The sequence below is a fragment of the Pseudomonas alloputida genome (assembly GCF_021283545.2).
In the GTDB taxonomy this organism is placed as follows: Bacteria; Pseudomonadota; Gammaproteobacteria; order Pseudomonadales; family Pseudomonadaceae; genus Aquipseudomonas; species Aquipseudomonas alloputida.
The window spans coordinates 297,596-528,281 of sequence record NZ_CP128540.1 but is presented as its reverse complement, the minus strand read 5'-3'; the positions used below and the strand labels follow the sequence as shown (position 1 = coordinate 528,281).

Sequence of the window (230,686 nt, the reverse complement as noted above, 5' to 3'; positions counted from 1 at the left end):
CATACCCTGGACCAGACCACGACGACGGTTCAGGTCACCCATCACGTCACCCAGGTAGTCTTCCGGGGTTACAACTTCGACTTTCATGATCGGCTCGAGAACCACGCCACCGCCCTTCTGGGCCAGTTGCTTGGTCGCCATCGAAGCAGCGATCTTGAACGCCATTTCGTTGGAGTCGACGTCGTGGTACGAACCGTCGAATACCGCGGCCTTCAGGCCGATCAGAGGATAACCGGCAACAACGCCGTTTTTCATCTGCTCTTCGATACCCTTCTGGATCGCAGGGATGTATTCCTTAGGAATCACACCACCAACGACTTCGTTGGAGAACACCAGACCTTCTGTGATGTTGCCCTTGTCGTCCACGTCCGGCTCGGAGAAGCGAACCCAGCAGTGACCGAACTGACCACGACCACCCGACTGACGAACGAACTTGCCTTCGATCTCGACGTTGGATTTGGTGATCTTCTCGCGGTACGAAACCTGCGGCTTGCCGATGTTGGCTTCGACGTTGAATTCGCGCTTCATGCGGTCAACGAGGATGTCCAGGTGCAGCTCACCCATACCGGAGATGATGGTCTGACCGGTTTCTTCATCGGTCTTGACGCGGAACGATGGGTCTTCCTGAGCCAGCTTGCCCAGTGCGATACCCATCTTCTCCTGGTCCTGCTTGGTTTTCGGCTCTACAGAGAGCGAAATCACAGGCTCAGGGAAGTCCATACGCTCAAGGATGATCGGCTTGTCGGCGTTGCACAGGGTATCACCAGTAGTGACGTCCTTCATGCCGATCAGAGCAGCGATGTCGCCTGCACGTACTTCTTTGATCTCTTCACGCTGGTTGGCGTGCATCTGGACCATACGACCAACGCGCTCTTTCTTGCCTTTGACCGAGTTGATGACGGAGTCACCGGAGGTCAGGAAGCCCGAGTAAACGCGAACGAAGGTCAGAGTACCAACGAACGGGTCGGTGGCAATCTTGAAGGCCAGGGCCGAGAACGGCTCGTCGTCGTCAGCATGACGCTCGTCGAACTGCTCTGGCTTGACTTCGTCCTTAGGCACGTCGATCAGGTCAGGGTGGATACCCTTGATCGCAGGGATCTCGGTCGGAGCTGGCAGGAAGTCGATAACGGCGTCGAGAACCAGGGGAACACCCTTGTTCTTGAACGACGAACCGCAGACAGCCGGAACGATCTCGCTGGCCAGGGTGCGCGCGCGCAGGCCTGCCTTGATCTCTTCGACGGACAGCTCACCTTCTTCAAGGTACTTGTTCATCAGCTCTTCGGTGGCTTCGGCGGCGGCTTCAACCATGTTGTTGCGCCATTCGTTAGCCAGCTCGACCATATCCGCAGGAATTTCTTCCTCGCGGTAGGTAGTACCCTTGTCGTCGTCGTTCCAGTAGATAGCCTTCATCTTGATCAGGTCAACCTGACCCTGGAAGTTATCTTCCGAACCGATGGCCAGCTGAACAGGAACCGGAGTGTGACCCAGACGGTTCTTGATCTGACCTACGACGCGCAGGAAGTTTGCACCAGCACGGTCCATCTTGTTCACGTAAACAACACGCGGAACGCCGTACTTGTTGGCCTGACGCCATACGGTTTCGGACTGCGGCTCAACGCCGGAGGTGCCACAGAACACAACGACCGCGCCGTCGAGTACACGCAGCGAACGCTCTACTTCAATGGTGAAGTCAACGTGGCCAGGGGTATCGATAACGTTTACGCGGTAGTTGTCATACTGACCACGGGAACCTTTCCAGAAGGTGGTAACGGCAGCGGAGGTAATGGTGATACCCCGCTCCTGCTCCTGCACCATCCAGTCGGTGGTCGCGGCGCCGTCATGCACCTCGCCCATTTTGTGGCTCAGACCTGTGTAGAACAGGATCCGCTCGGTAGTGGTGGTCTTGCCCGCGTCAACGTGGGCACAGATACCAATGTTACGGTAGCGGTTAATTGCTGTAGTACGAGCCATAAAGCCCTCGCAAAAAGATTGATGCTTGAATTAGAAGCGGTAGTGCGAGAACGCTTTGTTGGCTTCAGCCATACGGTGAACGTCTTCACGCTTCTTGACTGCAGCACCCTTGCCTTCGGCAGCATCCAGCAGTTCGCCGGCCAGACGCAGAGCCATCGACTTCTCGCCGCGCTTGCGGGCGTAGTCTACGAGCCAGCGCATTGCCAGAGCGTTACGACGGGATGGACGAACTTCAACCGGGACCTGGTAAGTGGCACCGCCGACACGACGGGACTTTACTTCGACCAGCGGAGCGATGGCGTCGAGAGCTTTCTCGAAGATTTCCAGGGGGTCGCTGTTCTTGCGTGCTTTGACGGTATCCAGGGCACCGTAAACGATGCGCTCGGCTACGGCCTTCTTGCCGCTTTCCATCACGTGGTTCATGAACTTCGCGAGAATCTGGGATCCGTACTTCGGATCGTCAAGGATCTCACGTTTTGCTGCTACACGACGTCTTGGCATGATAAGCCCTCAAACGGTCTTCAGGTTAGCCCGGGACGTGGGTCTTCGACCCCTGCCCGACCTTACTCTTATCGACTCAAAAAAATGGATGTCTGCAAACGACCGATTACTTCGGACGCTTGGTACCGTACTTCGAACGACCCTGGTTACGGCCTTTAACGCCCGAAGTATCCAGAGAGCCGCGAACGGTGTGGTAACGAACACCTGGCAAGTCTTTTACACGGCCGCCACGAATCAGGACGACGCTGTGCTCTTGCAGGTTGTGGCCTTCACCACCGATGTACGAGGAAACCTCGAAACCGTTGGTCAGACGCACACGGCATACTTTACGCAGTGCCGAGTTAGGTTTTTTCGGCGTGGTGGTGTACACACGGGTGCACACGCCACGACGCTGCGGGCAGTTCTGCAGCGCAGGAACGTCGGACTTCTCGACCGAACGCTTACGCGGCTGACGTACCAGCTGGTTGATAGTTGCCATCTACTAGCTCCACTGATTGTCTTGCGACTCTATTGTCTTGCAAGAAAGCCAAAAATTGGCGAGACGGAGCCTCACCAAATTTAAGGGTACAAAAGTCTAAAGAGGATCTTGCACCCAGTCAAGACGAGGCCCCGGCCCTCCCCGCCCGATCATCGGCAACATTTCATGTCGCCGATGATCGCCCGAGGCTTGCCGGGGCCTTGCCCTGTACTTAATTACCGCTGGAATTCAGCGCTTCGGTCAGTGCAGCTTCCACTTCACTGGCGCTTACACGCAGCGGTTTGTCGGCATCACGGCGACGCTTGCGCTCGCTGTGGTAGGCCAGACCAGTACCGGCCGGGATCAGACGACCCACGACCACGTTCTCTTTCAGGCCGCGCAGGTAGTCGCGCTTGCCGGTTACCGCCGCTTCGGTCAGTACGCGGGTTGTTTCCTGGAAGGAAGCCGCGGAGATGAACGACTCGGTGGACAGCGAGGCCTTGGTGATACCCAGCAGCACTCGGGTGAACTTGGAGATGAACTTGTCCTCGCTAGCGAGACGCTCGTTCTCTACCAGCACCTGGGTCAGTTCCATCTGGTCGCCCTTGATGAAGCTGGAATCGCCCGACTCGGAGATCTCAACCTTGCGCAGCATCTGACGCAGAATGGTCTCGATGTGCTTGTCGTTGATCTTCACGCCTTGCAGACGGTAAACGTCCTGGATCTCGTTGACGATGTACTTCGCCAGCGCACTCACACCCAGCAGACGCAGGATGTCATGCGGATCGCTCGGGCCGTCGGAGATAACTTCACCGCGGTTTACCTGTTCACCTTCGAAGACGTTCAGGTGGCGCCACTTCGGAATCAGCTCTTCGTACGGTTCGCTACCGTCGGTCGGAGTGATCACCAGGCGACGCTTGCCCTTGGTCTCTTTACCGAATGCGATGGTGCCGCTGACTTCAGCCAGAATCGAGGCTTCTTTCGGACGACGCGCTTCGAACAGGTCGGCAACGCGTGGCAGACCACCGGTAATGTCACGGGTCTTCGACGTCTCTTGCGGGATACGCGCGATAACGTCACCAACACCGATCTGAGCACCGTCAGCCACACCGACAAGGGCGTTGGCCGGCAGGAAGTACTGGGCAGGTACGTCAGTACCTGGCAGGTACAGATCCTTGCCTGCAGCATCGACCATCTTGATTGCCGGACGGATTTCCTTGCCTGCGGCAGGGCGATCCTTGACGTCCAGTACTTCAATGTTGGTCAAGCCGGTCAGTTCGTCGGTCTGACGCTTGATGGTGATGTTTTCTTCCATGCCCACGAAGGTCACGGTACCTTTCAGCTCGGTAACGATCGGGTGGGTGTGTGGGTCCCACTTGGCGACGATGGCGCCAGCTTCGACCTTTTCACCTTCCTTGACCGAAATCACCGCACCGTAAGGCAGCTTGTAGCGCTCACGCTCACGACCGAACTCGTCAGCAATCGCCAACTCACCCGAACGCGATACGGCAACCAGGTTACCGTCGGCACGCTCAACCTGCTTCAGGTTGTGCAGACGCACCATACCGCCATTCTTAACCTGGACGCTGTCGGCAGCCGAGGTACGGCTTGCAGCACCACCGATGTGGAACGTACGCATGGTCAGCTGGGTACCCGGCTCACCGATCGACTGGGCAGCGATAACGCCGACAGCCTCACCGATGTTCACCTGGTGACCACGAGCCAGATCACGACCGTAGCACTTGGCGCAAATGCCGTAGCGGGTTTCGCAGTTGATCGGCGAACGCACGATCACTTCGTCGATGCTGTTCAGCTCGATGAACTCGACCCACTGCTCGTCGACCAAGGTACCGGCCGGAACGATAACGTCCTCGGTGCCTGGCTTGAATACGTCACGGGCGATGACACGACCCAATACACGCTCACCCAGTGGCTCTACAACGTCGCCGCCTTCGATGTGTGGCGTCATCACCAGGCCCTGATCGGTGCCGCAGTCGATCTCGGTCACTACCAGATCCTGGGCAACGTCCACCAGACGACGAGTCAGGTAACCGGAGTTAGCGGTTTTCAGTGCGGTATCCGCCAGACCCTTACGAGCACCGTGAGTCGAGATGAAGTACTGAAGTACGCTCAGACCTTCACGGAAGTTCGCGGTGATCGGCGTCTCGATGATGGAACCGTCCGGCTTGGCCATCAGACCACGCATACCGGCCAGCTGACGGATCTGGGCTGCGGAACCCCGCGCACCCGAGTCAGCCATCATGTACATCGAGTTGAAGGACTCTTGCTCGACTTCCTTGCCTTCGCGGTCGATGACCTTCTCTTTCGAGAGGTTGGCCATCATCGCCTTGGACACTTCGTCGTTCGCCTTCGACCACAAGTCGATGACCTTGTTGTACTTCTCGCCCTGGGTTACCAGGCCGGAGGCGTACTGGCTCTCGATTTCCTTCACTTCATCGGTAGCGTTACCGATGATGCGGGCTTTCTCGTCCGGGATAACGAAGTCGTTAACACCGATGGAAACGCCGGAAATGGTCGAGTATGCGAAACCGGTGTACATCAGTTGGTCGGCGAAGATAACGGTCTCTTTCAGACCAACCACGCGGTAGCACTGGTTGATCAGCTTGGAGATCGCCTTTTTCTTCATCGGCTGGTTGACCACGTCATACGGCAGACCTGCCGGCACAACCTGGAACAGCAGCGCACGGCCGACGGTGGTGTCAACGATGCGGGTGTTCTTGACCACCGAGCCATCACGCTCTTTCACGGTTTCGTTGATACGAACCTTGATTTTCGCGTGCAGGGCGGCTTCGCCGGCGCGGAATACGCGGTCGACTTCCTGCAGGTCGGCGAACACGCGACCTTCGCCCTTGGCATTGATGGCTTCCCGGGTCATGTAGTACAGACCCAGTACAACGTCCTGCGACGGAACGATGATTGGCTCACCGTTGGCTGGCGACAGGATGTTGTTGGTCGACATCATCAGCGCACGCGCTTCGAGCTGGGCTTCCAGGGTCAGCGGCACGTGAACGGCCATCTGGTCACCGTCGAAGTCGGCGTTGTACGCAGCACAGACCAGCGGGTGCAGCTGAATAGCCTTACCTTCGATCAGTACGGGTTCAAACGCCTGGATACCCAGACGGTGAAGGGTCGGTGCACGGTTGAGCAGTACGGGGTGTTCGCGAATCACTTCAGCGAGAACGTCCCACACCTCTGGCAGCTCGCGCTCGACCATCTTCTTGGCAGCCTTGATGGTGGTCGCCAGACCACGCATTTCCAGCTTGCCGAAAATGAACGGCTTGAACAGCTCGAGGGCCATCTTCTTCGGCAGACCGCACTGGTGCAGACGCAGGGTCGGACCTACGGTAATTACCGAACGGCCGGAGTAGTCAACACGCTTACCGAGCAAGTTCTGACGGAAACGACCTTGCTTACCTTTGATCATGTCGGCCAGGGACTTCAGCGGACGCTTGTTCGAGCCAGTGATGGCGCGACCACGACGGCCGTTGTCCAGCAGAGCGTCAACCGCTTCCTGCAGCATGCGCTTTTCGTTGCGCACGATGATGTCCGGCGCCGACAGATCCAGCAGGCGCTTCAGACGGTTGTTACGGTTGATCACCCGGCGATACAGGTCGTTCAGGTCGGAAGTCGCGAAACGGCCACCATCCAGCGGAACCAGCGGACGCAGGTCCGGCGGCAGCACTGGCAGGACGGTCAGGACCATCCACTCAGGCAGGTTGCCCGAGCCCTGGAAAGCTTCCATCAGCTTCAGACGCTTGGAAAGCTTCTTGATCTTGGTTTCCGAGTTGGTCTGCGGAATTTCTTCGCGCAGGCGGCCGATCTCGTGCTCCAGGTCGATAGCGTGCAGCAGCTCGCGGACAGCCTCGGCCCCCATACGGGCATCGAAGTCGTCACCGAACTCTTCCAGCGCTTCGAAGTACTGCTCGTCGTTCAGCAGCTGGCCCTTTTCCAGGGTAGTCATGCCCGGGTCGATAACGACATAGCTCTCGAAGTAGAGCACGCGCTCGATATCACGCAGGGTCATGTCCATCAGCAAGCCGATACGGGACGGCAGCGACTTCAGGAACCAGATGTGGGCAACCGGCGAGGCCAGCTCGATGTGCGCCATGCGCTCACGACGAACCTTCGCCAGGGCAACTTCAACGCCGCACTTCTCGCAGATTACGCCGCGGTGCTTGAGGCGCTTGTACTTGCCGCACAGGCACTCGTAGTCCTTGACTGGGCCAAAGATCTTGGCGCAGAACAGGCCGTCACGCTCAGGCTTGAACGTACGGTAGTTGATGGTTTCCGGCTTCTTAACTTCACCGAACGACCACGAACGGATCATTTCAGGCGACGCCAGACCGATGCGGATGGCGTCGAACTCTTCGACTTGACCCTGGTTTTTCAGCAAATTCAGTAGGTCTTTCAAGGCCTTTCCTCCTGGCGGAGCAGGGAGCGGGCATTACCTGCCCCACTCCCCTTCGCGTCACGTGTTATTCGGTTTCCAGATCGATATCGATACCGAGCGAACGGATCTCTTTGATCAACACGTTGAAGGACTCGGGCATGCCCGGCTCCATACGGTGATCGCCATCCACGATGTTCTTGTACATCTTGGTACGGCCGTTCACGTCGTCCGACTTCACTGTGAGCATTTCTTGCAGGGTGTATGCCGCGCCGTATGCTTCCAGCGCCCACACTTCCATCTCCCCGAAACGCTGACCACCGAACTGCGCCTTACCACCCAGCGGCTGCTGGGTAACCAGGCTGTAGGAACCAGTGGAACGCGCGTGCATCTTGTCGTCCACCAAGTGGTTCAGCTTGAGCATGTACATGTAACCAACGGTCACAGGACGCTCGAACTTGTTGCCGGTACGGCCATCGAACAGCACCATCTGGCCGCTCTCTGGCAGGTCGGCCAGCTTCAGCATGGCCTTGATCTCGCGCTCCTTGGCACCATCGAAGACCGGGGTAGCCATAGGCACGCCTTTCTTCAGGTTGTTAGCCAGGGCCAGGATTTCTTCGTCGGTGAACTCGTCGAGGTTTTCCTGACGACCGCCGATCTCGTTGTAGACCTCGGTCAGGAACACGCGCAGCTCAGCGGCTTTACGCTGCTCTTCGAGCATGCGGTCGATCTTCTCGCCCAGACCCTTGGCCGCGAGGCCCAGGTGGGTTTCAAGGATCTGACCAACGTTCATACGCGAAGGTACACCCAGCGGGTTCAGTACGACGTCAACCGGAGTACCGTTGGCATCGTGCGGCATGTCTTCAACCGGCATGATGACCGAGACGACACCCTTGTTACCGTGACGACCGGCCATCTTGTCACCCGGCTGGATGCGGCGGCGGATTGCAAGGTAAACCTTGACGATCTTCAGTACGCCCGGTGCCAGGTCATCGCCCTGCTGCAGCTTGCGCTTCTTGTCTTCGAACTTGTCGTCCAGCAGACGGCGACGGTCGACGATGTACTGCTGAGCCTTTTCCAGCTGCTCGTTCAGTGCATCTTCAGCCATGCGCAGTTTGAACCACTGGCCGTGCTCCAGACCGTCCAGCACCTCGTCAGTGATCACGGTGCCTTTCTTCAGGCCCGCACCACCATCAACTACCTGGCCGTTCAGGGCAGAACGCAGACGCTCGAAGGTCGCACCTTCAACAATGCGGAACTCTTCGTTGAGGTCCTTGCGGATCTCGTCGAGCTGCATCTTCTCGATGGCCAGCGCGCGGCTATCGCGCTCCACGCCATCACGGGTGAAGACCTGTACGTCGATGACAGTACCCTTGGTGCCGGTTGGCACACGCAGGGAGGTGTCCTTAACGTCGCTGGCCTTCTCACCGAAGATTGCGCGCAGCAGTTTTTCTTCCGGAGTCAGCTGGGTTTCGCCTTTTGGCGTGACCTTGCCAACCAGGATGTCGCCAGCGCCAACTTCAGCACCTACGTAAACGATACCGGCTTCGTCCAGCTTGTTCAGTGCGGCTTCACCCACGTTCGGGATGTCCGCAGTGATTTCCTCTGGGCCGAGCTTGGTGTCACGCGCCACACAGGTCAGTTCCTGAATGTGGATGGTGGTGAAGCGATCTTCCTGAACAACACGCTCGGACAGGCAGATGGAGTCTTCGAAGTTGAAGCCGTTCCACGCCATGAACGCGATGCGCATGTTCTGACCCAGAGCCAGCTCACCCATGTCGGTGGACGGGCCGTCGGCCATGATGTCACCACGCTGAACCTTGTCACCCTTGCTCACCAGCGGACGCTGGTTGATGCAGGTGTTCTGGTTCGAACGGGTGTACTTGGTCAGGTTGTAGATATCCACACCCGCTTCGCCGGTTTCCACTTCGTCGTCGGCAACGCGAACAACGATACGGCTGGCGTCGACCGAGTCGATCACACCACCGCGGCGAGCAACCACGCAGACACCGGAGTCACGGGCAACGTTGCGCTCCATGCCGGTACCTACCAGCGGCTTGTCGGCACGCAGGGTCGGTACAGCCTGACGCTGCATGTTCGAACCCATCAACGCACGGTTGGCGTCGTCGTGCTCGAGGAACGGAATCAGCGACGCTGCAACGGAAACAACCTGCTTCGGCGAAACGTCCATCAGGGTGACGTCTTCCGGCGCCTTGACGGTGAATTCGTTCAGGTGACGAACTGCTACCAGCTCATCGATCAGTTGCTTCTTGTCGTTCATCGCGGCCGAAGCCTGTGCGATGACGTGATCTGCCTCTTCGATTGCCGACAGGAACACGATGTCGTCGCTGACAACGCCTTCCTTCACCACGCGGTACGGGCTTTCCAGGAAGCCGTACTGGTTGGTGCGGGCATAGGCCGCCAGGGAGTTGATCAGACCGATGTTCGGACCTTCAGGGGTCTCGATCGGGCACACACGGCCATAGTGGGTCGGGTGTACGTCACGGACTTCGAAGCCGGCACGCTCACGGGTCAGACCGCCAGGGCCGAGTGCGGAGACGCGGCGCTTGTGGGTAATCTCCGAGAGAGGGTTGTTCTGGTCCATGAACTGGGACAGCTGGCTGGAACCGAAGAACTCTTTCACCGCTGCCGCTACCGGCTTGGCGTTGATCAGGTCTTGCGGCATCAGGCCTTCGCTTTCCGCCATCGACAGGCGTTCCTTGACCGCGCGCTCGACACGCACCAGGCCAACGCGGAACTGGTTCTCGGCCATCTCGCCGACGCACCGTACGCGACGGTTACCCAGGTGGTCGATGTCGTCGACGATGCCTTTGCCGTTACGGATATCGACCAGGGTCTTCAGAACCTCGACGATGTCTTCCTTGCTCAGCACGCCCGAACCCTCGATCTCGGTACGACCGATACGACGGTTGAACTTCATGCGGCCTACGGCGGACAGATCGTAACGCTCGGCACTGAAGAACAGGTTGTTGAACAGGGTCTCGGCTGCGTCCTTGGTTGGCGGCTCGCCTGGACGCATCATGCGGTAGATCTCGACCAGCGCTTCCAGTTGGTTGCTGGTGGTGTCGATCTTCAGAGTGTCAGAGATGAACGGACCGCAATCGATGTCGTTGGTGTACAGGGTCTCGATACGGACAACCTGCGCCTTGGCGACCTTGATCAGCAGCTCGGTAGTCATCTCGGTGTTGCATTCGGCGAGAATTTCGCCGGTAGCCGGATGCACGATAGCCTTGGCGGTAGTGCGGCCCAGGACGTATTCCATTGGAACGTCCAGTTGCTTGACGCCGGCCTTCTCGAGCTGGTTGATGTGGCGCGCGGTAATACGGCGGCCTTGCTCGACGATGACTTTGCCGGTTTCGTCATGGATGTCCATGACTGCAACTTCACCACGCAGACGCTGCGGTACCAGTTCCAGGCTGAGTTTTTCGCCGGAAATGTGGAACACGTTGGTGGTGTAGAAGGTGTTCAGCACTTCTTCAGTGCTGTAACCCAGGGCGCGCAGCAGCACCGAGGCCGGCAGTTTGCGGCGCCGGTCGATACGCACGAACACGCAGTCCTTCGGGTCGAACTCGAAGTCCAGCCAGGAACCGCGGTAAGGGATGATGCGAGCGGAGTACAGCAGCTTGCCCGAGCTGTGGGTCTTGCCACGGTCGTGGTCGAAGAACACACCAGGCGAACGGTGCAGCTGGGAAACGATCACACGCTCGGTACCGTTGATAACGAAGGTACCGTTCTCAGTCATCAGGGGGATTTCACCCATGTAGACTTCTTGCTCTTTGATGTCCTTGATCGCTTTGTTCGACGATTCCTTGTCGAAGATGATCAGGCGCACCTTGACCCGCAGTGGGACCGCGAAGGTCACGCCACGCAGGACACATTCCTTCACATCGAAGGCGGGTTCGCCCAGGCGATAGCCTACGTACTCCAGGGCAGCATTGCCGGAGTAGCTGATGATCGGGAATACCGATTTGAAGGCCGCGTGCAGGCCGACGTCGCGGAAGTGATCCTTGGATGCTCCCGCTTGCAGGAATTCGCGATACGAATCCAGCTGGATGGCCAGGAGGTAAGGCACATCCATGACGTCCGGCAACTTGCTAAAGTCCTTGCGGATACGTTTTTTCTCAGTGTATGAGTAAGCCATCAGCGTTCCCCAGCTTGGTCACCTGCTTGTTTGGCTTCTCCCGGCGGGAGCAGCCAGAAAATCGTGCAAACCCCTTGGTTTGCGCCACCCACATGGGTGTCTTGCAGCTCGTTATCGGGACCGGCCTGACCGGCCACCAATAACGGAAAAAGGCCGGTGGCATAAGCCACCAGCCATCAGCCTTTCGCTCAACGCTCAGGCTGGCATCGCAAGGTCGAGATTACTTCAGCTCGACTTTAGCGCCTGCTTCTTCCAGCTTCTTCTTAGCGTCTTCAGCGGCTTCTTTCGAAACGCCTTCAGCTACAACCTGAGGAGCGCCATCGACTTTCTCTTTGGCTTCTTTCAGGCCCAGACCGGTCAGTTCGCGAACGGCCTTGATCACGTTCACTTTCTTGTCGCCGGCTTCAACCAGAACAACGTTGAACTCGGTCTGCTCTTCAACAACGGCAGCAGCAGCAGCTGGGCCAGCAGCGGCAACAGCAGCGGTAACGCCGAAGGTTTCTTCCATTGCTTTGATCAGCTCAACAACTTCCAGAACGGTTTTCTGGCCGATTGCTTCGATGATTTGTTCGTTAGTCAGAGACATGACTTAAATCCTGTATTGGGGTGACAGCCTACGCAGCCATCAAATTAAACGTATGATTTTGAAAGAATTCGCGCGCCTTAGGCGGCGGTAGCTTCTTTCTGGTCGCGAATGGCTGCCAGAGTACGAGCCAGCTTGCTGGTGGCGCCTTGAATAACGCTCATCAGTCGTGCAATAGCTTCGTCGCGGGTCGGCAGGGTAGCCAACACGTCGATCTGGTTCGCTGCAATGAAATTGCCGTCAAACGCAGCTGCCTTGATCTCGAACTTGTCCTGACCCTTGGCGAACTCTTTGAACAGACGAGCAGCAGCGCCCGGGTGTTCGTTGGAGAAAGCAATCAGGGTCGGGCCTTTGAACGCGTCGTTGAGGATCGAGAATTCGGTGCCTTCAACAGCGCGCTTGAGCAGGGTATTACGCACTACACGTACGTATACGCCAGCTTCGCGGGCCTCTTTACGGAGTCCGGTCATTGCGCTTACAGTCACACCACGGGCATCAGCCACGACAGCGGACAGAGCGACTTTGGCAGCCTCGTTGACTTCAGCGACGATGGCCTTCTTGTCTTCGAGTTTAATTGCCACGGGTTTACTCCTGGTTTTTACCGTTTCATCTGGCCGAGGCCGGATGTCGTTTTGGTGTCTGATTCGGTAACGAATCGGGAGCACCATCTGCGTGGGCTGATGTTTTAAGGCTTGCGCCGCCTACGGTCTTGGATAGCCCCCGCCAGGCAGGGACCCCAATTTTTGCTGGCGGCGCGACTGGTCGCGCCGCCATGTTCTTACACGTTCAGCGAGCTCTGATCGATGACCAGACCTGGGCCCATGGTGGTGCTCAGGGTAACGCGCTTAACGTAGATACCTTTCGAGGAAGCTGGCTTGATACGCTTCAGGTCAGCGATCAGGGCTTCAACGTTTTCCTTCAGCTTGTCAGCTTCAAAGCCGATCTTGCCAACGGAGGTGTGGATGATACCGTTTTTGTCGGTACGGTAGCGAACCTGACCAGCCTTGGCGTTTTTCACGGCAGTGGCTACGTCTGGGGTCACGGTACCAACTTTCGGGTTAGGCATCAGGCCGCGAGGACCCAGAACCTGACCCAGCTGACCTACAACGCGCATGGCATCAGGCGATGCGATAACGACGTCATAGTTCAGGTCGCCGCCTTTCATTTCGGCAGCCAGATCGTCCATACCTACGCGATCAGCGCCGGCAGCCAGAGCAGCTTCAGCTGCTGGACCCTGGGTGAAGACAGCAACGCGAACGGTCTTGCCAGTGCCGTGTGGCAGCACGGTAGCGCTACGTACGACCTGGTCGGATTTACGCGGGTCAACACCGAGGTTAACGGCGATGTCGTAGGACTCGACGAACTTGGCAGCAGGCAGCGAGGCCAGCAGAGTTGCCGCTTCTTCGAAGTTGTAGGCCTTGCCTGCTTCGATTTTCTCGGCGATTGCCTTTTGGCGTTTGGTCAGCTTAGCCATTACACACCCTCCACGTTCAGGCCCATGCTGCGGGCAGAGCCAGCGATGGTGCGTACAGCAGCGTCCAGGTCAGCGGCAGTCAGGTCAGCCTGTTTGGCTTTCGCGATGTCTTCCAGCTGAGCACGGGTAACGGTACCGACTTTAACGGTGTTCGGGCGAGCCGAACCACTGGTCAGGCCAGCAGCTTTCTTCAGCAGAACCGAGGCAGGGGTGCTCTTGGTCTCGAAGGTGAAGCTACGGTCGCTGTAGACAGTGATGATCACTGGAGTCGGCAGGCCGGCTTCTTGACCCTGGGTACGGGCGTTGAAGGCCTTGCAGAATTCCATGATGTTCACACCATGTTGACCCAGTGCTGGACCAACGGGTGGGCTTGGGTTGGCCTGGCCGGCCTTAACTTGCAGCTTGATGTAAGCCTGAATCTTCTTAGCCATGAGCTACTCCAAAATCGGGTACGAACGCCTGATGGCTCCCCGGATGACTTGCGTTTTATCCCAGTGACGACAAAACCCCGCAGCACACAGGGCTGCGGGGTATGGGATGCTTCGTCCGCCTAGACCTTTTCGACCTGGCTGAACTCGAGCTCCACCGGAGTAGAGCGACCGAAAATGAGCACCGCAACCTGCAGGCGACTCTTTTCGTAGTTAACTTCTTCGACACTACCATTGAAGTCAGCGAACGGACCATCAATGACTCGAACCACTTCACCTGGCTCGAACAGCGTCTTGGGCTTCGGCTTATCGCTACCGTCAGCAACGCGACGCAGGATGGCCTCAGCTTCTTTATCGGTAATCGGCGCAGGCTTGTCAGCAGTACCGCCAATAAAGCCCATCACGCGAGGGGTGTCCTTGACCAAGTGCCAAGTCCCTTCATTCATCTCCATCTGGACCAGTACATAGCCAGGGAAGAATTTACGCTCACTCTTGCGCTTCTGGCCGTTGCGCATTTCGACGACTTCTTCGGTCGGGACCAAGATCTCGCCGAAACCGTCTTCCATGCCAGCCAGCTTGACGCGCTCGATGAGGGAGCGCATTACATGCTTCTCGTAACCCGAGTAAGCATGCACAACATACCAACGCTTAGCCACGGGACACCTTTAGCCAACGATCAAGGAGACCGCCCAGCCGAGCAGGGAGTCGAGCCCCCACAGCAGCAGTGCCATAACCAGCACGACAGCCACGACAATCAGCGTGGTCTGGGTGGTTTCCTGGCGGGTCGGCCACACGACTTTACGAATCTCGGTACGAGCTTCCTTCGCCAGCGCAAAGAACGACTTGCCCTTCGCAGTCTGCAGAGCCACAAAGCCCGCGACAGCAGCAAGGACGAGAAGTACAAGAACGCGATACAGGATTGGAGAGCCGGAGTAATATTGATTACCCACAACACCAACAACCACCAAAGCCACTACAGCCAGCCACTTGAACAGATCAAAACGCGATTCTTGGGCTTCAGTTTTGGGGGTCATCGAGGAGGATCCTGTAAGAAGAAAGCCATCACACCGAGGTGAAATGGCAGGTCAGGAGGGAATCGAACCCCCAACCTACGGTTTTGGAGACCGTCGCTCTGCCAATTGAGCTACTGACCTGTAACGCTGTATCAGGCCGGCCATTATACCGGCCTGATCAAGTAAATCAACTACTTATTCAATAATTTTTGCTACGACGCCGGCGCCGACGGTACGACCGCCTTCACGGATAGCGAAGCGCAGACCGTCTTCCATTGCGATGGTCTTGATCAGGGTAACAGTCATCTGAATGTTGTCACCTGGCATTACCATTTCAACGCCTTCCGGCAGTTCGCAGTTACCGGTCACGTCAGTGGTACGGAAGTAGAACTGTGGACGGTAGCCTTTGAAGAACGGAGTGTGACGGCCGCCTTCTTCCTTCGACAGGACGTAGACTTCTGCGGTGAACTTGGTGTGCGGCTTGACCGAACCTGGCTTGACCAGAACCTGGCCACGCTCAACGTCGTCACGCTTGGTACCACGCAGCAGAACGCCGCAGTTCTCGCCAGCACGACCTTCGTCCAGCAGCTTGCGGAACATCTCAACACCGGTGCAGGTGGTGGTGGTGGTGTCACGCAGACCAACGATTTCCAGCGGATCCTGAACGCGGACGATGCCACGCTCGATACGACCGGTAACAACGGTACCACGACCCGAGATCGAGAACACGTCTTCGATCGGCATCAGGAACGGCTGGTCGATAGCACGAACTGGCTCAGGAATGTAGCTGTCCAGAGTTTCTACCAGCTTCTTAACAGCGGTAGTGCCCATTTCGTTGTCGTCTTTGCCTTCCAGCGCCATACGAGCGGAACCGATGATGATCGGAGTGTCGTCGCCTGGGAAGTCGTAGGTGGACAGCAGGTCGCGAACTTCCATCTCGACCAGCTCCAGCAGCTCAGCGTCGTCTACCAGGTCAGCCTTGTTCAGGAAGACCACGATGTACGGAACGCCTACCTGACGGGACAACAGGATGTGCTCACGGGTTTGTGGCATCGGACCATCGGCGGCCGAGCAAACCAGGATCGCGCCGTCCATCTGGGCAGCACCGGTGATCATGTTCTTCACGTAGTCAGCGTGACCTGGGCAGTCAACGTGAGCGTAGTGACGAATGGTCGAGTTGTACTCGACGTGAGCGGTGTTGATGGTGATACCGCGCGCTTTTTCTTCCGGAGCCGAGTCGATCTTGTCGAACTCAACGATTGCCGAACCGAAAACTTCGGAGCAAACGCGAGTCAGAGCTGCGGTCAGAGTGGTCTTACCGTGGTCAACGTGGCCGATAGTGCCGACGTTAACGTGGGGAAGGGAACGATCAAACTTTTCCTTAGCCATCGATACAATCCTCCGCAGAAGAAATAGTCTTGCACTGATAAAACAAAGGCAGATATTTTCATATCTGCCTTGTTTATATGGAGCTCTTGAGCGGACTTGAACCGCTGACCTCACCCTTACCAAGGGTGTGCTCTACCAACTGAGCTACAAGAGCGAAACACTTTGTGCAAAATCCGGCAAACTTGGAGCGGGTAGCGGGAATCGAACCCGCATCATCAGCTTGGAAGGCTGAGGTTCTACCACTAAACTATACCCGCGGAGCTTGCGGCTCTCGCTAAAACTGGTGGAGGGAGAAGGATTCGAACCTTCGAAGCTCTCGCAACGGATTTACAGTCCGTCCCCTTTGACCGCTCGGGAATCCCTCCAGATGTGGCCGGCATTCTATTTGTCTGCCGTCCTAGTGTCAAGCGTTTTTTCAAATTTTTTCAATCAAATCTGAAACTTAGCTGCTTTGACACCGCTTCCAGTTCTACCACCTGAGTGGTGTTCCCTGTGAAGCGGGCGCCATTCTATCAAGCTATTCGTCAGTTGCAATACCCTGGCAGAAAATAATTTTATGTTTTAAGTCTTTGAAATCATTGGAAAGAGCCAAGAGCACCGTTTGGTCCAGCAAACGCTCGCTTTCCGGAGCAACCTTGAGCCAGCGACCATCCGCCCCCGGCAGCTGTCCTGACACCGGCAAGGTGGCAATATCCAGACTCAGCAGGCGTTGACGCAGCGCATCCAACTGCTCCTGCCCCTTCACGCCACCGACCACCAGGCATTCATCACGACGCTTGGGCGGTGCCGACACACCTGTTTCACGCAACAGACGGATTTCTTGCTGATTCCCCTTGTACAGCGACAACGGGGCGACTTCCTTGACCTTCAGCGGGGCTTCCTGCTGATGCCATACGTAATAAAAGACGTTGAGCACCAGTAACAGCAGAAACAACCAGCGCATAGGCACCTCAATCCAATGGACAAGCCATTGCCAGGCCAACGAAAACCAGGTCAGGCACGACCCGCGCCTGTGGCAGGGCCGCCCTCACCAGTGGCGCATCACCGCCAGTGAGGAACACGGTGAACTCCTCACCCCATAGCACACGAGCCTGCTCAAGCTGGGTGTAGGCAAAGCCCTGGAGCATCAATACGCAACCGCGCTCTACCGCTTCGACAGTCGAGCGACCTGGTGACAAGCTGCTCAATGCGCGCTCCGCGGAGGCATCGTCATAGCGGATCCGACGGGTGTGAGTGCGCAGCTGGCTACGCATCAATGGCATACCTGGGCAGATGTAGCCCCCAAGATGCTCGCCATCTGCAGAAACGAAGTCCGCTTTTGCCGCGGTACCCAGGTCAATCACCAGGCACGCGCCCTTGGCCAGGTGAAATGCCCCCAACGCCGCCAGCCAACGATCCATACCCAGGCGCTGATAGTCGTCATAGCCATTGCGCACACCTGCCATTTCACGGACAGGGTGGGCAACCTTCGCCTGCACGGCAAATGCCTGAGCAATCAACGCGCAAAGCGCATCGGTCTCTTCTTCGCTGCGCACACTGACAATACGGCAACCCGTGAGACGCACTGAAGCGAGCGCAGCCACTTCCGCCACCAGCGCCTGATCGGAATCGACGATCCCACCACCTTCAATCACAGCATCGGCAACATGGATCACCCGCCACTTGATGAAGCTGTTACCGCAATCGAGCTCAAGAATCATCACGCAACCTCAAACTGAGCTCACCACCACTGAAGCTCTTTTCCATCCCGTCCACCTCAAGGCGCAAACCACCCTGCCCGTCGACGCCAAGAACCACGCCATCAATACGTGTACTACCAGCAACCAGCGATACATTGCGCCCCTGCCACAAGTGCGCCTGCTCCCACTCCTCCTGGAATGCGGCAAAGCCGTAGCGGCGATGACGCGCCAATTCGTGCTGTAGCTGCTGACTGAGCAGCGCGACCAAGTGATTGCGATCTATGGCTGCACCAACCTCACGCCGCATAGAAGTCCACTGCTGATCGACCTGTTCGTTCACCTGCATGTTTACATTGATACCAATGCCTAGCACCACATGACAGACATCTGCAGGATCGCCTACCAATTCCAGGAGAATCCCGGTGATCTTCTGCCCACGTACCAACACATCGTTAGGCCATTTGAGCCCGACATCCTTTACACCGAACGCCTGCAAGGTGCGCATTACCGCCAACCCCACTACCAAGCTCAACCCCTCGAGCTGACGCATGCCTCCATCGACGCGCAGGACCAGGCTGTAATAGAGATTTTCAGCAAATGGGCTGACCCACTGCCGGCCGCGCCGACCGCGTCCGGCGCTCTGGCGCTCAGCCAGAACCAGGAATGGAGCCGCCTGCCCTTCACTGGCAAGGCGCAAGCCTTCGGCATTGGTCGAATCGATGGTTTCGTGGATGAATACCGGCCACTGTTCGCCCACGGCGAATCCGGCGATTGCCTGCGCCTCAAGCAACGCCAGTGGCGCGGCCAACTGGTAACCGCGCCCACGAACTTTGTGAATGGTGAGGTTCAGCTCACTTTCCAGATGCTGCAGCTGTTTCCAAACTGCGCTGCGACTCACCCCTAGGGCTGCCCCCAGAGCTTCTCCGGAATGGAACCGACCGTCCTTGAGGAGATTCAACAACTTCAGCATGCCAGTCTCGACTTGGAATAAGGCAGGCATGATAGCCATGGGCTGTTGGCTTGCATAGGAAAAGGGCCTGCAGGAGAGGCCGCGTATCGCAATCACAGGGAGGAGCATTGGCAAGGCCAGGATTTTTAAGCCCACAAAGACAAAACCCCTACCTGCATGCGCAGATAGGGGTTTTGCGAAATGAATCTTGACGATGACCTACTCTCACATGGGGAAACCCCACACTACCATCGGCGATGCATCGTTTCACTACTGAGTTCGGGATGGGATCAGGTGGTTCCAATGCTCTATGGTCGTCAAGAAATTCTGTTGCCAGAATGTCCAGATGGACAGCCCAGCGAATTCGGATATGCGATATTTGTGGCCTTACGAATTTTCGGGTCTTTCGTCTTCACCACCACAATCTGCGTAGCAGATTGCTTGGGTGTTATATGGTCAAGCCTCACGGGCAATTAGTATTGGTTAGCTCAACGCCTCACAGCGCTTACACACCCAACCTATCAACGTCGTAGTCTTCGACGGCCCTTTAGGGGATTCAAGATCCCAGTGAGATCTCATCTTGAGGCAAGTTTCCCGCTTAGATGCTTTCAGCGGTTATCTCTTCCGAACATAGCTACCCGGCAATGCCACTGGCGTGACAACCGGAACACCAGAGGTTCGTCCACTCCGGTCCTCTCGTACTAGGAGCAGCCCCTCTCAAATCTCAAACGTCCACGGCAGATAGGGACCGAACTGTCTCACGACGTTCTAAACCCAGCTCGCGTACCACTTTAAATGGCGAACAGCCATACCCTTGGGACCGGCTTCAGCCCCAGGATGTGATGAGCCGACATCGAGGTGCCAAACACCGCCGTCGATATGAACTCTTGGGCGGTATCAGCCTGTTATCCCCGGAGTACCTTTTATCCGTTGAGCGATGGCCCTTCCATACAGAACCACCGGATCACTAAGACCTACTTTCGTACCTGCTCGACGTGTTTGTCTCGCAGTCAAGCGCGCTTTTGCCTTTATACTCTACGACCGATTTCCGACCGGTCTGAGCGCACCTTCGTACTCCTCCGTTACTCTTTGGGAGGAGACCGCCCCAGTCAAACTACCCACCATACACTGTCCTCGATCCGGATAACGGACCTGAGTTAGAACCTCAAAGTTGCCAGGGTGGTATTTCAAGGATGGCTCCATGAGAACTGGCGTCCCCACTTCAAAGCCTCCCACCTATCCTACACAAGCAAATTCAAAGTCCAGTGCAAAGCTATAGTAAAGGTTCACGGGGTCTTTCCGTCTAGCCGCGGATACACTGCATCTTCACAGCGATTTCAATTTCACTGAGTCTCGGGTGGAGACAGCGCCGCCATCGTTACGCCATTCGTGCAGGTCGGAACTTACCCGACAAGGAATTTCGCTACCTTAGGACCGTTATAGTTACGGCCGCCGTTTACCGGGGCTTCGATCAAGAGCTTCGCTTGCGCTAACCCCATCAATTAACCTTCCGGCACCGGGCAGGCGTCACACCCTATACGTCCACTTTCGTGTTTGCAGAGTGCTGTGTTTTTAATAAACAGTCGCAGCGGCCTGGTATCTTCGACCGGCATGGGCTTACGGAGCAAGTCCTTCACCCTCGCCGGCGCACCTTCTCCCGAAGTTACGGTGCCATTTTGCCTAGTTCCTTCACCCGAGTTCTCTCAAGCGCCTTGGTATTCTCTACCTAACCACCTGTGTCGGTTTGGGGTACGGTTCCCAGTTATCTGAAGCTTAGGAGCTTTTCTTGGAAGCATGGTATCAACCACTTCGTCGCCTGAAGGCAACTCGTCATCAGCTCTCGGCCTTGAAATCCCGGATTTGCCTAAGATTTCAGCCTACCACCTTAAACCTGGACAACCAACGCCAGGCTGGCCTAACCTTCTCCGTCCCTCCATCGCAATAACTGGAAGTACAGGAATATTAACCTGTTTTCCATCGACTACGCTTTTCAGCCTCGCCTTAGGGACCGACTAACCCTGCGTCGATTAACGTTGCGCAGGAAACCTTGGTCTTTCGGCGTGCGAGTTTTTCACTCGCATTGTCGTTACTCATGTCAGCATTCGCACTTCTGATACCTCCAGCAAGCTTCTCAACTCACCTTCACAGGCTTACAGAACGCTCCTCTACCGCATCATCATAAGATGATACCCGTAGCTTCGGTGCATGGTTTGAGCCCCGTTACATCTTCCGCGCAGGCCGACTCGACTAGTGAGCTATTACGCTTTCTTTAAAGGGTGGCTGCTTCTAAGCCAACCTCCTAGCTGTCTAAGCCTTCCCACATCGTTTCCCACTTAACCATGACTTTGGGACCTTAGCTGACGGTCTGGGTTGTTTCCCTTTTCACGACGGACGTTAGCACCCGCCGTGTGTCTCCCATGCTCGGCACTTGTAGGTATTCGGAGTTTGCATCGGTTTGGTAAGTCGGGATGACCCCCTAGCCGAAACAGTGCTCTACCCCCTACAGTGATACATGAGGCGCTACCTAAATAGCTTTCGAGGAGAACCAGCTATCTCCGAGCTTGATTAGCCTTTCACTCCGATCCACAGGTCATCCGCTAACTTTTCAACGGTAGTCGGTTCGGTCCTCCAGTCAGTGTTACCTAACCTTCAACCTGCCCATGGATAGATCGCCCGGTTTCGGGTCTATACCCAGCGACTAAACGCCCTATTAAGACTCGCTTTCGCTACGCCTCCCCTATTCGGTTAAGCTCGCCACTGAATATAAGTCGCTGACCCATTATACAAAAGGTACGCAGTCACCTAACAAAGTAGGCTCCCACTGCTTGTACGCATACGGTTTCAGGTTCTATTTCACTCCCCTCTCCGGGGTTCTTTTCGCCTTTCCCTCACGGTACTGGTTCACTATCGGTCAGTCAGTAGTATTTAGCCTTGGAGGATGGTCCCCCCATATTCAGACAAAGTTTCTCGTGCTCCGTCCTACTCGATTTCATTGACAAGAGATTTTCGTGTACGGGGCTATCACCCACTATGGCCGCACTTTCCAGAGCGTTCCACTAATCTCAAATCAACTTAAGGGCTGGTCCCCGTTCGCTCGCCACTACTAAGGGAATCTCGGTTGATTTCTTTTCCTCAGGGTACTTAGATGTTTCAGTTCCCCTGGTTCGCCTCTTGCACCTATGTATTCAGTACAAGATAACCAGCTTATGCTGGCTGGGTTCCCCCATTCAGAGATCTCTGGATCACAGTCTGTTTGCCGACTCCCCAAAGCTTATCGCAGGCTACCACGTCTTTCATCGCCTCTGACTGCCAAGGCATCCACCGTATGCGCTTCTTCACTTGACCATATAACCCCAAGCAATCTGGTTATACTGTGAAGACGACATTCGCCGAAAATTCGTACGTTGCTCTTTCGAGCAGAACTCACAAATTTTACCTTAGCCTGATCCACCAGCAGTGAAACTGGTGTTCAGTCTATATCTATCACATATCCGAATTTTTAAAGAACGATCTGACAAAAGCCAGAAATCAACATTCGATGCGAATGCTCATTTCCAGGTTCTGACCAGGAAAAACGTCTTCGACAATGAATCAAGCAATTCGTGTGGGAGCTCATCAGCAGGCTGATGTCGTCGATTAAGGAGGTGATCCAGCCGCAGGTTCCCCTACGGCTACCTTGTTACGACTTCACCCCAGTCATGAATCACACCGTGGTAACCGTCCCCCCGAAGGTTAGACTAGCTACTTCTGGTGCAACCCACTCCCATGGTGTGACGGGCGGTGTGTACAAGGCCCGGGAACGTATTCACCGCGACATTCTGATTCGCGATTACTAGCGATTCCGACTTCACGCAGTCGAGTTGCAGACTGCGATCCGGACTACGATCGGTTTTGTGAGATTAGCTCCACCTCGCGGCTTGGCAACCCTCTGTACCGACCATTGTAGCACGTGTGTAGCCCAGGCCGTAAGGGCCATGATGACTTGACGTCATCCCCACCTTCCTCCGGTTTGTCACCGGCAGTCTCCTTAGAGTGCCCACCATAACGTGCTGGTAACTAAGGACAAGGGTTGCGCTCGTTACGGGACTTAACCCAACATCTCACGACACGAGCTGACGACAGCCATGCAGCACCTGTGTCAGAGTTCCCGAAGGCACCAATCCATCTCTGGAAAGTTCTCTGCATGTCAAGGCCTGGTAAGGTTCTTCGCGTTGCTTCGAATTAAACCACATGCTCCACCGCTTGTGCGGGCCCCCGTCAATTCATTTGAGTTTTAACCTTGCGGCCGTACTCCCCAGGCGGTCAACTTAATGCGTTAGCTGCGCCACTAAAATCTCAAGGATTCCAACGGCTAGTTGACATCGTTTACGGCGTGGACTACCAGGGTATCTAATCCTGTTTGCTCCCCACGCTTTCGCACCTCAGTGTCAGTATCAGTCCAGGTGGTCGCCTTCGCCACTGGTGTTCCTTCCTATATCTACGCATTTCACCGCTACACAGGAAATTCCACCACCCTCTACCGTACTCTAGCTTGCCAGTTTTGGATGCAGTTCCCAGGTTGAGCCCGGGGCTTTCACATCCAACTTAACAAACCACCTACGCGCGCTTTACGCCCAGTAATTCCGATTAACGCTTGCACCCTCTGTATTACCGCGGCTGCTGGCACAGAGTTAGCCGGTGCTTATTCTGTCGGTAACGTCAAAACAGCAAGGTATTAACTTACTGCCCTTCCTCCCAACTTAAAGTGCTTTACAATCCGAAGACCTTCTTCACACACGCGGCATGGCTGGATCAGGCTTTCGCCCATTGTCCAATATTCCCCACTGCTGCCTCCCGTAGGAGTCTGGACCGTGTCTCAGTTCCAGTGTGACTGATCATCCTCTCAGACCAGTTACGGATCGTCGCCTTGGTGAGCCATTACCCCACCAACTAGCTAATCCGACCTAGGCTCATCTGATAGCGCAAGGCCCGAAGGTCCCCTGCTTTCTCCCGTAGGACGTATGCGGTATTAGCGTTCCTTTCGAAACGTTGTCCCCCACTACCAGGCAGATTCCTAGGCATTACTCACCCGTCCGCCGCTGAATCAAGGAGCAAGCTCCCGTCATCCGCTCGACTTGCATGTGTTAGGCCTGCCGCCAGCGTTCAATCTGAGCCATGATCAAACTCTTCAGTTCAATACTGCTTGGGTTTTTAAGAAACCCTAAACTTGGCTCAGCAATCTCAAATGACTATGTGATTTCTCGCATGGCCACTTGTGATGCTGATAATCTTTTTGACTATCAGTCCATACTCACAAGCACCCACACGAATTGCTTGATTCGATTTGTTAAAGAGCGTTTGGTTAAGAGCTTTTCGTCTCAACCGAGGCGCGCATTCTACGCTTTCCTCAGGGCCTGTCAAGCGTTTATTTTGAAGTTTTCTGCGAGAAACTCGTTTAGCTTCAAACACTTGGCTCGCTGCGATCTCTCGTAGCGGGAGGCGAATCATACAGCACTTGGAAGCGCTGTCAACCATCATCTCAACCGCTTTCGATCATTCGATCGTAGCCCTTTCAGCTTTTGCCTTAACTACTTAACTCATTGAATCTCAAGGAGTTTTTCGTTCCGATGTCGCTGGAAGTGGGGCGCATTATAAGGGGATTCGAGAGGGCGTCAACCTTTAATTTCAAGAAAGTGAAATATAAGGGGAAAAGACCGTATCGAGGCTGCCAAGTGTTCGCCACGACAGTTTCAGCGCCTATGAGACCGAGCGCCGCCCGCGCGGCGCTCGGTTTCATAGGCGGTGAATGTCTCAAGCCGGACGCGGGCGGCGCTCGATCTCACAGGCGCTGCAAGGGTTGTGGCGGACACATCTCACCGCCAACACCCTCTCAAAACAGCCCCCTCCCCCTACAACAGCAACCACCAAACCCCAAAAACAAAGCGGGGAGGCCTACCGGCCTCCCCGCTTCTATATAGCTACACCATCCAGGCAATCACTCAGCCTTGAGGGTAACCCGGCCAAACGACTTCTTGCCCGCTTGGCACACATGGGTAGCACCAAGGACAAACATGAAGTCCTTGTCGACCACTGCACCATCAACTTTCACCGCGCCGCTATTCAGCAAGTCTCGCGCCTGTGCCGAGTTCTTGACCAGACCAGCCCGGTTCAGCACCGCAGCAATTGGCAGGTCTTCCGCCGCAGCCACTTCGATCTCCGGCAAGTCTTCCGGCAGCTCGCCTTCCTTCATACGGTTACCGGCAGCACGGTGAGCATTGGCCGCAGCCTCTTCTCCATGGAAGCGCGCGACGATCTCTTCTGCCAACTTGATCTTGATGTCACGCGGGTTGGCACCGTTGGCGACGTCGGCACGGAACTGCTCGATTTCTTCCATCGAACGGAAGCTCAGCAGCTCGAAGTAACGCCACATCAGGGTATCCGGGATCGACACCAGCTTGCTGTACATCACCCCTGGCGCTTCCTGGATGCCGACATAGTTGCCCAGCGACTTCGACATCTTCTTCACGCCGTCGAGCCCTTCGAGCAGTGGCATGGTCACAATGTTCTGCGCTTCCTGGCCATAAGAGCGCTGCAGTTCGCGCCCCATCAGCAGGTTGAACTTCTGGTCGGTACCGCCCAGCTCAACGTCCGCCTTCAGCGCTACCGAGTCGTACCCCTGCACCAGCGGATAGAGGAACTCGTGAATGGCAATCGGCTGGTTGGTGGTGTAACGCTTGTCGAAGTCATCACGCTCCAGCATGCGCGCGACGGTGTACTGCGAAGCCAGGCGAATGAAGTCGGCAGGGGTCAGCTTGTCCATCCACGTGGAGTTGAACGCGACTTCAGTCTTGGCAGGGTCAAGAATCTTGAAAACCTGCTGCTTGTACGTCTCGGCGTTCTCCAGCACCTGCTCGCGGGTCAGCGGCGGGCGCGTGGCGCTCTTGCCGCTCGGGTCGCCAATCATGCCGGTGAAGTCACCAATCAGGAAGATGACCTGGTGGCCCAGATCCTGGAACTGGCGCAGCTTGTTGATCAGCACCGTGTGACCCAGGTGCAGGTCAGGTGCGGTCGGGTCAAAGCCAGCCTTGATGCGCAGAGGTTGGCCGCGCTTGAGCTTCTCCACCAGTTCCGACTCGACCAGTACTTCTTCCGCACCGCGCTTGATAAGCGCCAGCTGCTCTTCAACCGACTTCATAGACAAACCCGCAAGGCTCAGATTCAGGGGGAGCCAACCATACAAGATCGGCCGTCAAATACAAGTTTCGCAAAGGAATGTGACCCGAACACAGGCTTGCGGCGTCTACGCGCCCTTGCGTGAAAATGGATTTGGTTATATTTTATACAGTTATTTCATCTTCATCATGTCATTCATCTTTTCCATTTCACCTTTTTCAAAGTCACCTTGCCCATGACCAACGAACCGCCTAAAGCGCCCCCGCTTTATCCGAAGAGCCATCTGTTGGCCGCCAGCGGCATCGCCGCCCTGCTCAGCCTGGCTTTGCTGGTATTTCCTTCCAGCGAAGTGGAAGCCAAGAAAACTACCCTCAACCTCGAGCTCGAAAGCCCTGCCGAGCAGCTGAAAGACGAATCCCGCGCCGCACCCCTGGTGCAAAGCGAAGGTGAGCAAGGCTCGCCTTTCGCCCAGATCGAAGAGGCTACCCCCGAAACCCAGAAGGCCGATCAACAGGCCCCGGCCGCTGAGCCGGTTGCCGAGGCCGCCAAGGAGCCTGGCCACCGCGAAGTCACCGTGGCCCGCGGCGATACTCTGTCCACCCTGTTCGCCAAGGTCGGCCTGCCAGCCAATGCTGTGCATGATTTGCTGGCCAGCAACAAGCAGGCCAAGCAGTTCAGCCAGCTCAAGCACGGCCAGGTCTTGCAATTTGAGCTCGACAAGGATGGCCAGCTGGCCAGTCTGCACAGCAAAGTCAGCAATCTCGAAACCATTCGCCTGACCAAAACCGCCAAGGGCTACACCTTCAACCGTGAAATCAGCAAGCCGGTGATACGCACCGCCTATGCCCACGGGGTGATCAAGAGCTCGCTGTCTGCTTCCGCCCAGCGCGCCGGCCTGTCCCACAGCATGACCATGGACATGGCCCGCGTGCTGGGTTACGACATCGACTTCGCACAGGATATTCGCCCTGGGGACGAGTTCGACGTGGTCTACGAACAGAAGGTGATGGATGGCAAGGTCGTCGGCACCGGTAACATCCTCTCTGCGCGCTTCACCAACCGCGGCAAAACCTACACTGCCGTGCGCTACACCAACAAGCAGGGCAACACTACCTACTACACCGCCGACGGCAACAGCCTGCGCAAGGCCTTCATCCGTACGCCCGTCGACTTCGCCCGCATCAGCTCGCGCTTTTCCGCCGGTCGCAAGCACCCCATCCTGAACAAGATCCGCGCCCACAAAGGCGTCGACTACGCGGCCCCCCGCGGTACACCAATCAAGGCAGCCGGTGACGGTCGCATCGAACTGGCCGGGCGCCGTGGTGGCTACGGCAATACCGTGATCATTCAGCATGGCAACCGCTACAAGACGCTGTATGGCCACATGCAGGGCTTTGCCAAAGGCATCAAGACCGGCAGCACGGTCAAACAGGGCCAGATCATTGGCTACATCGGCACTACCGGCCTGTCCACCGGCCCACACCTGCACTACGAGTTCCAGGTCAACGGCGTGCACGTCGACCCGCTGAGCCAGAAAGTGCCAATGGCTGACCCGATTGCCAAGAACGAGCGTCAGCGCTTCCTGCAGCAGAGCCAGCCGCTGATTGCCCGTATGGATCAGGAAAAGGCCACCCTGCTCGCAGCGAACAAGCGCTAAGCCATGGCGCTCTACTTGGGGGTGATGTCCGGCACCAGCCTCGATGGCCTGGATATCGCCCTGGTCGAACAAGGCGAGCAGCTTGAACTGCTCGCCACCCACTACCTGCCCATGCCCCCGGACCTGCGCCAGGACCTGCTGGCCCTGTGCAGCAGCGGCCCTGACGAGATTGCCCGTGCAGCACTGGCGGAAAACCGCTGGGCCAGCCTGGCCGGCGAAGGTATCCGCCAACTGCTGGCTCGCCAGGGACTGAAGCCCGAAGCCGTTCGCGCCATCGGCAGCCACGGCCAGACCATTCGCCATGAACCGGCCCGCGGCTTTACTGTGCAGATCGGTAACCCCGCACTGCTCGCCGAACTGACCGGCATCAGCGTGGTCGCCGACTTCCGCCGTCGCGATGTGGCTGCCGGCGGCCAAGGCGCGCCACTGGTACCGGCCTTCCACGAAACCCTGTTCAGCCAGCTTGGCCGACGCCTGGCAATCCTTAACGTAGGCGGTTTCAGCAACCTCAGCCTGATCGAGCAGGACAAGCCGGTTCATGGGTTCGATTGCGGCCCGGGGAACGTGTTGCTGGATGCCTGGATCGAGCGCGAGCACGGCCACCCCTATGATGCAGATGGCGCCTGGGCTGCCTCGGGTGTGGCTCAGCCCGGGTTGCTCAGCGCACTGATGGCTGACCCGTTCTTTGCCGGCAGCGGCCCGAAGAGTACCGGCCGCGAGGTGTTCAACCTGCCTTGGCTGGATCGCCACCTGGCCAACCTGCCGGCATACCGGGCCCAGGACGTGCAGGCGACACTGCTGGAACTGACCGCACGCAGCATCATCGATTCGCTTGGCAAAGCCCAGCAAGGCACCGAGGCGCTGTTGGTCTGTGGTGGAGGCGCCCGCAACGGCGCGCTGATGGCCCGTCTTGGCCAGCTGCTACCTGCGGCCCGTGTCGCAAGCACTGGCGCCTATGGCGTAGACCCGGACTGGGTCGAAGCCATGGCCTTCGCCTGGCTGGCTCACTGCTGCCTGGAGGGTATCGCCGCCAACCGCCCCAGCGTCACTGCCGCCAAGGGCCTGCGCGTACTGGGCGCAATCTACCCGGCATAGCCACTACGCCAGAAAGCAAAACGCCGCGCAATTGCGCGGCGTTTTCGTATGCCCAGCCCTTAGATCGAGAACGACGACCCGCAACCGCAGGTGGTCGCGGCATTCGGGTTCTTGATCACGAAGCGCGAGCCTTCCAGGCCTTCCTGGTAGTCCACTTCGGCACCCGCCAGGTACTGGAAGCTCATCGGGTCGACCACCAGGGAAACGCCCTCGCGCTCGACAATGGTGTCATCTTCGGCCACGTCTTCATCGAAGGTGAAGCCATACTGGAAGCCCGAGCAACCACCACCGGTCACGAACACCCGCAGTTTCAGACGTTCATTGCCTTCCTCATTGACCAGGTTTTTCACCTTCTGGGCTGCCCCATGGGTGAACTCCAGACCGGTAGGGGTGAAGGTTTCGACGCTCATGTTGATTCTCCCGGCGCGGTAGCCGCCATAAAACTCGATGACGCGCATTATCCGCTTTCCCGAGAAAATCGGTCAAGAATTGTGCGGCTTTAGTCGCGACCTGCAAAAAGGCCCGCACGACGCGGGCCTTTTCCAATGCTGGCGGCCTTACGGCAGCAAGCCGGCATGGGACAGGCCCATGCGCTCATCCAGACCGAACAGAATGTTGAGGTTCTGCACCGCCTGGCCGGAGGCACCCTTGACCAGGTTGTCGATCACCGAAAGCACCACCACCAGATCACCACCCTGCGGACGATGAACGGCAATGCGGCAGACGTTGGCACCACGCACGCTACGGGTTTCCGGATGGCTGCCTGCTGGCATCACGTCGACGAACGGTTCATCGGCGTAGCGTTTCTCGAACAGCGCCTGCAGGTCGACCGAGGTATCGACCACGTTCGCGTACAGGGTGGCATGGATGCCACGGATCATCGGCGTCAGGTGCGGCACGAAAGTCAGGCCGATGTCCTTGCCCGCGGCCAGGCGCAGGCCCTGGCTGATCTCCGGCAAGTGGCGATGGCCCTTTACCGCGTAGGCTTTCATGCTTTCGCCGGCCTCGCAGAACAGCGAGCCCACTGCCGCACCACGACCAGCGCCGCTGACACCCGACTTGCAGTCGGCGATCAGGCGCGACGGGTCAGCCAGGCCCGCCTCCAGCAGCGGAAGGAAGCCCAGCTGGGTTGCAGTCGGGTAGCAACCCGGCACAGCGATGAGGCGTGCCTGGCGGATCTTCTCGCGGTTGACTTCGGGCAGGCCATAGACTGCGTCCTTGAGCAGCTCTGGCGCGCCATGGGGCTGACCGTACCACTTGCCCCACTCAGTGGCATCCTGCAGACGGAAGTCGGCCGACAGGTCGATCACCTTGGTGCCAGCCGCCAGCAGCTCACCGGCCAGGGCGTGTGCAACACCATGCGGAGTGGCGAAGAACACCACATCGCAGGCCCCCAGAGCCTTGCTGTCCGGCACGCTGAACGCCAACCCGTCATAGTGGCCGCGCAGGTTCGGGTACATGTCCGCCACCGCCACGCCCGCCTCGGAGCGCGAAGTGATGACCGCCACTTCGGCCTGTGGATGCTGTGCCAGCAGACGCAACAGTTCGACGCCGGTGTAACCCGTGCCGCCGACGATACCGACCTTGATCATAACGCTTGCCCCTTATCAACGAGCCGTCTGGAAAGCGCACGATAATAGGGGCGCAGGGCGCCTGTAACAACTCTTCGGGTGACCCTTCGGGCGCCTGACCACTACTATCTGACGACCGTGACTATCTGAAGGAACTCCCTCCATGCTTTACCTATGGATCAAAGCGCTGCATATCGTCAGCGTGGTCTGCTGGTTCGCCGGCCTGTTCTACCTGCCCAGGCTGTTCGTCTACCACGCCCAGAGCCAGGATAGCATCAGCCAGGAACGCTTCGTGACCATGGAGCGCAAGCTGTACCGCGGCATCATGAACCCGGCGATGATCGCCACCTACGTTTTTGGCGCCTGGATGCTGTACCTCACCCCCGGCTGGCTGAGCCAGGGGTGGCTGCATGCCAAGCTCACCCTGGTCATCCTGCTGACCGGCTACCATCACGTGTGCGGTGCCCAGCGCAAACGCTTCGCCAACGGCACCAACACCCGCAGCCACGTTTACTATCGCTGGTTCAACGAAGTGCCCGTGCTGATTCTGCTGGCTATCGTCATTCTGGTGGTGGTGAAACCGTTCTGACATAGCCACCCGCTCAAGGAGCCTTGCCATGTCGCTACCTGCCTCGCTCGAACAACGCCTGCGGCTGCCCGTGGTTGCCGCGCCGATGTTCCTCATCTCCAACCCCCAATTGGTGCTGGCCTGCTGCGCCAGCGGCGTGGTTGGCAGTTTCCCGGCACTGAACCAACGCGACAGCGCTGGCTTCAAGGCTTGGCTGGAAGAGATCGAGGCAGGCCTGGCTCAACTGCAGGCGCCAGCGCCCTACGCCGTCAACCTGATCGTCCACCCGACCAACCCGCGCCTGCAGGCCGACTTGGCCTTGTGCGTCGAACACCGTGTACCAATCGTTATCACCAGCCTGGGGGCAGTAAAGGAAGTGGTCGATGCCGTACACGGCTACGGCGGCCTGGTGCTCCACGATGTCACCACCCGCCGGCATGCCGAAAAGGCCGCCGAAGCCGGTGTCGATGGCCTTATCGCCGTCGCCGCAGGCGCGGGCGGCCATGCCGGCACCTGGAGCCCGTTCGCCCTGGCCGCAGAAATTCGCCAGTTCTTCGACAAGACCCTGCTGCTGGCTGGTTGCATTAACCACGGCCACGAAATCCTGGCCGCACAACTGCTGGGGGCGGACCTGGCGTACATGGGCACGCGCTTCATCGCCACCACAGAAAGCCAGGCTCAGGGCGCCTACAAACAGATGCTGCTGGATGCCCATGCCGCCGACATCATCCACACACCCGTGGTGTCCGGCATCCCCGCCAGCTTCCTGCGCCAGAGCCTGGAGCAGGCCGGCTACGACATGAACGCCCTCAAAGCGGGGCAGGTGCAAGGCAAGCTCAAGCCGATCGATGACGAAGCCAAGGCCTGGAAGACCGTATGGTCAGCGGGCCAGGGCGTCGGTGCCATCCATGACCTGCCCAGCGCCAGCGCATTGATCGAGCGCCTGCATGGCGAGTACCGGCAAGCCCTGGAGCACTGCCAGGTTCTGCGCGCCCGCGCCTTGTAGCAAAAGGCAACACCTTGCACGGGCAAGTTGTACACTAGGCGCCCTCTTCCGCCCCCAGGAGCCTTGCATGACCCGTTACGCCATGATCACTGGTGCTTCCAGCGGCCTGGGCCTGGCCTTGGCGGAAGCGCTGGCACGGCGCGGGCGCAATCTGATCCTGGTGGCACGCCAACGAGAAACGCTGGAGCCTGTTGCCATCGAGCTGACCCAGCGTTTCGGCGTCGAGGTGCTGTTCCGCGCCTGCGACCTCAGCCAGCCGCTGCGCCTTTCAGGCTTCGTGCTAGAGCTGGAAGAAGGCGAGCGGCGTATCGATTTGCTGGTCAACTGCGCGGGCTTGCGCACCTATGGGCCGTTCCTGGCCCATGAATGGGCCGACGAACAGGATCTGCTGGAAGTCAACGTGCTGGCCCTGAGCCGCCTGTGCCATGCCATCGGTAACCTGATGGCTGTACAGGGTGGCGGGCAGATTCTCAACGTCGCCGGCCTGGCCGGGGTGGCGCCTGGCCCATGGATGGCCGCCTATGCCGCCAGCAAGGCCTACGTGTTGAGCTTTTCCCAGGCCCTGCGCGAAGAACTCAAGCGCACCGGCATCAAGGTCTCGGTACTGTGCCCTGGCCCGGTACGTTCCGCACGCCGGCGCATTGCGCGGCTCGATGGCAAGCCGCGCTGCCTCAGCCCCGAGGAAGTGGCGCTGTACACCGTGCGGGCACTGGACAAGAACCGCGCACTGATCATGCCCGGCCGGCGCAACCGCTGGCTGGCGTTCGCACCGCGGCTGCTGCCGCGCTGGCTGGTGCGCAAGCTGGCCGGGGCCATCCACCGCCGCTATTGCCCCTCAGGCATGGAATAGCCACTGGGCGAGCGGCTCACGGCTGAGTACACTCGGCCCGACCCTCACCATGGAGCAAGTGCTGTGGACGATCTATTCCTCAAAATCATCAACCGGGAAATCCCGGCAGATATCATCTATGAAGACGACCAGATCCTGGCCTTCAAGGACATTGCACCCGCGGCACCGGTACATTTTCTGGTCATCCCGAAAAAGCACATTCGCACCCTCAATGACCTGACCGAAGAAGACAAGGCCCTGGCTGGCCACATCCTGTTCACCGCCCAGCGCCTGGCTGTCGAACAAGGCTGCGAGGAAGGTTTCCGTGTGGTCATGAACTGCAACCCCAAAGGCGGCCAGACCGTCTACCACATCCATATGCACGTGCTTGGCCAGCGCCAGATGAACTGGCCTCCGGGCTGACCCACGGCAAGCGACCCCGCCGCTATTGCGGTAAACTGTCGGGCACATTCTTGCGGAGGTGCCCGATGGCTACCGAACGTCACTACTCGCCGCTCGACCGCTTGTTGCTGCAGGCCGATACCGCCATGCGCACCTTGCTGCCCTTCAGCGGCCAACCCACCCGGCCATCGCCGGCCATCGTCCAGCCAGACGCTGACCTGGACGAGCAGCAGGCCCGTCATATTGCCGGGCTGATGCGCATCAACCATACCGGTGAAGTCTGCGCCCAGGCGTTGTACCAAGGCCAGGCCCTGACCGCCAAGCTGCCCGAAGTGCGCAAGGCCATGGAGCATGCCGCCGAGGAAGAAGTGGATCACCTGGCCTGGTGCGAACAGCGCATTCGCCAGCTGAACAGCCACCCGAGCGTGCTCAACCCTCTGTTCTACGGCATGTCGTTCGGCATTGGCGCACTGGCCGGGCTGGTCAGCGACAAGGTCAGCCTGGGCTTCGTCGCCGCTACCGAACATCAGGTGTGCAAGCACCTCGACGAGCACCTGGAGCAGCTCCCGCACGAAGATGAAAAATCCCGGGCCATTCTCGAGCAGATGCGCATCGACGAAGAACAGCACGCCGAGTCTGCACTGGAAGCCGGTGGTTATCGCTTCCCGGCCCCCGTCCGCTTTGGCATGAGCTTGCTGGCCAAGGTCATGACCAAGAGCACATACCGCATCTGAAGGCATCGCCATGACGGATCGATTCGACGCCAAGGACCTGGCGCGCGCCGTGCAAGCAGGCATTCTCCAACCAGGCCAGGACCAAAGCCTGTTGGCATTCCTGCGCCAGCAACCCGCACCACGTGGCAGCTTTCAGCTGGCCCATGTTGCCTTCTACTTTGGCGCCATGCTGATCATGGCGGCAATGGGCTGGTTGCTCACCGAGGCATGGATGAGCCTCGGTGACGGCGCGCTGTTGATCATCGCCAGCCTCTATATCCTGCTGATCACCTTGTTCGCCCTCCATCTGCAACGCCGCGTCCAGCCCGTCGCTGCTGGCGTGCTGGCAGCAGTAGCCGTCAGCATCGTGCCGCTGGCGGTATTCGCTATCGAACGCATGCTCGGCTGGTGGCCACTGGACGATGCGCAGGCTGACTACCACCAGTACTACACCTACGTGCAAGGCGGCTGGCTGGCGATGGAAGCAGCCACGGTGCTTGCCGGGCTGCTAATGCTGCGACTGATCCCCTACCCGTTCGTCGACATGCCAATGGCCGTGGCCTTGTGGTTCATGTCGATGGACCTTAGCGAGTGGTTCTTCGGCTCACCGTTCAGTTGGGAGCAGCGTCGCCACGTCTCCCTGTGGTTTGGGCTGGGCTTGCTGGTGGTTTTCCTCGTGATAGACGGCCGCACACGTGAGGACTACGCCCGTTGGGGTTACCTCGCCGGGCTGGCAGCGTTCTGGGGCGGGTTGACGCTACTGGACAGCGGCAGTGAGTTGGGCAAGGCCATGTACTGCCTGATCAACATTGCGCTGATGGGCATGGCGGTGCTGCTGCGTCGGCCGGTATTCATGGTGTTTGGTGCGCTGGGGGTGGCGGCTTATCTGGGATATCTGTCGTACGAGGTGTTTGCCCAGTCGTTGCTGTTCCCGGTGGTGCTGACCATGATCGGGCTGGGGGTTATCTGGCTTGGCCTGGTTTACCAAAAGCGCCGGGAGCGGTTGAGCCAGGCGCTAAGAAGCCGTCTTCCGCAATGGTTGCGGATGGCCCTTCCGGCCCTGCGCAACTGAAACTCGCCCGGGCCGCGGGTGGGAGCGGGTTCACCCGCTTCCACAAGGGCTGCAAAGCGGCCCCGGAATCTCAGCCTTAACCCAGCTCTACGATTTCATACCCATGGGTAATCTCAACCCCGGCACGCTCGAGCATGATCGAAGCCGAGCAATACTTTTCCGCCGACAGCTCCACCGCCCGCTTGACCTGCGCTTCTTTCAGCCCACGCCCTTTCACCACGAAGTTCATGTGAATTTTGGTGAACACCTTAGGGTCTTCGCTGGCGCGCTCCGCCTCCAGAAATGCCTCGCAGCTTTCCACTGCCTGGCGCGACTTCTTCAGAATGCTCACCACGTCAAAGCTGCTGCAGCCACCCAGGCCCAGCAACAGCATTTCCATCGGTCGCACGCCCAGGTTGCGGCCGCCGGCCTCGGGCGGGCCGTCCATTACGACGACATGGCCGCTCCCCGATTCGCCGAGGAACATTGCCTCACCGGCCCACTGGATACGTGCCTTCATCTACCCGGACTCCTGATTTTCGGAAAAGGGTGTCAGCTTAGACCTTGTGCGGCTGTGGGAAAAGCACGAGATGTGTCGGTTTAGTACCGAAACATCTCGTAGTGTCTGATAAGCTGGCGCCAAATGACTGGCGCTCTCCGTCAGCCAACCTCTAAAAAAGCCTATGCGTCATATCGAACAGGATTTCGTGATGGTTGCCTCCGCCCTACCCGCCAAGATAAAGAACATCGACAAGCTGCTGGTACACTGCCAGCGCCGCCGCTACACCGCCAAAAGCAATATCATCTGCGCCGGCGACCGGGCCGAGACACTGTCGTTCATCATCAAGGGTTCGGTCACCATCCTCATCGAGGACGACGACGGCCATGAAATGATCATCGCCTACCTCAACCATGGCGATTTCTTTGGCGAGCTAGGCCTGTTCGAGCCCGTTGATGGCGAGCAGCAGCGCAGTGCCTGGGTACGCGCCAAGACAGAATGCGAAGTGGCCGAAATCAGCTACGAGAAGTTTCGCGAGCTGGCGCGCCAGGACCCGGAAATCCTCTATGCCCTGGGTAGCCAGATGGCCCAGCGCCTGCGCAACACTACGCGCAAGGTTGGCGATTTGGCATTTTTCGACGTGACCGGGCGAGTTGCCCGTTGCCTGCTGGAACTGTGCAAGCAGCCCGACGCCATGACCCACCCCGATGGCATGCAAATCAAGATTACCCGTCAGGAAATCGGCCGAATCGTCGGTTGCTCTCGGGAAATGGTCGGCCGCGTTCTCAAGGATCTCGAGGAACGCAGCCTGGTGCAGGTCAAAGGCAAGACCATGGTGGTCCACGGTACCCGCTAGTCCTTGGGCAACTCGGCCAGTACCTTGGCGTAGGCCTGCGAAAGGCGCTCGAACCAAGGTGCTACCGGCGCCACTTCGTGCAAGGCGATGTGCGCATCGGCGCGACAGCGTTGCTCCAGCTCACAGCACTCGTTGAAGCGGTTGACCGCCGCCACCATCGACTCACGCTCGTTGTCCAGCAGCAGCGCACCGTGCACCAGCACCACCGGACGCTTGCCACCCAGGCCCTGACGCCAGCGCTGGGCGGTACCCACCAATTTGCGGCCATTGAGGTTGACGTTGTAGCGGCCATCGCAGAAGGCCCCGTCGATTTCCCCGACTGACGCTACGCCGCCCCACTCGCGCAGCACATCACACAGCGGCAGACACAGGCGCTCGTAGGCATTTTCGATACGGCCGTGGTCGCCTTCACTGCGCGGTGCGGCGTAGACCAGTGCAACGTTCACCGTCGAATGCGACTGAGGCACCGGTTCGCCGCCGGTTTCTCGCAGCAGCACCGGCCAGCCAGCAATAGCCAATTCCGCGCAGGCGACCTCGAAGTTGCCCAGCCGGCTCATGCGCCGAGGCATGACCAGCGCGTGGTCGGTGGGGCGCCAGAACAGCACGCCACTTTCGCGTTCGCCACGGCAGACGGCGGCCAGCAGTTCCTGCTCGGCGTGCAGGCCTTGTTCGACGCTCAGGGCCAGGGGTTGATCGGTCATTGATCCACCTATGATGTTGATTTCACTGGCCTCTTCGCGGGTAAACCCGCTCCTACGACAGGGCGCGTACCCGTGTAGGAGCGGGCTTGCCCGCGAAGAGGCCATTACAGGTACAAAAAAGCCGGCAAAAACGCCGGCTTCATTTGATCAGTCCAGTTGCTGAACAGTCTTCTTCACCTGCTCGGGGAAGAACAGCCGCTGTAATTCCAGGCCAGGCTGCTCGGCGCGCATGAACGCCTCACCCACCAGGAACGAGTAAACCTCGTTGATTGCCATCAGCTCCACATCGGCCCGGTTGAGAATACCGCTTTCGGTAATCGCCAGACGGTCACGCGGAATGCGCGGCAGCAGGTCAAGGGTGGTTTCCAGGCTGACCTCGAAGGTGTGCAGGTTGCGGTTGTTCACCCCCACCAGCGGCGTATCCAGGGTTTTCAGCGCGCGCTCCAGTTCATCGCCATCGTGCACTTCCACCAGCACGTCGAGGCCGACGTCCTTGGCAGTGGCGGCCAGTTCAGCCATCTTCACGTCATCCAGCGCCGACACGATCAGCAGTACGCAATCTGCCCCCAGGGCCCGGGCTTCGACGATCTGGTAAGGGTCGACCATGAAGTCCTTGCGGATCACCGGCAGCGAAACCGCCGCGCGGGCCTGCTGCAAGTACTCATCGGCACCCTGGAAATAATCGACATCGGTCAACACCGACAGGCAGGTGGCCCCGCCCTTCTCGTAGCTGACCGCGATTTCCGCTGGCACGAAGTGCTCGCGGATCACGCCCTTGCTTGGCGAAGCTTTCTTGATTTCGGCAATCACCGCGGGCTGCTTGCGCTTGGCCTGCTCGATCAGCGCGTTGGCGAAGCCTCGCGGGGCGTCAGCGGCCTTGGCCAGGCCCTCCAGTTCGGCGAGGCTGACGTGCGCACTGCGCTCGGCCACTTCCTGAAACTTGCGGGCAATGATCCTTTCCAGCACCGTCGGCACACTCATGCTTCGTTCTCCACCTTGAATACTGCAGTAAAGGCACCCAATTCCTGCAGCTTTTCCCAGGCCAGGCCGGTGTGCAGTACATCATGGGCCAGTTCTACACCGGCTTTCAGGCTCATGGCATGGTCGGCTGCATACAGTGCCGCGCCAGCATTAAGCACGATCATCTCGGCGGCCTTCTGACCGTTCTCGGTCTTGCGCCGGCCCAGCGCATCGCGGATCAACTCCAGCGAAGCCTGCGGGCTCTCGACAGCCAGGCCATGAAGGCTCTGACTCTTCATGCCGAGGTCTTCCGGCTCGACCCAATATTCAGTGATTTCGTCATTTTTCAGTTCGGCGACGAAGGTGGGTGCAGCCAGGCTGAACTCGTCCAGACCATCCTTCGAGTGCACGACCAGCACATGCTTGCTCCCCAGGCGCTGCAGCACCTCAGCCAGCGGGCGGCAAAGGGTTTGCGCGAACACACCGACCACCTGGTGCTTCACTCCGGCCGGATTCGTAAGCGGGCCGAGCATATTGAACAGGGTGCGCAACCCCAGTTCTCGACGTGGGCCAGCGGCATGTTTCATGGCCGAGTGGTGACTTTGCGCGAACATGAAGCCGATGCCCAGGCTGTCGATGCAGCGTGCCACTTGAGTTGGCGTCAGGTTCAGGTAGATGCCGGCAGCTTCCAGCAGGTCGGCACTGCCGCTCTTGCCCGAGACTGCGCGGTTACCATGCTTGGCCACCGGGCAACCCGCCGCCGCCAGGACGAAGGACGAAGCGGTGGACACGTTGAAGATGTTGGCGCCATCACCACCGGTCCCGACAATATCGACGACACCATCGAGGCTTTGCAGCTCGACCTTTTCGGCCAGCTCACGCATCACCGACACCGCACCGACGATTTCGTCGATGCTTTCGCTTTTCATGCGCATGCCCATCAGGAAAGCGCCTATCTGCGCCTCGCTGCACTGACCGGTCATGATCTGGCGCATGACCTCGCGCATTTCTTCGGTAGTCAGGTCCAACTGCCCGACGATACGGCTCAACGCACTCTTGATATCCATGTTCGATCCTTAACGGCGGCCGCCGGTCTGCTTGAGGAAGTTGGCGAACAGTTCGTGGCCCTGCTCGGTCAGGATCGACTCAGGGTGGAATTGCACCCCTTCGATATTCAGCGTCTTGTGGCGCAGGCCCATGATCTCATCGACCGAGCCGTCAGCATGGGAGGTCCAGGCGGTAACTTCCAGGCAGTCGGGCAAGGTTTCACGCTTTACCACCAGAGAGTGGTAACGGGTCACGGTCAGCGGGTTGTTAAGGCTGGCGAACACGCCCAGGTCGCGGTGATATACCGGGCTGGTCTTGCCGTGCATGACCTGACGTGCACGTACAACGTCGCCGCCAAAAGCCTGCCCGATTGACTGGTGGCCCAGGCATACACCAAGGATTGGCAACTTCCCGGCGAAATGCAGGATGGCCTCGATGGACACGCCTGCCTCGCTTGGGGTGCACGGGCCCGGAGATACGACGATGCGCTCAGGGTTGAGGGCCTCAATCTGGGCGATGGTCATTTCGTCATTGCGAATGACCTTGACCTCGGCACCCAGCTCGCCAAGGTACTGAACAACGTTGTAAGTGAATGAGTCGTAATTGTCGATCATCAGTAACATGGTGTTAAACCTCTTGAATCTACTGACTTCATGATTCGAACCTTCCGGCACCAGCCACAGGCGCGGCTTTGCCACAACGGGCGGTAAACGAGAAGGCAAACGGGGACGGGCCGGGCGGGCCGGCAGGAGATAAAGTCAGGCGCGCCAACGCCAACGGGCGTGGGCCTTGATTACGCGCATCAAGAGTTTGCTGACGATCAACACAGGATAGGTCTCGCTCATACGTCCCGGCACAGTAGCCTACCGGGGCGACGGGCGCAATATGCCTGTAAACACGGGGAAACGAATGGACTTGGGAGCGAAGCACGACGATTTGCTAAGGTCGATGGGCTTGCCCTGATAAAAACAAAGAAAAGGATGTTCCCCGATGCGAAAAGCCCCGTTATTGCGCTTTACCCTCGCTTCACTGGCCCTGGCCTGCAGCCAGGCGTTGGCCGGCCCTTCGCCCTATTCAACCCTGATCGTGTTTGGCGACAGCCTCGCCGATGCCGGGCAGTTTCCCGATCTTGTTGGCGGTACCCCAGGCGCGCGTTTCACCAACCGTGACGCCGACGGCAACTTCGCCCCGGTGTCGCCGATGATCCTCGGTGGCCGCCTGGGCGTCGCGCCAGGCGACCTTAACCCGTCGACATCCGTAGGTATCCAGCCCGATGGTAATAACTGGGCAGTCGGCGGGTACACCACCCAGCAGATCCTGGACTCGATCACGACAACGTCCGAGACCGTCATCCCCCCAGGAAACCCCAATGCCGGGTTGGTGCTGCGCGAGCGCCCCGGCTACCTGGCCAACGGCCTGCGCGCCGACCCCAATGCCTTGTACTACCTGACAGGCGGCGGCAACGACTTCCTTCAGGGCCTGGTGAATAGCCCGGCCGACGCCGTAGCCGCCGGCGCCCGCCTGGCTGCCAGCGCCCAAGCGCTTCAGCAAGGAGGCGCGCGCTACATCATGGTCTGGCTGCTACCTGACCTCGGCCAAACGCCCAATTTCAGTGGCACGCCACAGCAAAACCCACTGTCACTGCTCTCCGCTGCGTTCAACCAGTCACTGATCAGCCAGCTAGGGCAGATCGATGCCCAGATCATTCCACTGAACATCCCTTTGCTGTTGAGCGAGGCGCTGGCCAGCCCCAGTCAGTTCGGCCTGGCCAGCGACCAGAACCTGGTCGGCACCTGCTATAGCGGCGATAGCTGCGTGGAAAACCCGGTGTACGGGATCAACGGCACAACGCCAGACCCGACCAAACTGCTGTTCAACGACTCGGTCCACCCGACCATCGCGGGTCAGCAGCTGATTGCCGATTACGCCTACTCGATCCTCGCGGCCCCCTGGGAACTGACCCTGCTACCGGAAATGGCCCACGCCAGCCTGCGGGCTCACCAGGATGAGTTGCGTAATCAGTGGCAGACGCCTTGGCAAGCAGTTGGGCAATGGCAAGCCTTTGTCGCCAGCGGCGCTCAGGACCTGGACTTCGACGGCCAGCACAGCGCGGCCAGCGGTGACGGCCGCGGCTACAACCTGACCGTGGGCGGCAGCTATCGCCTGAACGACGCCTGGCGCCTGGGCCTGGCCGGCGGTGCAAACCGGCAGAAGCTGGAAGCTGGTGAACAGGACTCGGACTACAAGCTGAACAGTTATATGGCCAGTGCCTTTGCCCAATACCGCCAGGACCGCTGGTGGGCCGACGCGGCGCTGACCGCCGGGCACCTGGATTACAGCGACCTCAAGCGTACCTTCGCCCTGGGCGTGAATGACCGCAGTGAGAAGGGCGACACCGACGGCGAGGCCTGGGCAATGTCCGGGCGGCTGGGCTACAACCTGGCGGCCGACACCAGCAACTGGCAGTTGGCACCTTTCATCAGTGCCGACTATGCGCGGGTGAAGGTGGATGGCTACGACGAGAAGAGCGGACGTTCGACGGCGCTTGGCTTCGATGACCAGGAGCGCACGTCACGCCGCCTGGGCGTGGGGCTGCTGGGCAGTGTGCAGGTACTGCCAAGTACCCGGCTTTTCGCCGAGGTGGCGCAGGAGCATGAGTTCGAGGACGACGAGCAGGATGTGACGATGCACCTGACCAGCTTGCCGGCGAATGACTTCACCCTGACCGGGTATACGCCGCACAGCGACCTGACCCGGGCGAGCCTGGGTGTGAGCCATGAACTGGTGGCAGGGGTGCATTTGCGCGGGAACTACAACTGGCGCAAGAGTGATGAGTTGACGCAACAGGGTATTAGCGTGGGGGTTAGCGTGGACTTCTGAATTGCTGGGGGCCGCTTTGCGGCCCATTCGCGGGTGAACCCGCTCCTACGACGGCCTCGTATGCCTGAGGCTTGCGCAACCTTGTAGGAGCGGGTTTACCCGCGAATGGGCTGCGCAGCAGCCCCAATCAATTTATCTGGCGGAAGTCTGCTCGGCCAACGCCACCGCACGGAACATCGCCCGGCGCTTGTTGATGGTTTCTTCCCATTCCAGCGCCGGCACCGAGTCGGCAACGATGCCGCCACCGGCCTGCACATGCAGCTCGCCGTCCTTGATCACTGCGGTACGAATGGCAATTGCGGTATCCATGTTGCCGTTCCAGGCAAAATAGCCGACGGCACCGCCGTAAACCCCACGCTTGACCGGTTCCAGCTCGTCGATGATCTCCATCGCACGGATCTTGGGCGCACCCGACAAGGTGCCAGCCGGCAGAATCGCCCGCAGTGCATCCATCGCCGTCAGGCCTTCACGCAGCTGGCCGGTAACGTTGGAAACAATGTGCATCACGTTGGAGTAACGCTCGATCACCATCTTCTCGGTCAGGCGCACACTGCCGGTCGAAGACACACGGCCGACATCGTTGCGGCCCAGATCGATCAGCATCAGGTGCTCGGCAATTTCCTTGTCGTCCGACAGCAGGTCATCTTCCAGCGCACGATCGGCCTCTTCGGTCGCACCACGCGGGCGGGTACCGGCAATCGGGCGTACGGTGACCAGGTTGTCCTCGACACGTACCAACACTTCGGGCGAGCTGCCGACCACATGGAAGTCACCGAAGTTGAAGAAGTACATATATGGCGTCGGGTTGAAGCAGCGTAGCGCGCGGTACAGGTCGATAGGCGCAGCCTTGAAATCGATCGACATGCGCTGCGACGGCACCACCTGCATACAGTCCCCGGCCAGGATGTATTCCTTGATACGACCGACGGCGTTTTCGTAATCCTCGCGGGTGTAGCTGGAGCGGAACGCCGGCTCGGCCGCCTGCGGGCCGCTCAGGTCCAGGCCGCGGCGCGGGGTGATTGGCTGGCGCAAGGTTTCCAGCAAGCCTTGCAGACGTGCCTGGCCCTGTTCGAAGGCCTGATCTTCAGCTGGGTCGACCAACACGATGGCGTGCATCTTGCCCGCCAGGTTGTCGAACACCACCACCGCGTCGGACACCATCAGCAGGATATCCGGTACGCCCAGCGGGTCTGGGTTGGGGCTGGCCCCCAGGCGCTTTTCTACATAGCGCACGCAGTCGTAGCCAAAGTAGCCGACCAGGCCGCCATTGAAACGCGGCAGGCCTGGGATATCGGCAACTTTGTAGCGGTCCTTGAAGGTTTCAACGAATGCCAGCGGGTCTTCGACCTCACAGCTTTCCACCTCGACGCCATCGTGCAGGATGCTGACACGGTAGCCATGCACACGCATCACGGTGCGCGATGGCAAGCCGATCATCGAGTAACGGCCCCACTTCTCCCCGCCCTGCACCGATTCGAGCAGGTACGAGTTGGGCTGGTCAGCCAGTTTCAGGTAGATCGACAGCGGCGTGTCGAAGTCGGCCAAGGTTTCACAGGCCAAGGGAATACGGTTGTAGCCGGCAGCGGCCAGGCGCAGGAATTCTTCGCGGTTCATGAGTAGTCTCGTGGCAAGCAGCAATAGGTCAGGCAAACGGACGGGCCGGCACACGCCGGCAGGCTGAAGTCAGGCGCGCCAACGCCAACGGGCCAAGGCCTTGATGACTTTCATCCAGAATTTGCCAGTAACCGCCACGGTGGACTCTCTGTCTTGTGAGGCTTGAAGGTCCGCCAACGTTATCCCAGTGGCCGGGTCTGCGCAACCGGGCAGCAATGCGCGCAGGTCGTCGATTACCAGGCTGGGGGATTCGGCGTCGATCGGCCGGCCATGGTTATAGCCGTAGGTCAGGCCCACGCATTGCACGCCAGCCGCCTTGGCCGCCTGCACGTCACTGCGCGAATCACCGACAAACAGGGACTGCTGCGGGGTGACACCGGCCATCTGCATGACGAACAGCAACGCCGCCGGGTCGGGCTTTTTCTGCGGCAAGGTGTCGCCACCAATGATCCAGCGGAAGAAATTACCGATCTTCATCTGGTCCAGCAGCGGGCCAACAAAGCGCTCAGGCTTGTTGGTGATCAGCGCCATCTCCACGCCCTGCTTGCGCAGCCAGCGCAGGGTGTCGCGCACACCGGGGTAGACCACGGTAAGTTCGTGGCTTTCGGCATAAGCGTCCATGAACAGCGCCAGCGCCTGTTCTGCCAGCGCATCGTCCACGTCGGCATGGTCGATGCCCCCCGCCAACGCGCGGCGCACCAGCACCTGGGCGCCATTGCCAACCCAGTGGCGCACGGCCTCAAGGCCAGCAGGCGGGCGCCCCAGTTCGAGCAGCATGCGGTCCACGGCGGCGGCCAGGTCAGGCACGGAATCGATCAGGGTACCGTCCAGATCGAACATCACCAGCCTTGGCAGCGTCCCCGGGAACAGCTGCTCGAAGCCACTCATGGGCGGGCCAGGGCCAGTTCGGCGCGCATCTTGGCGATCACTTCCTGATAGTCCGGGGCGTTGAAGATCGCCGAGCCGGCCACGAAGGTGTCGGCGCCAGCCGCAGCGATCTCGCGGATGTTGTTGACGTTCACGCCACCATCGATCTCCAGACGGATATCACGGCCACTGGCGTCGATCAGCGCACGCGCTTCGCGCAGCTTGTCGAGGGTGCCGGGGATGAACTTCTGCCCGCCGAAGCCTGGGTTGACGCTCATCAGCAGCACCATGTCGATCTTGTCCATCACGTACTTCAGGGCGTCCAGGCTGGTGGCCGGGTTGAACACCAGGCCGGCCTTGCAACCACCATCCTTGATCAGCTGAAGCGAACGGTCGATGTGCTGCGTGGCTTCAGGGTGGAAGGTGATGTAGGTGGCACCCGCTTCGATAAAGTCGCCAATGATGCGGTCAACCGGGCTGACCATCAGGTGCACGTCGATCGGCGCAGTAACGCCGTACTTGCGCAGAGCGGTGCAAACCATCGGGCCGATGGTCAGGTTGGGGACATAGTGATTGTCCATGACATCGAAGTGGACGATGTCTGCACCCGCAGCCAATACCTTGTCGACGTCCTCACCCAGGCGGGCGAAATCGGCAGAGAGAATGGAGGGGGCAATAGCGTAGGGCTGCATGGCGCACCTGTTGGCAAATTCACGGTGGCGCGCATTGTAACTCAGGGAAAGCGATGAAGGCTGATTGGTATCAATTGGTGTCGACCAACGCAACCTGTGCCGGCCTCTTCCGGCTTTAGCCGCGAAGAGGCCGGTACAGGCAAGCCATCATCAAGCCGGCTGTTGAGTCCTCAGCTTCTCGCTACGCCCACGCAACCACTCCAGGGTCAGCAGCAACAACACCGAGAACGCAATCAGCAAGGTCGCCGCCGCGGCAATGGTCGGGCTCAGGTTCTCGCGAATACCGCTGAACATCTGCCGCGGCAGTGTTGCCTGCTCCGGCCCGGCGAGGAACAGCGTCACCACCACCTCGTCAAACGAGGTGGCAAAGGCAAACAGGGCTCCCGAGATGACACCGGGCGCAATCAGCGGCAGGGTCACCCGGCGGAAAGCCAGCAGAGGTGAAGCGCCCAGGCTGGCCGCCGCACGCACCAGATTGTAGTTGAACCCCTGCAGCGTCGCCGACACGGTAATGATGACGAACGGCACACCCAGTACCGCATGCACCAGAATCAGCGAGGTGAAACTGTTGCCCATACCCAGAGGGGCGAAGAACAGGTAACTGGCCACCCCGATGATCACTACCGGCACCACCATGGGCGAGATCACCAGCGCCATCACCAGCGACTTGCCGGGGAAATCGCCACGGGTCAGGCCGATGGCCGCCAACGTGCCGAACACCATGGCCAGCACCGTGGCCGCCGGGGCAACGATGATGCTGTTTTTCAACGCACGCATCCATTCGGCCGAGCCGAAGAAGTCCTGATACCACTGCAGCGAGAAGCCCTGCAGCGGATACACCAGGAAGCTGCCACTGTTGAACGACAGCGGCACGATCACCAGCACTGGCAAGATCAGGAACAGCAGGATCAAGCCGCAGAGAATACGCAGGCTGTAGAACCAGACCCGCTCCACGGGCGACATGTATGGGCTCAGCATGACAGGCTCCTCAGCTCAGGCGCAGACGGCTGGCGCCGACCAGCCAGCTATAGATCAGGTACAACAGCACGGTCGCCAGCAGCAACAGCCCGCCCAATGCGGTGGCCATGCCCCAGTTGATGCTGGTGTTGGTGTAGAAGGCGACGAAGTAGCTGACCATCTGGTCGTTCGGACTACCCAGCAGCGCCGGGGTGATGTAGTAACCGATGGCAAGGATGAACACCAGCAGGCAACCGGCGCCCACACCGGCGTAAGTCTGCGGGAAGTACACCCGCCAGAAACTGGCGAACGGGTGGCAGCCCAGCGAGATCGCCGCACGCATGTAGCTCGGGGAAATACCCTTCATCACGCTGTACAGCGGCAGGATCATGAACGGCAGCAGGATGTGCACCATCGAGATGTAGACGCCTGTGCGGTTGAACACCAGTTCCAGCGGCTGGTCGATGATGCCCATGGCCATCAGCGCACTGTTGATCAGCCCGCCCGACTGCAGCAGCACGATCCACGCCGCCACTCGTACCAGGATCGATGTCCAGAAGGGCAACAGCACCAGAATCATCAGCAGGTTGCTCTGCCGGGTCGGCAGGTTGGCCAACAAGTAGGCCAGTGGGTAGGCCAGTACCAGGCAGATAGTGGTAATCACCACGCCCATCCACAGGGTACGGACAAAAATGTCCAGGTAAATGGCCTGGTCCGGGGTGGCCTTGGCTAGCTCACCAAGGTCATCGATGCGATGGTCCACCGAGGCCAGCAGGTAGAAAGAAGTCACCGAACTGGTATTGCGGCGTATCGCCTGCCAATAAGCCGGGTCGCCCCAACGCTCGTCAACAGCCTGCAACGCCTCTTTATAAGAGGCAGGCTCAGCCTTGAAGGGCAGCGCACGGGCAGTCTTGGTCAACAAGCTGCGGTAACCGGCCAGCTCCATGTTCAAGCGTTTGGAAAGGTCACCAAGGGTCTGGTTCTTGCGCGACTCGGCCAAATCCTGGCTCAACGCCTTGTAAACGTCCTCGCCTGGCAGGCTTTTGCCATCCCACTGGCTGATGATTTCCACCGTGCGCGGCAGGCCGCCGACCACTTCAGGGTTGCCGACGCTCTTGTACAGCAGCGCCGCAATCGGCACCAGGAACACCAGCAGAAGAAACAGCGCCAGCGGCGCGATCAACGCCTGCGCCTTCCAGCGGTTGACCCGCTCGGCGTGTTTGAGGCGCTGCTTGAGACTTGGACCTGCGCCTTCGTTGAGGGGCACTGCAATGGCCATGGCGAACTCCGCAATACAGGCTGAATTGGGGGCCGCTTTGCGGCCCCACACACTGGACGTTTACTTCTTCGCCGCCCAGGCGTTGAAGCGTTGCTCCAGCTGCTCGCTGTTGTCGGCCCAGAACGCCACGTCGATCTGCACCTGGTTGGCAATGTTCTCAGGCGTGGTCGGCATGTCTTTCTTCACTTCGTCCGACAGCAGGCTCACGGCCTTGGAGTTGGCCGGGCCATAGGCGATGTTTTCGGAGTAGATCTTCTGCTGCTCGGGCTTGACGCTGTAGGCGATGAACTTCTTCGCCTCTTCGACGTTTTTGGCGCCTTTGGGAATTGCCCATGCATCGAAGTCGTAGATGCCGCCGTTCCACACCACCTTGAGGTTGCTCTCTTTCTGCACAGCGGCAATACGGCCGTTGTAGGCAGAGCTCATGACCACGTCGCCAGAGGCCAGGAACTGCGGTGGCTGTGCACCCGCTTCCCACCACTGGAGCTGGGCTTGAGTTCGTCGAGTTTCTTGAAGGCGCGGTCCTGGCCTTCCTTGGTTGCCAGCACTTTGTAGACGTCCTTGGGCGCAACACCGTCGGCCATCAGTGCAAATTCCATCGTGTACTTGGCGCCCTTGCGCAGGCCGCGCTTGCCCGGGAACTGCTTGGTGTCCCAGAAATCGGCCCAGCTGGTGGGGGCGGTCTTGAGCTTGTCGGCGTTGTAGGCCATGACCGTGGACCAGACGAAGAAGCCCACACCGCAAGGCTGAATGGCACCAGGCACGTAGTCGGCCTCATTGCCGAACAGGGCTGGGTCGAGCTCTTCGAACATGCCTTCGTCGCAACCGCGCGCCAGCTCTGGCGACTCAACCTCTACCAGGTTCCACGACACACTCTTGGTGTCGACCATTGCCTTGACCTTGGCCATTTCGCCGTTGTACTCACCCGCGACAATCTTGCCATTACCCGCTTTTTCCCAGGGTTCGTAGAACGCTTTGACCTGGGCAGCCTTGTTGGCGCCGCCGAACGAGATCACGGTGAGGTCTGCGGCCATGGCCTGGCCAGCGGTGAACAGCCCCAAAGCCAGGGCGGTCAGTTTCAACTGCTTGCGCATTATTATTCTCTCCACAGTACAGGGTTGGTGAAGCAATCCATCAATGGGCTTCGGCAATCGGATCGAGCGCGCGGGCGTGCTCCACCTCCCAGCCCAGCGGTACTACATCGCCCACGGCCAACGCCGGGTCGAGCTCGGCAATCGGCTGCTTCACGAAGAAGTCGCCTTTGCCGCAAACCTCCAGACGCACCCGCACGTGGTCGCCCAGGTAAATGAATTCGGCCACCCGGCCAGAGAACCGGTTGACGCAGCTTTCACTGTGGCCGTTCAGGCGCACGCGCTCCGGGCGTATCGACAGGGTCACCGGCTCGCCGGCCTGGCCGACATTCACCGCCAGCGCCTCGACCCGCTCGCCGCGAGGCAACTGCACCTGGCAACGTTTGCCATCGCTGGCCAGCAGGGTGCCGCTGATGCGGTTGTTCTCGCCGATGAAGTTGGCGACGAAGGTGTTGCAGGGCTCTTCGTACAGCGTGCGCGGGTCGGCGATCTGCTGGATTTCGCCCTGGTGGAACACCGCCACGCGGTCGGACATGGTCAGCGCTTCGCCCTGGTCGTGGGTCACGTACACCACGGTCACACCCAGGCGCTGGTGAATGTGCTTGATCTCCATCTGCATGTGTTCGCGCAGCTGCTTGTCCAGCGCGCCAAGTGGCTCGTCCATCAGTACCAGTTGTGGCTCGAACACCAATGCCCGGGCCAGCGCCACACGCTGCTGCTGGCCGCCAGACAGCTGGCCGGGGTAGCGTTTGGCGAAAGCGTCGAGCTGCACCATGTTCAGCACGCGTTTGACCCGCTCGCTGATGTCGGTCTTGCTCAGGTTGCGCACGGTCAGCGGAAAGGCCAGGTTCTCGGCCACGGTCATGTGCGGAAAGAGCGCGTAGTTCTGGAACACCATGCCGATATCACGTTTGTGCGGCGGCACGTTGTTGATCGAGCGCCCGCCAAGCTGGATTTCACCGGCGGTGGGGGTCTCGAAGCCCGCCAGCATCATCAGGCTGGTAGTCTTGCCCGAGCCGGACGGGCCAAGCAGGGTGAGAAACTCGCCCTTGCGGATATCCAGGTTGAGGTCTTTGACGATCAGCGACTCGCCGTCGTAGCTCTTCTGCACACCACGGAAGCTGACCAGCGTTTCGCCGGTTGCAGCGTTCGACTTCGCCTCGCTCATGCCTGCACCTTCTTGTTGGATGACTGCGTAGGCAAAAGAGTAGAAGAGACGCAAGCGCCCGAAAATCGGGGGTACTGAGAGAATGCCATCATCCGGATGGAAGATTTGTTGTAGGGATCGCCCTACAAGGATGGCGGGATTGGAATGCCCTTGCGAGCCAACCACGAAACCTGTGGGAGCGGGCATGCCCGCGAAGAGGCCGGCTCAGCCATAGAGATCAGCAGGCCAGGCCCGTTCGCGGGCATGCCCGCTCCCACATAGGCTTCGGCAAGTTTCGGGCACCCGTATGTCGCAATCAGATCAGCTTGTGCTCCATGGCGTACTTCACCAGCTCCGCCAGCGAGTTCACTTTCAACTTCTGCATCAGGCGTGCCTTGTGGGTGCTGATGGTCTTGCTCGACAGCGCCAACTGCTGGGCGATGTCGTTGACGTTGGCGCCCTGGGCCAGGCGCTCGAACACCGAAAATTCCCGCTCCGAGAGCAGTGTGTGCAACGGCCGGGATTCGGTGAGGCCTACTTCGAACACCATGCGGTCGGCCAGCGACGGGTCAATATAACGCCCGCCACCGGCCACCCGACGAATCGCTGTCAACAACAACGCCGGATCACTGTCTTTGGTGGCATAGCCCGCCGCACCGGCCTTCAGCGCCCGCGCCGCCATCTGTGCCTCATCGTGCATCGACAACATCAGGATCGCTGGAGCATCGTGCAGCGCACGGATACGCGGGATCGCCTCCAGGCCGTTCACACCCGGCATCGAGATGTCCAGCAGTACCACCTCGCACGGTGTGTGGCGCAGGGTTTCGAGCAACTGCTCGCCATTACCGGCCTCCCCCGCCACTTGCATGTCCTTGGCCAGGCCAATCAACTGCTTGATGCCTTCACGGACAATGGTGTGGTCTTCGGCCACCAGTACTCGAATCACGATTGCTCTCCTACTCCAACGGAATGGCCACACTCAGGCTGGTGCCTTCGCCCGGCTCGCTTTCCAGCGTCATGCTCCCCCCCAGCATCAGCACCCGCTCGCGCACACCCACCAGGCCAAATGAGGTGGGCCGGGTCTGCTCGCGGCAAAAGCCTTGGCCATCATCACTGACCGTCATGCGCAACTGTCCGCCCTCACGTACCAGCTCAATCTCTACGCTGTGCGCCTGGGCGTGACGCATCACATTGGTCAGCGCCTCCTGGAGGATACGAAACAGCCCGGTGGCCTTGGCATCACTCAATGCTGGCAGATTATCGGGTACTTGCACCAGACAGGGGATTTGCGTACGTGCCTCGAAACGCCGCGCCTGCCATTCGATGGCCGAGGCAATGCCGGCATCGAGGATCGGCGGACGCAAGGCAGTGGCGACATCGCGTACCAACTGGAACAACTGGGCGATCAGGCGTTTCATGCTCGCCAGGCGATCATTCAGGCCAGGGTCCAGCTCGGCATAGGCCAGCTCGCACATCGACACTTCCAGCTTGAGCACGGTCAGCATCTGCCCCAGTTCATCATGCACTTCCCGGGCGATACGGGCTTTTTCCTCTTCACGCACGCTCTCCAGGTGGGCCGAGAGTTCGCGCAGCTGCTCCTGGGACTTCGCCAGCGCCAGCTCGGCCCGCTTGCCCTGTGTGATGTCCCAGACTACACCGTCCCACACTACCTGGCCGTTGCCCAGATGCCGGGCGCTGGCCTTGATATCGGCCCAGCGCTGTTCGCCCTGCCGGGTGAGGATGCGCCCCTGCCAGGACCAGTCCTGGTCGCTGGCCAGGGCCAGGTCCTGCACCCTGTGATAATCAGCACGGTCCTCGGGGTGCACCAGGTTGCGCAGGCCCATCTGCGGGTGCTGGATCTCGCTGGGTGCATAACCCACCAAAGCCTCGCTACCCTCACTGATATAGGGGAACTCCAGATCGCCCTCGGCCGGGTCACGCTCCAGGCGAAACACCAACCCTGGTACGTTGCCAGCAATGCCCTTAAGCCGCGCCTCGCTTTCGCGAAGGGCCGCCAAGGCACGGTGGCGCTCGGTGACATCGGCGAGGTAGACCACCAGATATTCGGAATCACGAAAGCGCAGAAAGCTCAGCGACAGCTCCACGGGTAGCAAGCTTTGATCAGCCCGCCGGCATTGCGTCTCAAACTGACCGACACCCCCCGCCCCTGTCCGCGCACCCTTCCACAGCTCTAGCCAACGGTCCATGTTCAGGCTTGGCTCGAAGTCGCTTAGCGGCCGCTCCAGCAACGCCCCTTCGCTGTAGCCCAACATGCGCTCGGCGGCATGGTTGGCGTAACGCACATGGCTGTCCCAGTTGACCCAGAGGATACCCACGGTGCTCTGATCGATGGCGAACTGGCTCAGCCGCAACGCCTCTTCGCGCACCTGGCGCTCAACAAGGCTTTCTCGCGCGGCCAACAGGCTGCGCTCCAGCTGGCGCTGCTGACGGCGTTGCCACACCAGCGTGGCCAAGGCACACAACAGCAACAGACCGAACAACAAGGCCATGTTCTGCCAGAAGCCCGGCGACTCGCTCAGGCGCGGGTATTTCGGCTGCAACCAGCGCTGATGCAGTTGCTCCAGCTCCTTGGCCGGCACGGCCTGCAAGCCACGTTCAAGTACATCGGCCAGCATCGGCCAGTCGCGCCGCGAACCGATACGCAACAGTTGCGGCAGGCCAATATCGCCGACCACCGCCAGCTCACCGAACTCGCTCTCGCGCGACAGGCGGCTGAGCTGCGCTTCATCCAGCACGGCGAAACTGGCCTGGCCACCTACCACCAGTTGCAAGGCCTCACGATCGTCGGGCACCCCCTGCAGGTTGAGGTTGCCGTAGTTGCCGCGCAGGTAATCCGCCAGCGGGCTGGGCATGCGCACCGCCACGCGTTGCTCGGCTTCAAGCTTTTCCAGTTCCACGGCCATGGCCCCGGTGCGCGGCCCCACCACCAGCTGTGGCACGCGCATGTACGGGTCGCTGAATAGCCACAGGCGCAGGCTGGCCGGCGTCTGGGTAAGGCCAGGGGCGAAGTCGATTTCGCCGCTCTGCAGGGCATGTTCCAAACTGCCCTGGTCAGTGAAGTTACGCCAGGTGAGGTCCAGTCGCAGCGTCTGCGCCAGGCTATTCACCAGTTCCACATTGGCCCCGTACAGTTGCTGCAGACGCCGGTCGAACTGGGCGTAGGGCGCCTGCAACACCAGGCCGACACGCAGGCTGCGGTGGGTGTCCAGCCACTGCTGCTGGTCAGGCTCCAGCACCACAGAGGGCAGCGCCTCGGGCTTGGCCCAGGCAATCAAGGGCAGCCACAAGCAGCCGATAACCAACAGGCGACGCACTCGCTTCATCTATACGCTCGACTTGGCAAAGACGGCCATGCAGCATGGCCGTCACGGGCAAATACTATTAGGCTGCCGGTTTCATTCTGGCCTTGGGTTGACTCATGTCCACACTTTATCGCACGACGCTGGCAATGTGCTGCCTGGCCTCGGTCCTTCCACTCGGCGCCCTGGCCGCCGATGCCGAAAAACCACCTGCAAATGCCATGGCACCGGCTGCCGAGGCCCCACGCCCACCCTTGCTGGAACGCAGCCAGGAGGATGCACTGGCGCTGGAACGGCTGCTGCCCAAGGCTGAGCAGCAGACCCTGCAGGCCGGTGCCGACAGCTTCCTGGCCCTGTGGAAGCCGGCCAACGACAACGATCCGCAAGGGGCGGTGATCATTGTCCCTGGTGCAGGCGAAACGGCCGACTGGCCAAATGCAGTCGGCCCACTGCGGCAAAAATTCCCTGATATCGGCTGGCACAGCCTGAGCGTCAGCCTGCCCGACCTGCTCGCAGACAGCCCGCAAGCGCGGGTCGAAGCCACACCACCGGCAGCGCCTGCGCCAGACAAAGGCGAAAGCGCACCGGCCAAGGACGTGCCGGCCGACGCCAACGCCAACGTGGCCCAAGCCACCGCAGCCGATGCCGACACAGCAGAAAGCACCGATGCCGAACAAGCCAGCGAGCAGGCCGACCCGGCAGATGCCGAACGCATCTTCGCCCGCCTGGATGCCGCCGTGGCGTTCGCCCAGCAACACAACGCCCGCAGCATCGTACTGATCGGCCATGGTAGCGGTGCGTATTGGGCGGCGCGCTACCTGAGCGAGAAGCAGCCACCACAGGTACAAAAACTGGTGATGGTCGCTGCACAGACCCCTGCACGGGTGGAGCAGGACCTGGAAAGCCTGGCCCCAACCTTGAAGGTACCCACGGCCGATATCTACTACGCCACCCGCAGCGCTGACCGCAACGCAGCCCAGCAACGGCTGCAGGCCAGCAAACGGCAGAAGGATAGCCAGTACCGACAATTGTCATTGATTGCCATGCCAGCAAACAAAGCGGCGGAACAAGAGCAATTGTTCCGCCGGGTGCGGGGGTGGATGAGCCCTCAGGGCTGAGTCAGGCTTGATCCCTGTGGCGGGGCGTCAAAGGCCGCGCCGCTTGCGGATCATGGCATAGGCCTGGTGCAACTCACGGGTACGCGCGGTTGCTTCACGCACCTGCGCCTCGCTGGCACCGGTACCTGCCAGCTTGTCCGGGTGATGCCGGCTGACAAGCCGACGATACGCCTGCTTGACCTTATCGGTGTCGGTGTCTGCGTCCACCGCCAGCAAGCGCAACGCTGCCGCGTAGGTCATGGGCACGCTTTCTGCTCCCGTGGCCTTGCGCGGCTCGTACTCCAGGGACATGGCCTGCACCTGGCGCCGGCTCATGCCCAGCTTCTGCCCCCAGTCCAGCAGCAACTCACGCTCCTTGTTGCCCATCTTGCCGTCAGCCCAGACCATGCGCCAACAGGCCCGCAAGGTACCTTCCGCCGCGTGGGGCTGCTGACTGATGCGCCGCAGGTGCCCGCCAAGCCGGTCCTTGCCCGCCTTGCCACGGTTGAACGCATTGATGGCGCGCAACCGGGCTGCCTCGGCCAGGTCCAGGCGCACCATCTCCTGACGCGCCTGCTGGATATGCTGCTCGGCTACCCGGCCATCGCACTTGGCCAGGCGCCCGAGCATCACGAACAACAACTCGTCGTCGCGTAATGCAGGGCGCCCACCCAGGCGTTCGCGCATGTCTTCCCAGCCTTGCAAGCGCAGCCGGCGGTCGATGGCCTGCCCAAGCAACGCACCGAGCAAGGCACCCGGTATGCTCGCAACGGCAAAGCCGGCACCCACGCCTATCACCGTGCCTGGCCACCACATGTCAGGCGCGCTCGCCAATCAGAGACTCAGCCTCGGCCAGGCGTTCAAGCGTGCCAACATCCACCCAGTGCCCACGGTAGTGTTCGCCAGATACCTTGCCGGCCGCCATCGCCTGGCGCAGCAACGGTGCCAGTTTGAAGGCACCCGCCTGGCAACCTTCGAACAGCGCCGGGTGCAGCACGGAAATGCCGCTGAAGGTCAGCGTGCCGGGCGCGTCATCGCCGTCAACGACCTGCTCGCCCACCAGGCGGAAGTCACCACGGCCGTGATGGCCAGGGTTGTCGACCAGTACCAGGTGAGCCAGGCCTTGCAGGGGAGCCTGCAAACGCGCGAAGTCGTAGTCGGTCCACACATCGCCATTCACCAGCAGGAACGGCGCATCACCCAACAAAGGCAGGGCCTTGAAGATGCCGCCGCCGGTTTCCAGCGGTTCACCTTCAGGTGAATAGCGAATGCTCAGGCCGAAGCGGCTACCGTCGCCCAGATGGTCTTCGATCTGCTGGCCAAGCCAGGCATGGTTGATCACCACTTCGGTCACGCCCGCTGCCGCCAGGGCGCGCAAGTGGTACTCGATCAGCGGCTGGCCGGCGACCGGGACCAACGGTTTTGGGGTGTGCAGGGTCAGCGGGCGCATGCGCTCGCCCTTCCCCGCAGCCAGGATCATGGCCTTCATGCACGCGCTCCGGCCTGCAACTCGGCAATCAGTTCACCCAGCTCCGCCAATTCGGGCCGGCGACCGATCACTTCATTTATATAGGCGAAGAAACGCGGCACGTCGCCCAGGTAACGCGGCTTGCCGTCGCGGTGGCAGATGCGGGCAAAGATGCCGATCACCTTCAGGTGCCGCTGCACGCCCATCAGGTCACTGGCGCGGTGGAAGGCTTCGAACTCGGCGTGCACCGGGATGCCAGCCGCCTGCGCCTGCTGCCAGTAGTCGCCCAGCCAACCTTCGACCCGCGCCTGCGGCCAGCTGACAAAGGCGTCCTTGAACAGGCAGGTAATGTCGTAGGTGACCGGGCCGTATACCGCATCCTGAAAGTCCAGCACACCAGGGTTGGGGGTGCTCTGCATCAGGTTGCGCGGCATGTAGTCACGGTGTACCAGCACCTTGGGCTGCGCCAGGGCGCTGTCGATCAGCAACTGGCTGACGCGCTGCCAGGTGGCCTTCTGTGCATCGGTGAAGGTCAGGCCCAGCTCACGCCCCACGTACCATTCGGGGAACAGTTCCACTTCACGGCGCAGCAGGGCGTCGTCGTAGCTGGGCAGCGGCGCGTCCATTGGCAAACGCTGGAACTTCAGAAGGGCATCGATGGCGTCGGCGAACAGGCCATCGGCGTTGTCGGCATTGATGATGTCAAGGTATGTCTGAGTGCCCAGATCCCCAAGCAGCAAAAAGCCGCGTTCCAGGTCCTGGGCGTGGATCAGCGGCACATGTACGTCAGCGCTGGCCAGCAGGTGGTCGATGGCGACGAACGGTCGGCAGTTCTCCTGCGGGGGGGGCGCATCCATGATCACGAAACTGTGGCCAGCGCCCTGCCAGCGGAAATAGCGGCGGAAGCTGGCGTCGCTGCTGGCAGCGGTCAGGCTGCCTGCAGGCACCTCGCCCCAGGCGTTGTCACGGAAAAGATCATTGAGCTGCTCATCGAGCCAGACCGTCAGTTGTTGCAGGCGTACATCGTGTTCAGGCATTGCAAGGGTCTCCGACGGCCCTAGCCGTCAAGCGGGTCATGCTTTATTATCCAGCATCTTGTGCGACACGCGTAGCGTGTCTCCTCCACCAAGCTGTATGGTCAGCTTGATGGGATTTCCGGGAGGAAATCGAATACTTGGGTATCCATCCCCAAGAAACAAAACCAGCCCAGAAGTTCATTGCCTTCAAGAACTTACCGCTGCGGCGGATGGCAAAACCCAAGGTCGTTCAGCTCTCGGTAGCACGACCGCAAAACCAGCAACATCCGGTTTTGGAGAGCCCTCTACATACCAACCCAAGCGGGGGATCTGACCCCCGCAGGGGTCTCCTCCTGCTCATTTTGAACCAGGAGGCATCTACTTTCCGACCAACGGCTATCTTGCTGTCTTGGTTCGGTCTTTCAGGAGGCATGAGCGAAAGCTCTGTCTGTCATTGTCCAACTGCCGCCTCTATGGAGCAGTAGCGGACTCGTTGTGCGACCAACGGTAGCCTACGACGGCATGCATCACTGGCAACGGTGGTGTGTGAAGCCCGTCAGACAACGTAGCCCCCATATGGGTGCATCTCTTCCGCGAGGAGGAATGCAGAGACTCGGAGCAGTACCGGGTTGAGGCGCTAGGCTGGCTGGTACGGCCAACACAAGTGAATCGCTGATAAACACCGTAAGGATAACCATGCCAAAACTGCTGTTAGGCATGAACCAAAATGGTACGAGGTTGGATATCCCTGTGGGATGTGGGGATACGTCGCCATCAGAACCTCCGGTGAAAAGGCGGGGCCTAACCCAGTCGTGTGACAGAGAGGGAACGTGGTAAGCCCGTATCGCTGCCCTTTGGGCAGGTGAACCGTAAGGAACACTGTTGGCGGTGCGGGTATGGGATCGCAGAGAAAGCGAACGCCAGGCTGTAATGGCTTGGATAGGGGTTGGAACATCACCCCACGGGAAACCGGGCAGACTTCTGCGTGGTCTTTCGTTGCAATAACTCTGACTGAGACCGTCTCATTAACCTCAGGACCTAGCTTCATTGGCCCTTGATAATCCTACCCTGACGGGGTGCATGCACCCCTCAGGGGGTACGTGCGCCTTCCGCTCGGGTGGTTTCACTTTGAGAGGAAAGCAGCATGAAAGAGCTCAGCCAGCAAGGTGAGTCTGCGCTTTCCGACACTCCGCAACAGTGGCACGACGTCGATTGGCGCCGAGTCCAGCGGAACGTCCGGGGAATGCAGATGCGAATTGCGAAGGCTTGTCGGGAAGGCAAATGGCGCAGAGTCAAATCTCTGCAACGGATGCTCACCCGCTCGAAGTCGGCCAGATACCTGGCTGTACGGAGAGTCACGGAAAATCAGGGGAGCCGCACGGCGGGAGTCGATAAGCAACTCTGGGATACACCCAACGCAAAATGGATTGCGGTTGGTCAGTTGAAGACGCGGGGATACAAGGCTCGGCCACTACGGCGAGTCTACATCCCAAAGTCGGACGGACGGGAACGCCCATTGGGCATACCGACCATGACGGACAGAGCCATGCAAGCGCTGTACATGCTGGCCCTGTCTCCCATCGCCGAAACCCAAGGAGATCCGAACAGCTACGGCTTTAGGATCGAACGCTGTACGGCGGATGCGATGGCGCAGTTGTTCTTGTGCCTATCCAAGCGGGCCTCGGCTTGCTGGGTATTAGACGCGGACATCGAGGGATTCTTCGACAACATCAACCACGAATGGCTATTAAGGAACGCCCCCACGGATACACGGATGCTTCGGCAGTGGTTAAAAGCTGGAGTCATTCACAAGGGGCAGCTGCACGCGACGAACGCAGGTACGCCACAGGGGGGAATTATCTCCCCAACGCTGGCAAATCTGGCACTGGACGGTCTGGAAACACTCCTCAAGGAACACTTGGGGGTGACAAGGGCGAAGAAGCTGAAGGTGAATGTGGTGCGATACGCCGACGACTTCGTAATCACCGGCACCTCCCCGGAGGTGCTGGAGAATGAAGTAAAACCTTGGGTAGAGCAGTTCCTCGCAACGCGCGGGCTGCGGCTTTCACTCAAAAAGACGCGGATCGTCCACATCGACGAAGGCTTCGACTTTCTTGGATGGAGTTTCCGGAAATACGATGGAACGTTACTGATCAAGCCGAGCAAGAAGAACGTCAAGGCGTTCTACAGCAAGATCAGAGAGGCGATCGACTCTCATAAGACGGTCAGGCAGGAGGATCTGATCCGAATGCTCAACCTGAAACTGAGAGGCTGGGCGCTGTACCACCAACCAGTAGTCGCGAAGCAGGCGTACAGCCGAATGGATTACAGGGTGTTTATCAAACTCTGGCGTTGGGCGAAAAGGCGACACCCAAACAAGACCCTAGATTGGGTGAGGAAGAAATATTTCCGATCCTCAGGCGATAGAAACTGGGTGTTCGCCACCACGGTAACTGATGAAGCTGGAACAAAACGGGAGGTCGAGCTGTACACGCTTGCGAGTACACCGATCGAGCGACATAAGAAGGTGAGTGGGGACTACAACCCCTACGACCCAACCATGGAGGCTATGGGTGAAAAACTGAGGACTGACCGGATGCTGAAACAGCTGAAATACCGGAAACAGATCGGCACCCTATTCTCCAGCCAAAGCGGTCTATGTCAGCTATGCGGGCAACCGATTACTAGGGAAACGGGGTGGCACGATCACCACATCACTTACCGCTCTCTGGGCGGTGGCGATGAACTAGGCAATCGGGTACTCTTGCACCCCAATTGTCACAACCAGCTCCACACGCGTGGTCTGCACGTGAGCAAACCGGCTCCCTCTGGGAGCTTCGTAAAGGCTTGAGCCGTATGCGCTGAAAGGCGCACGTACGGTTCTTAGGGGGGAATTGGCCAGCAATGGCCAGTTCCCACCCGACTTTCAGACCATCGAGAGGCGTGCGGCCCCACACGCGGGCAGATGGCACGCAGGAAGCCCGGACTAATAAGATGGCATTGAAATCCCCCGCGTTTCGTAGAAAGTTTCCGTTGCTGGTAACCGGCGGTCTGCTGGCCCTGCAACCTCTGGCCACCTCATACGTAGTGGCAGCCGAACAGTTCGACTGCCAAGTGTCCGCCGCCGGTGGTTGGGACTGCAAGCCCAAAACCCCAGTCAACAACTTGCCACCGCGCCCGGTGCACGAAGGTGCAGCCGTCAGCTCCGGCACCGAAGCGGCGGGCGAAGCCGAAACTGCGGACCGGCCCGTGCTGGTTACCGAGGCCAAGGGCCGTGGTCTGAAGTCGCGCAGCGAAGACTACAGCCACCTGGACTGGGTGCCGCGTGAAAAGCTCACCGCCGCGCAGCTGGCTGAAACCGGCCCGTACTGCGGTGGCGCGTATATCGAGCCAACCCGCCCGGGCATGGCCGACACCACGCCGAAGGACGAGTCGCCGACCTACATCAATGCCAAGGTATCCAAGTACCAGCAGGAGCAGCAGATCGCCACCCTCGCCGGTGACGTGGTGATGCGCCAGGGCAGCATGCAGGCCGAAGCCGACGAGGCCAACCTCTACCAGGCCGAAAACCGTGGCGAGCTCAAGGGCAACGTCAAGATCCGTGACAACGGTTCCCTGGTGGTCGGTGACGAGGCCCAGATCCAGCTCGACACTGGCGAAGCCCAGGTCGACAACGCCGAATACGTGATGCACAAGTCGCACATCCGCGGCAGTGCCCTTTACGCCAAGCGTGGCGAAAACGCCATCATCCGCCTCAAGGACGGTACGTACACCACCTGCGAACCGGGCAGCAACGCCTGGCAGCTGAAGGGCAACAACATCACCCTGAACCCGGCCACCGGTTTCGGTACTGCGACCAACGTTACGCTTCGGGTCAAGGATTTCCCGGTGTTCTATACACCGTACATCTACTTCCCGATTGACGACCGTCGCCAGTCCGGTTTCCTGCCGCCCTCGTTCAGCACCAGCAGCGACACCGGCTTCATGCTGGTCACGCCGTACTACTTCAACCTGGCGCCTAACTACGACGCCACGTTGTACCCGCGTTACATGGCCAAGCGCGGCCTGCTGATGGAAGGCGAGTTCCGCTACCTGACACCTTCCAGCGAAGGCCAGTTCGGCGGCGCCTACTTGAACGACAAGAACGACGACCGCAAAGATCAGACTGATTACAAAGATCAGCGCTGGATGGTCAACTGGCAGCACAAGGGTGGCCTGGATGAACGCCTGATGACCGAGGTGGACTACACCGACATCAGCGACCCGTTCTACTTCCAGGACCTGGAATCCGACCAGATTGGCGTGGAAAGCCGCGACCTGCTGAACCAGCAGGGTGCGTTGACCTACCGAGGCGACAGCTACACCGCGCGGTTGAATGTGCATGCCTACGAGATGGCGACCATCTCGCAGATCACGCCGTATGATCGCCTGCCGCAGCTGACCCTGAACGGTACGCTGCCGTTCCAGCCTGGCGGTTTGAACCTTGGGTACGAGACTGAAGCTGTTCGCTTTGATCGTGATCTGAAGGACAGTGCCGTCTTTGATGAAGACGGTAATCCAGATTTGACTGCTGGACTAAAGCCCGACGGCATAGGTGGTCGGCGACTGGATGAAAACATCTTCGGTGTAGCGCGTGCCAACGGTACCCGCCTGAACGTCGCCCCGTCCATCAGCCTGCCGATGGAGGCCAGCTACGGCTACATCACGCCGAAGCTGAAGTACATGTATACCCATTACGACCTTGACCTGGATAGCAAGGGCAAGGGCGACATTGCAGGCGCGAACGCAGACACACTGGACGTGTTCGGCGACTACAAAAGCAACCTGAACCGCGATATCCCGATTTTCAGCGTCGACAGCGGCCTGTATTTCGACCGCAACACCTCGTTGTTCGGCACCAACTACCGCCAGACCCTCGAACCGCGCATGTTCTACCTCTATGTCCCGTACAAGGACCAGATGGACATCCCGCTGTTCGACACGGGTGAAACCCTGTTCAGCTACGACTCGCTGTTCCGTGACAACCGTTTCAGCGGTACCGACCGCATCGGCGACGAGAACAAGCTGTCGCTGGGCGTGACCACCCGCTGGATCGAGGAGAACGGCTTCGAGCGTCAGAACTTCAGCATCGGCCAGGCTTACTACTTCAAGGACCGCAAGGTCCAGCTGCCAGGCATCGACTACCGCACCCGCAAGGACGCGCAGTCCGATGTATCGCCATACGCTCTGGTGTACAACTACTACTTCAACCGCGACTGGCGCTTCAATTCGGACTTCAACTGGGACCCGGACAGCCGCAGCACCCGCTCGGGCAGCGCGATGTTCCACTACCAGCCTGAAGACAACCCGAACAAGATCGTCAACCTCGGTTATCGCTACCGTAACGACACCATTGCCTACGACTCGACCACGGGTACCTGGAAAGTGGGCGGCGGTGACTATGGCACCCCGGGCGATCCGAACTACATCAAGGATTACTACAAGATCCAGCAGCACGACTTCTCGGTCATCTGGCCGATCGTGCCGCAGTGGAACGTAATCGCCCGCTGGCAGCATGACTACAACCGCAACCGTACCCTGGAAGCCATGGGTGGTTTCGAATACGACAACTGCTGCTGGAAGCTGCGCCTGATCAACCGTTACTGGATCGACTACGACGATTTCAGCCAGGCCCTTCCACAGAACGAAAAAGGCGACCACGGTGTCTTCCTTCAGATCGTCCTGAAAGGCCTCGGCGGCGTAGTTGGCAACAAGGTCGAGTCTTTCCTCGACCAAGGCATTCAAGGTTACCGTGAACGTGAAGACCAAGCTTATTGATCGTCTGCGCCCAGTGTTGCTGGGCGTCGCTTTGCTGAGTGGCGCGGTGCATGCCGCGGTGCAACCTCTTGATCGCGTGGTGGCTATCGTCGACAACGACGTGGTCATGCAAAGCCAGCTGGACCAGCGTGTCCATGAGGTCCAGCAAACCATCGCCAAGCGCGGCGGCGGCGTGCCGCCGACCAGCGCCCTGGAACAGCAGGTCCTGGAACGCCTGATCGTCGAGAACCTGCAGCTGCAGATCGGCGAGCGCTCTGGTATCCGCATCACCGACGAAGAGCTGAACCAGGCCATTGGCACCATTGCCCAGCGCAATGGCATGTCGCTGGACCAGTTCCGCGCGGCGCTGGCCCGTGACGGCCTGTCGTTCGACGACGCTCGCGAGCAGGTCAAGCGCGAGATGATCATCAGCCGCGTGCGCCAACGCCGCGTTGCCGAGCGCATTCAGGTGTCCGAGCAGGAAGTGAAGAACTTCCTGGCCTCGGACCTGGGCAAGATGCAGATGTCGGAAGAGTACCGCCTGGCCAACATCCTCATCCCGACCCCGGAAGCCGCCAACTCGGACGATATCCAGAAGGCTGCGCGCAAGGTCGGTGACGTGTACCAGCAACTGCGCCAGGGTGCCGACTTCGGCCAGATGGCGATTGCCAACTCGGCCAGCGAAAACGCCCTGGAAGGCGGCGAGATGGGCTGGCGTAAAGCCGGTCAGCTGCCACCCGACTTCGCCAAGATGCTCAGCAGCATGCCAGTGGGCGAAATTACCCAGCCTATTCGCATCCCCAACGGCTTCATCATCCTCAAGCTCGAGGAGAAGCGCGGCGGCAGCGAGAACGTGCTGCGCGACGAAGTGCATGTACGCCACATCCTGATCAAGCCAAGCGAGATCCGCAGCGAGGCGGCCACCGAGCAGCTGGCCGAGCGCCTTTATGATCGGATCAAGAACGGCGAAGACTTCGGCGAACTGGCCAAGAGCTTCTCGGAAGACCCGGGTTCGGCACTCAACGGCGGCGACCTCAACTGGGTCGATCCGAACAGCCTGGTACCGGAGTTCCGTGAACAGATGGCCAATGCCCAGCAAGGCGTAGTGACCAAACCGTTCAAGACCCAGTACGGCTGGCACGTTCTGGAAGTGCTGGGCCGCCGCGCCACCGACAGCACCGAGCAAGCTCGCGAACAGCAGGCCCTGAGCGTACTGCGCAACCGCAAGTATGACGAAGAGCTGCAAACCTGGCTGCGCCAGATCCGCGACGAAGCCTACGTTGAAATCAAGCTGCCTGGCGCTGACCAGGCCGCCCAGTGAAGCCCCTGCGCTTCGCCGTCACCCCCGGCGAGCCGGCCGGCATAGGCCCCGACCTGTGCCTGCTGCTCGCCGCAGACGCCCAGCCCCACCCCCTGATCGCCATCACCAGCCGTGACCTGCTCGCCGAGCGGGCCACGCAGCTGGGGCTGGCCGTCAGCCTGCTGCCGGTAGCCCCGGGCCAATGGCCTGACCTCCCGGCACCCGCAGGTAGCCTGTACGTCTGGGATACCCCCTTGGCGGCCCCGGTGGTGCCAGGCCAGCTCGACAAGGCCAACGCAGCGTTCGTGCTGGAAACCCTGACCCGCGCCGGGCAAGGCTGCCTGGACGGGCACTTCGCCGGGATGATCACGGCCCCGGTGCACAAGGGTGTGATCAACGAAAGCGGTATCGCCTTTTCCGGGCATACCGAATTCCTTGCCGAACTGACCCGCACCGCACAAGTGGTAATGATGCTGGCCACCCGCGGCCTGCGCGTGGCCCTGGTGACCACGCACCTGCCACTGCGTGATGTTGCCGACGCTATCACTGCAGAGCGCGTCGAACGTGTAACCCGTATCCTGCATGCCGACATGCGCGACAAGTTTGGCATTGCCAACCCGCGTATCCTCGTGTGCGGCCTCAACCCGCATGCGGGCGAGGGCGGCCACCTGGGCCGCGAAGAAATCGACATCATCGAGCCGACCCTGGCCCGCCTGCGCACCGAAGGCATGGACCTGCGCGGGCCGCTGCCGGCCGATACCCTGTTTACCCCCAAATATCTGGAGCACTGCGATGCGGTGCTGGCGATGTACCACGACCAGGGCCTTCCCGTACTCAAGTACAAAGGCTTCGGCGCAGCAGTGAACGTGACCCTGGGCCTGCCGATCATCCGCACGTCGGTTGACCACGGCACCGCCCTGGACCTGGCCGGCACTGGCAAAGTCGACACCGGCAGCCTGCGCGTCGCACTGGAAACCGCCTACCAGATGGCCGAGAACCGACCATGAACGAGCAATACCAACACCGGGCGCGCAAGCGCTTCGGCCAGAACTTCCTGCACGACGCCGGTATCATCGACCGCATCCTGCGTGCCATCAACGCTAAGGCCGGCGAACACCTGCTGGAAATCGGCCCGGGCCAGGGCGCCCTGACCGAAGGCCTGCTGGGCAGTGGCGCACAGCTGGACGTGGTGGAGCTGGACAAAGACCTGGTGCCGATCCTGCAGCACAAGTTCGCCGATCGCAGCAACTTCCGCCTGCACCAGGGTGACGCCCTGAAGTTCGACTTCAACCAGTTGGGTGTGCCGCCACGCAGCCTCAAGGTGGTTGGCAACCTGCCCTACAACATCTCCACCCCGCTGATCTTCCACCTGCTCAGCCACGCCGGGCTGATCCGCGACATGCATTTCATGCTGCAGAAGGAAGTGGTCGAGCGCATGGCCGCCGGCCCTGGCGGCGGTGACTGGGGGCGCTTGTCAATCATGGTGCAGTACCACTGCCGCGTGGAGCACCTGTTCAATGTCGGCCCTGGTGCCTTCAACCCACCTCCGAAAGTGGATTCGGCAATCGTCCGCCTGGTGCCGCACGAAGTGCTGCCGTTCCCGGCCAAGGACCACCTGCTGCTGGAGCGTGTCGTTCGCGAAGCGTTCAACCAGCGCCGCAAGACCCTGCGCAACACCATGAAAGGCCTGCTGGACAGCGCCGCCATCGAGGCTGCTGGCGTTGATGGCAGCCTGCGCCCTGAACAGCTCGACCTGGCAGCCTTCGTGCGCCTGGCTGACCAACTGGCGGATCAGCAACAAGCCTGATTTAGCCCGTACCGGCCTCTTCGCGGGCCACAAGGGATCGCACAACCCTCAAATCCTGTGCGACCCCTTGTAGGAGCGGGTTTACCCGCGAAGAGGCCGGCACAGACAACACCCCCCCCAAGCCCGATCACCGCTGGCCCTCCCCCCTCCCAATGGCCTAGACTGCATTATTGCGTCAGTTCGCCCAAGGCCCTTGCATGTCCGACCCCCGCTATCAAATCGACGTCAGCGTCGTGACCCGCTACCTGAAAGAACAATCCGACCCCGAAAACAGTCGCTTCGCTTTCGCCTACACCATTACCGTGCAGAACAACGGCTCGCTCAGTGCCAAGTTGCTGTCGCGCCACTGGCTGATCACCAACGGTGACGGCGAGGTAGAGGAAGTACGCGGCGCCGGCGTGGTCGGCCAGCAACCCAACATCGACCCTGGCCAGAGCCACACTTACAGCAGTGGTGCCGTCATCAGCACCCGCGTTGGCACCATGCAGGGCAGCTACCAGATGTTCGCCGAGGACGGTAAGCGCTTCGACGCCGAGATTGCCCCCTTCCGGCTGGCAGTGCCCGGAGCGCTGCACTGATGGCCACCTACGCCGTCGGTGACCTGCAGGGCTGCCTGCAGCCGCTCAAATGCCTGCTCGATCGCGTCAGTTTCAACCCCGCCGTCGACCGCCTGTGGCTGGTCGGCGACCTGGTCAACCGCGGCCCCGAGTCACTGGAAACCCTGCGCTTCCTGTACTCGATCCGTCATTCACTGGTCTGCGTGCTGGGCAACCATGACCTGCACCTGCTGGCCGCCTGGCACAACGTCGAGCGCCTCAAGAAAAGCGACACACTGCGCGAGATCATCGAAGCGCCGGACGCCGACCAACTGTTCGACTGGCTGCGCCAGCAAAAGCTGCTGCATTACGACGAGCCCCGCGGCATCGCCCTGGTTCACGCCGGCATACCGCCACAATGGACCCTTGGCAAAGCCCTGGAACTCGCCGCCGAGGTCGAGGAAGTGCTGCGTGACGACACCCGCCTGCAGCTGTACCTCGACGGCATGTATGGCAACGAGCCGAACAAGTGGAGCAAGAACCTCGCCGGCGTCGAACGCCTGCGGGTCATCACCAACTACTTCACCCGCATGCGCTTCTGCACGGCCGATGGCAAACTCGACCTCAAGAGCAAGGAAGGCCTGGGTAGCGCGCCCAAAGGCTACAAAGCCTGGTACGCGCACAAGGACCGCCGCTCACGCCACGTGAAGATCATCTTTGGCCATTGGGCCGCTCTGCAGGGTGAGGTCACCGAGCCCGACGTCATCGCCCTGGACACTGGCTGCGTATGGGGTGGCGCCATGACCCTGTACAACGTCGACAGCGGCGAATACCACCGCTGCGACTGCGCCGACGACGGCACCCTGCGCCAGCCGGCACAACCCACTACACTCAACGACCACACCTGAAGGAAGTAGTACCCATGAGCGAATTCAAGCGCATCCCTCCTGAGCAGGCCTTGGAGCTTCGCAAGAAAGAAGGTGCGGTCGTCGTCGACATTCGCGACCCGCAGGCCTTCGCCGCCGGCCACATCACCGGCGCCCGGCACCTGGATAACCACTCGGTCGCTGATTTCATCCGCAACGCCGACCTCGACGCGCCCACCCTGGTGGTCTGCTATCACGGAAATTCCAGCCAAAGTGCTGCCGCCTACCTGGTAGGCCAGGGTTTCTCCGACGTGTACAGCGTGGACGGAGGCTTCGAACTGTGGCGCGCGACCTACCCGGCCGAGACCGCCCAGGGCAACGCTGAATAATTTTTTATTTTCCCCTGCAGCCCGTGCGCCGCGCGGGCTTGCGGCTTATCTGACGAACGGTCGTTCGTAACTTCTGCCTTTCTCACCCCTTTACCTTGCAGATAACCAACTACGCTTAAGCTCAGGCCATCCAAAAAGGGGAGAGCCGGTACACCGGCGTGCGGGTCATCGGTAGCGTTACAGGGTGTTCTGGGGGGTATACAGCAATCGGCCAACCCGGTTGCATGCCAGCATCAGCTGACTGATCCGGCGTCGTCTCCACGTATCGAGCGAGGTGACGTCATGAGTATTTTTAGCCACTTCCAACAACGTTTCGAGTCTACGCGCCAGGAAGAACTCTCGCTGCAGGAGTACCTCGAGCTGTGCAAAGAGGATCGCAGTGCCTACGCATCGGCGGCCGAACGGCTGTTGCTGGCCATCGGTGAGCCAGAGCTGATCGACACCTCTACCAACTCCAGGCTGTCGCGCATCTTCTCCAACAAGGTTATCCGCCGCTATCCGGCCTTTGCCGACTTCCATGGCATGGAAGAGTGCATCGACCAGATCGTGTCGTACTTCCGCCACGCCGCCCAAGGCCTGGAAGAGAAGAAACAGATCCTCTATCTGCTGGGCCCGGTAGGCGGCGGCAAGTCCTCGCTTGCGGAAAAACTCAAGCAGCTGATGGAAAAGGTGCCCTTCTACGCGATCAAGGGCTCGCCGGTATTCGAGTCACCTCTGGGCTTGTTCAATGCCACCGAAGATGGGGCCATTCTCGAGGAAGAGTTCGGCATCCCACGGCGCTACCTCAACACCATCATGTCGCCTTGGGCCACCAAGCGCCTGCAGGAGTTTGGCGGTGACATCTCCAAGTTCAAGGTGGTGAAGCTGTACCCGTCGATTCTTAACCAGATCGCCATTGCCAAGACCGAACCCGGCGATGAAAACAACCAGGACATCTCGGCCCTGGTCGGCAAGGTCGATATCCGCAAACTTGAGGAATACCCACAGAACGACGCCGACGCCTATAGCTACTCGGGCGCGCTTTGCCGGGCCAACCAGGGCCTGATGGAATTCGTCGAAATGTTCAAGGCGCCGATCAAGGTCCTGCACCCCTTGCTCACCGCCACCCAGGAAGGCAACTACAACAGTACCGAAGGCCTTGGGGCGATCCCCTATACCGGCATTCTGCTGGCGCACTCCAACGAATCGGAGTGGCACACCTTCCGTAACAACAAGAACAACGAAGCGTTCATCGACAGGATCTATATCGTCAAGGTGCCGTACTGCCTGCGGGTCAGCGATGAAATCAAGATCTACGACAAACTGCTGGTCAACAGCTCGCTGTCCAAGGCCCACTGTGCGCCAGATACGCTCAAGATGCTGGCTCAGTTCACAGTGCTTTCGCGCCTGAAAGAGCCCGAGAACTCCAATATCTATTCCAAGATGCGCGTTTACGACGGGGAAAACCTCAAGGACACCGATCCAAAGGCCAAGTCGATCCAGGAATACCGGGACTCTGCGGGTGTCGACGAAGGCATGAACGGCCTGTCGACTCGCTTCGCCTTCAAGATCCTGTCCAAGGTGTTCAACTTCGACCCACACGAAATTGCCGCCAACCCGGTGCACCTGCTGTATGTCCTCGAACAGCAGATCGAACAGGAGCAATTCCCGGCTGAAGTGCGCGAACGCTATCTGCGCTACCTGAAGGAATACCTGGCACCTCGCTACATCGAGTTTATCGGCAAGGAAATCCAGACTGCCTACCTGGAGTCCTACAGCGAATACGGCCAGAACATCTTCGACCGCTACGTGCTGTATGCAGATTTCTGGATCCAGGATCAGGAATACCGCGACCCGGAAACCGGCGAAATTCTCAACCGCATTGCGCTCAACGAGGAACTGGAGAAGATCGAGAAACCGGCTGGCATCAGCAACCCGAAAGACTTCCGCAACGAGATCGTCAACTTCGTACTGCGCGCACGCGCCAACAACAATGGCAAGAATCCAAGCTGGCTGAGCTATGAAAAGCTGCGGGTCGTGATCGAGAAGAAAATGTTCTCCAACACCGAAGACCTGCTGCCGGTCATCAGCTTCAACGCCAAGGCCAGCAAAGAGGACCAGAAGAAACACAACGACTTCGTCACCCGGATGGTGGAGCGTGGCTATACCGACAAACAGGTGCGCCTGCTGTCGGAATGGTACCTGCGGGTCAGGAAATCGCAATAAAGCGGCAAGCTACGAGCCGCAAGCTGCAAGCTGCCTGGCGTTGGCATTGCTGCCCGCGTCACAGCTTGCAGCGGCGGTGGCTGCTCTTTCTTGCAGCTTGAAGCTTGTGGCTTGCAGCTTGTGGGTTGCAGCTGCATCCAGTCACCGGAGGGACCATGAGCTACGTTATAGACCGACGCCTGAACGGCAAGAACAAGAGCACGGTCAACCGCCAGCGCTTCCTGCGGCGGTACCGCGAACATATCAAGAAGGCCGTCGAAGAGGCGGTGAGCCGCCGTTCCATCATGGATATGGAACATGGCGAGCAGATCAGTATTCCCGGGCGCGACATCGACGAACCGGTCTTGCATCATGGTCGTGGGGGCAAACAGACCATCGTGCATCCTGGCAACAAAGAATTCACTGCCGGTGAACACATCCCACGGCCGCAAGGCGGTGGAGGCGGTGGCGGTCGCGGCAAGGCCGGCAATTCCGGCGAGGGCATGGACGAGTTCGTCTTCCAGATCACCCAGGAAGAATTTCTCGAATTCATGTTCGAAGACCTTGAGCTACCCAACCTGGTCAAACGTCACCTGACTGGCGCCGACACCTTCAAGACTGTTCGCGCCGGCATCGCCAACGAAGGCAACCCGTCACGCATCAATATCGTGCGCACCCTGCGCTCGGCCCATGCCCGGCGTATCGCCCTGACCGGCAGCAGCCGCGCCCTGCTGCGCGAAGCACAAAAGGAACTCGATCGCCTGCGGGTCGAAGAGCCGGACAATTTCACCGATATCCAGGAAGTCGAACAGGAAATCGAGCGCCTGAAGGCACGTATCAACCGCCTGCCCTTCCTCGACACCTTCGACCTCAAGTACAACCTGCTGGTCAAGCAACCCAACCCCAGCTCGAAGGCAGTGATGTTCTGCCTGATGGACGTATCCGGTTCGATGACCCAAGCCACCAAGGACATCGCAAAGCGCTTCTTCATCCTGCTGTACCTGTTCCTCAAGCGTAACTACGAGCGCATCGAAGTCGTGTTCATTCGCCACCACACCAGTGCCCGGGAAGTCGATGAAGAAGAGTTCTTCTACTCGCGGGAAACCGGCGGCACCATCGTCTCCAGTGCCCTAAAGCTGATGCAGGAGATCATGGCCGAGCGTTACCCGGCCAGCGACTGGAACATCTATGCCGCGCAGGCTTCTGATGGCGACAACTGGAACGACGACTCACCCATCTGCCGCGACATCCTCTCCAAACAGATCATGCCGCATGTGCAGTACTACACTTACGTTGAGATCACCCCCCGTGAACACCAGGCGCTGTGGTATGAATACGAGCGTATCGGAGATGCTTTCCCCGACACGTTCGCCCAGCAGCAGTTGGTATCGGCCGGCGATATCTACCCGGTCTTCCGTGAACTCTTCCAGCGCAGGTTAGCCACATGACCGCCAGAGCACAGAGACGCCAACCCATTTCCACTGGGTCCGAGTGGACGTTCGAGCTGATCCAGACCTACGACCGGGAAATCAGCCGCTTGGCCGAGCGTTACGCCCTGGACACCTACCCCAACCAGATCGAGGTCATCACTGCCGAACAGATGATGGACGCCTACGCCTCGGTCGGCATGCCGCTGGGCTACCACCACTGGTCCTACGGCAAGCAGTTCCTCAGTACGGAAAAGTCCTACAGCCGCGGCCAGATGGGCCTGGCCTACGAGATCGTGATCAACTCCGACCCTTGTATCGCCTACCTGATGGAAGAAAACACCATGTGCATGCAGGCACTGGTGATTGCGCACGCCTGCTACGGCCATAACAGTTTTTTCAAAGGCAATTACCTGTTCCGTACCTGGACTGACGCCAGTTCGATCATCGACTACCTGGTGTTCGCCAAGCAGTACATCGCCCAGTGCGAAGAGCGCCACGGCATCGATGCTGTGGAGGACTTGATCGACTCCTGCCATGCCCTGATGAACTACGGTGTCGACCGCTACAAGCGGCCTTACCCTATTTCTGCGGAAGAAGAGCGGCGCCGGCAACAGGAGCGCGAAGAGCATCTTCAGCGTCAGATCAACGACCTTTGGCGGACAATTCCGAAAAACGCCGAAAAGGGTAACGACCGCGATGAGGGGCGCTTCCCCGCCGAACCGCAGGAAAACATCCTGTATTTCATCGAGAAGAACGCCCCACTGCTCGAACCCTGGCAGCGTGAAGTAGTGCGCATCGTGCGCAAGATCGCCCAGTACTTCTACCCGCAGCGCCAGACCCAGGTCATGAACGAGGGTTGGGCAACCTTCTGGCACTACACCCTGATGAACGACCTGTACGACGAAGGGCTGATTACCGAAGGCTTCATGATGGAGTTCTTGCAGTCGCACACCAGCGTGGTGTTCCAGCCCGGCTTCGACAGCCCGTACTACAGCGGCATCAACCCCTACGCACTGGGCTTTGCGATGTACACCGACATCCGCCGCATGTGCGAAAACCCCACCGAGGAAGATCGCCACTGGTTCCCCGAAATTGCCGGCAGCGACTGGCTTTCTACCATCAAGTTCGCCATGAGCAGCTTCAAGGACGAGAGCTTCATCCTGCAGTACCTGTCGCCCAAGGTGATGCGCGACCTCAAGCTGTTCAGCATCCTCGATGACGACCAGCGCGACGACCTGCTGGTGCCCGCCATCCATGATGAGGCCGGCTACCGGGTGATTCGGGAGCAGCTGGCAGCGCAGTACAACCTGGGCAACCGTGAACCGAACGTTCAGATCTGGAGCGTCGACCGCCGCGGAGACCGCTCGCTGACCCTGCGACACCAGCAACACAACCGCAAACCGCTGGGCGACTCGACCGACGAAGTGCTAAAGCACCTGCATCGCCTGTGGGGCTTCGATATCCACCTGGAGACCGTGCAAGGCGAGCAAGTGATGAGTACTCACCACATGCCGCCGCGCGGCGAGCATAGCGAAAGCGCCGACTATGGCCGCATGGACCTGGCTGTTATCCACCACCTCTGATGCAACCCCATGACCGCCGACGGGTTATCCTGTCGGCAGTTATGGAGAGCTGCACATGCACATCTACAAAGTTGGCGGCGCCGTGCGCGACCGTTTGCTCGGCCGCCCTGTCAGCGATATCGACTGGCTGGTGGTGGGCGCCACCGTCGAAGAAATGCTAGCAAATGGCTATCGGCCGGTGGGAGCCGATTTCCCGGTGTTCCTGCACCCGAAAACCGGTGAGGAATACGCCCTGGCGCGCACCGAGCGCAAGAGTGGGCGAGGCTACGGCGGGTTCACTTTTCACGCCAGCCCCGACGTAACCCTGGAAGAAGACCTGATCCGCCGCGACCTCACCATCAATGCGATGGCCGAGGATGAGGCGGGCACAGTCTACGACCCCTACCAAGGCAAGAACGATCTGGATCAACGCCTGCTACGCCATGTTTCCCCGGCATTCGCCGAAGATCCTTTGCGGGTGCTGCGCGTTGCACGCTTTGCTGCCCGTTACGCACCACTGGGGTTCCGGGTTGCCGATGAAACCTTGGCGCTGATGCGCCAGATCAGCGCCTCAGGCGAACTGCAGGCACTCACTGCCGAGCGCAGCTGGAAGGAAATCGAGCGCGCGCTGATGGAAGTGCAACCGCAGGTATTCTTCAAGGTGCTGAGCGCGTGTGGGGCCCTGCAGGAGCTGCTGCCTGAGCTCGATGACGGCTCCCGGACATTGGCGGCGCTGGAGCAGGCGGCGGCGCACGAACAACCGCTGAACGTGCGCTGGGCCTGCCTGTTGCGGGGGTTGCCACCGACATCGATCAAAGCCGTCAACCAGCGCCTGAAGGCACCGCGAGAGTGCCAGGAACTGGCCATGCTGACCGGGGAATGCCTGGCGCAGGGTAATCAGGCGCTCGAACTGCCTGCCACGGCACTGCTGGAGCTGTTGCAGAAATTCGATGTTTACCGACGGCCGCAGCGATTTGAGGATTTTTTGACCGTTTGCGAGATGGCGGCGCGGGGCGATGGCGAGCAGGGTTACCCACAGGCCGATTACCTGCGAGGCGCAGCAGCGGCGGCGCGAGCGGTGGATGTGAAGCCGTTGGTGCAAGCCGGGCTGACCGGTCAGGCACTGGGCGAAGCACTCAAAGGTGAACGGCTGAAAGCGCTCGAGGCTTACCAGCGCGGTTAGACCTACCGGCCTCTTCGCGGGTAAACCCGCTCCTACAGGGGGCACACATCAGAGGTTGGGCTCAGCCCGTCGTAGGAGCGGGTTTACCCGCGAAGAGGCCGATACAGGCTCAAGCGGGCGTCAACTGCAACCCGCGCCACTCAAAGGCCACGGGGGCCAGTACCTGATCGATCTGCGCTTCCTGCCACAGCTGCGCCATGCACTTGCCCACACCCGGATGCACCAGGTCGGGCGCCAGCAACGACAGCGGCCACAGCACAAAAGCGTTCTTCAGAATCTCGGCCCGGGGCAATACCAGCCCATCGAAGGTACCGTGCAAATCGTCATACATCAGCACGTCGATATCCAGCGGCAACCCTTTGCGGTCCGGTGCATAGCGGCCATTGTCGGCCTCGATGAACTTCAGCCGGCGGTCCAGCTCGATCAACGGCAACGCGGTTTGCCCCGTCACCACGAAGTTGATGAACGGCCCGCTCTTGATGCCCACCGCCTGGCTTTCGAAGGCCGGCGAACAGCGCATGTCAGTCAGGATGCCAGCCAACGCATCGAGCCCGGCGCACAAATGCGCCTCACGGTCGATGTTGCTGCCCAGGCCCAGGTAAACCGTGCTCAGAGACATCCGCGCTCGATCTCCACGCCAACACCACCACGGGCCGCCGGCACCGCGCCCGGCTTGGTCAGCTTCAAGCGCACCCAGGGGATGTGGAACTCGTCCATCAGGGTTGCCACCAGGCGCTCGGCAAATGTCTCAACCAGCTCGAAACGGGCCTGTTCGGCAAACGCCTGGATGCGCGCCGACACACTGGCGTAATCCAGCGCCAGGTTCAGGTCGTCTCCGGCGGCGGCCGGGCGGTTGTCCCAGGCAAAGCTCAGGTCCAGGCGCAAGCACTGGCGAATATCCCGCTCCCAGTCATAGGCACCGATGACGGTATCGACTTCCAGGCCTTCGATGAACACTCTGTCCAAGCACTTCTCTCCACAGCACGACAAGGGCGACTGGCGCCGTTAGAATCAGGGCGTCCTCGCCCGGAATAGTTAGCATGTTTTGGTTACTGGCGTTGCTCGCCTACCTGCTCGGCTCGCTGTCCTTCGCCATTGTTCTCAGCCGCCTCTCGGGCAGCCCGGACCCGCGTTCCAGCGGCTCAGGCAATGCCGGCGCCACCAACATGCTACGCCTGGCAGGCCGTAAACTGGCGATCCTGACCCTGCTAGGCGACCTGTGCAAGGGCCTTTTGCCTGTATTGCTCGCCCGCGCTGCCGGGCTGGACCTGCACGCGCAGGCCTGGGTGGGCATATGCGCAGTGCTGGGCCACCTGTTCCCCCTGTACTTCCGTTTCAAGGGCGGCAAGGGCGTGGCGACGGCTGCCGGCATGCTCATGGCCCTGTACTTTCCGGCCGCGCTGCTGGCCATCGGCGCCTGGCTGCTGACCTTCTACCTCACGCGCACCAGCTCACTGGCCGCGCTGATTGCCACGCCACTCACCTTGCCATTGCTGGCCTGGCGCGAGCCCGAAGCCCTGCTGCCGATCAGCGTACTGACAGTGATGATCGTGTGGCGCCACCGCAACAACCTGCGCGACTTGTTTGCAGGGCGCGAACGGCACTTCTGAACCTTCGACGCGCTACCTTACAGCGGCGGCAACTGTTCCATCGGCCAGCGTGCCTGCACGCTGATCGCCAGGTCTTGCTGCTGCCCGGCCAGCAGGCGCTGGCAACCGGCGTAGGCGATCATCGCACCATTGTCGGTACAGAATTGCGGACGCGCGTAGTACACGTTGCCCTTGATGCTACCGAGCATGTCCTCCAGGGACGCGCGCAGGGCCTTGTTGGCACTCACGCCACCCGCGATGACCAGCCGCTTGAGGCCGGTCTGCTTGAGCGCCCGCTTGCACTTGATGGTCAAAGTCTCCACCACCGCCTGCTGGAATGCCAGGGACAGGTCGCAACGGGTTTGCTCACTGTCGTCGCCAGCATTCTTGCATTGCTGCCAGGTGTTCAGGGCGAAGGTCTTGAGGCCACTGAAGCTGAATTCCAGGCCTGGCCGATCGGTCATTGGCCGCGGGAACACGAAGCGCCCAGGCACACCTTGCTCGGCCAGACGCGCGATTTCCGGACCACCAGGATAATTGAGGCCGATCAGCTTGGCGGTCTTGTCGAACGCTTCACCGGCAGCATCGTCCAGGCTTTCGCCCAACAGTTCGTACTGACCGATGCCATCGACCCGAACCAGCTGGGTATGTCCACCGGAAACCAACAAAGCGACGAACGGAAACTCTGGCGGGTTTTCTTCCAGCATGGGTGCCAGCAGGTGACCCTCCATGTGGTGCACACCGATCGCCGGGATGTCCCAGGCAAAGGCCAGCGCCTGGGCGCAGGAAGCGCCCACCAGCAAGGCGCCGACCAGGCCGGGGCCTGCGGTGTAGGCGATGGCGTCGATTTCGGTGGCAACGCAACCTGCCTCGTCCAGCACCTGGCGGATGAGCGGCAGCATGCGCTTGACGTGATCACGCGAGGCAAGCTCGGGCACCACGCCGCCGAAGACGCGGTGCAGGTCGATCTGGCTGAACAGTGCGTCGGCCAACAAACCGCGTTCACTGTCGTATAATGCGACGCCGGTTTCGTCGCAGGATGTTTCCAATCCCAGTACTAGCATGGGCTCGTCCCTTGTGGGGGCTGAATTCGAAGCCGCGCATGATAGTCCCCGTGTCGGGTGCCGACCAGCGGTTTTCGATCAGAGGCTTTGCATTCCGGCTTGCTAAGGGTTAACATCCGCAACCCTTGAAAACCGACGTTCTCCAGCACACCTTTGTTTTGCCAGGAGCACGTCTACCCCGGTAATGAATTAAGGTAGCCCTGGATGCCAGCCGTCAAAGTTAAAGAGAACGAACCCTTCGACGTAGCTCTGCGTCGTTTCAAGCGCTCCTGCGAAAAAGCCGGTGTACTGGCTGAAGTTCGTAGCCGCGAGTTTTACGAGAAGCCGACCGCAGAGCGTAAGCGCAAAGCAGCTGCTGCTGTTAAGCGTCACGCCAAGAAAGTTCAGCGCGAACAGCGCCGCGCCGTTCGTCTGTACTAATACAGGCGTTCAACGCAAAGCTTCTGCCCTGCCCGGCTAACCCCCGGGCGATGGCAGTGGTCGTTTCAAACTTGAGCAGCTAGCTCAAGGCCCTGCACAAGCTTCATGCGAACTGCATCATGGGCAACCTGCCTGAAACGTCAGAGCTGGTCCTCCTTGCTGTATGACCAGACGTGCACGTCCGACTGACGAGCCCTTAGGGGCTGGCGACGAGCACACATTCCCTCGCACTTCCCCAAGCAGCACTCGCCCCCTTCGGCGCGTGAGCGATTAGACTTGCCAGTTGCCAGATAACGAGACTGCCATGGCCGGGCTGATTCCCCAGAGTTTCATTGACGACCTGATCAACCGCCTCGACATCGTCGACGTGGTGAGTTCGCGCGTCCAGCTGAAAAAAACCGGCAAGAACTACTCGGCCTGCTGCCCGTTCCACAAAGAAAAAACCCCGTCCTTCACGGTCAGCCCCGACAAGCAGTTCTACTACTGCTTCGGCTGTGGCGCCGGTGGCAACGCCTTGGGCTTTGTCATGGACCACGACAACCTGGACTTCCCCCAGGCCGTCGAGGAACTGGCCCGCGCCGCCGGCATGGAAGTGCCCCGCGAGCAAGGCCGCCGCGACCAGAAGCCGCGCCAGCCCACTGACTCGCCACTGTACCCGCTACTGGACGCCGCCTCGGAGTTCTACCGCCAGGCCCTGCGCAGCCACCCGTCCCGCAAGGCAGCGGTGGACTACCTCAAGGGCCGCGGCCTGTCCGGGGAAATTGCCCGCGACTTCGGCCTGGGCTTTGCCCCGCCCGGCTGGGACAACCTGCTCAAGCACCTGGGTGCCGACACCCTGCAGCAGAAGGTGATGATCGATGCCGGCCTGCTGATCGAGAACGCCGAGAGCGGCAAGCGCTACGACCGCTTCCGCGACCGGGTGATGTTCCCGATACGTGACAGCCGCGGGCGCATCATCGCCTTCGGTGGCCGGGTGCTCGGCGACGACAAGCCCAAGTACCTGAACTCCCCGGAAACCCCGGTTTTCCACAAGGGGCAGGAGCTGTACGGGCTGTACGAGGCGCGCAAGCACAACCGCAACCTCGACGAGATCATCGTCGTCGAGGGCTACATGGACGTCATTGCCCTGGCCCAGCAAGGCCTGCGCAATGCCGTGGCCACCCTTGGCACCGCCACCAGCGAAGAGCACCTCAAGCGCCTGTTCCGCGTGGTGCCCAGCGTGCTGTTCTGTTTTGACGGCGACCAGGCCGGGCGCAAGGCCGCCTGGCGCGCACTGGAATCGACATTGTCGAACCTGCAGGACGGCCGTCGCGCGCGCTTCCTGTTCCTGCCCGAAGGCGAAGACCCGGACAGCCTGGTGCGCGCCGAAGGTACCGACGCCTTCATGGCCCGTATCAACCAGCATTCCCAACCGCTGGCCGACTACTTCTTCGAGCAACTTGGCGTAGAAGCCGACCCGCGCTCGCTGGAAGGCAAGGCGCATATGGCGACCTTGGCCGCACCGTTGATCGAAAAGATCCCCGGCGCCAACCTGCGTCAGCTGATGCGCAACCGCCTGAAGGAAATCACCGGCCTCGACCCGCAGCAGGTCGAGCAGCTGGCGCAACAAGCGCCGGCGACCAGCAGCATGCCGGACTACGACCCTGGCTACGATTACGACGCCATGGCCAGCTACACCCCCGACTACGGCGACATGCCGCAGCACGACTATGCCCCCGTTCATCAGGAGCAGGCATGGAAGCCCAACAAGGGGGGCAGCAAGAAGCCGTGGAGCGACAAACCCTGGGACAAGAACCGCAAGGGCGGCAAGCCCTGGCAGCAACGCGACGAAGCGCCTCCCCGCGTGCCAGCGCCGGTCGAGCCGCCCACGCTGGCCGCCCTGCGCACCCTGCTGCACCACCCACTGCTGGCCGGCAAGGTGGAAGATGCCAGCCACTTCGCCGACGAAGAACACCTGTACAGCCAGCTGCTGGTGGCATTGATCGAAGCCGCGCAGAAAAATCCTGGGCTAAGCTCAATGCAGTTGATCGCACGTTGGCATGGCACCGAACAGGGCCGCCTGCTACGCGCCCTGGCGGAAAAGGAATGGCTTATCGTGGCCGACAACCTTGAACAACAGTTTTTCGACACTATAACTAGCTTGTCCGCCCGCCAACGCGAGCGCAGCCTGGAACAACTGCTCAGGAAATCACGTCAAAGCGAATTGACCAGCGAGGAAAAAACCCAGCTCCTCGCCCTGCTGAGCCGAAATGTTCCCGCACAAACGCCGACCTCATCTGGCGCGTGAGGCCCATGCTCGGGTATAATCCTCGGCTTGTTTTTTGCCCGCCAAGACCTTCAGTGGATAGGGTGTTATGTCCGGAAAAGCGCAACAGCAGTCTCGTATCAAAGAGTTGATCACCCGCGGTCGTGAGCAGGGCTACCTGACTTACGCGGAGGTCAACGACCACCTGCCTGAGGATATTTCAGATCCGGAACAGGTGGAAGACATCATCCGCATGATCAACGACATGGGGATCAACGTATTCGAGAGTGCTCCGGATGCGGATGCCCTTCTGTTGGCGGAAGCCGACACCGATGAAGCCGCGGCCGAAGAAGCCGCTGCTGCATTGGCGGCAGTTGAAACCGATATCGGCCGCACGACCGACCCGGTGCGCATGTATATGCGCGAAATGGGTACTGTCGAGCTGCTGACCCGCGAAGGCGAGATCGAAATCGCCAAGCGTATCGAGGAAGGCATTCGTGAAGTCATGGGCGCCATCGCCCACTTCCCGGGCACTGTCGACTACATTCTCGGCGAATATGACCGCGTCACCACCGAGGGTGGCCGCCTGTCGGACGTTCTCAGCGGTTACATCGACCCTGACGACAACATTGCCGCGCCAACCGAAGAAGTGCCGATCCCAGGTGCCAAGGCCGCTGCGGCGAAGGAAGAGTCCGACGACGACGAAGAAGAATCCGAAAGCGGTGACGACGAGGAAGAGGCCGAGAGCGGCCCGGATCCGGTCGTCGCAGCCCAACGCTTCGGTGCGGTATCCGATCAGCTTCAGGCAACCTCCAAGGTCCTGAAGAAAAATGGTCGCAACCACAAGGAAAGCATCGAGGCCCTGCAGGCCCTGGCTGACCTGTTCATGCCGATCAAGCTGGTACCGAAGCAGTTCGAGGTACTGGTCGAGCGTGTCCGTGACGCCCTGAACCGTCTGCGACAGCAAGAACGCGCCATCATGCAGCTGTGCGTACGTGACGCCCGCATGCCGCGAGCCGACTTCCTGCGCATGTTCCCAAGCAACGAAACCGACCAGACCTGGAGCGGTGACCTGGCCAAGCGCAACACCAAGTGGGCTGCCGCCCTGGGTGAAAAGAACGCTGCCATCGTCGCTTGCCAACAGAAGCTGATCGACCTTGAGACCGAAACCGGCCTGACCGTTGCCGAGATCAAGGAAATCAACCGTCGCATGTCGATCGGTGAAGCCAAGGCCCGCCGCGCCAAGAAAGAAATGGTCGAGGCGAACCTGCGTCTGGTGATTTCCATCGCCAAGAAGTACACCAACCGTGGCCTGCAGTTCCTCGACCTGATCCAGGAAGGCAACATCGGTCTGATGAAAGCGGTGGACAAGTTCGAATACCGTCGCGGCTACAAGTTCTCGACCTATGCCACCTGGTGGATCCGTCAGGCGATCACCCGTTCGATCGCCGACCAGGCACGCACCATCCGCATTCCGGTGCACATGATCGAGACGATCAACAAGCTCAACCGTATTTCCCGCCAGATGCTGCAGGAAATGGGTCGCGAACCGACTCCGGAAGAGCTGGGCGAGCGCATGGAAATGCCTGAGGACAAAATCCGCAAGGTATTGAAGATCGCCAAAGAGCCGATCTCCATGGAAACCCCGATCGGTGACGACGAAGATTCGCACCTGGGCGACTTCATCGAGGACTCGACCATGCAGTCCCCGATCGACGTGGCCACGGTCGAAAGCCTCAAGGAAGCCACCCGTGACGTGCTCTCGGGCCTGACCGCACGTGAAGCCAAGGTGCTGCGCATGCGTTTCGGTATCGACATGAACACCGACCACACCCTCGAAGAGGTGGGCAAGCAGTTTGACGTAACGCGTGAGCGGATCCGTCAGATCGAAGCGAAGGCGTTGCGCAAGCTGCGCCACCCGACTCGCAGCGAGCACCTGCGCTCCTTCCTCGACGAGTGATGACAAAACCCCGGCCCAGGCCGGGGTTTTTCTTTAGTGGCCCGTGACATAAAGCCCGCCTTCCGTTGCACACCTGCGGCAATGCCCGTCTACACTCGACTTCAGACCACCTGAGTGCGAGGCTGCCATGTCCTTGAAGCCGGCCATTCTGTTGCTGATCCTGATTTTGTGGAACACAACGGCCGGCGCCCTGACCCTGACAGATGAGGAGAACGCCTGGCTGGCTGCCCACCCGCAGCTGAAACTTGGCGTAGACGCCTCTTGGCCACCGTTCGAGTTTCGCGACCAGGAGGGCCGGTACCAGGGATTGGCCGCCGACTACATCGCCATGATCCAGCAGCGCCTGGGCGTGACGTTCAAACCGGTCGAACCCAGCAGCTGGACCGAGGTGCTGGCGCAGGCGCGGGAAAGCCGTATCGACCTGCTGCCCGGCATCATGTCCACCCCCGAACGCCAGGGCTTCCTGGCTTTCACTCGCCCGTACCTCGACTTCCCCATTGTGATCCTCGCGCACAAAGGCGGCGCACAACCGCGCAAGCTGGCTGACCTGTACGGCCTGAAAATTGCCGTGGTCGAGAACTACGCCCCGCACGAGTTGCTGCGTACCCACCACCCGGACCTCAACCTGGTTGCCCTGCCAAACGTCAGCTCCACGCTGCAAGCCCTGGCCACCGACCAAGTGGATGCCGTGGTCGGCGACCTCGCTTCCAGTATCTGGAGCCTGCGCCAACTCAAGCTCGACGGCCTCTACGTCAGCGGCGAAACGCCCTACCGCTACCAGTTGGCGATGGCCGTTCCCCGCGACAAGAGCGTGCTGGTCGGCATCCTCGACAAAGTGATGGCCGACATGAGCAGCAGCGAAATCAGCCAGATCCAGCAACACTGGGTGGGCAATGTGGTCGACCAGCGGATGTTCTGGTCCGACCTGCTGGTGTATGGCCTGCCAACGGTGCTGCTGCTGATGGCTGTGCTGGCAGTGGTCATTCGCATCAACCGCCGGCTCAGCTCGGAAATTTCCCGGCGCATCGCCCTTGAGCAAGAACTGCGCAGCAGCGAGTACCACTACCGCGGCCTGGTCGAGAGCCTGTCAGCCATCGCCTGGGAAGCCGATGCCAACGACTTCACCTACAGCTACGTTTCACCCCATGCCGAAGACCTGCTTGGCTACCCATTGAGTGACTGGCTCAGGCCCGGTTTCTGGCGCAGCATCCTGCACCCGGAGGACGCGCTCTGGGCTCAGGCCTACTGCGACAGCGAGACCGCAGCGGGGCGCGACCACAGCCTGGACTACCGGGTGATCCGGGCTGACGGTCAGCCCCTCTGGGTACGCAATATCGTCAGCATGATCGAGCACGGCCACCAGCCAGTGATGCGCGGGCTGATGATCGACATCAGTGAAACCAAGCGCACGGAGGACGCCCTGCGCCTGTCCGAACAGAAGTTCGCCTCGGTATTCCAGCAGTGCCCCGATATCTTGCTGATCGCTCGCCACAGCGATGGCTGCCTGCTGGAGGTGAACGAGGCTTTCGAAGAGCAGATCGGACTGCCCCCAGACCAGGTCATTGGCCGCACTGCCACCGACCTTGACCTGTGGGGCGTAGAGGGCAGTGGCCCGCTCCTGCTTGAAAGGTTGCACCAAGGTGGTATCCGTAACCTGGAAATGAGCTTCCGCCGCAGCAACGGCCAACTGTTCACTGGCCTGACTTCGGCTGAAACCTTCGAACTGGACGGCACGCCCGCGCTGGTAGTGGCAGTACGCGACATCAGTCAGCTCAAGGAGACCCAGCAGCAGCTGCAAACTTCAGAAGAAAAGTTCGCAAAGGCTTTCCACGCCTCGCCCGACGGCCTGCTGCTGTCGCGCCAGAGCGACGGTTTGCTGCTGGAGGTGAACGAAGGCTTCTGCCGCCTCACCGGCTACGACCTCAACCCAACCATCGACCAGACCTCGCTGGACCTGGGTATCTGGGTCGACCTCAACGAGCGCAAACGCCTGGTCGACCAGCTAAACCGCGACGGCTTCGTGCGCGACTTCACCTGTCATATCCGCCGCAGCGACGGGCAGATCCGACTGTGCGAGCTTTCCGCCCGGCCCCTGCCGATTACCGGCGTTGACTGCATGCTGACCATCGCCCGCGACATCACCGAGCGTCACCTGATGCAAGAAAAACTGCAGCTGGCCGCCACGGTGTTCGAGAACACTGCCGAAGGGGTGCTGATTACCGACATTGACCAGCGCATCAGTGCCGTCAACCGCGCCTTCAGCGAAATCACCGGCTACAGCGAGATCGAGGCCCTCGGCCAGACCCCGCGCCTGCTCGCCTCTGGCCAGCACGACAGCGCTTTCTACCTGGCCATGTGGCACCAGCTTACCGCCGAGGGCCACTGGCAGGGCGAAATCTACAACAAGCGCAAGAACGGCGAACTTTACCCAAGCTGGCTGACCATAAGCGCCGTGCGCAACAGCGACCGCGAGATCACCCACTTCGTGGCGGTTTTTGCAGACATCTCCAGCATCAAGCACGCCCAGGCCAAACTCGACTATCAAGCCCACCACGACCCGCTGACCGGCCTGCCCAATCGCACCTTGTTCGAAAACCGGCTCCAGGGCGTACTCACCTGTGCGCAGGTGTCCAACCGCCAGGGCGCAGTGCTGTTCCTGGACCTCGACCGCTTCAAGCACATCAACGACAGCCTTGGCCACCCGGTCGGCGACCTGCTGCTCAAGGGCATCGCCCAGCGCCTGAAAGAGCAGGTACGCGACGTTGACACCGTAGCCCGCCTGGGTGGCGACGAGTTCATCATTCTGCTGCCCGGCTTGCACAAGCCCAGTGACGCCAGCACTATCGCCAACAAACTACTGGCCTGCTTCAATGCACCGTTCCAGGCCGGCGAGCATGAGTTTTTCACCAGCGCCAGCATCGGCATCAGCCTCTACCCACAGGATGGCACCGACGTCTCCACACTCATCCGCAACGCCGACGCCGCCATGTACCGCTCCAAGGCCAAGGGCCGCAACCGCGTCGAAGCCTACACCCGCGACCTCACCGCCCAGGCCAGCGAGCGCATCGCCCTGGAGCATGAGCTGCGCCGGGCCGTCGAACGCAACGAAATGAGCCTGTGCTTCCAGCCCAAGCTCAGCCTGAAGACCCAGAGCCTGGTGGGTGCCGAAGCGCTGATCCGCTGGAGCCACCCGACCTTTGGCGAGGTACCGCCGGAACACTTCATCCACTTGGCGGAAGAGAACGGCACCATCCTGCAGCTCGGCGACTGGGTACTGGAGCAAGCCTGCCGGCAGATGCAGGCCTGGAAGCAGCACTACCAACCCTTCGGCCCGCTGTCGATCAACCTTGCCGGCGCCCAGCTGCGCCACCCGCACCTGGCACGGCGCATCGAACAACTGCTCAAGCACCATCAGCTGAAGGCCGGTGACCTGCAGTTGGAAATCACCGAAAACTTCATCATGAGCCAGGCAGAAGAGGCCCTGGCCGTGCTGTACCAACTGAAGAAACTCGGCGTACAGCTGGCCATCGATGACTTCGGCACCGGCTATTCCTCGCTCAGCTACCTCAAGCGCCTGCCGCTGGACATCCTCAAGATCGACAAGTCGTTCATCCGCGGCCTGCCCGACGATCCACATGACGCCGCCATTGCCCGGGCGATCATTGCCCTGGGCCGCAGCATGCAGCTGACCATCATTGCCGAAGGCGTGGAGAACCAGGCCCAGCAACGTTTTCTGGCGGCCGAGGGCTGCGAGCAGATCCAGGGCTACATCGTCAGCCTCCCGCTACCACCAGAGGAATTCGCGGCCGCGTTTCTTCGCATAGCACTATCGGATCTTTCAGATGGCACAGGTGCGAAACCCTCGTTATAATCCGCCCACTTACTGAGGGCCTATAGCTCAGTTGGTTAGAGCAGAGGACTCATAATCCTTTGGTCCACGGTTCGAGTCCGTGTGGGCCCACCAATAAAATCAATGGCTTACGCTTAATTGGCGTAGGCCATTTGTGTTTTGGGGCATAAATTTTCCCCGTTTTGTCCCCGTTTCGTCATCCGGTCTCTCGAACGTACTGAGCATCTCGATGCCCCTGGGATACGATGGCTGGAGCGCTCCGACTTTTGCTCTCGGGGTTCGCTCGCAGCTTTGATCACCAAGCGCACAGTGCGCGCACTAGGCTTAGTCCGGGGCGAATCTGCATTGGTTTGCGAAGCACGAGGCTCAGCCCCTACAAAGGTTCTTTCTCGGCCTGCCTTTGCTCACTAGGGAGGTCCTTATACCGAAGCAAATGGGACCAGGCCAAGATCACATGGTGATTTCTTATTCACTATCTTGTTCTCTGTTATCCCATGAAAAGCCTGCGAAAAATACTGAATGATCCGATTTATATTCTTTAATGAAGCCAGAAACTATTTCTTCAAGCTCAGGCCTCCCATTATCGAAACCGGCCGGCCACACTAACTTACGGACAAGCAATGGGCGACCGACCACCTTCTGCTTAGAAGTGACCTGCCCCGCTATGACGAAAAATCCGATTATGTGATGCTCGCCTAAAAATGCATCAATAACAGACAAACACGCAGCCTTGCTTCCAACTTCAGCTTCTTTGTCGAAGCCACAAGTAACAGGGTGATAATCCGGATTTATCAACCTATATAGGTCATATAGCCGAGCCTTGTGCGAATACAAGGACTCCATGGTAATTACTATATCGTCTTCTATCTCGAATTTTTCAGCCAAATACTGAGCATAATTAGGAAGCCTTAAGGGGCCTTGTTGCTCGTCCTCAGTCCCGTTTATCCGGCAAGTTGCTAGCCTTCCGCAGTCCGAACTTACGAGCTCCAAAATACAGCCCTCACACCTGAGCTGCCTCATAGCCTTTATGACTTTATTGAGAAGCCTTAAGGTTATTTCCGTAGTAGGTGTAATCCTGGACTCAATATGGAAACTACCCCCTTCAATAAGGATTGTGAAGTAGTCAGTCTTTATGTAGCTTCTTGTCGGAGGAAATTCCTGAGCGTTGATATCAAAGAACCCATCGCAAGAAAACGTGTGTCCCGGACTACTCGCAGACGCCTTAATAACAACGCTTCCCGACCAATTCGGAGATGTACGTGTCACCTCCATCGTACCAGCGGGCAAGTCTAGAAAGGGTGTACTAGAAAGAATACCAAACCGTTGCTCATGAGCCTTTATATTTATAACCGGAACAGCCCCAGCGATGCCAAGCAACATATCCTCAAAAGACTTTATATTCTCTTGACCCTCAATTGTTATTTGAACATTTGCCGCGCCATCCTCATACCCTACCTCTCTCAAAAATTCTTTCTTCCTAACAATGTAGGAATCATAGTCATCCCCTATAGCACCCAATAACTTCTCCTTAAGCAATAAAGAGCTTATCTTCTCCAGCTTTTCGGCAGCAGAAAAAGTTATGGATTTGGTGCAGCTATTGGGTTTAAAGCCAGCCTCACTCACCTCTCGCTCACGCATTTTCTTTAGGAATTCACGCGAAAAAACTTCATCAACATGTTTCACATAGATATCAGAAACCTGATCTGCATCTTCCTCGAAAACAAGCAAAACGTAAAACGAAGGGATTGAGCAAGTTGCAAGACTGTGAAGATTTGAGTACTCGATATCGTGCGAGAGCCGGCCCCTTTCTGTTGACTTAATCTGAACACGGCACTCAATCGCACTTCTATGCATGCTTCCTGCATCGCCGGCTTGCCGTTGAACCGGCATTTCAAGATGATAATCCCAGCCTCGCTTATCTACTAACGAAGGATTGGCGATTATTCCTCTTGCTGCACAAAGCCCATAGAACTGGCTCTGCCCCAACTCACCAAGATCTCGCATTCCTACTCTCCATGATACGGAAAACATTCTCGAGAAGCCTTACGCAAAAAAGATCCTGCAGCAAGAAAAAATATGCGTGATCTCCCTCCCACCCATAAAAAAACCCGTCCGAGCCGAAGCTAGGACGGGTTCCCCAGGCGAACTCTTAGTTACAGTTCATCCCAGTTGTCGCGGATGAATTCATACAGGCGATAGCACCGGTACAGGCTCATCAAACCACTCAGAGCACGAAGGAATTTCTTCATACTTAAAGGCCTCTGAATGGCCTGCCTCCAGCGTTTTTTCCGGAACACATACGCCTTCGGGCCTGCTCGTTGAAGCGCCCTGTGAGGAGGCCGGTTGATGGCCCCTCAATCAGATCCGGCGCGGGTTACTAAGCCGCGTTGAGGGGGAAAGGGTCACCCCCCCAATGGATGTCATCCGGTCCTCACAGGACACGAGCGCGATCATGGTACCGTATCCACAACTGCCAAGCCCACCTGTTTGCAGCTGATCCGCTCCGGTTTGCAGGCAACAGCTATCGGGCGTAAACTCAGAAAACGTTGAAGCGCCCTGTGAGGTCAGCAAGCCAGCCACTAACTGCGTTTGCGGAAATAACCGCCCCTACTAAGGCGGTTTTTTTTCGCCTTTCGGAAAGTGACAGGCCGTCCAGGGGCGCCGCCCAACTGCCGATTCTCCGCCCACATCAGCTCCATCTGAAAAATCAGCCGCGAAAAAAAAACGGGGCAGAAAATCACTTATCCCCCTCCCGCCGACGCGCTTTACGTCGCAAAAAAGTGCAAAGGCCGTGGGTAGTGCAACTAAACGCCCGGCCCAGGCCCGCTGCGGGCTCTGGCAGCTGATTGGCCATTGCACTGAGTGCAAAGTTTTGCAAAGGAATGCAAAGCCATTGCGCGTAAAACTGCCCGCCCCTGATAACCCACTGCGGCCATCACACCCAATGGCAATAGGGGTGAGCCCAGATTTTTTCAGAATGCGCCGCTCAATTTTGGCGCTGCCTTTTCTGATCCAACGGGCGCTGGTGAATCGCCCGTAGCCCCGTGACGGCAAAGGTTTCAGGCTTGGTAGTAGGGTTTGAGCGGTTGCACTCAGTTGCACGTCAGAGCTTGGTGCGGGGACGCAGAGTGATGAGCTTCGCTCGCTCAACGGACGCTGCGAAAAACCCGCAAACCCACCGAGGCCGATTGCACGGCCCCGGCAGCTATCGTGCTAGCAGCTTTTCGAACCAGGTGGAGGTAGGTTCAGGATTTGGCGTTCAGGGTCTTGAGCTTGTGCAACGTAGCGGGCGAGTTCACCGCCACCTCGTTCGAGAGTGCGCTAGGAACTGTAGCCAGGGCTGGCGGCACTGTGTCCTTCTCAGCACCGTCAAATAGCTTCTCTAACTCTTTCCCAAACTCCATCCAGACAAGTTCATTCTTCTTTGCTTCTCTTTCACGCGATCCGTTACAGTGACGCAACAAACCTTCATTTATTTTTAGGTCACGGAGGCATATTGCCCTGGACAATACAAAAATTTGCATCAACTCTTCGCGCAACCCCTCACGGGCTAGCATTTTGGCAAGCTGGGATTTCCAATACTCATTATTGAGTGTCAGAGGCTCATTTGACAAATTCCTACGCGCCTCTGCCAATCGCATAATCAAATTATTCTCAAGACCGGCCCGCGCCTCAACAGTGGCACGCATGGCTTGAGCTTCTTTCCTAAGCTTTTCGGCGCGCTCAATTTCTTCATTGACTTTGGCTTGGTCGATCTCTCCCGTACCTGCTAGCCTTCTCCAGGACGCATCAGTTCGATCAGCCTGCCGTTCAAACTCAGCGGCCTTTTGTAGCAGACGCTGGTTTTCTTGCGTAACCTCAACAAGTTTATTTTGAAGATCGACGTACGCAGCTTTATTAGTTTCAAAGCAAGTCAAGCGATGTTGCAGCTCAGGGGTCAAACTCTGCACATCAAAGGCTTGGATACTCATATGGTTTACCTGAATGGTTGAATTGATATTGAAAGCGCCAAAGTAGGCCGGTGGTTAGAGAAGTCGCTTCGTGGTCTTGGCCTTGTACTTGCCGCGAGATCTCAAAGCGCACACTTGAGCGCTCAACTCCCGCGTAACGCGCTTCAGGCTTGCGGCCAGCACCTTGCTCATGGGTGCAGGACGCATCGGCATAGCTTTCGTGCGATAGGTGGCGGTATTGGCTTTTCTGGAGAAAAAGAGTTCTTGGGTACCGAGACTGGTGGGCTCATCAGTCACAGAAAGGCCTGTCATATAAGCCCGTCCAGACCCAGCAAAGTTTGGCGTTATCTCGACGCTAGAAAATAACTTGTCCCCGTGGCGATTCAACTGGAGCAAGCGTGCGTTTGGCTTCATCTGCACTTCTAACGCTACTTGGCCCTTGGCAAGCTCGGGATCATTATCAATCAGGCGCACAGAATAAACCGTACCGTGCGCGCCGATGTCGCGCTGGCTATCGTTCCAGATAACCGCGGTATATTTAGATGGCGAATAGGTTTCGGCACAGTCACGTAAGTCCTGCGCTTTGATTTCTCGCCCGTCAGCAGTCGGCCCGCTCGTGGCGACACGCTTCCAGGAAGTAACAAGTGACCGGGGCATTAGGAGCCTCACTTAGCGAAGGTAGTTAGTCTAAAAGTGCAATCACTGGAAACATGCGCAGCATGTCGCACCAGCATGTTAATATTAACATACACCAGACAACTATCCGTCCTTTTGAGGCTTAACGAATGCGGGTTTATTGTGGATCTTGTGGAAAAAAAGCACGTATTTCTAGAGTGGAAGAAGAGTCACCAACCTATGCGAAACTCTATTGCATGTGTCTTGAGCCGCACTGCGGGCACAGCTTTGTTTCAGAGTTCAGCTTCTCTCATACTCTAAAGCCTGCAAATTCAAAGGCAGTAGGAAACACAATAATTGATCGAATTTTGCAACTCACTGAGGAACAGCAAACACAGATACTCCAGCAGCTGGACTTATTGACATGACTAGGGCCGTACCTGGTGTGCTGACGTTCCAGGACCTTCAGCAGGTTACAGGTTATCAACGGCGCTCCGATGTTGAGCGGTGCTTAATAGATCAAGGGGTAAGGATATTCCGTGGTCGCTCGGGCCCCTGGACAACTATCGATCTAGTCAATCAGGCGGGAGGTATCAAACCGGACAGCGATGATAAGTATGGGGCAGACATCATTTAATGCCAGACGGCAACGGCTCAAAGCGGCTCGCCAAGGGGGTCGGGGGTCACGGTCGGCGGCTTGCCTCAACCCCACCACCTGGCGTGCAAAACACTCGCCTAGATCAAAGCTTCAGGTATATGTCAACAAAAACCACCGACACCCACTATTTACCGCGTCTGATTTCAAAAAAACGGGGGAACGCGGGATTTTCGGGAAAACCCTTCTAGAATGCGGCCTCCAGAGCATTTTTCTGTTCCCGCAATTTTTTGACCGGGAACAAAATGGGTGGGACGTACCCTATTAAACAGAGTTGTGTTCCCATGTTCCCACTCTTGTGTTTTAAATGGGAACGCCAGAAGCCCCGTATTTTCTGGCCGTTCCCGGTGTTCCCGGTGTTCCCGATCAAAAACAGCACTGCGCTCGTGACTTATGGGGGAGCGCGGCCGGCTTACCCCTCTTTCTCTAGCCTATCGGGGTCAATCACGTAAAAACGGGAATTCCCGCCACCTGGCGTGCGTCGCTTTTTCGTCCACCGATTGTCTTCACTATCCATTTGCACCAGGGCGTCCACGCCGATCAAGGCGCGTACTATTCGAGCCTGGCTAAATCCAGATGCTGCCTCTTTAAGACCAGGTGGGTTAAACAAATAAAGACGCTTATCGGAATCAACCTGGTAATAACCAGCACGTTCACGAACAGTTACATTGGCATGTTCGGCGTAAATGTCTGAAAAACGACTATCACTGTGTAGGGCGATAAATTCGCTGATACCACTAAGTATTTGACGATCTTCTGCACTACCGTCACCCATCGTTTGCAGCCATTCGTTGAACAGCGTTTGGCAGCCCTTGATGGCAGTCCCTTTCGGCCATTTCAGCAGTTTGCGACGAATAGCCGATTCACCAGCCAGCGCCATGATTGCGAAGCGATCCGCTACCCGGCCTGCCTGTGAACTCTCGGTGGCAAAGGCTTCCCGTACCTGCCGGAATGCGCTGTGCAGATCTTCCGGATGCTGAATCAGCGACTCCACGAACGCTGGGCCTACGTGGCCGTAATGCTGGGTGACGGCATCACTCACAACCCGGTGGAATTCTTGCCCGGTCAGCCCGTGTACGTCGTCGAAGGCGCGGTGTGTGCGGGTGCCAGCATTGACATCCACCATGCGCAGCTCGGCACCGGCGTGGGCGTTGCTGCCACCAATGGCGGCGTGGTCTGACAGTGAACGCTCCCCGCTGGATAGCGCCAGGACACGCCAGGTCAACTTGGCACGGCCCTCCCGCTCCCTGGTCATGGTGCCCTTACCCATACCGTTGGCGATGGCATACGCCATTTCCTGAACCCGCTTTGGGTCAGCCCGCTTGATTTCGTCCAGGATCAGGATGGTGTCATTACGAGATGCGGCCTCGATCTCGATACCGCCCTTCGATACGTCCCAGGACGCGGCGAACGCCCCAGGATTGCCCCACACGGACGCTGCGAGGAGCTGGGCAAGGGATTTACCACTCGACGAATCACCCACCAGGTGCACGCCGCCGCCATTCACCCCCACCTTGGCGAGCAAAGGGCCCGCCAGGGCACAGCAAACTGACAGGATCAACACGGGGTTGCCCACACACCGGGCGGCAATTTCGGTCTGCCAGCCGTCGACGGTGCCCTTGCTGGTGAAAATGTTGGCCGCCCTGCCAGAGTCTTGGAAACGCACGTTGTCCCCGCCAATGACGCGAGACGGCAGTACAAACGCTCCCGACTCATGCCAGCCCGGCTTGCTGGTGGTAGCGATCACCAACTCAGGTGACTGGTGGCTGGCCAAGTAGGGCACGATCTGGCGGCGCTGGTGGTGCTCGATGACCAGGCCGCGACTCAGCAGCACCTTCAATACCTCATCACCCTTCCCACCCAGTGCCTCCATAGGCATGACCCATTCGATGCGCCGTCCCCGGTGAGTGAACGACAGCAAGCGGCCTATGGTGCCGTCCTCTGAATTAATCGTTTCAGCTTCCACATTCAGGGGGGCACAGATCCAGTGATCAACCGGAATGGCCTTCTCATCAGGCCCGCTTTGCTTCAATCCGTGATACCAGGTGCCGGCCTTGTAGAGCTTGCCCTCCACGGTGCAAGGGTTCTCGTAAACGGCGTAGCGGGGCCGCTCCAGCTTTTCGAATGCAGGTGCTTGTGGCTCGCCCACCAGGCACAAGGTCGGGGGCTTTTCATGTGTGCTCATGGCTTGCAGCTCTTGTTGGATTGACCCGCAAGCCAGAGGTGCAGGTCGTTGAAATCGGATAGGGCGGAGGGGGCGTCAGAGGGCCACTCAGGGAAAACCACACGAGCATCGGCAGCACGAGCGGCTTGGTTGGCAGCACGCTTTCCCGGATTACTAGCCGTGCTGCGGTCATCGTCACCGGCAATAACTAGGTCAAGCGTGGCGCCATAGCGCTCACGCATGGCCATGGCTACAGCCTTAAGGTTTCCGGCATTCATCGCACAGACCACCGGACACCCGGTGGTTTGGTGCAGCGTGGCGCCCGTTGCCCAACCCTCACACACATACAGGCGGCATCCCTCGGAGAGTTTGCCCAGTGGCGAATAGCAACCTTGGACACGCCCCCCCATCAGAAAGCGTTTGCTGCCATCCGGCGTGATGATCTGCAGGTTCACCAAGCGCCCGTTATCACAGAGCGGCACCACCAACCGCCCTTGCCCCAACTGGCGCACCAGGTGCGGTTTCACCCCCTTGGCCAACAGGTAGGTGTGCAGTGGATCAGCGGCCTTCGCTACTTTCCAGAGCTGCGCGGCTTCACGGGCAGCCTGGAGCTGCTTTTCCTCCTGGAGCTGTTGTTCACGCAGGCGCCAAGAGGCACGCTCGCGCTCGGACACTTGTTGGCGTTCCTGTAGCTGCTGAGCATCCGTAACCGTAAGCTTGGAGAGGCCCAGGCCCAGGCGCTCGTCCACTTCCTTGGCCGCATCCAGTTGACCGCATCCACGCAGATAGGCCAGCAGCGACACTAGGTCGCCGCCATGGGCACCGCTGTCAGCGAAATCATTCCACCGGCCTGTGTCGAGCGATACACCGAAGGAACCGGCTTGCCGATCCCCGCGAGCGATGTTCGCCGCCACCCATTCGCGGCCTTTACGTTTGCCTTCAGGAAGCCACTCGGCCAAAAGCACATCAGCCGCACTCAGGGCTCCAGCTGCTGCATGACGGATCAATTCAACAGGTCGCAAGTGGCTCATCATTTCTGCTCCTTTCGGAGAAGGCTTGTCCCTCGGGCTTGGCGTAGAGCTTCTTCGGCTTGCTGCGTTGCTTGCTGCGCCAAATCTTCCATGTCGATGAACACGCCTTTTGTGCCGTCAGGATTTGGAATGGTGCGGTAGACCCCATTCTTGATCTCACGACGAATCGAAGCGGTGGACTGCCCTGAGAGCTGTGATAGCTGCTCGATCGTAAGAGGGTTGGTTTTAACGCCAATTTTCATTGAACGTCCCCCTGGCAAGCGCCCACAGCGATGAAGCGACGGTTTTTGCCCAGCTTGTACAAAACTCCGGCCAACAAACCTTTCTCACCTATGTAACCAACAGCGGTGCGATAGCGCTGTGCCCGACCGTCCCAATACTTGAGCCGAATTTCCCCCTGCTCGCCGGCACAGACCGCTCCCCCGATTCCTGCGCTGGCTGTCCCCTTGTCACCGGTAGAAGCAGTACCGTAATCACCGGCATTTGCTACCCCACAATGACCAGCAATGGCGATACCGCAAGTAAGAACAGAAGCCACACCACCGTCACCAACTGTGGCACGCCCCCACTCCCCAGCACTTGCTGTCCCGAACATTCCTGCCAGCGCTGAGCCCCTGTCTCCTACCACTGCCGTTCCGCTTTCGCCGGTCATGGCAGTGCCACTGTCTCCGCCAATTGCTGTTCCGTAGTCGCCTGCCTGGACGCTATCTTGGTCACCGACCAAGCGATATGTCCGAACGGGCTTCACATACCCAACTTGAGCGCTGTGCGCGTCCAGGTGCAGCACATCAAAGGCTTTTTCCAGGCAAGCCGAACCCTTCAGCGCATCAGTGCGCTCTTGGAAAATGTTCATCTCAGTCGTCCCGTAATGAGGGGAGGAAGATCACAGGTCTGATACGCCTATAACCCTCTTCGCAACAGCTCAAATCAATGGCAACCAGTGCCCCAGGTGATCAATCGGCCGGATTTAGCCGCAGCGATTTGCAGCCCATGGGTGCAGGGCACTGCCCTGCCGGGGTGTGGGCGAGCAGCCCACGCTGGTAAAGAGTCGAGCGTAGCGAGCTGAGCCCCGTAGGGGCGAAGGCATCAGGGTTGTTGATTTGGTGCTTGCTCATTGCGCACCCTTGGCTTTCCAGGGTTCGAACAATGTTCATGTGGGCGTTGTAGCGCTTGAGACGTACAGAAAGAGATGAATTTGCGCGGAGGGCGCTCAAAGCCATGCGACGGTGAGCGAGTGCGCGGATTGCAGGCGGAATGAGGGCTTTCATTGGTGGTACTCCTAACGTAGCGTTGGAGCTGCCACTGATCGTCGCCAAACGATTTAGGGTGGCAGCTGTGCGCAGGTTGGCGAACCGGGACGTTAGGCACCCGGCAGACCCGAGGGTCTCCCGCGCACAGCCACCATAAACAAGATGTACGGGCACAAAAAAAGCGCCTGCAATCGTGATGGGGGCGCCTGTGCGCCTAACAGTAATCGGGTCGCCAAACCCGGTCGCTGAATTGGCAGCGACGAACGAACGATAGCGGCGCACGCGTAACTTTGCAACCCTCGGTGGGGTCGCTGTGCGAATCGGCATGGCTCAACCCTTCCTGTTTGTGAGGAAGGCGTCTACGGCGTCTGCATCCCAGCGCAGGACGCGACCAGCACGGATAGGTACGGGGAAGTTGTCGGCTTTCGTCCAGCGCCAGAAGGTGGTGCGGCTTATCTGGTAAAGAGTGCATAGCTGCTCGGTGGTGGCACGGATACCAGCACGCGGAACGTTCGGAACAGGTGCATTGTCAATGGCGGGCGTCATCGTCGATTTCTCTAAGCGCTATGAAAAACCGAGACGGTGGAGCACGGGTGGAAGGCAGATGTTGCATGGCCCCCCCACTCGCAATACAGTTCCGGCTGGGCTTACGACCCAAGTCGAAATCTCTGCAACCGCTTCACCTCTCGGAACGTGTACTGGTTTTTCCATGTACGCAGGAGGGCGCTGATATCGCCTTCATCTGATAAGCCCCGGTACGGCAAATACCGGGGTTTCTTTTTGCCTGCAGTACACACAAATCCACGAAGTCATTCCGGTCAGCACCGTCTAATTCGGGTGTTTCAGAGCTGTTCGTGGAGGTCATCCAGTGATCGAATGGTATCTACGGTTTCTCACTTAAAACAATGCGCAGAGAGCGGAGAGAAGCCGGTCAAGCAGCTGATTTAGAAGGGTTTTAGCTTTCTGGTTATCGCTCTGGGGGATATGCACGGATATGTGGGCCACATATCCATCAATCGAGACGAACTTACCGTTCGTCGGATTTTTTTGAGCGGCGGGTTAACAACACCACATTGGCAGGTGAATCGCCGTTGACCAGGCTATCTAAGTACCTACCCCACTGCTCCAGAGCCGCGCGCTTCTCAGGCAGGTAGCTATAACGGTCGTAGTGCTTTGCCTGCACTCCACTGCGGCCATGTGATAGCAGCCAAGCCCGCACCTCAGCGCCGACGCCCAGGTGTGCCAGGAGTGATTCAGCCGTCACGCGGACATTCTTCCAGGTGAACGCACGGGACTTACCGGCTGCCGAAAGTGATCGACCTGCATCGATAAACATGGCCGAGACAGTATTTGGATTAGCAGACTTCCCGAGCGTCAGCGAGAAAGGCCCAGGGCCAATGCGGTCATCTAGCAGCGGCTCGAGGATCTGGCCGATTCGCTCGGTGATCGGTAGCAAATGCTCCCACGCTTGCATCTTGCGCCCTTTCCCGTCCATAAGGCACAGCGTGTCGTCTGTGACGGCCTCCCAAGGCACAGTGCATAGCTGGGTGAGGCGTTGACCACCCAGGTAAATGGCTGCCTTGGCAATCGCCGCGTGCCTGACGGGCAGTGTGTCGAGGTGCCTCAGAAGGGCTCCCAACTCATCAGGTGTGAGCGACTCGGTGTCACCGGCCCCAGTTCCTTGAGTGACAGGAATATCCCTCACTGGGTTGGAGCGGATCGAAAATACCTTGCCCTCATTGGCTATCCGCTCAGGAGCAAGGTGGGCTTTTGCAGCATGGCTGAAGGCGGCTTGCAGGTAGCGGCGGAGCTTGTCGCACGTCGTGCGCATGCCGTTGGCCGATGTCCCTGCAGCCCTATGGCCGATCCCCCGCCCCTTGGGTTTACGACCCAACACACCTGCCAGGATGAGCTGTATGTCCTCTGGCTCAATGTCGGCAGCCGCACGGTCTACCAGTCCCGGATGGTAGTCTTTCACATGCAGCCGAAACATGTTGTCGATTTCCTTGGCGCTTACCCTGCCCTCTGCCACCATTTTGCTCACGTAGCTATCCAGCAGCTCACCAAAGGTGCCGCGCCGCGCCAAAGCCTCTGCCTGGCGCTGTAGCCGAAGCCTTTCCACCTCCATCGCCGCGCTGTGCTCTGCCAACTGCTCCAGGTACTTCCCAATCCCGCCTGCGGCCCCTACCTCGCCAGCCAGGCGCATAGCATCAGACCTCAGCTCATCTAATGTTCGCTCGCCTGTTCCTGGTCGGGGCTTGCGGGCTAGCGTGCCAAGCGGCAGACGCTGATCGCTGGTAGGCGTTCTCTCCCGGTAGTAGGCGTTAATGGCACCGGATGCCTTGCGCTCCAGGAGCAACGTTCCTTTGCCTCGCGAACCGACTGGCTCCGACTTCCTGGTCTTGACCGCATGAGCTTCCAGGTCGGTCAACCTTGCACGTTTTGCCATTGCCTTCCCCGTTCCTTCCCCGTTTCGGACGAAAAACTAGGGTACTGACTGAAACACCGGAAAACAAAGGAACGTGAAAACTAGCTGTTTTTACTGGATTTTATGGATTAGCAGGAACGGTAAGCGACACATAGAAACCCCACCTTAGCTCGCTCATAATCCTTTGGTCCACGGTTCGAGTCCGTGTGGGCCCACCAGATACGACAAAGCCGCGCGATTGCGCGGCTTTTTCATGCCCGCAAGAAATAAATGGTCAGGGGCGCGTACATCCAGCGCAGCGGCGCCGAGCGCATGACCTTGGAAGTAGCGCTAAAACGGTATCTCAGCGAAATCAGCCCCACCAAGAAGCCGGTCACCCAGCGCGCCGATAATCGCGGAAAGGTGCCCTATCGATACTTCAAGCCAAACACCCTAGCTTGAGGATCGGACAATGAGCCGAATAGCCGCCCTTATCAGCTCACAAAATGAGCCGAATATGCTCGCTAATCGGCTCACAGATGAGCAAGCCCCATGAATGAACCTGGGCCTGCCCCGTGACAACGGACGCCAGGAAGCTGGCTACAGAGCCAACTGCCTCAAGCCTTTGCGTATTCGTTCGGTGCGCTCATCACTAACGCGGCGCCTGGGCTAAACGAAGGAGGCCGCACCACTGCACGTTCCAGTCCATCGGGCGATGGCCATCAACCATGGGCAAACCCATAAGAACCCTCCCAGCCTGCTCCACCATCCCCTCTGCCAACGTCCGCAAATGTACCGCTGTTGGTTAATCCCCTCCCGGACGCATCTCGACCTGCCGTGGGTTGTAGAAGGTCATGCCAGGCGGAATATCCCGCGTAACCAACGACATCGCGCCGATCACTACGTCATCGCCAATGTCGATGCGATCAGCAACGATGCAACTGTTGGCGCCCATGCTCACGTTGTCACCAATGCGCAGTGCGTACTCCTGCAACCCCAGGGTCTTGATGCCGATCGAGCAGTTCTGCCGGATGAAGAAGTTGCGCCCGATGCTGACGTACCGGGTAATCACCACCCCCGGCAGGTGCGCGATGCGCAGGCCAGGGGCAATCTGGGCGCCGATGTCGATGTCCACCCCATACTTGAGGTTGAGCCGCTGTTGCATGCGCCGGGCGTGACGCCGGGCAAGGCCGCCGCGGGCGTCGAGGTACTGGGCCAGGCGATAGGCGAAGAGGAAACGCAGTTTGTTGTCCTTGCGTGCGCGGCGCAGCACGTTGAACAGCAGGCTGATAGGGCGTCCGGGCCTTTTCTTGTTGGAGACTTCCAGTCGCCAGCATTCGAGCAGGTGGTCAAGGTTCACGCTGAGGTTCCCGTTGGACTAGCGCTTCATCATGCCGAATTAGTGCCGAAGACGCAGCCTTCGGACATGCACGGCCGTTCTAACCCAAAGTGCCAAGCCGACGCCGTCAACGGTGATCGACTGTACCTGGCCTTGCCCTGATTGGCACAGGCTGGCTAGGCTAGCGGGCCAACCGTAGAGACTCGCCATGTCGGATTCCCGCTCCATCACGCTGGATGAAATCGATCGCCAGCTGATCGCCCTGCTGCAGATCAACGCCCGCGAAAGCGTCGCCACCCTCGCCCGCCATTTGGGCATCGCCCGCACCACCGTCAATTCGCGCCTGGAGCGGCTGGAGAAAAACAAGGTTATCTCTGGCTATGGCGTACGCCTGGGCCAGAGTGTGATAGGCGGCGGGTTGCAAGCGTATGTCGGGATCAAGGTGCAGCCACGCTCCGGCAAGGACGTGGTGCGGCGCCTGAGTGCCATGGGCCAGGTGCAGCAGCTGTGTGCGGTAAGCGGCGAATTCGACTATGTCGCCTGGCTGCGTACGGACTCGCCCGAGCAGCTGGATCAGTTGCTCGACCAGATTGGCAGTGTCGACGGGGTGGAGAAAACCACCACGTCGATCATTCTCAGCAGCAAGGTGGACCGTGGACAGCCGCTTTGAACGGGCTGGCGCTCGGGTGGGGTTATCGATGAGGCCGGTTGTAGGAGCGGGTTTACCCGCGAATGGGGCAGAGAATCTACCGACCGCCTGCCTCGTCTTAATGAACATAAGCTTAATCATTACGACGAAACTAACTACATTCAGACAACACTCTGCACCTTAATTACGAACACCCCACTCCCTAAAATGACAGCCAGGCATCTCCTATACTCAGGCTCCGCTCCTCGCGCAGCCTCTCTGGCAAGGTCATTTCATGAACAAGAAGAACCGCCACCCCGCCGACGGCAAGAAGCCGATCACCATTTTCGGCCCGGACTTCCCTTTTGCTTTCGACGACTGGCTGGAACACCCGGCAGGCCTGGGCAGCATTCCGGCTGAGCGCCATGGGGAAGAGGTGGCCATTGTCGGTGCCGGTATCGCCGGCCTGGTAGCGGCCTACGAGCTGATGAAGCTGGGCCTCAAGCCGGTGGTGTACGAGGCTTCCAAGCTGGGCGGCCGGCTGCGCTCGCAAGCCTTCAATGGCACTGACGGGATCGTTGCCGAGCTGGGTGGCATGCGCTTCCCGGTGTCGTCCACCGCCTTCTACCACTACGTCGACAAGCTGGGCCTGGAGACCAAGCCCTTCCCCAACCCGCTGACCCCGGCTTCGGGCAGCACGGTGATCGACCTGGAAGGCCAGACCTACTACGCCGAGAAGCCCACCGACCTGCCGCAACTGTTTCATGAGGTAGCCGACGCTTGGGCCGATGCTCTGGAGAGCGGTGCGCAGTTCGCCGATATCCAGCAGGCCATCCGCGACCGTGATGTACCGCGCCTGAAGGAACTCTGGAACAAGCTGGTGCCACTGTGGGACGACCGCACCTTCTACGACTTCGTCGCCACCTCGCGCTCTTTTGCCAAGCTGAGCTTCCAGCACCGCGAAGTGTTCGGCCAGGTCGGTTTCGGCACCGGCGGTTGGGACTCGGACTTCCCCAACTCGATGCTGGAAATCTTCCGCGTGGTGATGACCAACTGCGACGACCACCAGCACCTGGTGGTCGGGGGCGTGGAACAAGTGCCACAAGGCATCTGGCGCGACGTAACGGAACGCTGCGTGCATTGGCCAGAGGGCACCAGCCTGAGCACGCTGCATGGCGGCGCACCGCGTACCGGGGTCAAGCGCATTGCCCGCGCCGCCGATGGCCGCCTGGCGGTCACCGACAACTGGGGCGATACCCGCCACTACAGCGCAGTACTCGCCACCTGCCAGACCTGGTTGCTGACCACCCAGATCGACTGCGAGGAATCGCTGTTCTCGCAAAAGATGTGGATGGCCCTGGACCGTACCCGCTACATGCAGTCGTCGAAAACCTTCGTCATGGTCGACCGCCCGTTCTGGAAGGACAAGGACCCGGAAACCGGCCGTGACCTGCTGAGCATGACCCTCACCGACCGCCTCACCCGCGGCACTTACCTGTTCGACAACGGCAACGACAAGCCCGGGGTGATCTGCCTGTCGTACTCGTGGATGAGCGACGCGCTGAAGATGCTGCCGCACCCGGTGGAAAAGCGCGTACAACTGGCCCTGGATGCGCTGAAGAAGATCTACCCGAAGACCGATATCGCCGGGCACATCATCGGCGACCCGATCACGGTTTCCTGGGAGGCCGACCCGTACTTCCTCGGCGCCTTCAAAGGCGCGCTTCCGGGCCATTACCGCTACAACCAGCGCATGTACGCGCACTTCATGCAGCAGGACATGCCGGCGGAGCAGCGCGGTATCTTCATTGCCGGTGACGACGTGTCATGGACCCCCGCCTGGGTTGAAGGCGCGGTGCAGACGTCGCTGAATGCGGTGTGGGGTATCATGAACCACTTTGGTGGCCACACCCACCCCGACAACCCCGGCCCGGGCGATGTGTTCAACGAAATCGGCCCGATCGCCCTGGCGGATTGAGACAAGGAGGCACCATGCGCATCGCTCTGTACCAGGGCGCACCCAAGCCACTGGATGTGCCCGGCAACCTGCAACGGCTGCGCCACCAGGCGCAGTTGGCAGCCGACCGCGGCGCACAGTTGCTGGTGTGCCCGGAGATGTTCCTGTCCGGCTACAACATCGGCCTGGCCCAGGTCGAGCGCCTGGCCGAGGCCGCCGATGGCCCGGCAGCCATGACGGTGGTGGAGATTGCCCAGGCGCACCGTATCGCCATTGTCTATGGCTACCCGGAGCGCGGCGATGACGGGGCGATCTACAACAGCGTGCAGCTGATCGATGCGCATGGCCGCAGCCTGAGCAATTACCGCAAGACCCACCTGTTCGGTGAACTGGACCGCTCGATGTTCAGCCCTGGTGCGGACCACTTCCCGGTGGTGGAACTGGAAGGCTGGAAGGTTGGCCTGCTGATCTGCTACGACATCGAGTTCCCGGAGAACGCCCGACGCCTGGCGCTGGACGGCGCCGAGCTGATCCTGGTGCCGACGGCGAACATGACGCCGTACGACTTTACCTGCCAGGTGACCGTGAGGGCACGGGCGCAGGAAAACCAGTGCTACCTGGTATATGCCAACTACTGCGGCGCGGAAGACGAGATCGAGTATTGCGGGCAGAGCAGCATCATCGGCCCGGATGGCAGCTTGCTGGCCATGGCCGGGCGGGATGAGTGCCAGTTGTTGGCAGAGCTCGAGCATGAGCGGGTGGTGCAGGGGCGCAGAACGTTTCCCTACCTGACCGATTTGCGCCAGGAGCTGCACCTGCGTAAAGGCTGACAGGGGCCGCTATGCGGCCCATTCGCGGGCACGCCCGCTCCCACGGGATTTGCGCTGCCTTTCATACCGGCGCCATACCCGCGAAAAGGCCGGGCCTGCAAACAAATCGGTTAGCATGGAGAGCAGCCACCGGAGCCCCCATGCCTGACGCCATCCGCCAACTCACCCTCGCCAACGGCTTGCAACTGACCCTGCGCCACGCCCCGCGCCTCAAGCGCTCGGCCGCCGCACTGCGGGTGCACGCGGGCAGCCACGACGCACCTGCCAAATGGCCCGGTCTGGCGCACTTCCTCGAACACCTGTTCTTCCTCGGTACCCCGCGCTTCCCGCTGGAAGACGGCCTGATGCGCTACGTGCAAGCCCTGGGCGGCCAGGTCAACGCCAGCACCCGCGAACGCGCCACCGACTTTTTCTTCGAGGTGCCACCCAACGCGCTCGGTGGCGGTCTCGAGCGCCTGTGCCAAATGCTGGCAGAACCGGATCTGGGCATCGAACGCCAACGCCGTGAACGCGAAGTGATCCATGCCGAATTCATCGCCTGGTCGCGCAATCCAACGGCCCAACAGCAGTTCGCCTTGCTGCAGTCAGTGTCAGCCAGGCATCCACTGGGCGCTTTTCATGCTGGCAATCGATACACCCTGGCCTTGCACGATGCGGCCTTCCAGCAAGCGCTTGCGGGCTTTCATCAACGCTTCTACCAAGGCGGCCAGATCTGCCTGAGCCTTTGCGGTCCGCAGCCGCTGGATGAACTTGAACGCCTTGCCCGGCAGCAGGCCGAACTGTTCGCTGCAGGTGAGCGCGTGCCGCAAATACTGCCGCCGCCACTGCCAGCAATGGCTAGCGCTTTGACCTTCACGCACCAAAGCCTCCCCAGCGGTGCCGAGCACGCCCTGGAACTGCTGATCGCTTACCTGGAGGACAGCCGCCCAGGTACCTGGCTGGGCGCGCTTCGCGAGCGTGGCTGGCTACGACGTTTCACAGCCGAAAGGCTGTATGCGTTCGCCGGTCAGCTGCTGTGGCACCTTGACCTGAAGCTCAGTGCCGACGCTTGCCCGGACGAAGCCAGCGCCCTGCTGCAAGGTTGGTTCAGGTTCATCCGTCAGGCCGACCGCGAACAGTTGAACCATCAATTCGGCTTACTGCAGCACAGCCGAGCGCACAGTGCCAGCGCGCTCGAGTTGGCCCGCCGGGACAGCACTGGCCAGCCGTTCGCCAAGCTGGATACCCAAGGGTTGCAGGCGCTTGGCGCCCTGCTGGAAAGCCTGCCAGGTGCCGACCATGGCGATTGGCAGCTGCTGCCAGTCGACCCATTGCTGAAGGCTGACCTGCCCCATGCCAAGGCGCAACCGCTGCCGGCAGCGCTGAAGATCAGTGACCAGCTTCCGCCCGCGCGCCAATTCGCAGCGCTGTACCTGCGCTGGCATGTACCTTCACCTATGCGCCAGCCGTTACAGCGTGTGCTGGAACAGGCCCTGGCGCCACTGCAGGAACGTTGTGACCGCGCCTCCGTGCAACTGCAGTACAGCAGTGCCGGGGAATACTGGCAGTTGCACTGCGCCGGCCTGCCAGCAGCAGTGCTGCGGGCAGTGGAACAAGCCTTGGCCTTGATGCTCAAGCCACCTGCCAGTTGCTGGCTGCCCTGCACGGCGCTGCCCCCGGCCCTGATCCCCATCAGGGCCCTGCTCAAGCAACTGCCAGACGCGGTACGGGGTAGCCTGCCCCCAGCGGTGCCTGCCTGCACGCTGACCCAGCAGCAACTCGACAGCCTGTGGCTGCACACCGAGTGGCATGGCATGGCCGCAGGCTTCGAGGATACCGCGCTAAAGGCCTTGGGCGCTGCGCTGGAACAGTGCCCTGGGCAAGGCTCGCGACCTAGCCCCCTGCCAACCTGGGCAAACCACCGCTGGCAGCATGCCCAAGTGCCAGGCAGCGAACATGCCCTGCTGCTGTTCTGCCCGTTGCCGGCGGCAAAAGAGGCCGCGGGCCGCCTGTTAGCCCAATTGCTGCAAGGGCCGGTTTACCAGCGCCTGCGGGTAGACTTGCAACTCGGCTACGCGGTGTTCAGCGCCTTTCGTCAGGTCGAGGGGGTCGGTGGGCTGCTGTTCGGCGTGCAATCCCCCCACACCGATCAGGCACAGGTGCTCGACCACCTGCTCAACCTGCTGCGCCATGGCGTCACCCTTGACCCGGCCGCTCGCCAGGCATTGGCTGGGCAATTCGACGAGCCCGCCATGGCCAATGCCGATGTCGCCGAATGGGCGTGGCAGACACACTTGGCCACACAAGCCGATCGGCTGGATGTGCTGCGCAGGTCTATCCTGACTACGCGGCAGACGGATCTGGACCACCTGCTGAGCGCCCTGCTCGACCCAGGTTCCGCTTGGCTATGTTTGGCCAACGCTGCCGCGCCAGACACTTCCTGGCAGGGCGAAAATCGATGATTATTACGCGAACTGCAACGGCGCTTCTCGAATAATTAACCTTCCGGTTCAAATTTTTCTTGTAAGATAGCGCAATCCCGTTTTCACGGAACTGCCAACGCATGGCGGTACCCAAGTAGTAGCTGAACAACCCAACCCTCATTCGGAAGGAGTAATTCCATGTGGACCAAACCTGCATACACTGACCTGCGTATCGGCTTCGAAGTCACCATGTACTTCGCTAACCGCTAAGCCAGGCTTAGGGTTTCACGCCTCGGCCTGCCGGGGCGTTTTCGTTTTTTCGATCCGGTTTCTGCATAGAGAGTGGCCATGTACATCCAGGTTCTCGGCTCCGCCGCCGGTGGCGGGTTCCCGCAGTGGAACTGCAACTGCGTCAACTGCAAGGGCTACCGTGATGGCACCCTGAAAGCCACGGCGCGCACCCAGTCATCCATCGCCCTGTCCGACGACGGTGTGCACTGGATATTGTGCAATGCCTCGCCCGACATCCGCGCCCAACTGCAGGCCTTTGCGCCGATGCAGCCGGCCCGGGCACTGCGCGACACCGGTATCAACGCCATCGTCCTGCTGGACAGCCAGATCGACCACACCACCGGCCTGCTCAGCCTGCGCGAAGGCTGCCCGCATCAGGTGTGGTGCACGGACATGGTCCACCAGGACCTGACCACCGGTTTCCCGCTGTTCAACATGCTCAGCCACTGGAACGGTGGCCTGCAGTGGAACCGTATCGAGCTGGAAGGCAGCTTCGTGATCGACGCCTGCCCCAACCTCAAGTTCACTCCCTTCCCCCTGCGCAGCGCCGCGCCGCCTTATTCGCCACACCGCTTCGACCCGCACCCGGGCGATAACCTTGGTTTGATGGTCGAAGACACCCGCACCGGCGGCAAGCTGTTCTACGCCCCGGGCCTGGGCCAGGTAGACGAAAAGCTGCTGGCGATGATGCACGGTGCCGACTGCCTGCTGGTCGACGGCACCCTGTGGGAAGACGACGAAATGCAGCGCCGTGGCGTGGGCACCCGCACCGGCCGCGAGATGGGTCACCTGGCCCAGAACGGCCCTGGCGGCATGCTGGAAGTGCTCGACGGCTTCCCGCGCCAGCGCAAGGTACTTATCCACATCAACAACACCAACCCGATTCTCGATGAAAACTCCCCCGAGCGCGCCGAAGTCCTGCGCCGGGGCGTCGAAGTTGCCTTCGATGGCATGAGCATCGAGTTGTAAATACAGTCTGTGAGGCGACACCAGACCCTGTGGGAGCGGGCATGCCCGCGAAAAAGCCAACACGGTCTATGGCACCGGCTTCGCCGGTGTTCGCGGGCACGTCCGCTCCCACAAGGGAGAGAGATGTGCCAGGCCAGATAATCGTTCTACAGGAGCCAGCCGAATGAGCGACGCACTGCCAATGTCCCCTGCCGAGTTCGAGCAGGCCCTGCGCGCCAAGGGCGCCTATTACCACATCCATCACCCGTACCACGTGGCGATGTACCAGGGGCGCGCCACCCGCGAGCAGATCCAGGGCTGGGTGGCCAACCGCTTCTACTACCAGGTCAACATCCCGATGAAGGATGCCGCGATCCTGGCCAACTGCCCGGACCGCGAAGTGCGCCGCGAGTGGATCCAGCGCCTGCTCGACCACGACGGTGCGCCCGGCGAGGATGGCGGCATCGAAGCCTGGCTGCGCCTGGGCCAGGCTGTCGGGCTGGACCCGGACCAATTGCGCTCGCAAGAACTGGTATTGCCTGGCGTGCGCTTTGCCGTGGACGCCTACGTCAACTTTGCCCGCCGCGCCAGCTGGCAGGAAGCCGCCAGCAGTTCGCTGACCGAGCTGTTCGCCCCGCAAATCCACCAGTCACGCCTGGACAGCTGGCCGCAGCACTACCCGTGGATCGACCCCGCCGGCTATGAGTATTTCCGTACCCGCCTGGGCCAGGCGCGACGCGATGTGGAACACGGCCTGGCGATTACCCTGCAGCACTACACCACCCGTGCGGGCCAGGAGCGTATGCTGGAGATACTGCAGTTCAAGCTGGATATCCTCTGGAGTATGCTCGATGCCATGAGCATGGCCTACGAACTGAACCGCCCGCCCTATCACTCCGTCACCCAGGAACGGGTGTGGCACAAGGGAATCACCCTATGAGTTTCGACCGTAACCAGGTACCCAACTGGCGCCCCGGCTACCGCTTCCAGTACGAGCCGGCGCAAAAGGGCCATGTGTTGCTGTACCCCGAAGGCATGATCAAGCTCAACGACAGCGCGAGCCTGATCGGTGGCCTGATCGACGGCCAGCGTGACGTGGCAGCGATCATCAGCGAACTCGAACAGCAATTCCCCGGTGTCCCGGAAGTGGCGGACGACATCGAGCAGTTCATGGAGGTGGCCCGTGCCGAACACTGGATCGTCCTCGCCTGAGTTGCCACCTACGCCCGAGGTCGGCCTGCCGCTGTGGCTGCTGGCCGAGCTGACCTACCGCTGCCCGCTGCAGTGCCCTTACTGCTCCAACCCACTGGACTTTGCCGCCCAGGGCCAGGAGCTGAGCACCGAACAGTGGTTCAAGGTCATGGCTGAAGCGCGGGAAATGGGTGCCGCACAAATCGGCTTTTCCGGCGGTGAACCGCTGGTACGTCAGGACCTTGCCCAGCTGATCGCAGAGGCCCGTCGCCTGGGTTACTACACCAACCTGATCACCTCGGGCATTGGCCTGACCGAGGCGCGCATCGCCGACTTCAAGAAGGCCGGCCTGGACCATATCCAGATCAGCTTCCAGGCCAGCGACGAGCAGGTGAACAACCTGCTGGCCGGCTCGAAAAAGGCTTTTGCACAGAAGCTGGAAATGGCCCGCGCGGTGAAAGCCCATGGCTACCCGATGGTGCTCAACTTCGTCACCCATCGGCACAACATCGACAAGATCGACCGCATCATCGAGCTGTGCATTGCCCTGGAGGCCGACTTTGTCGAGCTCGCCACGTGCCAGTTCTATGGCTGGGCGCACCTCAACCGCCTAGGGCTGCTGCCAACCCGCGCGCAGCTCGAGCGGGCCGAACGTATCACCAACGAATACCGGGACAAGCTCAAGGCCGAGGGCAACCCGTGCAAGCTGATTTTCGTTACCCCTGACTACTACGAAGAGCGTCCCAAGGCCTGCATGAACGGCTGGGGCAACCTGTTCCTCACCATCACCCCGGACGGTACCGCATTGCCCTGCCACGGCGCCCGCCAGCTGCCGGTGCAGTTTCCGAATGTACGCGACCACGACTTGCACCATATCTGGTATGAATCGTTCGGTTTCAACCGCTTCCGTGGCTATGAGTGGATGCGCGAACCGTGCCGCTCCTGCGACGAGAAAGAAAAGGACTTCGGCGGCTGTCGCTGCCAGGCCTTCATGCTGACCGGTGATGCCAGCAACGCCGACCCGGTGTGCGCCAAGTCGACCGACCACGGCATCATCCTCAAGGCCCGCGAGGAGGCTGAAACCGCCCAGCTCGCGATCGAACAGATGACCTTCCGCAATGATCGAAACTCCCGTGTCATCGCCCGCGGCTGAATTCAGCGCGGCCCAGGCGGTTGCCGCCGGCACCGACTTCGCCGAACTCAAGGTCAGTGCCGACGGGCTGTTCTGGAACGAATTCCGCCCGGCCGATGGAGCGTGCCGTATCTGGCACTGGCTGCACTACCAGGCCCGCTGCCTGACCCCGGATGGCTTCAGCGTACGCAGCCGGGTCTATGAGTACGGCGGTGGCAGCTTTTGCCTGGGTGGCGACGGGCTGGTGTTCGTCAACGAAAAGGACCAACAGGTCTACACCCAGCCGCTGGACAATCTGTTACCACGTGCACTGACCCAGGATGCCAGCTGCCGCTATGGCGATGTGCAGTGGCACGACGGCCAAGTGCTGGCCGTCGAAGAGCGCCATGCCGAACAGGTAGAGCACCGCCTGGTCGCTTTGGGTGACAGCCGCCGCGAGGTGCTCGCCGAGGGCGCGGACTTCTACGCCTCGCCTACCGTCAGTGCCGATGGCCAGCGCCTGGCGTGGATCGAATGGGACCGCCCGGCGCAGCCCTGGACCGTCACCCGGTTGGTGTGCCGCGTGCGCGATGCCAGCGGCCACTGGGGACCGGCGCAATGTGTAGCCGCCGCCGAAGAATCGCTGCAACAGCCACGCTTCGATGCCGAAGGTCGGCTCTACTGCCTTTCCGACCGCAATGGCTTCTGGCAACCCTGGGGTGAGGTCGATGGCCAATGGCAGCCGTTGCCTGCTGCACCGGCGGACCATGCTGCTGCGCCTTGGCAATTGGGCACCTGTACCTGGTTGGCACTTGGCCCGCAAAGCTACCTGGCCAGCTGGTTCAAAGACGGCTTCGGGCAATTGGGGCTGCGTGGTGAAGATGGCCGTATGGAGCGTTTCGCCAGTGCCTACACACGCTTTCGCAGCCTGGCCATGGACAGCGAACACCTGTATGCCATTGCCGCGTCGCCCATCAGCCCACCGGCAGTCATTGCCATTGACCGCGGCAACCATGAAGTACGCGTACTGGCCGGTGGTGCCGAAATACTGCCAGCAGGGCAAATCAGCCTACCGCAGCCGATCCACTACGGCAGTGGCGGCGAGCAGGCCCATGGTTTCTTCTACCCGCCAGCGCAGCCGCAAGGCGCCGCACCGCTGGTGGTGTTCATCCACGGCGGGCCAACCTCAGCCTGCTATCCCGTGCTCGACCCGCGCATCCAGTACTGGACCCAGCGTGGCTTTGCCGTGGCCGACCTCAACTACCGGGGCAGCACCGGCTATGGTCGGGAATACCGCCAGGCACTGCACCTGCGCTGGGGCGAAAGTGACGTGGCCGATGCCTGCGCGGCGGTCGAATACCTGGCTGCTCAAGGCCTGGTCGACAAGCACAAGGCGTTTATCCGCGGTGGTAGCGCCGGTGGCTACACCACCTTGTGCGCCTTGGCGTTCCATGACGTGTTCCGCGCCGGCGCCAGCCTGTACGGGGTCAGCGACCCGATAGCCCTGGGCCGTGCCACGCACAAGTTCGAAGGGGATTACCTGGACTGGCTGATCGGCGACCCGCAGCGCGACGCTGAACGCTATCGCCAGCGCACCCCTCTTCTGCATGCAGATAGCATCAGGGCGCCAGTGATTTTTTTCCAGGGTGAACTGGATGCTGTAGTGGTACCGGAGCAGACCCGAAAAATGCTCGCAGCGCTCAAGGCCAAGGGTGTTCAAGCAGAGGCGCATTTCTATGCTCTCGAACGGCACGGTTTCCGACAGGCAAATAACCTGGCGCATGCGCTGGAACAGGAGTGGCTGTTCTTTTGCAACGTGATCAACCATCAACACAATAAAAACTAAGTGTGCTTTGCATTCGGAAAACCACAATTACCTGGCAATTCTGTCAGTAGACGTGTCTTGGTTCTGGCCCTAACGTCGCGGTATTCGCGCCGCCCTTGAACCTGTATGGATGCGCTATCAGGGCGGCGGCTATTGTAAATTGACAATGGGCCGCCATGATGAAAAAAGACGCGCACGGAGCACCAATCAAAGATCGACAAAATGGCCATACGCATTTCGTCATGCGGGTATGGGCGCTATTACTTCAATGGTTATCGCCGGATAAAACTCAGAGTGCAATCCTTGGGAAAAACCTGCCAGATGATGACGAGGAGAGCTGCCCACCCAATGCCCCTGAAAACTTTCTGATGTGGGTCGGGTCAACCACACCCCTCGACCGCAACCAGGAAGATGAACAGAAAGCCACCCATGAGCTCTTCAGAATGGTAGAAACAGGCGGGCCGGAAACGGGGGCGAGCCTCAAGGTGGTGCGAGATACGGAACGAGGCAAAGTCTGGTTGTTTGATAAGCCTGCGCACACGAGTAATTACCGGTGCGAGTCAAACTCCATCAAAGTTAATGTGGCACCCTACGAAGTCTATGAAGGCTGGAAGGAAAACCAGATTTACGACTTTTGCTGGAGCAGCAAATTCCCTGAAGTCGACAACGACCCGTATGGCGACTATGTGATCTTTCAGTGGAAGTCCGAGGGCAGCAATGTCTACCCTTTCTTCATGAAGGTGCAGGCCGGCCGGTTTGAAATGACGCACTACAACACCCGGCTCGATGGTGAAAAACACAAGGTGGTCTGGTGGACGCGAATTGAAGCGGACAAGTGGTACGACATCCGGATTCGGGTTCTGCTCTCCAGTGACCAAGATATCGGTACTGTTCAACTCTTTCTGGATAATGCCCCCCAGAAATTCACAGCCGACCGGGAAGGAAAGCCTAGGGAACCCGATGAAAGGGATCCTTTTACCCTCGTATGCCAGACGTTCTCCCCTGCCCGGCATTACTTGAAATGGGGCGTTTACAATACCGGGTTCCCACTGAACGCGCTGAAACACTACGTCGACAAACTCATGGTAAAACGCATTGCATAGCGAGCTTCGAAACTGAGGGCTGTTGCGGGGGTGGGAGACTGGGATGTCTTCCCCCCCCGGCACCTCACCGCTTGGCGATGATATACACCGCATGCACGATCCCCGGAATGTACCCCAGCAGGGTCAGCAGGATATTAAGCCAGAACGCCCCGCCAAACCCCACCTGCAGAAACACGCCCAGCGGTGGCAGAAGAATGGCGATGATGATGCGAATAAAGTCCATGCGAGTCTCTCCTGAAGGGTTACATCAAAGACTAGCTCCCAGCCGTAGAGGTTCCACAGGCAAAAAAAAACGCCCCGGGCCGAATGAAACAGGCCAGGGGCGATGCGCAGGAACGCCAGACGGTTCGTTGAATTCTTTGCCAGGCCGCTACGCCGGCATTTCGCGACGGGCCTGCTGCTGGGCATGCAGGCGGGCGAAAGCGCGCGCCAGGCGCAGCAGCATTTCGTCGATGTTGCCTTTGCTCACAGTCAGCGCCGGTGAAAAGCGCACTACATCCACTTGCGGCGCGTTGAGCAGCAGGCCTTCGTGCAGGGCCGCGGCCACCAGTTCGCGGGCGAGGTTTTCTTTCAGTTGCAGGGCCCATAGCAGCCCGTGACCGCGCACTTCACCCTGACCATAGCGCCCGGTCAGGCGGCTCAGGCCTTCACGCAGGTGACGACCGTTGTCCTGGACCTGGGCCAGAAAGCCAGGTTCCAGCACGCTGTCCAGCACCGCCAGGCCGGCGGCGCACATCAGCGCGTTGCCGTGATGGCTGCCTTCCAGCTCACCAGGCTCGGCGCAGCATGCCTTGCCCCTCGCCAACAAGGCGGCCAGCGGCACGCCGCCCCCCAGGCCCTTGCCCAAGGTGATGATGTCGGCACGCACGCCATAGAGCTCCTCGGCCAGCAGCGCACCACAGCGACCAATACCGGTCTGCACCTCATCAAGGATCAGCAGGATGCCCAGTTCGCGGCAGAGCGTTTCCACGCCCTTGAGGTATTCCTGAGTAGCGGGAATAACGCCCGCCTCACCCTGTATCGGCTCGAGCATGATTGCCACGGTGCGTGAATCCACCTCGGCGTGCAGCGCCGCGAGGTCATTGAACGGCACCTTGCTGAAACCCGGCAGACCAGGTTCGCAGCGATTGCACGGCAACGGGTCGGACGCGGACAGCGCGCCGAGGCTACGGCCATGGCAGGCTTGGCTGGCAGTAATGATGTGATAGGCGCCGTTGCGGTGCAGTTGGCCCCACTTACGCGCCAGCTTGATCGCCCCTTCACAGGCCTCGGCACCGCTGTTAAGCAGGTAGGCCTGGTCACTGCCGGTACTCTGACACAGCCGGTTGACCAGCCCCAGCAAGCCACGGTTGTGGAAGCCCGAGCCCGGGTTGATCAACGCCTGAGCCTGGTTGCCCAACGCTTTGACCAGCACGCTGGGGCTGTGGCCCAAGCTGTTGACCGCACCGCCCTGAGTGAAGTCCAGGTAGGCATGCCCTTCGTTGTCCCACAACCACGAGCCCTGGCCACGCACGAATACCTGCGCTGCACGTTCGGTGCCGGGCATCAGGCGCTCAGGCGACTGCTCAGACGCGTGCGGCACGATCACCGGCGCACGCTTGGGCTCGGCGGCGGCGGCAGGAGCCGAGCGGCGCAGGTTGAACAGGTTCATCAGGGCTCCAACCAATCACGGTAAAGGGCAGCCACGGTGCGGTCTTGGTGCCTGCACTCGATATTTTGCCTTGCCTATCAAAAGTGTTTTTCATCCGGGGTAACAATCGACCGAATCATCGCTGTAACCCTTTGGAATACGGCGATAGACTAGGCTTCAGCAGGGTTTTCGACCATTTCGTTTTTCCAGCATTTTCGATAAGTGTTGCTTATGGATTTCCGCCAACTGCGTTATTTCGTCGCGGTGTACGAAGAAGGCCACGTAGGCCGTGCCGCCGAACGCCTGTCGCTGTCACAGCCGGCGCTTTCCCAGCAGATTCGCCAATTGGAGCACAGCCTCGACCTGAGCCTGTTCGAGCGCAGCAACAAACGCTTGCTGCCGACCCTGGCTGCCCACACCTTGTACAACCATGCCCTGCCGTTGCTCGACGGCCTGCAGCGGGCCCACGAGGCCATGCGCAACTTCAAGGGCCAGTCGCTGCGCACCTTGGCTATCGGTGTATTGCAGACCGTGCGGCCAAGCCTGATCCCGCAGCTGCTTGAACGGCTGCGCAAGGCTCAACCTCACCTGGTCGTGCAGATTTACGAGTTGTCGGGGTTGGAGATCGAACGGCGCCTGCTCAACGGCAACCTGGACATCGGCATCAGCTATTTGCCGCCGCGCCAGCCAGGGCTGCATGGCCTGCTGTTGTACGAAGATGAGCTGCAACTGGTCATACCCGATACCCACCCGCTGAAGGACTTCAAGAAGGTGTCCATCCGTCAGGCCGCCGAGTTGCCCATGCTGATGCTGGGCGAGGAGTTCCAGATCCGTCAGATCTGGCAGGCGCAACTGGCCAGTCAGGGCCGACGGCCGCAGGTGCAGGCAGAGATGAACAATATGGCAGGGATTCTCGATAGCCTCGCGCACACAGCGCTGGCGACCATTCTGCCGGGGCGCGCCAAGGAGGCCGCCGAAGATGATCAGGGGCTGCTGTGGAAGCCGTTGAGCGAGCCGCGCGTGCCGTTGAAGGTCGGCCTGGTATTTCGCGATGCCCAGCGCCAGCAGGCCTCTGTGGAGCTGCTGCGCACGTTGCTGGAGGAAGAGACGGACGCTCGCCTGATGGGAGCATCACCGCTGGATGTGCTGGCCTGAAAAACACGCACGCAAAGAAAACCCCGCCGAAGCGGGGTTTTCCAGACTGTTTCCCTGTGACATCCGTATCGCCCCGCCATCCTGGCAGGTGGTCCTTCGTCGTCGTCCTTGATCTGTCCTTTGCGCTTCCTGCGCAACGTCCATGTGGTAAAGATTAACAGTGGATCCAATCTTAGAACAGTGGTGAAAAGTCACCACGTCGTGTAGGAAAAAGCTTACACAGGAGATTCATTCACAGATATGCGATGGCTGAGGCCGCTTCCACCTATCCAAACTTAGGCGATACCTGTGGGAGCGGCCTTGCGTCGCGATTGGGCTGCGCAGCAGCCCCAAAAATCGATCAGAACTGCTCGGCATCCAGCAGGTAAAGCGACTCACTCCCCGCCTTCACCGAAGCCACCAGCGAATCCACCCGTGGCAGCAACCGCGCAAAGTAGAACCGCGCCGTACCCAGCTTGCCCGAATAGAACGGCGCATCCCCCTCGCCCGCCAGCGCCGCCCGCGCCATCAGTGCCCACATGTAGCCATAGGCAACATAGCCAAAGGCATGCAGGTACTCGACCGAAGCCGCGCCAATTTCATTCGGGTTGCCCTTGGCCTGCTGCAATACCCACTCGGTCAAACCGTCGAGCTGATCGAGCGAAGCGCCCAGTGGCTTGGCGAATTCGTCCAGTTCGCTGCCTGCACCGGTAATGAACTGGCGAATCTCGTCAGAGAACAGCTTGTAGTATGCCCCGCCGCTGGCCACCACTTTACGCCCCATCAGGTCGAGGGCCTGGATGCCATTGGTACCTTCGTAGATCTGGGTAATGCGCACATCGCGCACCAACTGCTCCTGCCCCCACTCACGAATGTAACCATGCCCGCCGAATACCTGCTGGCCATGCACTGCGCACTCCAGGCCCAGGTCGGTGAGGAAGGCCTTGGCCACCGGCGTCAGCAGTGCCACCAGCTCTTCGCTGCGTTTGCGCACGCTGGCGTCTTCGCTGTACTTGGCACTGTCCAGTTGCATGGCCACATAAGTGGAGAATGCGCGGCCACCTTCGATCAGCGCCTTCATGGTCAACAGCATGCGACGCACGTCCGGGTGGACGATGATCGGGTCGGCAGCCTTGTCCTTGGCTTGTGGGCCGGCCGGGGCACGGCTTTGCAGGCGATCGCGGGCGTACTCCACGGCGTTCTGATAGGAGCGCTCGGCCGACGCCAGGCCTTGAATGCCGACGCCCAGGCGCTCGTAGTTCATCATGGTGAACATGGCCGCCAAGCCTTTGTTCGGCTCACCGACGATGTAGCCGACAGCCTCGTCGAAGTTCATCACACAGGTAGCCGAAGCCTGGATGCCCATTTTGTGCTCGATCGAGCCGCAAGTGGCCGGGTTCCGCGCACCGAGGCTGCCGTCTTCATTGACCAGGAACTTCGGCACCAGGAACAGCGAAATCCCTTTCGGCCCCGCCGGTGCATCCGGCAACTTGGCCAGCACCAGATGGATGATGTTCTCGGTCAGGTCGTGTTCGCCACCCGTGATGAAAATCTTGGTACCGCTGACCTTGTAGCTGCCATCAGCCTGGGGCTCGGCCTTGGTGCGGATGATGCCCAGGTCGGTGCCGGCATGCGGCTCGGTCAGGCACATGGAGCCGGCCCAAACGCCGGCATACATGTTCGGAAGGTATTTTTCCTTCAAGGCCTCGCTGGCGTGGGCGTTGATCGACAGGCAGGCGCCGGCCGTCAGCATCGGGTACAGGCCGAAGGCCAGGCTGGACGCGTTGACCATTTCCTCGACCTGGGCCGAGATGGCCTTGGGCATACCCATACCGCCGAACAGCGGGTCGCCGCCCACGCCCACCCAGCCGCCTTCGGCGTAGGTGTTGTAGGCTTCAATGAAACCGGCTGGGGTCCGCACCGCGCCGTTGTCCCAGTGGCAGCCCTCTTCGTCGGCGGCGCGGCTGAGCGGCGCAATGGTCCTGGCGGTGACCTTGCCGGCTTCTTCCAGCACGGCCATGGCCGTGTCGGCATCGACAACCTCGGCCAGCCCGGGCAACTGCGTCCACTGCTCGGCCACGTTGAAGACTTCATTCAGTACGAAGCGCATGTCGCGCAGCGGCGCTTTATAGTCAGCCATGACAACCTCTCGCTAGTCGGGTCGGGGCGGTCTCGGGGAACCGCGACACTGGGGTTACTGGCAGTGTAACCGAACAACTTTTGCGAGACATAGGGTCATCAATCGACTGCATAGTCTAATTCGGTCACGCCGTACGCACTGCCCCACGCGGTGATTGTCGCCCATGCACCATGACACAATTGCGCCCCGCGCCTTTGGCACTGTAAAGCGCCTGGTCGGCGGATTTCAGCACCGCCTCGGGGTTGCGATGATCGGCCTGGCGCTCGGCCACGCCGATACTGATGGTGACCGAGACCGTGCCGCCGGCGCTGCCAGCCCGGCGCTGGCGCCCGGCGGTATCGTCCTGCGGGCGGTTGTGCTGATCGCGCAGGTGCATCACGTAATTGGCGATCACTTCACGCACGGCTTCCACATGCGGCACGCATTCCGCGGCGGTCTTGCCGGCGAACACCAGGGCGAACTCCTCCCCGCCATAACGGTAGGCACGGCCACCGCCGGTGACCTTGGACAAGCGGCTGGCGACCAACCGCAGCACCTGGTCACCGACATCGTGGCCGTGGGTGTCATTGAATTTCTTGAAGTGGTCGACATCGGTCATGGCGATCACATAGTTACGCCCCAGGCGCTGCATGCGCTCGTTCAGCGCACGGCGCCCCGGCAGGCCAGTCAGCTCGTCACGGAAGGCCATCTGATAAGCCTCGTGCGCCACTGCTGCGGCGATCATCAACATCACCTGGCTGCACATGATGTTCAAGGTAAACGGCAGGATGAAGGTCTGCGGCAGCATCCAGAAAATGCCCAGCAGGCCGATCAACTGCGCGGCGTGCAGCGGCCGGGGTGCACGCAGGTACTGCACCACCAGCAGAATGAACACACCCAGGAACAGCGGGTAGACCATCTGGATCAGGCTCATCCAGTGGCCATGCAAAGCCGGCCAGCGGATCTCCGCCAACCAGGTCAGCAACGCCTCGGGGTAGCTTTGCTGGAGGGCCACCGCCACACTGCCCACGGCAAACAGCACCGCACCGCGGGCGACCAGGTCCTGCAGCAGGTGCGTACGCTCCTGCCAGGCGCCATACAGCCCGAACAGCGCCGGCAGCAACAGGCAGACAAGGTGGAAGATCACCGCGGCGTCCTCACGCACGCGGCCATGGTCACGGTAGAAGTCGGTCTGGGTATCGAGCAGAAAGTAGGCGATGTACACCGTCAGCATCAGGAACAGCTCACGCTGACGGCGGTATACCGCGCAGTAGGCGCCACCCAGCAGCAGAACCAAGGTAGGCAGGACATTGAACAGCGATGTGAAAAAGACGCTGAGGTCTCTCACATAGGCTGCGGCGAGCCCTGCCAGCAACAAGAACAGCGACGGCAGGAAGTGGCTTGCGCGAACAGCGTTAAGACGAAACAAGGGTAATCTCCAACCCGGCAGATCAATAATGGCATTGTGCCCTCACTTCATCGGCAGTGCACTGGAACAGTTGAATTTGCGGTTGGATGAACGAACTTCCGGCCGCCACGCGAGCCTTGTAGGAGCGGGTTTACCCGCGAATACGGTAGCGCTGGCAACGGTGAACGGCTGATGGAGATTGGCCAGCAGGGCCGGCCTCTTCGCGGGTAAACCCGCTCCTACGAGGGACCACGCTGAACCTGAAGACGTAAAAAACCCGCCTCCCGGTCAGGGCAGGCGGGTTTTGGGTACAGCGCCAGTATCAGTACGACAGGCCGAAGTGCTCTTCGTCCATCGCCATCAGGTTGTTGGCGCCCGACAGCATGGTCGCCACATGGGTACGGGTACGTGGCAGGATGCGCTGGAAGTAGAAGCGCGCAGTCTGCAGCTTGGCGGTGTAGAACGCCTCCTCGCTGGTGCCGGCTGCCAGTTTCTCGGCGGCCAGGCGGGCGATGTCGGCCCAGAAGTAGGCCAGGCAGGCATAGCCGGAGTACATCAGGTAATCGACCGAAGCCGCACCCACTTCTTCACGGTCCTTCATGGCAGCCATGCCCACTTTCATGGTCAGCTCGCCCCACTCCTTGTTGATGGCCGCCAGCGGTTCAACGAACTCCTTGACCGCTTCGTTACCTTCCTGCGCCTGGCAGAACTTGTGCACGATCTTGGTGAAGCCCTTCAGTGCTTCGCCCTGAGTCATCAGCACTTTGCGACCGAGCAGGTCGAGGGCCTGAATACCGGTAGTGCCTTCGTACAGCATGGAGATACGGCTGTCGCGCACGTTCTGCTCCATGCCCCATTCGGCGATGAAGCCATGGCCGCCGTAGATCTGTACGCCGTGGTTGGCGGCTTCGAAACCGACTTCGGTCATGAATGCCTTGGCGATCGGGGTCAGGAACGCCAGCAGGGCGTCAGCCTTCTTGCGCTCTTCTTCGTCCTGGCTGTACTTGACGATGTCCACCTGCTTGGCGGTGAAGTAAACCATCGCGCGGTTGCCTTCGGCGAAGGCCTTCATGGTCAGCAGCATGCGACGCACGTCCGGGTGGACGATGATCGGGTCAGCGGCCTTGTCCGGTGCTTTCGGGCCGGTCAGGGAACGCATCTGCAGGCGCTCACGGGCGTACTTCAGGCCACCCTGGAACGCCACCTCGGCGTGGGCCAGGCCTTGCAGCGCGGTCCCCAGACGAGCAGTGTTCATGAAGGTGAACATGCAGTTCAGGCCTTTGTTGGCTGGGCCGATCAGGTAGCCGGTGGCAGCATCGAAGTTCATGACGCAGGTAGCGTTACCGTGGATGCCCATCTTGTGTTCGATCGAGCCGCAGCTCACGCCGTTGCGCTCGCCCACGCCGCCCTCGGCGTTGGGCAGGAACTTCGGCACGATGAACAGCGAAATCCCCTTGGTACCGGCCGGTGCGTCCGGCAGGCGGGCCAGGACGATATGGACGATGTTGTCGGCCATGTCGTGCTCACCGGCCGAAATGAAGATCTTGGTGCCCGACACTTTGTAGCTGCCGTCGGCCTGTGGCTCGGCCTTGGTGCGCAGCATGCCCAGGTCGGTGCCGCAGTGCGGTTCGGTCAGGCACATGGTGCCGGTCCACTCGCCGGACACCAGCTTGGTCAGGTAGGTGTGCTGCTGCTCGGCAGTGCCATGCGCAGAAATAGTGTTCATCGCGCCATGCGACAGGCCTGGGTACATACCCCACGACCAGTTCGAGCCACCGACCATTTCGCTCAGGGCCAGGCCCAGCGACTCTGGCAGGCCTTGGCCGCCATGTTCGACGTCATGTGCCAGGCTCGGCCAGCCGCCTTCGACGAACTGCTGGTAGGCTTCTTTAAAGCCGGTTGGGGTTTTCACCCCCGATTCGCTCCAGGTGCAGCCTTCCTGGTCACCCACGCGGTTCAGCGGCGACAACACCTGCTCACAGAACTTCGCGCCTTCTTCAAGGATCGCGTCGACCATGTCGGGCGTGGCGTCCTGGCAGCCCGGCAGGCTCTGATAGTGCGCCTCATAGCCAAGCAGCTCGTCGCGAACGAAGCGGATATCACGCAAGGGGGCTTTGTAGTCAGGCATTGCGATGAACCTCTAGGTGAGTTCTGTGGGGTGACCCGCGCTTGGCGGAAGCCGATCAAACAGTTGTTTGAAACTTACGTTTAGCTCAGCTTTCTGTCAAGGATGGACTATGGTGCCATTTACGCCACGAAAAATGGCAAATCAGTCATGCCATGCCACAAACCCTTGTAGGAGCGGGCTTGCCCGCGAAGAGGCCCGACCAGACAAAATTGTTGTCTGATCGGACGCATTCGCGGGCAAGCCCGCTCCTACAAGGCAGGCGCTGAAATAGGGGATGACGCAAGTATTCAGGCGTAGGTGTCGATGATCCGGCCAAGCATTTCGTCGGATGCCTTGACGACCTTTGCGCCGAGCTCGACTTCGGTCTTGCCCACCGCCTGTTGCACGACACTGGTGGCCATGTCCATCTGCTGGCTGCGGTCGACCGCGCGCAGGCGTTCGGCCTGAAAATCGCTGGACTGGCTAGTGGCGGTGCGTTCGGCAGTGGTGTTGGCGATCTGGCTGGCGGCCTGATCGACGCGATTCTGGCCGGTCTGGATTGCGCTCAGGCCCGCGTAGTAGGCGGAGCTACCGGTGATTTCCATGTCAGGACTCCATTGACGCTGGATGACGAACAGCCCCAATTAAAACAGGCTAGGGGCGAAAAGGCCCGTTTAAATCCCTAATGGCTCAATGCCAGTTGATAGGCCTTGGGTATTCCTGCACTGGCTTCTTCGCGGGTAAACCCGCGCCCACAACGGTATGCGTTCCCTCGTAGGAGCGGGTTTACCCGCGAAGAGGCCGGGCCTGCAACAGACTAATCCAGCAGATCCAGTTGCAGATGCTCAGCCACCATGTCGGCACTGGCCTGCTTGAGCTTGGGAACCCGCCCCAGGCAAGGCGCCGGCAGGCGCTCTGCAAGGCTGGCCAGGTTCTCTTCCAGGCGTGAGGTGCGCGGCTCGATGATGTTTGCTACCCAACCCGCCAACTGCAGCCCATCACGCTCGATCGCTTCGGCGCTGAGCAAGGCATGGCTGATGCAACCCAACCGCACGCCTACCACCAGAATCACCGGCAATCGCAGGGCAACGGCAAGGTCGGACAGGTTCTCCAGGCCCGACAGCGGTACGCGCCAGCCACCGGCCCCCTCTATCAAGGTGAAGTCGGCATTTTGTTGCAGCACATTGCGCATCGCCGCGAGCAGTTCTGGCACAGCCAGCGTCACCCCTGCCTCGCGCGCCGCCACATGCGGGGCTATAGCAGGCTCGAAGGCAAACGGATTGACCTGCTCATAAGGCAGCTTGACCGTGCTTTCGTCGATCAGCGCCAGGGCATCGCTATTGCGCAGGCCTTTCGGCGTCATGGTGCAGCCCGAGGCAACCGGCTTGGCACCCAGCGTGCTCATGCCCTGCAAACGCGCCGCATGCAACAGGCCAGCGGCGATGGTGGTCTTGCCGACATCGGTATCGGTACCCGCAATGAAAAAGGCCTGGCTCATCGTGCTCCCCTTACGCCAGTGGCTTGCGCAACACACCATAGACCACTTGATAGGTGGCTGGCAGCCCCGCGGGTTGGCGAAATGCCTCATAGGCCTGCAACAGGCCCTGCATTCGCGCCCGGCCAGTGAGGCCGGAAGGTCGCCCAGGGTTCAGATTGTGCGCCCCCAACGCCTTCAGTTCGTGGGTCAGGCTGCGCACATCCGGGTAGTGCAGTACATGCGGGCACCGCTCCAGCTCAAGCTGCTCAAAACCGCTGGCTGCGCACAGGCGCTGATAGTCTTCGAAACGGCGGAAGCGGTTTACATGCACCAGGCCATCCACCGCCTGCCAGCTGGCGCGCAGTTCGTCGAGGGTGCCCACGCACAGGCTGCTGAAGGCCAGTACTCCACCTGGGCGCAGCACCCGCTGCGCCTCGGCCAGCACACTGGCGAACTGATCGCACCACTGCACCGCCAGGCTGGAAAACACCAGGTCGACACTGGCATCGCGCAGCGGCAAACGCTCGGCGTCGCCAACCACGTGATACTGCGCCCCACCCTTGACATGACGCGCATGAAGCAACATGCCCTCGGCAATATCCACCGCCACGCCGCCGGCCTGGGCGAAACGCTCGGCCAGCATGCGGCTGAAATGGCCGGTGCCGCTGCCCAGGTCCAGCCAGTGTGACGGCTGCAGGCCTGCCGGCAACTGCTCCAGCAGGCTCAGGCCTACAGCGCGCTGAAGGGCCGCCACGCTGTCGTAACTGGCCGCGGCGCGGGAGAACGAGGCCGCCACCTGGCGCTTGTCGGGCAATGCGCCGGGCAGGGTCGGACGGGAAAGGTCAGTCATCGCCACTCTCATGCAGAAAACTCTTGATGCCCGCCGCCAGCTCCTGCGGATACTCCAGCAGGAACGCGTGGGAACTGTCTTCGACCATGCCCACTTCTACATCGGGCAACAGCTCGCTCAACGCCTTTGCCGCCTCTGCTGGCACTAGTGCATCGCTGCCGGCGAACAGGTGCAGCTGCGGGCCATCATAGGCCTGCAAGGCCTCACGGGTGTCCAGCTTAGCCAGCACTTCAAGGCCAGTGGCCAGGTACAACGGGTCGGTTTCCGGCACGCCGACACCCAGCTGGCGCAACAGGGTGCGCGGCTGCAGTGCGCCGTCGCTGCACAAGGTACGAAAGCGCTTGAGGGTAACCTGAGTATGGTTGCGGCAACCGTCGAGGAAGGTGCCGAAGGTGTCTTCGGCCATGCCATGGGGCCAATCTGGCCGGGCCAGGAAGCTGGGGTTGCTGGCCAAGGTCAGCAGCCCGCAGCAGTGGTCGCCACGCTTGTGCGCCAGCGCGCTGGCCAACATGCCACCCAGTGACCAGCCACCCAGCCAGACATCGTTGGGCAGCTTGCGGTCCAGATGGTCGATCCAGGCCTGCACATCGCTGTGGGCCAGTTCTGGCAGGGGCATCAGCTCTACCTGCAGGCGGGCGTCCTGGGCACGCAGGCTAGCGGCCAGCGGCTCCAGCGCAGCAGTTCCCAAGCCCCAGCCGGGCAATAGAACAAGTCGATTACGCATCGGCGTTCTCCAACTGTGGATAACACTCGGCCAATGCATTCAACAATAGCTGCACCTGCGCCTCGCTGTGTGCGGCGCTCAGGGTTACCCGCAGGCGTGCGCTGCCAGCCGGCACGGTGGGTGGGCGGATGGCCGTCACCAGCAAGCCGCGCTCACGCAGCAGGCGTGACAGGCGCAACGCCTGCGCACTGTCACCGATCACGATGGGCTGGATCGGCGTCGGGCTGTCCATCAACTGCAGCCCCAACTGCTGCGCGCCTTCTCGGAACTGGCGAATCAAGGCTGCCAGGTGCTCACGACGCCAGGTTTCGCGGCGCAACAGCTCCAGGCTCTTGAGTGTGGCGCAGGCCAGCGCCGGTGGCTGGCTGGTGGTGTAGATATAGGGGCGGGCGAACTGTACCAGCGCCTCGATCAGCGCCTCGCTGCCGGCAACAAAGGCGCCCGCAGTGCCGCAAGCCTTGCCCAGCGTGCCGATCAGCACGGGTACATCATCCACGCCCAGGCCAAAGTGCTCGACGATGCCGCCGCCTTTGGCACCCAGGGTGCCCAGGCCATGGGCGTCGTCGACCATCAGCCAGGCACCGCGGGCACGGGCGACATTGGCCAGCGCCGGCAGGTCGGCCAGGTCACCGTCCATGCTGAACACGCCATCGGTCACCACCAGGGTATTGCCGACCGCCTTGTCCAGGCGGCTGGCCAGGCTGGCCGGGTCGTTGTGCAGGTAGCGGTTGAAGCGGGCACCACTGAGCAACCCGCCATCCAGCAACGAGGCATGGTTGAGGCGGTCTTGCAATACCGTGTCGCCCTGCCCCACCAGCGCGGTGATGGCGCCCAGATTGGCCATATAGCCGGTGGAGAACAACAGGGCGCGCGGGCGGCCGGTGAGTTCAGCCAGTGCCTCTTCAACCTGATGGTGCGGGGTGCTGTGGCCAACTACCAGGTGCGAGGCCCCCCCCCCCACACCCCAGCGCTCGGCGCCGGCCTGCCAGGCGGCGATCACCTCGGGGTGGTTGGCCAGGCCCAGGTAGTCATTGCTGCAGAAGGCCAGCAACCGCTGGCCGTCGACCACCACTTCCGGCCCTTGCGGGCTTTCCAGCAATGGCCGCTGCCGATACAGGTCTGCGGCGCGCCGTTCGGCCAGGCGCGCTGCCAGGTCGAAAGCCATGTCAGGCTGTCGCGGCGTCGTAGAACATCTCGCTGCTGCGCTGCTCGACCAGCGCTTGCTCGATGGCTGCCTGGTGCACTTCGTCGGCGTGCTCTTCACGCGCTTCGGGCTTGATGCCCAGGCGTGCGAACAGCTGCATGTCCTTGTCGGCCTGGGGGTTGGCGGTGGTCAGCAGCTTTTCGCCGTAGAAGATCGAGTTGGCGCCCGCCATGAAGGCCAGGGCCTGCATCTGCTCGTTCATCTGCTCGCGGCCGGCGGACAGGCGCACGTGAGACTTGGGCATGAGGATCCGGGCCACGGCCAGCATACGGATAAAGTCGAACGGGTCGACGTCCTCTTCCTCAGCCAGCGGCGTGCCGGCCACCTTGACCAGCATGTTGATCGGCACCGACTCCGGGTGTTCCGGCAGGTTGGCCAGCTGGATCAGCAGGCCGGCGCGGTCATCCAGCGATTCACCCATGCCCAGAATGCCACCAGAGCAGATTTTCATCCCGGCGTCGCGCACGTAGGCCAGGGTCTGCAGGCGCTCGCTGTAGGTACGCGTGGTGATGATGCTGCCGTAGAACTCCGGCGAGGTGTCGAGGTTGTGGTTGTAGTAGTCCAGACCAGCCTGGGCCAGGGCCTTGGTCTGCTCCTGGTCGAGTTTGCCGAGGGTCATGCAGGTTTCCAGGCCCATGGCCTTGACGCCTTTGACCATCTCCAGCACGTAGGGCATGTCTTTGGCCGACGGGTGCTTCCACGCCGCCCCCATGCAGAAACGGGTAGAACCGATGGCTTTGGCGCGGGCAGCTTCTTCCAGCACCTTCTGCACTTCCATCAGCTTCTGTTTCTCCAGGCCGGTGTTGTAGTGACCGGACTGCGGACAATATTTGCAATCTTCCGGGCAGGCGCCGGTCTTGATCGACAGCAACGTCGAAACCTGCACGCGGTTGGGGTCGAAATGCGCGCGGTGCACGGTCTGCGCCTGGAACAGCAAGTCATTGAACGGTTGCTGGAACAGCGCCTTGACCTCGGCCAGGGCCCAATCGTGACGTGTTGTTGCAGTTGTGCTGGCGCTCATCGGCGTTTCCTTGTTTAGGCTGTAGCTGGCGCCGGGACAGGAAAGCCCGCCAGCGCATCACGGATAGCTCGCATAGTCATGGAAGGCCTATGAACTGTCAACTGCACTGGAAGCGACTGGTTTACAAGTGCTCACTTATTAATCAGATGTGCTTGTTATGCGATGAGCCTGCCGAGCAGCATTACCCGCTGTGCATCACCTGCGAACAGGCGCTGCCCTGGCTGGGTGATCAGTGCCGACATTGCGCCCTGCCCTTGCCCATGGCCGGCTTGACCTGCGCCCCGTGTGGCCGCTGCTTGCCGGCCTTCGATCAGGTCATTGCCCTGTGGCATTTCGGCTTTCCGGTGGACACGTTGATCAGCCGTTTCAAGCACAATCGCCAATGGCCTTTGGGGCGCCTGATGGCTGAGCTGCTGGGGCAGGGGCTGCAGTATCGCTATGCCGAAGGGTTGCCTCGCCCTGACCTGCTGTTGCCTGTGCCTCTGGCCAGGCGTCGACTGCGCGAGCGGGGGTTCAACCAGGCGGGGATGCTTGGGCGGTGGTTGTCGTCGCACGTCGGGGTAACCTGCAACGAGCGTTTGCTGGCCCGCACCCGCGAGACACCGGCACAGCAACATCTGGGCGCCAAGGCACGGCGGCGCAATTTGCGCCAGGCGTTCGCGGTACAGGGCGAACTGGAAGGCAAGCATGTCGCCATCGTCGATGATGTGTTGACCACCGGTGCCACTGCGCAGGCTATCGCCCAGGCACTGCGCAAGGCAGGTGCGCGGCGGGTGGATGTGTATTGCCTGGCACGTACGCCCAAACCGGGGTATGTATGACCAGGCGCGACCTGCCCATTTGTAAAGCACCTTTGTATACGGAATACCCATGTCCCTACCCCCCGTTCTCACCCAGCACATCGCCCGCCGCCCACAGCGCATCGCGCTGCTGCAGCATATTGCCGAACAAGGCTCGATCACCCGCGCCGCCAAGGCCGCAGGTATCAGCTACAAGGCGGCCTGGGATGCCATCGACGAGCTCAACAACCTGGCCAGCCAGCCCTTGGTCAAGCGCAGCACCGGTGGCCGCGGCGGTGGCGGTGCGCACTTGTCGCCGGAAGGCGAGCGGGTGTTGCGCCTGTACCAACGGCTGCAGGCCCTGCAGGCACAAATCCTTGACGCCGCCGAAGAATCCGGCGACCTCGACCTGCTCGGGCGCCTGATGCTGCGCACCAGTGCGCGCAACCAGTTGCAGGGCCAGGTCAGCGGCCTGCGCCCTGAAGGCCGGTATGACCGCGTCAGCCTGGCATTGGGTGGCGGGCTGGAGATCGATGCGCTGATCACCCACGACAGCACGGCGCGCCTGGAGCTGACACCGGGAACGATGGTGGTGGCGCTGCTAAAGGCCGGGTGGGTGCGTTTACTGGCGCAAGAGGAAGAAGCCGAGAGGGGCAGTAACTGTTTGAACGCGACGGTGGAGGAAGTGCTGGCCGAGGATGACGGCCCCAGCGAGGTCAGGCTGGCGCTGGGGAATGGCCAGACGTTGTGTGCCATTGCAGAGGCGCAGTGGTTGGCAGGGCAGCAGGTGGCGGTCGGCAGCTCGGTGCGGGTGCAGTTCCATCCGTCCTATGTGCTGATCGGGATACCGGCATAGCCTGGCCACGCGGCGAGCGGATTGCGGGCCTGCCTGTGAAGCCGGCACAGGCATAACGCGCTACCATGGCCCCACGCCGCTTACCCTCCGGAGCCACCATGTCCCACCCCTTCGACACCCTCACCCCCGACCTGGTCCTGGACGCAGTGGAAAGCCTGGGCTTTCTCAGCGACGCTCGGGTGCTGGCGCTGAACAGCTACGAGAACCGCGTGTACCAGGTGGGCATCGAAGACGCGCAGCCGTTGATTGCCAAGTTCTACCGCCCAGGCCGCTGGAGCGATGCAGCCATCCTCGAAGAGCACGCCTTCACGGCCGAACTCGCCGACTGCGAAGTCCCGGTGGTTGCGCCCATGCAGCACGATGACCGCACCTTGTTCGAACACAAGGGCTTCCGCTTCACGCTGTTCCCCCGTCGCGGCGGCCACGCCCCCGAACCTGGCAACCTCGACCAGTTGTATCGGCTGGGCCAGTTACTTGGCCGCCTGCATGCCGTGGGCGCCAGCAAGCCGTTCAAGCACCGTGAGGCACTGGCTGTGGACAACTTTGGCCACGCCTCGCTGAACACCTTGCTGGAGGGTAATTTTGTCCCACATGAACTGCTGCCGGCGTTCGAGTCCGTGGCCCGCGATCTGCTCAAGCGGGTGGAGGACATCTACGCTCGCACACCACACCAGCTCATCCGCCTGCACGGCGACCTGCACCCCGGCAACCTGATGCACCGCGATGAGGTGTACCACGTGGTCGACCTCGACGATTGCCGCATGGGCCCAGCGGTGCAAGACCTGTGGATGATGCTGGCCGGCAACCGCGAGGAGCGCCTGGGGCAACTGGCCGAGCTGATCGACGGCTACAACGAGTTCCACGACTTCGACCCGCGCGAACTGGCCCTGATCGAGCCCCTGCGCGCCCTGCGCCAGCTGCACTATAGCGCCTGGCTGGCAAGGCGCTGGGACGACCCGGCGTTCCCGCCCAGCTTCCCTTGGTTCGGCCAGCCACGCTACTGGGGCGACCAGATTCTCGCCTTGCGCGAACAGATGGCTGCGCTGGATGAAGCTCCGCTGAAATTGTTCTAGAAGCACGCCCGCCTCTGTCTACAATAGGCGTCGCTTTATTTAGCAACCTAAGCAAGGATTCTGCATGCACGCCGCAAACCCGCGTCGCGGGTACATACTGGGCTTGAGCGCCTACATCATCTGGGGCCTTTTCCCCCTCTACTTCAAGGCAATCCAGAGCGTCCCGGCGGTGGAGATCATTGTCCACCGGGTGCTCTGGTCAGCACTGTTCGGCTCGCTGCTGCTACTGGTGTGGAAACACCCCGGCTGGTGGCGTGAACTGCGCAACAACCCGCGCCGGCTGGGCATCCTGGCACTGAGCGGGGCACTGATCGCCGGCAACTGGCTGACCTACGTGTGGTCGGTGAACAACGGCCGTATGCTCGAGGCCAGCCTGGGCTATTACATCAACCCGCTGATCAATGTACTGCTGGGCATGCTGATTCTTGGTGAGCGCCTGCGCCGCCTGCAATGGCTGGCGGTGGGCATGGCTGCCGTGGGTGTGGCGCAGCAGGTGTGGCAAGTGGGCAGCCTGCCGTGGGTATCACTGGTGCTGGCGTTGAGCTTCGGCTTCTATGGGCTGATCCGTAAGCAGGCGCCGGTGGCTGCGCTGCCCGGCCTGGTGGTGGAAACCTGGATGCTGGTACCGCTGGCCCTTGGCTGGCTGCTACTGCACCCGACAGCGATGAGTGCCCAGGGCGCGTTCTATACCAGCAGCGAGGCGCTGTGGCTGATGGCGGCCGGGCCGGTGACGCTGGTGCCGCTGGTATGCTTCAACGCCGCCGCACGGCACCTGCCGTACACCACGCTGGGCTTCCTGCAGTACCTGGCGCCGACCTTGGTGCTGTTGCAGGCCGTAGTGCTGTTCGACGAGCATTTGTCGTCGAGCACCCTGGCGGCCTTCATGTTCATCTGGGCAGGTTTGGCGATTTACAGCGTCGATGCATGGCTGAACTTGCGCAAACGTAGCTGATCAGAAAACGATCAAAACTCTGCAGGTCATGTAGCGCCTGGCCTGCAGAGACATCTCCATAGGTTATCCACACCCTCGTCCCCGCGCTTTGTGCACAAGCTGCTGATAATTGGGCATTTTTTGAGCAAAACCGTACAAGGCACGTGATACCTGGGCTGGAGAGGTACACCCCCAGGTTATCCACAGGGCCTTCCCCGTGATATCGGGATAACCGCAGATGGCCGCTTGCTGATCAATCCTCTGCCCGCAGCTTCAACTCCACCATCAAGTCATCCGCCAGGCTCTCCAGCCGCTGCTGCAGTTCTTCCAGCGGCAAGGTCAACGGCAACGCCAGCAATGCGTCGGCGTGGAACAACGGCTCACTGCTCATCGGCGCCGGCCGCACTTCTGTGGAAAACCGCTCGACGTTTACCTGCAGCTCAGCCAGCAAGCGGGTAATGTCCCGCACGATCCCCGGCCGGTCGTTACCCACCAGCTCCATGGCAATTGGCTTCCAGGTGCACGACGGCTCAATCCCGCTCTCGGCGATCAGCACGCGAATGTCATACCTGGCCAGCCCCTGCAGCGAGGCCACAAGCTCGGCGTAATTCTCTGCCGGCACCGCCACCCGCAGAATGCCAGCAAACTGCCCGGCCATACGCGACATGCGGCTTTCCAGCCAGTTACCACTGTGGTCGGCGATGCACTGGGCAATACGTTCGACCTGGCCGGCCTTGTCAGGGGCAATTACAGTCAGTACAAGATGATCCACAAGCCCTTCCTCGTGTCGGACCGCGCCGGGCGGCAGAAAATCGGGGGATCGAGTCAGTATAGGCAAGGCGCGGCAACCTGCCGCAGGGCAATCTGCACAGCCAATCGTGTACTGTTTCAAGATTTATCTGGAACAATCCACCTGTTTTTTGCGAACATACCTACTCCCAGCGTGACCATACGCGACCAACGGGTCGCATAACGGCGCTTTTAGTCTGATTTTGCCCCGCCTACTGCTTCATGTAGTATCCCGTGGCGCGGACTACAAAACGTCGTTTGGATGTCTGCCAAGGCGCCTGTGAAAATACGCACACTGCCCGCCAGCCTGTCTGGCAGGCCGCACCCAGCCGCCCCCAAGCAACCCCGGGGGCATGCACTGGTGCCGTGTTTAGAGAAGCGCTACAGGCTTAATACAGAAGAGCGAAATAGCTGAGCAGAGTGAGGCAAGCAATGACTGGATACGTTCAAGTCGGTGGCCTTCAGGTCGCCAAGGTCCTGTACGACTTCGTGAACAACGAAGCCATCCCCGGGACCGGCATCGTCGCCGAGCAGTTCTGGGCGGGTGCAGAGAAGATCATCAATGACCTCGCTCCAAAGAACAAAGCCCTGCTCGCCAAGCGCGACGAGCTGCAAGCCAAGATCGACGCCTGGCACCAGGCACGCAAAGGCCAGGCCCACGACGCCGCAGCCTACAAAGCATTCCTCCAGGAAATCGGCTACCTGCTGCCACAAGCCGACGATTTCCAGGCCACCACCCAGAACGTGGACGAAGAAATCGCCCACATGGCCGGCCCACAACTGGTCGTGCCGGTGATGAACGCCCGCTTCGCCCTGAACGCCGCCAACGCCCGTTGGGGTTCGCTGTACGACGCCCTGTACGGCACCGATGCCATCAGCGATGAAGGCGGCGCCGAAAAAGGCCAGGGTTACAACAAGGTGCGCGGCGACAAGGTCATCGCCTTCGCCCGTGCCTTCCTCGACGAAGCCGCGCCACTGGCCGCCGGCTCGCACGTTGACTCCACGGGCTACCGCATCGAAGGCGGCAAGCTGGTTGTTGCCCTGAAAGGCGGCAGCAACACTGGCCTGCGCGACGATGCGCAACTGATCGGCTTCCACGGCGACGCCGCCGCGCCCACTGCCGTGCTGCTCAAGCACAACGGCCTGCACTTCGAAATCCAGGTCGATGCCAGCACCCCCGTCGGCAGCACCGACGCCGCTGGCGTCAAAGACATCCTGATGGAGTCGGCACTGACCACCATCATGGACTGCGAAGACTCGGTTGCAGCCGTAGACGCTGACGACAAAGTCATCGTCTACCGCAACTGGCTGGGCTTGATGAAAGGCGACCTGGCCGAAAGCGTGAGCAAGGGTGGCAAAACCTTCACCCGCACCATGAACCCGGACCGCGAGTACGCGGCGCCTAACGGCGGCAGCGTGACCCTGCACGGTCGTTCGTTGCTGTTCGTGCGCAACGTTGGCCACCTGATGACCAACCCGGCGATCCTCGATGCCCAAGGCAACGAAATCCCCGAAGGTATCCAGGACGGGCTGTTCACCAACCTGATCGCCCTGCACAACCTCAACGGCAACACCAGCCGCAAGAATACCCGCAGCGGCAGCGTGTACATCGTCAAGCCGAAGATGCACGGCCCTGAGGAAGTGGCCTTCGCCACCGAGATCTTCAGCCAGGTCGAAGACCTGCTGGGCATGCCGCGCAACACCGTCAAGGTCGGCATCATGGACGAGGAACGCCGTACCACGGTCAACCTCAAGTCCTGCATCAAGGCAGCCGCCGAGCGCGTGGTGTTCATCAACACCGGCTTCCTTGACCGCACTGGCGATGAAATCCACACCTCGATGGAAGCCGGCGCCGTGGTGCGCAAAGGTGCCATGAAGAACGAGAAGTGGATCGGCGCCTACGAAAACAACAACGTCGACGTTGGCCTGGCCACCGGCCTGCAAGGCCGTGCGCAGATCGGCAAAGGCATGTGGGCCATGCCTGACCTGATGGCCGCCATGCTCGAGCAGAAGATCGCCCACCCACTGGCCGGTGCCAACACCGCCTGGGTACCGTCGCCAACTGCCGCCACCCTGCACGCCCTGCACTACCACAAGGTGGACGTACAGGCGCGCCAGCGTGAACTGGCTTCACGTACCCCGGCGTCGGTGGATGACATTCTGGCCATTCCGCTGGCTGCCGACACCAACTGGTCGGCCGAAGAGATCCGCAACGAGCTGGACAACAACGCCCAGGGCATTCTCGGCTACGTGGTGCGCTGGATCGACCAGGGCGTGGGTTGCTCGAAGGTGCCGGACATCAACAACGTCGGCCTGATGGAAGACCGTGCCACCCTGCGCATTTCTGCCCAGCTGCTGGCCAACTGGCTGCGCCACGGCGTGGTCAGCCAGGAACAGGTGCTGGAAAGCCTCAAGCGCATGGCCGTGGTGGTCGATCAGCAGAACGCTGGCGACCCCCTGTACCGCCCGATGGCGCCCAACTTCGACGACAACGTGGCGTTCCAGGCGGCTGTGGAACTGGTAGTGGAAGGTGGCAAGCAACCGAACGGTTATACCGAGCCGGTACTGCACCGCCGTCGCCGCGAGTTCAAGGCGCGTAACGGGTTGTAAGCAGCATCTGCTGCCAGGGGGACCGTTTTACGGTCCCCCTGGCGCATCATCCAATTTTCAGTTCTTTGTTCACCAGCTCCAACAGCTTGCCCAGATCCACCGGCTTGAGCAGGAAGTCCACCACCCCCAGGTGCATCACATCCACTGCCTCTTCCACATCGGTGTCGCCCGACACCACAATGATCGACAACGCCGCCCGCTCCGACGCACGAATCGTCCTGATCAAGTCCAATCCACTTTCAGGCTGCATGCGCAAATCGGTAATCATCAAGCCGATACGCTTCTGATAGTGCAGGTACAACCTGGCTTCCTCGGCCCCATCCGCCCCCACCGCATCGATGCCCCGGCTTTTCAGGTACAGGATCAGCGCCTCCCGGTTAACCGCGTTGTCATCCACCACCAGCACCAACGGTCTGGCTGCCACAGGCGCACTTTGGTTTATCACGGCCAAGGCCTCGCGCTCGGCGTCGCTCAGGATGTCGGTGTGCTCAGGCATGCTCATCTCGTCAAAAAAATTCCGCTTCAGCATTAGGACCGCATTACTCGCGTAACCCGTTTCGCCTTTCGTCGGGTCTTTGACAAGGGCGCTCATAGACTTACGTCCAATGGGCACCACCCCGCCGCAAGCCGACCATGGAGGCAGAGAACAACATGGCCGGTACCTATATATAGATATATATAGTTCGGCATAGCGATACGGTCAGTTTCATGAGCAAAAAGGACGCCTATAGCCAGGCGGGCAAGACAGCGGTACTGCAAAACATCCAGGGCACATTGCAGTTCCTGCAGCGCTTTCCGCCGTTCAATCAGATGGAGCACAGCCACCTGGCCTTCTTGGTCGAGCAGTGCCAGCTGCGCTTCTACGCCTGCGGTGAAAGCATCGTCAAACCTGCCGACGGGCCGGTCGAGCACTTCTACATCGTCAAGCAGGGACGCGTGGTTGGCGAGCGCCAGCACCTGGCCAAACCGGGTGTCGAAACCACGTTCGAGATCACCAGCGGGGAGTGCTTCCCGCTGGCAGCCCTGCTGGGTGAGCGGGCAACCCGCACCGAGCACCTGGCCGGGGAAGACACCTTCTGCCTGCAACTGAACAAGGCAGCATTCATCCGCGTGTTCTCGATGTCTGATGTGTTTCGGGATTTTGCCCTGCGCGGTGTCAGCAGCCTGCTTGATCAGGTCAATCAGCAAGTACGCCAGCGCGCTGTGGAAACCCTCGGCACCCAGTACTCGCTGAACACCCCCCTGGGTGAACTGGCCATGCGTCACCCGGTGGTGTGCAGCGCCCATACGCCCCTGCGCGAAGCCGTGCGGCTGATGCACGAGCAACAGGTGGGCAGCATCGTGGTGGTCGACCCGCAGCGCTACCCCATCGGTATCTTCACCTTGCGCGACCTGCGCCAGGTGGTGGCGACAGTAGATACCGACCTGGGCGCCGCCATCGACCGGCACATGACCGCCAAACCGTTCTACCTCCCACCCCAGGCCAGCGCCTTCGATGCCGCCATGGCCATGACCGAGCGGCATATTGCCCATGTCTGCCTGGTGGAAAACGGACGCCTGTGCGGCGTGGTTTCCGAGCGCGACCTGTTCTCCCTGCAACGGGTCGATCTGGTTCACCTGGCGCGCACCATACGCCATGCGCCACGCCTGGATACGCTGGTTTCGCTGCGCGGCGAAATCAGCCAGCTTGTAGAACGCATGCTGGCCCATGGCGCATCGTCGACGCAGATCACCCAGATCATTACCTTGCTCAACGACCATACCGTGTGCCGGGTCATCGAACTGGCCCTGGCCGAACGTGGCGACCCGGGCGTGCCGTTTAGCTGGCTGTGCTTTGGCAGCGAAGGGCGACGTGAGCAGACCCTGCACACCGACCAGGACAACGGCATCCTCTTCGAAGCAGTCGACAGCGCCGAGGCCGACGCCATCCGCGCTCGCCTGCTGCCGCTGGCGCAATACATCAACCAATGCCTGGCCCAGTGCGGTTTCACCCTGTGCATGGGTAACGTCATGGCCGGCAACCCCGAACTGTGCCTGTCGCGCAGCGAGTGGGCGCGGCGCTTTGCCGGGTTTGTCCGCGAAGCCAGCCCGGAGAACCTGCTGGGCTCGAGCATCTACTTCGACCTGCGTGTGGTGTGGGGCGACGAGCAAGGCTGCGAGCAGCTGCGCCAGGGCCTGCTGGCACAGGTAGCCGACAACCGCATCTTCCAGCGCATGATGGCTGACAACGCCCTGCGCCAACGCCCGCCGGTGGGCCGGTTGCGCGAGTTCGTGCTGACACGCCAAGGCAACGACAAGGCGGCGACCCTCGACCTCAAGGTCCAGGGCCTGACGCCCTTCGTGGATGGTGCCCGTTTGCTGGCCCTGGCCAATGGCATAGCTGCCTGCAATACCCTGGAGCGCCTGCGCCAACTGGTAGCCAAGGGCGTGATCGAACCGTTGGACGGCGCCGCCTATGAAGAGGCCTACCACTTCATCCAGCAAACCCGCATGCAGCAGCACCAGCGCCAGATACGCGACAACCTGCCTTACTCCAACCGGCTCGACCCGGACAGCCTCAACCACCTGGACCGGCGCATCCTGCGCGAGTCCCTGCGCCAGGCCCAGCGCCTGCAAAGCAGCCTGGCCTTGCGGTATCAGCTATGAGCCTGTTCGCCTGGCTGCGCCCCAGCGCGCCCGAGCTGGACCACACCACACGCCAGCGCCTGGCCCGGTTGCCCAAGCCCGTGCCGCTGGGGGTATGTACCCTGCGTGAGCAGCGCTGGGTGGTGCTGGACCTGGAAACCAGCGGGCTCAACCCCAACCGTGATCAGGTACTGTCGATCGGGGCGGTGGCCATCGAAGACGGTGCCATCGACTTTGCCCAGCAGTTCGAACGCACACTGCACCGGCCTTTGCAGAAGACCAACGCCAGCGTACTGATCCACGGTTTGGGCCCCAGCGCCCTGGCTGCCGGTTGCGACCCGGCCGAGGCCCTGCTGGATTTGCTCGATTTCATTGGCAACAGCCCGGTGCTGGCGTTTCACGCGCCATTCGACCAGCGCATGCTGGCGCGTGCGCTGAAAGAGAGCCTGGGTTACCGCTTGCAGTCGCCATTCCTCGATATCGCCGAGCTGGCGCCGATGCTCAACCCCGACACCGTGCTGCGCGAGGCCGGGCTGGATGACTGGGTAGCGCGGTTTGGCTTGCAGGTTGAAGAACGCCATCATGCCAGTGCCGATGCCCAGGTGACCGCAGAACTGGCGCTGATCCTGTTCAGCCAGGCCCGGCGCCAGCAGCTGGACAGCCCGCTGCAGCTGGAGCAACGGTTGCGCGGGTGGCGACGGCGCAAGATGCAGAGTCATGGTTTGTAGGGATAGGCACTGAAAATTCCAAGGCATACCCTTCAGCCTTTTCCATGATGGCGATCCGATAAGCGTCCATTGCACCCACCCCCTCCCCTCTGCAACAATCGCGAATAATTATCGTTAGTTAATGCATTCGTTCCGGGGGGACGCTGCTTGTCTTCTGCACAAAGCCCACACGCCGATCTGGTCGGTGCGCTGTACCGCGACCACCGCGGCTGGCTGCTCGCCTGGCTGCAACGCAGCATGGCCTGCCGCCAGCGTGCTGAAGACCTGAGCCAGGACACCTTCGTGCGCCTGCTTGGTCGTGAGCAACTGGACACCCCCCGCGAACCCCGCGCGTTTCTGGCCGCCGTGGCCAAGGGGCTGATGTTCGACCACTTCCGCCGCGCCGCGCTGGAACAGGCCTACCTGGCCGAGCTGGCACTGATCCCTGAAGCCGAACAGCCCTCGCCAGAAATGCAGCACCTGATCCTTGAAGACCTCAAAGCCATCGACCGCCTGCTCGGCAAGCTGTCGAGCAAGGCTCGCGCGGCGTTTCTGCACAGCCGTCTGGACGGCATGGGCCATGCCGAAATTGCCGAGCGCCTTGGCGTTTCGGTATCGCGGGTGCGCCAGTACATCGCCCAAGGCATGCGCCAGTGCTACGTGGCCTTGTACGGGGAGCCGACGTGAGCAACCTCCCGGTTTCGTCCCGGGTCCTGGAAGCCGCGATTGCCTGGAAACTCAGCCTTGGCGAGAGCAGCGGCACGCCTGATGAACGCAACGAATTCATGCGCTGGCATGCCGCCAGCGAAGAGCACGCACGTGCCTGGCGCCAGCTCGGCGCCATGGACCAACGCGTTAGCGCGGCAGCTGGCCCGGCACGCCAGGCGCTGCTGCAATCGCGCGCCAGCCTGCGGCGACGCATTGGCAAGGTTGGCGGCGGGCTGGCCGGCACGTTTCTGCTCGGCGCGCTGCTGGCATGGGTCGGCGCCCCGTCGCTGGCACCCAGCTACTGGCTGGCCGACCAGCGCACCGCCACGGGTGAATTACGCACCTTGCGCCTAGAAGACGGCACACTGCTGAGCCTGAACACCCACACCGCCGTGGACATCGAGTACGCCGGCGCGCAACGGGTGATCGTGCTGCACCAGGGCGAAATCTCGGTCGAAACCGGCCACCAGGACCCGCGCCCGCTGCTGGTACGCACTGAAGACGGTCGCTTGCGGCCACTGGGCACGCGCTTCCTGGTGCGCCGCGAAGCCGGCGGTACGCGCCTGGAAGTGCTGCAAGCCTCGGTCGCCGCCATGCCGCATGACAGCGGCGACGAACAGGTGCTGCGCGAAGGCCAGCAGGTGTTGATGAACGCCAACGGCCTCGGCGAGGTTGGCACGGTGCCTGCCGGTGCCGATGCCTGGACCCGCGGCATGCTGGTGGTCGACAACGTACGCTTGGGCGACCTGCTCGCCACATTGGGCCAGTACCGCAGCGGCTACCTCGGGGTGGATGCCAAGGTCGCCGACCTGCGCGTGACCGGCAGCTTCCCGCTGACCAACACCGACCTGGCGCTGGCCTCACTGGTGCCGGCGTTGCCGGTCAAGATCGAGCGGCATACGCAGTGGTGGGTGAACGTCACTTCCAAATAGGCCGGGCTTGCTGGCCAATCTCCACCAGTCGTTCAGCGTTGCCGCCGCCACCGTATTCGCGGGTAAACCCGCTCCTACCACGGTGGTGGACACACATCGGGGTCGTCGTAGGAGCGGGTTCACCCGCGAAGAGGCCGGTGCTGGCAAAATCCCATTAAATAATTCTCAATATTTTTCAGATTCACCCTGTCACTTTTCAGATCTCGCTCGGCAAGGAAGCAGCAAGCACTTACCCGTCGAGGAACCGCCGCATGTCCCGTGCCGTTGATCATATCCTGCGCCCCAGCCTGATGGCCCTGGCCATCGGCCTGGCTGCCCCGCTGACCAGCCCTGCCTTGTTCGCCGCCGAGCAATCCACGTCGCGCGCCTACAACCTGCCCAGCGCGCCACTGGCCACCACCCTCAACCAGATCGCCAGCCAGGCCGGCATTGCCTTGGCCATCGACCCGGCACTGGTCAGCGGCCGCACCTCGGCCCCGGTCAGCGGCCAATACGACGGCCTGGGCGCCCTGCAAGCCGCCCTGAGCGGTACCGGCCTGCAGTTGCAGCAGAGCAGTGCGGGCAGCTACAGCCTGGTGGCCGTGCCGGATGGCACACTGGCCTTGCCGGAAACCACCGTGAATGCCACCAGCGCCAGCGAAAGCGCCTGGGGCCCGGTTGAAGGCTACGTGGCCAAGCGCACCGCTGCTGGCACCAAGACTGACACGGCACTTGTGGAAGTCCCCCGCTCCGTCTCTGTCGCCACCCGCGAGCAAATGAAAGACCGCGGTGTACACAGCCTGGATGATGCAGTGCGCTATATGCCGGGCATCGTCTCTGCCAGCTTCGGCAGCGATACGCGGTATGACTGGATGCGCGTGCGCGGCTTCGAGCCAACGCAGTTCCTCGATGGCCTACCCCTGCCCCGCGGCGTGTATGCCAACCCGAAAGCCGAAACCTGGAACCTCGACCGCCTCGCCCTGCTGCGCGGCCCGGCCTCTTCGATTTACGGCCAGACTCCACCTGGCGGCCTGCTGGACATGGTCAGCCGCCGTCCGCAAGCCGAAAGCGCTCACGAAATCGAGCTTCAATACGGCAGCGACAACCATCGCCAGATCAACTTCGCCAGCACCGGCAAGATCGACGATGAAGGTCGCTTTCTCTATGGCGTCAGTGGCGTTATTCGTGACAGTGGCACCCAAATCGACCACATCGACAACAAGCGCTACAACATTGCCCCAAGCCTGACCTGGAACATTGACGAAGACACGACGCTGACCTTCCTCACCCAGTTCACCCGTGACGATACCGGTGCCACCAGCCAGTTCCGGCCCATCCAGGGCACCAAGATCGACATGCCGTTCGGCAAGATCTCGCACCACAAGAACCTGGGTGACCCGGATTACGAGTTCTACGACCGCACTTACTACGCGCTGGGTTACGCCTTCGAACACCGCATCAATGACGTCTGGCAGTTCCGCCAGAACCTGCTACACCAAGTCGGACCTGTCGTTCCAGACCATCACCCCTGGCAGCTACAACAAGAGCTCGCCGCCGGTGCAGGACGATGGCACTGTCAGCCGCATGTCCACCAACACCGATGAAGACATCAGCCAGTTCGCGGTGGACAACAACTTCCAGGCGGACTTCGCTACCGGGGACATCGACCACACGCTGTTGATCGGCCTGGACCACCAGCGCATCAACACCAACTACCTGTCGATCTTCGACTTCAACGTGCCGGACAGCAACGTCAACAACCCGGTCTACGGGCTGCCGATCACTCGCCCTGATCGGTCGACCGCGTTTTACGACTACAACCAGAAAACCCGTCAGACCGGCCTGTATGTGCAGGACCAGATGGCGCTTGGTAACTGGCGCCTGACCCTGGGCGGTCGTGAAGACTGGGTGCACACCGGCACCAAGTTCTTCAACCAGGGCGATGCCACCAATACCCAGCGGGACAAGAAGTTCAGCGGCAACGCAGCCATCAGCTACGTGTTCGACTCGGGCTTCGTGCCGTACCTGTCCTATGCCGAGTCGTTCCAGCCGTCCAGCAATGCCAGTGTGTCGGCCTCGGACTCGTTCAAGCCCACCGAAGGCAAACAGTGGGAGCTGGGCGTGAAGTATCAGCCGCCGGGGTCCAACACCCTGTTGTCGGCAGCCGTGTACGACCTGACTCAGAAAAACGTCTCGGTCACCAACACGGTCGGTGGTGTGACCATCACCAGCCAGACCGGCGAAGTGAAAGTCCGCGGCCTAGAGCTGGAAGCGGTTTCCGATGTGACCGACAACCTGAAGGTGATTGCCGCCTACACCCTGGCCAAGTCCGAGGTGCAGGACGGCGATTTCAAAGGTAACCGCCTGCAACTGATGCCTAACCAGCAAGCGTCCATCTGGGGCGACTACACCTGGCACTCGGGCGTACTCGACGGCTTCGGCATCGGCCTGGGCGCGCGTTATACCGGCAATACCTACGGCGACCAAGGCAATACCTACCTGGGCAAGGCCAAGGCCTACACCGTCTTCGATGGGTCGGTGCATTACGACCTGGGTCGCCTGAACGGCAGCCTGGAGGGCGCGTCGGTCGCGGTCACCGCCACCAACCTGCTGAACAAGGATTACCTCTCTACTTGTGACTCCTACTACTGCTACTACGGCGATGAGCGCAGCGTTGTCGCCAGCGCCACTTACAAGTTCTGAGTGAGCTGGGGCCGCCTTGCGGCCCCGGGTTCCAACCGACAACAATCGGTACCGTGATGAAGAGCCCCACCATCCGCCGCTGGTCCTTGATCCACACCTGGAGCAGCCTGGTCTGTACCCTGTTCCTGCTGTTGCTGGCAGTCACCGGCCTGCCCCTTATCTTCCACCACGAACTCGAACACCTGCTAGGCGACGCCCCTGAACTGCGTGAAATGCCGGCAGGCACCCCGCACCTCGACCTGCAGCAACTGGTGCTCAAGGCCGAACAACATCGCCCCGGCGAGGTCATGCAGTACTTCGGCTACGATGAAGACGAGCCCAACGGCGTGGTCGCCATTACCGCCGCCACCGCCAGCACCGACCCCAACCTGTCGCACACCTTCATGCTCGATGCACGCACCGGCGAGGCGGTGGCCATGCCGGCCGCCAATGGTGGATTCATGATGGTGATGCTGCGCCTGCATGTGGACATGTTCGCAGGCCTGCCGGGCAAGCTGCTGCTGGCCTTCATGGGCGTATTGTTCATTGTCGCGATTGTCTCCGGCACCGTGCTCTATGCGCCGTTCATGCGCCGCCTGGAATTCGGCACCGTACGCCACAAGAAATCCCGCCGCCTGCGCTGGCTCGACCTGCACAACCTGATCGGCGTGGTCACCCTGGCCTGGGCATTGACGGTGAGCGTGACCGGGGTAATCAGTGCCCTGTCCGACCTGGTCATTGCGGCCTGGCGCAACGACAGCCTGGCTGCGATGGTTGCCCCCTACCGCGACGCCCCGCCGCTCGTCGAGCGCGCTCCAGCCACTCGCCTGCTGGACATTGCCGAACAGGCCGCGCCGGGCATGCGCCCGGACTTCATCGCGTTTCCAGGCACGCGTTTCTCCAGTGAGCACCACTATGCGGTATTCATGAACGGTGCCACACACCTGAGTTCGCACCTGTTCACGCCGGTACTGATCGATGCTCGCACCCTTGAAGTGACTGCCGTAGGCGACCGTCCCTGGTACATGGATGCCATGGGCCTGTCGCAGCCACTGCATTTCGGCGATTACGGCGGGCGACCGATGCAGATCCTCTGGGCGTTACTGGACGTGCTGACAATCATCGTGCTCGGCAGCGGCCTCTACCTGTGGTGGAGCAAACAGCGCAAACCCTGGGAGGCACGCGCATGAGCCACAGGTCGCAACCCACTGCGCGCCTCTTCGCCTGGCCAGTGTTGATTGCCCTGCTTGGCTTCCTGGGCCTGTTCGCTGCGCTGCTCGGCGACGGTGGCTGGGACGTTCTGGCCTGGGCCGGCCTGGGCCTGCCGGCCCTGCTGAGCCTGCGCGGGCTGCTCTGGCGTCGGGGGCGCTAGCCCGCTACCACCCCGCAACCGCAGGTATTGCCAAGCATGGGGTTTTCCTCAACCAAGGACCCGCCCAATGCGCCCCCTCGAACAACTGGAACAGATCGACCGACAGATCGGTGACCTGCTCGACGGCCTTCCGACCCTCGACCTTCAACAACCCATCAACCCCGACACACGCACCTGGCTGCACGGTGAACTGGCCAGCTTCTGGACCACGGCCGATGAGCATGGTGAAACCCCCAGACAAAAGCTGCTGGCACTGCGCAAGGCGCTGATGCTGGCCGAGGTTGAACTGCGCCTGGGCGACGAGACCTTGGGCTACCGCTCAGCCGATCAACTATGGGCCTGCCTGCACCTGCCACTACCCTCCCAGCGCAGGCATATGCCCCTGGCCAAAAGGCCACAGGTCTACCGCGTTCTGCTGGAAGGCCTACGGCCCAACTGGCGAAGCTACCTGCCAGGCACACTGATCATCGTTGCCGGTACCGCCGAAGGCCCTATGCTCACGCCTCAGGATGCCGCAGGCGCTGCCTTGCTGTGCAGCCTGTCACAAGGCATCGAGGCTTTCGACTCACTGGGCGCACTGCACCAGGAGCTTTGCGAACGCCTGGAAGACCCACTCCAGAGCAGACCGCTGCTGCATCTGTACACTGACACGCAGGCGGACCGCGCTCGCCGGTCAAAGCGTCTGCGCTATGACTGGTACGCCGATAACCTGCTGGAGGCCCAGATCGACAGTGCGATAGAAGCCCAACGCCAACGCTTGAGTGACACCGGCTTGTGGAGCAACGCCTCACCCGACCAGCACATCCAAATACATAAAGCCCTGGCGCTATGGCACGAAGTCGGCGCCAAACCCATCCTGCAAACACGCTACTCCCAATTGCTTGAGAAGCACCTGCCCAACTGGCTGCGCAATACATCTGCGCAAGGCCTGAGCCATATGATGCAGGCCATGCAAACGCTGGTGGCAATCGCCGAGCAGGCTGCTGCCCCGGGAGTGCTGAGCCTTGACGACTTCAAGCAACGCAATAGCCTGCTGGCCTGGGCCAACGCACGCCTTCGCGAGCGCCTGAGCCATGACCTGGGGTACGAAACAGATCCTCGCGAGATCAAGATCGTGGTCGTACGCGCCCGCCGCACGGGCGCCATCATGCATCCCTTCGCCCTCTCATCCTATGTCACCTATGCAGGCATGCGACGCGTGGGCCACGAGATGGTGGAGATGGTCGAGGAAATCAACACCCTCGAAGAGATCGCCCTCAAGAACTTGCCGTGGTTCGATACCGACTACTGGCTGACTGCCCGGGTGATCCATGCCCACGGCAAAGCCATGCCCGCCGGGCTCACGCCGCAGTATGTCAAGCACATGGTCCGGGAACTGAACGTGGGTGACAGCTACGCAAAGTACCTGCACACCCAACTCATCAGTTCCAGAGCAGGCAAATGGCGCCTGACTGCGCACAGCAAGGTCAACCGTGCACGCATGCACGCTGAAGCAGTCAAGGCGCGCTACGCCGGACACTTTGGCGAAGACCCTTTCGAACATGGCTACAACTGGGTGCGCGCAGTGTTGGACCAACCACACAATGCCTTGCGTGCGCCAGTAGCAGGCTACCCGGTCACTGTTCGGCAGTTGAACATCATGGGCCATACCCTGCAGGGCGTGCTTCTGCTCAACAGCCTCCCCTACAAGTCTCCGGCATGCGTGCTATACACCCCGGATGCCCCGGACCGCAGGGCCTGGCGCCGTTTTCGAACAACCCGCGAACTGCTTCGCACATTGCGCCAACAGCCCACGTTGAGAGCGTACGTAGCCCAGCGCCTGCCATTGCTGCCTGTCGCCACGGTGCAGCGGTTGCTGGACAAGGGGCGCCTGAGCACGCATTTGACCACGCCCGAGGTCAAAGACGACCTTTTCTTCGACTACTACATGGCCGAGGCCCGGGCGCTGATCGCCCAGGCCGACGCCGACAGCATGACGACCAGGGAAGTGAATGCGGAGTCGGTCATGGCGCTGAGCTGGCGTTTGCTGGATTTCATCAGCCTGCTGCTGCCCAACCGCGCGTTGCTGGTGCTGTCGATTGGCCGCATGGCAATCGATATCCTGGACGGCATCGAGGCCTTCAACCAAGAGGATGTCGAAGGGGTGATGCGGCATTCCTATCAGGCGCTTAGCCACCTCAACGATGCAGGTACCAGTTTTCTCGGTTCCAGATTGCTACGCCGGTCCCTGCGCGGAATACCCAAACAACCGCCACTGCCACTGCCCGCACGCTTCCAGGCGCAACCGGACAGCAGCAGCCTCCGGTATCGCATAGACGGTATCTACGGTGAGGGTGTATACGAGCAAAGCTCGGCGTTTGGTGGGCTGTCGCTGTATTTCGTCAAGGACAGCGACAACCGCTACTACCAGGTCAGCTTCGACGGCTACCGCTGGCGAGCCATTGACCCTGACCAGCCAGATGCCTATCTGCAGCAACCGCTCAAGCGCAAAGCCGACGGGCAGTGGGTCATCGACTCACCGGTGCTCTGGTACGACGGGCTGCCCGACCTGAAGCAATTACTGCAGGACTGCTATCTACAAACGCCTGTGGCCGGCCTGCCGGTAAACATCGAACAAGGGCTTTTTCAGGCTGACGATCAGCTGTACCTGGCACTCGAGAACGGGCAGTTGCCTGTGCGCCGCCACCTTCTACCGGATCATTACCACTTGGAGATTGCCGTTGCCAGCAACGCCGGGGTGGTGCCGTGGGCGGTGCTGCGCCACGAAAACGGCCAGTGGCTGATACGCGTTCGCCAGGCAGGGCGCAGCAGTGACTGGCTGACACTGCCAGATCAACCACCGCCGGCCCACTGACAGCGGAGCCGGCGGCCTCAGTCGACCAGTTTTGGCAACAGCCGGTCCAGCCGCTGATGCAAGGCACTGCCAGTGGGCCAGTTGCGCAGCAGCCGTGCCCGGTCACGGGCATAGGCCGGGGCGAAGCTGAGCTGGGTGGCGTGCTGGCACATGGCATCGAGGTCGATCAGCGACCACTGGCCGTTGTGCCAGAACAGGTTATGGCCTTTGAAGTCGCCGTGGCTGATGCGTTCGCGAATCAGCTGCTGCATCACGTGCACCAAGGCATCCACCTGCTCCTCGGGCGCATCGCCGCTTTCGACGTGGGGCGCGAAGCATGCCGTCAGGTCCGGGCCGTCGACATACTCGGTGACCAGGTAAGCACGGCTGCGCAGGCCCAGCACTCGCTGTTCCAGCACCGCGAGGGGGCGTGGGGTGGCGATGTCGAGGAATTCCAGGCGGTGGCCTTCAATCCAGGAATGCCAGGCCCGGCTCGGGCGCCAGAAGCGCTTGAACCAATGTGCGGTGTTCTTGATGTTGTAGCGCTTGATCACCAACTGGCGACCATTGACCTCGATGCGCGCCACGCTGGCAGCGCCACCGGTCTTGTACAAATGGCCCTTGTCGATCAGCGCATCGGCCTGCTCCAGTACAGGCTGCATGGCCTCGACCTCACTGCGGCGGATCGCCTGCAAGCCCGAGAGGGTGCGCTGGACGCTGAACAGGCTGCACTCGCGGCCAGCCTTGTCCAGATAGTCCTTCTGGCGCCAGTTGCGCACCTTGTCCACCTGTTTCTGCAGCGCTTCCAGCGGCAAGGCATGCTCGGCATTGGCCAGCAGGTAATGCACCAGCAGCTCTTCGATGAACGGCTCCAGGCGCTTGGGCAATTGGGCGAAGAACACCCCGAGGTTTTCCAGCACGCGTGGACGCGACAACTGCTGACCGGGTGTTTCCGCCCTGATGCCCGCACCGTCGATCAGGTACAGCTTGCCGGCATGGCGCAGCAGGTTGTCCAGGTGCAGGTCTTCCTGCCAAAGGCCTTGGGCGTGCATGTGCGCCACAGCCGTGAGCGCTTCGCCCAGTACCAGGTGCTGCTCGTCCGCCAGCACTGGCAGGTTTTCCACTGCGGCCCAGGCATCGGCCAGGCTTTGGGCACCGTCAAGGAACTCGAACAGCAGCCAGCCGCCCTCGCCTTCCTTGAGGCCGTCGGCCAGTAGCGTCGGTGTGGTCAGGCCTTGTTCGGCCAGCAACTTCACACCCTGCAGTTCGCGCTGGAAATGCCGCGCGGCGTTACCACCGACCAGCAGCTTCGCCAGCACCGGTGTGCCACGCCAGACACCAGCGCCCACATAACGCTGGCCCGGCAGCACACGCAGCAGGGTGAGCAGTTGCAAGTCGGCACTGCCGGCGGCATCAACCAACGTGATACTCAGGGGCAGCGTCGGGCTGCGCCCGGCATCCTTCAGTTCAGACAAACGCATCAGCGGGCCTCTTTTTCACGACGGCGTTGCGTCAGCCGTTGCAGCCAGGTGTCGACCAGCGCGCCGTCAGCCGGCTGCCCCAGGTAGGTAGCCAGCAAAGTACGTACATCCTGCACGCGCCAGGCCTGCGCGCGGCGCAGCAGCGGTTCCAGGTCCTTGAGGCGGTCACGCATGCCGAACAGCAGCGGCCGGGTCTTTTCCAGGTCGATCAATTGCGCGTCCCAACCCTCGCGGCGTTGACGCAGGAAAATGTGCTTGGGGTAGAAGCAGCCATGCACCTGGCCGGCGCTGTGCAGGGTACGCGCCAGCTGACCGCAGGCCTGCAGGATGCCAGTGCGCTCGGCTTCACCCAACCGCGGCCACTGCGCCAGCAGGCTGTCGAGGTCGGCCCACTCGTCCAGAGCGCGGGTCATCAGGATGGCCCGGTGCTTGCCGCCCTGCTTGCGCTCGCCGTAGAACACCGCCTGCAATGCCGGAATGCGCAGCTTCTGGTAGCGACTGATGTTGCGGAATTCGCGGGCGAAGGTGGGCTCGCCGAACGGCCGGTGCAAGGTACGGGTCAGGTAGTCGCTCTGGCGCTTGAGGTAGTAGCCCTTGCCTTCGAGTTCCAGACGGAAAACGCTGCTCCAGCCACCACGGCCGGTGTTGGGTTCGTCCACAGCATCAAGTTGCAGCGCCCACAGCGCCTCGAAGTTGTCCAGGCCATGGCGCTTGAGCAGCGCGAGGTCCGCGCTGGCCAGGTAATCGGTCATTCCCTTCCCTCGAAAAAGCCCAGTACCCGATGAATGCGCTTCTTGTCACGCACATTCAGCCGGTCGCGGCCACGGTATTGCAGGTAGAAGCGCAAGCGCTGGGTAGCTGACAGGTGGTATTTGGCCACTTTGTCCAGGCATGCCAGGTCCTTGATCATCCGATGGCGCCACATGAAACCGCGCCAGAAGTCGCCGGTGGGGCAGTCAATGAAGAATAGCGTGCCTTGGTCATCGACCAGCAGGTTGCGCCACTTCAGGTCGTTATGGGCAAAGCGGTGTTCGTGCATGACCCGGGTATGGCGCGCCAGCTGACGACTGACATGGTCGACCCAGGCGCGGTCGGCCAAGCGCGCATCGTTGTGTTCGGCCAGGGCCGACAGGTCTTCGGTGTGCGGCAGTTCACGGGTGATCATCGCGCCACGGCCAAAGGCCAGGCCGTTGCGCTCCAGGCCCCAGGCCACGACTTCGGCAGTGGGGATACCCCATTTGGCGAACTGCTTGAGGTTTTGCCATTCGGCCTTGATGCGTGGCCGCCCCAGGTACCGGCGCATGTGCTTGCCGGCCCCGGTGTAGCGCTTGACGTAGTAGTTGATCCCGTCACGCTCGATGCGTACCACTTCACTGAGCGGGTCGCGGGTCAGCCGTTCGCCCTGGAGGGCGAACACCGCGTCGAGGCTGCCGAAGTCCGCCGCCAGGTGTTCGTACCCCGGCGCCAGTGTCCAACTCGCCATCAGAGTGCATCCCCATAGCGTTGCTTGCGATCGTAGAGTTTCTGGGCCTTGCGCTCCAGCCAGGCGAGCAGCGCGGCTTCGTCCTTCAGCACCTGCCGCAGCGGACGCTGGAAGTAACCACGCAGGAAGCGCAGCTTGTCGCGTTGGGTCAGGCCGATGTCCAGGGCCGAAAAGTACAGCGCAGCCAGGTCCTTGTCGCGCCAGCGGCGGCTGATTCTGGCACGGGTTTGCGCGCGGTGCAGGTCGATCACCGACAGCTTGAAGTCATCCGCCGTCACCGGTCGGTCGGTGTGCAACAGGAAATGGCAGATGTAGCAATCGCGGTGGTTGACCCCGGCGCGGTGCATGCCGCCGGTCATCTTCGCCACCTCGGCGATAAGTGCACGCTTCAGGCGCGGCTCGGGCGGCTGTTTGACCCAGTCGATGCTGAAGTCTTCCAGGCTGATGGTCGGCGCCAGCTCTTCGGTGATGATGAACGAGTGCTGCGCGGCCGGGTTGCTGCCACGCTCGCCGTAGGCGACTGCGGTCATGGTCGGCACGCCCACTTCATGCAGGCGTTGGATCGCCCGCCATTCCTGGCCAGCCCCGAGCACCGGCAACTTGGCGGTGAACAGGTTCTTGAAGATCTCGCCCCAGCCGATGCCACGGTGGATCTTGACGAAAAAGCCCTCGCCAGCCACTTCGGTGCGCAGCGTGCGGCGCCCTTCCAGCTCGCGATAGACCTCGCCTTGCAGCGCCTCCACGGCGTCGAAGGCATCACGCCCGGCCCACAGGCGTTTGAAGGGTTCGGCCAATATCAGCTTCATGCGGTTTTTTGCCCCAGGATCACGTCGGCAGCATGCTGCGGCATGCTGTACAGATCGGCGCTATCAGCAAATGCCAGGCCATTGCGCGACCAGCTGGCACGCGCCTGCGGGTCTTCGAGCATGCGCTGCAGATAGCCGTTGAGCTGCTCTTGTTCGAACGGCTCGTCCAGCACCAGGCCGCTGTCGGCCTCGGCAATGTAGTGGGCATAACCGCACACCTTGGACACCAGCACCGGCAAGCCGGCGACCAACGCTTCGAGCAGCACCGTACCGGTATTCTCGTTGTACGCCGGGTGAATCAGCAGGTCGGCGCCCAGCAGGAAGCGCGGGATATCGCTGCGGCCCTTGAGAAACTGCACCTGGTCGCCCAAGCCCAGGGTAGCGCTTTGCAGCTGGAATACCTTGGGGTCGTCCTGGCCGATCACCATCAGCCTGGTGCGTTTGCGCAGGGCTGACGGCAGCGCAGCCAGTGCCTTGAGGCTGCGGTCCACGCCTTTGGTCTTGAAGCCTGAGCCAATCTGCACCAGCAGCAGGTCGTCATCCCCCAGGTTGAATTCCTTGCGGAACTCAGCGCGGATCTCGGCGGCATTGGCCGGCGCACGGCGATCCTGGGAAATGCCTGGCGGCAGGAGGTGGAAACGTTCTACCGGGGTGCCGTAATGCTTGATGAACAGCGGCTGCTGCACTTCGGAAATCATCAGCACTTCGGTATGGGCGTCCTTGGCAAACACCGCACGCTCGTACTCGGCAAAGTGCCGGTAGCGGCCCCAGCGGCGGTACAGCCCACCGCGCAGGGTCTGCGCCTTGTCTTCGAAGCAGCCGTCGGCGGCGTAGTACACGTCCAGCCCTGGCATCTTGTTGAAGCCGATCAGGCGGTCGACCGGGCGCTTGGCCAGGTCGGCGGCCATCCAGGCGCTGAGCTTCTCGTTGCGGCGGTGGTTGAAAATCGCCTTCACCGGCGCCACCAGCACTTCGAAGCCCGGCGGAATGTCACCCTCCCAGATCAGCGTATACACACGGATCTGGTGGCCCCGCTTCTGGCATTCCAGGGCAATGCGCATGAAATCGCGCTGCAGCCCGCCGAAGGGGAAATATTTGTAAAGCACGAAAGCCAGTTGCATCAACGGACATCCTCAGCCAGCAGCAACGCGCTCAAGCGGCTCGCCACATGCTCGGGATTCAGGCGAGTGAAGCACAGCGGCCACTCGCGTTTCAGATCGAACCGGGCCAGGTCATCGGCGCTCGGTTTGTAGGTGCACTTCTTCTGCAGGCAGGGAGCGCAAGGCCAGTCACTGGCCTGGTGAATCTGGGTCCGTCCGTAGGCGCCAGTCAGGCCCGGGTTGGTAGGGCCAAACAGCGAAAGGGTGGGCACATCGAGTGCCGCCGCCAGGTGGCCAAGGCCGGTATCGACCGCCACGCAGGCCTTTGCCGCCGCCAGAACACGAGCGACGCCGGCAAGGTTCAATTTGGGGAGTACCTGACAGTTGTTCAAGCCTTGGGCAATTCGCTCGGCCCGCGCCTTCTCAGCCGGATTACCCCAAGGCAGGCGCACTTCCAGCTTGCGCCGGCCCATGCGCTCGGCCAGTTCGCGCCAGTAGGCTTCGGGCCAATGCTTGGTCGCCCAGGTGGTGCCATGCAGGAACACCACATAGGGCGCAGCCGGCGGCAGTTGCAGGCGGTCGAGGTCCAGGCCGTAGTTGCCGATGCCTTCTGGCAGGTCATAGGCCAGGGCCATGGCAAACAGTTGGCGTACCCGCTCCACCGCGTGCTGGCCGGTGGCAACCGACAGAGGTCGGTCGTAGAAGCGGCTGGCCCAGCCTTCGCGCGCCGAGTAGCGGTCCAGGCCGGCTACGGGTGCCTTCACGTAACGGGTCAACCAGGCCGACTTGACCAGGCCCTGGGCGTCGATCACAAGGTCGTACTTGCGCTCGCGCACGCGCTGCTTGAACGCCTTCCACTCGCCACTCTTGATGGTTTGCCAGAGGTTCTTGCGCCAGCGACGGATCGCCACCGGGATGACCTGGTCGACCGCGGGGTGCCAACTGGGGATTTCGGCGAAGCCTTCTTCCACCACCCAATCGAAACGGATGCCGGGAATGGCATGGGCGGCATCGGTAAGCGCCGGCAGGGTGTGGATTACATCCCCCAGCGACGAGGTCTTGATGATCAGTACCCGCACTTAGTCGACCTCGGCCACGGTATCGATCAGGTCCGGCCCGCTGAGGCTGTGCAGGGCGGCGATCACTTTGCCCGGTTCCAGCAGACGCAGGCAATTGTAATGGCCGAAGCGACAGGTGCGGTCAAAGCACGGGCTGCACTCGATACCGGTGCGCACCACTTCCACCTGTTCGGCCAGCGGCGGGGTGAAGCCGGGTGAAGTCGAGCCGTACACCGCCACCAACGGACGGTTCAGCGCAGCGGCCACGTGCATCAGGCCGGAGTCGTTGGACACCACGGCATGGGCGCAGGACATCAGGTCGATGGCCTCGGCCAGCGAGGTCTCACCGGCCAGGTTGGACGATTCTTCACGGAGCCCCGGAATCAGCCGGTCGCGGATCTGCTCACCGACCGGGTGATCGTTCTTCGAGCCAAACAGCCACACTTGCCAGCCTTGGCGAATCATCGCATCGGCCACAGCGGCATAGTGCTCTGCCGGCCAGCGCTTGGCTTCGCCAAACTCGGCGCCAGGGCACAGCGCCAGTACCGGACGGTCCAGTTCCAGGCCGAACTTGGCCAGGGCGGCGTCACGGCTTTGCGCTTCGATCTGCAGGTTGGGGCGCGGGTATGGCTGCGGCAGCTCGGCGCCGGGTGCGTAAGCCAGGGCCATGAAGCGCTCGATCATCAGCGGGTAGCGGGCCTTGTCCAGCTTGCGCACATCGTTCAGCAGGCCGAAGCGCATTTCACCGCGCCAGCCGGTGCGTTTGGGAATGCCGGCAAAAAAGGGCACCAGCGCCGACTTGAGCGAGTTGGGCAGCAGGATGGCCTGGTCGTACTGGCCGGCCAGGGACTTGCCGATGCGCCGCCGCGTGGCCAGCTCCAGCGCGCCGTGGCCGAGCGGGAAGCTCAAGGCCTGGCGCACTTCAGGCATGCGCTCGAGGATCGGCCGGCTCCATTCAGGGGCCAGCACGTCGATCACGCAGTCGGGGTGCTGCTGTTTCAGGCACTGGAACAGGGTCTGCGCCATCACCATGTCGCCGACCCAGCTGGGGCCAATGATCAGTATTCTCATGCTTAGTCCAGAAACGCTCGGGGAGGCTACAGGCTGCGGTACAGCCTGGCCTCCCCTCTTTATATTCAGGCTATGTGGCGGACAGTGTACCACTCACATGGCCTATTCGCGGGCAAGCCCGCTCCCACAGGGATTGCACACTGCTCAGGGCCTGTGCAGTACCTGTGGGAGCGGGCTTGCCCGCGAATAAGCCAACACGGTATCAGCTTAAACCCAACTCACCCCAGATCCGCCGCACTTCACGGCGTTCATCGGCAAACTGTGCCGCATCGATCACCCCGGCCTCCTTCTGCAGGGCCTGGCGGTGGGAGGCCGAGCGGAACGCTTTGTACACTTCACGCAACAGCACCGCGTCACTGGCCGGCATCAGGTTCGCCTGCTCCAGCTCTTCCAGAATGCGGATGTTATCGGTCCATCGAAGTATGGCCGGATGGTCATGGGACCAGGCCAAAGCGGCGTATTGCACCATAAATTCGATATCGACGATACCGCCGGCATCCTGCTTGATATCGAAGGGTACACCGGCGTCGAAGGCGTTCGCCGCGGTACCGGCAGCCGTCGCCTTGGTACCGAGGTTGTCACGCATCTTGGCGCGCATTTCACTCACCTCGCCGCGCAGCTTTTCCAGGTCGCGGGCCTGGCCCAGTACCTTGGCGCGCACACCTTCGAATGCCGCCCCCACCTGCTTGCAACCCACCAGCACACGGGCCCGTACCAGCGCCTGGTGTTCCCAGGTCCAGGCTTCGTTCTGCTGGTAGCGTTCGAAGGCGCCCAGCGAGCTGACCAGCAGGCCCGAGGCGCCGGACGGGCGCAGGCGCATATCCACGTCGTACAGTTGGCCCGAGTTGGTCTGGGTGGTCAGCAAGTGGATGATGCGCTGCCCCAGACGCGTGAAGAACTGCGCGCTGTCGATAGGCTTCGCACCGTCGGTTTCCGCCTGCGGATCGCCGTCATGGATGAAGACCAGGTCCAGGTCCGAACCGTGGCCGAGCTCCAGGCCGCCCATCTTGCCGTAACCGATAATGATGAAACCCGGGTCGCACAGGCTGCCGTCGCTGCGCTTGGGTTGGCCGTGGCGGGCCACGGTCTGGCGCCAGGCCAGGGCCAGCACCTGGTCGAGGATGGCTTCAGCCAGCCAGGTCAGGTAGTCGCTGACTTTCATCAACGGCAGGTTGCCGCTGATTTCCGAGGCGGCCACGCGCAGGCTGTGGGCCAGCTTGAAATGGCGCAGCGCCTCCATCTGCTGCTCCAGGTCGTCCTCGGGGATGCGCGTCAGGCGCTCGCGCAGCTCGCTGGCCAGTTCTGGCGCCAAGGGCGGGCTGAACAAGCGGCCCTCATTGAGCAGTTCGTCGAGCAGCAGCGGGTAAAGGGCAATCTGCTCGGCAATCCACGGGCTGGCGGCGCACAGCGTCAGCAAACGGCGCAGGGCACCGGGGTTTTCGGTCAGCAGTACCAGGTAGGCAGAACGCCTTGCCACAGCCTCGACCAATGGCAACACCCGCTCCAGCACCAGGTCGGGGTTGTCATGCTCCACCGCCTGGGCCAGCAGCCGTGGGATGAATGCGTCAAGTCGCTCACGGCCGATGCGCTGCATCGAGCGCAACTGCGGGCTGGAACGCAGCCCGGCCAGGCGCCTCAAGGCTTCGGCGGGTTGCTTGAAGCCAGCCTCTTGCAATTGCCGGCCAGCGGCTTCTTCATCCTGCGCCTGCTCCCACAACGGCGACCACTCGCCACCCACCACCAGTTCGCCTTCGCCGTCTTCATCATCCGGGTCGGCAATGACCTGGCGGAAATGCCAGTCGATACGGCCACGCCAGTACATCAACTGGTCGTGGAAGCTCTGCCAGTCGGCAAAACCGAGCACGTAGGCCACGCGTGCCTGATCGGTCTCACCTTCCGGCAACATTTGCGTCTGGCGGTCGGCAATGGCCTGGATCGCGTGCTCGGTGTACCGCAGGAACTCATAACCCTCGCGCAACTCGGCCACCACTGCTGGCGGCAGGTAGCCTTGGCCTTCCAGGGTGGCCAGCACCTTGAGCAACGGCCGCTGCTGCAGGCTGAGGTCACGCCCGCCGTGGATCAGCTGGAAGGCTTGGGCGATGAACTCTACTTCGCGAATACCACCGGCACCCAGCTTGATGTTCTCGGCCATGCCCTTGCGCCGCACTTCCTGCTGGATCAGCTGCTTCATGGTGCGCAGCGCTTCGATTGCGGAAAAGTCCAGGTAGCGGCGGTACACGAACGGGCGCAGCATCTCCTGCAACTGCGCGCCGGCCGCCTGGTCGCCGGCCACCACCCGCGCCTTGATCATCGCGTAACGTTCCCAGTCACGGCCCTGGTCCTGGTAGTACTGCTCCAGTGCATTGAAGCTGAGCACCAGGGCACCCGCCGAACCATAGGGACGCAGGCGCATGTCAACGCGGAACACAAAGCCGTCGACGGTAACCGGGTCCAGTGCCTTGATCAGCCTTTGGCCCAGGCGCGTGAAGAACTCCTGGTTGTCCAGCGAGCGCTTCACCCCTTCGGTTTCACCGCCCTCGGGGAAGCCGAAGATCAGGTCGATGTCCGACGACAGGTTAAGCTCTACCGCTCCCAGCTTGCCCATGCCCAGCACCACCATGTGCTGCGGCTGGCCGCTGCGGTTGCCGATGGGCGTGCCGAATTGCTGGCAATGACGCGGGTACAGCCATTGGTAGGCTTCGTCGATGGCCGCATCGGCAAGGTCCGACAGGTCACGGCAGGTTTCGCCAAGTTCCGCCTGACGGGTAATGTCGCGCCAGATAATGCGCAGCTGCTGGCGGTTGCGCGCGCGGCGCAGATTGCGCGCCAGCTCGTCCTCGCTCTGTGCCGCCTGGGCTGTTGCGGCGATTTGCCCGCGCAGCTCACCCGGGGCGTAACGCCGCTCCAGCTCGCCGCTGGCCAGCAGGGCGAACAGCATGGCGGGCTCGCGCTGGGCCAAACTGAGCACGAATTCACTGGCAGCAGCCACCTGATCGAACTGCTGCCGGTGCAGCGGGCTCCAGGCCTGCAGGTCGAGTTCGGGGTGGCCGGCCACGGCATCGCTGATGAACTGCTGGTTGCGAGTGACCAGCGGCTGCAAGGTGGCAGGCAGATCGGAGGGCAAAGGTAGGCGCATGGTCTATCCTTGATCGGCGTGAAATAGAGGGGAAAAAGCGGCCAAGGGGAAGCCGGACCACGGTTGGACTGTCGTACAAAAGTTGGAAATAGCTAAAAAAAACGAAAAATTGGCAACAAACATCAAGAACCACCCGTTCGCGACACAATGCCAACCAACATGAACGTTTTTCCTCACAAGCCAAGGTGCGACCAAACGTCGCACAAATGTAGTTTTACTACTACTCGTGTCGTGTAAAAGCATGAAATGCGAAAGCAAATGTAGTAAAACTACAACGCGCCGGAAGACACCCCGGTAATCCAAGAATTCACGACGTCTGCCCATAAGGCCAGTCGCAATCTCAGGCAATCGATTCTGGTTGCCTTTCCGCCCTGGAGCAAGCCATGCAAGACCTCGATCCAATCGAAACCCAGGAATGGCTGGATGCCCTGGAGTCGGTCCTCGACAAAGAAGGCGAAGACCGCGCTCATTACCTGATGACCCGTATGGGCGAGCTGGCCACCCGTAGTGGCTCCCAGCTGCCATATGCGATCACCACGCCATACCGCAACACCATCCCTGTCACCCACGAAGCACGCATGCCTGGCGACCTGTTCATGGAACGCCGCATTCGCTCGATGGTGCGTTGGAACGCGCTGGCCATGGTCATGCGTACCAACCTGAAAGACTCGGACCTGGGCGGACACATCTCTAGCTTCGCCTCCAGTGCCACCCTGTACGACATCGGCTTCAACTACTTCTTCCAGGCCCCTACCGAAGAACACGGCGGCGACCTGATCTTCTTCCAGGGCCACGCATCTCCAGGCGTCTACGCCCGTGCCTTCATGGAAGGCCGTATCAGCGAAGACCAGATGAACAACTTCCGCCAGGAAGTGGACGGCAACGGCCTGTCTTCGTACCCGCACCCATGGCTGATGCCTGACTTCTGGCAGTTCCCGACCGTTTCGATGGGTCTGGGCCCGATCCAGGCGATCTACCAGGCACGCTTCATGAAGTACCTGGAAGCCCGTGGCTTCATCCCGGCCGGCAAGCAGAAGGTCTGGTGCTTCATGGGCGACGGTGAGTGCGACGAGCCGGAATCCCTGGGTGCAATCGCCCTGGCCGGCCGCGAGAAGCTGGACAACCTGATCTTCGTCATCAACTGCAACCTGCAGCGCCTCGACGGCCCGGTTCGCGGCAACGGCAAGATCATCCAGGAACTCGAAGGCGTGTTCCGTGGCGGTGGCTGGAACGTCAACAAAGTCGTCTGGGGCCGTTTCTGGGACCCACTGCTGGCCAAGGACACCAACGGTGCCCTGCAGCGCCGCATGGACGAAGTCATCGACGGCGAATACCAGAACTACAAAGCCAAAGACGGCGCGTACGTTCGCGAGCACTTCTTCAACACCCCGGAACTCAAGGCCATGGTCGAAGACCTGTCCGACGAAGAGATCTGGAAGCTCAACCGTGGCGGTCACGACCCGTACAAGGTTTACGCGGCCTATCACCAGGCTGTGAACCACAAAGAGCAGCCGACCGTCATCCTGGCCAAGACCATCAAGGGTTACGGCACCGGTGCTGGCGAAGCCAAGAACACCGCGCACAACACCAAGAAGGTCGACGTCGACAGCCTGCGTCACTTCCGTGACCGCTTCGACATCCCGGTCAAGGATGCCGACCTGGAGAACCTGCCGTTCTTCAAGCCGGAAGAAGGTTCTGCCGAAGCCAAGTACCTGGCCGAGCGCCGCGCAGCCCTGGGTGGCTTCGTACCGCAGCGCCGTGCCAAGAGCTTCAGCGTGCCGACCCCGCCACTGGAAACGCTGAAAGCGATCCTGGACGGCTCGGGCGACCGCGAAATCTCCACCACCATGGCCTTCGTGCGTATTCTGGCGCAGCTGGTCAAGGACAAGGACATTGGCCAGCGCATCGTCCCGATCATCCCGGACGAAGCCCGTACCTTCGGTATGGAAGGCATGTTCCGCCAGTTGGGCATCTACTCGTCGGTCGGCCAGCTCTACGAGCCAGTCGATAAAGACCAGGTGATGTTCTACCGCGAAGACAAGAAGGGCCAGATCCTCGAGGAAGGCATCAACGAAGCCGGCGCCATGTCGTCGTTCATCGCTGCCGGTACCTCGTACAGCTGCCACAACCAGCCGATGCTGCCGTTCTACATCTTCTACTCGATGTTCGGTTTCCAGCGTATTGGCGACCTGGCCTGGGCCGCTGGCGACAGCCGCACCCGTGGTTTCCTGATCGGCGGTACCGCCGGCCGTACCACCCTCAACGGTGAAGGCCTGCAGCACGAAGACGGTCACAGCCACATGATGGCGGGCACCATCCCGAACTGCCGCACCTACGATCCGACCTACGGCTACGAGCTGGCGGTGATCATCCAGGACGGCATGAAGAAGATGACCGAAGAGCAACAGGACATCTTCTACTACATCACCGTGATGAACGAATCCTACCAGCAGCCAGCCATGCCGGCCGGTGTCGAGGAAGGCATCATCAAGGGCATGTACCTGCTGGAAGAGGACACCCGCGAAGCCGCACACCACGTACAGCTGATGGGCTCCGGCACCATCCTGCGCGAAGTCCGCGAAGCCGCGAAGATCCTGCGTGAAGAGTTCAACGTCGGTGCCGACGTGTGGAGCGTCACCAGCTTCAACGAACTGCGTCGCGACGGCCTGGCCGTGGAACGCGCCAACCGCCTGAAGCCTGGCCAGAAGCCACAGCAGACCTACGTCGAGCAGTGCCTGAACGGTCGCAAAGGCCCGGTCATCGCCTCTACCGACTACATGAAGCTGTTCGCCGAGCAGATTCGTCAGTGGGTACCGAGCAAAGAGTTCAAAGTCCTGGGTACCGACGGTTACGGTCGCAGCGACAGCCGCAAGAAGCTGCGTCACTTCTTCGAAGTCGACCGCCACTTCGTGGTGCTGGCTGCCCTGGAAGCCCTGGCTGACCGTGGCGAGATCGAACCCAAGGTTGTTGCAGACGCTATCGTCAAGTTCGGTATCGACCCGGACAAGCGCAACCCACTGGACTGCTGAGGAGTATTTTTAAGTGAGCGAACTCATTCGCGTACCTGACATCGGCAGCGGTGAAGGTGAAATCATCGAGCTGTTCGTCAAGGTCGGTGACCGTATCGAGGCTGACCAGAGCCTGCTGACCCTGGAGTCCGACAAGGCCTCCATGGAAATTCCGGCGCCCAAGGCTGGCGTGATCAAGGAACTGAAGGTCAAGCTGGGCGACCGCCTGAAAGAAGGCGACGAACTGCTGGTCCTGGAAGCCGAGGGCGCCGCTGCTGCGGCCCCTGAGGCGCCGGCTGCTGCCGCTGCTCCGGCTGCGGCGCCAGCGCCAGCCGCTGAAGCCGCTCCTGCTGCTCCGGCCGCAGCCCCGGCTGCTGCCAGCGTGCAGGACATCCACGTGCCGGACATCGGTTCGTCGGGCAAGGCCAAGATCATCGAAGTGCTGGTCAAAGTCGGCGACACCGTCGAAGCCGACCAGTCGCTGATTACCCTGGAGTCCGACAAGGCCTCCATGGAAATCCCGTCGCCGGCTGCCGGCGTGGTCGAAGAAGTGCTGTGCAAGCTGGAAGACGAAGTCGGCACTGGCGACCTGATCTTCAAGCTGAAAGTGGCGGGTGCCGCCCCGGCTGCCGCGCCGGCACCGGCTGCTGCTCCTGCACCAGCCAAGGCTGAGGCTGCTCCGGCTGCCGCACCTGCCGCTGCCGCCCCGGCTGCTGCCCCTGCACCGGCTGCTACCGCACCGGCCGCTGGCAGCAATGCCAAGGTTCACGCAGGCCCCGCTGTTCGTCAGCTGGCCCGTGAATTCGGTGTCGAGCTGGGTGCAGTTGCTGCCACCGGCCCGCACGGTCGCATCCTGAAAGAAGACGTGCAGGTCTACGTCAAGGCCATGATGCAGAAGGCCAAGGAAGCGCCGGCAGCCGCCGGTGCGACCGGTGGTGCTGGCATCCCGCCGATCCCTGCCGTGGACTTCAGCAAGTTCGGTGAAGTGGAAGAAGTGGCCCTGACCCGCCTGATGCAGGTCGGTGCTGCCAACCTGCACCGCAGCTGGCTCAACGTGCCGCACGTGACCCAGTTCGACTCTGCCGACATCACCGAGCTGGAAGCCTTCCGCGTTGCGCAGAAGGCCGTGGCCGAGAAGGCTGGGGTGAAGCTGACCGTGCTGCCACTGCTGCTCAAGGCCTGCGCCTTCCTGCTCAAGGAACTGCCGGACTTCAACAGCTCGCTGGCGCCAAGCGGCAAGGCCATCATCCGCAAGAAGTACGTGCACATCGGCTTCGCCGTGGACACCCCGGACGGCCTGCTGGTCCCTGTGATCAAGAACGTCGACCAGAAGAGCCTGCTGCAACTGGCTGCCGAAGCCGCTGCACTGGCCGAGAAGGCGCGCACCAAGAAGCTGTCGGCTGACGAGATGCAAGGCGCCTGCTTCACCATCTCCAGCCTCGGCCACATTGGCGGCACCGGCTTCACGCCGATCGTCAATGCGCCGGAGGTGGCTATCCTGGGCGTCTCCAAGGCGACCATGCAGCCAGTCTGGGATGGCAAGGCCTTCCAGCCAAAGCTGATGTTGCCGCTGTCGCTGTCCTACGATCACCGTGTGATCAACGGCGCTGCCGCCGCGCGCTTCACCAAGCGCCTGGGCGACGTGCTGGGCGATATCCGCACCATGCTGCTGTAAGCCAGCACACTGCCCCTCCTTGCGAGGGGCAGTACCTTTTTCGAGCTGCCACGCTCGTACCTCAACCCCGTCGATTGGCGGGGCTTTTTTTTGCCTGGAAAAAGCTGGGAGGGCTTCGCCCTCCTTTCGCGACACAAGGCCGCAAAGCGGCCCCAAAATCTCCAGCCAAACTGCAGAATCGGCCACGTCAGCCGATAACCTGTCCACAGCATCAAGCATGGCCGCTTGCCAGCCCTCGGGACATCATGCAACCTTGCCAAATCCGCCGCAGCCACAAGGCCGCGTTCCCTCTTCAAGCGAGTCTTCGATGAAAAGCCAACCCGATGCCGCCAGCCGTGTGGCGGCCGAGGTCGTGACACAGTTACCCGTGCCCTCGCGGCTCGGCATGCTGCGTTTCGAAAGGCTCAACGAAGCCACCTGGGCCATGCTCTACCTTGACCCAGCCTGTGAGCGCCAGTTCGGCCTGAAAACCGGCGAGCTGTGTGCCCTGATTGACGCGCCCTACGCCAGCCTGATGGAACCCGAAGCACGCTACCGGCTGCACGACGACATCCAGTTGCAACTGGCCCAGCGCGGTTACTATCGCGTGCGCTACACCCTGCACACGCCGAGCACCTCGCTGCGCCTGCTGGAAGCGGGTGAAGCCTACAAGCAACACAACCGCCAGCTGTTGCGCGGCTACCTGAGCGTGCTCGATGACCAGCAGGAAGAGACCGGCGAACCCGGCGCCAGCGACCTGGGGTCACGCAACAACCGCCTGCAACTGGCCCTGCAGCTGAACCAGCGCACGCAGCAAGAACAACTGGAGCACCTGGAGCGGGTGCGCGGCCAGCAGGACCTTATCCTGCGCCTCGCCCGCCATCGCTACAGCGCGGGCAACTCGCTGCTCGAAGCGGCCCAGCTGATCACCCAGAGCGCCTGCGAAATCTACAAGGTCGACTGCGCCAGCATCTGGCACCTGGAAGACCAACGCCTGGAACCGATCATCGCCTGGTACCGCGACGCACAGGAGCACCGCCAGCCCGAAGCCATCGATGCCAGCCGCTTCCCCGACTACCTGGATGCACTGCACGCAAGCCGCGCCATCGACGCTCACAACGCCGGCCACGACCCGCGCACCCGCGCCCTGGCGCAAAGCATGCGCCCGGAAAACAAGGCCATGCTCGACGCCAGCATCCGTGTCGATGGCCAGGTGATCGGCGTGTTGTGCCTGGAGCAAAGCGGCCAGCCAAGGGCCTGGCAGTCGGACGAGATTGCCTTTGCCGGTGAGCTGGCCGACCAGTTCGCCCAAGTGATCACAAACCACAAACGACGGGCCGCGGCCAGCGCCCTGCACCTGTTCCAGCGTGCGGTCGAGCAGAGCGCCAGTGCCTTCCTGCTGGTGAACCGCGACGGCCGGGTGGAGTACGTCAACCCCAGCTTCACCGCCATCACCCAGTACAGTACCGACGAAGTGCAGGGCCGCCAGCTGGGTGAGCTACCGGCACTGGAGAACCTCAGCGAACTGCTGTTCGACTCGCCGTCGAGCCTGGCCATGGGCAACAGTTGGCAGGGCGAGTTCAAGAGCCGACGCAAAAACCTGGAGCCGTACTGGGGCCAGTTGTCGATTTCCAAGGTGTACGGTGACAACCGTGAGCTGACCCACTACATCGGCATCTACGAAGACGTCACCCAGACCAAGCTGGCCCAGCAACGCATCGAACGCCTGGCTTACACCGACAACCTCACCAACCTGGGCAACCGCCCGGCGTTCATCCGCAGCCTGGACGAACGCTTCGCCCGCGATGGCGAAAGCTCGATGTGCCTGCTGCTGGTGGACATCGACAACTTCAAGCGCATCAACGACAGCCTTGGCCACCAGACCGGCGACAAGCTGCTGATCAGCCTGGCCAGGCGTTTGCGCAACAGCCTGCACAGCGGTGGCATCCTGGCGCGCTTTGCCAGTAACGAGTTCGCCGTGCTGCTCGACGACACCAGCCTTGAAGATGGCCAAGGCGTTGCTCAACAGTTGTTGTGCACCCTCGACAAGCCGATGTTCGTCGACAACCAGCTGATCAACGTCACCGCCTCGGTAGGCCTGGCCTGTGCACCGTTGCACGGCGTCGACCCGGCCAGCCTGATGAAGAATGCCGGCCTTGCATTGCACAAGGCCAAGGCCAACGGTAAACACCAGGTACAGGTGTTTACCGAAGTGCTCAACGCCGAAGCCAGCTACAAGCTGTTCGTCGAGAACAACCTGCGCCGTGCCCTGACCCAGAACGAGCTGGACGTGTTCTACCAGCCCAAGCTGTGCCTGCGCAGCGGTCGCCTGCTGGGCCTGGAAGCGCTGCTGCGCTGGAACCACCCCGAACGCGGCATGATCCGCCCGGACCAGTTCATCAGCGTGGCCGAGGAAACCGGCCTGATCATCCCTATCGGCAAATGGGTGGTGCGCCAGGCGTGCTGCATGAGCCAGCAACTGCGCAAGGCCGGTCTGGGCAACCTGCATGTAGCCATCAACCTGTCGCCCAAACAGTTCTCCGACCCGGACCTGGTGGCGTCGATCAGCACCATCCTCAAGGAAGAAGCCCTGCCCCCACACCTGCTGGAGCTGGAGCTGACCGAAGGCCTGCTGCTGGAAGCCAGCGAAGACACCCACCGCCAGCTGGACGAACTGAAGGCCCTGGGCCTGACCTTGGCCATGGACGACTTCGGCACCGGTTATTCGTCGCTGAGCTACCTGAAGAAGTTTCCGATCGACATCCTCAAGATCGATCGCAGCTTCATCAACGAAATCCCCGACAACCAGGACGACATGGAAATCACCTCGGCGGTGGTGGCCATGGCCCACAACCTGAAGCTGAAGGTGGTGGCCGAAGGGATCGAGACGCCGGAGCAGCTGGCGTTCCTGCGCCGTCACCGCTGCGACGTGGGCCAGGGCTACCTGTTCGACCGGCCGATTCCCGGGCGCGAACTGGCCGAGCGGCTGAAGCGCTATCCGCGTGGCCCGGTGGCCTGACAGCTGCGTAATCCTCGGGCACTATAGAAGCCATTCGGGCCCTTTCGCGGGCACGCCCGCTCCCACAGGAACACCACAACCTTTGAAACCTGTGCTGTACCTGTGGGAGCGGGCATGCCCGCGAAGGCCCAAACCCCTACCCCACTGAATAAACACAGAGGAACGGCCATGGTCCTGCGTTCGGAAATCCTGGTGAACAAAAACGTCATGCCCACTGCGGAACAGGCCCTGCCTGGCCGCGACACGCCAATGAGCCTGCCCGAGTTCCACTACGTCTTCAAAGACACCCCACTGCTCGGCCCGTTCTTCGAAGGCGCCATCGACTTCGCCATCTTCGGCCTGGGCTGCTTCTGGGGCGCAGAGCGCCGCTTCTGGCAGCGTGAAGGTGTGGTCAGCACCGTGGTCGGCTACGCCGGCGGCTTCACCCCGCACCCTACCTACGAAGAAGTCTGCTCGGGCCTGACCGGCCACACCGAAGTGGTGCTGGTGGTGTTCGACAAGGACAAGGTCAGCTACCGCGAACTGCTGGCAATGTTCTGGGAGCTGCACAACCCCACCCAAGGTATGCGCCAGGGCAACGACATCGGCACCCAGTACCGCTCGGCCATCTACTGCACCAGCCCGGAACAGCTGGAACAGGCCAAGGCCAGCCGCGACGCCTTCCAGGCCGAGCTGAGCAAGGCCGGCTTCGGTGAGATCACCACCGAAATCGACCAGGCACCGACCGTCTATTTCGCCGAGGCCTACCACCAGCAGTACCTGGCCAAGAACCCGGACGGCTACTGCGGCATCGGCGGCACCGGCGTGTGCCTGCCACCCAGCCTGCAAGGTAACTGAAGCATGAGCACGATGACCCTGTTCCACTCGCCGTTGTCGCCTTTCGTGCGCAAGGTCATGGTGGTGTTGCACGAAACCGGCCAGCTTGAGCGTGTGCAGCTGCAGCCGGTGAACATAAGCCCGGTGAGCGGCGACCCGCAGCTCAACCTGGACAACCCGATCGGCAAAATCCCGGCCCTGCGCCTGGAAGACGGCACCGTGCTGCACGACAGTCGGGTGATCTGCGAGTACCTCGACCAGCAGCACGTTGGCCTGCCGCTGCTGCCGCGTGAAGGTTCGGCGCGCTGGCGGCGCATGACCTTGGTATCACAGGCCGATGCGATCATGGATGCGGCAGTGTCGAGCCGGTATGAGAGCTTCCTGCGGCCAGAGGACAAGCGCTGGGATGGCTGGCTGCAAGCGCAGGGTGACAAGATCCGCCGTAGCCTGGACAACCTGGAGCAGGAGCACTTGCCGGAGCTGATCTCCGGCTTCGACCTGGCGGCGATTGGCGTGGCCTGTGCGCTGGGCTATCTGGATTTGCGTCAGCCCGGGTTTGGCTGGCGTGAGCGCCAGCCTGGGTTGGCGGCGTGGTATGCCGAGGTGGTCAAGCGGCCATCGATGGTCGCTACAGCGCCAGTGGCCTGAGGGCCCCTTCGCGGGTAAACCCGCTCCTACAAGGTTTTCCACAGTGTTCGCTATCTGTGGTGGGCTTTTGGGAGCGGGCGTGCCCGCGAACACCGGCGAAGCCGGTGCCTGACACCCCATTATGTGTGTTCGCGGGCAAGCCCGCTCCTATGTATGGACTCGCCCACACTGTCTAGCTGCTTTTTTGAACATAGGAACCCGGTTGCATCTATGTATCAGGCCTATTCGAGGAAGCTTTTTGCTTCTGGCCAACATCGTGGTGAGCTCGCAGTGTGCCGTTTACATTGAGGCCACTATCAGGCCTGTAGGAGCGGAGGCATCGGTCTGCGACGGTCTTACCTAGGGTCAATGTTCACTAGCAGGGGTTGGAGCGCCTAGCGCCCCGGTGGCATTACCCGGTTGGTCAGAGGCTCATAGCCGCCTCCGGTTTTTCGTTCGGTTTGCGTTGGTAAACCTGATCGCTCTGTAACAGGGCCCAGATAATCCGCAGATTTCGATTAGCCAGCCTGATCGCCGCCTCCTTGCGCCCAAGGCGGGATAGCCAGCGCAAGAGGCGGCGATCATCTGGCTGATCGGAATCAGGCCTTAGCTGGCTCAAGACGGAATGCGCGCCCTGGATCATCAGGCTGCGTATGTAGCCGTCACCGCGCTTGCTCATCTTGCCCAATCTGATTTTGTTTCCGCTGCTGTGCTGATCGGGCACGATACCGAAGAAGGCGGAATACATTCGGCCACTGGCGAAGCGGCTGGGGTCGGTCTGTTTCGCCACGATCGCCGTGGCAATGATAGGGCCGACGCCGCGAATGGTGATCAGCCGCTGAGCGACTTTATCCTCTTGGGCGGTCGCTTCGAGCCGGCGGCTCAGCGCCGTTATGCGTTCACCTAGAGACAACCAGTCCATCAGCAACTCATCGAGCAACTCGCGCAACAGGTCGGGTAGAGGCAAGGAAGCATCCTCAAGCGCCTGAGGCACATGCTTATTGATCGCGGCATCGCCCTGGGGCATGGATACGCCATGCTCAAGTAGCAAACCACGGATCTGATTACCCAGCGCGGTATGTCGCTTGATGTTACCGCGCCGGATACGGTGCAGCGCTTGAATAGCCAGTGCTGTGGTGCTCTTGATCGGTATCGAAGCGATGCTCGTATCGCGACCGGCACGCAAAATGGCATAGCAGTCGTTACGATCGTTCTTTGCACCGCTGCGATGTTCGGCGACACGTTGCGCCGGCAGGATGCGAACCGGATTACCTTTGGCCTGCAGCAGCCTGGCCCAGGCTTGCGCACCTGGACCGCACTCCATCAAGACGGCCACGGTCGTTGGCAGCCTGAGCAGGAAATCGTGGAACGCTTGGCGGGATTTGATGCGATCTTCGTAGATCACCCGACCAGTAGCGTCCTCGCCTGCTAATTGGAAGACCTGTTTGGCCAGGTCTACGCAGATGGTTGTGCAAAGCTCCACATCAGTGGAAGACAGGGAATCGTGTTTCGAACTATGCTTTTTCATGGTCTCGCCCTCGCTGCCGTTGGCTTCTTCGAACACCACCGTGGCACTGTGATGCCTCGGCGGGGGCGAGTCCATCGATTACATTGTATGGCGCACGCTTCAGATCAGCACCCTGGCTTGCCAGCAGTGAACTTCTTCGCCGGGTTGACCGCCGCCTTGAACTCGCGCAGCGCCTTGGAACCCACCAGCAGCGGGTAGTTGAAGTTGCTGCGGTCCACCAGATTCACCTCGACGGTGCGCTTCACATCCCCCAGGCACAACTCCAGGTCGACCACCGGGCGCTTGGAGACCTCTGGCGCATCCCCTTCGTCCTCTTCATCAGCACGGCCCTTGATCTTGCTGATGCGCGAGACCTTGTGCTCGTACACTTTGCCGTCCGATTCCTTGGTCGCCAGGCGGAAGCGCACCCACTCGTCCCCATCGCGGGTGAACAGCTCGATATCCTTGGCCGACAGCGACGCGGTGAAGGCGCCAGTGTCCATCTTGGCTTTCAGGGTTTCGCCCAGTTCAGGCAGGGCAATATTCTCGTAACGGCCGTAGATAGTGGGTTCGGCGGCCATCACCGGCAGCGCCAACAGCGACAACATGGCTAAAAGAGATTTCACAAGCAGGCTTCCTTGAGAGGGTCAATGCTTAGACTGCACTGGGCAGATAGGTTCGCTGTCACGAGCCTAACCAACATAATGTGAAACATTTGTCCCCGCCGTCGGGCATTGGACATTTGGCGTAGGCCACCGCCCTGCTTATCATTGCCAACCGTTTATCTCCCACAACAAGAGTCTCTTTATGCGTCGCCTGCTGACCGGCATTCTCACTACCACCCTGCTGCTGCTCAATACCGTGGTATTGATCTGCCCGCTGCTGGTCTTCGCCCTGCTCAAGCTGGTGTTGCCAGGCCGTGGCCGCGACTACGCGTCGTGGGCGGTGATGTGGGTGGCCGAAACCTGGTCGGAAATCGACAAAGCCATCTTCGCCCTGTGCATCCCTACCCAGTGGGACATCCGCGGTGTGGAAAACCTGCGCAGGGACACCTCGTACCTGGCCGTGAGCAACCACCAGACTTGGGTCGACATCCCGGCGCTGATCGAAAGCCTCAACCGCCGTACACCGTTCTTCAAGTTCTTCCTGAAAAAAGAGCTGATCTGGGTGCCGTTGCTGGGCCTGGCCTGGTGGGGGCTGGATTACCCGTTCATGAAGCGCTACAGCAAGGCGTTTCTGGAAAAGCACCCGGAGCTCAGGGGCAAGGACCTGGAAATCACCAAGGCGGCCTGCGAGCTGTTCAAGCGCCAGCCGGTGACCGTGGTCAATTACCTGGAGGGCACCCGGTTTACCGAAGCCAAGCGCCAGGAGCAGCAGTCGCCGTATCGCTACCTGCTCAAGCCCAAGGCAGGTGGTGTGGCGTTTGTGCTCGCGGCATTGGGCGAACAGCTGGATGCCCTGCTGGATGTGACCATCGTGTACCCCGGTAATAAGGCGCCGGGGTTCTGGGACCTGCTCAATGGCAGCATTAGCCGGGTGATTATCGACATTCAGGTGCGGGAGCTGGACCCGGCGTTGTGGGCGGGGGATTACGAGAATGATCCCGAGTTTCGTCAGGCGGTGCAGGCTTGGGTGAACCAGCTGTGGGTAGCGAAGGACCAGCGGATCGAGCAGCTGCGGGCGGAGATGGGCTAACACCTCTGCCGCCTGAACTGGCCCATTCGCGGGTGAACCCGCTCCTACGCGGATTACCACATCCCCAAGGATAGGCTCTACCTGCGTAGGGGCGGGTTTACCCGCGAAGAGGCCGAAGCAGGCAGCCGGTTGACATCAGCACAGTTACGTTGCGCCCCCTGATAATTCTGCTAGTTGTGCGCGGCCTCCCAAAGACGAAGACTTAAGCAGCATGTCTCTTGCGAGGCGCTCTCAAGTGAAAGTCACCGCCCTGGTCTACAGCCCTTACGGGCACATCGGCAGCCAAGCAGGTAGAGCCACGATAATTGGCTTCAAGGATGAACGATTTGATCCGCTCCTTGGCACCTATGCATTGGGGCGAGGATACCGAAGCTACAGTCCAGCCTTGATGCGCTTCCTCAAGCCCGATGATCTCAGCCCGTTCAGCGACGGTGGCTATAACGCCTACGCATACTGTGCCTGTGACCCCATCAATTACCGGGATGATACAGGGCAACAACGGGAATTCGCCAATTTACAAAAGTTTTGGGAGCAAAAGTCTAACCCGAAACCTCACCGAACAGCACCGCTGACAAAAAAGCCTGCGGCGCAGGTAATAGAGCCTCCTCTGTTGAACGCCAGGCACTCCGCTTCACACCATTTGGCGAAAAAAAAGACTGTTGCCTTTAACAAAGACATAACGATCAAGACGTACCTGAAGGAACAGACTGCCCACAAAAACCACCTTCTCAAAGAAAGACGATCATTAGCCATCTATATAAAAAATCTCACTAAACGCGCAGCGCAAAAACAGCAAGAATACACCGAGCTTTTGAAACCATCTTCGAAAGCCTTCGCCAAAATCCAAGGGATCAGTGACCAGCAATATCGTACAGAAATGGAATCACGCGAAGTCTGGCTGACTGAAGCACAATATCGAATCAGAGCCCTGGAAGTGACGCTCAAGACCTTCGATGTATGACGTCTGGCCTTGTGATAATCTCAAACCGATGGCGTGCTCACTGGCGCCGGCGTGGTCCACAGGCTACCCAGGTTCTGCAGCAACGACCCGGCGATGCCCTGCTGGCCGAGGTACTGCAGGATCAGCGGGGCAAACTGGCCGATCATTCCAGTGTCCATGCCCAGTGCCTTGAACGCATTGTCCAGGTCATTACGGTTCTCCACGTCGTTGCCCAGCGCGTTGCTCAACGCCGACTGACTTTCGCTGTTCTTGCCTAGCAAATCGCCCAACCCGCTCAAACTACCGAGCATATTGGCACCGGACAACAGGTCCAGACCCGGCACGGCCTTGGTCAATTGGCCATAGTCCTCACTGCTAAGGTTGTTGCGCGCCAACCCCAACATCGCCCCTGCGCCGCCCACGGCCTGTTCGGGGGTGATCTTCAATTCGCTGCCCAAGGTGTTGAGCAGATTGGCCTGGGCCTCGGGAGCCTGCACCTGGCCTTGCTGTTGCGGGTTCTGCATGGCGGACACGGCATTGGCGGCGTCACTGAGGTTGAAGGCGAACACCGGGCTGGCGGCCAGGGTCATCAGGGTTGCCAAGGTGAGTGCTTTCATCGGAAGGGACCTCGTCGGCCGGGATGGCCTGGAAAACGAAGGATTTGACTGGAAATCTGAGGGATTGTTCCGGGCCCCAACAGGTGCATACCTGATATTTCTGCCAGTAGTCAATTGCTCAAGACACTCCAGATAATCGTAGTGCCCAGGCCATCTATTTCCGGGGCCAACTGCAGACAACGGGAGCACGTCGGTGAAAAACAGTCCTGATACCCCCAAATATTTCTACCAGACCAGCAAACTGACCACTGTCATTGGAAACGATCAGAAGCGTTCAATCCTGCGGATTGGAACGCTCCCTCTTGCTGAGTCCGCTGGCAAAGAAGCAGGAAGTTCCCAGCTTTTCGCAACAGATGAGATGGACTCAGTGCTTGTCGTGAGCACGCCTGACGGAAAGCAAAAAAATCACACCTACACCCCCTTTGGATACAACGACAAACTGCCATCAGGATCCCCAGCGATAGGATTCAACGGCGAGTTCATATTGGACAACATACACCTTTATCTCCTAGGCCAAGGACACCGTGGCTTTAGCACCGAGATGAGACGGTTCATCGGACCGGACAATGCTGAAAGCCCATTCGCCCGAGGCGGGGTCAATGCTTTCGCGTACTGTGTGAACGACCCAGTCAATCGGAAAGACGAAACGGGGATGTGGGGTATTTTCAAGCCTAGAACGTGGTTTCGTAGTAACCAAGCAAAAATGGATCAGCGCCTGGCAAGCATAAAGATTATTAATGAAACAATGAAAGAGCAAACCGACGACCTCAATAATTTAGTCGCGCGAAAAAAATACGAAGGACAAACAGTCACCCCAAGAATTGACGCCGCTAGGAAAACCCTCCAAAAAACGCTTGACAGGGGTTTGAGAAAGGAACGCGGCATAAATAAATACGTAGAAAGTAAAGATCACGCATACATTTACTCCGAACATTACTACGCCAAAAAAGCTATAAAAAATTCAAAACCTAATACTTACCACCCAACGAGCGGGAACACCGATACTGAAAACATGTTCTACGCTCCCAAAAAACGTGACGATCCTCATGACGACAGGAACTACCAATTCGGGGCAACCGACGCAAACAATGAGACGCGCCGGCCACAATCGGAGTAATTAACTGTCTGCATGAAAATGACTGCGCAGTGGCCCTTCGCTCCAGGGCCACTCACCAGGCTTCGGAACTGATGAGGTATGTGCGGGCGGCGCTCGACTTCAAAAGCGATGAAAGGCTTATGACAAGCACCTCCGGCCGAGATGTCTTATCAGAATGGATCGAGTAGGAGGCGGATTCACACCCGCCGTCCTCTCACACCACCGTGCGTACGGTTCCGTACACGGCGGTTCAGGTTACGCGGCTAAGCCGGTTAATCGTATCCAGTATCGAGACCAGCCCGAGCCGGTCCCACAGTTTCTTTGGCAGCGCGTAGTTCATATGTTGCGCTCCCGAATTCCACCATGGACCTCGGCCATTGAAGGCTGACTTGTTGGCACGCTCCTCGCTCAACCCCAGGCGCATCAAGTTTCTCAGCCTCGTGGGAGGCTGCTTCCATTGACGCCAGATGACGCAGCGGAGTTTGTGCCTGACCCAACCATCCAGTTCCTCAAGCGGCCGCTTGCTCTGGCTGAGCTTGAAGTAGCTAGCCCAGCCTCTCAGGACGGGGTTGATCCGCTCGATGACAGTCGCCATTTTGCGAGCCCGTACGCTGCGCAGCAGCATTCTGAGCCGGTCGCGTAAGCGGTCTAGGCTCATCCTTGCCACGCGCAGCCTTGGCTGCTGGTGCCAGCTCATCCCATAGCCTAGGTAGTCGCACTTCCACGCCCTTGCCACTTGGCTTTTCTTCCTGTTCACCGTCAGCTTCAGACGTTCTCTCAGGAAGCGCTCGACGCTGACCAACACCCGTTCGCCGGCCCGGGGACTGCGTACATAGATGTTCGCATCATCGGCATAACGTACGAAGCGATGGCCCCGCCGCTCCAGCTCGCGGTCGAGTTCGTCGAGCAGGATATTCGACAGCAACGGCGAAAGCGGGCCGCCTTGCGGCGTCCCCTCCTGCCGTGGGCTGACGACACCGCCCGACATGATCCCGGCTTCAAGGTAGCGGCGAATAAGCCTGAGTACGCACTTGTCTTTGATCCGACGTTCGATGCAGGCCATGAGGATGTCGTGATTGACCCGATCGAAAAACTTCTCCAGATCGAGTTCCACGCACCAGCGGTGTCCCGCTGTCACATGAGCACGGGCCATCTCGATGGCTTGATGCGTACTTCTGCCCGGACGAAAACCATAGCTGTAGTCCGAGAACAGTGGGTCGAAGATAGGTGTGAGCTGCTGCTGCAGTGCTTGCTGGATCAGGCGATCCACGACGCTGGGGATACCCAGTTGCCGTGTGCCGCCCTGCGGCTTGGGAATTTCAACCGCTCGCACTGCTTGGGGATGGTATTCACCGGCCAGCAACCTGGCCTTGAGGGTTGGCCAATACTGTTTCACGTAGCCCGCCAAGTCAGCGACCGTCATGCCATCGGCACCCGGAGCCCCCTTGTTGCTAACCACGCGTTGATACGCACGCCTGAGGTTGGCCGGTGCAAGCACCCGCTCCATCAGCGTGTCCGGCTCCGCGTTCGTCCACGTCGCTGACGCCGCCGGCACCTTTGCACTGTCAGGCATCACCCTCGGCTTCTGGCCGGGATTCGGGATGACAGTTTCCGCTGTGGGAAATTTCTGCATTACGGTTACCAACGAGACGGCGACGCCTACTGGCGGCATAACCTGTTCGGCCCTTGGTGGCGCGGTTAACCGCCACTTACTACGGCTTCGGCTGACTTCTGCACGCTCGTCCCGTCGCCTTTCGACGCGCGGTAGCACAGTGGCAAGCGTACAGATCTCCCAGGGTAATTCGCGCGACCTTCCTGCTTATGCCTGTCGGATCTACGTCACAGCGTTCCGTGCAAGTATTGGGCTTTGGCGATTTGTGCCACCTCACCCCGCTGTGCCGCCTCTATCCGCTTCCTGTTCGTCAGGCCAGCATTTTGCCTCGGGCTTCCTTCAGATTCGCGGTCACCCGCGACACCCTTGCCTCCGGCTAACACTTCCCCTTGCCGGGTGTGTAGAGGACTTTCACCTCCAAGTCACCCACTTGGCCACCACAACCAAGCGGGTTGCGCTTACGCGCAACGCGCCATGCCTGGCGCACACAAAAAGCCCCTCGATGCGAGGGGCTCTTTTTACTCGACGCTGATTACGCCGCACCCCACATTTTGTGCGGGTCGATAACGAATTTCTTCGGCACACCTGCATCAAACTCGCCATACCCTTCCGGCGCCTGATCCAGGTTGATCACCTGCACACCTACCACTTCAGCAATGTTGATGCGGTCCCACATGATCGCCTGCATCAGCTGGCGGTTGTATTTCATGGTCGGGGTCTGGCCGGTGTGGAAGCTGTGCGATTTCGCCCAGCCCAGGCCGAAGCGGATGCTCAGCGCGCCGATCTTGGCAGCGGCATCCACCGCGCCCGGGTCTTCGGTCACGTACAGGCCCGGGATACCGATGTTGCCGGCCACGCGGGTCACTTGCATCAGCGAGTTCAGCACGGTGGCCGGGGCCTCGTGCTTGGCACCTTCGTGGCCATGGCCACGGGCCTCGAAGCCGACGGCGTCGACAGCGCAGTCCACTTCCGGCTCGCCGAGAATGTCGACGATCTGCTCGTGCAGCGGGGTGTCCTTGGACAGGTCGACCACTTCGAAGCCTTGCGACTTGGCGTGGGCCAGGCGGGCCGGGTTCAGGTCACCGACGATTACACAGGCGGCGCCCAGCAGGCGCGCCGAGGCAGCGGCGGCCAGGCCGACCGGGCCAGCACCGGCAACGTAGACAGTGCTGCCTGGACCAACGCCAGCAGTCACGGCACCGTGATAGCCGGTGGGCAGGATGTCGGACAGGCAGGTCAGGTCACGGATCTTTTCCATGGCCTTGTCGCGCTCAGGCAGCTTCAGCAGGTTGAAGTCGGCGTATGGCACCAGCACGTATTCGGCCTGGCCACCGGTCCAGTCGCCCATGTCGACGTAGCCGTAGGCACCGCCGGCGCGGGCCGGGTTGACGGTGAGGCAGACACCGGTGTGCATCTCTTTGCAGGAGCGGCAGCGGCCGCAGGCGACGTTGAACGGGACCGATACCAGGTCGCCGATCTGCATGCGCTCGACGTCGCGGCCCTTCTCGACGATTTCACCGGTGATTTCGTGGCCCAGGACCAGGCCGACCTGGGCAGTAGTGCGGCCACGGACCATGTGCTGGTCAGAACCGCAGATGTTGGTGGAGACCACCTTCAGGATGACGCCGTGTTCGATTTTCTTGCCGCGCGGGTCCTGCATTTTCGGGTAGTCGATCTTCTGTACTTCGACCTTGCCAGCGCCGAGATACACCACTCCACGATTGCCAGACATGCTCTTACCTCGCTTGATTTTTATTTATGCAGCGGTGGTTGAACGCGCCGCCATCCGTGGGCGGCATGTGTTTCTGGAATGAGGGAATTGTGGGCCGGATGGGGAGATCTGCACTGACTGGGAGCGACAGAGAGATGCCTTTTAACGGCAGGGGTGTCGCTGGGGAGTATGGGCAAACAGAGAGGCGGCCTGTGCGGGCCTCTTCGCGGCTAAAGCCGCTCTTACGGGGGACCGCACCAACCCGAGGGCTGTGCTGTACCTGTAGGAGCGGCTTTAGCCGCGAAGAGGCCGGTACCGGTTATTACAGAACGACAGTCCGGTTGGCGTTCAGGAACACCCGTCGCTCGATGTGATACCCCACCGCCCGCGCCAATGTCAGGCATTCGATATCCCGCCCTTTGGCAATCAGGTCTTCGGGATAGTGACTGTGGTCCACCACCTCGACACCCTGGGCAATGATCGGCCCTTCATCCAGGTCGTTGTTGATGTAGTGCGCCGTGGCACCGACCATTTTCACACCCTTGTTGTAGGCCTGGTGATAAGGCTTGGCGCCTTTGAAACCCGGCAACAGCGAGTGGTGAATATTGATCGCCCAACCATCCAGACGGCGGCAAAGTTCGGGCGACAGTACCTGCATATAGCGGGCAAGAATCACCAGCTCAGCACCAGTCTCCTCGATCACCTGCAGCACCTTGCGCTCTTGCCCAGGTTTGTCCTTGGGGTCGAGGGCGAAGTGGTAATAAGGAATCTTGTGCCAATGCGCCAAGGGTTCGAGGTCCGGGTGGTTCGACACCACGGCCACCACATCCATACCCAGTTGGCCAATGCGCTGGCGATACAGCAGGTCATTCAGGCAATGGTCGGCCTTGGACACCATGATCACCACCTTGGGGCGGTGGTTGGGTGCGGTCAGCTCGAAAGCCATGCCGAACGCTTCGCTGCGCTCTGCGAGGCCGGCCCGGAAGCCCGCCTCGTCAAAATCGTCCGGCTGGCGGAACTCGACGCGAATGAAGAAGCGTCCCGACTGCCGGTCATCGAAGGAGTGGTGCTCCGTCACGTAGCAGCGCTGCTCGAAGAGGTAACGCGTCACCACGTCGACGGTGCCGAGCATGCTCGGGCAGTCGGCGGTGAGAATCCAGGTATCCGGTGCCCGACTCATGTTCTTGCTCCTTAGGCTTCGATGCTCAGGCCGTATTCGGCAGAAGCGTCCTGCAGCCACAGCCACCAGTAATCGGCGAAGCTGCGGCGAATCACCAGCTCCCAAGTGTCTTCTGCAGTGCGGCGGATCACCAGTTGCGACTTGGCGAACACGGTGCCCACGGCCTTGCCCACCGGGAAGTTGTTCGGGTGAACATCATAGCTGGTGGATTTCATCAGCACGTCGCGCACATTCGGGCCGCGCAGTTCCAGCAGGCTTTGCCCGCCACTGACATTGACGACCTGAATGTGCTGGCCTTCAAGGGCCGCGCGCAGCTTTTGCTCCGCTGCCAGCTCCTGGCCGCCGGGCACGATCAGCAGCCACTCATCTGGGCCGACCCATTGCAGCGACATGTCCTTGTTGGCGACCACGGTCAGCGCCACGGGCAGCTCCAGGCCAAGGGCCTTGTGCACGCCGGCGGCAAATTCCGGGTTGTGGCCATCACCACGCAGGGTGAGGTGACCGAGGAACTTGCGTTCACGCAGGGTCACGCCTGCGTTCTTGCGGCCTTTGCCTACCAGGCTGGCCAGGTCGGCATGGTGCAGTGGCGACTGGGCTTTGGCCTCGGCGCCGGGGTTTTGCTGGAAGACGTTGATAGCGCTCATTTCTTACCTGCCTTGAATTCTTGTTCGTCAGGGCAGCGCAGCCGTGCAATCAGGCTGCGCCGCCATCCGGGGCCTTAGACGTTCTGCCGCTCACCCTTCGGATCGAAGAACACCGAAGACACGATTTCCGCCTCGATCACGCTGCCATCCGCCTGCGGCGAGTAGACACGCTCGCCCATGCGCTTGAGGCCGCCTTTGACCACACCCATGGCGAACGAGTAGCCCAGGGAGTTGGACGCGTAGCTGGAGGTGACGTGGCCGACCATGTCCATCGGGATCGGCTGTTTCGGGTCGAACACCAGTTGGGCGCCTTCCGGCAGCCACTTGGTCGGGTCGACCGGTTTCAGGCCCACCAGCTGCTTGCGGTTCTCACGCACGCAGTCTTCGCGGTTCATGCCACGCAGGCCGATCCACGAGAACGGCTTGTTGCGGCCAACGCACCAGCTCATGTTCAGGTCGTCCGGGTTCATCGAACCATCGGTGTCCTGGCCCACGATGATGAAGCCCTTCTCTGCACGCAGTACGTGCATGGTCTCGGTGCCGTACGGGGTCAGGTTGTACTTCTTGCCGGCCTCGATGATCTGTTCCAGCACGCCCATGGCGTAGTTGGCCTGCACGTTCACTTCGTACGACAGCTCGCCGGTGAACGAGATACGGAACACGCGGGCCGGCACGCCACCGACGTTGCCTTCCTTCCAGGTCATGAACGGGAAGGCTTCCTTGTCCATGTCGATGTCGGTCAGCTCGCTCAGCAGCTTGCGGCTGTTAGGGCCGGACAGGGTCATGGTGGCCCAGTGGTCGGTGACCGAAGTGAAGTACACCTTCAGCTCTGGCCATTCGGTCTGGTGATACAGCTCCATCCACTGCAATACGCGGGCAGCGCCGCCGGTGGTGGTGGTCATGATGAAGTGGTTGTCGCCGACGCAGGCGGTTACGCCGTCGTCGAAGACCATGCCGTCTTCCTTGCACATCAGGCCGTAGCGGGCCTTGCCCACGTCGAGCTTGGTCCAGGCGTTGGTGTAGATGCGGTTGAGGAACTCGCGCGCGTCCGGGCCCTGGATGTCGATCTTGCCCAGGGTCGAGGCGTCCAGCAGGCCCACGCTGTCGCGCACGGCCTTGCATTCGCGAGTCACGGCAGCATGGATGTCTTCACCGGCTTTCGGGAAGTACCACGGGCGCTTCCACTGGCCGACGTCTTCGAACTCGGCGCCGTTCTTCACGTGCCAGGCATGCAGGGCAGTGAAGCGCACGGGCTCGAACAGGTGACCACAGTGACGGCCCGCTACCGCGCCGAAAGTAACCGGCGTGTAGTTGGGGCGGAACATGGTGGTACCCATTTCCGGGATGGTGATGCCGATCGAACGGGCGGCGATGGCCAGGCCGTTGATGTTGCCCAGTTTGCCCTGGTCGGTACCGAAGCCCAGCGCGGTGTAGCGCTTGACGTGCTCGACCGACTCGAAGCCTTCACGGGTGGCCAGCTCGATACCGGCTGCGGTCACGTCGTTCTGCTGGTCGACGAACTGCTTCGGCCCCTTGGTGCCTTTGTCGTGCGGCACCAGGAACAGTGCCACAGTGGCCTCTTCCTTGCGCGCCACTGTTTTTGGCAGGGTGCCGACAGTGGCCTTGAAACCGGCCTCGGTGGCTGCGCGGACGCCGCCTTCGAAGCCATCGGCAATGACATCGCCCAAGGCATACACGCCGTTGATACCACCGACGCACTCACGCTTCTGCGGCGCATCGCCCGGCACGAAGCCAAGGATGTCGTCACGCCATACCGGGCGACCGCCCAGGTGCGAAGCCAGGTGCACGATCGGGCTGTAACCGCCCGAGGAGGCGATCAGGTCGCACTCAAGGACTTCGCCTGGGCTGGTGACTTTGTGCGCCTGCACATCGATCGCCGCCACACGGGCGCCGGTGACGTGCTTGCTGCCTTTGGCCTCGATCACGGCGCTGGAGGTGAGTATGCGAATGCCTTTGGCACGCGCTTCTTCAACCAGCGAGCCACGTGGGTTGTGGCGGGCGTCGGCGATGGCGACCACTTGCAGGCCTGCGTCGTGCCAGTCCAGCGCGGCGCGATAAGCGTGGTCGTTGTTGGTCGACAGTACCAACTTGCGACCCGGCGCCACGCCATAGCGGCGAACATAGGTGGATACAGCACCGGCCAGCATGTTGCCCGGCACGTCGTTGTTGCCGTACACCAGCGGGCGCTCGTGGGCGCCGGCAGCCAGTACCACGCGCTTGGCGCGAACGCGGTGCACGCGGTGGCGAACCTGACCGATCGGGGCGCGATCGCCGAGGTGGTCGGTGAGGCGCTCGTGAATGGTCAGGAAGTTATGGTCGTGGTAGCCGTTGACCGTGGCACGTGGCAGCAGGGTCACTTCCGGCAGGCCTTCCAGCTCTTTGACCACGGCGTTGACCCAGTCGGCAGCAGGCTTGCCGTCGAGGGTTTCGCGGGTGTCGAGCAGGCTGCCGCCGAACTCTTCCTGCTCGTCAGCCAGGATCACGCGGGCACCACTGCGCGCAGCGGCCAGTGCGGCAGCCAGGCCAGCAGGGCCGGCGCCGACGATCAGCACGTCGCAGTGCCGGTTCATGTAGTCGTAGCTGTCAGGATCGTTCTGCAGCGGCGCACGGCCCAGGCCGGCGGCTTTACGGATGTACTTCTCGTAAGTCATCCAGAACGATTTGGGGTACATGAAGGTTTTGTAGTAGAAGCCCGGCGGCATCATGCTGCCGCCAACCTTGCCGAGGATGCCCATGACGTCGTTGTTGACGTTCGGCCAACCGTTGGTGCTGGTGGCGACAAGGCCCGCGTACAGTGCCTGTTGGGTGGCGCGCACGTTGGGGATCTGGGTAGCTTCGCTGGAGCCGATCTGCAGGATGGCGTTCGGCTCTTCGGTACCGGCGGCGATGATGCCGCGTGGGCGCGAGTACTTGAAGCTACGGCCGACAATGTCGACGCCGTTGGCCAGCAACGCGGCGGCCAGGCTGTCACCGGCATAACCCTGGTAGGTCTTGCCGTTGAAGGTGAAGTTCAGGACCTTGCTGCGGTCGATACGGCCGCCGCTGGCGAGGCGATAGGTCTGGCTCATACTTTTTCCCCTTGGCCTTTGACGGTCGACGCGGCGCTGGTGGCTTTGCCGCTGGCGGTCACTTGCGGCTTCTCGCCAATCTTGTAGGTTTCCAGAATTTCGTAGGTCACGGTGTCACGGGTGACGTTGAAGTACTGGCGGCAGCCGGCAACGTGGTCCCACAGTTCATGGTGAATACCGCGCGGGTTGTCACGGTAGAACATGTAGGTACCCCACTCCTCGTCGGAGCAGGCGTTAGGGTCCAGCGGGCGGGCAATGTGCGCCTGGCCAGAGGCGTGGAACTCTTCTTCGGAGCGCAGCTCGCCGCAGTGGGGACAGAAAATATGCAACATGACGGTGTCTCCGGTTAGTGGGCGACGGCGGCGGCGCCGTGTTCGTCGATCAGTGCGCCGTTGTAGAAACGGTCCATGGAGAACGGCGCGGCCAGTGGATGCATTTCGCCCTTGGCCAGGCTCGCGGCGAAGACGTTGCCCGAACCCGGGGTCGCCTTGAAGCCGCCAGTACCCCAACCGCAGTTGAAGAACATGTTCTTGACCGGGGTTTTGGTGATGATCGGGCAGGCGTCCGGCGAGGTGTCTACGATGCCGCCCCACTGGCGGTTCATGCGAACACGCGACAGGTTGGGGAACATCTCGACGATGGCCTGCAGGGTGTGCTCGATCACCGGGTACGAACCGCGCTGGCCGTAGCCGACCCAGCCGTCGATACCGGCACCGATCACCAGGTCGCCTTTGTCGGACTGGCTGATGTAGCCGTGTACGGCGTTGGACATGATCACGCTGTCGATGATCGGCTTGATCGGCTCGGATACCAGCGCTTGCAGCGGGTGCGATTCCAGCGGCAGGCGGAAGCCGGCCAGCTTGGCCATGTGCCCGGAGTTACCGGCGGTGACCACGCCGACGCGCTTGGCGCCGATGAAGCCTTTGTTGGTTTCCACACCGATGACCGCGCCGTTTTCCTTGCGGAAGCCGATCACTTCGGTTTGCTGGATCAGGTCGACGCCCAGGGCGTCGGCAGCGCGGGCGAAGCCCCAGGCCACGGCATCGTGACGGGCAACGCCACCACGGCGCTGTACGGTGGCGCCGAGGATCGGGTAGCGGGTGTTCTTCGAGCAGTCCAGGTACGGGATTTCGGCCGCAACCTGGGCAGTGTTCAGCAGCTCGCCATCCACGCCGTTGAGGCGGTTGGCGCTGACCCGACGCTCGGAGTCACGCATGTCCTGCAGGGTGTGGCAGAGGTTGTAAACACCGCGCTGGGAGAACATCACGTTGTAGTTGAGGTCCTGGGACAGGCCCTCCCACAGCTTCATGGCGTGCTCGTACAGGTGCGCCGACTCGTCCCACAGGTAGTTGGAACGCACGATGGTGGTGTTACGGGCGGTGTTGCCGCCGCCCAGGTAGCCCTTCTCGATCACGGCGACGTTGGTGATGCCGTGCTCTTTGGCCAGGTAGTAGGCCGTGGCCAGGCCATGGCCGCCACCGCCGACAATGACCACGTCGTAAACCTTTTTAGGGGTTGGCGTGCGCCACATGCGCTGCCAGTTTTCGTGGTGGCTGAGGGAGTGCTTGAAAAGGCCGAAGCCCGAGTAACGTTGCATGGTGTGTGACTCCACTCAGCGGTAGACAGGGAAATCTGCGCACAGGGCCGCGACGTTCTTCGCCACATCGGCTTCGACGTCTGCGTCACCGAGGTTGTCGAGGATGTCGCAAATCCAGCCAGCCAGGGCCACGCACTGGGCGACCTTGAAGCCGCGGGTGGTGACGGCCGGGGTGCCGATACGCAGGCCCGAAGTGACGAACGGCGACTGCGGGTCGTTCGGCACGGCGTTCTTGTTGACGGTGATATGCGCACGACCCAGGGCGGCGTCGGCGTCTTTGCCAGTCAGGCCCTGACGGATCAGGCTGACCAGGAACAGGTGGTTGTCGGTGCCACCGGAAACCACATCGTAGCCACGGTCGATGAACACCTGGGCCATGGCCTGGGCGTTTTCGATCACTTGCTGCTGGTAGGCCTTGAATCCAGGCTCCAGCGCTTCCTTGAAGCACACTGCCTTGGCAGCGATCACGTGCATCAGCGGGCCACCCTGGGCACCCGGGAATACAGCGGCGTTCAGCTTTTTCTCGATCTCTTCGTTCGACTTGGCCAGGATCAGGCCGCCACGCGGACCGCGCAGGGTCTTGTGGGTAGTGGTGGTGACCACGTCGGCGAACGGGATCGGGTTCGGGTACAGGCCAGCGGCAACCAGGCCGGCAACGTGGGCCATGTCGACGAACAGCAGTGCGCCCACCTTGTCGGCGATGGCGCGGAAACGTGGGAAGTCGAGGGTCTTGGAGTAGGCCGAGAAACCGGCAACGATCATTTTCGGCTTGTGCTCGACCGCCAGGCGCTCGACTTCGTCGTAGTCGATCAGGCCGGTGTTGGTGTCGATGCCGTACTGGACTGCGTTGTACAGTTTGCCCGAGGACGACACCTTGGCGCCGTGGGTCAGGTGACCGCCGTGGGCCAGGCTCATGCCCAGGATGGTGTCACCGGCTTGCAGCAGGGCCAGGTAGACCGCGCCGTTGGCCGACGAGCCGGAGTGCGGTTGGACGTTTGCGTAGTCGGCACCGAACAGCTGCTTGGCGCGCTCGATGGCCAGGGCTTCTACCTTGTCTACGTGCTCGCAGCCACCGTAGTAACGCTTGCCAGGGTAGCCTTCGGCGTACTTGTTGGTCAGGCCGCTGCCTTGGGCCTGCATGACGCGCTTGCTGGTGTAGTTCTCCGAGGCGATCAGCTCGATGTGATCTTCCTGGCGCTGTTCTTCGGCATTCATCGCCGCCAGCAGTGCATCGTCGTAACCCTGGATCTGGTCTTGCTTGCTGAACATTGTGTATCTCCCGGCAGCGATCGTTTTTTGTCGTGGGGCACTGTGGCCCTTTGTGGCGATGTTATGACTGGTGGGGCCGGGTCAGATGCCTGCGCACGCCTTGCAATGGCGCGTTTACGACATTCGCTGTTGTGCTGTTTGCGCTGGCCCTTTCGCGGGTGAACCCGCTCCTACAGTGATTGGCGTTTGCAGGACCATTGTGGGGGCGGGCGCGCCCGCGAAGGGGCCGGCACAGTAATGAACAGAAATCGCTGCACGGGTTGTATAGGCAAGTGCTGAATCGATGGTTTAGAGTGCTGATCTGCGTCGTTCACAGGACCGTGCCATGACAGACAAGAGCCAACAATTCGCCAGCGACAACTATTCCGGTATCTGCCCCGAAGCCTGGGTGGCGATGGAGAAAGCCAACCGCGGCCACGACCGCGCCTACGGCGACGACCAGTGGACCGAGCGTGCATCGGAGTACTTCCGCAATCTGTTCGAAACCGACTGCGAGGTGTTCTTTGCCTTCAACGGCACCGCGGCCAACTCCCTGGCCCTGGCATCCCTGTGCCAGAGCTATCACAGCGTGATCTGCTCCGAGACCGCCCACGTCGAAACCGACGAATGCGGTGCACCGGAGTTTTTCTCCAACGGCTCCAAGCTGCTGACGGCGGCCAGCGTCAACGGCAAGCTGACGCCACAGTCGATCCGCGAAGTGGCGCTCAAACGCCAGGATATCCACTACCCCAAGCCGCGCGTGGTGACCATTACCCAGGCCACCGAAGTGGGCACGGTGTACCGCCCCGACGAGCTGAAGGCGATCAGCGCCACCTGCAAGGAGCTGGGCCTGAACCTGCACATGGACGGCGCACGCTTTACCAATGCCTGTGCGTTCCTGGGCTGCAGCCCGGCCGAACTGACCTGGAAGGCCGGTGTGGATGTGCTGTGCTTTGGCGGCACCAAGAACGGCATGGCGGTGGGCGAAGCGATTCTGTTCTTCAACCGCCAGCTTGCCGAAGACTTCGATTATCGCTGCAAGCAGGCCGGGCAACTGGCGTCGAAGATGCGCTTCTTGTCGGCGCCCTGGGTCGGGCTGCTGGAAGATGGCGCATGGTTACGCCATGGCAACCACGCCAATCATTGCGCGCAACTGCTGGCATCGCTGGTCAGTGACCTGCCGGGGGTAGAGCTGATGTTCCCGGTGGAGGCCAACGGGGTGTTCCTGCAGATGCCAGAGCACGCCATCGAGGCGCTGCGGGGCAAGGGCTGGCGCTTCTATACCTTTATCGGCAGCGGTGGCGCGCGCTTCATGTGCTCGTGGGATACCGAAGAAGCGCGGGTGCGTGAGCTGGCGGCGGATATCCGCACGATCATTGGTGGCTGAGCGAGATCCGGGGCCGCCGTGCGGCCCCTGCGATCTAGAGCCTGAACCCACCCATCTGCCGCGCCAGGTCATCAGCCAACCCACGCAACGCCTGGCACTCCTCGCGGCACCCTTGCACCTCCGCCGCCGTCTCACGCGCCAAATCGGAAATCCCCTGCACCGTCCGGTTGATTTCCTCGGTCACCGCCGACTGCTCCTCGGTAGCCGTGGCCACCTGATGGTTCATGTCGCTGATGTGCTCTACCTGGTCGGTAATCGCGCTTAGCGATGCCCCGGTGCGCTGGCTCGATTCCACGCCACTGCCGGTCGCCTGCTGCCCTGCCTGCATTGAACTCACCGCCGAACCTGCACCTAGCTTCAGGCGCTGGATCATCTGCTGCACTTCATCGGTGGACAGCTGTGTGCGCCGGGCCAACGTACGTACTTCATCGGCCACCACAGCGAACCCGCGCCCCATCTCCCCTGCCCGCGCGGCCTCGATGGCAGCGTTCAACGCGAGCAGGTTGGTCTGCTCGGAAATGCTGCGGATTACCGCGAGCACTTCATCGACCGAGGCGACTTCGTCGGCCAGCTGGCTGACCGCATCGGCCGCCTTGCCGATGTCGCCCGACATGCCCTCGATGCCACGAATGGATCGTTGCACCACCTCGCGGGCCTGCAACGCCTCGTCTCGTGCCGACTGCGACGCCTGGGCCGCATCGCCGGCATTGCGGGCGATGTCCTGCACGGTCAGGCCCATCTCGTGTACAGCAGTGGCGACCATTTCGGTCATCTCCTGCTGGCGCCCGGAGCGCTCGGCGGTGTTGTCCACCACCTGGGTTACCTGCTCCACGGCCCGTCGCAGCCGCTCGGAGGTACTCAACACCTCGCCGATCAGGCTGCGTTGGCTGTCCAGGAAGCGGTTGAAACCACGGGCCAGGTCACCCAGCTCATCCTGACGCGAATCGTCCAGGCGGTGGCTGAGATCACCCGCTCCACTGCCAATCTGAACCAATGCGGCGGTAACGCGGCGGATCGGCCGCACCAGGCCACGCGCCAGCAGTACCACCAACAGCAGCGACACCAACGCGACGGCGCCACCGATCAGGCTGGTCAGCCAGACGGCCTGATGCATTTGCGCGTAAATTTCCGACTCTGGCACTTCGGCCACAAGGGTCCAGTTGAGGTCGCGCAGCGGCAGGCCCAGCGCCAGGTAGCGCTCACCGTCACGGCTGAAGCGGCTGCTACGCAGGCTCTCGCCTCCGGTCATGACGCCTTTGGCCGCGTCCGCGCCAAGCTGCTCGGCAAGCTGGCGCTTGCCACTGAAGGCAGCATCGGGATGCACCTGGATCAGGCCATCGTTGCGCACCAGGAACACCTTGCCGTGCTCGCCAAAGCTGAAGTCGTGGATCAGCTTCGATAACTCGGTCATGCGCAGGCCCATGCCGGCCACACCCACCAGCTTGCCTTCCTTTTCCACGCGATAGTCGATGAACAGAGCCAGTTCGCCGGTGGCACCATCGATGTCGATGTTGATGAACCGTTCGGCGCCGCTGTCGATGTAACCGTAAAACCACTTGTCCTTGGGGTTGCTGCGGCTGAGGGTGCGGTCCAGGCCGTTCTCGTTGTAGTAATGGCCGGTTTCGGTCGAGGCGAACAGCGTAGTAAAGGCGTGGTTGCGCTGTTTGGCGGCGGTCAGGTATTCGATGAATTGGGGTGCCTGCGCGGGATCTTCACCGGCAGCAAGCCAGTCGCGCAGCAGGGTGTTACCGGCAATGTCCGCGGCAGCAACCAACGGTTGGCCCAGCATGCGCTCGATGTCATTGCGGATAGCCTCGATGCTGGCTGGCAGGGCAGTGTCGACCAGGTAGCGGTCGGTGAGGCGGTTCAGCGCCACAGTGAAGATAATGACCACCACCAGGATGCTCGCCAGCAGGGCAGCGCCCATGCTGGTGATCAATTGCAACTGGATGCTCTTACGCCAGATACGCATGCCCCTACTCCCCGCACATTATTGTTTTGCGGAAAGTGTATACACTTGCGTATCCAGTTAATCCAGTGATCTGAAGCAATCAGATGCACCCTGTAGGAGCGGGTTTACCCGCGAATGCGGTGTTGAAGCCACTGACGCATTCGCGGGTGAACCCGCTCCTACGGGGGGACGGTGTACGGGGCTTATTGCTCAGCGATGGTCCGCACGATGGCATCCACCGTGGCGTCGATCTGCGCTTGAGTTCGCGCAAGGGTCTGCTGATGCTCCTTCTGCAGCTCAACCTGCTTGGAGCACAGGTTAAGGGCAGCCAGCACCAGCAGTTTGTCACCGATCAAGGTCGGGTACTGACGCTTGGTCTCGTTAAGGGCTTTGTTGAGCATCCGTACCGCCTGGGCCAGGGTTTCTTCCTGGCCTTCGGGCGCCTTGATCGAATAGTCGATGCCGAGGATCGACACGACATTGATCGGCTGCTCCTGCAGTCTCATGCGCCAACAACGCCCGCGCTGGCGCGCTCGACCAAGGCCTGGATGCGTGCTGCGGTAGCGCCGTTCTTCTCTTCCTGCTCCATCAGCGACAGCTGCAGGGTTTCGTTCTCTTCCTTGGCCTGGGCCAGTTCCTGGCCAAGGGCGGTGTTCTGCTCGATGAGTTGAGCGTTTTTCTGCATCAGGTCGCTGACCAGTTGCTCGATTTGATTCAGGGAAGCTTCCAGCATGGGTCTATCTCAGGTTGTTGCGAGGGGCACACACGATAAAGAAAAGTGCGCCCTATCGCCATTAAATATCGGATTCATAAGGTGTCGAACCCGCAGATTGACAGGGTAATCGACCCCTTGTTCCGACCTGGATCAACCGCCGGTCAGGAAAAGGTTCGCGGTCGCACCATTTTCCCCGGACGCATTCAAGACTGGCCAGTCACGACCGATAGCCCGGCAAGTCATATTTTGTCGCTCTTTTCCCACTTGCCTGGATCCTCCTCTCCATGTCCCTACGCAACATGAATATCGCCCCCCGCGCGCTTCTCGGCTTCGCGCTCATCGGCCTGCTGATGCTCGGCCTTGGTATCTTCTCTCTGGTGCAGATGGGTAACATCCGCCAGGCGGGCGTTGCCATCGAGCAAGTCAGCGTGCCCAGCATCAAGATCCTCGACGAACTCACCGCGCTGAACCTACGCATGCGCACGCTTTCCTACCGCCTGCTGCTCAACCGCGAGCCGGCAACCCAACGCGATACCCTCGATATGCTGGACCAGCGCAACAGCCAGATCGACCGTGCACGCCAGGCCTACCTGCCAATGATCGTCGCCGCCGACGAACAGGCAGCATTCGACCAGTACGGTCAGTTGCTCAACCAGTACCGCCAGCTGGAATCGCGCATGCGCACACTGAGCCAGGCCGATCGCCTGGATGAATTGCGTGACCTGCTCAACCGCGACCTGCTGGCCAACTCCGAGCAGATCAACAAGGTCATGGACACCTTGGTACGCATCAACACTGACCAGACTCGCGCCACCAACGAAAAAGCCGCCAACCAGTATGCCGGCGCTTTCGCCCTGGTGATCGGCCTGCTGGTTGCCGCCACCGTACTGACCTTCGCCTGTGCCTTCCTGCTGACCCGCAGTATCGTCAAGCCGATCGAAGAAGCACTCAAATGCGCCGAGCAAGTCGCCGACGGCGACCTGACCCACGTCATCCGCGCAGAGGGCACCGACGAAGCCGCCCGGCTGTTGCGCGCCATGGCGCGCATGCAGGACAAGCTGCGCGATACCTTGCAGCAGATCGCCGGCTCCGCCACCCAGCTGGCCTCGGCGGCAGAAGAGTTGAATGCCGTCACCGACGAAAGTGCCCGTGGCCTGCAGCAGCAGAACAATGAGATTGAACAGGCCGCCACTGCAGTCACTGAAATGACCAGTGCGGTGGAAGAAGTGGCGCGCAATGCCGTGAGCACTTCAGAAGCCTCCAGTGAAGCCAGCCGCTCCACCGGTGATGGTCGTGACCTGGTGATGGAAACCGTGGGTGCGATCGAGCGCATGAGTGGTGATGTGCAGGCCACCGCCAAGCTGATTACCCACCTGGCAGAACAGTCGCGCGACATTGGCAAGGTGCTTGACGTGATCCGTGGCCTGGCCGACCAGACCAACCTGCTGGCGCTCAACGCAGCCATCGAAGCCGCGCGGGCCGGTGAAGCGGGCCGTGGTTTTGCCGTGGTCGCCGATGAAGTGCGGGCACTTGCCCATCGTACACAACAGTCGACCAGCGAAATCGAGCGCATGATCGGCAGCATCCAGGGCGGTACGGAAGAGGCGGTAGAATCGATGCGCACCAGCACCGAGCGTGCGGAGTCGACACTGAACATCGCCCGTGGCGCGGGCATGGCACTGGACACCATCGCCGGCGCGGTGGCGCAGATCAACGAGCGCAACCTGGTGATTGCCAGTGCGGCGGAAGAGCAGGCCCAGGTAGCGCGGGAAGTGGACCGCAACCTGGTGAACATCAACGACCTGTCGGTGCAGAGTGCTACCGGGGCGCATCAGACCAGCGCGGCGAGTGCCGAGCTGTCGCGCCTGGCGGTAGACCTCAATGGCCTGGTAGCCCGGTTCCGCACCTAGAAGCAGTCGCGGGCACGCCCGCTCCCACAAGGTTCACCGCAGTCCTGAAGATAGCGATGACCCTGTGGGAGCGGGCGTGCCCGCGAAGAAGCCAGACTGGCCACTGGATCAGTAATCGATCCGCACATCCCCTTTCGGCACGCTGCAGCACGACAGGATGTAGCCCTCGGCTTCGTCCTCTTCGGTAATCCCGCCGTTGTGCTCCATTTCCACCTCGCCGCCCAGTTTGAGCACCTTGCAGGTGCCGCAGATACCCATGCCGCAGGCTTTCGGGATCATCAGGCCAACCTTGGCTGCCGCCGCATGCACGGTCTCGCCCGGGGCGATGCGGATGCTCTTCTCGCTGCCGATGAACTCCACCAGGTTGAGGTCGGAAACATCCAGCTCAGGCGCATCGGCTGCCTGCTCGGCGTGCTCCACCGCATCAGCCTTGGCTTCTGGCGGCGTGGCACCGAACGACTCTTCGTGATAATTCTTCATGTCGAAGCCGACCGCTTCAAGCATGCGCTTGACCGCCGTCATGTACGGCGTCGGGCCGCAGCAGAACACAACGCGCTCCATGTAGTCGGGCGCAATCAACTCCATTAGCCGCTGGTTCAGGTAACCGCGGTAACCCGCCCACGGCTCACCCAGCCCGTGCTTCTCGCAAATGATGTGCAGGCTGAAGTTGGGGATGCGCGACGCCATCTGTTCCAGCTCGCGGTGGTAGATGATGTCTTTCGGCGAACGGGCGCTGTGGACGAACACCATGTCGACGTTGGCATTGGTGTCGTAGAACCAGCGCGCCATCGACATCACTGGGGTAATACCGACGCCGCCCGACAGGTACAGCACCTTGCCAGCAGGGAAGTCGATGGCGTTGAACAGCCCCACCGGGCCGTGCACCGGCAGCTCGGCGCCTTCGTGCATGGTGTCATGCAGGAAGTTCGACACCAGGCCACCCGGCACGCGCTTGACGGTGATCGAGAAGCTGTAGGGCACTGACGGCGAACTGGAGATGGTGTAGGACCGCATCACGGGCTTGCCTTCGATCTCCAGCTCCAGGGTAACGAACTGCCCTGGCTTGAAGAAGAACATGATCGGCTGGTCGGCCATGAAGCAGAAGGTGCGCACGTCCCAGGTCTCCTGGATGACCTTGACGCAGCGCACAATGTGGCGGCCATTGGCCCAGGTCTGGGTAGTGACCGGATTGAGGAAGGTATCGGACATGTTCATCTCCAGCGGCCGACTATGGCCCTTTTCATGGCATCGATAATGCGCAAGCTGAAGACGACGCACATTCCTGCCTGCGACATCGACGTGCTTATCGCGACCAGCCCCGTGGCACAAGGGCTGGCGCGTCGTTATTCAAATCGGCCATGTCGCCCATGGATACGGTTCGCGGCGTCTTCGGACGCACACTCCACGGCAAAAGAACTAGCTGTTTTATCTGAAGCAGCCTTGCGGCACCACAACAACGATTAGCCACCTTTTGCCGGCCGCATACGGCCCCGAGGAATACACGATGGACGTCACCGCAACCCTGAGCCTGGGCGATCCACTTGAACCCGCACGCAAGGCTACCGCCGAGATGTTGCAGACCCGCGAGCGCACCTACTCGCTGCCCCAGCCTTTCTACACCGACGAGCGTCTGTTCCAGATCGACATGCAGGAGATCTTCCATAAAGAATGGTTGATCGCCGGCATGACCTGCGAGATCCCGGCCAAGGGCAACTACATCACCCTGCAGATCGGCAAGAATCCGATCATTGTGGTGCGCGGTGCCGAAGGCAAGGTGCATGCCTTCCACAACGTCTGCCGCCACCGCGGTTCGCGCCTGTGCGTCAGCGAGAAAGGCAAGGTGGCCAAACTGGTGTGCCCATATCACCAGTGGACTTACGAGCTGGACGGCCGCCTGCTGTTCGCCGGCACCGAGATGGGTGCTGACTTCGATATGAACCAGTACGGCCTCAAGCCCGTGAACGTGAAGGTGGCCGGCGGCTACATCTTCATCAGCCTGGCGGAAAACCCGCCTGCCATCGACGAGTTCCTGGCCACCCTGGACCATTACATGGAACCGTACGACATGGAGAACACCAAGGTGGCGGTGCAAACTACCTTGATGGAAAAGGCCAACTGGAAACTGGTGCTGGAAAACAACCGCGAGTGCTACCACTGCAACGGTTCGCACCCGGAACTGCTGCAAACCCTGCTGGAGTGGGACGACACCAACGACCCGCGCGCCAGCCAGGAATTCAAGGACCATGTGGCCGCCTCCGCCGCTGCCTGGGAAGCCGAGAAGATCCCGTACCTGCACAAGAGCCACGGCCTGCGTAACCGCATCGTGCGCATGCCGCTGCTCAAGGGCACCGTGTCGATGACCATGGACGGCAAGCAGGCCTGCCAGAAGCTGATGGGTCGCATCAAGAACCCAGACCTTGGCTCGATGCGCATCCTGCACCTGCCGCACTCGTGGAACCACTGCATGGGCGACCACATGATCGTGTTCACCGTGTGGCCGATCAGCGCCCAGGAAACCATGGTCACCACCAAGTGGCTGGTGCACAAGGATGCCGTGGAAGGTGTGGACTACAACCCCGAGAACATGCGCAAGGTGTGGGACGCCACCAACGACCAGGACCGCCGTCTGGCCGAAGAGAACCAGCGTGGGATCAACTCCACGGCGTACCAGCCGGGCCCGTATTCGAAGACTTACGAGTTTGGTGTGGTGAACTTCATTGACTGGTACAGCGGGCGCGTGCTGAACAACCTGGGGGCAGAGCCGGCGCCATACCTGAAAGAAGTGCAGGCGCAGTAGTAACTGATGCACCCGCCATGCTTCGGCAGCAGACCGAAGCATGGCGCTTTCACACCACTGCATCTCAAGGCTGTACTCCCGTACGTATCTCATAAGCCACCGGCTGTATGGGATAGCGCCGCTCGGCAGACGACGTTGCCAATCCGTAAAGCTCATAAGCTGACAAAACTGTGGCGAATGAGGCCACCCCAAAATCAACCCAGGCCAACACCTCGGATTCCGGTGTAATCAACCGCGCGGTAGCCGTACCAATACTCAATGAAGCGCTGATGCCTCCAGCGGCCGACACCACCTTATCCGCTACAGACCATCGTGCGACCGCATGCTCGGACGTGCCGTATGTGAAAACCCCTGAGCGGCTCGCCGGGTAACCACTATTGAGGGCGAAGTCTCGCCCTGTACGGTAGTTCCGGTACATTTTCACGGCACTTATACCTAGATTGATCACTCCCGTGACAAGGTTTCGGACTGGCGCGATGATTGCGGGGAAACGACCACTAGGGTCAGCAAAGTTGACAGGGTCACCTTGGCAGTAGGCGTAAGCATTGAGCCCCCCCTTTCCGAACGGGCTTAGCACGTCAGGGCTTATGAAGCGCCTGAGGCTCGGGCGGTAGAAGCGATGGCCATTGCCCAATGGATAGCTACCTGTCAACGGATCCAGGTGCTGGCCACAGAAAGCCAGCGCTGATACCGGGACTACACGCATGCCACCGTACGGCGAGTAGGCGCGAGGCTCGTGATATCCCGCACCCAATACCGATTGCTGCTGGTCGATGTCAAGCAGGCATGTCGTCATGGTTATCCACACTACTTGCACGATGTGGACAGGGTAATGAGCGATCGTGTGCTTGCGTACTGGCAAAAATGCCAGGCCGCATACTGATCATTATTTGATCATATTGGCCGAGCCCGCATTATCACTGGGCTACAGCGGAGTTCATACACCTTGTCCACAGAGACACCAACAGACTTTGTGAGCAACCAAGCAATTTTTTGCAATCGGGCTGTGGATAAACGGCTCAAGGCCCTGATTTTCAAGAATCGAGTAGGATCTGAGCGAAACTGATCATTTTTTGAACAAACCCCTCCACACCTTCAACGACGCAGCCTGCAGCCGTAACCGAACAGATTATCCACAGACCGGCTAACAGCGATTGTGGGCAAAATCAGCAAAATGCTGACATACGCACAGACGAAGACTGGAAGCGTGCATGATCGTTTTTTGATCAAAACCTTGGAGAGCCTGTCACAAAAGGCCTGTAGACAGGCACAAACACTTTATCCACACCTTGGCGAACAGATTTGGTGGGCAAATGTGCTCGCTCGATGCTGAGCACTGAATGAGGAGAGCGCCCTTGCCGGGACGCTCCCAAAAAGAGACCTCTAGCCCTCCTGCTTCAGCGCAGGACACCCTCTTCCACCAGCAGCTTGAGGATCGCCTCAGCGCCTTCCTGCGGCGAAACGTCCTTCAGCACCTTGCCACCACCGCCACTGGCCTTGGCCGTCGCGGCCTTCATGCGGTCGGCGCCACTCTTGGCCTTGATCACCTTCAAGCGCTTGGGCCGTGGACGGGCCGGTTGCAGCTCGGCTTCAGCCAACAGCTCATCTTCGACAATGGCCACGTTACGCGCCGCCAGTACCCCCCGGCGCGCAGGCCCAAAAGCGCTCTGGCGCGGTTTGGGCGCCGCGTTATCCACAGTCGCCAGCAATGGCAGACGCACCTTCAAGCGACGCCTCTGGCCACGCGGCAGAGCCTGCAACACCTGCGCGGTACCGTTGTCGATCGACTCCACTTCGGCCAACCCGACAATCAGCGGCCAGCCGAGCTTTTCGGCCAGCAGGAACGGCAACATGCCCGACCCCTCGCCAGTCTCGGCCTGGCTGCCGGTCAGCACCAGTTGGGCCCCGGCGTCGCGCAGATAATCGCCCAGCACGCCCAGCACATCGGCCCCGGCCGGTTGCTCCAGCACGTCGAGGTGGTCCAGGCCCATGCCCAGGTAAGCGCGCAAGGCCTCTTCCTGTGGATTGCCCGCATGCACCACCTGCAAGTTATCCCCAGCCAGCTGCAAACCCAGCTCCACGGCACGGGCATCCTGCTCGGCGCGGCGGGCGCGGCCGGAGCTGGGGTGGGCACCAATGGAAACCAGGCTGATCACTTTCGTACTCATGCTCGTGCCCTTATGCCGCGTCGCGCTGGCTGCCGCTGCGGTAGTTGTCCACAGCCTCGATCAGCGCCTTGAGAATCGCCGAACTGTCGCCAATCACCGACAGGTCAGCCCGTTTGATCATGTCGCAGCCCGGATCCATGTTGATCGCCACCACCTTGTCGCAGGCACCGATACCCTGCAGGTGCTGGATCGCACCCGAGATACCCACAGCCACATAGACACGCGCGGTAACCCAGGTACCGGTAGCCCCCACCTGGCGGTTGCGCGGCATGAAGCCATCGTCCACTGCCACCCGCGAGGCACCTTCGGTAGCGCCGAGGGCTGCGGTGGCCTTGTGGTACAGGTCCCAGTCCTTGACACCGTTGCCGCCCGAGACGATGAACTCCGCTTCGGCCATGGCAATGGTGGCCGGGTCGACGGCCACCGAGCCAAGGTCTTCGATGCGCGGCAGGCTGCGCACCACGCTTGTTGACAACTCCACCGGCAGCGCTTCGTGAAGGGTTTCGCTGACCGGCTCGGCGCACTCGGCAGCCGCCAGGATCAGGCGCGGCACAGTGCGTTGCAGGTCTTGCTGGCCGGCGCCGGCGCGGCCGATACACTGGCCGTCCTTGACCTGCCATACCCGGGTTGCCGGGCGCTCGCCCAGCGCGGCACCCAGGCGCCGACCCAGTTCCCCGCCACCGGTGCGGCTGTCGGGCAGCAGCCAGTGGCGCGGCGCGAACTGGTTATCCACAGCCCGCAGGCCTTGCACCAGTTGCTCCGGTGCATAACCTTCAAAGGCCTCGCCTTCGATAACCAGCAGCCGATCGACACCGGCTGTGGAAAAGTTGCTTTCCTTGTGCTCGTTGAACACCACGGCCAGCACCGCGCCGTCGCTGCCGGCCAGGCTGTGGGCCAGGCCAAGCAGGTCGCGGTCGTGGCTGCTCAGGCGGCCGCCAACCATGTCAGGCACGACGGCAATGTAGAACGCCGGCGTCGCCACCTGGTGCAGTGGCAACTTGACCTCGGCTGCTGCCGTGCGCCGCCCGCCCGCGCCGGTGCCCTGCTGGGCGCCGCTGCGGTCGATGCGCTTGATGCCGGCCGGGCCGACAAAGCCTGCGGCAATCGCATGTGGGTTCTTGCGGATGATGCCGTTGGGCCCCATCCAGCTGGTCTGTTGCGTCTGCATCGCGGCATGCAGCGGGTGCAGACGGTTACGGGCGATCCACTCGGCGCGTGGATCGCGGCGGATAATGTCGCTCATCAGTGCACCTCCGCAGGTTCACGTTTAGCCGTTTGCGGCTTTGGGACAGTGGATGCGTCCTCCTCGATCAGCACGTCGGCCACCAGTTCGGCCAAGTCCTTGATCTGTGGGCGCGGCTCGACCACGCCTTCAAGCATGGCGGTGCACTGCGGGCAACCCACGGCTACCAGCTCGGCCTCGGTCTCACGGATGTCGTCCATGCGCATATCGGGAATACGCTGCTTGCCAGGAATGTCAGTGATCGGCGCACCGCCACCACCACCGCAGCAACGGGAACGGAAGCCCGAGCGTTGCATCTCGCGCACCTCGATACCCAGCGCCTTGAGCACTTCGCGCGGGGCTTCGTACTCGCCGTTGTAGCGGCCCAGGTAGCACGGATCGTGGTAGGTGACGCTGCCGCCCTTGTGCTGGCCCAGGTTGAGCTTCTTGGCCGCGATCAGTTCGGCGATGTAGGTGCTGTGGTGCTGCACCTGGTAGTCACCGCCCAGGGCGCCGTATTCGTTCTTCAGCACATGGAAGCTGTGCGGATCGCAGGTGACGATGCGCTGGAACTTGTACTTGGCCAGGGTCTGGATGTTGCGCTTGGCCAGTTGCTGGAAGGTTGCCTCATCGCCCAGGCGGCGCGCCACGTCGCCGCTGTCGCGCTCTTCCAGGCCGAGTACGGCGAAGTCCACACCCGAGGCTTTCAATACTTTGACAAACGAACGCAAAGTACGCTGGTTACGCATGTCGAAGGCACCATCACCGACCCAGAACAACACTTCGGTCACTTTCACTTCAGACAGCAGCTGCAGGTTAAGGTCGGCAGCCCAGTTCATGCGCCCGCCGGGGGCGAAGCCGCCGGGGTTGTCGGTGGCGATCAGGTTGTCCAGCACCTCGGCGCCCTTGTTCGGGGTGGCGCCCTTTTCCAGGGTGAGGTGGCGGCGCATGTCGACGATGGCATCGACGTGCTCGATCATCATCGGGCACTCCTCGACGCAGGCACGGCAGGTGGTGCAGGACCACAGCGTCTCGGCGTCGACCAGGCCATTGACGATCGGCTGGTGTGGATTGCCACCGTGTTCGCCGATTGGTTTGCCAGGGTATGGGCTACCGGCGAATTGCGCGTCAGTGCCACCGGCAAGGCCGATGACCATGTCCTGGATGAGTTTTTTCGGGTTCAACGGCTGGCCAGCGGCAAAGGCCGGGCACATGGCTTCACATTTACCGCACTGCACGCAGGCATCGAAGCCCAGCAGCTGGTTCCAGGTGAAGTCCACCGGCTTTTCCACGCCAAGGGGCGCGTTCGGGTCTTCCAGGTCCAGCGGCTTGAGGCCGGTGGAGCGGCCGCCGCCGAAGCGTTCGGCACGGCGGTGCCAGGCCAGGTGCAAGGCACCGGCGAAGGCGTGCTTCATCGGGCCGCCCCAGGTCATGCCAAAGAACAGCTCCGACACACCCCACAGCACGCCCAGGCCCAGAATGGCGACCATCACCCAACCACCGGTGTTGGCCGGCAGGATTCCGGCGACCGGCAGGGTGGCAATGAAGAAGCTCACGGCGAACGCCAGCAAACTCTTCGGCAGGCGCATCCACGGGCCCTTGGACAGGCGAGAGGGCGGGTTGAGGCGGCGTTTGAAGACAAAGATGGCACCGGTGAACATGATCACCGTGGCGATCAGCAGTGCGTAGCCGAGGATCTTGCTCTGCAGGCCAAAACCATGCACCAGAATGGCCAGGACAGCAGACAGCACAAAGCCGCCCGCAGTGGCCACGTGGGTCTTGGACATGTATTTGTCGCGCTCAACCACGTGGTGCAGGTCCACCAGGTAGCGGCGCGGCATGGCCAGCAGGCCGCCGATCAGGTTGACCTTGGACGGCCGGCCACGGCGCCACATGCGCACCCGGCGCAAGGCACCGAGCACTGCCAGGCCAAGGGCAGCGAACAGCAGGATGGGTAGAAGGGTGTTCAACATGGGAGGCTCCCACAAACAGCTGGATTCTTGCGCCGACCAGAGGGCGAGACTGGCCCCATGTAAGAGCGGGTTCACCCGCGAATGCGTCCGGTCAGGCAACAGTGTTGTCAGTGCTGACGCATTCGCGGGTAAACCCGCTCCTACAGGGATCGCGCCCGATGGCGGCGACTGTTAACGATCAGAAGTCCTTGCACAGGCGCAAGGCGTCGTAGATCGCCGCATGCACGTTGCGCTGGGCCACGCAGTCGCCGATGCGGTACAGCAGGTAGCCTTCGCCCGGCTGGCTGAGGATCGGCTGTGGCTTGATGGCGAACAGCGCCTCCACGTCGATCTGGCCCTTGTTGCGCGAACCTTCCTTGAGCGCGTAGTACAGCTCTTCGTCAGGGCGCACGCCGTTCTCAACCACGACTTGATCGACCACGCGCTCTTCCTTGGCGCCGGTGTATTCGTTCTCCAGTACCGCCACCAGCTTGTCGCCTTCGCGGTAGACCTTTTCCAGCATCATGTCGCCGGTCATGATCACTTCTTTGGGGTACATGCTGCGGTAGTAGGTGGGGAAGGTGGTACCGCCCATGGCCACGCCTGGCTTGATGTCGTCGGTGACGATCTCGACCTGGCTGCCCTTGTCAGCGATGAAGTCAGCGACCGACATACCGGTGAATTCGCAGATGGTGTCGTACACCAGCACGTTCTTGCCCGGCGCTACCTTGCCATCGAGCACATCCCAGCTGCTGACCACCAGCCCTTCAGCGGCGCCCCAGTGCTCGTTCTGCTCCAGGAACGAGTGCCCACCTACGGCCAGCACGATGACGTCCGGGCGCAGGTCCTGGATGGCGGCCACATCAGCGGCAGTGCCCAGGCGCAAGTCAACTTTCAGGCGAGCCAGCTCAAGCTGGTACCAGCGGGTGATACCGGCAATCTGGTCACGCTGCGGGGCCTTGGCGGCAATGGTGATCTGCCCGCCAATCTGGTCCCTCTTCTCGAACAGGGTCACGTCGTGGCCGCGTTCAGCAGCCACGCGGGCCGCTTCCATGCCGGCAGGGCCTGCGCCAACCACCACCACCTTGCGCTTGACGCCGGTGGTCTTCTCGATGATGTGCGGCACACCCATGTACTCACGGGAGGTCGCGGCGTTCTGGATGCACAGCACATCCAGGCCCTGGTACTGGCGGTCGATGCAGTAGTTGGCACCGACGCACTGCTTGATCTGGTCGATCTGGCCCATCTTGATCTTGGCGATCAGGTGCGGGTCGGCCATGTGCGCACGGGTCATGCCGACCATGTCCACGTAGCCGCCTTCAAGGATGCGCGTGGCCTGGTTCGGGTCTTTGATGTTCTGCGCGTGCAGCACCGGGACCTTGACCACCTCCTTGATACCGGCTGCCAGGTGCAGGAACGGCTCCGGCGGGTAGCTCATGTTGGGGATGACGTTGGCCAAGGTGTTATGAGTATCGCAACCCGAGCCGACCACGCCGATGAAGTCGAGCATGCCAGTGGCGTCGTAGTAGGCAGCGATCTGCTTCATGTCCTCGTGGCTGAGGCCATCAGGGTGGAACTCGTCACCGCAGATACGCATGCCCACGCAGAAGTCGTCACCCACTTCGGCGCGTACGGCTTTCAATACTTCAAGGCCGAATTTCATGCGGCCTTCAAAGGTGCCGCCCCATTCGTCGGTACGCTTGTTGACCCGTGGGCTCCAGAACTGGTCGATCATGTGCTGGTGCACTGCCGACAATTCCACGCCGTCCAGGCCGCCCTCTTTGGCGCGACGCGCAGCCTGCGCGTAGTTGCCGATTACCCGCCAGATCTCTTCCACCTCGATGGTTTTGCAGGTGGCGCGGTGCACAGGTTCGCGAATGCCCGATGGCGACATCAGCGTCGGCCAGTTGAAGCCGTCCCAGCGCGAGCGACGGCCCATGTGGGTAATCTGGATCATGATCTTGGCGCCATGCTTGTGCATGGCGTCGGCAAGGTTCTGGAAGTGCGGGATGATGCGGTCGGTCGACAGGTTGACCGATGCCCACCATTCCTGCGGGCTGTCGATGGCCACCACCGACGAGCCGCCACAGATGGCCAGGCCGATGCCGCCCTTGGCCTTCTCTTCGTAGTACTTCACATAGCGGTCGGTCGTCATGCCGCCGTCAGTGGCGTAGACCTCGGCATGCGCGGTGCTGAGCACACGGTTGCGGATGGTCAGTTTGCCGATCTGGATCGGCTGGAACATTGCTTCGAATGCCATGACGCTATCTCCGGCTTACAACGGCTTTGTAACGAACAGGCCATCTTCGTGGCCTTCTTCCGACCCGCCATAGACCTGCTCGGCCACGGTGCGGATCTTGCTGCCGCGGGCAGCGAGAATCTGGTCCATCGCGCCAGCGAACCAGCCGGTGAACATGTAGTCGACCTTGCGGCCGCACTTGCCATAGACGTACACGAACGCAGAGTGCTTGAGCTTGACGCTGCAGGTACCTTTATCCAGGTCGATATCCTGGATCTCGAACAGGCCCCAGCCACGCTGGCTCAGGCGCTTCATGTAGTGCTCGAACACCGCCACGCCTTCCAGGCCATGGCACTCGGCCTCTTTTTCACACCAGTGCCAGGCGGACTTGTAGCCAGCCTTGTAGAGGATCTCGGCATAGGCGTCGGCGCCCAGCACTTCCTCGATACCCATATGGTTATTGACGAAGAAATGCCGAGGCACATACAGCATCGGCAAGGCGTCGCTGGTCCAGACACCGGTCTCGCTGTCGACTTCGATTGGCAATTGCGGGGCGATTTTGGCCATGGAAACTCAACTCCATAAAATTTTTTGTGGGTGCCCCGGCGTTGCTGGCAGGGGCTATCAGGCTTGGAGAGCGGCTTACTCGCCCCAGACATCCTTGAGGACGTTTACCCAGTTCTCGCCCATGATCTTGCGCACCACGCGCTCGGAATGGCCGCGTTTGAGCAAGGTCTCGGTGAGGTTGGGGAATTCGCCGACGGTGCGAATGCCCAGCGGGTTGATGATCTTGCCGAAGTTGGTCAGACGGCGGGCGTAGCCCTTGTCATGGGTCAGGTATTCGAAGAAGTCCTGGCCGTGACCCTGGGTGAAGTCGGTACCGATACCGATGGCGTCTTCACCGACGATGTTCATGGTGTACTCGATGGCCTCGGCGTAGTCATCGATGGTCGAGTCAATGCCTTTGGCCAGGAACGGCGCGAACATGGTGACGCCGACGAAACCGCCGTGATCGGCGATGAACTTCAGCTCTTCGTCCGACTTGTTGCGCGGGTGCTCTTTCAGGCCCGAGGGCAGGCAGTGCGAGTAGCACACCGGCTTTTTCGATTCGAGGATGACTTCTTCGGAAGTCTTGGAGCCGACGTGGGACAGGTCGCACATGATGCCGACACGGTTCATCTCGGCAACGATCTCGCGACCGAAGCCGGACAGCCCGCCGTCACGCTCGTAGCAGCCGGTGCCCACCAGGTTCTGGGTGTTGTAGCACATCTGCACGATGCCCACGCCCAGCTGCTTGAACACGTCCACATAAGCGATCTGGTCCTCGAACGCATGGGCGTTCTGGAAGCCGAAGAGGATGCCGGTCTTGCCCAGCTCCTTGGCCTTGCGGATGTCGGCGGTGGTGCGCACCGGCATCACCAGGTCGCTGTTGTCGCGGATCAGCTTCTGGCTGGACGCGATGTTGTCGACGGTAGCCTTGAACCCTTCCCAGACCGACACCGTGCAGTTGGCCGCAGTGAGGCCGCCTTTGCGCATGTCTTCGAACAGCTCGCGGTTCCATTTGGCGATGATCAGGCCATCGATGACGATGCTGTCGGCGTGTAGTTCGGCTGGGCTCATCAGGCTGTCCCCTTTTATAGAGTTGGGTCGCGCCAAACCTTCTGCCGGCGCTTTGAGGCCAGCATATGCCTGTGCCCCGAGGCGCCCCGGTGCAAAAACGACAGGGGGTTTGCCGAAAGCGTCAATGCGCGACAAGAGCGCGTCTGGCGCGTGTTCCGGGGATGAGAGACAGTCTCGATAACGACATTTGCGACCGGTACATGAACATTTGGTCAGGGAGCTACCACCTGACCTCTGGCTGAGCGAGAATCCCTGCGATTCGACAGCCTGTTGAGGAGAAAACGGATGAAATCAATGGCATGGCTGGTGCTGCTGGCCATCGTGAGCGGGGCCCAGGCCGATGAGGAAGAAAGCACACCTTGCGACAATGTGGAGACCGACCAGCAAACGTTCGCCTGTGCAGCATTCAACAAGCAGGTCGCCGAGCGTGAGCTGCAGTCGGCCTACGACGAACTGATCGAGCGCATGCGTGATCAGTTTGGCGACGAGGCTGGCCTGATGTCGCGAATAGAGGCAGCCGAGAAAGTCTGGAGCCAACTGCGCGATGCAGACTGCAAGGTCGAAACCCATGCTGAACAACCCGGCAGCAACGCCTACCAGATCGCCTGGAACAGCTGCATTGCACAGCGCAGCGATGAGCGGGCGGAGTATTTGCGCAGCCTGGGCTCGCAAAACAGTGACGAGCCGGCACCCGAAGATTGATCAGCACGCGCGAGTGAAGGATCAACTCCAGAGGAACAACATGCCGCTGATGCCCCCTGCGTAATTGCTCGATAGTGCCCCCAGACCACGTGCTCACCATGTGTGTCTTGGAACTCACAACTATCAAGGAATTACAAAGTGGCTGACATCAAAGTTGAAATGGAAAAAATCCGCAAAGAGGGTCAAGAGCGCGTAGCCGCTACCGGCCAGACCATCTGCATCTTCGCTGACAATGTGCCTGCCAACATTGCAGAAGACATCCTGGCCGGCATGCGCTTGATGACCGAACTGGCCAACAAGAAGTTCGACAAGGAGACCCAGCAGCGCGAGTGGTACAACTTCTACAACGATGGCCTGATCAAGTTCGGCTGGACCATGACGGGCGCAGCACATGCCGAAGATGCCATTGATGAGGACAACCTGACCCTGGCAGAGCTGATCACCAAGTCCGTCACCATCAGCGTCTCCGCGGACCCTCGTCGCGCCGCCTGCGCCCGCCGTGTTCTGCAAATTGTCGTGCAGAAACCGGAAGTCAAGGCGCACCTGGAAAAGCACAGCCATAGCGAAACCGGCAAATCGAGCAACTTCGTGGTCGCCCAGTGCGAAATGACGCCACAAGGCCTGCCCGCGATGCACATGACCAGCTTCCAGGCCAGCTACGACTCGAAAGTCGAGCGTGAAGGCGCCCTGACCCGCAAGGTCGACAAAACCTCTACCCGCGTCTATCGCGCTTCGCAACAAGGCACGTTCAGCGTTCGTCACTTCGACGCTGCACGTGACCTTGTGAATGAGAAGATCAAAGGCGACCTCGGCGCGTTTCTCGCTATCTGATTAGCGAGGCCGGGTACCAGAGCGCGCTGGTACCCGGTTCTGGTCATCTGCATCCATCAAGGAGCAATGCCACATGGACGATACGAGCCTGGACACCCGAATATTCGAGGAGCGGCTAAGCATCAAGCCTGCGCCCTGGCTGACACTCGATACATGGGAAGATTTGCAGCTATGCCTGCGTTATTCGCAAGCAGTAGCCAATGAAAAATACTCGATGGAAACCCAGCCTCAGCAATGGTTCACTGTCGCTATCGCCACCTTGCAATCATTGAAATTCACCCTGCTCGAACATACACATAAAACCATTGTGTATGAGCCGCACTTGCTTGCATTAAGCGATGTGTACAGTGGCTTTCTACCCCCGCCTCGCGAAAAAGGGCCTTGGTTCAAGAGCCTCGACGAAAATGTTCAAGCCGCTCTGCAGTCGGCAGGTACGCGTACCTTCACCGTCATGAACGCCTCTTCACATCTCAGTATCGAAATGGACCATGAGGGGGACCAGGTCCCGGTTGCGATCCTGTTTTACGCCTACTGCATTACCGACCCGGTCGAGCCCACCAGAAAGTTGAACCTGATATTCGATCACCTCGGTGCACGCTTCAATGCAGCGGGGTTCGCCCCGCTTCGCGAGGATCTGCAAGCAAGGAATCGCGAAAAGCTAAGGGCCATTCTCGAGCGTGAACTGGATTGAAGCTCACTTTGTACCGCTGGGCCGTCGCTCTTCCCGCGGGCACCGTCCAAACCTCAGCTTGTAGCGCCGCGTGAAATAGGATGGCAGTTCAAACCCGCACGCAAGGCTGACTTCAGTCACCGACATGTCGGTCTGGGCCAACAGCTGGCGCGCCTTGTCCAGCCGTAACCCGAGATAGAAACCACTCGGTGTTGCATCCAGGTGCATGCGAAACAAACGCTCCAGTTGACGCCTTGTCACCTTGATCGCGGCAGCCAGTTCCAGCGTACTCAGCGGTGGCTCGATGTGTTTTTCCATTTCGCCAATGGCATGGACCAGCTTCTTGTTGCTGATGCCATAACGCGCACCGATCTGCATGCGCTGGTGGTCCTGGCGCTGACGGATGCGACCCAGCACGAACTGCTCGGACACCTTGACCGCCAGTTCGCTGCCGTGAGACTGGGCAATCAGGTGCAGCATCAAGTCGATCGAGGCCGTTCCGCCGGCACAGGTGATGCGGCTGCGGTCGATCTCGAACAGCTCCTGGGTGGCTTGAAGGCCTGGATAGCGTTCCTTGAATGCCTCCAGCGCCTCCCAATGCAATGTCGCCCGGTAGCCCTCGAGCAGCCCTGCCTCGGCCAGCACCATCGCGCCCGTATCGATGCCACCGAGCATGACAGCTTCGTGGTTGAGCCGGCGCAACGCATGCAGCAGTTTGGGTGCGACATTGGCCAGTGGTTCGAAGCCCGCGACCACCAGCAGGATGTTGGCCGGCTCGCCCTCCCCCAGGGCGGCATCGGCATTGATCGACATGCCATTGCTCGCCAGCACCGCCTCACCGTCCAGGCTAAGCACCTGCCACCGGTACAACTGCCCACCAAAACGATTGGCCACCCGCAGTGGCTCCACTGCCGAAATGAACCCCATGGCAGAAAAGCCGGGCACCAACAGAAAGGCAATCGTCTCCATCATCCCCTCCTCCACAGAAACTGGTCGCCCCGGTGCTAATTCCTGTCGCTAGCGTGCGCTTGGGCAAGGTAACGCCAGCGTAGCGTATTCACACGGTCCGCAGAGGCCGCCCTCAATAACAATATGCACTGCCGATGGAGAGCCACCATGCACAGCTTGATCCGCCGCAGCCTGTTGCCCCTTGCCCTGAGCAGCATCGTCGCCACCCCGCTTTTCGCCGCCGAGCCCGCCGCCTGCAAAAACGTGCGCCTGGGCGTGGTCAACTGGACCGACGTCATTGCCACCAGCGCCATGGCCCAGGTACTGCTCGACGGCCTGGGGTACCAGACCAAACAGACCAGTGCCTCGCAACAGATCATCTTCGCCGGCATCCGCGACAAACGCCTGGACATGTTCCTGGGTTACTGGAACCCGATCATGACCCAGACCATTACCCCGTTCGTCGATGCCAACCAGGTCAAGGTGCTGGACAAGCCAAGCCTGGAGGACGCGCGCGCCACCTTGGCCGTGCCGAAATACCTCTACGACAAGGGCCTGAAGACTTTCGCCGACATCCACAAGTTCGAGAAAGAGCTGGGCGGCAAGATCTATGGCATCGAACCGGGTTCCGGCGCCAACACCCAGATCAAGGCAATGATCACCAAGAACCAGTTCGACCTGGGCAAGTTCCAGCTGGTCGAGTCCAGCGAGGCCGGCATGCTCGCCGCCGTCGACCGCGCCGTGCGGCGCAAGGAGGCCGTGGTGTTCTTCGGCTGGGCGCCACACCCGATGAACGTGAACATCGACATGGCCTACCTGGGTGACAGCCAGGATGCACTCGGCCCTGACGAAGGCCGCGCGACGGTGTGGACGGTGACGGCTCCGGACTATGCCGAACGCTGCCCCAATGCCCTCCGCCTGCTGGCCAACCTGAAGTTCAGCGCCGAGGACGAGAGCCGCATGATGCAGCCACTGCTCGACCACAAGGACGCGCTGGAATCAGCCCGCCAGTGGCTCAAGGACCACCCCGAGGACAAGGCCCGCTGGCTTGAGGGTGTGACCACCTTCGATGGCAAGCCGGCTGCGGACAACCTCAAGCTTACCGCCAACTGACAGGGCCCTTTCGCGGGCAAGCCCGCTCCCACGGGTACAGCGCCACACTCGGGATCACATTGATCCTGTGGGAGCGGGCATGCCCGCGAAAAAGCCAACACCGACATCACAAGGAACTGCACCATGAACCACGACGTCATCATCACCTGCGCCCTCACCGGCGCCGGCGACACCGCCTCGAAAAGCCACCTGGTCCCGGTCACCCCCAAACAGATCGCCGAATCCGCCGTAGAGGCCGCCAAGGCCGGCGCCACCGTGGTCCACTGCCACGTCCGCGACCCGCAGACCGGCCGCTTCAGCCGCGATGTGGCGCTGTACCGCGAAGTCATGGAGCGTATCCGCGAAGCCGACGTGGACATCATCGTCAACCTCACCGCCGGCATGGGCGGCGACCTGGAAATCGGCCCGGGTGAAACGCCGCTGGCGTTCGGCCCTGGCACCGACCTGATCGGCCCGCTGGAGCGCCTGGCCCATGTCGAAGCACTGTTGCCGGAAATCTGCACCCTCGATTGCGGCACCCTCAACTTCGGTGACGGCAACTCGATCTACGTGTCCACCCCGGCCCAACTGCGCGCCGGCGCCAAGCGCATTACCGAACTGGGGGTGAAGGCCGAGCTGGAAATCTTCGATACCGGCCACCTGTGGTTCGCCAAGCAAATGATGAAGGAAGGCCTGCTCGAAGACCCGTTGTTCCAGCTGTGCCTGGGCATCCCGTGGGGCGCACCGGCTGACACCACCACCATGAAGGCCATGGTCGACAACCTGCCTGCCAACGTCACCTGGGCCGGCTTCGGCATCGGCCGCATGCAGATGCCCATGGCCGCGCAGGCCGTGTTGCTCGGCGGCAATGTGCGGGTGGGCCTGGAAGACAACTTGTATCTGGACCGTGGCGTGCTGGCCAGCAATGGCCAACTGGTGGAACGCGCCAGCGAGATCATCACCCGCATGGGTGGCCGCGTGCTCAGCCCGGCAGAAGGCCGGGAAAAAATGAACCTCAAGCGCCGCTGATCCTTTCAACGATCGCAAATGCGCCGAAGACCCTGTGGGAGCGGGCGTGCCCGTGAAGCAGGCAACGCGATGGATGGCACCGGCCGTGCCGGTGTTCGCGGGCATGCCCGCTCCCACAGGGTTAGCCATGAACCCTGATTACTGTGTTTTACCCTGAGGACCAGCTATGCCCTTTATCACTGAAATCAAAACCTTCGCCGCCCTGGGTAGCGGCGTGATCGGCAGCGGCTGGGTCGCCCGCGCCCTGGCCCATGGCCTGGATGTGGTGGCCTGGGACCCGGCGCCCGGCGCCGAACAGGCACTGCGCAAACGTGTCGCCAACGCCTGGCCGGCACTGGAAAAACAAGGCCTGGCCCCTGGCGCATCGCAAGACCGCCTGAAGTTCGTGGCAACCATCGAGGAATGCGTGCGCAACGCCGATTTCATCCAGGAAAGCGCACCAGAGCGCCTGGACCTCAAGCTCGACCTGCACGCCAAAATCAGCGCCGCAGCCAAGCCTGACGCAATCATCGGCTCAAGCACTTCGGGCCTGTTGCCCAGCGAGTTCTACGAGTCGTCGACTCACCCTGAACGCTGCGTCGTCGGCCACCCGTTCAACCCAGTTTACCTGCTGCCGCTGGTGGAGATCGTCGGCGGTAGCCGCACCTCACCCGAGGCTATTGAAGCTGCCAAAACCATCTACACCGCACTCGGCATGCGCCCGCTGCATGTGCGCAAGGAAGTGCCAGGCTTCATCGCCGACCGCCTGCTCGAAGCGCTCTGGCGCGAGGCCTTGCACCTGGTCAACGACGGAGTTGCCACCACGGGCGAAATCGACGACGCGATTCGCTTTGGCGCAGGCTTGCGCTGGTCGTTCATGGGCACATTCCTTACCTATACCCTGGCCGGTGGCGATGCCGGCATGCGCCACTTCATGTCACAGTTCGGCCCAGCCCTGAAGCTGCCCTGGACGTACCTGCCAGCACCGGAACTGACCGACAAGCTGATCGACGATGTGGTGAGCGGCACTTCCGAGCAACAGGGCGAGCGCAGCATCGCTGCACTGGAGCGCTACCGTGACGACACCCTGCTGGCGGTACTGGAAGCGGTGAAGTCCAGCAAGGCCAGTCACGGCCTGTCGTTCAGCGATTAAGGAGACCAAGATGCCCGCTCTGATCACCTACCGCACCACGGTCCAGGAGGACTGGGTCGATTACAACGGCCACCTGCGCGATGCCTTCTACCTGCTGATCTTCAGCTACGCCACCGATGCTCTGATGGACCGCATCGGCCTGGACGCCGATAGCCGCGGGCAAAGCGGTAACTCGCTGTTCACGCTGGAGGCGCATATCAATTATTTGCACGAGGTGAAGCTGGGCACCGAGGTGTGGGTGCAGACACAGATCCTCGGCTTTGATCGCAAGCGTCTTCACGTGTATCACAGCCTGCACCGGGCAGGGTTCGACGAGGTGCTGGCGGCAAGCGAGCAGATGTTACTGCACGTGGACCTGGCGGGGCCGCAGTCAGCACCTTTTGGGCACACGACTGTTTGCCGGTTGAATCACTTGGTAGAGCAACAGGAGGGTGCGCAGGCGCCGCAATATATGGGGCGTACGATAAAACTTCCTGCTTGAATAACCAGAGAACCGGCGCCAAGGTCTCCATAGATACGAAGCACCTTGGCGCCCTCACTCGCAACAATCAGACAGCATAGAAGCGGACAATCATAACGATCACTCGTATGACACCCTATAGACTGGCCCTATCAGTCTTCTTGTAAATTTGAACCCTTCTGGTTTACCACCGCCAGTATGTACACTCGTTATGACGAAATCCCCAGAAAAGTTACTTCCCGTATAGCAGCTATTTACCGTGTAAAAAATATTGGCGAAGCATAATTTTCTCGGGGTCGAACCACTGTAGAAGTCCTTTACCTCTACCCTTACGGGATTGACATCATTATCCTTGCATTCCGTAAACCATGAGAGCAGGGCTTGTTCACCCGGCTTCAAATCAATGAAGCAACCCCGGTTCGCCCCGTACAACCACAAACGAACGCGATGAGCAGGGTCCGGATAAAAATTGGCAACAGTGTCCCGATTTTCATTGAAAGTCCGCGCCACATCATTTTTATCTACCGTACCCATAGGAACCCCTTGATACTGCAACCGCGGGTTTGAATGATAGGGAATGGCACCATTCGACGTTCGCATCTGCGTATGGAAATTTGGCGCTGTATGCTGGTAGCCATAAGCGTAAGGGGGTAGGGACGCAACTGGAGCCTCGTCCTTATGACCGGCCCCCATGTTATGCCCTAATTCGTGGCCTAACGAACCAAAGCAACTAATTGCCGAAAAAGCCCTCTCCACGGAAGCTGTGAGGTTCGCTATACCACAGTAAATGCTAAACGTCGAAAGCATTGATACCAGATCGGCGCGCCCCTTTTCACGTTCGATATGAATTTTCGCCCCGAATGGTTTATCAGCTTTCATATCGCTGAGCTGAGTCTGTGGAGACTTGCCTGTCTCGTCGTAGTCAGAATCGTAAATATCAGACAGCTCGTATACAGCATCGACTTTGCTATTGATCAAATATTGGTTGGCGTTCTGTAACGCCTGCGCCAATTCGATCTTGTAATTCGGAAACATGGCCCTCGACTGGTGGGTTGTAACGAATAGCACCCTAATAGTACTTTTTCGCGACTGAGACGTGCTGAGTGATCTGGTTTTTTCCTGCGTTTGTACAGGAACAGGGATCGGCGCTGCTTCTGGTGGTAATTTTGATTCATCAACCTTGACCAAGACTTGCTGGCCTTTGCCAACCGCCGTTAACCGGTAGAGCTGCCCATCCACCCGAATATCCCCAACGACCAGGTTACCGTCACTCACCAACGAAACCCAGTTGAGCGGATCCATATCGATTTCCGCAGGTGAGGGGTAGAGTTGTCTACGGTTGGAAGGCATATCGCCAACCCACCCTACCATTCCCGAAGCAACACTATCGCTTCTTGACAACTTGAAACTCACCGTTCGGCCGTCAGTCAGCGGCATTGATAGCGTCGCCGTATCTTTCGATACAAGCCCAGGCTTGACCTGTACTTCTTTAACTTCAGCGTCTTCTGCCACATTCAACAAAAGCTTCAAATACTGGTCAGTACCCGATTGCCTCTCAAGGGCGGCGTGGTTCTGGTCTGGCGTGATCTGAAACAGCGTATCCGCCGAACTGTCGAGATGGGTTCTAGGGTCCGAAGCCGTGCATCCTCCAAAAAGAAACACAGCACCTAGCAAGCAGAATTTCAATTGTTCCCGGTTCATGTTCATGCTCCAGATATCGGAGCCTTACTGGACCATGCGCATCGATTCCCAACAACTGACATAAATAACAGTTGCAAAAAAATAACCCCGGGAAGCCGTGAGCTACCGGGGCCAAGAGCGAGCAACATCCACTGCGTGTGAGCGAGGGTGACCAAACCCTCTGTACCGTGAATGGCTTCAGTGTGCGTGCTTGCCTGGCAGGGGATTTAGTCGTAAACGACCTGTTCTTAGCCAAAGCAGCCATGGCGACATTCTGTCCTTGCGAGGCTGTCGCGCACGTCACAGAATCGGTCGTAAATCACAGCAGCACTCTCTTAGCGATAAAAGGGACAACAGCCATGATGCATGCGGATTTGATTGATCAGGACGACCTCGCCGGCCACCTGCGCGCGCGCGGTTTCGATATTCCTGCCGGGGCCAGTGCCGAACAGGCGTGTGAAGCGGTGGTTCGTGGGCTGACCGAGCCCAATGCGCGGGCGCTGAAGGGGATGGTGGAGCAGATGTACACCGGCAGTGCGACGATCCTGCCGGCAGTACGCCAGGCCATCGACAAGCAACTGTTGCCAGCGTTGGCGCAGTTCAACAAACGCGCGTAATCCATTTACCCAGGACCGGCCCCTTCGCGGAACAAGCCCGCCCCCACAGATCACCGCTGGCTCAAGCTCAGCGGGTGACCTGTGGGAGCGGGCGTGCCCGCGAAGAGGCCGGCGCGGTGTCAGAGCCTTACACTGGCAAATGTCGACTCATTGCGCGCCTGGCTCAGGGCCGCCATCGGCCCGCTGTGCGGCGACAGGGTCATGGCCTGCGGAATCGGCATCATGGCCACCTGCTGCGCGGTGTTGGAGCCTACCCGCTCGTCACGCGGCGGAATACCGAAGTACTCGCGATAGCACTTGGAGAAGTGCGGAGTCGACACGAAGCCGCATACCGATGCCACTTCGATGATCGACATCGGCGTCTGCTTCAGCAGCTGACGCGCACGGATCAGGCGCAACTTCAGGTAGTAGCGCGACGGCGAGCAGTGCAGGTACTTCTGGAACAGGCGCTCCAGCTGGCGTCGCGAAACCGACACATACACTGCCAGTTCGTCCAGGTCGATCGGCTCCTCCAGATTGGCCTCCATCAGCGCGACGATTTCCTGCAACTTCGGCTGGTTGGTGCCAAGCATGTGCTTGAGCGGCACACGCTGGTGGTCCTGCTCGTTGCGAATACGCTCGTAGACGAACATCTCGGAGATCGCCGCCGACAGCTCGCGGCCGTGATCACGGCTGATCAGGTGCAGCATCATGTCCAGCGGCGCGGTGCCACCGGAGCTGGTGAAGCGGTTGCGGTCAAGGGTGAACAGGCGGGTGCTCATGTTCACCCGCGGGAAGGCTTCCTGCATTGCGGCCAGGCATTCCCAGTGCACGCTGCAATCGAAGCCGTCGAGCAGGCCAGCGCAGGCCAGTGCCCAACTGCCGGTGCACACGGCACCCAACCTGCGCGACTGACGGGCCTGGGCTTGCAACCAGGTGACGTGTTCACGGGTGACGGAACGCTGGATGCCAACACCACCACAGACAATCACGGTGTCGATGGGCGGAGCATTGCTGATTGCGGCATCCGGTGTGATTTGCAGGCCATCGCTGGCCCACACCTGGCCGCCATCGATCGTCAGCGTGTGCCAGCGATACAGCTCACGGCCAGACAGCTGGTTGGCCATGCGCAGCGGCTCGACCGCCGATGCCAGGGAAATCAGGGTGAAATTGTCCAATAGAAGAAACCCGATGGACTGGGGTGTTGTGCGGTTCTGGGTTGGATTCCCGGAGGTGTACGACGTCATCGCGATTTCTCCTCACACAAATGCAGGGTGTGCCTCAGGCGGGCACTTACTTCTTGTTATGACCCCTCGGTCATTTTCCGGGGGTAGGCTTGCCAATCTCAACGCAAACGTCGTGCCTAAACTTGAACGGCCATCCAAAAAAACCTGAAAACGACGCCTTTATTGGGCATTTCAAGTGCTTGCATCGTGTTGGCCAGTCGTCCAGAACAGGCGAACTAGCGCGTTGCCTGTAACGGTTGAGCAGTTTAGTGACACGCGCCGCATGGGTTTCCCAGAAGCGACACCTTTAAGTGTCACCGACAACGCCCACACTGATCGCGACATCCGACGATCGGTAGGCGGGGCGCCCATCACCGCACCATAAAGAGGCATAGGCGGTTGTGTTGCACCTGCATCAGCCTCAAGGGCCTCTTCGCGGGCAAGCCCGCTCCTACAGGGATTGCACAGTTCCTGTAGGAGCGGGCTTGCCCGCGAAGAGGCCCAGAAGGTCAGCTCAGAAAATCAGCACTCGATAGCGCTGACCGCCAGGCCGCCGCGCGAGGTCTCTTTGTACTTGTCGTGCATATCGGCGCCGGTATCGCGCATGGTGCGGATTACCTGGTCGAGGGAAATGAAGTGCTCACCATCGCCGCGCAAGGCCATCTGCACCGCGTTGATGGCCTTCACCGCAGCAATCGCGTTGCGCTCGATGCAGGGCACTTGCACCAACCCACCCACCGGGTCGCAGGTCAGGCCAAGGTTGTGTTCCAGGGCAATTTCAGCGGCGTTCTCAACCTGTGGCGGGGTGGCGCCGAGCACTTCGGCAAGCCCCGCTGCGGCCATCGCGCAGGCCGAGCCGACTTCCCCCTGGCAGCCCACTTCGGCACCAGAGATCGAAGCGTTCTTCTTGCACAGGATGCCCACAGCGGCGGCAGCCAGGAAGTAATCGACAACGCTGGATTCATCCACCGCATCGCTGAAGCGCATGTAGTAATGCAGCACTGCCGGGATGATGCCCGCCGCGCCGTTGGTAGGCGCGGTCACCATGCGCCCACCGGCGGCGTTTTCTTCATTGACCGCCAAGGCGAACAGGTTGACCCATTCCATGGCACTCATGGTCGAGCCGATCACGTTGGGCTTGCCGATTTCCTGCAGGCTGCGGTGCAGCTTGGCGGCACGGCGGCGCACGTTCAGCCCGCCGGGTAGCGTGCCCTCGTACTTGAGGCCGTTGTTGACGCATTCCTGCATGGCTTCCCAGAGCTTGTGCAGGCCAGCGCGGATGTCTTCCTCGCTGCGCCAGACCTTCTCGTTGGCCATCATCAATTGCGACACGCTGAGGTCGTTTTGCTTGCACAGGCGCAGCAGTTCGGCGGCGCTGTTGAAGTCGTACGGCAGCACTGTCTGGTCAGCATCCAGCACACCGCTGGCGGCTTGGGCTGCATCGACCACAAAGCCGCCGCCCACCGAGTAATAGGTGTCGCGGTGCAACTCGCCCTGCTCGCCTTCGGCAATTAGGGTCATGGCGTTGGGGTGATAGGGCAGGTTCTCGTCCAGCAGCAGCATGTCGCGGGCCCAGACAAACTCGATGGGCAAGCGGCTATCCAGCTGCAGGGTGTTGGTTTCGCGCAGGTCGGCGATACGCGGCACGATCTGGGTCGGGTCAATGGCGTCAGGCCACTCGCCCATCAGGCCCATGATGGTGGCGTTGTCGGTGCCATGGCCGATACCGGTGGCTGACAGCGAGCCATACAGGCGCACTTCGATCCGTTTTACACGCTCCAGCTCACCGCGTTCGCGCAGGCCCTGAACGAACAGGGCGCCAGCACGCATGGGGCCGACGGTGTGGGAGCTGGAGGGCCCGACACCGATCTTGAACAGGTCGAACACGCTGATGGCCATTGTCGAATCACCTCTTGCTGGGCTTGTCTCTGCGCGCCATGCGCAGGGCGGGGTAGCTGCTAGGCTCAAACAGCGGGCCGCCTTGAATGCCAGCATCATCGGGCTTTTACCGCCCACCTCGCCGTCTGCAACCGACGTACTTTTGTCCAGCAGCGCCGCGCTGTTCTCAACCAGAAACTGCGCCCACCGCGCCGTTTTCCAGCGGCCTGGTGACGCAAAAATGCGCGCGAGGGGGTGGAAAAATCCATAAGCGACATCGCCCATACTGGATACGACCCGTTCCGTACTGGATACGACCCAACCAGTAGGCGATTGCCCGGAGCTGGAGGATTATCGAAAGCGACTCGTAAAGCACGGCCACGCATCCTGCCCTCTGCAGGCCTGGTCGACCGGACCCTCAGAAAGCCCGGCGACCCACGCGAACCCGAAGACAATATCTCAGGAGTCCATCCATGAAAGGTTCACCCTCGCTGTTACTGGTTGCGTTGCTGTCCGCGCCATTGCTGGCCCAAGCAGCCGAACCCGAGCAATGTCAGACTGTACGCTTCTCCGATGTCGGCTGGACCGACATCACAGTCACGACCGCGACCACCAGCGTTGTGCTCGAAGCACTGGGTTACAAGACCCACACCACCATGATCTCGGTACCGGTGACCTACAAGTCGCTGGCCACCGGCAAGGACCTGGACGTGTTTCTCGGCAACTGGATGCCGACCATGGAGAACGACATCAAGCAGTACCGCGACGCCGGCACGGTAGAAACCGTGCGCGCCAACCTGGAGAACGCCAAGTACACCCTGGCAGTCCCCCAGGCGCTGTACGACAAGGGCCTGAAGGATTTCAGCGACATACCCAAGTTCAAGAAGGAACTGGACGGCAAGATCTACGGCATCGAACCGGGTAACGACGGTAACCGCACCATCCAGAGCATGATCGACAAGAACGCCTTTGGCTTGAAGGACGCCGGTTTCAAGATCGTGCAGTCCAGCGAGGCGGGCATGCTGTCGCAAGTTGACCGCGCGCAGAAACGCGGCGAGGCATTGGTGTTCCTGGGCTGGGAGCCACACCCGATGAACACCCGCTTCAAGATGCAGTACCTGACCGGCGGGGACGACTTCTTCGGCCCCGACTTCGGCAAGGCGACCGTGCTGACAAACACCCGCAAAGGATACACGCAGGAATGCAGCAACGTTGGCCAACTGCTTAAGAACCTGTCGTTCGAGCTCAAGGATGAAAGCACCATGATGGGCTATGTCCTGGACGACAAGATGAAACCCGAAGCCGCCGCCAAGAAATGGATCAAGGACAACCCAGGCAAGCTGGATGCCTGGCTGGCCGGCGTTACCACCGTTGATGGCAAGCCTGGCCTGGAGGCGGTCAAGGCCAAGCTTACGCAATAACGAACTACGCAGTAGCGCTACCTCGGGGCAGGACCGTGCCTGCCCCGGGTTGATTTCAATCTATGCAGGTGGAAGCTCGCTATCATGCTTATCGATCAGAAAATACCCCTGGGCCAGTACATCGCGTCGTTCGTCGAATGGCTGACCCAGAACGGCGCGAATTACTTCGACGCCATCGCGCAAGGCCTGGAGTTCATGATCCATGGCGTCACCAGCGCCCTGACTTTCTTCAACCCGTTCGTTCTTATCGCCCTATTCGCCGCCCTGGCGCATTTCATCCAGCGCAAGTGGGCACTGACCGCATTTGTCGCCCTGTCGTTCCTGCTGATCCTCAACCTGGGTTACTGGCAGGAAACCATGGAGACCCTGGCGCAGGTCACCTTCGCCACGGTGGTATGTGTGGTGATCGGCGTGCCACTGGGCATCCTCGCCGCGCACAAGCCGATGTTCTATACCGCCATGCGCCCGGTGCTCGACCTGATGCAGACGGTGCCCACCTTCGTCTACCTGATCCCTACCCTGACCCTGTTCGGCCTGGGCGTGGTGCCGGGGCTGATCTCCACCGTGGTGTTCGCCATTGCTGCGCCCATTCGCCTGACCTACCTGGGCATCTGCGACGTGCCGCAAGAGTTGATGGACGCCGGCAAGGCCTTTGGCTGCTCGCGTCGTCAGCTGCTTACCCGTATCGAACTGCCGCACGCGATGCCAAGCATCGCCGCCGGTGTCACTCAATGCATCATGCTGTCGCTGTCGATGGTGGTCATTGCCGCCCTGGTTGGCGCTGATGGCCTGGGCAAACCTGTGGTCAACGCACTGAACACCGCCGATATCTCCCTGGGCTTCGAAGCGGGCCTGGCGATCGTGCTGCTGGCAATCATGCTCGACCGTATCTGCAAGCAACCGGAACTGCCGGTAAGGGGTGAGGCATGAGCATCATTCGTTTCGAAGACGTCGACGTCATCTTCTCCAACAAGCCGCGCGAGGCACTGGCGCTGCTGGACCAAGGCCAGACCCGCGAGCAGATCCTCAAGCAGACCGGCCTGGTGGTGGGTGTCGAAAAGGCCAACCTCGATATCAACAAAGGCGAGATCTGCGTGCTGATGGGCTTGTCCGGCTCGGGCAAGTCGAGCCTGCTGCGCTGTATCAACGGCCTCAACACCGTCAGCCGTGGCAAGTTGTTCGTCGAACACGAAGGCAAGCACATCGACATTGCCAACTGCTCCGCGGCCGAGCTGAAGATGATGCGCACCAAGCGCATTGCCATGGTGTTCCAGAAGTTTGCCCTGATGCCTTGGCTGACGGTGCGCGAGAACATCAGCTTCGGCCTGGAAATGCAGGGTCGCCCGGAAAAGGAACGGCGCAAGCTGGTCGACGAGAAGCTTGAGCTGGTGGGCCTGACCCAGTGGCGCAACAAGAAGCCGGATGAGCTTTCTGGCGGCATGCAGCAGCGCGTGGGCCTGGCCCGGGCGCTGGCGATGGATGCCGACATCCTGCTGATGGACGAACCGTTCTCGGCCCTGGATCCACTGATCCGCCAGGGCCTGCAAGATGAGCTGCTTGGCCTGCAGGCCAAGCTGAGCAAAACCATCGTGTTCGTCAGCCACGACCTGGACGAGGCACTGAAACTGGGTACCCGTATTGCGATCATGAAGGACGGTCGGATCATCCAGTACAGCAAGCCGGAGGAGATCGTGCTGAACCCGGCCGACGAATACGTGCGCACCTTCGTCGCCCATACCAACCCGCTGAACGTGCTGTGCGGGCGCAGCCTGATGCGCAGCCTGGACAACTGCAAGCGGGTCAATGGCTCGGTGTGCCTGGACCCAGGTATCGATTCGTGGCTGGACCTTGGCGAAGGCGGCGCGCTCAAGCGTGCACGCCAAGGCCAGAACGGGCTGGACATGCAGAAATGGGCACCGGGGCAAGATGTGGAGCTGCTGGAGCGCAGGCCGACCGTGGTGCACGCCGACATCGGCATGCGTGAGGCACTGCAGATTCGTTATCAAACCGGCAACAAGCTGGTGCTGCAGGATAACGACAGGGTGGTGGGGATACTCGGGGATACCGAGCTTTACCACGCGCTGCTCGGCAAGAACCACGGTTGAAGCAATTGGGGCCGCTTCGCGGCCCTTCGCGGGCACGCCCGCTCCCACAGAGATCTCAGCAAACCTGTGGGAGCGGGCGTGCCCGCGAAGGGCTGCAAAGCAGCCCCGGTCAATGGATCAGCGAACGACGATCCCGCGCGAAGCCATGTAGGCCTTGGCCTCCGGCACTGTGTACTCGCCAAAGTGGAAGATGCTGGCCGCCAGCACCGCGCTGGCATGCCCTTCCAGAATGCCGTCTGCCAGGTGCTGCAGGTTACCCACCCCCCCCGAGGCAATCACCGGAATCCCCAGCGCATCACTGATAGCCCGGGTAACGCCCAGGTCGAAGCCGTTCTTCATGCCGTCCTGGTCCATGCTGGTCAGCAGGATCTCGCCAGCGCCCAGGCCTTCCATCTTCTTCGCCCACTCGACTGCATCCAGCCCGGTCGGCTTGCGCCCGCCGTGAGTGAAAATCTCCCAGCGCGGCGCTTCACCTGGCCCGGACACTTTCTTGGCATCGATGGCGACAACGATGCACTGCGAACCGAAACGGTCCGCCGCCTCACCGACAAACTCTGGGTTGAACACCGCGGCGGTGTTGATCGAGACCTTGTCGGCACCGGCGTTGAGCAGGTTGCGGATGTCCTGCACGGTCCGCACGCCACCACCAACCGTCAGCGGGATGAACACCTGGCTGGCCATGCGCTCGACGGTATGCAGCGTGGTGTCGCGCCCATCGACGCTGGCGGTGATGTCGAGAAAGGTGATTTCGTCGGCACCTTGCTCGTCGTAGCGACGGGCGATTTCCACCGGGTCGCCGGCATCACGGATGTTCTCGAACTTGACGCCCTTGACCACCCGGCCGTTGTCCACGTCCAGGCAAGGGATAATGCGCTTGGCCAGTGCCATGGTTCAGTCCTCAGCCTTGGTAGTTGTCACAGAAGGCCTGGGCCTCAGCGACATCCAGGGTGCCTTCGTAGATGGCACGGCCGGTGATGGCGCCGATGATGCCCGGGGCCTTGGCGTCCAGCAGGGCCTTGATGTCACCCAGGTTGTGAATGCCGCCCGAGGCGATCACCGGGATACGGGTGGCTTCAGCCAGTGCCTTGGTGAAGGGCACGTTGCAGCCCTGCATCATGCCGTCCTTGGCAATGTCGGTGTAGACGATCGCCGAGACGCCATCGGCCTCGAAACGCTTGGCCAGGTCGATGACCTGCACCGAGCTCACTTCGGCCCAACCGTCGGTGGCGACGAAACCGTCCTTGGCGTCCAGGCCGACGATGACCTTGCCCGGGAAGGCTTTGCACGCTTCAGCGACGAACTCGGGCTGCTTGACGGCCTTGGTGCCGATGATCACGTAGCTGACGCCAGCCTTGACGTAGTGTTCGATGGTTTCCAGCGAACGGATACCGCCGCCGATCTGGATCGGCAGGTTCGGGTAGCGCTTGGCGATGGCGGTAACCACTTCACCATTGACCGGCTGGCCTTCGAAGGCGCCGTTGAGGTCGACCAGGTGCAGGCGGCGGCAGCCACCCTCGACCCACTTGGCGGCCATGCTCACCGGGTCGTCGGAAAATACCGTAGAGTCTTCCATGCGGCCCTGGCGCAGGCGCACGCAAGCACCGTCCTTCAGATCGATAGCGGGGATAATCAGCATCTTGGGAACCTGTCTATTTGTTGGGTTTCAGGGCTTCTCGAGTGCCCACAGGTCGCTTTCGATGCTCTCGAACCGCTCCTTGAGGTGCAGCTGAACATCGGCAATCGCCCTGTTGTAGTAATGGGGTGCAATCTCTTTGCTGAACAGCTCGAGGACCTCGGCCACCTCGAACGACCCCAACTGCAGCTCGAAGCGGTCTTCGAGAAAACGCTTCAAGGTGTCGAGCGCATCGCGCTCCTGCTCGGGGGCCAGGGTGATGGTCGGGGCCTTGGTCTTCGACCTGCTCATTTACCAGCGCCCGTCCCAGGCGATGAAGTTCTGCAGCAGCTGCAGGCCATGGGTATGGCTCTTCTCCGGGTGGAACTGCACGGCAAAACGCGAACCGTCGGCCAGCGCTGCGGCGAAATCGACGCCATAGTGACCGCGACCCACCACCTGGCCCGGCTTGCCGGCATTGATGTAGTAGCTGTGCACGAAGTAGAAACGTGCGCGATCAGGGATGTCGTGCCACAGCGGGTGGTCGATGGTCTGGCTGACTTCGTTCCAGCCCATGTGCGGCACCTTCAGGTGCTCGCCCTCTTCTTGCAGGTCTTTGCCGAAAAAGCGCACCTGGCCAGGGAACAGGCCAATGCAGTCGACGCCGGCGTTTTCCTCACTGTGCTCGAGCAGCGCCTGCATACCGACGCAGATGCCGAGGAACGGGCGGTCCTGGCTGACTTCGCGCACCAGGCTGTCGAAGCCCAGGCGGCGGATCTCGGCCATGCAGTCGCGAATCGCGCCCACGCCCGGGAACACCACACGGTCGGCCTCGCGGATCACTGAGGCATCGCTGGTAACCAGCACTTTACCGGCACCTACGTGCTCAAGCGCCTTGGCCACCGAGTGCAGGTTACCCATGCCATAGTCGATTACGGCTACCGTTTGCATTTACAGGCACCCTTTGGTGGAAGGCATCTGCCCGGCCATACGCTCGTCGAGGGTGATGGCCATGCGCAGAGCGCGGCCGAAAGCCTTGAATACGGTTTCGATCTGGTGGTGGGTGTTGTGGCCACGCAGGTTGTCGATATGCAGGGTTACCAGGGCGTGGTTGACGAAGCCCTGGAAAAACTCCTGGAACAGGTCGACATCGAAGCCGCCAACGCTGGCACGGGTATACGGTACGTGCATCTGCAGGCCTGGGCGGCCAGAGAAGTCGATGACCACGCGTGACAGCGCTTCGTCCAGCGGCACGTAGGCGTGGCCGTAGCGGAAGATACCTTTCTTGTCACCGATGGCCTGGGCGAATGCCATGCCCAGGGTGATGCCGACGTCTTCGACGGTATGGTGATCGTCGATATGCGTATCACCCTTGCACTCGATATCCAGATCGATCAACCCATGGCGGGCGATCTGGTCCAGCATGTGTTCAAGGAAGGGCACACCGATATCGAATCGGGCCTTGCCGCTGCCATCGAGGTTGATCGAGCACTTGACCTGGGTTTCCAGGGTATTGCGCTCGACGGAAGCCTTACGTTCAACCATCACCAGCTCCGCAAAATCATTGGGCGAAAAGGGTTTCATTATAGGCCCAGAACGCGCCAGCTTGAAACGCGGATGACATATGGCAAAGCCAGGTTTTACGCGGGCTGGATGCTGCTACAGGTCTATACAACTGCGTAATGGGGGCTGCTTTGCAGCCCATCGCGACACAAGGCCGCTCCCAAAGGGACCGCGCAGCAAAGCGCACCCATGCAGTTACATCAATGGAACAGGACAGCAGTCTTCTGCAGTGTCACCCACACACCCCAGGCCAACGGCACGACCACCACCGCCCAGGCCAGCAGCACCAGTGGCAGGCTGCCTGGCGCCGCTTTCCACTCCAGCGACCGCGCCCCATCGGCGCCCTTGTCATGGCTCAACGCCCGCTCGGCCGCCAGTTCGGCATCACTCATGAAGTGCTTGTCGGCCACTGGGCGCACCAGCATGTTGCAGATAAAGCCCAGCACCAGCAGACTCGCGAGGATGTACAAGGTCATGTCATAAGCCGCCGCCCGCTCCACGCCCGCTGCCAGTTGATACTCGCGCAGGTAGGTGATCAGCACCGGCCCCAGCACCCCCGCTGCCGCCCAGGCGGTCAGCAGGCGGCCATGGATGGCACCCACCATCTGCGTGCCGAACAGGTCGGCCAGGTAGGCCGGCACCGTTGCAAAACCACCGCCATACATCGATAGGATGATGCAGAACGCTGCCACGAAAAGCGCCACGTTGCCCAGGTGCCCCATGTTCGGCACCAGGCTGTACAAGCCCACACCCAAGGCGAAGAAGGCAAAGTAGGTGTTCTTGCGGCCGATGTAGTCGGAGAACGATGCCCAGAAGAACCGGCCGCCAATGTTGAACAGGCTCAGCAGGCCGGTAAAGCCGGCGGCGATCGCGGCAATCTGCGCCAACTGCGCAGTGCTCAGCTGGCTGAAGGTCAGTTCGTTGCCCAGTAATTTACCGGCGAACACTTCCTGCAGCAGCGGTGAAGCCATGCCCAAAATGCCGATGCCCGCCGACACGTTCAGGCACAGCACCAGCCAGATAAGCGCGAACTGCGGGGTCTTCCAGGCCACACTGACGTGCACATGACGGTCGGTGACCATGGCGTTACCGGCATTCTTCAACGGCGCAGCCCAGCCTTCAGGCTTCCAGCCGGTCGGTGGTACGCGATACGCCAGGGCGCCAGCGGTCATGAACACGAAGTAGATCGCCGCCATGGCGACAAAGCTCTGCCATACGCCAACCTCGTGCTCATTGCCAAAATGCCCCATAAGCGCGGTGGCCAGCGGCGCCCCGACCATGGCCCCGCCGCCGAAGCCCATGATCGCCATACCGGTGGCCATGCCGCGTTTGTCCGGGAACCACTTGATCAAGGTCGACACGGGTGAGATGTAGCCCAGGCCCAGACCGATACCGCCAATCACGCCCGAGCCAAGCCACATCAGCCACAGCTGATGGGTTTTCACACCTATCGCCGAAAGCAGCATGCCACCGCACCAGCACAAGGCCGACACCAAGCCAGCCTTGCGCGGGCCGGCGTGCTCCAGCCAGCCGCCCAGCACCGCCGCCGAGCAGCCGAGGAAGACGAAGAACAGGGTATAGATCCAGCTCAGCATCGAGATTGGCCAGTCGCATTCGGCGCTGAACATCCGGGCCATGAAGCCCATGTCTGCCGCACAGGCGACGGGGGCGGTGATCCCCAGGGCTTGCGACAAAGGCAGCCAGAATACCGAGAAGCCGTAGGCCATACCGATGCACAGGTGAATGGCCAGGGCAGCTGGTGGGACCAGCCAGCGGTTGAAGCCCGGGCGGGCGATTATGCGTTCCTTCGACAGGAAGCCTGGCTCACTGGCCAAGGTTCCCGTCGCGACGGTACTGGTCATGAATCTGATCCTTGTTATAGGGAGGGTGCTCGCAAAGCGGCGCAAGGGTAGCAGCATCAAGCAGCATGAAAGCAATCTGCCATCGTTCATTTTCGCCTGACTGAAACGGTCATGTTCCCGGCAAAAGCTCAATATTAGGCTGTCGAAAGCCATACTCTCTGATACAGGCGTAGGAATTTCCTACATCTCTAGTCGTACAAGCGGGGGTAACCGCGACAGCGTTATACTCTGCCGCCTGAACTCACTAACGGACTAAAAGGACTCGCCCATGAAAGCGTTCGGCAAAATCCTGGGACTGGGGCTTCTCGGGTTACTGCTGATCATCGTGGCGCTGGGCTTCGCCCTGACCCACCTCTTTGATCCCAACGACTACAAAGACGAGATTCGCCAGCTGGCACGCGACAAGGCGCACGTCGAACTGACCCTCAACGGTGACATCGGCTGGAGCCTGTTCCCGTGGCTGGGCCTGGAGCTGCACGAAGCCAGCATCGCCACCTTGAACAAACCCAAGGAACCGTTCGCCGACCTGCAGATGCTTGGCCTTTCGGTTCGTGTGCTGCCGCTGCTGCGCCGCGAAGTGCAAATGAGCGACGTACGTGTCGAGGGCCTGAACCTGACCCTGGCGCGTGACGAACAGGGCCATGGCAACTGGGAGGACATCGGCAAGCCGCTGCCCGCGCAGAATGGCGCAAGCACCGATGCATCCGCACAGGCACCTGCCGAGCAGACGCCTGCGACCACCAACAGCAACGACCGCGCCATCAAGCTGGACATCGACAGCCTGACCGTGAACAACGCCCGCGTGCAGTACACCGATGCCAAGACCGGCCACAGCTACAGCGCCGAAAGCATCCAGCTGAGCACCGGCCCGATCCACGAAGGCGCAAACATTGCGCTCAAGGCCAGCGCCTTTATCAGCGCCAGCCAGCCGAGCATCAAGGCCCGTACCGAGCTGGCCGGCGAATTGCGTTTCGACCGCAAGCTCAAACGCTACAACTTCGAAGACATGCGCCTGTCGGGCGAGACCTCGGGTGAGCCTACCGGCGGCAAGACCGTGACCTTCGCCGCCCAAGGCCAACTGCTGGTCGACCTGGCCGCCAATGTCGCCTCATGGAACGGCCTGAAAGTCTCGGCCAACCAACTGCGCGCCCTCGGTGAGCTGAACCTGCGTGATCTGGACAAGGCACCCCAGCTGAGCGGCGGCCTGTCCATCGCCCAGTTCAACCTGCGCGCCTTCCTTGAAAGCATTGGCCACCCGCTGCCGGCCACCAACGACCCGGCCGCCTTCGCCAAGCTGGAGCTGGTGACTCGCCTGCTGGGCACACCCAGCAGCCTGGCCCTGGAAGACCTGGCGGTGAAGCTGGACGACAGCACCTTCAGCGGCCGCGTGGCCGTCGAAGATTTCGCCAAACAAGCCCTGCGCCTGCAACTTAAGGGCGACACCTTCGACGCCGACCGCTACCTGCCGGCCAAGAGCGAAGAAGCCAAGGGCGCCACCGCTGCGCGCCAGGCCGAGGTCAAGCAACAAGAGGCCAGCGCCGTAGCCGGTGCCGGCACCACACCACTGCCCAACGCCCCAACACAAGTGGCATGGAGCGACGACAAGCTGCTGCCGGTCGACCGTCTGCGCGCCCTCGACCTGCAGGCCGACCTGGCCTTCGGCTCGTTGACCCTGGATAAGCTGCCGATCGAGAGCGCCCAGCTCAAGGCCGTTGGCCAAGGCGGCCTGCTGACCCTGCAAACCCTGCGCGGAGAGCTGTACAACGGCACCTTCGAAGCCAAGGGCACGGTCGACGTGCGCCCTGCCGTGCCACAGCTGGGTGTGAACACCAATATCCAGCGGGTGCCGGTGGAACACTTCATCAAGACCGAAGGCAAGGAACAGACGCCGCCGGTCAAGGGCCTGCTGACCCTGACCAGTGATCTGACAGCCACCGGTAACAGCCAGAAAGCACTGGTCGACACCCTGAACGGCAGCGCAAACTTCGCCATCAACGATGGCGTGCTGGTCAATGCCAACCTGGAACAGCAGTTGTGCCAAGCCATCGCCACGCTCAATCGCAAGACGCTGAGCAGCGAACCACGCGGCAAGGACACCCCCTTCCAGGAGCTGCGCGGCAGCCTGGTGGTACGCAATGGCGTCGCCAGCAACCCGGACCTCAAGGCGCGCATCCCGGGCCTGACCGTCAATGGCCATGGTGACCTCGACCTGCGCGTGCTGGGCATGGACTACAACATCGGCATAGTCGTCGAAGGCGACCAGCGTGCCATGCCGGACCCGGCCTGCCAGGTCAACGAACGTTATGTGGGTGTTGAAGTCCCCCTGCGCTGCCGTGGTCCGCTGGAACTCGGCGCAAAGGCCTGCCGCCTCGACCAGAACGGCCTGGGCAAGGTTGCCGCCAAGCTGGCCGGCAACCGCCTGAAAGACAAGATCGATGAAAAACTTGACGAAAAACTTGGAGACAAAGTGAGCCCGGAACTGAAAGACGCGCTCAAGGGGCTGTTCAACCGATGAGCCCCGAGCAGTTCTCCAGCGCAGTGCTGGACTGGTATGACGAGCACGGCCGGCACGACCTGCCCTGGCAACAGGGCATCACGCCGTACCGGGTGTGGGTGTCGGAAATCATGTTGCAGCAGACCCAGGTCAGCACCGTGCTCAATTACTTCGACCGCTTCATGCAGGCCCTGCCAACGGTGCAAGCCCTGGCCGAGGCACCGGAGGACGAAGTGCTGCACCTGTGGACGGGCCTTGGCTACTACACCCGCGCACGCAACCTGCAAAAGGCCGCCAAGGTCGTCGTCGAGCAACATGGCGGCGAATTCCCGCGCAGTGTCGAGCAGCTTACCGAGCTGCCCGGCATTGGCCGCTCCACTGCCGGCGCCATCGCCAGCATCAGCATGGGCATCCGCGCACCGATCCTCGACGGCAACGTCAAGCGCGTGCTGGCACGCTACACCGCCCAGGCCGGCTACCCTGGCGAACCCAAGGTTGCCAACCAGCTATGGGCCACCGCCGAGCGCTTTACCCCGCAACAACGCGCCAACCACTACACCCAGGCGATGATGGACATGGGCGCCACGCTGTGTACGCGCAGCAAGCCCAGTTGCCTGATCTGCCCGTTGCAGCGCGGCTGCGAAGCGCACCTGCACGGCGAGGAAACCCGCTACCCCGAGCCCAAACCGCGCAAGGCGCTGCCGCAACGGCGCACATTGATGCCACTGTTGGCCAACCACGAAGGCGCCATCCTGCTTTACCGCCGCCCTTCCAGCGGCCTGTGGGGTGGTTTGTGGAGCCTCCCGGAGCTGGACGACATCGCCCAGCTCGACGACCTGGCCTACCAGCACGGCCTGCGCCTGGCTGGCCGCCACGCCATGGACGGCCTGACCCATACCTTCAGCCACTTCCAGCTGGCGATCGAGCCATGGCTCGTGCACGTCGACCCGGTCGGCGAGCACGTGGCCGAGGCCGACTGGCTCTGGTATAACCTCGCCACCCCGCCGCGCCTGGGCCTCGCCGCCCCGGTGAAAAAGCTGCTTGAACGCGCGGCCGACGAACTGATCGCAGGAGACGCCCGATGACCCGCACCGTGATGTGCCGCAAATACCAAGAAGAACTGCCAGGCCTGGAACGCCCGCCCTATCCCGGTGCCAAGGGCCAGGACATCTTCGAACACATCTCGCAGAAAGCCTGGGCCGACTGGCAGAAGCACCAGACCATGCTGATCAACGAGAAGCGCCTGAACATGATGAACGCCGAGGACCGCAAATTCCTCCAGGCTGAGATGGACAAGTTTTTCGCCGGCGAAGAATACGCCCAGGCCGAAGGCTACGTTCCACCGGCCGAATGACCCCAAAAATCGTAAGCGACGGAATTAATTTAAAATTTTTTCAAAAAGTCGTTGACGAGCGGTCCGGAAATCTATTTAATTCACCTCGTCGCCCAGATAGCTCAGTCGGTAGAGCAGAGGATTGAAAATCCTCGTGTCGGCGGTTCGACTCCGTCTCTGGGCACCACCTTCAAGCTTCTGGTGGTTGCAAAGTTACCCGAAGCGACAACAAGAAACCCGCCTAGTGCGGGTTTTTTGTTGTCTGTGATTTTTAACTTCAGGCGGCGTCGAAGAACACGAGACCTCACAACGCAACCTGAAGGCTAGCCATGCAATCGAGAAACCCGCAGCCATGAGCAGACTGCGGGCCAAACCTTACTCGTCCGACATGGAACGAAGATGATTGAATGCGTCCTCGGTCATGTGCCCCATGTAGGAGATGCTGTGCAACTGAAGGTGGCCGTGTTGCTTGCCTTTTTCGATAATGGCGGCGATGTCAGCCTTCGTAATCCTTTGCTCGTCGCAACCGGCGAAACCGGTTGGATAGTAAACCCTGCCATCGTCCGTGTAGCCGTACAGGGTGACCAGATAAAAGTGCTTCATGACTCCTCCTTTGTAGCGCAAACGTGCGCATCACTCACGGACGCCGAATTGGCGCAGTGACAGGCTGCCAGCCAACATGGCTGGCAGCAGGAGAGAAGCTACGCAGGGCCCACGGTCCGAATAATCTGGATATGTATCCCACAGACATCTCAAGCTGCAGCGCCCAGGCGCGCCGCTTGGGTTTATCGGGCAATTGCGCTTCAATACGCGCACTTTCAGACTCACCCAAGGATTTCCCCATGGCCACCCCTACCAAGCAACAGAAACGCGCCAAGCGCGCCGCCAGCAAGGCCAAGCAGAACCGCATGGTACGCAGCGGCCAAGCGGTCAAGGCCAGTGCCGGCGACAGCGCCAGCGTCGAGCAGGTGTACAACAAGGCCATGGAGTCGGGCAGCTACGACGCGATGTTCAACAAGATGAAGGAAGCCCAGGAAGGCGGCCTGGTGCCAATGATCTCGGTGTTCCTGGTGGACCCGCTGCTCGCCCTGGTGCTCAAGGGGCACAAGGAAGAACACGCCACCGACTACATCGTGCTGGTGTTCAACGCCTACCGCAAATGGCTGGATGGCGCTGACGAAGAGACCACCATGGCCTGGCTGGAGAGTGATGAGTTCCAGGACGCCTATATCGCCGCTTCCGAACTGGTGGCCAAGCAGCAGCAACAGCAGAAGCAGTTCGGCTGACAGGGCCATATAACCCGCTCCTACGGGCCTGTGGTGAACCTGCGGGCTTGCCCGCGAAAGGGCCATCACAGGCCACAAAAAAAGGCCGCACCCTTCACAGGGCGCGGCCTTCTCATTTCAGCCAGCGCCGATCAGCTGTCCAGCGCCGCCCGCCCGGCAGCCTCGCGCTTGCGGTGCACCAGCAAGCCAGCCGCCACCACACCAATACTCAGCAGCGCAGTCGCAATGATCTCCGCACGGTGATCCTCACGCAGCGCCATGACCACCAGAATGGCAACGATGAAGGCAATGGTCGCCCAGGTCAGGCCCGGGAACAGCCACATCTTGAAGGTGATCTTCTCGCCGCGGGCTTCACGCTGGGCGCGCATGCGCAGCTGCGAAACGGCAATCACCAGGTACACCAGCAGCGCGATGGCGCCAGAGCTGGCCAGCAGGAACTCGAACACCTGGGCCGGTGCCACGAAGTTGGCGAACACGCAAAGGAATGCCGCTGCGGTGGACAGCAGTACCGCCACGTGCGGGGTCGCCGCCTTGGTGGTGCGCTGGGCGATGGCCGGGGCGTCGCCACGCTTGCTCAGCGAGAACAACATGCGCGAAGAAGTGTACAACGCCGAGTTCAGGCAGCTGGTCACGGCAATCAGCACGACAATGTCGACGATCAGCTTGGCATTCGGCACACCGATACGGCTCAGCACGGTCTGGTAGGAGCCCGTCTCGGCCAGGGCCGGGTCGTTCCACGGCACCAGGGCCACGACCAGGAAGATCGATACCAGGTAGAACAGGCAGATACGCCAGATTACCGAGTTGGTGGCACGGCTGATCTGCTTGCCCGGGTCCTTCGACTCGGCAGCGGCGATGGTGACGATTTCGGTACCCATGAACGAGAACATGGTGGTCAGCATGGCTGCCAGCACCGCGCCCAGGCCGTTGGGCATGAAGCCCTGGGTATCGAACAGGTGGCTGGTACCGCTCACCTGGCTGCTCGGTACAAAGCCGAACAAGGCAGCACAGCCCACGGCGATGAAGCCGATGATCGCCAGCACTTTGAGCAGGGCAAACCAGAACTCGAACTCACCGTAGTTCTTCACGCTGCACAGGTTGGTGAGTGTCAGTGCCAGGGTAATGATGAGGGAGAACGCCCACAGGTCAACCGCCGGGAACCAGGCATGCAGAATGGCTGCGGCGGCGTTGGCCTCCAGCGGAATCACCAGCACCCAGAACCACCAGTACAGCCAGCCAATGGTGAAACCGGCCCAGCGCCCGATGGCGCGGTCGGCATACGTAGAGAACGAACCGGTGTCAGGCGAGGCGACTGCCATTTCACCCAACATACGCATCACCAGCACGACCAGCGTACCGGCGGCAGCGTAAGCCAGCAGCACGGCAGGGCCGGCCGCTGCGATGGCGTGGCCGGAGCCTACGAACAGGCCTGCACCGATGACGCCAGCGATGGACAGCATGGTCACATGCCGTTGTTTGAGCCCCTGAGCGAGGTCATTGGAATTGTTACCGCTCATTGAAACTACCTTTGTAAGGAGTGGACCACGCCGACTGCGGGTACAGAGCGCGCCAGGGGATGACCTAGGCGTCGCTGCAATCGGCGGTTTCCAACTGGCAATAAGCGCGCCATATGACGAATGCACTCGTCAGAAAATTCTGCAGGCCTTTTAGGATGCGGCCTGGAGGGCTTTCGGCCATTGCATGACCGAAAGGACCTCAAATCAGCGGATTACTGAAATACCCACTTACAAATGCACCAAAGGTGCTCCTCGGTAACACCTGTGCACCACTGCAATGCCAAAAAGTGCAACCCATGGGTACAACCTTGTGATATCAACATGGCATTCGTGGGTGAACCCGTTAGCACTGGCAAAAGGTCGGGTTTACCCCTCCAATGGGTCAAAACAGCTTCCATGAGCCGGCCAAAGCTGGCACCATCGCGCCTTTTTTCATCAAGGCTCTGGTGCTGGGCGACACCTTCGCGGACATCTGCGCGACGTTACGCTGTAGCGATGCGACAAACTGCCCCACCAGCGCCCCCAGTCCCCGGCGACCCTGTTGGCCGTCATAATGCCGCTATGCTAGCTTGGCGCACGCCAGGAAGGCCGCCAACAGCTGGGAACGCACCCGAACACATGAGGACCGCACATGGCTCAGGCCACGCCCGCGCTGGAAATCCGCAATTTGCACAAACGCTACGGCGAGCAGGAAATTCTAAAGGGCATTTCGCTGACCGCTCGCGACGGTGACGTGATCTCCATCCTGGGGTCGTCCGGCTCCGGTAAGTCCACCCTGCTGCGCTGCATCAACCTGCTCGAGAACCCGCACCAGGGCGAAATCCTGGTCGCCGGCGAAGCCCTCAAGCTCAAGGCCGCCAAGAATGGCGACCTGATCGCAGCCGACAACCGCCAGATCAATCGCCTGCGCAGCGAAATCGGCTTTGTCTTCCAGAATTTCAACCTGTGGCCGCACATGTCGATCCTCGACAACATCATCGAGGCGCCACGCCGCGTGCTCGGCCAAAGCAAGGCCGAGGCCATCGAAGCCGCCGAAGCGCTGCTGAACAAGGTCGGCATCTACGACAAACGCCACAGCTACCCCGCCCAGCTTTCCGGTGGCCAGCAACAGCGCGCCGCCATTGCCCGTACCCTGGCCATGAAGCCCAAGGTCATCCTGTTCGACGAGCCCACTTCGGCGCTCGATCCGGAAATGGTCCAGGAAGTGCTTAACGTTATCCGCGCATTGGCCGAAGAAGGCCGTACCATGCTGCTGGTGACGCACGAGATGAGCTTTGCCCGCCATGTGTCCAGTGAAGTCGTCTTCCTGCACCAGGGCCTGGTCGAAGAGCAGGGATCGCCGCAGCAGGTCTTCGAAAACCCGACCTCGGCGCGTTGCAAGCAATTCATGTCCAGCCACCGCTAACGGAGCAATACATGCACACCTACAAGAAGTTTCTCCTGGCAGCTGCTGCCACGCTGGTGATGTCGGCAAACGCCATGGCCGCAGAAAAACTGCGCATGGGCATCGAAGCCGCCTACCCACCGTTCAACAACAAGGATGCCAGCGGTAACGTGGTTGGCTTCGACAAAGACATTGGCGACGCCCTGTGCGCCAAGATGAAAGTCGAATGCTCGGTCGTTACCTCCGACTGGGACGGCATCATCCCGGCCCTGAATGCCAAGAAGTTCGACTTCCTGGTGTCGTCGCTGTCGATCACCGACGAGCGCAAGCAGGCTGTGGACTTCACCAATCCGTACTACTCCAACAAACTGCAGTTCATCGCGCCGAAAAACGTCGACTTCAAGACTGACAAAGAGTCGCTGAAAGGTAAGGTCATCGGCACCCAGCGCGCCACCCTGGCCGGCACCTACCTTGAAGACAACTACCCGGATGTCGAGATCAAACTCTACGACACCCAAGAAAACGCCTACCTTGACCTGGTTTCCGGTCGTATCGACGGCATCCTGGCCGACAAATACGTGCAGTACGAGTGGCTGAAAAGCAAAGACGGCTCGAACTTCGAGTTCAAGGGCGAGCCGGTGATGGACAGCGACAAGATCGGCATTGCCGTGCGCAAAGGTGACACCAAGCTGCGCGACGACCTGAACAAAGCCCTGGCAGAAATCAAAGCCGACGGTACGTACAAGAAAATCAACGACAAGTACTTCCCGTTCAGCATCGAATGATCCGCCCTGACCGGCGCGCCCTTGCGGCGCGCCAGTCCCTAAAATGACCTGCCCATGAATATCGACCTGCACGGATTCGGTCCGGCCATGATGGCCGGCACCCTGATGACCGTAAAACTGGCGCTTTGCGCCTTGCTGCTGGGGCTGGTCCTGGGCCTGCTCGGCGCCCTGGCCAAGACCTCCCCGTTCAAGCCGCTGCAATGGCTTGGCGGCTTCTACTCGACCCTGGTTCGCGGCGTGCCCGAACTGCTGTGGGTACTGCTTATCTATTTCGGCACCGTCGGGCTGATGAACAGCCTCGGCGAAGCCCTGAACATGCCCGGCCTTGAGCTCAGCGCCTTTGCCGCGGGCGTGATCGCCCTGGGCCTGTGCTTTGGCGCCTACGCCACCGAAGTGTTCCGTGGCGCTATCCTGGCGATCCCCAAGGGCCACCGCGAAGCCGGCCTGGCGCTGGGCTTGTCAAAGGGCCGCATCCTCTCGCGGATCATCCTGCCGCAGATGTGGCGCATCGCCCTGCCCGGCCTTGGCAACCTGTTCATGATCCTGATGAAGGACACCGCCCTGGTATCGGTAATCGGCCTTGAAGAAATCATGCGTCATTCGCAAATTGGCGTGACCGTGACCAAAGAGCCGTTCACCTTCTACATGGTCGCGGCCTGCATCTACCTGGGCCTGACCGTGCTTGCCATGACCGGTATGCATTTCATGGAAAAACGCGCCGCTCGCGGCTTTGCGAGGGCTGAATAATGAATTGGGAAGTCATCTTCAAATGGCTGCCACGCCTGGCCGAAGGCGCGACCCTGACCCTTGAGCTGGTGGCCATCGCCGTGGTTGCCGGGTTGATCCTGGCCATACCGCTGGGCATCGCCCGCTCCTCGCGCCACTGGTACGTGCGCGCGGTGCCGTTCAGCTACATTTTCTTCTTCCGTGGCACGCCGCTGCTGGTGCAATTGTTCCTGGTCTATTACGGCCTGGCGCAGTTCGATGCGGTGCGCTCCAGTTCGCTGTGGCCGTACCTGCGCGATCCGTTCTGGTGCACGGTGCTGACCATGACCCTGCACACCGCTGCGTACATCGCCGAGATTCTGCGTGGCGCGCTGCAGGCGATCCCTAAAGGTGAGATTGAAGCGGCACGGGCGCTGGGCATGTCGCGTGGCAAAACGCTGTTCTACATCATGCTGCCACGCGCTGCGCGCATCGGCCTGCCGGCGTACAGCAACGAAGTGATCCTGATGCTCAAGGCCAGTGCCCTGGCCAGTACCGTGACCCTGCTGGAACTGACCGGCATGGCCCGTACCATCATCGCCCGCACCTACCTGCCGGTGGAAATCTTCTTCGCCGCAGGCGTGTTCTACCTGGTGATCTCGTTCATGCTGGTGCAAGGCTTCAAGCTGCTGGAGCGCTGGTTGCGCGTGGATGCCTGCCAAGGCCGCTGAGACCTCACTGACTGCTTCGCGGGCACGCCCGCTCCCACAGGTGTAGCGCCAACCTTGAATGTGGCGCTATACCTGTGGGAGCGGGCGTGCCCGCGAAGAGGCCCTCAAAACCACCACACATCCTTGCCATGCCCAACCACCTCCACAGCCCCCACCTAAGCACCCGCTTCCAGGCCCTCGACCAGTTCCTGATCGAGCACCAGCAGCTGTGGAAACCGCGCCCCTTCACCAGCCTGCAGCTGGCCTGGGAAACCGCCCACCCCGAGCTTGCCGCCCACCTGCGCCAATGCTCCCTGGCAGACGCCGAAACCGACACCACCGCTGCCTCGTTGCCCGCCCCGTTCCCGCAACTGGCCCAGCAAGCCCGACAGCTTTCGGCACTCGGCAACCTCCCGGAAACCGACCTGCCCCCCGCCGCGCATCGCCTCGACGTAGCCGTCCCCGGCCGCAAATGGCAGCAGATCGAAGCCTTCGCCAGCCACCTGGCCTTCCGCGAGCAGCCCCGCCACTGGCTGGACTGGTGTTCTGGCAAAGGCCACCTGGGCCGCCGCCTGCTGCAACCCGGCCAACACCTGACCTGCCTGGAATACGATGCCGAACTGGTCGCCGCCGGCCAGGTCCTGAGCACGCACCACCACTTGCCGGCGCAGCATGTGCACCAGGATGTGATGGCCAGCGACAGCGCGCGCCACCTGGCTGACGATAAAAGCGTGGTTGCCCTGCATGCCTGTGGCGATCTGCATGTACGCCTGCTGCAACTGGCCAGCCAGCAAGGTTGCCGGCAACTGGCCATAGCCCCCTGCTGCTACAACCGCATCGCCGCGCAGCAATACCAGGCGTTATCCACAGCCGCGCAGGCGTCGAGCCTGCAGCTGTCGCTGGACGACCTGGGCCTGCCCTTGAGTGAAACCGTCACTGCCGGCGCCCGCGTGCGGCGCCAGCGCGACACCTCGATGGCCCGGCGCCTGGGCTTCGACCTGCTGCAACGCCAGCAGCGCCAGAGCGATGAATACCTGCCGACACCTTCCCTGCCGGTGGCCTGGCTGGAGAAGCCCTTCGAGCAATACTGCCGTGACCTGGCTGAACTGAAGCAATTGCCAGTGAGCGGCAACCCGGACTGGGCAATGTTGGAAGCTGCGGGCTGGCAACGCCTGGCCGAGGTCCGCAACCTGGAGCGCGTACGCAACCTTTTCCGTCGGCCACTGGAGCTGTGGCTGGTACTCGATCGCGCCCTGTTCCTCGAAGAACAAGGCTATGACGTGCGCCTGGGCCTGTTTTGCGATTACCCACTGACCCCGCGCAACCTGCTCATTCTTGCGGAACGCGACGGTTAGCCGCAGCACAACCTGTGGATAAGTCTGTGAACAAGCTTGTGATTACCTGTTGGATCCAAGCGCTATTTCAAGCGCTTGGCTTATTCCTGCTTGCGGCTGCAGCCCAGTAAAAACAGGCGTTTGCGCAAAGACCAGCGGCGTAGCGATCCGGCATGCCTTTCGCTCAGGTCCCAAATGCCACTTGTGCATAAACATTTCTTGTGGTTAGCGCAAGCGGCTTTTGTGGGAGCGGCCTTGCGTCGCGAAAGGGCCGCAAAGCGGCCCCCGTTTTCAGCGCAATCTCTGAAATCGCCGGGGCTGCTTTGCAGCCCATTCGCGACGCAAGGCCGCTCCCACAAATGACCGCGTCAATGCCTAATGCGCCTTACCCTTGGCGATCTCGATATCGTTCATCAGCGCCTTGGCCATGTCGCACAGGTAATCGGCTGCCCCCAGGAATTTATGGTCGTCCTCCATATCGCCCTCGCGCACCAGGTGCTTGATGTAGCCCATCAGGATCGAGACATGCTCGTAGGCCGCGTCGACGGGGACGCCGGGCTCTACGCGTAGGAGATTGAGGGATGGGTTAACGGCTGCGAGGAAGGTTTCCACGCCTGCGGTTGTGATTGGCTCAGAAACATCTTTTTTCATGGCAAATCCTTATTCACGGAAGGAGACTGCCAAAAATCTTTCTCACGGATTTGGGGCGGCAGCCGTACGCAGGGTGAGAAACCGAGTGAATAAGGAAGCCCGGCCAGACCGAGGTCTGCCCACGTACGACCACCATGGCGGGTAACGCTTATTCAAGTCGGGTTCTCACACCCAGTCGCCAGAGCGACCCGAAAACGGTATCCGTGAGCCACTTCCCCGACAACAGCGTTACTTCGGCGGCGCGCGTAGGATACTTCCGAAGCATCCAAACCCTGAAGCTTTTGACCCCATGGTTCAGAATTCCCTTACACAGATAACCCGGCTTACCCGCCCCCGTGTAGGAGCGGGTTCACCCGCGAAGAGGCCATACCAGACAACACAAGGCTAATGCTCCACCCCCGCAACGGTGTATCATCCGCCCCCCAAATCATTAAAAAGTGACGTCGCGCGCTGCCCGCCAGCCCCGCGACCTTCTGGCGTTGCGCCAGAACCGACAATGGACCACCGGACCTGAGCATCGTGACCCGAGCCAACCCCCTCGCCCTGT

General features: G+C 60.8%; 191 protein-coding genes, 6 tRNA genes, 3 rRNA genes and 5 pseudogenes (2 of these 205 cut by a window edge). 92 read left to right on the top strand and 113 right to left on the bottom strand.

Annotated features, from left to right (window positions below):
• From fusA to tyrS, 23 genes are all read right to left on the bottom strand, one after another.
• Positions 1-1,971, bottom strand: the 5' portion of a protein-coding gene (gene fusA / locus LU682_RS02300) for an elongation factor G (RefSeq protein WP_003255490.1). 177 nt of this gene lie to the left of the window's left edge; only the first 1,971 of its 2,148 coding nucleotides appear in the window; its start codon is at positions 1,969-1,971; the stop codon falls past the left edge of the window.
• Between the two features lie 30 nt (positions 1,972-2,001).
• Entirely contained in the window at positions 2,002-2,472 is a 471-nt protein-coding gene (rpsG, locus tag LU682_RS02295) for a 30S ribosomal protein S7 (protein ID WP_003246741.1), read from the bottom strand.
• A 106-nt stretch (positions 2,473-2,578) separates the two neighbouring features.
• Complete coding sequence (gene rpsL / locus LU682_RS02290) at positions 2,579-2,950, bottom strand: 30S ribosomal protein S12 (protein WP_003255492.1); 372 nt, start codon at positions 2,948-2,950, stop codon at positions 2,579-2,581.
• A 211-nt stretch (positions 2,951-3,161) separates the two neighbouring features.
• The gene (rpoC, locus tag LU682_RS02285; protein ID WP_010951774.1) at positions 3,162-7,361 is read right to left on the bottom strand and encodes a DNA-directed RNA polymerase subunit beta'; all 4,200 of its coding nucleotides are present in this window, start codon (positions 7,359-7,361) and stop codon (positions 3,162-3,164) included.
• A 64-nt stretch (positions 7,362-7,425) separates the two neighbouring features.
• Positions 7,426-11,499 carry a DNA-directed RNA polymerase subunit beta gene (rpoB, locus tag LU682_RS02280; RefSeq protein WP_003255495.1) on the bottom strand — a complete coding sequence of 1,358 codons (4,074 nt, stop codon included), beginning with the start codon at positions 11,497-11,499 and terminating at the stop codon, positions 7,426-7,428.
• Between the two features lie 220 nt (positions 11,500-11,719).
• A complete protein-coding gene (rplL, locus tag LU682_RS02275; RefSeq protein ID WP_003255496.1) occupies positions 11,720-12,085 on the bottom strand; it encodes a 50S ribosomal protein L7/L12 in 366 nt (121 codons plus the stop codon).
• 77 nt (positions 12,086-12,162) lie between these two features.
• Positions 12,163-12,663 carry a 50S ribosomal protein L10 gene (gene rplJ / locus LU682_RS02270; protein ID WP_003255497.1) on the bottom strand — a complete coding sequence of 167 codons (501 nt, stop codon included), beginning with the start codon at positions 12,661-12,663 and terminating at the stop codon, positions 12,163-12,165.
• Between the two features lie 197 nt (positions 12,664-12,860).
• The gene (gene rplA / locus LU682_RS02265; RefSeq protein ID WP_003255499.1) at positions 12,861-13,556 is read right to left on the bottom strand and encodes a 50S ribosomal protein L1; all 696 of its coding nucleotides are present in this window, start codon (positions 13,554-13,556) and stop codon (positions 12,861-12,863) included.
• Positions 13,556-13,987 (bottom strand): 50S ribosomal protein L11, encoded by a 432-nt coding sequence (rplK, locus tag LU682_RS02260; protein ID WP_003255500.1) that lies wholly within the window; start codon positions 13,985-13,987, stop codon positions 13,556-13,558. The genes rplA and rplK overlap by 1 nt, the downstream gene beginning before the upstream one ends.
• Positions 13,988-14,106: 119 nt before the next feature.
• Complete coding sequence (nusG, locus tag LU682_RS02255; protein ID WP_003255501.1) at positions 14,107-14,640, bottom strand: transcription termination/antitermination protein NusG; 534 nt, start codon at positions 14,638-14,640, stop codon at positions 14,107-14,109.
• A gap of 9 nt (positions 14,641-14,649) precedes the next feature.
• Positions 14,650-15,018, bottom strand: coding sequence for a preprotein translocase subunit SecE (secE, locus tag LU682_RS02250; protein ID WP_010951773.1), 369 nt, complete (start codon positions 15,016-15,018; stop codon positions 14,650-14,652).
• A 44-nt stretch (positions 15,019-15,062) separates the two neighbouring features.
• Positions 15,063-15,138, bottom strand: a tRNA-Trp gene (locus LU682_RS02245).
• Positions 15,139-15,192: 54 nt separating this feature from the next.
• A complete protein-coding gene (gene tuf / locus LU682_RS02240; protein WP_003255489.1) occupies positions 15,193-16,386 on the bottom strand; it encodes an elongation factor Tu in 1,194 nt (397 codons plus the stop codon).
• Between the two features lie 78 nt (positions 16,387-16,464).
• Positions 16,465-16,540 (bottom strand) — tRNA-Thr (locus LU682_RS02235).
• Positions 16,541-16,569: 29 nt separating this feature from the next.
• Positions 16,570-16,643 (bottom strand) — tRNA-Gly (locus LU682_RS02230).
• Between the two features lie 24 nt (positions 16,644-16,667).
• Positions 16,668-16,751, bottom strand: a tRNA-Tyr gene (locus LU682_RS02225).
• A 152-nt stretch (positions 16,752-16,903) separates the two neighbouring features.
• Positions 16,904-17,329 (bottom strand): hypothetical protein, encoded by a 426-nt coding sequence (locus LU682_RS02220; RefSeq protein ID WP_014589472.1) that lies wholly within the window; start codon positions 17,327-17,329, stop codon positions 16,904-16,906.
• A gap of 7 nt (positions 17,330-17,336) precedes the next feature.
• On the bottom strand, positions 17,337-18,086 hold the full coding sequence (locus LU682_RS02215) for a pantothenate kinase (protein ID WP_010951771.1): 750 nt from the start codon (positions 18,084-18,086) through the stop codon (positions 17,337-17,339).
• A complete protein-coding gene (birA, locus tag LU682_RS02210; protein WP_010951770.1) occupies positions 18,076-19,035 on the bottom strand; it encodes a bifunctional biotin--[acetyl-CoA-carboxylase] ligase/biotin operon repressor BirA in 960 nt (319 codons plus the stop codon). Before birA ends, LU682_RS02215 begins: the two co-directional genes overlap by 11 nt.
• Before the next feature lie 185 nt (positions 19,036-19,220).
• Positions 19,221-19,336 (bottom strand): 5S ribosomal RNA (gene rrf, locus LU682_RS02205).
• A 130-nt stretch (positions 19,337-19,466) separates the two neighbouring features.
• Positions 19,467-22,359: ribosomal RNA gene (locus tag LU682_RS02200) — 23S ribosomal RNA — on the bottom strand.
• A gap of 292 nt (positions 22,360-22,651) precedes the next feature.
• Positions 22,652-24,188 (bottom strand): 16S ribosomal RNA (locus tag LU682_RS02195).
• The 16S, 23S and 5S rRNA genes sit together here, the layout of an rRNA operon.
• Before the next feature lie 800 nt (positions 24,189-24,988).
• Positions 24,989-26,188, bottom strand: a complete 1,200-nt coding sequence (gene tyrS, locus LU682_RS02190; RefSeq protein WP_010951769.1) for a tyrosine--tRNA ligase — start codon at positions 26,186-26,188, stop codon at positions 24,989-24,991.
• Between the two features lie 213 nt (positions 26,189-26,401).
• Here tyrS and LU682_RS02185 point away from each other — a divergent pair, with 213 nt between their 5' ends.
• On the top strand, positions 26,402-27,823 hold the full coding sequence (locus LU682_RS02185; RefSeq protein ID WP_003255509.1) for a peptidoglycan DD-metalloendopeptidase family protein: 1,422 nt from the start codon (positions 26,402-26,404) through the stop codon (positions 27,821-27,823).
• Positions 27,824-27,826: 3 nt separating this feature from the next.
• The gene (locus LU682_RS02180) at positions 27,827-28,918 is read left to right on the top strand and encodes an anhydro-N-acetylmuramic acid kinase (protein ID WP_010951767.1); all 1,092 of its coding nucleotides are present in this window, start codon (positions 27,827-27,829) and stop codon (positions 28,916-28,918) included.
• A 59-nt stretch (positions 28,919-28,977) separates the two neighbouring features.
• Here LU682_RS02180 and erpA read toward each other — a convergent pair whose 3' ends face one another.
• Positions 28,978-29,328: an iron-sulfur cluster insertion protein ErpA gene (gene erpA, locus LU682_RS02175; protein WP_003255511.1), complete on the bottom strand. Its 351-nt coding sequence runs from the start codon at positions 29,326-29,328 to the stop codon at positions 28,978-28,980.
• Positions 29,329-29,475: 147 nt separating this feature from the next.
• Entirely contained in the window at positions 29,476-30,510 is a 1,035-nt protein-coding gene (gene argC, locus LU682_RS02170; protein ID WP_010951765.1) for an N-acetyl-gamma-glutamyl-phosphate reductase, read from the bottom strand.
• 142 nt (positions 30,511-30,652) lie between these two features.
• Between argC and hemJ the strand changes: the two genes are divergently transcribed.
• From hemJ to LU682_RS02140, 6 genes are all read left to right on the top strand, one after another.
• Positions 30,653-31,078, top strand: coding sequence for a protoporphyrinogen oxidase HemJ (gene hemJ, locus LU682_RS02165; RefSeq protein WP_010951764.1), 426 nt, complete (start codon positions 30,653-30,655; stop codon positions 31,076-31,078).
• A gap of 28 nt (positions 31,079-31,106) precedes the next feature.
• The gene (locus tag LU682_RS02160; RefSeq protein WP_010951763.1) at positions 31,107-32,063 is read left to right on the top strand and encodes an NAD(P)H-dependent flavin oxidoreductase; all 957 of its coding nucleotides are present in this window, start codon (positions 31,107-31,109) and stop codon (positions 32,061-32,063) included.
• Positions 32,064-32,130: 67 nt separating this feature from the next.
• A complete protein-coding gene (locus LU682_RS02155) occupies positions 32,131-32,913 on the top strand; it encodes an SDR family NAD(P)-dependent oxidoreductase (protein ID WP_010951762.1) in 783 nt (260 codons plus the stop codon).
• Between the two features lie 63 nt (positions 32,914-32,976).
• Positions 32,977-33,315 (top strand): histidine triad nucleotide-binding protein, encoded by a 339-nt coding sequence (locus LU682_RS02150; RefSeq protein ID WP_003255518.1) that lies wholly within the window; start codon positions 32,977-32,979, stop codon positions 33,313-33,315.
• Positions 33,316-33,380: 65 nt separating this feature from the next.
• Entirely contained in the window at positions 33,381-34,028 is a 648-nt protein-coding gene (gene coq7 / locus LU682_RS02145; RefSeq protein ID WP_010951761.1) for a 2-polyprenyl-3-methyl-6-methoxy-1,4-benzoquinone monooxygenase, read from the top strand.
• Between the two features lie 10 nt (positions 34,029-34,038).
• On the top strand, positions 34,039-35,079 hold the full coding sequence (locus LU682_RS02140) for a DUF2157 domain-containing protein (RefSeq protein WP_232914899.1): 1,041 nt from the start codon (positions 34,039-34,041) through the stop codon (positions 35,077-35,079).
• A gap of 76 nt (positions 35,080-35,155) precedes the next feature.
• Here the strand turns inward: LU682_RS02140 and LU682_RS02135 are convergent, their stop codons facing one another.
• The gene (locus LU682_RS02135) at positions 35,156-35,578 is read right to left on the bottom strand and encodes an OsmC family protein (RefSeq protein WP_004376171.1); all 423 of its coding nucleotides are present in this window, start codon (positions 35,576-35,578) and stop codon (positions 35,156-35,158) included.
• Positions 35,579-35,768: 190 nt separating this feature from the next.
• Here LU682_RS02135 and crp point away from each other — a divergent pair, with 190 nt between their 5' ends.
• The gene (crp, locus tag LU682_RS02130; RefSeq protein WP_010951759.1) at positions 35,769-36,413 is read left to right on the top strand and encodes a cAMP-activated global transcriptional regulator CRP; all 645 of its coding nucleotides are present in this window, start codon (positions 35,769-35,771) and stop codon (positions 36,411-36,413) included.
• Here crp and LU682_RS02125 read toward each other — a convergent pair.
• The 4 genes from LU682_RS02125 to LU682_RS02110 all read right to left on the bottom strand — a co-directional run bounded on the left by LU682_RS02125 (position 36,410) and on the right by LU682_RS02110 (position 39,744).
• The gene (locus tag LU682_RS02125; RefSeq protein WP_010951758.1) at positions 36,410-37,114 is read right to left on the bottom strand and encodes a lipoate--protein ligase family protein; all 705 of its coding nucleotides are present in this window, start codon (positions 37,112-37,114) and stop codon (positions 36,410-36,412) included. The genes crp and LU682_RS02125 overlap by 4 nt on opposite strands.
• 147 nt (positions 37,115-37,261) lie before the next feature.
• On the bottom strand, positions 37,262-38,095 hold the full coding sequence (trpC, locus tag LU682_RS02120) for an indole-3-glycerol phosphate synthase TrpC (protein WP_010951757.1): 834 nt from the start codon (positions 38,093-38,095) through the stop codon (positions 37,262-37,264).
• On the bottom strand, positions 38,092-39,141 hold the full coding sequence (trpD, locus tag LU682_RS02115; protein ID WP_010951756.1) for an anthranilate phosphoribosyltransferase: 1,050 nt from the start codon (positions 39,139-39,141) through the stop codon (positions 38,092-38,094). The genes trpC and trpD overlap by 4 nt, the downstream gene beginning before the upstream one ends.
• A gap of 9 nt (positions 39,142-39,150) precedes the next feature.
• Entirely contained in the window at positions 39,151-39,744 is a 594-nt protein-coding gene (locus tag LU682_RS02110) for an aminodeoxychorismate/anthranilate synthase component II (protein ID WP_003255531.1), read from the bottom strand.
• A 367-nt stretch (positions 39,745-40,111) separates the two neighbouring features.
• On the opposite strand from LU682_RS02110, the gene estP reads away from it, so the two are divergent.
• Positions 40,112-42,001 carry an esterase EstP gene (gene estP / locus LU682_RS02105; protein WP_010951755.1) on the top strand — a complete coding sequence of 630 codons (1,890 nt, stop codon included), beginning with the start codon at positions 40,112-40,114 and terminating at the stop codon, positions 41,999-42,001.
• A gap of 132 nt (positions 42,002-42,133) precedes the next feature.
• Here estP and trpE read toward each other — a convergent pair whose 3' ends face one another.
• The 9 genes and pseudogenes from trpE to LU682_RS02060 form a co-directional block, all read right to left on the bottom strand.
• Positions 42,134-43,615 carry an anthranilate synthase component I gene (gene trpE / locus LU682_RS02100; protein ID WP_010951754.1) on the bottom strand — a complete coding sequence of 494 codons (1,482 nt, stop codon included), beginning with the start codon at positions 43,613-43,615 and terminating at the stop codon, positions 42,134-42,136.
• A 69-nt stretch (positions 43,616-43,684) separates the two neighbouring features.
• Complete coding sequence (locus LU682_RS02095) at positions 43,685-44,503, bottom strand: phosphoglycolate phosphatase (protein ID WP_010951753.1); 819 nt, start codon at positions 44,501-44,503, stop codon at positions 43,685-43,687.
• Entirely contained in the window at positions 44,500-45,174 is a 675-nt protein-coding gene (rpe, locus tag LU682_RS02090; protein ID WP_003255539.1) for a ribulose-phosphate 3-epimerase, read from the bottom strand. Before rpe ends, LU682_RS02095 begins: the two co-directional genes overlap by 4 nt.
• Before the next feature lie 150 nt (positions 45,175-45,324).
• Positions 45,325-46,152, bottom strand: coding sequence for an ABC transporter permease (locus LU682_RS02085; RefSeq protein ID WP_003255542.1), 828 nt, complete (start codon positions 46,150-46,152; stop codon positions 45,325-45,327).
• A 10-nt stretch (positions 46,153-46,162) separates the two neighbouring features.
• Positions 46,163-47,410: an ABC transporter permease gene (locus tag LU682_RS02080; protein WP_010951751.1), complete on the bottom strand. Its 1,248-nt coding sequence runs from the start codon at positions 47,408-47,410 to the stop codon at positions 46,163-46,165.
• A gap of 60 nt (positions 47,411-47,470) precedes the next feature.
• A pseudogene (locus LU682_RS02075) lies at positions 47,471-48,504 on the bottom strand (ABC transporter substrate-binding protein).
• A gap of 40 nt (positions 48,505-48,544) precedes the next feature.
• Positions 48,545-49,669, bottom strand: coding sequence for an ABC transporter ATP-binding protein (locus tag LU682_RS02070; protein ID WP_003255547.1), 1,125 nt, complete (start codon positions 49,667-49,669; stop codon positions 48,545-48,547).
• 295 nt (positions 49,670-49,964) lie between these two features.
• The gene (locus tag LU682_RS02065; RefSeq protein ID WP_172830947.1) at positions 49,965-50,597 is read right to left on the bottom strand and encodes a response regulator; all 633 of its coding nucleotides are present in this window, start codon (positions 50,595-50,597) and stop codon (positions 49,965-49,967) included.
• Positions 50,598-50,604: 7 nt separating this feature from the next.
• Positions 50,605-52,992 (bottom strand): PAS domain-containing sensor histidine kinase, encoded by a 2,388-nt coding sequence (locus LU682_RS02060; protein WP_010951748.1) that lies wholly within the window; start codon positions 52,990-52,992, stop codon positions 50,605-50,607.
• 95 nt (positions 52,993-53,087) lie between these two features.
• Between LU682_RS02060 and LU682_RS02055 the strand changes: the two genes are divergently transcribed.
• Positions 53,088-54,086: an alpha/beta hydrolase family protein gene (locus tag LU682_RS02055; protein ID WP_010951747.1), complete on the top strand. Its 999-nt coding sequence runs from the start codon at positions 53,088-53,090 to the stop codon at positions 54,084-54,086.
• A gap of 27 nt (positions 54,087-54,113) precedes the next feature.
• On the opposite strand, the gene LU682_RS02050 is transcribed toward LU682_RS02055, so the two are convergent.
• Genes LU682_RS02050 through LU682_RS02040 form a run of 3 tightly spaced genes read right to left on the bottom strand, consistent with a single transcriptional unit; the run spans position 54,114 to position 56,570 of the window.
• Entirely contained in the window at positions 54,114-54,881 is a 768-nt protein-coding gene (locus LU682_RS02050) for a TerB family tellurite resistance protein (protein WP_010951746.1), read from the bottom strand.
• Between the two features lies 1 nt (position 54,882).
• A complete protein-coding gene (gene murU / locus LU682_RS02045; protein ID WP_010951745.1) occupies positions 54,883-55,554 on the bottom strand; it encodes an N-acetylmuramate alpha-1-phosphate uridylyltransferase MurU in 672 nt (223 codons plus the stop codon).
• A complete protein-coding gene (locus LU682_RS02040) occupies positions 55,551-56,570 on the bottom strand; it encodes an aminoglycoside phosphotransferase family protein (protein WP_010951744.1) in 1,020 nt (339 codons plus the stop codon). Before LU682_RS02040 ends, murU begins: the two co-directional genes overlap by 4 nt.
• 1,123 nt (positions 56,571-57,693) lie before the next feature.
• Here LU682_RS02040 and ltrA (LU682_RS02035) point away from each other — a divergent pair.
• The 12 genes from ltrA (LU682_RS02035) to LU682_RS01980 all read left to right on the top strand — a co-directional run bounded on the left by ltrA (LU682_RS02035) (position 57,694) and on the right by LU682_RS01980 (position 73,602).
• Complete coding sequence (ltrA, locus tag LU682_RS02035; protein WP_110678999.1) at positions 57,694-59,400, top strand: group II intron reverse transcriptase/maturase; 1,707 nt, start codon at positions 57,694-57,696, stop codon at positions 59,398-59,400.
• 143 nt (positions 59,401-59,543) lie between these two features.
• A complete protein-coding gene (locus LU682_RS02030; RefSeq protein WP_049587154.1) occupies positions 59,544-62,366 on the top strand; it encodes an LPS-assembly protein LptD in 2,823 nt (940 codons plus the stop codon).
• On the top strand, positions 62,347-63,666 hold the full coding sequence (gene surA / locus LU682_RS02025) for a peptidylprolyl isomerase SurA (protein ID WP_010951743.1): 1,320 nt from the start codon (positions 62,347-62,349) through the stop codon (positions 63,664-63,666). Before LU682_RS02030 ends, surA begins: the two co-directional genes overlap by 20 nt.
• Positions 63,663-64,652, top strand: a complete 990-nt coding sequence (gene pdxA, locus LU682_RS02020) for a 4-hydroxythreonine-4-phosphate dehydrogenase PdxA (RefSeq protein ID WP_003255557.1) — start codon at positions 63,663-63,665, stop codon at positions 64,650-64,652. The genes surA and pdxA overlap by 4 nt, the downstream gene beginning before the upstream one ends.
• Complete coding sequence (rsmA, locus tag LU682_RS02015; protein WP_003255558.1) at positions 64,649-65,452, top strand: 16S rRNA (adenine(1518)-N(6)/adenine(1519)-N(6))-dimethyltransferase RsmA; 804 nt, start codon at positions 64,649-64,651, stop codon at positions 65,450-65,452. The genes pdxA and rsmA overlap by 4 nt, the downstream gene beginning before the upstream one ends.
• A 197-nt stretch (positions 65,453-65,649) precedes the next feature.
• Complete coding sequence (gene apaG, locus LU682_RS02010; RefSeq protein WP_003255559.1) at positions 65,650-66,030, top strand: Co2+/Mg2+ efflux protein ApaG; 381 nt, start codon at positions 65,650-65,652, stop codon at positions 66,028-66,030.
• A complete protein-coding gene (locus LU682_RS02005) occupies positions 66,030-66,896 on the top strand; it encodes a symmetrical bis(5'-nucleosyl)-tetraphosphatase (RefSeq protein ID WP_004576191.1) in 867 nt (288 codons plus the stop codon). The genes apaG and LU682_RS02005 overlap by 1 nt, the downstream gene beginning before the upstream one ends.
• A 14-nt stretch (positions 66,897-66,910) precedes the next feature.
• Positions 66,911-67,243 carry a thiosulfate sulfurtransferase GlpE gene (gene glpE, locus LU682_RS02000; RefSeq protein WP_010951742.1) on the top strand — a complete coding sequence of 111 codons (333 nt, stop codon included), beginning with the start codon at positions 66,911-66,913 and terminating at the stop codon, positions 67,241-67,243.
• 282 nt (positions 67,244-67,525) lie between these two features.
• Positions 67,526-69,448, top strand: coding sequence for a PrkA family serine protein kinase (locus LU682_RS01995; RefSeq protein WP_003255563.1), 1,923 nt, complete (start codon positions 67,526-67,528; stop codon positions 69,446-69,448).
• Between the two features lie 155 nt (positions 69,449-69,603).
• Entirely contained in the window at positions 69,604-70,875 is a 1,272-nt protein-coding gene (locus tag LU682_RS01990) for a YeaH/YhbH family protein (RefSeq protein WP_003255564.1), read from the top strand.
• Positions 70,872-72,440, top strand: coding sequence for a SpoVR family protein (locus tag LU682_RS01985; RefSeq protein ID WP_010951740.1), 1,569 nt, complete (start codon positions 70,872-70,874; stop codon positions 72,438-72,440). Before LU682_RS01990 ends, LU682_RS01985 begins: the two co-directional genes overlap by 4 nt.
• A gap of 55 nt (positions 72,441-72,495) precedes the next feature.
• Entirely contained in the window at positions 72,496-73,602 is a 1,107-nt protein-coding gene (locus LU682_RS01980) for a multifunctional CCA addition/repair protein (RefSeq protein WP_010951739.1), read from the top strand.
• Between the two features lie 109 nt (positions 73,603-73,711).
• On the opposite strand, the gene folK is transcribed toward LU682_RS01980, so the two are convergent.
• Entirely contained in the window at positions 73,712-74,221 is a 510-nt protein-coding gene (gene folK / locus LU682_RS01975) for a 2-amino-4-hydroxy-6-hydroxymethyldihydropteridine diphosphokinase (RefSeq protein ID WP_010951738.1), read from the bottom strand.
• A complete protein-coding gene (gene folB, locus LU682_RS01970) occupies positions 74,212-74,568 on the bottom strand; it encodes a dihydroneopterin aldolase (protein ID WP_004576188.1) in 357 nt (118 codons plus the stop codon). Before folB ends, folK begins: the two co-directional genes overlap by 10 nt.
• A gap of 74 nt (positions 74,569-74,642) precedes the next feature.
• On the opposite strand from folB, the gene plsY reads away from it, so the two are divergent.
• The gene (gene plsY, locus LU682_RS01965) at positions 74,643-75,212 is read left to right on the top strand and encodes a glycerol-3-phosphate 1-O-acyltransferase PlsY (RefSeq protein WP_010951737.1); all 570 of its coding nucleotides are present in this window, start codon (positions 74,643-74,645) and stop codon (positions 75,210-75,212) included.
• A 17-nt stretch (positions 75,213-75,229) separates the two neighbouring features.
• On the opposite strand, the gene tsaD is transcribed toward plsY, so the two are convergent.
• Positions 75,230-76,255: a tRNA (adenosine(37)-N6)-threonylcarbamoyltransferase complex transferase subunit TsaD gene (tsaD, locus tag LU682_RS01960; protein ID WP_010951736.1), complete on the bottom strand. Its 1,026-nt coding sequence runs from the start codon at positions 76,253-76,255 to the stop codon at positions 75,230-75,232.
• A gap of 204 nt (positions 76,256-76,459) precedes the next feature.
• On the opposite strand from tsaD, the gene rpsU reads away from it, so the two are divergent.
• The 5 genes from rpsU (at position 76,460) to LU682_RS01935 (ending at position 84,844) form a co-directional block, all read left to right on the top strand.
• Positions 76,460-76,675, top strand: a complete 216-nt coding sequence (gene rpsU, locus LU682_RS01955; RefSeq protein ID WP_003255575.1) for a 30S ribosomal protein S21 — start codon at positions 76,460-76,462, stop codon at positions 76,673-76,675.
• A gap of 304 nt (positions 76,676-76,979) precedes the next feature.
• Positions 76,980-78,962, top strand: a complete 1,983-nt coding sequence (gene dnaG, locus LU682_RS01950; protein ID WP_010951735.1) for a DNA primase — start codon at positions 76,980-76,982, stop codon at positions 78,960-78,962.
• Between the two features lie 67 nt (positions 78,963-79,029).
• Positions 79,030-80,880, top strand: a complete 1,851-nt coding sequence (gene rpoD / locus LU682_RS01945; protein ID WP_003255578.1) for an RNA polymerase sigma factor RpoD — start codon at positions 79,030-79,032, stop codon at positions 80,878-80,880.
• Between the two features lie 127 nt (positions 80,881-81,007).
• On the top strand, positions 81,008-84,751 hold the full coding sequence (locus LU682_RS01940; RefSeq protein ID WP_010951734.1) for a bifunctional diguanylate cyclase/phosphodiesterase: 3,744 nt from the start codon (positions 81,008-81,010) through the stop codon (positions 84,749-84,751).
• A 16-nt stretch (positions 84,752-84,767) separates the two neighbouring features.
• Positions 84,768-84,844, top strand: a tRNA-Ile gene (locus LU682_RS01935).
• 351 nt (positions 84,845-85,195) lie between these two features.
• Here the strand turns inward: LU682_RS01935 and LU682_RS01930 are convergent.
• The 3 genes from LU682_RS01930 to LU682_RS01920 form a co-directional block, all read right to left on the bottom strand.
• Positions 85,196-86,734, bottom strand: a complete 1,539-nt coding sequence (locus LU682_RS01930; RefSeq protein ID WP_232885703.1) for a hypothetical protein — start codon at positions 86,732-86,734, stop codon at positions 85,196-85,198.
• A gap of 1,241 nt (positions 86,735-87,975) precedes the next feature.
• On the bottom strand, positions 87,976-88,701 hold the full coding sequence (locus LU682_RS01925; RefSeq protein ID WP_232885702.1) for a type III PLP-dependent enzyme domain-containing protein: 726 nt from the start codon (positions 88,699-88,701) through the stop codon (positions 87,976-87,978).
• 54 nt (positions 88,702-88,755) lie between these two features.
• Complete coding sequence (locus LU682_RS01920) at positions 88,756-89,337, bottom strand: GPO family capsid scaffolding protein (RefSeq protein ID WP_416146232.1); 582 nt, start codon at positions 89,335-89,337, stop codon at positions 88,756-88,758.
• A gap of 128 nt (positions 89,338-89,465) precedes the next feature.
• Between LU682_RS01920 and LU682_RS01915 the strand changes: the two genes are divergently transcribed.
• Together LU682_RS01915 and LU682_RS01910 are read left to right on the top strand one after the other, a co-directional pair.
• A complete protein-coding gene (locus LU682_RS01915) occupies positions 89,466-89,723 on the top strand; it encodes an ogr/Delta-like zinc finger family protein (RefSeq protein ID WP_232885701.1) in 258 nt (85 codons plus the stop codon).
• Entirely contained in the window at positions 89,720-89,932 is a 213-nt protein-coding gene (locus LU682_RS01910; RefSeq protein WP_232885700.1) for a DUF4224 domain-containing protein, read from the top strand. Before LU682_RS01915 ends, LU682_RS01910 begins: the two co-directional genes overlap by 4 nt.
• A gap of 430 nt (positions 89,933-90,362) precedes the next feature.
• On the opposite strand, the gene LU682_RS01905 is transcribed toward LU682_RS01910, so the two are convergent.
• The 7 genes from LU682_RS01905 to LU682_RS01875 form a co-directional block, all read right to left on the bottom strand.
• Positions 90,363-92,135 carry a DUF927 domain-containing protein gene (locus tag LU682_RS01905; protein ID WP_232885699.1) on the bottom strand — a complete coding sequence of 591 codons (1,773 nt, stop codon included), beginning with the start codon at positions 92,133-92,135 and terminating at the stop codon, positions 90,363-90,365.
• Entirely contained in the window at positions 92,132-93,148 is a 1,017-nt protein-coding gene (locus LU682_RS01900) for a toprim domain-containing protein (RefSeq protein WP_232894348.1), read from the bottom strand. The genes LU682_RS01905 and LU682_RS01900 overlap by 4 nt, the downstream gene beginning before the upstream one ends.
• Positions 93,145-93,387: a hypothetical protein gene (locus LU682_RS01895; RefSeq protein ID WP_182408115.1), complete on the bottom strand. Its 243-nt coding sequence runs from the start codon at positions 93,385-93,387 to the stop codon at positions 93,145-93,147. Before LU682_RS01895 ends, LU682_RS01900 begins: the two co-directional genes overlap by 4 nt.
• Positions 93,384-93,998 (bottom strand): YdhT family protein, encoded by a 615-nt coding sequence (locus LU682_RS01890; RefSeq protein WP_232885697.1) that lies wholly within the window; start codon positions 93,996-93,998, stop codon positions 93,384-93,386. The genes LU682_RS01895 and LU682_RS01890 overlap by 4 nt, the downstream gene beginning before the upstream one ends.
• Positions 93,999-94,098: 100 nt before the next feature.
• Positions 94,099-94,413: a hypothetical protein gene (locus LU682_RS01885; protein WP_232885704.1), complete on the bottom strand. Its 315-nt coding sequence runs from the start codon at positions 94,411-94,413 to the stop codon at positions 94,099-94,101.
• Positions 94,414-94,725: 312 nt separating this feature from the next.
• Positions 94,726-94,941 carry a helix-turn-helix transcriptional regulator gene (locus LU682_RS01880; RefSeq protein WP_110679029.1) on the bottom strand — a complete coding sequence of 72 codons (216 nt, stop codon included), beginning with the start codon at positions 94,939-94,941 and terminating at the stop codon, positions 94,726-94,728.
• Between the two features lie 481 nt (positions 94,942-95,422).
• Positions 95,423-96,844: a tyrosine-type recombinase/integrase gene (locus LU682_RS01875; RefSeq protein WP_232885696.1), complete on the bottom strand. Its 1,422-nt coding sequence runs from the start codon at positions 96,842-96,844 to the stop codon at positions 95,423-95,425.
• Between the two features lie 249 nt (positions 96,845-97,093).
• Here LU682_RS01875 and LU682_RS01870 point away from each other — a divergent pair.
• Positions 97,094-97,213, top strand: a pseudogene (locus LU682_RS01870) (site-specific integrase); the annotation flags it as partial.
• Positions 97,214-97,607: 394 nt separating this feature from the next.
• On the opposite strand, the gene LU682_RS01865 reads toward LU682_RS01870, so the two are convergent.
• Entirely contained in the window at positions 97,608-98,162 is a 555-nt protein-coding gene (locus LU682_RS01865) for a serine acetyltransferase (protein ID WP_003255582.1), read from the bottom strand.
• Between the two features lie 187 nt (positions 98,163-98,349).
• Between LU682_RS01865 and LU682_RS01860 the strand changes: the two genes are divergently transcribed.
• The 11 genes from LU682_RS01860 to LU682_RS01810 all read left to right on the top strand — a co-directional run bounded on the left by LU682_RS01860 (position 98,350) and on the right by LU682_RS01810 (position 110,427).
• Complete coding sequence (locus LU682_RS01860) at positions 98,350-98,811, top strand: Lrp/AsnC family transcriptional regulator (RefSeq protein ID WP_010951733.1); 462 nt, start codon at positions 98,350-98,352, stop codon at positions 98,809-98,811.
• A 253-nt stretch (positions 98,812-99,064) separates the two neighbouring features.
• On the top strand, positions 99,065-100,747 hold the full coding sequence (locus LU682_RS01855; protein WP_232857264.1) for a flavin monoamine oxidase family protein: 1,683 nt from the start codon (positions 99,065-99,067) through the stop codon (positions 100,745-100,747).
• 14 nt (positions 100,748-100,761) lie between these two features.
• Positions 100,762-101,556 (top strand): carbon-nitrogen hydrolase family protein, encoded by a 795-nt coding sequence (locus tag LU682_RS01850; protein ID WP_060489131.1) that lies wholly within the window; start codon positions 100,762-100,764, stop codon positions 101,554-101,556.
• A gap of 140 nt (positions 101,557-101,696) precedes the next feature.
• On the top strand, positions 101,697-103,997 hold the full coding sequence (pqqF, locus tag LU682_RS01845; protein WP_010951730.1) for a pyrroloquinoline quinone biosynthesis protein PqqF: 2,301 nt from the start codon (positions 101,697-101,699) through the stop codon (positions 103,995-103,997).
• Between the two features lie 159 nt (positions 103,998-104,156).
• Entirely contained in the window at positions 104,157-104,228 is a 72-nt protein-coding gene (pqqA, locus tag LU682_RS01840) for a pyrroloquinoline quinone precursor peptide PqqA (RefSeq protein ID WP_003243383.1), read from the top strand.
• Between the two features lie 78 nt (positions 104,229-104,306).
• Positions 104,307-105,218, top strand: a complete 912-nt coding sequence (gene pqqB / locus LU682_RS01835; RefSeq protein WP_010951729.1) for a pyrroloquinoline quinone biosynthesis protein PqqB — start codon at positions 104,307-104,309, stop codon at positions 105,216-105,218.
• 163 nt (positions 105,219-105,381) lie between these two features.
• Positions 105,382-106,137: a pyrroloquinoline-quinone synthase PqqC gene (gene pqqC, locus LU682_RS01830; RefSeq protein WP_003255592.1), complete on the top strand. Its 756-nt coding sequence runs from the start codon at positions 105,382-105,384 to the stop codon at positions 106,135-106,137.
• Positions 106,134-106,409 (top strand): pyrroloquinoline quinone biosynthesis peptide chaperone PqqD, encoded by a 276-nt coding sequence (gene pqqD / locus LU682_RS01825; protein WP_010951728.1) that lies wholly within the window; start codon positions 106,134-106,136, stop codon positions 106,407-106,409. The genes pqqC and pqqD overlap by 4 nt, the downstream gene beginning before the upstream one ends.
• A complete protein-coding gene (gene pqqE / locus LU682_RS01820; protein ID WP_049587150.1) occupies positions 106,381-107,541 on the top strand; it encodes a pyrroloquinoline quinone biosynthesis protein PqqE in 1,161 nt (386 codons plus the stop codon). The genes pqqD and pqqE overlap by 29 nt, the downstream gene beginning before the upstream one ends.
• The gene (locus LU682_RS01815) at positions 107,507-109,345 is read left to right on the top strand and encodes a S9 family peptidase (protein WP_010951726.1); all 1,839 of its coding nucleotides are present in this window, start codon (positions 107,507-107,509) and stop codon (positions 109,343-109,345) included. The genes pqqE and LU682_RS01815 overlap by 35 nt, the downstream gene beginning before the upstream one ends.
• A 155-nt stretch (positions 109,346-109,500) precedes the next feature.
• On the top strand, positions 109,501-110,427 hold the full coding sequence (locus tag LU682_RS01810) for a heparin lyase I family protein (protein ID WP_061405558.1): 927 nt from the start codon (positions 109,501-109,503) through the stop codon (positions 110,425-110,427).
• Positions 110,428-110,491: 64 nt separating this feature from the next.
• Here LU682_RS01810 and LU682_RS01805 read toward each other — a convergent pair whose 3' ends face one another.
• Together LU682_RS01805 and LU682_RS01800 are read right to left on the bottom strand one after the other, a co-directional pair.
• A complete protein-coding gene (locus tag LU682_RS01805) occupies positions 110,492-110,650 on the bottom strand; it encodes a YqaE/Pmp3 family membrane protein (protein WP_003177654.1) in 159 nt (52 codons plus the stop codon).
• A 147-nt stretch (positions 110,651-110,797) separates the two neighbouring features.
• On the bottom strand, positions 110,798-112,078 hold the full coding sequence (locus LU682_RS01800; protein WP_010951724.1) for an aspartate aminotransferase family protein: 1,281 nt from the start codon (positions 112,076-112,078) through the stop codon (positions 110,798-110,800).
• Positions 112,079-112,288: 210 nt separating this feature from the next.
• Between LU682_RS01800 and LU682_RS01795 the strand changes: the two genes are divergently transcribed.
• The gene (locus LU682_RS01795; RefSeq protein ID WP_010951723.1) at positions 112,289-113,212 is read left to right on the top strand and encodes a LysR family transcriptional regulator; all 924 of its coding nucleotides are present in this window, start codon (positions 112,289-112,291) and stop codon (positions 113,210-113,212) included.
• Positions 113,213-113,552: 340 nt separating this feature from the next.
• Here the strand turns inward: LU682_RS01795 and LU682_RS01790 are convergent, their stop codons facing one another.
• The 9 genes from LU682_RS01790 to bioB form a co-directional block, all read right to left on the bottom strand.
• Positions 113,553-115,331 carry an acyl-CoA dehydrogenase C-terminal domain-containing protein gene (locus LU682_RS01790; RefSeq protein ID WP_010951722.1) on the bottom strand — a complete coding sequence of 593 codons (1,779 nt, stop codon included), beginning with the start codon at positions 115,329-115,331 and terminating at the stop codon, positions 113,553-113,555.
• A 124-nt stretch (positions 115,332-115,455) separates the two neighbouring features.
• Positions 115,456-116,739 carry a GGDEF domain-containing protein gene (locus LU682_RS01785; protein WP_049587145.1) on the bottom strand — a complete coding sequence of 428 codons (1,284 nt, stop codon included), beginning with the start codon at positions 116,737-116,739 and terminating at the stop codon, positions 115,456-115,458.
• A gap of 301 nt (positions 116,740-117,040) precedes the next feature.
• Positions 117,041-118,846 carry a phenylacyl-CoA dehydrogenase gene (locus LU682_RS01780; protein ID WP_010951720.1) on the bottom strand — a complete coding sequence of 602 codons (1,806 nt, stop codon included), beginning with the start codon at positions 118,844-118,846 and terminating at the stop codon, positions 117,041-117,043.
• A 287-nt stretch (positions 118,847-119,133) separates the two neighbouring features.
• Positions 119,134-119,430 carry a hypothetical protein gene (locus LU682_RS01775; RefSeq protein ID WP_049587144.1) on the bottom strand — a complete coding sequence of 99 codons (297 nt, stop codon included), beginning with the start codon at positions 119,428-119,430 and terminating at the stop codon, positions 119,134-119,136.
• 212 nt (positions 119,431-119,642) lie between these two features.
• The gene (bioD, locus tag LU682_RS01770) at positions 119,643-120,323 is read right to left on the bottom strand and encodes a dethiobiotin synthase (RefSeq protein ID WP_003255605.1); all 681 of its coding nucleotides are present in this window, start codon (positions 120,321-120,323) and stop codon (positions 119,643-119,645) included.
• A 10-nt stretch (positions 120,324-120,333) separates the two neighbouring features.
• Positions 120,334-121,152 (bottom strand): malonyl-ACP O-methyltransferase BioC, encoded by an 819-nt coding sequence (gene bioC / locus LU682_RS01765; protein WP_010951717.1) that lies wholly within the window; start codon positions 121,150-121,152, stop codon positions 120,334-120,336.
• Positions 121,145-121,876 carry an alpha/beta fold hydrolase gene (locus tag LU682_RS01760; RefSeq protein ID WP_010951716.1) on the bottom strand — a complete coding sequence of 244 codons (732 nt, stop codon included), beginning with the start codon at positions 121,874-121,876 and terminating at the stop codon, positions 121,145-121,147. Before LU682_RS01760 ends, bioC begins: the two co-directional genes overlap by 8 nt.
• Entirely contained in the window at positions 121,869-123,041 is a 1,173-nt protein-coding gene (bioF, locus tag LU682_RS01755) for an 8-amino-7-oxononanoate synthase (protein WP_010951715.1), read from the bottom strand. The genes LU682_RS01760 and bioF overlap by 8 nt, the downstream gene beginning before the upstream one ends.
• A gap of 1 nt (position 123,042) precedes the next feature.
• Positions 123,043-124,101, bottom strand: coding sequence for a biotin synthase BioB (gene bioB / locus LU682_RS01750; RefSeq protein ID WP_010951714.1), 1,059 nt, complete (start codon positions 124,099-124,101; stop codon positions 123,043-123,045).
• Between the two features lie 89 nt (positions 124,102-124,190).
• Here bioB and LU682_RS01745 point away from each other — a divergent pair, with 89 nt between their 5' ends.
• From LU682_RS01745 to rarD, 4 genes are all read left to right on the top strand, one after another.
• Positions 124,191-124,922, top strand: coding sequence for a ComFC family protein (locus LU682_RS01745; protein WP_010951713.1), 732 nt, complete (start codon positions 124,191-124,193; stop codon positions 124,920-124,922).
• A 49-nt stretch (positions 124,923-124,971) separates the two neighbouring features.
• Positions 124,972-125,736 (top strand): TOBE domain-containing protein, encoded by a 765-nt coding sequence (locus LU682_RS01740; protein ID WP_010951712.1) that lies wholly within the window; start codon positions 124,972-124,974, stop codon positions 125,734-125,736.
• A 98-nt stretch (positions 125,737-125,834) separates the two neighbouring features.
• Positions 125,835-126,809, top strand: a complete 975-nt coding sequence (locus LU682_RS01735; RefSeq protein WP_049587141.1) for a serine/threonine protein kinase — start codon at positions 125,835-125,837, stop codon at positions 126,807-126,809.
• A 64-nt stretch (positions 126,810-126,873) separates the two neighbouring features.
• The gene (gene rarD / locus LU682_RS01730) at positions 126,874-127,761 is read left to right on the top strand and encodes an EamA family transporter RarD (RefSeq protein ID WP_010951710.1); all 888 of its coding nucleotides are present in this window, start codon (positions 126,874-126,876) and stop codon (positions 127,759-127,761) included.
• 232 nt (positions 127,762-127,993) lie between these two features.
• Here rarD and LU682_RS01725 read toward each other — a convergent pair whose 3' ends face one another.
• Positions 127,994-128,512, bottom strand: coding sequence for a glycine cleavage system transcriptional repressor (locus LU682_RS01725; protein WP_010951709.1), 519 nt, complete (start codon positions 128,510-128,512; stop codon positions 127,994-127,996).
• 449 nt (positions 128,513-128,961) lie between these two features.
• On the opposite strand from LU682_RS01725, the gene LU682_RS01720 reads away from it, so the two are divergent.
• Positions 128,962-131,139 (top strand): malate synthase G, encoded by a 2,178-nt coding sequence (locus LU682_RS01720; protein ID WP_010951708.1) that lies wholly within the window; start codon positions 128,962-128,964, stop codon positions 131,137-131,139.
• A 46-nt stretch (positions 131,140-131,185) separates the two neighbouring features.
• Here LU682_RS01720 and LU682_RS01715 read toward each other — a convergent pair whose 3' ends face one another.
• Positions 131,186-131,731, bottom strand: a complete 546-nt coding sequence (locus tag LU682_RS01715; RefSeq protein WP_020192755.1) for a response regulator — start codon at positions 131,729-131,731, stop codon at positions 131,186-131,188.
• 116 nt (positions 131,732-131,847) lie between these two features.
• Between LU682_RS01715 and LU682_RS01710 the strand changes: the two genes are divergently transcribed.
• From LU682_RS01710 to LU682_RS01670, 9 genes and pseudogenes are all read left to right on the top strand, one after another.
• Positions 131,848-133,785: a putative nucleotidyltransferase substrate binding domain-containing protein gene (locus tag LU682_RS01710; protein ID WP_010951706.1), complete on the top strand. Its 1,938-nt coding sequence runs from the start codon at positions 131,848-131,850 to the stop codon at positions 133,783-133,785.
• Entirely contained in the window at positions 133,782-134,492 is a 711-nt protein-coding gene (locus tag LU682_RS01705) for a 3'-5' exonuclease (protein ID WP_010951705.1), read from the top strand. Before LU682_RS01710 ends, LU682_RS01705 begins: the two co-directional genes overlap by 4 nt.
• Positions 134,493-134,639: 147 nt before the next feature.
• Positions 134,640-135,158 carry an RNA polymerase sigma factor gene (locus LU682_RS01700; RefSeq protein WP_010951704.1) on the top strand — a complete coding sequence of 173 codons (519 nt, stop codon included), beginning with the start codon at positions 134,640-134,642 and terminating at the stop codon, positions 135,156-135,158.
• Complete coding sequence (locus tag LU682_RS01695; RefSeq protein ID WP_010951703.1) at positions 135,155-136,111, top strand: FecR domain-containing protein; 957 nt, start codon at positions 135,155-135,157, stop codon at positions 136,109-136,111. Before LU682_RS01700 ends, LU682_RS01695 begins: the two co-directional genes overlap by 4 nt.
• A 251-nt stretch (positions 136,112-136,362) precedes the next feature.
• Positions 136,363-137,061 (top strand): annotated as a pseudogene (locus LU682_RS29775) (STN domain-containing protein); the annotation flags it as partial.
• Between the two features lie 490 nt (positions 137,062-137,551).
• Positions 137,552-138,793 carry a TonB-dependent siderophore receptor gene (locus LU682_RS01685; protein ID WP_332879988.1) on the top strand — a complete coding sequence of 414 codons (1,242 nt, stop codon included), beginning with the start codon at positions 137,552-137,554 and terminating at the stop codon, positions 138,791-138,793.
• 56 nt (positions 138,794-138,849) lie between these two features.
• Positions 138,850-139,962, top strand: a complete 1,113-nt coding sequence (locus LU682_RS01680; RefSeq protein WP_010951701.1) for a PepSY-associated TM helix domain-containing protein — start codon at positions 138,850-138,852, stop codon at positions 139,960-139,962.
• The gene (locus LU682_RS01675; RefSeq protein WP_019750253.1) at positions 139,959-140,144 is read left to right on the top strand and encodes a hypothetical protein; all 186 of its coding nucleotides are present in this window, start codon (positions 139,959-139,961) and stop codon (positions 140,142-140,144) included. The genes LU682_RS01680 and LU682_RS01675 overlap by 4 nt, the downstream gene beginning before the upstream one ends.
• Before the next feature lie 67 nt (positions 140,145-140,211).
• Positions 140,212-142,998 (top strand): dermonecrotic toxin domain-containing protein, encoded by a 2,787-nt coding sequence (locus LU682_RS01670; protein ID WP_060489129.1) that lies wholly within the window; start codon positions 140,212-140,214, stop codon positions 142,996-142,998.
• A 17-nt stretch (positions 142,999-143,015) separates the two neighbouring features.
• On the opposite strand, the gene LU682_RS01665 is transcribed toward LU682_RS01670, so the two are convergent.
• The 8 genes from LU682_RS01665 to glnE all read right to left on the bottom strand — a co-directional run bounded on the left by LU682_RS01665 (position 143,016) and on the right by glnE (position 153,112).
• Positions 143,016-144,458, bottom strand: a complete 1,443-nt coding sequence (locus tag LU682_RS01665; protein ID WP_010951699.1) for a lipopolysaccharide kinase InaA family protein — start codon at positions 144,456-144,458, stop codon at positions 143,016-143,018.
• Positions 144,458-145,210, bottom strand: a complete 753-nt coding sequence (locus tag LU682_RS01660; RefSeq protein WP_003255640.1) for a lipopolysaccharide kinase InaA family protein — start codon at positions 145,208-145,210, stop codon at positions 144,458-144,460. Before LU682_RS01660 ends, LU682_RS01665 begins: the two co-directional genes overlap by 1 nt.
• Positions 145,207-145,941 carry a lipopolysaccharide kinase InaA family protein gene (locus LU682_RS01655; RefSeq protein WP_010951698.1) on the bottom strand — a complete coding sequence of 245 codons (735 nt, stop codon included), beginning with the start codon at positions 145,939-145,941 and terminating at the stop codon, positions 145,207-145,209. Before LU682_RS01655 ends, LU682_RS01660 begins: the two co-directional genes overlap by 4 nt.
• The gene (rfaP, locus tag LU682_RS01650; RefSeq protein ID WP_010951697.1) at positions 145,941-146,747 is read right to left on the bottom strand and encodes a lipopolysaccharide core heptose(I) kinase RfaP; all 807 of its coding nucleotides are present in this window, start codon (positions 146,745-146,747) and stop codon (positions 145,941-145,943) included. The genes LU682_RS01655 and rfaP overlap by 1 nt, the downstream gene beginning before the upstream one ends.
• The gene (locus LU682_RS01645) at positions 146,744-147,868 is read right to left on the bottom strand and encodes a glycosyltransferase family 4 protein (RefSeq protein WP_010951696.1); all 1,125 of its coding nucleotides are present in this window, start codon (positions 147,866-147,868) and stop codon (positions 146,744-146,746) included. Before LU682_RS01645 ends, rfaP begins: the two co-directional genes overlap by 4 nt.
• Entirely contained in the window at positions 147,868-148,926 is a 1,059-nt protein-coding gene (waaC, locus tag LU682_RS01640; RefSeq protein ID WP_003255648.1) for a lipopolysaccharide heptosyltransferase I, read from the bottom strand. The genes LU682_RS01645 and waaC overlap by 1 nt, the downstream gene beginning before the upstream one ends.
• Positions 148,927-149,976 (bottom strand): lipopolysaccharide heptosyltransferase II, encoded by a 1,050-nt coding sequence (gene waaF, locus LU682_RS01635; RefSeq protein ID WP_010951695.1) that lies wholly within the window; start codon positions 149,974-149,976, stop codon positions 148,927-148,929. It abuts the gene before it with no gap.
• 202 nt (positions 149,977-150,178) lie between these two features.
• On the bottom strand, positions 150,179-153,112 hold the full coding sequence (glnE, locus tag LU682_RS01630) for a bifunctional [glutamate--ammonia ligase]-adenylyl-L-tyrosine phosphorylase/[glutamate--ammonia-ligase] adenylyltransferase (RefSeq protein WP_010951694.1): 2,934 nt from the start codon (positions 153,110-153,112) through the stop codon (positions 150,179-150,181).
• A gap of 383 nt (positions 153,113-153,495) precedes the next feature.
• On the opposite strand from glnE, the gene aceE reads away from it, so the two are divergent.
• The 5 genes from aceE (at position 153,496) to LU682_RS01605 (ending at position 162,257) form a co-directional block, all read left to right on the top strand.
• Positions 153,496-156,141 (top strand): pyruvate dehydrogenase (acetyl-transferring), homodimeric type, encoded by a 2,646-nt coding sequence (gene aceE, locus LU682_RS01625; RefSeq protein WP_010951693.1) that lies wholly within the window; start codon positions 153,496-153,498, stop codon positions 156,139-156,141.
• 13 nt (positions 156,142-156,154) lie between these two features.
• Entirely contained in the window at positions 156,155-157,795 is a 1,641-nt protein-coding gene (gene aceF, locus LU682_RS01620; protein WP_003255652.1) for a dihydrolipoyllysine-residue acetyltransferase, read from the top strand.
• Between the two features lie 307 nt (positions 157,796-158,102).
• Positions 158,103-160,793, top strand: a complete 2,691-nt coding sequence (locus tag LU682_RS01615) for a putative bifunctional diguanylate cyclase/phosphodiesterase (RefSeq protein ID WP_232857261.1) — start codon at positions 158,103-158,105, stop codon at positions 160,791-160,793.
• Between the two features lie 168 nt (positions 160,794-160,961).
• On the top strand, positions 160,962-161,630 hold the full coding sequence (msrA, locus tag LU682_RS01610) for a peptide-methionine (S)-S-oxide reductase MsrA (RefSeq protein WP_010951691.1): 669 nt from the start codon (positions 160,962-160,964) through the stop codon (positions 161,628-161,630).
• 3 nt (positions 161,631-161,633) lie between these two features.
• Positions 161,634-162,257: a glutathione S-transferase gene (locus LU682_RS01605; protein ID WP_010951690.1), complete on the top strand. Its 624-nt coding sequence runs from the start codon at positions 161,634-161,636 to the stop codon at positions 162,255-162,257.
• A 403-nt stretch (positions 162,258-162,660) separates the two neighbouring features.
• Here LU682_RS01605 and LU682_RS01600 read toward each other — a convergent pair whose 3' ends face one another.
• Positions 162,661-163,719, bottom strand: a complete 1,059-nt coding sequence (locus tag LU682_RS01600) for an IS110-like element ISPpu11 family transposase (RefSeq protein ID WP_010951689.1) — start codon at positions 163,717-163,719, stop codon at positions 162,661-162,663.
• A gap of 149 nt (positions 163,720-163,868) precedes the next feature.
• Entirely contained in the window at positions 163,869-164,369 is a 501-nt protein-coding gene (gene rloA2 / locus LU682_RS01595; RefSeq protein WP_010951688.1) for a retropepsin-like aspartic peptidase RloA2, read from the bottom strand.
• Between the two features lie 181 nt (positions 164,370-164,550).
• Here rloA2 and yihG point away from each other — a divergent pair, with 181 nt between their 5' ends.
• Together yihG and LU682_RS01585 are read left to right on the top strand one after the other, a co-directional pair.
• Positions 164,551-165,438 (top strand): 1-acylglycerol-3-phosphate O-acyltransferase, YihG family, encoded by an 888-nt coding sequence (gene yihG / locus LU682_RS01590; RefSeq protein ID WP_010951687.1) that lies wholly within the window; start codon positions 164,551-164,553, stop codon positions 165,436-165,438.
• A 235-nt stretch (positions 165,439-165,673) separates the two neighbouring features.
• On the top strand, positions 165,674-166,399 hold the full coding sequence (locus LU682_RS01585) for an RHS repeat-associated core domain-containing protein (RefSeq protein WP_232014115.1): 726 nt from the start codon (positions 165,674-165,676) through the stop codon (positions 166,397-166,399).
• Positions 166,400-166,419: 20 nt separating this feature from the next.
• Here LU682_RS01585 and LU682_RS01580 read toward each other — a convergent pair whose 3' ends face one another.
• Positions 166,420-166,995: a DUF2780 domain-containing protein gene (locus LU682_RS01580; RefSeq protein WP_049588087.1), complete on the bottom strand. Its 576-nt coding sequence runs from the start codon at positions 166,993-166,995 to the stop codon at positions 166,420-166,422.
• A 193-nt stretch (positions 166,996-167,188) separates the two neighbouring features.
• Between LU682_RS01580 and LU682_RS01575 the strand changes: the two genes are divergently transcribed.
• Positions 167,189-168,112 (top strand): RHS repeat-associated core domain-containing protein, encoded by a 924-nt coding sequence (locus LU682_RS01575; protein WP_010951684.1) that lies wholly within the window; start codon positions 167,189-167,191, stop codon positions 168,110-168,112.
• A gap of 229 nt (positions 168,113-168,341) precedes the next feature.
• Here LU682_RS01575 and ltrA (LU682_RS01570) read toward each other — a convergent pair whose 3' ends face one another.
• The 8 genes from ltrA (LU682_RS01570) to LU682_RS01535 form a co-directional block, all read right to left on the bottom strand.
• Positions 168,342-169,763 carry a group II intron reverse transcriptase/maturase gene (gene ltrA / locus LU682_RS01570; protein WP_010952877.1) on the bottom strand — a complete coding sequence of 474 codons (1,422 nt, stop codon included), beginning with the start codon at positions 169,761-169,763 and terminating at the stop codon, positions 168,342-168,344.
• 472 nt (positions 169,764-170,235) lie between these two features.
• Positions 170,236-171,435, bottom strand: coding sequence for a formaldehyde dehydrogenase, glutathione-independent (gene fdhA, locus LU682_RS01565; RefSeq protein WP_003255673.1), 1,200 nt, complete (start codon positions 171,433-171,435; stop codon positions 170,236-170,238).
• A gap of 301 nt (positions 171,436-171,736) precedes the next feature.
• Positions 171,737-172,594: a formyltetrahydrofolate deformylase gene (gene purU / locus LU682_RS01560; RefSeq protein ID WP_003255675.1), complete on the bottom strand. Its 858-nt coding sequence runs from the start codon at positions 172,592-172,594 to the stop codon at positions 171,737-171,739.
• 11 nt (positions 172,595-172,605) lie between these two features.
• On the bottom strand, positions 172,606-173,238 hold the full coding sequence (locus LU682_RS01555; RefSeq protein WP_003255677.1) for a sarcosine oxidase subunit gamma: 633 nt from the start codon (positions 173,236-173,238) through the stop codon (positions 172,606-172,608).
• 74 nt (positions 173,239-173,312) lie between these two features.
• On the bottom strand, positions 173,313-176,327 hold the full coding sequence (locus LU682_RS01550; RefSeq protein WP_010951683.1) for a sarcosine oxidase subunit alpha: 3,015 nt from the start codon (positions 176,325-176,327) through the stop codon (positions 173,313-173,315).
• Complete coding sequence (locus tag LU682_RS01545) at positions 176,324-176,659, bottom strand: sarcosine oxidase subunit delta (RefSeq protein WP_010951682.1); 336 nt, start codon at positions 176,657-176,659, stop codon at positions 176,324-176,326. The genes LU682_RS01550 and LU682_RS01545 overlap by 4 nt, the downstream gene beginning before the upstream one ends.
• Before the next feature lie 14 nt (positions 176,660-176,673).
• The gene (locus LU682_RS01540; protein WP_003255680.1) at positions 176,674-177,924 is read right to left on the bottom strand and encodes a sarcosine oxidase subunit beta family protein; all 1,251 of its coding nucleotides are present in this window, start codon (positions 177,922-177,924) and stop codon (positions 176,674-176,676) included.
• A gap of 15 nt (positions 177,925-177,939) precedes the next feature.
• Positions 177,940-179,193, bottom strand: coding sequence for a serine hydroxymethyltransferase (locus LU682_RS01535; RefSeq protein WP_003255681.1), 1,254 nt, complete (start codon positions 179,191-179,193; stop codon positions 177,940-177,942).
• Between the two features lie 325 nt (positions 179,194-179,518).
• On the opposite strand from LU682_RS01535, the gene LU682_RS01530 reads away from it, so the two are divergent.
• The gene (locus tag LU682_RS01530) at positions 179,519-180,559 is read left to right on the top strand and encodes a threonine aldolase family protein (protein WP_010951681.1); all 1,041 of its coding nucleotides are present in this window, start codon (positions 179,519-179,521) and stop codon (positions 180,557-180,559) included.
• 34 nt (positions 180,560-180,593) lie between these two features.
• Here LU682_RS01530 and LU682_RS29905 read toward each other — a convergent pair whose 3' ends face one another.
• From LU682_RS29905 to LU682_RS01515, 4 genes and pseudogenes are all read right to left on the bottom strand, one after another.
• A complete protein-coding gene (locus LU682_RS29905; protein WP_370688745.1) occupies positions 180,594-181,298 on the bottom strand; it encodes a methyl-accepting chemotaxis protein in 705 nt (234 codons plus the stop codon).
• Positions 181,299-181,505: 207 nt separating this feature from the next.
• Positions 181,506-182,348: pseudogene (mcpH, locus tag LU682_RS29900) on the bottom strand (methyl-accepting chemotaxis protein McpH); the annotation flags it as partial.
• Between the two features lie 365 nt (positions 182,349-182,713).
• Positions 182,714-183,016 carry a cell division protein ZapA gene (locus LU682_RS01520; RefSeq protein ID WP_003255684.1) on the bottom strand — a complete coding sequence of 101 codons (303 nt, stop codon included), beginning with the start codon at positions 183,014-183,016 and terminating at the stop codon, positions 182,714-182,716.
• Positions 183,013-183,243, bottom strand: coding sequence for a hypothetical protein (locus LU682_RS01515; RefSeq protein WP_003255686.1), 231 nt, complete (start codon positions 183,241-183,243; stop codon positions 183,013-183,015). The genes LU682_RS01520 and LU682_RS01515 overlap by 4 nt, the downstream gene beginning before the upstream one ends.
• A gap of 266 nt (positions 183,244-183,509) precedes the next feature.
• Here LU682_RS01515 and LU682_RS29895 point away from each other — a divergent pair.
• Together LU682_RS29895 and LU682_RS29890 are read left to right on the top strand one after the other, a co-directional pair.
• Positions 183,510-184,232: pseudogene (locus tag LU682_RS29895) on the top strand (MCP four helix bundle domain-containing protein); the annotation flags it as partial.
• 30 nt (positions 184,233-184,262) lie between these two features.
• On the top strand, positions 184,263-185,135 hold the full coding sequence (locus LU682_RS29890) for a methyl-accepting chemotaxis protein (protein ID WP_404943662.1): 873 nt from the start codon (positions 184,263-184,265) through the stop codon (positions 185,133-185,135).
• Between the two features lie 108 nt (positions 185,136-185,243).
• Here LU682_RS29890 and gbcB read toward each other — a convergent pair whose 3' ends face one another.
• Positions 185,244-186,344 (bottom strand): glycine betaine monooxygenase reductase subunit, encoded by a 1,101-nt coding sequence (gbcB, locus tag LU682_RS01505; protein WP_049588084.1) that lies wholly within the window; start codon positions 186,342-186,344, stop codon positions 185,244-185,246.
• Positions 186,345-186,639: 295 nt separating this feature from the next.
• Between gbcB and gbca the strand changes: the two genes are divergently transcribed.
• Positions 186,640-187,932, top strand: a complete 1,293-nt coding sequence (gene gbca, locus LU682_RS01500) for a glycine betaine monooxygenase oxygenase subunit (protein ID WP_010951677.1) — start codon at positions 186,640-186,642, stop codon at positions 187,930-187,932.
• A gap of 64 nt (positions 187,933-187,996) precedes the next feature.
• Here the strand turns inward: gbca and LU682_RS01495 are convergent, their stop codons facing one another.
• From LU682_RS01495 to LU682_RS01465, 7 genes are all read right to left on the bottom strand, one after another.
• Entirely contained in the window at positions 187,997-188,638 is a 642-nt protein-coding gene (locus LU682_RS01495; RefSeq protein ID WP_232014145.1) for an RHS repeat-associated core domain-containing protein, read from the bottom strand.
• A 691-nt stretch (positions 188,639-189,329) separates the two neighbouring features.
• Positions 189,330-190,100: an electron transfer flavoprotein subunit beta gene (etfB, locus tag LU682_RS01490; protein WP_010951675.1), complete on the bottom strand. Its 771-nt coding sequence runs from the start codon at positions 190,098-190,100 to the stop codon at positions 189,330-189,332.
• Positions 190,101-190,110: 10 nt separating this feature from the next.
• Positions 190,111-191,343: an electron transfer flavoprotein subunit alpha gene (gene etfA, locus LU682_RS01485; protein ID WP_049588082.1), complete on the bottom strand. Its 1,233-nt coding sequence runs from the start codon at positions 191,341-191,343 to the stop codon at positions 190,111-190,113.
• Positions 191,343-193,295 carry a dimethylglycine demethylation protein DgcB gene (dgcB, locus tag LU682_RS01480; protein ID WP_010951673.1) on the bottom strand — a complete coding sequence of 651 codons (1,953 nt, stop codon included), beginning with the start codon at positions 193,293-193,295 and terminating at the stop codon, positions 191,343-191,345. Before dgcB ends, etfA begins: the two co-directional genes overlap by 1 nt.
• 178 nt (positions 193,296-193,473) lie before the next feature.
• A complete protein-coding gene (gene dgcA / locus LU682_RS01475) occupies positions 193,474-195,534 on the bottom strand; it encodes a dimethylglycine demethylation protein DgcA (protein ID WP_003255697.1) in 2,061 nt (686 codons plus the stop codon).
• Positions 195,535-195,549: 15 nt separating this feature from the next.
• Entirely contained in the window at positions 195,550-196,080 is a 531-nt protein-coding gene (locus LU682_RS01470) for a DUF5943 domain-containing protein (RefSeq protein ID WP_003255698.1), read from the bottom strand.
• Positions 196,081-196,155: 75 nt separating this feature from the next.
• Positions 196,156-197,133, bottom strand: a complete 978-nt coding sequence (locus LU682_RS01465; RefSeq protein ID WP_003255700.1) for a dipeptidase — start codon at positions 197,131-197,133, stop codon at positions 196,156-196,158.
• A 285-nt stretch (positions 197,134-197,418) separates the two neighbouring features.
• Between LU682_RS01465 and LU682_RS01460 the strand changes: the two genes are divergently transcribed.
• The 3 genes from LU682_RS01460 to LU682_RS01450 all read left to right on the top strand — a co-directional run bounded on the left by LU682_RS01460 (position 197,419) and on the right by LU682_RS01450 (position 199,357).
• Positions 197,419-197,835 (top strand): lysozyme inhibitor LprI family protein, encoded by a 417-nt coding sequence (locus LU682_RS01460; RefSeq protein WP_049588079.1) that lies wholly within the window; start codon positions 197,419-197,421, stop codon positions 197,833-197,835.
• A gap of 138 nt (positions 197,836-197,973) precedes the next feature.
• A complete protein-coding gene (locus LU682_RS01455) occupies positions 197,974-198,666 on the top strand; it encodes a hypothetical protein (RefSeq protein ID WP_020193117.1) in 693 nt (230 codons plus the stop codon).
• A 73-nt stretch (positions 198,667-198,739) separates the two neighbouring features.
• Positions 198,740-199,357: a hypothetical protein gene (locus LU682_RS01450; RefSeq protein WP_020193116.1), complete on the top strand. Its 618-nt coding sequence runs from the start codon at positions 198,740-198,742 to the stop codon at positions 199,355-199,357.
• A gap of 3 nt (positions 199,358-199,360) precedes the next feature.
• Here the strand turns inward: LU682_RS01450 and LU682_RS01445 are convergent, their stop codons facing one another.
• Entirely contained in the window at positions 199,361-200,308 is a 948-nt protein-coding gene (locus LU682_RS01445; protein WP_011953245.1) for a GlxA family transcriptional regulator, read from the bottom strand.
• Between the two features lie 144 nt (positions 200,309-200,452).
• Here LU682_RS01445 and choX point away from each other — a divergent pair, with 144 nt between their 5' ends.
• From choX to LU682_RS01425, 4 genes are all read left to right on the top strand, one after another.
• Positions 200,453-201,397: a choline ABC transporter substrate-binding protein gene (choX, locus tag LU682_RS01440; protein ID WP_060489692.1), complete on the top strand. Its 945-nt coding sequence runs from the start codon at positions 200,453-200,455 to the stop codon at positions 201,395-201,397.
• A gap of 123 nt (positions 201,398-201,520) precedes the next feature.
• Positions 201,521-202,405: a 3-dehydrocarnitine:acetyl-CoA trimethylamine transferase CdhC gene (gene cdhC / locus LU682_RS01435; protein ID WP_010951668.1), complete on the top strand. Its 885-nt coding sequence runs from the start codon at positions 201,521-201,523 to the stop codon at positions 202,403-202,405.
• A 166-nt stretch (positions 202,406-202,571) separates the two neighbouring features.
• The gene (locus LU682_RS01430; protein WP_010951667.1) at positions 202,572-203,537 is read left to right on the top strand and encodes an L-carnitine dehydrogenase; all 966 of its coding nucleotides are present in this window, start codon (positions 202,572-202,574) and stop codon (positions 203,535-203,537) included.
• Between the two features lie 10 nt (positions 203,538-203,547).
• Positions 203,548-204,018 carry a thioesterase family protein gene (locus LU682_RS01425; RefSeq protein ID WP_010951666.1) on the top strand — a complete coding sequence of 157 codons (471 nt, stop codon included), beginning with the start codon at positions 203,548-203,550 and terminating at the stop codon, positions 204,016-204,018.
• 99 nt (positions 204,019-204,117) lie between these two features.
• On the opposite strand, the gene LU682_RS01420 is transcribed toward LU682_RS01425, so the two are convergent.
• Positions 204,118-205,698 carry a zinc-dependent metalloprotease family protein gene (locus LU682_RS01420; RefSeq protein WP_232914910.1) on the bottom strand — a complete coding sequence of 527 codons (1,581 nt, stop codon included), beginning with the start codon at positions 205,696-205,698 and terminating at the stop codon, positions 204,118-204,120.
• A gap of 338 nt (positions 205,699-206,036) precedes the next feature.
• Here LU682_RS01420 and LU682_RS01415 point away from each other — a divergent pair, with 338 nt between their 5' ends.
• The gene (locus LU682_RS01415) at positions 206,037-206,294 is read left to right on the top strand and encodes a hypothetical protein (protein ID WP_003255717.1); all 258 of its coding nucleotides are present in this window, start codon (positions 206,037-206,039) and stop codon (positions 206,292-206,294) included.
• Positions 206,295-206,413: 119 nt separating this feature from the next.
• Here the strand turns inward: LU682_RS01415 and gbdR are convergent, their stop codons facing one another.
• Both gbdR and LU682_RS01405 read right to left on the bottom strand, forming a co-directional pair.
• Positions 206,414-207,520, bottom strand: a complete 1,107-nt coding sequence (gbdR, locus tag LU682_RS01410) for a choline metabolism transcriptional regulator GbdR (protein ID WP_010951663.1) — start codon at positions 207,518-207,520, stop codon at positions 206,414-206,416.
• Between the two features lie 501 nt (positions 207,521-208,021).
• The gene (locus LU682_RS01405; protein ID WP_010951662.1) at positions 208,022-209,398 is read right to left on the bottom strand and encodes an L-serine ammonia-lyase; all 1,377 of its coding nucleotides are present in this window, start codon (positions 209,396-209,398) and stop codon (positions 208,022-208,024) included.
• Between the two features lie 452 nt (positions 209,399-209,850).
• Here LU682_RS01405 and LU682_RS01400 point away from each other — a divergent pair, with 452 nt between their 5' ends.
• The 3 genes from LU682_RS01400 to choV all read left to right on the top strand — a co-directional run bounded on the left by LU682_RS01400 (position 209,851) and on the right by choV (position 212,903).
• Positions 209,851-210,798: a choline ABC transporter substrate-binding protein gene (locus LU682_RS01400; RefSeq protein WP_010951661.1), complete on the top strand. Its 948-nt coding sequence runs from the start codon at positions 209,851-209,853 to the stop codon at positions 210,796-210,798.
• A gap of 81 nt (positions 210,799-210,879) precedes the next feature.
• Positions 210,880-211,728 (top strand): choline ABC transporter permease subunit, encoded by an 849-nt coding sequence (gene choW, locus LU682_RS01395; protein WP_172830946.1) that lies wholly within the window; start codon positions 210,880-210,882, stop codon positions 211,726-211,728.
• Positions 211,725-212,903: a choline ABC transporter ATP-binding protein gene (gene choV / locus LU682_RS01390; RefSeq protein WP_010951660.1), complete on the top strand. Its 1,179-nt coding sequence runs from the start codon at positions 211,725-211,727 to the stop codon at positions 212,901-212,903. The genes choW and choV overlap by 4 nt, the downstream gene beginning before the upstream one ends.
• A gap of 117 nt (positions 212,904-213,020) precedes the next feature.
• Here choV and hisF read toward each other — a convergent pair whose 3' ends face one another.
• From hisF to LU682_RS01360, 6 genes are all read right to left on the bottom strand, one after another.
• Entirely contained in the window at positions 213,021-213,791 is a 771-nt protein-coding gene (hisF, locus tag LU682_RS01385) for an imidazole glycerol phosphate synthase subunit HisF (RefSeq protein WP_003255729.1), read from the bottom strand.
• A 10-nt stretch (positions 213,792-213,801) separates the two neighbouring features.
• Complete coding sequence (gene hisA / locus LU682_RS01380; RefSeq protein ID WP_003255731.1) at positions 213,802-214,539, bottom strand: 1-(5-phosphoribosyl)-5-[(5-phosphoribosylamino)methylideneamino]imidazole-4-carboxamide isomerase; 738 nt, start codon at positions 214,537-214,539, stop codon at positions 213,802-213,804.
• Positions 214,540-214,566: 27 nt separating this feature from the next.
• Positions 214,567-214,827: a DUF2164 domain-containing protein gene (locus tag LU682_RS01375; protein WP_010951659.1), complete on the bottom strand. Its 261-nt coding sequence runs from the start codon at positions 214,825-214,827 to the stop codon at positions 214,567-214,569.
• Positions 214,828-215,466: an imidazole glycerol phosphate synthase subunit HisH gene (gene hisH / locus LU682_RS01370; protein WP_010951658.1), complete on the bottom strand. Its 639-nt coding sequence runs from the start codon at positions 215,464-215,466 to the stop codon at positions 214,828-214,830.
• A complete protein-coding gene (gene hisB / locus LU682_RS01365; RefSeq protein ID WP_003255736.1) occupies positions 215,467-216,060 on the bottom strand; it encodes an imidazoleglycerol-phosphate dehydratase HisB in 594 nt (197 codons plus the stop codon).
• A gap of 218 nt (positions 216,061-216,278) precedes the next feature.
• On the bottom strand, positions 216,279-217,940 hold the full coding sequence (locus tag LU682_RS01360; RefSeq protein WP_010951656.1) for an OFA family MFS transporter: 1,662 nt from the start codon (positions 217,938-217,940) through the stop codon (positions 216,279-216,281).
• Positions 217,941-218,208: 268 nt separating this feature from the next.
• Between LU682_RS01360 and LU682_RS01355 the strand changes: the two genes are divergently transcribed.
• From LU682_RS01355 to LU682_RS01340, 4 genes are all read left to right on the top strand, one after another.
• Positions 218,209-220,455: an AsmA family protein gene (locus LU682_RS01355; RefSeq protein ID WP_010951655.1), complete on the top strand. Its 2,247-nt coding sequence runs from the start codon at positions 218,209-218,211 to the stop codon at positions 220,453-220,455.
• Positions 220,452-221,519 carry an A/G-specific adenine glycosylase gene (mutY, locus tag LU682_RS01350; protein WP_010951654.1) on the top strand — a complete coding sequence of 356 codons (1,068 nt, stop codon included), beginning with the start codon at positions 220,452-220,454 and terminating at the stop codon, positions 221,517-221,519. The genes LU682_RS01355 and mutY overlap by 4 nt, the downstream gene beginning before the upstream one ends.
• Complete coding sequence (locus tag LU682_RS01345) at positions 221,516-221,788, top strand: oxidative damage protection protein (RefSeq protein ID WP_003255742.1); 273 nt, start codon at positions 221,516-221,518, stop codon at positions 221,786-221,788. Before mutY ends, LU682_RS01345 begins: the two co-directional genes overlap by 4 nt.
• Positions 221,789-221,878: 90 nt before the next feature.
• Positions 221,879-221,954, top strand: a tRNA-Phe gene (locus LU682_RS01340).
• Positions 221,955-222,142: 188 nt separating this feature from the next.
• Here the strand turns inward: LU682_RS01340 and LU682_RS01335 are convergent.
• A complete protein-coding gene (locus tag LU682_RS01335) occupies positions 222,143-222,370 on the bottom strand; it encodes a hypothetical protein (protein WP_019439077.1) in 228 nt (75 codons plus the stop codon).
• A gap of 239 nt (positions 222,371-222,609) precedes the next feature.
• Here LU682_RS01335 and LU682_RS01330 point away from each other — a divergent pair, with 239 nt between their 5' ends.
• Positions 222,610-223,053, top strand: a complete 444-nt coding sequence (locus tag LU682_RS01330; RefSeq protein ID WP_014589364.1) for a hypothetical protein — start codon at positions 222,610-222,612, stop codon at positions 223,051-223,053.
• A gap of 131 nt (positions 223,054-223,184) precedes the next feature.
• Here the strand turns inward: LU682_RS01330 and gabP are convergent, their stop codons facing one another.
• The gene (gabP, locus tag LU682_RS01325) at positions 223,185-224,570 is read right to left on the bottom strand and encodes a GABA permease (RefSeq protein WP_010951653.1); all 1,386 of its coding nucleotides are present in this window, start codon (positions 224,568-224,570) and stop codon (positions 223,185-223,187) included.
• A 631-nt stretch (positions 224,571-225,201) separates the two neighbouring features.
• Between gabP and LU682_RS01320 the strand changes: the two genes are divergently transcribed.
• The 5 genes from LU682_RS01320 (at position 225,202) to LU682_RS01300 (ending at position 229,509) form a co-directional block, all read left to right on the top strand.
• Positions 225,202-225,975 carry an ABC transporter ATP-binding protein gene (locus LU682_RS01320; protein WP_003255746.1) on the top strand — a complete coding sequence of 258 codons (774 nt, stop codon included), beginning with the start codon at positions 225,202-225,204 and terminating at the stop codon, positions 225,973-225,975.
• Between the two features lie 11 nt (positions 225,976-225,986).
• The gene (locus LU682_RS01315; protein WP_010951651.1) at positions 225,987-226,739 is read left to right on the top strand and encodes an ABC transporter substrate-binding protein; all 753 of its coding nucleotides are present in this window, start codon (positions 225,987-225,989) and stop codon (positions 226,737-226,739) included.
• Positions 226,740-226,793: 54 nt separating this feature from the next.
• The gene (locus tag LU682_RS01310; RefSeq protein WP_010951650.1) at positions 226,794-227,486 is read left to right on the top strand and encodes an ABC transporter permease; all 693 of its coding nucleotides are present in this window, start codon (positions 226,794-226,796) and stop codon (positions 227,484-227,486) included.
• Entirely contained in the window at positions 227,486-228,175 is a 690-nt protein-coding gene (locus LU682_RS01305; protein ID WP_010951649.1) for an ABC transporter permease, read from the top strand. Before LU682_RS01310 ends, LU682_RS01305 begins: the two co-directional genes overlap by 1 nt.
• Positions 228,176-228,303: 128 nt before the next feature.
• Positions 228,304-229,509 carry a methyltransferase gene (locus tag LU682_RS01300; protein ID WP_010951648.1) on the top strand — a complete coding sequence of 402 codons (1,206 nt, stop codon included), beginning with the start codon at positions 228,304-228,306 and terminating at the stop codon, positions 229,507-229,509.
• A gap of 354 nt (positions 229,510-229,863) precedes the next feature.
• On the opposite strand, the gene LU682_RS01295 is transcribed toward LU682_RS01300, so the two are convergent.
• Positions 229,864-230,139, bottom strand: coding sequence for a DUF3077 domain-containing protein (locus LU682_RS01295; protein ID WP_049588069.1), 276 nt, complete (start codon positions 230,137-230,139; stop codon positions 229,864-229,866).
• A gap of 519 nt (positions 230,140-230,658) precedes the next feature.
• Between LU682_RS01295 and LU682_RS01290 the strand changes: the two genes are divergently transcribed.
• Positions 230,659-230,686: the beginning of a hypothetical protein gene (locus LU682_RS01290; protein WP_010951646.1), read on the top strand. Its footprint extends 221 nt past the window's final position; 28 of the gene's 249 nt are visible here — the first part of the coding sequence; its start codon is at positions 230,659-230,661; the stop codon falls past the right edge of the window.

What these genes read in the sequence shown, in the direction of transcription:
- LU682_RS01315 (WP_010951651.1), top strand. Translation starts at nt 225,987, where the DNA reads ATGCACACCTACAAGAAGTTTCTCCTGGCAGCTGCTGCCACGCTGGTG.
- LU682_RS01655 (WP_010951698.1), bottom strand. Translation starts at nt 145,941, where the DNA reads ATGGCGAGTTGGACACTGGCGCCGGGGTACGAACACCTGGCGGCGGAC.
- LU682_RS01940 (WP_010951734.1), top strand. Translation starts at nt 81,008, where the DNA reads ATGTCCTTGAAGCCGGCCATTCTGTTGCTGATCCTGATTTTGTGGAAC.
- LU682_RS02220 (WP_014589472.1), bottom strand. Translation starts at nt 17,329, where the DNA reads ATGCGCTGGTTGTTTCTGCTGTTACTGGTGCTCAACGTCTTTTATTAC.
- LU682_RS01615 (WP_232857261.1), top strand. Translation starts at nt 158,103, where the DNA reads ATGAAAAGCCAACCCGATGCCGCCAGCCGTGTGGCGGCCGAGGTCGTG.
- LU682_RS01540 (WP_003255680.1), bottom strand. Translation starts at nt 177,924, where the DNA reads ATGCAACGTTACTCGGGCTTCGGCCTTTTCAAGCACTCCCTCAGCCAC.
- dnaG (WP_010951735.1), top strand. Translation starts at nt 76,980, where the DNA reads ATGGCCGGGCTGATTCCCCAGAGTTTCATTGACGACCTGATCAACCGC.
- LU682_RS01470 (WP_003255698.1), bottom strand. Translation starts at nt 196,080, where the DNA reads ATGGCCAAAATCGCCCCGCAATTGCCAATCGAAGTCGACAGCGAGACC.
- LU682_RS01660 (WP_003255640.1), bottom strand. Translation starts at nt 145,210, where the DNA reads ATGACCGATTACCTGGCCAGCGCGGACCTCGCGCTGCTCAAGCGCCAT.
- LU682_RS01910 (WP_232885700.1), top strand. Translation starts at nt 89,720, where the DNA reads ATGACTAGGGCCGTACCTGGTGTGCTGACGTTCCAGGACCTTCAGCAG.
- LU682_RS01800 (WP_010951724.1), bottom strand. Translation starts at nt 112,078, where the DNA reads ATGAACCTGTTCAACCTGCGCCGCTCGGCTCCTGCCGCCGCCGCCGAG.
- LU682_RS01760 (WP_010951716.1), bottom strand. Translation starts at nt 121,876, where the DNA reads ATGCGTAATCGACTTGTTCTATTGCCCGGCTGGGGCTTGGGAACTGCT.
- LU682_RS01305 (WP_010951649.1), top strand. Translation starts at nt 227,486, where the DNA reads ATGAATTGGGAAGTCATCTTCAAATGGCTGCCACGCCTGGCCGAAGGC.
- LU682_RS01720 (WP_010951708.1), top strand. Translation starts at nt 128,962, where the DNA reads ATGACTGGATACGTTCAAGTCGGTGGCCTTCAGGTCGCCAAGGTCCTG.
- LU682_RS01310 (WP_010951650.1), top strand. Translation starts at nt 226,794, where the DNA reads ATGAATATCGACCTGCACGGATTCGGTCCGGCCATGATGGCCGGCACC.
- dgcB (WP_010951673.1), bottom strand. Translation starts at nt 193,295, where the DNA reads ATGTTGAACACCCTTCTACCCATCCTGCTGTTCGCTGCCCTTGGCCTG.
- LU682_RS01885 (WP_232885704.1), bottom strand. Translation starts at nt 94,413, where the DNA reads ATGAAAGCCCTCATTCCGCCTGCAATCCGCGCACTCGCTCACCGTCGC.
- glpE (WP_010951742.1), top strand. Translation starts at nt 66,911, where the DNA reads ATGAGCGAATTCAAGCGCATCCCTCCTGAGCAGGCCTTGGAGCTTCGC.
- LU682_RS01775 (WP_049587144.1), bottom strand. Translation starts at nt 119,430, where the DNA reads ATGGAAATCACCGGTAGCTCCGCCTACTACGCGGGCCTGAGCGCAATC.
- cdhC (WP_010951668.1), top strand. Translation starts at nt 201,521, where the DNA reads ATGAACCACGACGTCATCATCACCTGCGCCCTCACCGGCGCCGGCGAC.
- waaF (WP_010951695.1), bottom strand. Translation starts at nt 149,976, where the DNA reads ATGAGAATACTGATCATTGGCCCCAGCTGGGTCGGCGACATGGTGATG.
- LU682_RS01420 (WP_232914910.1), bottom strand. Translation starts at nt 205,698, where the DNA reads ATGAACCGGGAACAATTGAAATTCTGCTTGCTAGGTGCTGTGTTTCTT.
- rplA (WP_003255499.1), bottom strand. Translation starts at nt 13,556, where the DNA reads ATGGCTAAGCTGACCAAACGCCAAAAGGCAATCGCCGAGAAAATCGAA.
- LU682_RS01465 (WP_003255700.1), bottom strand. Translation starts at nt 197,133, where the DNA reads ATGAGCCCAGCCGAACTACACGCCGACAGCATCGTCATCGATGGCCTG.
- LU682_RS01515 (WP_003255686.1), bottom strand. Translation starts at nt 183,243, where the DNA reads ATGCTGGAAGCTTCCCTGAATCAAATCGAGCAACTGGTCAGCGACCTG.
- LU682_RS01580 (WP_049588087.1), bottom strand. Translation starts at nt 166,995, where the DNA reads ATGAAAGCACTCACCTTGGCAACCCTGATGACCCTGGCCGCCAGCCCG.
- gbca (WP_010951677.1), top strand. Translation starts at nt 186,640, where the DNA reads ATGGACGTCACCGCAACCCTGAGCCTGGGCGATCCACTTGAACCCGCA.
- LU682_RS01900 (WP_232894348.1), bottom strand. Translation starts at nt 93,148, where the DNA reads ATGATGAGCCACTTGCGACCTGTTGAATTGATCCGTCATGCAGCAGCT.
- LU682_RS29890 (WP_404943662.1), top strand. Translation starts at nt 184,263, where the DNA reads ATGGCGCGCATGCAGGACAAGCTGCGCGATACCTTGCAGCAGATCGCC.
- LU682_RS02080 (WP_010951751.1), bottom strand. Translation starts at nt 47,410, where the DNA reads ATGGCCATTGCAGTGCCCCTCAACGAAGGCGCAGGTCCAAGTCTCAAG.
- msrA (WP_010951691.1), top strand. Translation starts at nt 160,962, where the DNA reads ATGGTCCTGCGTTCGGAAATCCTGGTGAACAAAAACGTCATGCCCACT.
- LU682_RS01450 (WP_020193116.1), top strand. Translation starts at nt 198,740, where the DNA reads ATGGACGATACGAGCCTGGACACCCGAATATTCGAGGAGCGGCTAAGC.
- argC (WP_010951765.1), bottom strand. Translation starts at nt 30,510, where the DNA reads ATGATCAAGGTCGGTATCGTCGGCGGCACGGGTTACACCGGCGTCGAA.
- dgcA (WP_003255697.1), bottom strand. Translation starts at nt 195,534, where the DNA reads ATGGCATTCGAAGCAATGTTCCAGCCGATCCAGATCGGCAAACTGACC.
- LU682_RS01705 (WP_010951705.1), top strand. Translation starts at nt 133,782, where the DNA reads ATGAGCCTGTTCGCCTGGCTGCGCCCCAGCGCGCCCGAGCTGGACCAC.
- LU682_RS01605 (WP_010951690.1), top strand. Translation starts at nt 161,634, where the DNA reads ATGAGCACGATGACCCTGTTCCACTCGCCGTTGTCGCCTTTCGTGCGC.
- LU682_RS01715 (WP_020192755.1), bottom strand. Translation starts at nt 131,731, where the DNA reads ATGAGCGCCCTTGTCAAAGACCCGACGAAAGGCGAAACGGGTTACGCG.
- LU682_RS01810 (WP_061405558.1), top strand. Translation starts at nt 109,501, where the DNA reads ATGATGAAAAAAGACGCGCACGGAGCACCAATCAAAGATCGACAAAAT.
- LU682_RS01535 (WP_003255681.1), bottom strand. Translation starts at nt 179,193, where the DNA reads ATGTTCAGCAAGCAAGACCAGATCCAGGGTTACGACGATGCACTGCTG.
- yihG (WP_010951687.1), top strand. Translation starts at nt 164,551, where the DNA reads ATGCGTCGCCTGCTGACCGGCATTCTCACTACCACCCTGCTGCTGCTC.
- bioD (WP_003255605.1), bottom strand. Translation starts at nt 120,323, where the DNA reads ATGAGCCAGGCCTTTTTCATTGCGGGTACCGATACCGATGTCGGCAAG.
- LU682_RS01545 (WP_010951682.1), bottom strand. Translation starts at nt 176,659, where the DNA reads ATGTTGCATATTTTCTGTCCCCACTGCGGCGAGCTGCGCTCCGAAGAA.
- rpe (WP_003255539.1), bottom strand. Translation starts at nt 45,174, where the DNA reads ATGCAGCCCTACGCTATTGCCCCCTCCATTCTCTCTGCCGATTTCGCC.
- LU682_RS01430 (WP_010951667.1), top strand. Translation starts at nt 202,572, where the DNA reads ATGCCCTTTATCACTGAAATCAAAACCTTCGCCGCCCTGGGTAGCGGC.
- rfaP (WP_010951697.1), bottom strand. Translation starts at nt 146,747, where the DNA reads ATGAAGCTGATATTGGCCGAACCCTTCAAACGCCTGTGGGCCGGGCGT.
- LU682_RS02155 (WP_010951762.1), top strand. Translation starts at nt 32,131, where the DNA reads ATGACCCGTTACGCCATGATCACTGGTGCTTCCAGCGGCCTGGGCCTG.
- LU682_RS01425 (WP_010951666.1), top strand. Translation starts at nt 203,548, where the DNA reads ATGCCCGCTCTGATCACCTACCGCACCACGGTCCAGGAGGACTGGGTC.
- LU682_RS01335 (WP_019439077.1), bottom strand. Translation starts at nt 222,370, where the DNA reads ATGAAGCACTTTTATCTGGTCACCCTGTACGGCTACACGGACGATGGC.
- choX (WP_060489692.1), top strand. Translation starts at nt 200,453, where the DNA reads ATGCACAGCTTGATCCGCCGCAGCCTGTTGCCCCTTGCCCTGAGCAGC.
- LU682_RS02060 (WP_010951748.1), bottom strand. Translation starts at nt 52,992, where the DNA reads ATGAAGCGAGTGCGTCGCCTGTTGGTTATCGGCTGCTTGTGGCTGCCC.
- rplK (WP_003255500.1), bottom strand. Translation starts at nt 13,987, where the DNA reads ATGGCTAAGAAGATTCAGGCTTACATCAAGCTGCAAGTTAAGGCCGGC.
- rpoB (WP_003255495.1), bottom strand. Translation starts at nt 11,499, where the DNA reads ATGGCTTACTCATACACTGAGAAAAAACGTATCCGCAAGGACTTTAGC.
- LU682_RS01320 (WP_003255746.1), top strand. Translation starts at nt 225,202, where the DNA reads ATGGCTCAGGCCACGCCCGCGCTGGAAATCCGCAATTTGCACAAACGC.
- LU682_RS01740 (WP_010951712.1), top strand. Translation starts at nt 124,972, where the DNA reads ATGTCCCTACCCCCCGTTCTCACCCAGCACATCGCCCGCCGCCCACAG.
- crp (WP_010951759.1), top strand. Translation starts at nt 35,769, where the DNA reads ATGGTTGCCTCCGCCCTACCCGCCAAGATAAAGAACATCGACAAGCTG.
- LU682_RS01555 (WP_003255677.1), bottom strand. Translation starts at nt 173,238, where the DNA reads ATGAGCGCTATCAACGTCTTCCAGCAAAACCCCGGCGCCGAGGCCAAA.
- LU682_RS02135 (WP_004376171.1), bottom strand. Translation starts at nt 35,578, where the DNA reads ATGAAGGCACGTATCCAGTGGGCCGGTGAGGCAATGTTCCTCGGCGAA.
- ltrA (WP_110678999.1), top strand. Translation starts at nt 57,694, where the DNA reads ATGAAAGAGCTCAGCCAGCAAGGTGAGTCTGCGCTTTCCGACACTCCG.
- LU682_RS29905 (WP_370688745.1), bottom strand. Translation starts at nt 181,298, where the DNA reads ATGGGCCTGACCGTGCAGGACATCGCCCGCAATGCCGGCGATGCGGCC.
- LU682_RS01860 (WP_010951733.1), top strand. Translation starts at nt 98,350, where the DNA reads ATGTCGGATTCCCGCTCCATCACGCTGGATGAAATCGATCGCCAGCTG.
- LU682_RS01815 (WP_010951726.1), top strand. Translation starts at nt 107,507, where the DNA reads ATGATCGAAACTCCCGTGTCATCGCCCGCGGCTGAATTCAGCGCGGCC.
- gbdR (WP_010951663.1), bottom strand. Translation starts at nt 207,520, where the DNA reads ATGACGTCGTACACCTCCGGGAATCCAACCCAGAACCGCACAACACCC.
- LU682_RS01400 (WP_010951661.1), top strand. Translation starts at nt 209,851, where the DNA reads ATGAAAGGTTCACCCTCGCTGTTACTGGTTGCGTTGCTGTCCGCGCCA.
- LU682_RS02185 (WP_003255509.1), top strand. Translation starts at nt 26,402, where the DNA reads ATGACCAACGAACCGCCTAAAGCGCCCCCGCTTTATCCGAAGAGCCAT.
- tsaD (WP_010951736.1), bottom strand. Translation starts at nt 76,255, where the DNA reads ATGCTAGTACTGGGATTGGAAACATCCTGCGACGAAACCGGCGTCGCA.
- LU682_RS01345 (WP_003255742.1), top strand. Translation starts at nt 221,516, where the DNA reads ATGACCCGCACCGTGATGTGCCGCAAATACCAAGAAGAACTGCCAGGC.
- LU682_RS01790 (WP_010951722.1), bottom strand. Translation starts at nt 115,331, where the DNA reads ATGGCTGACTATAAAGCGCCGCTGCGCGACATGCGCTTCGTACTGAAT.
- trpC (WP_010951757.1), bottom strand. Translation starts at nt 38,095, where the DNA reads ATGAGTGTGCCGACGGTGCTGGAAAGGATCATTGCCCGCAAGTTTCAG.
- bioB (WP_010951714.1), bottom strand. Translation starts at nt 124,101, where the DNA reads ATGAGCGCCAGCACAACTGCAACAACACGTCACGATTGGGCCCTGGCC.
- LU682_RS01780 (WP_010951720.1), bottom strand. Translation starts at nt 118,846, where the DNA reads ATGCCTGACTACAAAGCCCCCTTGCGTGATATCCGCTTCGTTCGCGAC.
- LU682_RS02005 (WP_004576191.1), top strand. Translation starts at nt 66,030, where the DNA reads ATGGCCACCTACGCCGTCGGTGACCTGCAGGGCTGCCTGCAGCCGCTC.
- murU (WP_010951745.1), bottom strand. Translation starts at nt 55,554, where the DNA reads ATGAAGGCCATGATCCTGGCTGCGGGGAAGGGCGAGCGCATGCGCCCG.
- LU682_RS02125 (WP_010951758.1), bottom strand. Translation starts at nt 37,114, where the DNA reads ATGACCGATCAACCCCTGGCCCTGAGCGTCGAACAAGGCCTGCACGCC.
- ltrA (WP_010952877.1), bottom strand. Translation starts at nt 169,763, where the DNA reads ATGCCGCCAGTAGGCGTCGCCGTCTCGTTGGTAACCGTAATGCAGAAA.
- rplL (WP_003255496.1), bottom strand. Translation starts at nt 12,085, where the DNA reads ATGTCTCTGACTAACGAACAAATCATCGAAGCAATCGGCCAGAAAACC.
- LU682_RS01495 (WP_232014145.1), bottom strand. Translation starts at nt 188,638, where the DNA reads ATGCGTGTAGTCCCGGTATCAGCGCTGGCTTTCTGTGGCCAGCACCTG.
- LU682_RS02030 (WP_049587154.1), top strand. Translation starts at nt 59,544, where the DNA reads ATGGCATTGAAATCCCCCGCGTTTCGTAGAAAGTTTCCGTTGCTGGTA.
- hisA (WP_003255731.1), bottom strand. Translation starts at nt 214,539, where the DNA reads ATGCTGATTATCCCCGCTATCGATCTGAAGGACGGTGCTTGCGTGCGC.
- LU682_RS01990 (WP_003255564.1), top strand. Translation starts at nt 69,604, where the DNA reads ATGAGCTACGTTATAGACCGACGCCTGAACGGCAAGAACAAGAGCACG.
- LU682_RS01805 (WP_003177654.1), bottom strand. Translation starts at nt 110,650, where the DNA reads ATGGACTTTATTCGCATCATCATCGCCATTCTTCTGCCACCGCTGGGC.
- pqqF (WP_010951730.1), top strand. Translation starts at nt 101,697, where the DNA reads ATGCCTGACGCCATCCGCCAACTCACCCTCGCCAACGGCTTGCAACTG.
- apaG (WP_003255559.1), top strand. Translation starts at nt 65,650, where the DNA reads ATGTCCGACCCCCGCTATCAAATCGACGTCAGCGTCGTGACCCGCTAC.
- LU682_RS01550 (WP_010951683.1), bottom strand. Translation starts at nt 176,327, where the DNA reads ATGAGCCAGACCTATCGCCTCGCCAGCGGCGGCCGTATCGACCGCAGC.
- etfA (WP_049588082.1), bottom strand. Translation starts at nt 191,343, where the DNA reads ATGAGCGACATTATCCGCCGCGATCCACGCGCCGAGTGGATCGCCCGT.
- LU682_RS01745 (WP_010951713.1), top strand. Translation starts at nt 124,191, where the DNA reads ATGAACTGTCAACTGCACTGGAAGCGACTGGTTTACAAGTGCTCACTT.
- LU682_RS01375 (WP_010951659.1), bottom strand. Translation starts at nt 214,827, where the DNA reads ATGAGCAGGTCGAAGACCAAGGCCCCGACCATCACCCTGGCCCCCGAG.
- LU682_RS02095 (WP_010951753.1), bottom strand. Translation starts at nt 44,503, where the DNA reads ATGAGTGGCTTCGAGCAGCTGTTCCCGGGGACGCTGCCAAGGCTGGTG.
- LU682_RS01925 (WP_232885702.1), bottom strand. Translation starts at nt 88,701, where the DNA reads ATGAGTATCCAAGCCTTTGATGTGCAGAGTTTGACCCCTGAGCTGCAA.
- folK (WP_010951738.1), bottom strand. Translation starts at nt 74,221, where the DNA reads ATGTCTCTGAGCACGGTTTACCTGGGCCTGGGCAGCAACATCGACCGT.
- trpE (WP_010951754.1), bottom strand. Translation starts at nt 43,615, where the DNA reads ATGAACCGCGAAGAATTCCTGCGCCTGGCCGCTGCCGGCTACAACCGT.
- secE (WP_010951773.1), bottom strand. Translation starts at nt 15,018, where the DNA reads ATGACCCCCAAAACTGAAGCCCAAGAATCGCGTTTTGATCTGTTCAAG.
- rsmA (WP_003255558.1), top strand. Translation starts at nt 64,649, where the DNA reads ATGAACGAGCAATACCAACACCGGGCGCGCAAGCGCTTCGGCCAGAAC.
- estP (WP_010951755.1), top strand. Translation starts at nt 40,112, where the DNA reads ATGCGAAAAGCCCCGTTATTGCGCTTTACCCTCGCTTCACTGGCCCTG.
- pqqB (WP_010951729.1), top strand. Translation starts at nt 104,307, where the DNA reads ATGTACATCCAGGTTCTCGGCTCCGCCGCCGGTGGCGGGTTCCCGCAG.
- hisB (WP_003255736.1), bottom strand. Translation starts at nt 216,060, where the DNA reads ATGGTTGAACGTAAGGCTTCCGTCGAGCGCAATACCCTGGAAACCCAG.
- LU682_RS02180 (WP_010951767.1), top strand. Translation starts at nt 27,827, where the DNA reads ATGGCGCTCTACTTGGGGGTGATGTCCGGCACCAGCCTCGATGGCCTG.
- LU682_RS02050 (WP_010951746.1), bottom strand. Translation starts at nt 54,881, where the DNA reads ATGTGGTGGCCAGGCACGGTGATAGGCGTGGGTGCCGGCTTTGCCGTT.
- purU (WP_003255675.1), bottom strand. Translation starts at nt 172,594, where the DNA reads ATGAGTCGGGCACCGGATACCTGGATTCTCACCGCCGACTGCCCGAGC.
- LU682_RS01905 (WP_232885699.1), bottom strand. Translation starts at nt 92,135, where the DNA reads ATGAGCACACATGAAAAGCCCCCGACCTTGTGCCTGGTGGGCGAGCCA.
- LU682_RS01890 (WP_232885697.1), bottom strand. Translation starts at nt 93,998, where the DNA reads ATGAACATTTTCCAAGAGCGCACTGATGCGCTGAAGGGTTCGGCTTGC.
- LU682_RS02040 (WP_010951744.1), bottom strand. Translation starts at nt 56,570, where the DNA reads ATGCCTGAACACGATGTACGCCTGCAACAACTGACGGTCTGGCTCGAT.
- LU682_RS01995 (WP_003255563.1), top strand. Translation starts at nt 67,526, where the DNA reads ATGAGTATTTTTAGCCACTTCCAACAACGTTTCGAGTCTACGCGCCAG.
- LU682_RS01460 (WP_049588079.1), top strand. Translation starts at nt 197,419, where the DNA reads ATGAAATCAATGGCATGGCTGGTGCTGCTGGCCATCGTGAGCGGGGCC.
- trpD (WP_010951756.1), bottom strand. Translation starts at nt 39,141, where the DNA reads ATGGATATCAAGAGTGCGTTGAGCCGTATCGTCGGGCAGTTGGACCTG.
- LU682_RS01735 (WP_049587141.1), top strand. Translation starts at nt 125,835, where the DNA reads ATGTCCCACCCCTTCGACACCCTCACCCCCGACCTGGTCCTGGACGCA.
- LU682_RS02070 (WP_003255547.1), bottom strand. Translation starts at nt 49,669, where the DNA reads ATGAGCGAGGCGAAGTCGAACGCTGCAACCGGCGAAACGCTGGTCAGC.
- rpsG (WP_003246741.1), bottom strand. Translation starts at nt 2,472, where the DNA reads ATGCCAAGACGTCGTGTAGCAGCAAAACGTGAGATCCTTGACGATCCG.
- gabP (WP_010951653.1), bottom strand. Translation starts at nt 224,570, where the DNA reads ATGAGCGGTAACAATTCCAATGACCTCGCTCAGGGGCTCAAACAACGG.
- LU682_RS01530 (WP_010951681.1), top strand. Translation starts at nt 179,519, where the DNA reads ATGACAGACAAGAGCCAACAATTCGCCAGCGACAACTATTCCGGTATC.
- tyrS (WP_010951769.1), bottom strand. Translation starts at nt 26,188, where the DNA reads ATGAAGTCGGTTGAAGAGCAGCTGGCGCTTATCAAGCGCGGTGCGGAA.
- fdhA (WP_003255673.1), bottom strand. Translation starts at nt 171,435, where the DNA reads ATGTCTGGCAATCGTGGAGTGGTGTATCTCGGCGCTGGCAAGGTCGAA.
- LU682_RS01665 (WP_010951699.1), bottom strand. Translation starts at nt 144,458, where the DNA reads ATGCGTTTGTCTGAACTGAAGGATGCCGGGCGCAGCCCGACGCTGCCC.
- mutY (WP_010951654.1), top strand. Translation starts at nt 220,452, where the DNA reads ATGAGCCCCGAGCAGTTCTCCAGCGCAGTGCTGGACTGGTATGACGAG.
- erpA (WP_003255511.1), bottom strand. Translation starts at nt 29,328, where the DNA reads ATGAGCGTCGAAACCTTCACCCCTACCGGTCTGGAGTTCACCCATGGG.
- LU682_RS01980 (WP_010951739.1), top strand. Translation starts at nt 72,496, where the DNA reads ATGCACATCTACAAAGTTGGCGGCGCCGTGCGCGACCGTTTGCTCGGC.
- rpsU (WP_003255575.1), top strand. Translation starts at nt 76,460, where the DNA reads ATGCCAGCCGTCAAAGTTAAAGAGAACGAACCCTTCGACGTAGCTCTG.
- etfB (WP_010951675.1), bottom strand. Translation starts at nt 190,100, where the DNA reads ATGAGTACGAAAGTGATCAGCCTGGTTTCCATTGGTGCCCACCCCAGC.
- LU682_RS01985 (WP_010951740.1), top strand. Translation starts at nt 70,872, where the DNA reads ATGACCGCCAGAGCACAGAGACGCCAACCCATTTCCACTGGGTCCGAG.
- LU682_RS02085 (WP_003255542.1), bottom strand. Translation starts at nt 46,152, where the DNA reads ATGCTGAGCCCATACATGTCGCCCGTGGAGCGGGTCTGGTTCTACAGC.
- LU682_RS01795 (WP_010951723.1), top strand. Translation starts at nt 112,289, where the DNA reads ATGGATTTCCGCCAACTGCGTTATTTCGTCGCGGTGTACGAAGAAGGC.
- hemJ (WP_010951764.1), top strand. Translation starts at nt 30,653, where the DNA reads ATGCTTTACCTATGGATCAAAGCGCTGCATATCGTCAGCGTGGTCTGC.
- pqqC (WP_003255592.1), top strand. Translation starts at nt 105,382, where the DNA reads ATGAGCGACGCACTGCCAATGTCCCCTGCCGAGTTCGAGCAGGCCCTG.
- coq7 (WP_010951761.1), top strand. Translation starts at nt 33,381, where the DNA reads ATGGCTACCGAACGTCACTACTCGCCGCTCGACCGCTTGTTGCTGCAG.
- rpoD (WP_003255578.1), top strand. Translation starts at nt 79,030, where the DNA reads ATGTCCGGAAAAGCGCAACAGCAGTCTCGTATCAAAGAGTTGATCACC.
- rpsL (WP_003255492.1), bottom strand. Translation starts at nt 2,950, where the DNA reads ATGGCAACTATCAACCAGCTGGTACGTCAGCCGCGTAAGCGTTCGGTC.
- LU682_RS02055 (WP_010951747.1), top strand. Translation starts at nt 53,088, where the DNA reads ATGTCCACACTTTATCGCACGACGCTGGCAATGTGCTGCCTGGCCTCG.
- hisF (WP_003255729.1), bottom strand. Translation starts at nt 213,791, where the DNA reads ATGGCACTGGCCAAGCGCATTATCCCTTGCCTGGACGTGGACAACGGC.
- LU682_RS01415 (WP_003255717.1), top strand. Translation starts at nt 206,037, where the DNA reads ATGATGCATGCGGATTTGATTGATCAGGACGACCTCGCCGGCCACCTG.
- gbcB (WP_049588084.1), bottom strand. Translation starts at nt 186,344, where the DNA reads ATGTCCGATACCTTCCTCAATCCGGTCACTACCCAGACCTGGGCCAAT.
- LU682_RS01895 (WP_182408115.1), bottom strand. Translation starts at nt 93,387, where the DNA reads ATGAAAATTGGCGTTAAAACCAACCCTCTTACGATCGAGCAGCTATCA.
- LU682_RS02140 (WP_232914899.1), top strand. Translation starts at nt 34,039, where the DNA reads ATGACGGATCGATTCGACGCCAAGGACCTGGCGCGCGCCGTGCAAGCA.
- glnE (WP_010951694.1), bottom strand. Translation starts at nt 153,112, where the DNA reads ATGCGCCTACCTTTGCCCTCCGATCTGCCTGCCACCTTGCAGCCGCTG.
- LU682_RS01405 (WP_010951662.1), bottom strand. Translation starts at nt 209,398, where the DNA reads ATGGCCATCAGCGTGTTCGACCTGTTCAAGATCGGTGTCGGGCCCTCC.
- LU682_RS01875 (WP_232885696.1), bottom strand. Translation starts at nt 96,844, where the DNA reads ATGGCAAAACGTGCAAGGTTGACCGACCTGGAAGCTCATGCGGTCAAG.
- hisH (WP_010951658.1), bottom strand. Translation starts at nt 215,466, where the DNA reads ATGCAAACGGTAGCCGTAATCGACTATGGCATGGGTAACCTGCACTCG.
- LU682_RS01520 (WP_003255684.1), bottom strand. Translation starts at nt 183,016, where the DNA reads ATGAGACTGCAGGAGCAGCCGATCAATGTCGTGTCGATCCTCGGCATC.
- birA (WP_010951770.1), bottom strand. Translation starts at nt 19,035, where the DNA reads ATGCTGAAGTTGTTGAATCTCCTCAAGGACGGTCGGTTCCATTCCGGA.
- LU682_RS01685 (WP_332879988.1), top strand. Translation starts at nt 137,552, where the DNA reads ATGACGTCTGGCAGTTCCGCCAGAACCTGCTACACCAAGTCGGACCTG.
- LU682_RS01850 (WP_060489131.1), top strand. Translation starts at nt 100,762, where the DNA reads ATGCGCATCGCTCTGTACCAGGGCGCACCCAAGCCACTGGATGTGCCC.
- LU682_RS01920 (WP_416146232.1), bottom strand. Translation starts at nt 89,337, where the DNA reads ATGCCCCGGTCACTTGTTACTTCCTGGAAGCGTGTCGCCACGAGCGGG.
- LU682_RS01360 (WP_010951656.1), bottom strand. Translation starts at nt 217,940, where the DNA reads ATGACCAGTACCGTCGCGACGGGAACCTTGGCCAGTGAGCCAGGCTTC.
- LU682_RS01445 (WP_011953245.1), bottom strand. Translation starts at nt 200,308, where the DNA reads ATGATGGAGACGATTGCCTTTCTGTTGGTGCCCGGCTTTTCTGCCATG.
- LU682_RS01300 (WP_010951648.1), top strand. Translation starts at nt 228,304, where the DNA reads ATGCCCAACCACCTCCACAGCCCCCACCTAAGCACCCGCTTCCAGGCC.
- pqqD (WP_010951728.1), top strand. Translation starts at nt 106,134, where the DNA reads ATGAGTTTCGACCGTAACCAGGTACCCAACTGGCGCCCCGGCTACCGC.
- LU682_RS02215 (WP_010951771.1), bottom strand. Translation starts at nt 18,086, where the DNA reads ATGATTCTTGAGCTCGATTGCGGTAACAGCTTCATCAAGTGGCGGGTG.
- LU682_RS01710 (WP_010951706.1), top strand. Translation starts at nt 131,848, where the DNA reads ATGAGCAAAAAGGACGCCTATAGCCAGGCGGGCAAGACAGCGGTACTG.
- aceE (WP_010951693.1), top strand. Translation starts at nt 153,496, where the DNA reads ATGCAAGACCTCGATCCAATCGAAACCCAGGAATGGCTGGATGCCCTG.
- rarD (WP_010951710.1), top strand. Translation starts at nt 126,874, where the DNA reads ATGCACGCCGCAAACCCGCGTCGCGGGTACATACTGGGCTTGAGCGCC.
- LU682_RS01855 (WP_232857264.1), top strand. Translation starts at nt 99,065, where the DNA reads ATGAACAAGAAGAACCGCCACCCCGCCGACGGCAAGAAGCCGATCACC.
- tuf (WP_003255489.1), bottom strand. Translation starts at nt 16,386, where the DNA reads ATGGCTAAGGAAAAGTTTGATCGTTCCCTTCCCCACGTTAACGTCGGC.
- LU682_RS02160 (WP_010951763.1), top strand. Translation starts at nt 31,107, where the DNA reads ATGTCGCTACCTGCCTCGCTCGAACAACGCCTGCGGCTGCCCGTGGTT.
- LU682_RS01915 (WP_232885701.1), top strand. Translation starts at nt 89,466, where the DNA reads ATGCGGGTTTATTGTGGATCTTGTGGAAAAAAAGCACGTATTTCTAGA.
- LU682_RS01355 (WP_010951655.1), top strand. Translation starts at nt 218,209, where the DNA reads ATGAAAGCGTTCGGCAAAATCCTGGGACTGGGGCTTCTCGGGTTACTG.
- LU682_RS01675 (WP_019750253.1), top strand. Translation starts at nt 139,959, where the DNA reads ATGAGCCACAGGTCGCAACCCACTGCGCGCCTCTTCGCCTGGCCAGTG.
- LU682_RS01930 (WP_232885703.1), bottom strand. Translation starts at nt 86,734, where the DNA reads ATGCGAGATCTTGGTGAGTTGGGGCAGAGCCAGTTCTATGGGCTTTGT.
- plsY (WP_010951737.1), top strand. Translation starts at nt 74,643, where the DNA reads ATGTTTTGGTTACTGGCGTTGCTCGCCTACCTGCTCGGCTCGCTGTCC.
- LU682_RS01670 (WP_060489129.1), top strand. Translation starts at nt 140,212, where the DNA reads ATGCGCCCCCTCGAACAACTGGAACAGATCGACCGACAGATCGGTGAC.
- bioC (WP_010951717.1), bottom strand. Translation starts at nt 121,152, where the DNA reads ATGACTGACCTTTCCCGTCCGACCCTGCCCGGCGCATTGCCCGACAAG.
- LU682_RS01330 (WP_014589364.1), top strand. Translation starts at nt 222,610, where the DNA reads ATGGCCACCCCTACCAAGCAACAGAAACGCGCCAAGCGCGCCGCCAGC.
- choV (WP_010951660.1), top strand. Translation starts at nt 211,725, where the DNA reads ATGAGCATCATTCGTTTCGAAGACGTCGACGTCATCTTCTCCAACAAG.
- LU682_RS01295 (WP_049588069.1), bottom strand. Translation starts at nt 230,139, where the DNA reads ATGAAAAAAGATGTTTCTGAGCCAATCACAACCGCAGGCGTGGAAACC.
- LU682_RS01880 (WP_110679029.1), bottom strand. Translation starts at nt 94,941, where the DNA reads ATGACGCCCGCCATTGACAATGCACCTGTTCCGAACGTTCCGCGTGCT.
- bioF (WP_010951715.1), bottom strand. Translation starts at nt 123,041, where the DNA reads ATGGCTTTCGACCTGGCAGCGCGCCTGGCCGAACGGCGCGCCGCAGAC.
- LU682_RS02110 (WP_003255531.1), bottom strand. Translation starts at nt 39,744, where the DNA reads ATGTTACTGATGATCGACAATTACGACTCATTCACTTACAACGTTGTT.
- LU682_RS01680 (WP_010951701.1), top strand. Translation starts at nt 138,850, where the DNA reads ATGAAGAGCCCCACCATCCGCCGCTGGTCCTTGATCCACACCTGGAGC.
- LU682_RS01645 (WP_010951696.1), bottom strand. Translation starts at nt 147,868, where the DNA reads ATGCAACTGGCTTTCGTGCTTTACAAATATTTCCCCTTCGGCGGGCTG.